The following is a 221,030-nucleotide window of genomic DNA, read 5'->3' on the forward strand; positions in this document are numbered from 1 at the left end:
GGCCGGTGCGCTCGGCCGCCTGCAGCGCGGCTTCCCGGTCGGCGCCGTTGACGACGACCAGGTAGCGCGAGTCCGGGGCGCCGAGGTCGGCGCGCAACTCGCCGTCGATCTGTGCATCGGCCTCGCTGACCGTGCTCAGGGCCGAGAGATCGGGATGCCAGAGCTGGTCACGCTGGTTGATCAGCCAGCCGGCGGCGATGACGGCCAGCAACAGTACCGGCAGGCGCAGCCGGGACAGGCCGTCAAGGCCGCTTTCCATGAGCCTGATCAGTGGGCGCGGTGTGTTCGTGACCGCGACCGGGCCGGCCAGATGGGGCAGGACGAAGCGGGTCACCAGTGCGGCCGTCAGGATGCCTGCCAGCGAATACAGGCCGAGCTGGGCCAGGCCAGGGAAACCGGAAAACAGCAGTGCACCGAAACCGCAGAGCGAGGTGGCGACGCCGAGGCGGATCGTCGGCCAGAAACGCTGGCGCCAGCCGTTCAGGCCGAGACGTCCGGATTGCATGAAATAGTAAGTCGAGTAATCGACGGCCTCGCCGATCAAGGCAGCGCCGAAGCCGACGGTGATGCCGAAGACCGTGCCGTAGACCAGGCTGACGGCGACGATGCCGGCGAGCGCACCGCTGAGGACCGGCAACATGCCCAGGCCGATCAGTCGCGGCGAGCGGTAGATGAAGAACAGGACGGCAATGATCGCCAGGCTGCTGATCGAAGTCAGCAGCAGGACTTCGTGCTTGATCTGGGCGCGGGCCTCGACGGCGAAATGACCGGGGCCGGAGAGTTGCAGGCTCAGCCCCTCGGCGCCCAGCGCCTGCCGGGTTTCGGCGAACGCGCTGCGGATGCTGAGGATGGCGGCTTCCTGGCCGTCGGTGTCGGCGCCCAGTGCACGGGTCTGCACCAGCAGCATGGCGCGCTCGCCGTCACGCGATGCCCACACGCCGTCCCGGCTGGCTGGCTGGCTGGCGCTGCCGAGTCCGGCCAGGATGGCGGCCAGTTCGCCGGTGGGATCGCGGGTCAGGAAGGGTTTGAACAACATGCCGGCCGGCGAGGCCAGCAGGTCGATGCTGTCGCCGATGGCCGCGTGCAGTCCGTCGACGGTGAAGCGTTCTGGCGTGACCGCCGGGCTGAGCAGGTAGCGATGGGCCAGCAACAGGTCGCGGTCCTGATCAAGGTGGCTGGCTTCGCCGTTCTGGATCGAGACGAAAGCATCCTGTTCGGCCAGACGCTGACGCAGATCGCGTGATGCGGCGGCGCGTTCGCCCGCGTCGCCGCCGACGATGGCCAGCATCAGCAGGCGTGAGACCGCGCCCTCCTTGATCTGCTCGATCAGTACCTGCTGCTCGGCGCTGGGCTCGGCCGGCAGGAAGAAACTCATGTCGGCGGAAAAGCGGCTGTTCCAGGCAATCATGCCGCCGACCAGCATGGCCAGCAGCCACAGCAACAGGACGCGCAGCGGACTGGGTTTCATCGTCCGCCAACCGGTTCGATGGTCAGCAGCGAACGGTCGCCGTCAGCCTGCAGGTATTCGATGCTGCGCATCTGGTTGCCGCTGCCGCTGACCACGATGCGCAGCACGAAACTGGCCATCTGCTGCTCACGCGGCAGCATGGTGAGCACCCACTTCTCCCTGGTGCCCGAGAGGTGAAGGAGGTAGTTGCGCTCCAGCGCAGCCCGGTTGCCGGCCAGCGTGCCGCGGATGCTGTCCACGAAAGCCAGCGCCTGCGGCTGGCTGGCCAGGTTGATCGACAATTTCTGCTTGTCGCGTTCCAGCGTCAGTAGATCCTTGTCGAGGATCATCAGTTCCGGTTTTGGCGTCAGCGTGCGTTTTTCGAGACGATCGGGGGCGATGTAGATCATCTCGCCGGTTGCCTTGAGCGGCTTGTCGAGCACGGCCAGGAAGCGGGTTTCGACGAACTTCGCCTTGCCGCCCGGGTGTCGGGCTAGGTCCGCCATCAGGCTGCCGACGTCGAAGGCGGCCCAGGCGCTTTGGCCCAGCAGGGCGAAAAAGAGGCCGGCAGTGAGGAGCTTTTTCATTTTTTCTGCCAGAAATCGAAGAAGTTGAACCAGTTGTAGGGCGTTTGGCGACAGTGGGCTTCCAGTCGTCCGGCGTAGGCGCGGACGGCGTCGGCGATGGCCTGTTCACGGTCGGTGCGGGTGACGTGCGAAAAATCGGCCAGCGGTTCGAAGTGTATGCGATAGCGGTTGCCGCCGAGATACAGACCGGCCATGAAGAAGACCGGCCGTTGCAGCATCGCTGCCATGCGCCAGGGGCCGAGCGGAAAGGCGGCGGGCTGGCCGAGAAAATCGCAGTCCAGGGTCGCGTCGTTACCCAGCCCACGGTCGGCCAGCATGCCGACCAGGTAGCCCTGGGCCAGCCGGTCGCGGGCGGCGAGCATCGAGTCGACCCGGCCAAGCGGCAGGATGTCCTCGGCCGCGCGCGGGTTGATTGCCTGCAGGGTGGCGTTGATCTTGCGAGCGTTTTCCTCGTACATCAGCATCGCCACCTGCAGCCCCGCCCTGCCCCGGCCGACCGCCCGCAATACCTCGAAACTGCCAAGGTGGGCGCCGATCAGCAGCGCGCCCGGTTGCCTTGCCAGCGCTTCGTTGAGGGCTTCGGCACCGATCACCTCGATGTCGAACAGGTCGAAGCGGTCGTTGAGCAGGTAGATGCGGTCGTGGATGGTGCTGGCAAAGTTGAAGACGTGGCGGTAGCCGTCGGTCCATTGCGCCCAGCGTCCGAGTGCCCGGTGCAGGTAAGCGCGGCTGGCGCGGCGGGCGGTCGGTGCGAACAGGACGTAGTAGGCGGCGATGCCGTAAAGCACCAGTCGGCCGACGGCGCGGCCGAAGGTCAGCGAAATCCAGACCATCAGCTTGAGGATCGCCAGGTTGCTGCGCTCCTGTTGCTGGCGCCAGTCGCTTTCCGGTTTCATGGGCTGGGCGTCAGGTTACCGCTGGCGACCAGGCGCTCGCCGGCGCGCACGCTGAAGGCGATGCTCGCATTGGCGGCACGGTTGAGGGTGAAGACCAGGGTTTCACCGGGGCCGACCGGACTCAGGAACTTGGCGTTACCGACTTGCCACCCACCGACACGCCGGCCCAGCCAGGTTTCGGCACAGGCCATGGCGCGGTCGAGCAGAACGACGCCGGGAACAATCGGCCGCCCGGGGAAATGGCCGGCAAACGCCGGGTGATCGACGGGCACTTGCCAGGTGAATGCTTGGTGCTCAGTCATGGGGCTTGCGTGCCTCGTGGAGCGCCAGCAGGGCCTGCCGGGGCAGTTTGCCGGTACTGTTGCGCGGCAGCGAGTCGACGAAGGTCAGCGGTCGCGGCAGGAAGACCGGGTCGATGCGCTGCCGCAGCGCCTGCAGCAGTTGCGCGCGGTCCAGCGAAGGGGCGACGACGAAGGCGGTCAGGCGGGTCACGCCGTCGATACTGTCGTCGTCGGGCAGGAAAAAGGCGGCATCGACGACACCGGCGATGCTGGTGATCTGGTGATCGAGCCAGGCCAGCGAGGTGCGCTTGCCGGCGATGTTGATCAGGTCGCTGTGCCGGCCGAGCAAGGTGAAACTGCCGTCGTCGTGGCAGTCGATGCGGTCGCCGAGCGGCACCCTGCCCTCGACATGACCGCCTTCGGCACAGGTCTGGTCGCCGTCGCTGCTCAGCCTGACCCCTGGCAGCAGTTGCCAGCGCGGGCCGGCCAGGGTGCGCCGGCTGGCCAGCTGGCCGCTTTCGGTCGACCCGTAGATTTCCCGGACCGGTGCGCCGCAACGGGCTTCGGCCCGGCCGGCGAGATCGGCCGACAGCGGCGCGGTGGCCGACAGCAGCAGGTCGAGCGGCGGCAGCGGAATGTCGGCGGCGAGCAGCGTGGACAGGTGGAAGGGCGTGGTCACCAGCAGGCGGGGTTGCGGCACCGCGGCCAGCGCGGCGGCGATGTCCTGCGGGTAGAAGGGCTTGCCGGCCCAGAAACGGCAGCCGCCATGCAGCGCCAGCAGGAAGGTCGATTCGAAGCCGAAACTGTGCTGTGCCGGCACCGTGCCGACGATGTTCATCGGTGTTGCCAGCAGGCCGAGCGCGCGGGCGCCGGCCTCGGCGTTGTCGACCAGCTTGCCCCAGGTCTTGCGGTGCGCCTGCGGCAGGCCGGTGGAGCCGGAGGTAAACAAAATGGCGACGACGCGTTCGGCAGCGATACCCGGGATTTCGCGGATATCTTCGGGAGCAACTGCCGACAGGTCGGGGAAATCGACGCAGGGCAGCGTGCCGGCAGCGAACGGGCCATCGCGCAGGCAAACGGTGCCGGGATGCGCAGCTTCGATCTGCGCCAGGGTCTCGGCCGATTGCGAGGCCGGTTGCAGGCTGGTCTTGCCGGCCAGCAGGCCGGCGACGAAGCCGACGGCGAAACGGTAGCGGTCGGTGCAGACATTGAGCAGGCAGTCGCCGGCCGGCAGTTGGCGGGCCAGGGCGCTGGACTCGGCCAGGAAGCGGCGGACGCTGACCGGCCCGTCGGCCCGCCAGGCCAGCGTGTCGTCGAGCCCGTGGCGCGCGATCAGGGGACGCAGGCTCATGGCGTGCGCTCCGTCGGGCGGGTGCCGGCCCGGTAGGCCTGGATCACCGTGAGAAAGCTCGGGCGCTCCTCCGGCGGCAGGACACGCAGCCGAACCAGGTGTTCGGCCAGGAACATCAGGCCGATCAGCGGGCCGGTCAGCAGATTGGCGTGGATCGACCAGATCTCGGCCGGTGCGAACAGGAACAGCAGGGTCGATACGCCGGCATTGCCGAAGAAGAAGGCGGTCCAGGCGACGGTCACCTGGCGCGTGTAACGCGCCTTGCGTTCGGAAATGCCGTCCCGGAAAACGGTCCGGGCAATGCGCGTGATCAGGGCTTCGCCGGGACCGAACAGCGTGCGACCGAACAGGATGCCGAGCGCGACATGGGTGCCGAGGTGCTGCAGGTAGTACAGCAGGGCGACGTTCTGTCGCAGTTGCGGCCACAGCCAGGCAAGCAGCAGGACGCCGGCCAACACGCCGGCGATGCGCAGCCAGAGGGCGCTCTGGCGCCACAGCAGCAAACCGGCGACGAAGACCAGGGGCAGGACGCCGAGCGTGGTATTGATGTCGGGATGGCCGCCGCCGGCGCTGCCGAAGTGGGCGGCCACGGCCCAGGCTGCGAACAGCAGGAGCACGGCCAGGCCGCGCAGCAGCGGGACCGGGCCGGTCGACATTACTGGCTGCGCTGGCTGGCGATATGCGCGGTCAGGGCGCGCAGCGAGGAGAAGATGCGGACGTTGTCCTCGTTGTCCGAACGCAACTGGAAGCCGTAGCGCTTGGAGACGACCAGCGAGATTTCCAGGACATCGATCGAATCCAGGCCCAGGCCTTCGCCGAACAGCGGCGCGTCAGCGTCGATTTCGGCCGGCGTCATTTCGAGATTGAGGGCGGAGACGATCAGTTCGGCGATTTCCGGCAGCAGCGCGGCGACGGTTTCCGGGGTGGGCGTGGTGGTCATGAGGTGTTCCTGGCTTCAGGAGGCGACGGCGCGGAACGCGAGCACGGCGTTGCTGCCGCCAAAGGCAAAGGAGTTGGAAAGGGCGGCCCGCAGCGGCTGCTGGCGGGCGACGGTGACGTGGTCGACGCCGGCGCAGGCCGGATCAAGCTCGGTCAGGTGGGCGGTCGGCGGCAGGTGCTGTTCGCGCAGGGCGAGGACGGTGGCAATTGCCTCGATTGCGCCGGCGGCGCCGAGCAGGTGACCGTGCATCGACTTGGTGGCGCTGACCGCCAGGCGGCCGGCGGCGTCGCCGAAAACCGTCTTCAGGGCGGCAATTTCGACCGGGTCGCCTTCGGCGGTGGCGGTGCCGTGGGCATTGACGTAATCGATGTCGCTGCTGTCGAGGCCGGCGTCGTCCAGCGTGTCGCGCAGGGCGCGGACCTGTCCGGCGGCGTCCGGCTTGACCAGGTGGCTGTGGTCGCAACTGCTGCCGTAGCCGACGATCTCGCCGTGAATGCGGGCGCCCCGAGCGACGGCGTGGTCCCAGTCCTCGAGGACTAGCGCGGCGCCACCCTCGCCCAGTACCAGGCCGCGGCGGTCGGCAGAAAACGGCCGGCAGGCGCGCGGGGCGCTGTCGGCATCGCCGGGGGCAAGCACGCGCAGGGCTTCCCAGGCACGGGCGACACCGTAAGCCTGCGGGACATCGGAGCCGCCGGTGACCATGATCGTTGCCTCACCCGAGCGGACGCGGCGGAAAGCTTCGCCGATGGCGATCGACGATGAGGCACAGGCGACGGTGTGGCTCATGCTGACGCCGCCCAGTCCGAGCTGGATGGAAATGTGGGCGTTGGCCGCGTTGTTCATGCCGAGCACCACGGCCAGCGGCGACAGGCGTTCGCGACCCTTCTGCCAGAGTTCGCGGTAGCCCTTCTCGTAAGCCAGCGTGCCGCCGAGTGCGGTGCCCCAGGCGCAGCCCCAGCGGTCACGCGTGTTGCCTTCAGCGTGCCGGGCCAGGCTGGCATCGTCCCAGGCGGCAAAGGCTGCGGCCATGCCGAGCTGGGCGAAGCGGTCCATCATCGAGGCCAGCGGCTTGCCGAGGGCGGCGTCGGGGTCAAAGTCGGGACAACTGACGAAAGGCATCGACAAGGGGCGCGGCGCGTCGTCGGTCAGCAGATGACGGACCGCCGATTCGCCTGCGCAGAGGCGCCGGAAGAAATCCGCCAGATCGCCGCCGTAGGGACTGACCAGGCCCAGGCCAGTAATTGCCACCCGCCGCCGATTCATCGCTCAGGACTTCTGTTCGGCGATCAAGCGGTCCATCAGCTCGACCAGTTCGCCAACGGTGCCCGGCGTCTTGAGATCGGACGCCAGCTTGATGCCGAAGTGATCTTCGAACTCGAACATCAGTTCGAGCATCATCAGCGAATCGACACCGAGGTCGGCCAGCAGGGCACCCGGCACCACCGTCTCCGGGTCGGCACCCAGGCGGTCCTTGAGAAATTCGCGTATCAGTCCAATGCAATCCATAGGCGCGGATTTTAGCCGAAAGCCCCTGTTTTCCAAAGATTTGTCCCCGGCTCCCTGTCATGACGGGCGGCTGCCCCGGATTTGATACCATGTGCCGGCCCTGTTTCCGTTTCCCGCATGCGTCTAGAACTTCCCGACTCCTACCGCAGTTTGCCCTGGTACCGTCAGCTTGCCGGGCGCTTCGCCCTGCTCTGGCCGCTCAAGGCGGTCGGGACCATGGCCTTCATGGCTTTGTTTTTCTGGGGGTATTTTGCCGTCCTGCAGTATCCCCTGCGACCGGCGGTGACCATGCCCGAGGTATTCGTCGATCGCTGGATTCCGTTTACGCCGCTGGCCTACCCGTTCTACGTCTCGCTCTGGGTCTATGTGTCGCTACCGCCGGCCCTGCTCGGCAGCCTGCGTTCGCTGCTCGGCTTCGGGGCCTGGATTGCCGCCCTCTGCCTGTTCTGCCTCGCCCTGTTCTGGTTCTGGCCGACCGCGGTTCCGCTGGCCGACATCGACTGGCGGCAGTACCCGCAGATGGCAGTGATCAAGGGCATCGATGCCGGCGGCAACGCCTGCCCTTCCCTGCATGTGGGTTCGGCCGTATTCGCCGCCTGCTGGCTGGCCCGCGTGTTGCGCAACGTCGGCGCGCCGGCGCTGCTTGGCTGGATCAACTGGGTGTGCTGCACGCTGATCATCTGGTCGACCGTGGCCACACGCCAGCATGTGGTGCTCGATGTGCTGGCCGGGGGCTTGGTTGGTATGGCATTTGCGCTGATCTCGCTACGCCATGTCGGCCACCGCTGTGGACTGTCCCGCTTGTGAACGACGGGAGTGCTTAGCCGGTCGCCCGTTGCAGGCTGGTCAGGAATTTCTCGGCATTCTGGAAACCGACCACGCGCACGCCCTGGACTTCCTCGCCCTTGGGCGTGAAGAAGATGATGCCGGGTGGGCCGTAGAGACCGAAGCGGGCGAGCAGGGCCTTGTCGTCGGCGGTGTTGCCGGTGACGTCGGCCTTGAGCAGGATGAACCCGGACATTTTGGCGCGTACGGCCGGGTCGGTGAAGGTGAATTTCTCCATTTCCTTGCACGATACGCACCAGTCGGCGTAGAAATCGAGCATCACCGGCCGGTCGGCGGCGGCCAGGCGGGCGTCGAGTTCGGCCACCGAGCGAACCGGCTCGAACGGCAACTTCTGTGCTTCGGCGGCAATCGCGCCGCCGCGCAGGGCGGCCAGCGGCTGCAGCGGGTCGCGGCTGCCGGCCAGGGCGCCGACCAGCAGCGCGGCGCCGGTCAGCAGCAAGACGATGCCGATGCCCTTCCAGAATTTCTGCCAGTTCTTTGCGTGCGGCGGCAAGGGGTCGAGTGCGTGCAGGTAGATCGCCGGGACGATGAACAGCAGCGCCCAGCCGACCATGGCGACGGCCGCCGGAATGACCGGCGACACCAGCCACAGCGCGGTGGCCAGCAGCAGTACGCCGAAGGTCTTCTTGACGCCTTCCATCCACGGGCCGGTTTTCGGCAGCAGCGAGCCGCCGGCCACGCCGACGGCGATCAGCGGCGCGCCCATGCCCAGGGCCATGACGAACAGCGCCGTGCCGCCGAGCAGCGCGTCGCCGGTCTGGCCGATGTAGAGCAGCGCGCCGGCGAGCGGGGCGGCGACGCAGGGGCCGACGATCAGCGCCGACAGCGCGCCCATCAGGAATACCGAAATGCCTCGCCCGCCCTGCAGGTGGCCGCTTTCTTCCGATAGCTTGCTTTGCAGCGCGGTTGGCAACTGCAGTTCGTAGAAGCCGAACATCGACAAAGACAGGAGCACGAAGACCAGCGCAAAGGTGCTCAGTACCCAGACGTTCTGCAGCGCCGCGGTGAGCAGGGTGCCGGTCAGGCCGGCGGCGACGCCGACGGCGGCGTAGGTGACGGCCATGCCGAGGACGTAGGCGAGGCTGAGCGCCAGCGCCCTGCCCCGTGTCGCCCGATGGCCCTGACCGGCGATGATGCCGGAAAGGATGGGAATCATCGGGAAGACGCAGGGCGTCAGCGACAGGCCGAGGCCGGCCAGGAAGAAGATGCCGAGGATGGTCCAGAAACCGGCGTCCTTGAGCGTCTGGGCAATCAGGCCGCTTTCGTCGCCGGATGCAGCGGTGCTGGCCATCGGCGCCGCCCTGGGGGTGCTCGCCGGGTCGGGCAGGACGACGGCGACGGTCTGGGTCTGCGGCGGGTAGCAGACGCCGGCTTCGGCGCAGCCCTGCGAGATGACATCGAGGCGCAGCGGCAATTCGCCGGAACTGTTGCGCTCGACCGGCACGCGGAACACCGCCTCCTTGTAGAAAACCTCGACCAGGCCGAAATTCTCGTCGTTCTTTTCTTTCCCCTTGGGCACCTGCAGCGGCCCGAGGACGATGCCGTCGTCGACCGGATGGACGCGGAACTTGTCGCCATAGAGGTAGTAATCCTTGGCGATCTCGTAGCGGATTTCGACCGTTTCCCCGTCGAGCGCCCGGGCGCTCGGCTTGAAGGCAACCAGCGGATCGAGGAATTCCTGGGCATGGACCAGCGAGGCCAGGAAGGCGAAGAGGAGGAAGAGCGTGCGCATGATCATTGGCGTGTCTCGGCGGCCAGCCAGTTCAGGTAGGCCGGCAGGCCGTGGCGAATCGGCAGGGCGATGATTTCCGGCACCGCGTAGGGGTGCAGTTCGGCAATCCGCTGTTCCAGCGCCGGATAAGCGGCAGCCGTGGTCTTGATCAGCAGCGGGATTTCCGACGCCGATTCGACCGTACCCTGCCAGCGATAGACGGACTGGACGCGCGGCAGGATATTGACACAGGCGGCCAGTTTTTCCTCGACGACCGCCAGCGCGATGGCATTGGCGACGGCTTCGTCGGGGCAGTTGGTGAGGACGAGCAGGTTTTCCATCGGTTGATTTTACTTGAGCAGGCGGCGCCGGGTCAGACGCAAGGCGATGACGAAGGCGATGGCCGTGGTCGCCAGCAGCACGCCGACGTGCAGCGCGATGTCGGTCGGCACCTCGCCGGCGAGCAGCGGCCGTACCAGCGCAACGCCCTGGGCCAGCGGTAGCCAGGCGCCGATCAGCGCAAGCCAGCCGGGCAGTTGGTCAGTGGGGAAGAAAACCCCGGAAATCAGCGTCATCGGCGTGATGAACAAGGTGAAGTAGTACATGAAGAAATCGTAGGACGGCGCCAGCGCGTTCCAGATCAGCCCCAGCGCGGCGAAGGCCAGGCCGGTGAGGACGATGGCCGGCAGGATGAACAGCGCCAGCGGGCCGTTGGTCAGGCCCATGACGGTGACGACGACGAGGATGGCGCAGCCGGAAAAGAAGGACTTGGTTGCCGCCCAGAACAGTTCGCCGGCGACGACATCGGTCAGCCCAAGCGGCGTGTTGAGGATGGCGTCCCAGGTTTTCTGCACGTGCATGCGCGAGAACGACGAATACAAGGCCTCGAAGGTCGCCGCGTTCATCGTCGAGGCGCAGATGGTGCCGGCTGCCAGGAAGGCGATGTAGGGCTGGCCGCCGATTTCCGGCAGCATGGCGCCGAGTCCGTAGCCAAGGCCGAGCATGTAGATCAGCGGGTCGGCCAGGTTGCCGAGGATGGACGGCAGCGCGAGTTTCTTCCAGACGAGGAAGTTGCGCTGCCAGACGGGGAAGAAGCCGGGGCGGTTCATCAGTCTCTCAACTCCCGCCCGGTCAGCTTGATGAACACGTCTTCCAGGTTGGAAGCGCGATGCACGTAGCGCAGGCCGTCGGCGCCGGCCAGCGCGGCCAGCAGCGGTTGCGGGTCGCGGCAGTAGAAGAAGGCGGTTTCGCCGCTCTGCTCGACCCGATCGGCCAGTTGGCGATGCGCGTCGACAAAGGCGGGCAGCGTGCCGGCGGCTTCGTCAAAGACTTCGACGACCTGCGGTTCGATGTGTGCGGCGATCAGTTCGCGCGGGCTGCCTTCGGCGATCTTGCGGCCGTGATCGATGACGATCAGGCGGTCACAGAGGCGCTCGGCCTCGTCCATGAAATGCGTGGTCAGGATCAGGGTCTTGCCGGCCGATTTCAGTTTCTTCAGGCGTTCCCAGATCAGGTGGCGGGCCTGCGGGTCGAGGCCGGTGGTCGGCTCGTCGAGGAAGACGATGTCCGGATCGGCCACCAGCGCACGGGCCAGGGTCAGGCGCCGCTTCATGCCGCCCGACAGCGTGGCGATGCGGGCGTCGGCCTTGCTGGTCAGGCTGGCGAATTCCAGCAGTGACGGGATGCGTTGGCGCACGTCGGCATCCTTGAGCCCGAAATAGCGGCCGAAGACGAGCAGGTTCTCGGCGCAGGTGAAATCCGGGTCGAGATTGTCGAATTGCGGCACGACGCCGACCTTGGCCCGCGCGACTTGCGCGTCGGCCGGGATGGAGCGGCCGGCCAGGGTGATGTCGCCGGCGTCCGGCGCGGTCAGGCCGAGGCACAGGCGCAGCGTTGTCGTCTTGCCGGCACCGTTGGGGCCGAGCAGGCCGAAACAGGTGCCGGGTTCGACGGCGAACGACAGCCCGGCGACGACTTCGCTGTCGCCGTAGCGTTTCTTCAGGCCGGAAACGTTTAATGCCGCCATGCGCGGGTGACGATGTCGCGGATCAGGTGCAGGCGGCGGTGGAAGAAGTGATCGGCGCCGGGGACGACGACGACCGGCAGGTCGTTCGGCTGTGCCCAGGCGAGGACGTTGTCCAGCGGCACGGTTTCGTCGCTCGATCCGTGGATGACGATGGTGTCGTGCGGCACCTTCTCGGTGTCGTACTGGCGCGTGCCTTCGACAAAACCGGCGGCGGTGCCGACCAGGACCAGGCGCTGCGCCGGATGACCGGCTTCCTCGAGGCGTTTGGCGACGCGCGTCTGGCAGTAGGCGCCGAAGGAGAAACCGGCCAGTGCCACCGGGATGTCGCCGCAGCGCAGCTTGGCGTCGTGCAGCACGGCGAGCAGGTCGTCGGTTTCGCCGATGCCTTCATCGTGCACGCCCTCGGTACCGCCGACGCCGCGGAAATTCGGGCGGAAGGCGGCATAACCGAGGCTGACGAAGGTCTTGGCCAGTGTGTAGGCAACCTTGTTGGTGTTGGCGCCGCCACCGATCGGGTGCGGGTGGGCGACCAGCGCGATGCCGCGCGGCGCATCGGGGCGCTCCATGATGACGTCGATGTTGCCGACCGGGCCGGCGACGGTGATCTTTTCTTCGAGAACTTTCATAGTTTCAGGCGTTCGACGACGCGGCCGTTGATCAGGTGTTCCTGGACGATTTCCTCGACATCCTCGTTATCGACGAAGCTGTACCAGGTTTCTTCGGGGTAGACGACCATCACCGGGCCGTTGTCGCAGCGGCCGAGGCAACCCGCCTTGTTGATGCGCACGGCGCCGGCGCCATTGCGCTTGAGGGCGCCGATGCGGTCTTTGGCGTAGGCGAAGGCATCGCTGCCGCCGACGTTGTTGCAGCAGGCTTCACCGCCCTCGCGCTGGTTGGTGCAGATGAATACGTGGTGCTGGAAATAGCTCATTGTTGATCTCCGTTAGAGCCAGCCATTATAGGCGGCGCCGTTTCACGTGGAACGCCAGCGCATGCCCCTGACGGTCAGCCACAGGAAAGGCAGCGCCAGGAAGGGCCAGAGGCTGGCGACCAGCCGGGTTAGACCGTTGAAATTGAGAAAGTGCCCTTGTCGCCAGGCGGCCAGTGCGGCGGCGGAGTACGGATTGGCCGGCGCCAGGTTGACCAGCAGGGTGCCGGCGATCAGCGCCAGGGCGGCCAGCAGCAGGCTGGCGCGGGCCGGCAACCACAGGCTCAGCAGCAGCACGGCGGCGGCGGCGAGCAGGCCCTGGCGGGCGCCCGGCGTCAGCCAGGCCATGGCCTCGGCCGGACTGACCAGGATGGCGGCGCCGAGCATGCGCACCGCCAGTCCGCAGAGCAGGAACATCGGCACGATCAGGTAGGCGAAACGCCGCCTGGCCAGCAGCCCGCGCAGGATCAGGCCGACGGCGACTGCATTGCAGGCAGTGATGCCGGCTTCGATCAGCGCATAGCTGTCGGCCGAAAAGGGAATCGGCGGCGTGTAGGACAGTAGCTGGCGCAAGTCGCCGGCGCCAAACAGCAGGGTTTCCGGCGACAGCGGCACCATCATCCACAGGCCCAGCAAGGTCAGGCCGAGCTCGCCGTGCGGCAGCGGTGCCAGCAGGCGGTGCGCCGTCGATTCGAGACGGGAAAATACCCGTGGCCCGAGACGCTGCGCCCAGATGGCGCCGATCAGTCCGCCCAGGGTATTGCAGGCCAGGTCGAGATTCGACGGAATACGCGTGGGCAGCCAGTTCTGCAGGATTTCCATAGCCAGGCTCAGCCCGCCGGCCAACAGCGTGGCCAGGCACAAGGCGGTGAAACGCCCGGGCAACCGGCTCAACGCAAGGACCAGGAAGAAGCCGAGCGGCAGATAGACGGCGACATTGGCGGCCAGGTCGAAGGCCGTCCAGTATTTGGGCCAGCCGGCCTCAAGGAAGGCCAGCAGCGGGACGCCCAGATCCTGCCAGCCGCTGAACGGGTGCAGGCTGCCGTAGACGATCAGCCCGCACCAGGCCAGCGCCAGGTAACGGGCGAGAACGATGGGGCGCCGGCCATGTTGGGACATGGCGGAATTCTAGGCTCTGCGCACGCCGGCGTCAGCTTGCCGTGGCGGCGTCGCGGGCCGGGCGCAGGTAGGCGCCGATCAGCATGCCGATGGCGCTGGCGATCAGGCCGTAGAGTTGTGGCTCGATGTCGCCTTCGGGTACGAAGAGTTCGCAGAACAGCCAGGTGCCGATGCCGAAGATGATCGCCAGGGCGGCGCCGAGGTTGTTGGCACGGCGCCAGAACAGACCGGCGACCAGCGGCACGAAGGCGCCGGACAGGGTGATCCGGTAGGCGCTTTCGACCATGTGATGGATGGTGGCGTTGGTCGATACCGCGTAGGCAGCAACCAGGCAGGTGAATACGACGACTGCGCCGCGCGTGGCGAGCAGCAGCTGGCGGTCGCTCATGTCGCGGATGTAGCCGCGCAGGATGTTTTCCGAGAAGGTCACCGCCGGGGCCAGCAAGGTGCCCGAGGCGGTACTCATGATCACCGACAGCAAGGCGCCGAAGAAGACGATCTGGGCCGCCATCGGCATGTAATCGACGATCAGTTGCGGCAGGATCAGTTGCGAATCCTCGGCCATGAAACGCTCGACCATGGCCGGGTCGATGATCGTCGCCGAATAGGCGAGGAACAGCGGCACCGCGGCGAAGAAGAAATAGCAGACGCCGCCGATGGTCGTGCCCCAGACGGCGACCCATTCGTTTTTCGAGGCATTCACTCGCTGGAAAACGTCCTGTTGCGGGATCGACCCCAGGGCCATGGTCAGCAAGGCGGCAATCCACGAGAGGATGTCGATCAGGTCGGCGGTCGGCAGGAAGTTGAGCTTGCCTTCGGCGGCCGCCTTGTCGAGCACGGTCGAGAAGCCGCCGGCCATGTCGCCGGCCAGCCAGGTCACGTAGATCAGTCCGAGGACGATGACGATCATCTGGACGAAGGTGGTCATCGCCACCGACCACATGCCGCCGAACAGGGTGTAGACGAGGACCACGCCGGCGCCGATGAGGATGCCGTGGTTGACCGCGATGGCGCCGTCGGAGAGGACGTTGAAGACCAGGCCGAGCGCGGCCATCTGGGCGCCGACCCAGCCGAGGTAGGAAACGATGATGGCGGTGGACAGTGCGACTTCGGTATGGCGGTTGTAACGGACCCGGAAGAAGTCGCCCAGCGTCAGCAGGTTCAGGCGGTACAGCGGGCGGGCGAAGACCAGGCCGAACAGCACCAGGCAGACCGAGGCGCCGAGCGGGTCGGAAATCAGCCCGCGAAAGCCTTCGTCGATGAAGGTGGCGGAAATGCCGAGTACGGTTTCGGCGCCGAACCAGGTGGCGAAGACCATTGCCAGGATGAAGGGGAAAGGCAGGTTGCGGCCGGCGACGATGTAGTCGCGGGCGCTATGGACGCGGGTGGCGGCGTACAGGCCGATGCCGATGGAAATGACGAGATAGATGACGACGAACCAGATCAGCATGGCGTGGGGTCGACTGCGGCAAGGGGTTGAAAACGCGAGGGATTATAAGGTTATTGCGGCTTTGGCGATGGGAAAAAAAGGTGCCGGACTGACAAATTTCACCGGCTTGCCGCTTTGCGGATGGACGAAGGCAATTTCTGCCGCATGCAACAGCAGGCGCGGCGCCCGTTCGGCGGCAGCCCCGGCGTAGAGTTCGTCGCCCAGTATGGGGTGGCCGAGCGCGGCCAGATGGACCCGCAACTGGTGCGAACGGCCGGTCACTGGTTCCAGTTCGATCCGCGTCAGTTGTTCAGCCGTGCAGCGTTCGATGACGCGGAAGCGGGTCAGCGAAGGCTTGCCCAGTTCGTGGCTGACCATCTGCCGGGGGCGGTTCGGCCAGTCGCAGATCAGCGGCAGGTCGATCTCGCCGGCATCCGCTTCGACCACGCCGGCGACCGTGGCCAGATAGCGCTTGTCCACGGCGCGGTCGCGGAACAGTTTGTACATCGCCTTCTGCATCGCTTCGCCCCGCGCCACGACGAGCAGTCCCGAGGTCGACATGTCGAGTCGGTGGGCGATCATCGCTTCCGGGAAATCGCGCAGCAGGCGGCTGATCACGCAATCCTGCTTGTCCTCGCCGCGGCCGGGGACGGAAAGCAGCCCGGACGGCTTGCCCACGACCACCAGTCCGTCATCGACATGGATGATCGTCAGCGCATCGGTCGGCGGCAGATAGACGCTCATTCAGCGACGGGCCGGCAGCGTGCACCGGGCATCGCGGTAGGGGCCGCGGCTGTAGGCCCAGCCTTCGCCCGGCGGGGTCTGCATGCAGATGCGCGCACCGTCCGCCTTGCTGACCCACCAGTGCCAGGGCGCCGGTGCGGCCTGGGTGCCGGTGGCCAGTAGCAGGCCGGCGAGCGCATACGAAAGGAGCAATGGTTTTTTCATTGAATACTGTATAGTTGTACAGTGTTTGGCCGGTGATGGTTTTAGCGGCGCAGGCAAGGGGCGAAGAATATACCGCGCCTGCCGCCATCTTCCCTAAAATCCGTATTTGCCATTGTCATTTCGGCAAAACGGCTTTCGATGCAGTCATTGAGCAATTTTTGTTCCATCCATGGCCCTGTGCCATAATCCACATAACGTTTCGAGGTAAGAACATGGACGACAACAAGGCAAAGGCGCTCGCCGCAGCGCTGCAACAGATCGAAAAGCAGTTCGGCAAGGGTTCCATCATGAAGATGGGCGATGCCGAAATCGACGAGGGCATCCAGGTCGTGTCGACCGGCTCGCTCGGCCTCGACATCGCACTCGGCGTCGGCGGCCTGCCGCGCGGCCGGGTGGTCGAGATCTACGGTCCGGAATCGTCGGGCAAGACCACGCTCTGTCTGCAGGTCGTCGCCGAGATGCAGAAGCTTGGCGGTACCGCTGCCTTCATCGATGCCGAACATGCGCTCGATCCGCAATATGCCCAGAAACTCGGCGTCAATGTCGGCGAGCTGCTGATCTCGCAGCCCGATACCGGCGAACAGGCGCTGGAAATCGCCGACATGCTGGTCCGTTCCGGCTCGGTCGACATCATCGTCGTCGACTCCGTGGCCGCCCTCACCCCGCGTGCCGAAATCGAGGGCGAGATGGGCGACCAGATGGTCGGCCTGCACGCCCGCCTGATGTCGCAGGCGCTGCGCAAGCTGACCGCCAACATCAAGAAGACCAACACGCTGGTCATCTTCATCAACCAGATCCGGATGAAGATCGGTGTCATGTTCGGCTCGCCGGAAACCACCACCGGCGGCAACGCGCTCAAGTTCTACGCTTCGGTCCGTCTCGACATCCGCCGCATCGGCGGGATCAAGAAGGGCGACGAGGTGGTCGGCAGCGAAACCCGCGTCAAGGTGGTCAAGAACAAGGTGTCGCCGCCGTTCCGCGAGGCCATCTTCGACATCCTCTACGGCGAGGGGATTTCCCGCGAGGGCGAGATCGTCGAAATGGGCGTCGCTCACAAGCTGGTCGACAAATCCGGTGCCTGGTATTCGTACAAGGGCGAGAAGATCGGCCAGGGCAAGGACAACGCCCGCGAGTTCCTCAAGTCGCACCCGGAAATTGCCCAGGAAATCGAAGCCGGCATCCGCGAGGCGGCGAGCACCACCGTGATCAAACCGAGCAAGGCCGCCAATGGCTGATCTGCGGGTGCGTGCCTTGCAGTGCCTGACCCGGCGGGATCACAGCCGGGCCGAACTGCATGCCAAACTCGCGGCGCATGCCGACAGTGAAGAAGCCCTGACGGCGGTGCTCGATGCCTTGCAGGCCGAGCACCTGCTGTCGGATACCCGTTATGCCAGCCAGCGCGTTTCGGCGCGCGCCAATCGCTACGGCAACGGCCGCCTGCGCCAGGAATTGCGGCAAAAGGGCGTCAGCGATGGCGACATCGAAGCCGCCCTGCCCGAGGCCGGCGACGAGGGCGAGCGCTGCCGGGCGATCTGGGCGAAAAAGTTCGGGCAGCCCCCCCAATCTGCAGAAGAACGTGCCAAACAGATGCGTTTCCTGCAATATCGCGGCTTTTCTGCAGAAGCGATCCGCCAGACCCTGCGCGGAGCCAGTGAAGAATGAGCCAGCCAACCGCCACCCTGTCCGCGCACAACCTGAAAAAGCGTTACAAGGCGCGCACCGTCGTCGAAGACGTCTCCTTCTCGGTGCGCTCCGGCGAAGTGGTCGGTCTGCTCGGGCCGAACGGTGCCGGCAAGACCACCTGTTTCTACATGATCGTCGGCCTGGTGGCTGCCGATGGCGGCGAAGTCTATATCGACGACGAGCGCCTCACCCACCAGCCGATGCATTCGCGTGCCCGTACCGGTCTGTCCTACCTGCCGCAGGAGGCCTCGGTGTTCCGCAAGCTCAACGTCGAGGAAAACATCCTCGCCGTGCTCGAACTGCAGAAGCTTTCACCCGACGAGTGCAGCCAGCGACTGGAAAGCCTGCTCAACGAACTGCACATCACCCATGTCCGCCACGTGAATGCAGCGGCACTGTCCGGCGGCGAACGGCGGCGTGTCGAAATTGCCCGCGCGCTGGCCACCAATCCGCGCTTCATCCTGCTCGACGAGCCGTTTGCCGGGGTCGATCCGATTGCCGTGCTGGAAATCCAGAAGATCATCCGCTTCCTCAAGGAACGCGGCATCGGTGTCCTGATCACCGATCACAACGTGCGCGAGACGCTCGGCATCTGCGATCACGCGGTGATCATCAACGCCGGTCATGTACTTTCCTCTGGACGTCCGGAGGAAATTGTCGACAATGAGAGTGTACGCAAGGTTTATCTCGGCGAGCATTTCCGCCTCTGACCTCGCCAAACCAAGATTGCATCAATGAAACCGGCACTTCAGCTCAAGCTTTCGCAGCATCTGGCCCTGACGCCGCAATTACAGCAGTCGATCAAGCTGCTGCAGTTGTCGACCGTCGAGATGCAGCAGGAAATCGAACGCTACCTGCTGGAAAACCCGATGCTCGAGCGCGACGATGACGGGCCGGGCGAGTCCTTCGCCGGTGCCCAGCAGTTCGATTCGCCCGACAAACCGGTCAGCGAACCTGCGCCGGCGAGCGAATCGCGCGAGGATGCCCAGGGCGAGCCGCCGATGACGCCTGGCGATGTCGACGACGATCGCTGGTCCAGCGATGCCGGCACCTTCACCGGCGCCGGCCGCGACGAGGAAGACGACAACGATCCGCAGGATGCCCACGCTTCCAGCGTCAGCCTGCGCGAGCACCTGGGCTGGCAGTTGGGCATGACCCAGTTGAGCGATCGCGATCGCAGCCTGGTCCGCTTCCTGATCGAAGCGCTCAGCGACGACGGCTATCTCGCCACGCCGCTGGAAGAGCTGCTGGAAACCCTGCCGCCCGAGTACGAAGTCGAACTCGAGGAACTCGAAATCGCCCTGCGCCATATCCAGAATTTCGATCCGACCGGGATCGGTGCGCGCGACCTGCGCGAATGCCTGCTGTTGCAGTTGCAGGCCGAAGAGGATTGCGCCGAGCGCACGCTGGCCCTGACCATTGCCGACAAGCACCTGGAATTGCTGGCTGCCCGCGATTTCGTCAAGATCCGTCGCCTGACCGGTTGCGACGACGAGATCCTGCGTGGCGCGCACGAGCTGATCACCAGCCTCAATCCGCGGCCGGCCGCCGGTTACGCGCAGGACGAAGCGCGCTACATCACGCCCGACGTGATCGTGAAGAAGCTCAAGGGTAAATGGACGGCCTACATCAACCCGGACGCCTACCCGCGCCTGCGCGTCAACCGCCTGTACGCCGACATCCTCGCCCGCCAGCGCCGTGGTAACGGCAACCTGAGCGGCCAGTTGCAGGAAGCCCGCTGGCTGATCAAGAACATCCAGCAGCGTTTCGATACCATCCACCGCGTCACCCAGGCCATCGTGGACCGCCAGCGCCAGTTTTTCGAACATGGCGAAGTGGCGATGCGGCCACTGGTGCTGCGCGAGATTGCCGACCTGCTCGGCCTGCACGAATCGACGATTTCCCGCGTCACCAGCCAGAAATACATGGCCACGCCGCGCGGCATCTTCGAACTGAAATACTTCTTCGGCAGCCATGTGTCCACCGACACCGGTGGTGCCTGTTCTGCCACGGCCATTCGTGCCCTGATCAAGCAATTGATTTCGGCGGAAGATGGCAAGAAGCCCTTGTCGGATAGTCAATTATCCGAAATACTAGGCCAGCAGGGAATTGTCGTTGCCCGACGCACGGTTGCCAAATACCGTGAATCGCTCAACATCCCGCCGGTCAATTTACGCAAGACCCTGTAGAGAGAGGAGAAAAAATGAATCTGCAAATCAGCGGTCACCATATCGAAGTCACCCCGGCACTGCGCGAATACGTCGAGAACAAGCTCGATCCCGTACTCCGTCATTTCGACAAGGTTACCGGCGCCAGCGTCGTGCTTTCCGTTGAAAAGCTGAAGCAGAAGGCCGAAGTCACCGTTCACGTTCCGGGCAAGGACATGCATGTCGAAGAAGCCGGGGACGATCTCTACGCCGCCATCGACGCCATGTTCGACAAGCTCGACCGCCAGGTCCAGAAGTACAAGCAGAAGATGCAGGACCACCATCGTGGCGAAAAGCCGTCCATGCACATCGACGACTAAGCCTGACCGACCGCACCCCGAGGGGTGCGGTTTCTTTGCTGCAAAGTTCCCATGAACCCTCTAGACAACATTCTGACTGCCGATCAGGTCCTGCTCGACCTGGATGCGAGCAGCAAGAAACGCGTTTTTGAACAGGCCGGCATGCTGTTCGAAAGCCGGCTCGACATGTCGCGTTCGTTGATTTTCGACAGCCTGTTCGCACGCGAAAAGCTCGGCTCCACGGGCCTTGGCCAGGGCGTGGCCATTCCCCACGGCCGGATCAAGGGCCTCCAGCAGGCTGCCGGCGCGCTGATCCGTCTGGCGACGCCGATTCCCTTCGATTCGCCGGACGGCCGTCCGGTTACCCTGCTGTTCGTGTTGCTGGTACCGGAACAGGCGACCGAAGAGCATCTGCAGATCCTGTCCGAACTGGCTCAGCGCTTTTCCGACCGCGCCTTCCGCGAAGCCTTGCAGGCCGCCCCGGACGCCGAAGCGGTGCTGGCACTGTTCAAGAAGTCCTGACCGGCGCCGTGCGGCACATCAGCCTGGAGCAGTTGTACCAGGACAACCGCGAGAAGCTGTTGTTCAACTGGCTGGCCGGTCAGCGCAACGACCGGCGCATTGAGCTCAAGGCCGCCAGCAATTACGGTGCCGACGTCGTCGGCCACATCAACATCATTCACCCGGAACGCCTGCAGGTCATGGGGCAGGCCGAATACGACTGGGCCATGCGCATCGGTGAGCGGCGCTTCGGCCAGATGTTCATCGACCTGCTGTCGGCCCGCACGCCGGCGATGATCGTTGCCGACGGCCTGAAGCCCCCCGAATTCATCGTCGATGCCTGCAAGGCCGCCGACGTGCCGCTGATCCTGTCGCCCAAGCACTGTTCGGCGGTCATCGATCACCTGCGCATTTACCTGTCGGCCCGCCTGGCCGATACCATCAGCCTGCACGGCGTGTTCATGGACGTGCTCGGCATGGGCGTGCTGATTACCGGCGATTCCGGGGTCGGCAAATCCGAACTGGCGCTGGAGCTGATCTCGCGCGGCCATGGCCTGGTTGCCGACGATGTGGTCGAGATGGCCCGGATCGCGCCGACCACCATCGAAGGCCGCTGCCCCGGCATGCTGCGCGACTTCCTCGAAGTCCGCGGCCTCGGCCTGCTCAACATCCGCACCATCTTCGGCGAGACCGCCTCGCGCCGCAAGATGAAGCTGAAGCTGATCGTGCACCTGCAGCGGACGGTGTCCATGGAAGACGCGCCGCGTCTGCCGCTCGACGCGCAAAGCCAGGATGTGCTCGGCGTGCCGATCCGCAAGGTGGTGATTCCGGTGGCTGCCGGGCGCAACCTGGCGGTATTGATGGAAGCTGCGGTGCGCAACACCATCCTGCAATATCGCGGCATCGACAGCATGCAGGATTTCGTCGAGCGGCAGAGCCGCATGATGAACGACGAGGACGTCTGAGCCGCGCCGGCGGCGACTGATCAGAGGTGTTCGAATTCGACCCGGTCAGCCGCCGGATCGTTGAGCGAGCTGCCGAAACACACGACACCGCTGCCCTCGAGCAGGATTTCATGCTTGCGCAGGGCGATTTCCTGGCGGCCCTGCATGCTCAGGAAACTGCCGTTGGTGCTGGTGTCGATCAGGTAATAGCCATCGCGCCGGCGCTCGATGCGCGCGTGCATGCGCGATACCTTGCGGTTCTGGATCAGCATGGCGCAGGAAGGATCGCGTCCCAGGCTGAGGACCGGCGTATTGTCGTCGATCAGGTAAGCCTTGCCCCGGTAGCGCAGACACAGGCGCTCGGCGAGCTTGTGGCTGAGTGGGCCGAACATCGAGTGTTGCGGTGCCGGCGCGCCATTCTGCGAGGGCCAGTGAATCTGGAATACCGGGACGATGGCATCCTGCTCGAACAGATTGTCGATGTCCGGGCGCGGGTTGGCCTGGACGACGGCGCTGGCCGGCAGGGTCTGGACAACCGGTCCGCTGCACAGGATCTGGTCGGTGGTCGCCAGTGCCGCCATGCGCATGATGCTGGTCAGCTTGCTGGCCGACGGTGCGTCGGTGCCGTCGCTGTCGTGCAGGGCGATGCGGATACCGAGCTTGTGGCCGGAAATTGGCGGCAGGTCGGCAACCCGCTGGTGCATGTCGATGGCCGACTGGCAGGCCGATTCGGCACTCGGGAAAACGGCCAGCAACTCGTCGCCGGCCGTTTGCAGAAGCTTGCCCTGGTAGCCTTCGACCGAGCGGCTCATGCGCTTGATGCAACGGTCGATGGCCCGATCCGCCTCCTGCGCGTTCAAACGCTGATGAAGCGAAGCACTGCCGGAAATGTCGGCAACCATGATGACAGGAATCGGGTGCTGCGCGTTCATGGGCAAGATCGGATCGTTGGACGGCTGATTATATGACGAAGTCCGCCGGTTGACAGCGGGGCGTCATACCGCCGGGCTGATCGGGATGCTGCCGCTGATCGGCATTTCCTCGCTGTCGAACGCGATATCACCCTGCTCTACCGGCGTGTCCAGCGTTAGATTGCGGAAATCGAACAGATTGTTGTCGCCCAGGTGGGACGGCACGACGTTCTGGATCGCGGTAAACACGGCCTCGGTACGCCCGGGGTAGCGCTTGTCCCAGTCGTGCATCATCTCCTTGATCTTCTGCCGCTGCAGGTTCTCCTGCGAACCGCACAGATTGCAGGGAATGATCGGGAATTCCATGCCGCGGGCGAACTTGGCGATATCGGCTTCCGAGCAGTAGGCCAGCGGCCGGATGACCACGTGTGCCTTGTCGTCGGTGACCAGCTTGGGCGGCATGGCCTTCATCTTGCCGCCGAACAGCATGTTCAGGAACAGCGTATGCACCATGTCGTCGCGGTGGTGGCCGAGGGCGATCTTGTTGGCGCCGAGTTCCTTGGCGGTACGGTAGATGATCCCGCGGCGCAGGCGCGAGCACAGCGAGCAGGTGGTCTTGCCCTCGGGAATCTTGTCCTTGACGATCGAGTAGGTGTCGGCTTCGACGATGCGGTATTCGATGCCCAGCGATTCGAAATAGCGCGGCAGCACATCTTCCGGGAAACCTGGCTGCTTCTGGTCGAGGTTCATGGCGATCAGGCGGAACTTGACCGGTGCCCGTTGCTGCAGCGCCATCAGCATGGCCAGCAGGGTGTAGGAATCCTTGCCGCCGGAACAGCAGACCAGGATGGTGTCGCCGTCCTCGATCATGTTGTAGTCCATGATGGCCTTGCCGGTGCGGCCTTCGAGGAATTTGCGGAGTTTTTGCAGATTGGCGGATACGGGGGTGTTCATGGTCGGGAAGTCTTCGCGATGGGCCTGGCTGAATTGCAGCGACCCGCAAGTTTACACGCTTCCCCCGGCAAACCGGCCCGGCGAATTAGAATGGAGCCTTTGCCCGCCGATGAGCCAACTGCCCACGCCCTCTCCCGACGCCCTCGCCCACAGCCGGCTGGTGCATGACGCGATTGCCAGTACCGTGGTCGCCGAAGGCGGCTTTCTGTCTTTCGCCCGCTACATGGAAATGGCGCTTTACGCGCCGGGGCTGGGGTATTACGCGGCCGGGGCACGAAAATTCGGTGCCGCCGGCGACTTCGTTACCGCGCCCGAAATGACGCCGCTGTTCGGTCAGGCCCTCGCTGCCCAGATCGCCCAGGTCATGGCGCTTTCTGCCCGGGCCGTGATCGAGGTCGGTGCGGGTTCCGGGCGACTTGCCGCCGATCTGCTGCTGGCGCTCGAGCAGCTTGGCAGTCTGCCCGACAGCTATGCCATCCTCGATCTGTCGCCCGACCTGCGCGAACGCCAGCGCGAGACGATCGCCGCTGCCGCGCCGCATCTGCTGTCGCGGGTGGTCTGGCTGGACCGGCTGCCGGAAACATTCTCCGGCGTGGTGGTGGCCAATGAACTGCTCGACGCCCTGCCCGCCCATCTGGTGGTCTGGGACGAGGATGTCATCCGCGAACGCGGTGTGGCCCTCGATGCCGACGGCCGTTTCACGTGGAACGAGCGACCGGCCACGGGCGCGCTGCTGGCCGCGGCCCGCGAAATTGCCGATGAAACCGGTACCGGCGGCGCGTATCTGTCCGAGATTTCGCTGGCGGCGCGGGCCTGGTCCGCTGAATGGGGGAAGATACTGCAGCAGGGCGTGCTGCTGCTGATCGATTACGGCTTTCCGCGTCACGAGTTCTACCATCCGCAACGCCGCCAGGGCACCCTGATGTGCCATTACCGCCACCATGCCCACCCGGATCCCTTTTACCTGCCGGGTTTGCAGGATCTGACCGTGCACGTCGATTTCACGGCGATCATCGCCGCCGCCCACGGCGCCGGTCTGGATTTGCTGGGCTACACCAACCAGGGGCAGTTTCTGTTGAATTGCGGACTGCTCGACCATCTGGCCAGAATCCCGGCTGCTACGGCAGAGTATTTCCGGGCGTCGGCAGCCGCGGCAAAACTGATCATGCCGCACGAGATGGGCGAATTGTTCAAGGTCATCGCCATCGGCCGGGAGATCGACGAAACCTTGATCGGTTTTTCCCGCGGCGATCAGAGTCGCCGTTTGTAGAAATAACGACTACACTGAACCCATCAGCCGTTGACCGGGAGTTTTCCGATGGATGTATCCGCAATCGTTGGTGCCAGTGGTGCACTGACCCAGCAGCAGACCGCCATGCAGGCGAGCATGCTGGTGCTCAAGAAGGCCATCGATATCGAAGCCGCCAACGCCCTGCAGCTGTTGCAGACCTTGCCGCAGGCGGCAAGCAATCCGGCCAATCTCGGCAACAGCGTCGATATCAGGGCCTGAGACCGTCCAGCCAGGTCTGAACGATGGCCGCCGCGCGCGGCCATTCCTTTTCATGGGTGATGGCATGGCCCATGTGGCGCAGGATGTGGCAAGGTTCGCCGTAAGTATGTGCCGTGGTCTGGACCAGGAAAGCCGGTACCAGCGCATCCTGGTCGGCACCGACGATCAGCATCGGCGGCCGGTGCATGCGGTAGAGGTTGGGCAGGTTGAACATCGACATGTCCCAGATGGCCCGCTGCGACTCGTTCTGCATCTTGCCCAGCCAGACGGCAAGCATGGCCGGGTCGGCTTCGCCAGCGAACAGCGCATCGCGCAAGGTGTCGGTATCGGTGTAGTTGCCGGCGAGGATGCGGTTGATTTCCAGGAACAGTTCCGGTTTCTGCAGCATCAGGTGAAACTGGGCGGCGATCAGGCCTTGCGGCGGTACCGAGCAGAGCAGGGCCACGGCCGGCGCCGGATGGCGTTCGAGGTATTTCTGCACGACGAAGCCACCCATCGAGTGACCGAGTAGCACCGGGTCGATGGCCAGCGCTTCGATCACGGTGCGGACGTCATCGACGTAATCGCCAATCGACAACCAGTTGATCTGTTCATGCCCCTGGCTGCCGCCATGGCCCCGGAGCGACAGGGCGTAGCAGGGATGGCCGGCGGCCGCGAAATGCGGCATGAAGGTTTCGGTCCACATCCAGCCGCCGGCAAAGGCGCCATGAATGAAGAGAAGCGCCGGTTTGTCGGTGTTGCCGTTGGGCAGGCAGGAAAATACTTCCAGTCCGCCGATGTCTTGGGTTGCTATCATGGGGTTTCAGGCTGTCGCCGTGGTTAAATGCGGGCTTTCGCACGCTGGGTGAATACATGTTGAAGTGGATACTGACGCTGGTCGTGGCGATCTTCCTGCTCGGACTGGTCACGCCACACCTCGCGCGCTTCATCCGCTTCGGCCAACTGCCGGGCGATGTCGCCTTCCGCTGGCGCGGTCGTGTTTACCATTTCCCCTTTGTCAGCATCATCATCCTGTCACTGCTGCTCTGGCTCATCTCCCGCCTCATTTAGCAGGGCGCGGACGGCTTTGATGCGGGCCAGGCGAATGCGTTCCGGAATCTTGCCGCGTTCCTTGGTGTCGGCGGCAATGCGCCCGGCGTCGATGGTATTGACCGCCGCCAAAACCTTGTACAGCAGGTCCGGGCTGTCGTAGCTGCGGTTTTCCCAGCCGGCACGGCCGGTGTAGTCGCAGCGGCAGGTGTCGAGTAGTTCGCCGAAGCGCGCCGGTCGGCGCAGGGCATCGCATTTTTCCAGAAAATCGACCAGGGTTGCCGCACGCATCTCGCCGGCGCGGTGGATGGTGCCGTGGTGCCGTGCCATCAGCAGCGCCAGGTCGCGGCATTCGTTGGGGACGCGCAGGCGCTCGCTCATTGTCTGGCAGAGTTGCAGGCTGCGCATCTCGTGGCCGATATGCCGGGGCAGGATGTCGGCCGGTGTCGTCGCCTTGCCGAGGTCGTGGCATAGTGCGGCGTAGCGGACGGTGAGCGGGAACCCGTAGTGGGCGGCCTGGTCGATGACCATCAGCGTGTGGATGCCGGCGTCGATCTCGGGATGGTAATCGGCCCGCTGCGGTACGCCGAACAGCGCGTCGACCTCGGGCAGCAAGCGGACCAGCGCGCCGCACTCGCGCAGCACCTCGAACATCCGTGACGGCTTCGCTTCCATCAGCCCTTTGGCCAGTTCCTGCCAGACGCGTTCGGCGACCAGGTGATCGACCTCGCCGTCGGTGACCATGGCGCGCATCAGCGTCAGGGTTTCCGGGGCGATGCTGAAGTCGTGGAAGCGGGCCGCGAAGCGGGCGATGCGCAGGATGCGCACCGGATCCTCGGCAAAGGCCGGACCGACGTGGCGCAGGATTTTTCCGCGCAGGTCGCCCTGGCCGTTGAAGGGGTCGATCACCCTGCCCTCGCCGTCGCGCGCCATCGCGTTGATGGTCAGGTCGCGGCGGGCCAGGTCCTGTTCCAGCGTGACGTCGGCGGCGGCGTGAAAGGTGAAGCCGTGGTAGCCGCGCCCGCTCTTGCGTTCGGTACGAGCGAGCGCGTACTCCTCGTGGCTGTCGGGGTGCAGGAATACCGGGAAGTCCTTGCCGACCGGGCGGAATCCGGCGGCCAGCATGGCTTCCGGGGTGGCCCCGACGACCACGTAGTCGCGGTCGTCGCAGGGGCGGCCGAGCAGTTCGTCCCGGACGGCGCCGCCGACGATGTAAACCTGCACGGCGGGGGTTACAGGCTCAGCGGCCGGCGCGGAAGCGGAAGCTGTCGAGCTTGCCCTTCGGCGTCCGGTGCGCGATGTAGGTCGGCGCCACGGCTTCGACGGCGGTCGGTTGCCAGCCGGCCGGCAGACGGCAGTTGCCGTCGCAGACGCTGTCGACCTGCATCGAACGCAGGTTGTCGGGCGACATCAGCGGGTTCGGTGCCAGCCACATCAGGCCGGCCTGCAGGTAGGCCCAGCCTTCGGACAGGGCGATGACGCGTGCCTTGCCACCGGTCAGCGAGGCGGTGTAATCGACCAGCTGGCGCAGCGTGTACACCTGCGGTCCGACCAGATCGTAGGCCTGGCCGAAGGTGGCGACATCGCTCAGCGAATCGACGAAGGCATCGGCGACATCGGCGGCCCATACCGGCTGGAAGCGGGCGTGGCCGAAACCGAGCGGAAAGATCGGCGCCGACTTGAGCACCTTGGCGAACATCGACAGGAAGGAATCGCCGAGGCCGAAGATGACCGACGGGCGGAACACGGTCACGTCGAGTTCGCCGGCTGCAGCCATCACCACGGCTTCGCCGTCGCCCTTGGAGGCGAGGTATTCCGACGGACCCTTGGGGTCGGCCTTGAGCGCGCTCATATGGACCAGGCGGCGGACGCCGGCGGCCTTGCAGGCGGCGACGATCTTCTTCGGCAATTCGACGTGGGCCTGGGCGAAATCGTCGCTGTACGGGAACTTGACGTCGCGGCTGTGCAGGATGCCGACCAGATTGATCACCGCATCGTGACCGCGGACCAGCTGGGTCAGCGTTTCCGGGCAGTGGATGTTGGCTTCCGGCATGTCGACGCCGGGCTGCATGATCAGTGCCTTGGTCCGTTCGCGGCGACGCGTCGGTACGGTGACTTCGATGCCGCGCTGGGCCAGACGGTTGACGATGTAGGTACCGACAAAACCGCTACCCCCCAGCAGCAAGACCTTTTTGATGCTCATCCGGAACCCCGCGAAAACGTTTTCGTGAAACCGCGATTTTACGGTAAACCCGGGCGTAACGTCAGGGGCCTGGCGTCAGCCGGCCGATTCCAGGGCTCGCGCCAGCAGGCGGGCAAACAGCGGCGGCTCGCCGAGCTGGCGGATGCTGCCGTCGCGTAGTCGCAGGTCGAGCAGTTGCGGGTGGATCGAGAGCGCCAGGCAGGGGGCGGGGCTGAACAGCAGGCTGCGGCCGCTGGCCGGGCTGCGGTGGCACAGGCAGAGCGTGTGGTCGACGCCATCGAGATTGACGCTCAGCCAGGCGCCCTGGCCGGGAAGCGATCCGGGCAGCTCGCCGCCGGCCGGATCGGGCAGGTCCAGCGTATGCAGGATCAGGTTGCCGGCTTCAACCCGGCCCTGGGTCATCTGCCGGCTGCGGCCCGGCCGCGGCAAAACCATGGCGGGGTCGAAGCCCTCGTCTGCCGGGCTGCCGCTCACTCGCATGGCCCGGGTCTGCCGTTCGAAACAGGCGTCGAGAATGCCGGCCTGGGCGTCTGCCGGCAGTTGCAATTGTTCCATCCCGGCCTTGAGCGATTTCAGGACGTTGGGCAACTCGCGCGCCAGGGCCTGGCGTTCGTCGCCATCGGCTTTCGGCCGGAAAGACCAGAGCAACATCGACAGCGTCCGGCTGTGCGCCTGCCAGGTCGGTCCGGTGATCCCTTCCTCGAACCAGGCTTTTTCCAGCAGGCGTTTCCAGTGCAGGCGGAAGAAATCCTGCAAGACCGGCGGCAGGCCGTCGATTTCCCGTGTTTCGAGCAGGCGGCGGATGTCGCCGGCGGCCTGGTCGCGGCGGTCGAGTTGGTGCAGCAACGGCAGATAGGCCGCGGCCTGGCCGTAGATTTCTTGCAGTTGTTCGGCGAGCAGTTCGTCGATGGCGTCGGCAGCGACGACAATGCCTTCGCTGTTACCCCCAAAACCGTCCTTCAGCCGGGCAATGATCTCGGCGATCTTGTTGACCGTCGGATGCTGACGGTCGGCATTGGCCGGCAATGGAAGGCAGAGTGCGCCGATGCGGTCGATCAGCCGGCGCAACGGATGATCCGCACGCGAGAACAGGGTCTTGTCCTTGAGCGCCAGCCTGACCGTGATGACCTGAAGCTCGGCAAGCTGCAGCTTCAGCGTGTCGGAGAGTCCGGGGTCGGTGAAGATGGCCGAATAAAACTGACCGACCGCATCGATCGCCTGGCCTTCGGCGGTTGCCGCCGGAACGCCCAGTTCCTGAGCGCGGACGGCTTCCATGGCCGGCGCCGGGGCGGCCGCCGAGTCGGAGAACAGGCCGGGAATCAATGTTTCCAGCTTGGGCGAGGTCGCAGTCAGGAAATCCGTGCTGTTGCGCTGATTACGTTCGAGTTGTTCGAGGCGGAACATCAGGTTGTCGAGCGCGGCCTGGCTGAGCAGACGCTGGCTGGTGGCGGGTGTGCCGGTCTTGCTTGCCCGGCCGGCCAGCTGTGCGATGACGCCTTGCGTTGCCGGCTCGCTGGTGACCGGGGGCGGTGCCGGCTGGCTGGGGGCGCTGGCCGCCGGACGCGCCGTTTCGCCGGCGCTGACGATGGCGGGTTGGGCGGCTTCGGCGCCGACCTGGTCGAGCAAGGTATCGATGTTGGTGTAGATGACCGGCAAACCCTCGCGTAGCAGCGCTTCGATGCGGTCGAGGAGGTCGAGCTTTTCATCCAGCGAACTGGCGCCGGCTGCCGCGAACAGCGATTGCAGGCCGGCAACGATGGCTTGCGGTCCGACCGGATTGTGCGTCTTGGGCAGATCCGGACGTCCAAGCAGGGTCACGAAGCGCAGGTGGGTTTTCCAGAGCTGGACGCTGGTCGATTCGCTGAGGCGTTTGCACAGGTTGTCGAGCCGGATGTCGAGTTCCAGGTCATCGTCGCCGACCAGCGAGATTTTCGACGAGGTCAGCCCCCTCGCCTCTTCCCGGAAACTGCCGGTGCGCTGGCTGGTCTGCATGGCATCGAAGTGGCGACCGGCGCCGCCCAGCAACGCCGAAATGGCGGCTTCGGACACCAGCCGGCTGTCGCGCAGCAGCGTCGACAACTGGTCAAGGAAGGCGCTTCGACAGGTCTTGAGCACCTGAAAGCGATCGAAGCGGCCGGCTTGGCTGGGCAGGGTCACGGTTGGATTTTGGCTTGAACGTGAGGGCCGGTGATGGCCAAGACGCCATTGTGACATCAACGACAAATTATGGCAGCACTGTCAGGGCAGATCGCGCTCCTTGGGCGGTGCATCCGTGGCCGGCGTGACGACGCCGAGGCGGGTCTTCAGCGAATCCGGGCGGCCGTTGAACAGGGCGGAGTAATAGACCGCGTTGCTCATCACCTTTTTCACGTAGTCGCGGGTTTCGGTGAAAGGAATGGTTTCGGCGTAGATGGCGCCTTCAATGGTCTGCTCGGCCCGCCAGCGGCGAGCCCGCCCGGGGCCGGCGTTGTAGGCGGCGGAAGCCAGGACCGGATGATTGTCGAGATTCTCCATGACCATGCGCATGTAGGAGGTGCCCAGCAGGATGTTCACATCGGTGTCGTTGACCCGGCTCGGGTGGAAGTCCTCGAGACCGATCTTCTTGGCCACCCAGCGGGCGGTTGCCGGCATCAACTGCATCAGGCCGGAAGCGCCGACACTGGAGCGGGCGTTGGTGATGAAGCGGCTCTCCTGGCGCATCAGGCCGTACACCCAGGCGTCGTCGACGGACTGCTGGCGGGCGACCGGACGGATCTGCTCGGCAAACGGCGACAGGAAACGCAGGGTGTAGTCGTGTTCGTGGCGGGTCCGCTCGGCAGTATTGATCGCGCGATCCCAGATCTGGTGCTGGCGGGCGAGTTCGGCGGCGGCCAGCAGTTGGCGGTCGCTCATGCCGCGCAGTGCCCAGTTCCATTCACGCACGGCTTCCGTGCGCATGTCCAGCCGGAACAGGGCCAGTGCCCGTTGCAGGCCGGCGTGATGCCGTGCAGCCTGCATCTCGTCGTTGCTCGGCGGTGTGGTGCGCGGCGGCGGCAGGACCACGCGACCCAGCTCCTCGTCGGCCAAGTTGCCGTAGAAATGCGCTTCACCGGCAATCCTGGCAAACAGGGCGTCGGCGTCGCTCAGGCGGCCGCCGGCCTTGTAGGCGCGACCCAGCCAGTAAACCCACTCGGGCCGGTTGGCCAGGGCCGCCGGCATGGCCTCGATGGCAGCGCGGACGGCGCCCCAGTCGGTGGCGCGCAAGGCGCTGCGCACCTTCCATTGGTGATTTTCATCGCTCAGCACGGTGCGACCTGCCCGGCCATACCATTTCAGGGTTTCCGGATGGTGTTTGCGGGCTGCCTGGAGAGCGATCTGGCTCCAGGCCCAGCCGGCTTCGCCGGGTTGCATCTGGCTTTCCCGGCGCTCGAGTTCGCGGGCGGCGGCTGAGGGATCGTTGGCTGCGACGTAGCGAATGGCGATCGCCGTCAGTTCCCGACCGTTACGCGTGCCATGCCAGTCGCCGGTCTGCCGGGCCAGGTAGGACATGGCGTTCTTCACCGCGTTGTCGTACTGCTTGGCATCCGGCGCGCGACCGGCGGGGAGCAGGTCAAGGGTGCGCCGGGCCCATTGCGGGCGGTTGGCTTCGATCTGCAGGCGGGCGCGGGTCCAGGCGTCGTCGGCACTGATCCGGCCACTGTTGACCAGGCTGACAAGCAGCGGCTGGCAGCCTTCGGGGGGTTCGAGCATGTTCAGCCACAAGGTGCCGGCTTCATCCAGCGCGCTGCGCTCGCCGCGCGACCAGCGGGCTTGCTGGAAGAGGCAGGTCACTTCCGCCTCCGGGGCGAGCAGTCGGGGGTATTCGCTCTCGACCAGGTTCCACGTGGAACGCCGGGCCAGCCAGCGCAGCCAGTCGGCACGCAGCCGCTCGGCAGCGTGAGTGCCATCGTGCGCGTGCAGGAAAGCGGGGATGCCGCTGTCGTCGTTGCGAGCGAGAAGATTGCGCAAGCGGTAGTTTTCCGCGTAGATCGCCAACGGGTGGTCACCGATACGGGCGACCGCCGACTGCAGGCGATTGGCGTCGCCCTGCCGGAAGGCTTCGCGCGCGGCGATGAAAACGCTGTCGTCGATGGTCTGGGCGGAGGCGGTGCTGGCGATAGCCAGGGCGGCGAGTAATGCGCGAAACTTCATGCTAGATTGGCCGGATGAACGATGATTTCGAGGATAGCACGGCCTGGCGCAAGGCCTTGCGACGAGAGATGGTGACCCGGCGCAGCCTGCTTTCCGGGGCGGAGCACCGGCGCTTGTCGGCGGCCATTGGCGAGCATTTGCGATCGACGTTCGCGGTGCCGGAAAGTTTCGCTTTCTGCTGGCCGATCAAGCATGAGCCGGATCTGCGCGACGTGGCGGAGACCTGGCGGCAAGCCGGTGCCCGGGCCGCCCTGCCGGTGGTGGTCGAGGTGGACGCACCGCTGCGTTTTCGTGCATGGACGGCAGCGAGCCGTCTGCTTGAAGATCGTTACGGCATTCCGACGCCGGTCGACGGCGAGTGGCTGGTGCCGGCGCTGATCCTGCTGCCGCTCAACGGTTTCGATCCGGCCGGTTACCGTCTGGGCTACGGCGGCGGCTATTTCGACCGCACGCTGGCGACTCTGCGCCCTCGCCCGTTGACCGTCGGGGTCGGTTTCGAGATCAACCGGGTCGACAGCATCCGTCCGGAGTCGCATGATCAACGGCTTGACTGGATCGTGACCGAGGCCGGCGCCGTCAGGCACGGCGACTGAGTCCGACCAGCGCGACGGCGCAGCAGACACCGGCCAGCGCAACCAGCAGCGCCTGGCGCAGGTCAAACAAGCCGGTTTTCATCGCCAGTTCCAGCGTGTACCCGTGATGCAGGCCGAGCAGCAGGCTGCCACAGCCGAGGACGAACCACAGGCCACGGGTTGCGGCCGGCAGGCGACGCAGCAGCGCGCATTCGAAAGCGACGCCGCCGGCGACGGCCTGGGCGAGGATGCCGGTTGCCAGTACCAGCAGGGTGACCTGGTAGGCAGTCATGCTGCCGAACAGGCGGTCGCCAGGCGACGCAGGGCTTCGTCCAGGGTCGCCGGCGGGCAGCCGAAATTCAGGCGCAGCCAGCCGGGGGCGCCAAAATCGCGACCGTCCGACAGGCCAAGACCGTGCGCCTCGAAATGGGCATGCGGGTTTTCGAGTCCCAGTCCGCGCACGTCGATCCAGGCCAGGTAGGTGGCTTCGACGTGTTGCATGCGCAGGCCGGCTTGACTGCGCACGGCAGCTTCGACGCGGTCGCGGTTGGTCCGCAGCACGGTGAGCAGTTCGCGGTGCCAGTCGGCGCAGTCGCGGTAGGCGGCTTCGCAGGCCACCAGGCCGAGCACGTTCACATGCGGCACGATGCCGTCCATCGCCCGCAGGAAGCGGCGGCGCAGCGCGGCGTCGGGAATGACCGCGAAGGCGCAGCCGAGTCCGGGAATGTTGAAGGTCTTGGACGGCGCCATCAGCGTGATGCTGCGCCGGGCAGCTTCGGGCGACAGGCTGGCGAACGGGATGTGCTGCTTGTCGGTGTCGAGGATCAGGCCGCAGTGGATTTCGTCGGAACAGACGATCAGGTCGTTGCGTTCGGCGTAGTCGGCCAGCTCGAGCAATTCCGCGTGGGTCCAGCAACGGCCGACCGGGTTGTGCGGGTGGCAGAGCAGGAACAGGCGGCTGGTTTCGGTGGTCGCCGCCTGCAGGGCATCCTGGTCCCAGCGCCAGCCGTCAACGGTTTCGGCCAGGTCGACGCGCTGCAGATTGCGTCCGGACAGGCGCGGGGCCGACAGGAAAGGCGGGTAGATCGGTGTCGCCGTCAGGACGTCGCCGTCGACGGCATGGCAGGCGATGTTCAGGCCGCTGACCAGGCCCGGCAACCAGACGATCCAGTCGGCGTCGACACGCCAGTCATATTCACCTTCAAGGTGAGCGAGCACTGACTCCGTCAGCGACGGCCAGGGGTGGGCGTAACCGAAAACCGGGTGCGCGATGCGTTGCTGCAAGGCGCCGACGACGGCCGGCGGCGCCGCGAAATCCATGTCGGCGACCCACAGCGGCAGGATGTCGCGGCCGGCGTAGCGGCCCCACTTGATCGAGTCGGAGCCGCGCCGGTCGATGACGGTGTTGAAATCGTTCAAACGTCGAGGTGTTCGTAAAGGGCCGTGGACAGGTAGCGCTCGCCGCAGGACGGAATGAGGACGACGATCAGCTTGCCGGCGTTTTCCGGCCGGCGGGCCAGTTCGAGTGCGGCCCAGGTCGCGGCACCGGACGAGATGCCGACCAGCAGCCCCTCCTCGGTCGCCATCTGGCGCGCGGTGGCAAAGGCGTCGTCGTTCCTGACGCGGATGACCTCGTCGTAGACGCCGGTGTTGAGCACGCCCGGGACGAAACCGGCGCCGATGCCCTGGATCGGGTGCGGGCCCTTCTGGCCGCCGGACAGCACCGGTGAGGCATCGGGTTCGACGGCGACGACGCGGACGCCCGGTTTCTTCGCCTTGAGCACCTCGCCGACCCCGGTGACGGTGCCGCCGGTACCGACGCCGGCAACGAAGATGTCGACCTGGCCGTCGGTGTCGCGCCAGATTTCCTCGGCGGTCGTCTGGCGGTGGATTTCGGGGTTGGCCGGATTTTCGAACTGTTGCGGGATGAAGTATTTCGCATCGGCCTCGGCCAGCGCACTGGCCTTGGCGATGGCGCCGCCCATGCCCTCCGGTCCCGGGGTCAGAATCAGTTCGGCGCCGTAGGCCTTGAGCAGCAGCTTGCGTTCGCGGCTCATCGTCTCGGGCATGGTGAAGGCGCACTTGATGCCGCGCGCCGCGCAGACCATCGCCAGGCCGATACCGGTATTACCCGAAGTCGGTTCGAGCACGACGCTGTCCGGGCCGATCTTGCCGGCGGCAATCGCCGCGTCGAGCATGGCGACGGCGATGCGGTCCTTGACGCTGTGGCCGGGATTGAAGAACTCCAGCTTGGCAACGACGGTGGCGCCGCTGCCGGCACCCAGTCGATTGATCCGGACCAGGGGCGTGTTGCCGACCAGTGCGCTGATGTCCTTGGCGATGTTCATCGATGTTCTCCGGGAGGTAATTGCCGCAGTCTAGCGGGGGCGCCGGTCATGGCAAAGACGGAAATCGCAATTTCTTATGAGCTTTCGTGCTTAGCCGAGGAAGAGCTTGTACACCGGGTTGTCGCTTTCATCCCAGTGCGCGTAGCCGAGGTTTTTCAGGAACTCGCGGAACTGTTTCATTTCCGCCGGCGGCACCTGCATGCCGACCAGCACGCGACCGTAGTCGGCGCCGTGGTTGCGGTAATGGAAGAGGCTGATGTTCCAGCCGCTGCTCATGTGCTCAAGGAAATTCATCAGTGCACCCGGGCGTTCGGGGAACTCGAAACGGTAGACCAGTTCCTTCATGCCTTTCTGGCAGACCTGTGGCGCGTGGCCGCCGACCATGTGACGGACGTGGTTCTTGGCCATTTCGTCGTCGCTCAGGTCGAGCGCCGCATAACCGTGCTTGTGCAGGCTGTCGAGCAGTTTCAGCGATTCCTTGCGGTCGCTGACCTGGATGCCGACATAGACATGCGCCTCGCTGTCGGAGTTGTAGCGGTAGTTGAACTCGGTGACGTTGCGCTTGCCGATCAGCGACAGGAACTTCTTGTAGGCACCCGGCTTCTCCGGCAGCGTCACGGCGAACACCGCTTCGCGCTGCTCGCCGAACTCGGCGCGCTCGGCGACGAAGCGCAGGCGATCGAAGTTCATGTTGGCACCGGAAGTCACGGCGACCAGGTTCTTGTCCTTGAGCTTGTTCTGGCGCGCATATTCCTTGGCCCCGGCAACGGCGAGCGCGCCCGAGGGTTCGAGGATGGAGCGGGTGTCCTCGAAAACATCCTTGATCGCCGCGCAGATGGCGTCGGTGTCGACCAGAATGACCTCGTCGAGGTATTCCCTGCACAGGCGGAAGGTTTCCTCGCCGACGAACTTGACCGCGGTGCCGTCGGCGAACAGCCCGACCTGCGGCAGGCGGACGCGATGGCCCTTCTCGATCGACTGTTTCATCGCGTCGGCGTCGAAGGTTTCGACGCCGATGACCTTGATTTCCGGACGCAGGCGCTTGATGTAGGCCGCCACGCCGGCGGCCAGCCCGCCACCGCCGATGGCACAGAAGACGGCGTGGATCGGGCCGTTGTGGCGCGAGTGCTGGCGCAGGATTTCCATCGCCGTGGTGCCCTGGCCGGCGATGACTTCCGGGTCGTCGAAGGGATGGACGAAGGTCAGCTTTTCCGATTTTTCCAGCTCCAGCGCGTGAGCGTAGGCTTCGTCGTAAGAGTCGCCATGCAGCACGACTTCGCCGCCGCGCCGTTTGACCGCCTCGATCTTGATCCCCGGCGTCGACACCGGCATGACGATGACCGCCCGGCAGCCGACCTTGGCCGCCGACAGCGCCACGCCCTGGGCGTGGTTGCCCGCCGAGGCGCAGATCACGCCGCGCTTGAGCTTTTCCGCCGACAGACTGGCGATCTTGTTGTATGCGCCGCGCAGTTTGAACGAAAACACCGGCTGCATGTCCTCGCGCTTCAGCCAGATGCGGTTATGCACCCGGGCTGAGAGGTTGCCGGCCAGGTCGAGCGGCGTTTCTACGGCGACATCGTAAACCTGGGCATTGAGGACTTTTTCGAGATAATCCGGGTGCATGATCTGATTCGGGCTGGGCAAAAGGGAGATTCTACGGGTGGAGTGGGTAAACGTCACGGCGGAACAAGGGCTTGCCGGCCTTTTCTTGAGCAGTTTTCTTGCCGCAACGCTATTGCCCGGCGGCTCGGAAGCCGTGTTGTGGGGTTTCCTGCAACTGCATCCGGAACAGAAATCGACCGCGCTGGCCCTGGCCACACTCGGCAATACGCTCGGCGGCATGACCTCGTGGGCCTGCGGCCGTTTCCTGCCGCGCTGGCAGCAGCTCGACCGTCTGCCGCAGATGCATCACCTGCAACGCTGGGGCAGCCCCGCCCTGCTCTTTTCCTGGCTGCCGCTGGTCGGCGATGCGTTGTGCGTCGCCGCCGGCTGGCTGCGCCTGCACTGGCTGCCCTGCTGCCTGTTCATGGCGCTCGGCAAGTTCGTGCGTTACTGGCTGGTGGCACAAACCGCAGCGGGATACTGAACCCCGGACGCTTTCCCCGGTCTACCGGCCCCGCGTGTTGCGCCGCAATACGCTAAAATCCTTCTTTTGACAGATCACGGCTGCTTCCATGACCGCCCGCCTGCGCGAAATCCCCTACAACTACACCTCGTTTTCCGACCGCGAAATCGTCATCCGCCTGCTCGGTGCCGACAACTGGGCGATCCTCGACGAACTGCGCGGCGAGCGCGTCACCGGCCGTTCGGCGCGGATGCTCTACGAGGTGCTGGGCGACATCTGGGTGGTCCAGCGCAACCCTTACCTGGAAGACGACCTGCTCGACAACCGTGAGCGCCGTGACGCGCTGGTCAGCGCCCTGCGCCATCGTCTGAAGGAAGTCGAGAAGCGTCGTGCCGAGAGCGAGGCCGAGGATCCCGAGCGTTCGGAGAAGGTCCGCCGCCTGGTCGTCGCCGCGCAGCAGGCCGTCGACCGCTTCGAGGCTCGTTTCGGCGAAACCATCGACCTGCGCCGCAAGGTGCTCAAGGTGCTGGGCAAGCACACCCGTCGCGACAACATCGCTTTCGACGGCCTGGCCCGCGTCTCGCACGTCACCGACGCCACCGACTGGCGCGTCGAATACCCCTTCGTCGTCCTCTACCCGGATACCGAGGAAGAAATCGCCCACCTCGTCCGCGGCTGCTTCGAGGCTGGTCTGACCATCATCCCGCGTGGCGGCGGCACCGGCTACACCGGCGGCGCCGTGCCGCTGACGCCGCATTCCGCGGTGATCAACACCGAGAAGCTGATCGACATCGGCCCGGTCGAGGAACTGGTGCTGGCCGGCCACGAGACCCCGTACGCGACCATCCGTACCGGCGCCGGCGTCGTTACCGAACGCGTTGCCGAAGCCGCCAGTGCGGCCGGCCGCGTTTTCGCCGTCGACCCGACTTCCGCCTCGGCTTCCTGCATCGGCGGCAACATCGCGATGAATGCCGGCGGCAAGAAGGCCGTGCTATGGGGCACGGCGCTCGACAACCTGGCCTGGTGGAAGATGGTCGATCCGGACGGCAACTGGCTGGAAGTCGAACGCGTCAATCACAACTACGGCAAGATTCACGAGCAGGAAAACGTCGAATTCCGGGTCAAGCGTTTCGACCCATCCGGCAAGAAGCTGCTCAGCGAGGAAGTCCTGGTCATGCCCGGCGCCGCCTGCCGCAAGATCGGCCTGGGCAAGGACGTCACCGACAAGTTCCTCGGCGGCATTCCCGGCGTGCAGAAGGAAGGCACCGATGGCATCATCGTCGCCGCCCGCTGGGTGCTGCACAAGATGCCGCCGGTGACGCGCACCGTCTGTCTGGAGTTTTTCGGCCAGGTCCGCGAAGCGGTGCCGGCCATCGTCGAGATCACCGACTACTTCAAGCCGGGCGGCGCCGGCCATGCGGCAGGAGTTCTGCTCGCCGGCCTGGAACACCTCGACGAGCGCTACGTCAAGGCGGTCGGTTACGCGACCAAGGCCAAGCGCCATGGTCGACCGAAGATGGTATTGATCGGCGACATCGTCGGCCACGACGAAAAGGCGGTGATGGCCGCCGCCTCCGAAGTCGTGCGCATGTGCAACCTGCGCGCCGCCGAAGGCTTCATTGCGGTCGACGCCGAAACGCGCAAGAAATTCTGGCTCGACCGTTCGCGGACCGCAGCCATCTCGCGCCACACCAACGCCTTCAAGGTCAACGAGGACGTGGTCATTCCGCTGCCGCGCATGGGCGAGTACTGCGACGGCATCGAGCGCATCAACATCGAACTGTCGACGCAGAACAAGCTGGCGTTGTGCGACGCCCTGGCCGACTTCCTCAAGGGCGACCTGCCGTTGCACTCGGGCGACGCCAACCTCGACAAGGAGGTTTTGATCGGTGACCGCCGGCAGGCCGCCCTCGATTACGTCGAGGCCGTCCGCCTGCGTTGGGAATGGTTGCTGGACAACCTCGACCTGCCGCTGGCCGAAGCCGAGTCGCGTTTCGCTTCTTATGGCGTGGTGGCCGGCGAACTGAGTAACAAGGCCGCCAACCCCACCCTCTTCCACCGTCTGCAGGACTATTCCGTGCGCACCTCGTGGAAACAGGAGCTGAAGGCGCGCCTGGCCAAGATCTTCGACGGCACCATGTACCGGCCGATCCTCGAGCGCATCGAGGCGATTCACAAGGAGGTGCTCCGCGGCCGCGTCTTCGTCGCGCTGCACATGCATGCCGGCGACGGCAATGTGCACACCAACATCCCGGTCAACTCCGACAACTACGCGATGCTGCAGACGGCCAACAAGGCGGTCGAGCGCATCATGCACCTGGCGCGCGGCCTCGACGGCGTGATTTCCGGCGAGCACGGCATCGGCATCACCAAGCTGGAGTTCCTGACCGACGACGAGATCGGCCCGTTCCGCGCCTACAAGCAGAAGGTCGATCCGGAAGGGCGCTTCAACAAGGGCAAGCTGATGCAAGGCGGTGACCTGACCAACGCCTACACGCCGTCGTTCAACCTGCTCGGCACCGAATCGCTGATCATGGAGCAATCCGAGATCGGCAAGATCTCCGACATGGTCAAGGACTGCCTGCGTTGCGGCAAGTGCAAGCCGGTCTGTTCGACCCACGTGCCGCGGGCCAACCTGCTCTACAGCCCGCGCAACAAGATTCTCGCCACATCGCTGCTGGTCGAGGCCTTCCTCTACGAAGAGCAGACCCGGCGCGGCATTTCGCTCAAGCACTTCGACGAGTTCAACGATGTCGCCGACCATTGCACGGTCTGTCACCGTTGCCTGAAGCCTTGTCCGGTCGACATCGATTTCGGCGATGTCTCGGTGGCGATGCGCAACTTCCTGCGCAAGCAGGACAAGAAACGCACCAGCCCCGGCACGCTGGCGGCGATGACCTACCTCAACCTGAAAGACCCAGCGACGATCAAGCTGATGCGCGGCGTCATGATGGACTTCGGCTTCAAGGCCCAGCGCCTGGCGCACAAGGCAGCCAAGGCGCTCGGCCTGGTTCAGGACTCGCGCAAGCATCCGCCGGCGACGCTTGGTGCGCCCAGCGTCAAGACTCAGGTCATCCACTTCCTCAACCGACCGATGCCGGGCAATCTGCCCAAGCGCACCTCGCGTGCCTTGCTCGACATCGAGGACGACAAGGTCATCCCGGTGATCCGCAACCCGAAGCTGGCCAGCGACGATTCGGAAGCCGTCTTCTACTTCCCCGGCTGCGGTTCCGAGCGCCTGTTCTCGCAGGTCGGCCTGGCGACCCAGGCGATGCTCTACGAAGTCGGCGCGACCACGGTGCTGCCACCCGGCTACCTGTGCTGCGGCTACCCGCAGAACGCCTCGGGCGATGCCGACAAGGGCCAGAAGATCACCACCGACAACCGCGTGCTGTTCCACCGTGTGGCCAATACGCTGAACTATCTCGACATCAAGACGGTGATCGTCTCCTGCGGTACCTGCATGGATCAGCTGCAGAAATACCAGTTCGAGAAGATCTTCCCCGGCTGCCGCCTGCTCGACATCCACGAGTACTTGATGGAAAAGGGCCTGAAGCTGGACGGTGTCGAAGGGACGCGCTACATGTACCACGATCCCTGCCACACGCCGATGAAGGCCTACAACCCGCTGGCCGTGACCAAGACACTGATGGGCCAGGATGTGCCGCTGACCGACCGCTGTTGCGGCGATTCGGGCTCCTTTGCCTACTCGCGCCCGGATATCGCAACGCAGGTGAAGTTCCGCAAGCAGCAGGAAATCGAGAAGGGCGCCGAGAAATTGCGTGCCGACGGTTTCCAGGGCGAGGTCAAGATCCTGACCTCCTGTCCCGCCTGTCTGCAGGGTTTGAGCCGCTACGATGACGATGCCGGTACCCAGGCCGACTACATCGTTGTCGAGATGGCCAAGCACCTGCTCGGCGACAACTGGATGGCGGACTACGTCGGCAAGGCCAATTCCGGTGGCATCGAGCGCGTCTTGCTCTGAGTCGGCAGCCGCCCACCTCCAGTAGAATCCCGTGACATCTTGCGCCGGCCACTTGCAGTTCGCATTGGCTGGTGCAATGCTACGCAAAACAACAGGGATTCATTGTGACTGACAGCACTTGCGAACTGTGTGCCGGACCCGGCGGCCATGTCCTATGGGCGGATGACGCCTGCCGCGTGATCCGCGTCGACGATCCGGTCCTGCCCGGATTCTGTCGGGTGATCTGGAACGAACACGTCCGCGAGATGAGCGATCTGCCGGTGGCCGACCGCAACCGGCTGATGCAGGTCGTCTTCGCCGTCGAGGCGGCGTTGCGCGAATGCTGGAATCCCGACAAGATCAATCTGGCCAGTTTCGGGAACGTCGTTCCCCATATGCACTGGCATGTCATTCCACGCTGGCGCGACGACCGTTTCTTCCCCGAGCCGATCTGGGGCAAGGCGCAGCGCGACGGCGTCGGGCAACGCAGCGGGCCCGGCGATGAACGGCTGACGGCTGCCATCGTGCATCATCTGGGGCAGGGAGAACAAGAATGAGCAACAGGCAACAAACCGAACTGGCGCGGATTGTCGATCTGGTAACCGGCATGGATTATCTGTCGGGCCTGATGCTGGCCAATCCGGCGGTGGCCGAACGGCAACTGACCGATTTCCTCGATGCCCTGCTCGCATCGCCGCCCGATCCCGGCGTGTTTTTCCAGTTACTGGAGCAGGCCAGGACCCCGCTTTGTTTCGTCGAAGAGGAAATGGCCCGCTACTACCACAACAAGGCGGTGCCACTGACGCCCGACGAGGAACAGGCATTCCAGATGGTCGTCCAGGCCTGGCGCAAGATGGGCCGGGCTTACGCGCTGTGCGCCAGCCTGGAGGAGCCGGCGACCGGGGAGCCGGGCTACCAGGCCTTGATGGCGACCATCCTGCACCGCTGCATCTACTACACCGGGATGGTGATTCTCGAGCACTACCGCGCCCGGCGCGAATTGCCGCCCGGCGTTTGGCTCGATCTGCATGGTTTCTTCGAGACCGCGGAGGAATGGGGCATCGCCTTCATGCCGGTCAGCGATCCCCTGGAAAACAGTGTTCAGGCGACGCACTGCGCGGCGGCCTACGTGACCCTGCTGCTGATCGATGTCGCCAGTCCGTACAGCAACAGCGTTCGCAATCTCAACCTGATCCGCCGCTGGGCAGCGATGTGGGCGCCGTTGGTGGGAATCGGTGCGCTCGAAAACGATCTTGAACTGCCGCCCTATGTGGTCGAACTGATGAAGGATCTGCCCCTCCATCCCAGTGCCACCATCGAAGGCTCGGCCCGGGATGTGCGCCGCCTCGACACCGGCCGGCTGGGTCTGCAGATCGATCATGCGCTGGGCCAGTTGCGCATGCGCTTCACCCCGTCGCAACTCGGCCTGGGCGAAGAGAGCAGCAGCCATGTCGCGCGATTGCTCGAGCAGCTGGTCAAACCCTGGTCGCAATCGACCTCGGCAAGGCGCTTCCGGCGCTTCGCCAGCGAGGGTATTGCCCATGTGGTCACCGGATTCGAAGCCATGTATTTCCACATCGCGGGCGAACCGTTCGAACAGCCGAATTCGGCCATCGCCTATTCCCGGGGTGAATTCGAGCAATTGTTCACCTTCAGGGATCGCGCCGAGCCCGGCCAGGCCCTGCAGATACGGCCACGGGCGGATTTCCCGGTCGAGCGCTGGTCGGTGATCAATCATTCGGCCAATGGCTTCCGCCTGGGGCGTAGCGAAAGCGGGCAGCGCGTCCTGCATGGCCAGTTGATGGCGGTTTGCCCGCACGACGGCGAGCGTTTCCTGCTGGCTTACGCCACCTGGTTGATGCAGGAAGCCGCCGGCGGCTTGATCGTCGGCCTGGCCACGCTGCCCGGGATTCCCCGGGGTATCGGGTTCCGGCCGCTGGACCAGGGAGGGGGGCCGACCATCGAGCGCTTCGCGCCGGCCTTCATCCTGCCGCCGATGCCGGCAATCGGCGAGGACGTCTCGCTGGTCCTGCCGCCCGGTTTTTATCATGCCGGCCGCGAGCTGGAGGTAATGGACGGTCGCAGCAACCGACGTATCCGGATGAATCATGTGCTCAACCGACAACCCGATTTCGAACGGATCAGCATCGTCGAGTTGTGAAGCACCGCAGCCCGGTTGCTTCAGGGTAAACTAGCCGGTCTGGCATGGAGGAAATTATGGCCGGCATGGAAAAGGACACCCCGATCCCGGATGTCATCCGTCTGCACAAGCTTAGCCGAGTTCTCGAACTGGGCTACGGCGACCAGTCGTATCGTCTCGATTTCGAATACCTGCGGGTGTTCACCCCGTCTGCCGAAGCACGGGGGCATGGGCCTGGCCAGGAAACCCTGCAGGTCGGCAAGCGCAACGTCGACTTGCTGGCCATCGAACCCGCCGGCACCTATGCCTTGAAACTGGTTTTCTCCGACGGTCACGACAGTGGCCTGTACACCTGGGACCTGCTGTACAACCTCGCCGTCCATCATGACGAGCTGTGGGCGGAATACCTGCGCCTGCTGGAGGCCCAGGGGGCTTCCCGCGATATCGACACCACGCCGAAATCCGGCGGTTCATCCTGCAGCCATCACCACTGATCGCCATGAACAAAGAAACAACGCATTTCGGCTACGAATCGGTCGCCGAACAGGAAAAAGCCCGCCGCGTCCGTGGCGTCTTCGATTCCGTCGCCAGTCGTTACGACCTGATGAACGACTTGATGTCGGGCGGCATGCATCGCCTCTGGAAGGCATTCACCATCCAGCGCAGCGGTGTCCGCGAAGGCTCGCGCGTCCTTGACGTGGCCGGTGGTACCGGCGACCTGTCGCTGGCTTTCGCCAAACGGGTCGGTAAAACCGGTCAAGTCTGGCTTACCGACATCAACAACGCGATGCTGGCACGCGGCCGTGACCGCCTGACCGACAAGGGTTACATGCTGCCGGTGGCGCAATGCGACGCCGAGAAGCTGCCCTTCCCCGACGACTGGTTCGATTGCGTCACCGTGGCTTTCGGCCTGCGCAACATGACGCACAAGGATCAGGCGCTGGCGGAAATGCGCCGGGTACTGCGTCCCGGCGGCCGCCTGCTGGTGCTCGAATTTTCCCGTATCTGGGAGCCGCTGGCCCCGGCCTACGATTTCTACTCCTTCCAGGTGATTCCCCGGATCGGCCAGATGGTTACCAAGGATGCCGACAGCTATCGCTATCTCTCCGAGTCGATCCGCATGCATCCGGATCAGGAAAGCCTGAAGTCCATGATGGAAGGCGTCGGTTTCGAGAAGGTCGAATATTTCAACATGGCGCTGGGCGTCGTCGCCCTGCATCGGGGTTTCAAGTTCTAATTTCGGGTCAGCGATGAGCCAACTTGAAGCCTTGATCGTCAAACCCGTGAACCATGTGCTGGGTGCTTCGCCCTGGGCCACGGAACGGCTGCGGCGTCATGCCGGTGCCCACGTCTGCCTGCAGGCCGGACCGTTGGCCCTGACGTTGTGCATCGACGGCCGGGGGTTGTTGCAGGTGGCCGAGCAGAGCGGCGACCCCGACGTGACCATAGAATTGAACGAAGACTTTCCGGCCAAACTGCTGCTTGAGCGGGAAAGCGTGATGTCGTCGGCGCGCCTGAGCGGTTCGGCCGACGTTGCCGAGACCCTGGCTTTCGTTTTCCGCAATCTGCGCTGGGATATCGAGGGCGATCTGGCGGCGGTCATCGGCGATATTCCGGCCCGTCGGCTGTCGCTGGCCGGCAGCCGGCTGATCCATGAAATGCGTAGCGGTGCGGGGCGCCTGTCCGGCAATCTGGTCGAATATGCGACCGAGGAAGCCGGCCTGCTCGTGTCCCCGGCCGCCGCCGGCGAATTCATCCGCGATGTCGATGCCTTGCGCGATGAAATGGCCCGCCTGGAAAAGCGTATTGCCCGACTCGGGGGCTGATCAAAGCAAGGCAGGCAGGAAAAGAAAAAGGCAGCCGAGGCTGCCTTTTTTGACTGGGAAGGAAATTCTCAGTGGGTATGCTTGCGCAGGCGCTGGATTGCCTGCAGCTGGGCGATTGCCTGGGCCAGTTCGGCTTCGGCGGCCGCGTAGTCCATTTCGGCCTGGCGGTTGGCCAGAGCTTCTTCGGCGTGACGCTTGGCCTCGAGGGCCTTGGCTTCGTCCAGGTCGTGGGCGCGAATCGCGGTGTCCGCCAACACGGTAATCATGTCGGGCTGGACTTCCAGCATGCCACCGGAGACATACACCAGTTCAAACTCGCTCTGGTCCGGCACCTTGAGACGGATGGTGCCGGGCTTGATGCGGGTCAGCAACGGGGTATGTTGCGGCAGGATGCCGAGTTCCCCGGCTTCGCCGGGGAACACTGCGATTTCCACCAGGCCGGAGAAAATCGATTCTTCGGCACTGACGACATCACAATGAACGGTCATAACCATTACTGGCTCCTATGCTGAAGCTGCATTACTGCAGCGTCTTCGCCTTTTCGACAGCCTCTTCGATGCCGCCGACCATGTAGAAGGCCTGTTCCGGCAGATGATCGTACTCGCCGCTGACGATGCCCTTGAAGCCCTTGATGGTTTCCTTGAGCGGAACGAACTTGCCCGGGGAACCGGTGAAGACTTCGGCAACGTGGAACGGCTGCGACAGGAAGCGCTGGATCTTACGGGCGCGGCTGACGGCCAGCTTGTCTTCCGGCGACAGTTCGTCCATACCCAGAATCGCGATGATGTCGCGCAGTTCCTTGTAGCGCTGCAGCGTCATCTGCACGGCACGGGCGACCGAGTAGTGCTCTTCGCCAACGATCTGCGGATCGAGCTGGCGGGAGGTGGAGTCGAGCGGATCGACGGCCGGGTAGATACCCAGCGAGGCGATGTCACGCGACAGCACGACCGTGGAGTCCAAGTGCAGGAAGGTGGTAGCCGGCGACGGGTCGGTCAAGTCATCGGCAGGCACGTAAACGGCCTGGATGGAGGTGATCGAGCCAACCTTGGTCGAGGTGATACGCTCTTGCAGACGGCCCATTTCTTCGGCCAGCGTCGGCTGGTAGCCCACGGCGGAAGGCATGCGGCCCAGCAGTGCGGACACTTCGGTACCGGCCAGGGTGTAGCGGTAGATGTTGTCGACGAAGAACAGGATGTCACGACCGTCGTCACGGAAACGCTCGGCCATGGTCAGACCGGTCAGCGCGACGCGCAGACGGTTGCCCGGGGGTTCGTTCATCTGACCGAACACCATCGCGACCTTGTCGAGAACGTTGGAGTCCTTCATTTCATGATAGAAGTCGTTACCTTCGCGGGTACGCTCACCAACACCGGCAAACACGGACAGACCCGAGTGTTGCTTGGCGATGTTGTTGATCAGCTCCATCATGTTGACGGTCTTGCCGACGCCGGCGCCGCCGAACAGGCCGACCTTGCCGCCCTTGGCGAACGGGCAGATCAGGTCGATAACCTTGATGCCGGTTTCAAGCAGATCGACGGACGACGACAGTTCGTCGAACTTCGGTGCAGCCTGGTGGATTTCGCGCAGCTCGGTGCTGTCGATCGGGCCGGCTTCGTCGATCGGACGGCCGAGGACGTCCATGATGCGACCCAGCGTGCCCATGCCGACCGGCACGGAAATGCCGGCGCCGCTGTTGTTAACCTTCATGCCGCGGCGCAGGCCGTCGGATGAACCCATGGCGATGGTGCGGACGACGCCGTCACCCAGCTGCTGCTGCACTTCGAAGGTCAGGCCGGCTTCAACCATGCCATTTTCTTCGGAGGCGTCAAGCTTGAGTGCGTCGTAGACCTTCGGCATCGCGTCGCGCGGGAAGTGGATGTCCACAACTGCGCCGATACACTGAACGATGGAACCTTGACTCATATTCAAATCCCCAATAATTAAAAGCTTCGCGCTTGCGTCAGACTGCGGCGGCGCCGCTGACGATTTCCGAGAGTTCCTTGGTAATCGCGGCCTGACGGGCCTTGTTATAGACCAGCTTCAATTCACCGATGACGTTCTTGGCGTTATCGGAAGCAGACTTCATGGCGACCATCCGGGCAGACTGCTCGGAGGCCATGTTTTCAGCCACGGCCTGGTAAATCAAAGCTTCGACATAGCGGATCAACAGATCGTCGATAACTGGCTGGGCTTCCGGCTCGTAGACATAGTCCCAACCCGGCTGATGATCGGTCTTGACGACGTCGTCAGCCAGCGGGAGCAGCTTTTCGAAAACCGGTTCCTGCTTCATCGTGTTGATGAAGCGGGTGTAGCCGATGTACAGCGCGTCGATTTCGCCCTTCATGTAGGCGTCGAGCTGGATCTTGAGCGGGCCGATCAGCTTTTCCAGGTGCGGGGTGTCACCCAGCCCGACCACGTGCGAGACAACCTTCGCACCGGCGCGCTGCATGAAACCCAGACCCTTGTTACCAATACAGGTCGCCTGGAAACTGATCTTCTGGCTGTCGAGTTCCTTCATCTTGCCCAGAACCAGGCGCAGGACGTTGGAGTTCAGACCACCGCAGAGGCCCTTGTCGGAGGTGACGAGGACGATACCAATGGCCTTCTGCTCGCGCTTTTCGAGGAACGGATGCTTGTACTCGGTCAGCGCGTGCGACAGGTTGCTGGCCACACGCCGGATCTTCTCGCCATAGGGGCGGGCAGCCCGCATCCGGTCCTGCGCCTTGCGCATTTTGGATGCGGCCACCATCTCCATGGCCTTGGTGATCTTGCGCGTGTTTTCTACGCTCTTGATCTTGTTGCGAATTTCCTTGCCGCTAGGCATGGCGTTCTCCTAAGATCAGGCCCAGGTGCTCTTGAAAGCCTGGATGCCGGCAGCCAGTGCCTTTTCGGTATCGCCGCTCAGGTCAGCCGACGATTCCATGGTGTTCATGACTTCGGCGTGGTTGGCCTTGAGGTAGCTGATCATGGCCTTTTCGCATTCGAGTGCGCGCTTGACTTCGACATCGTCGAAGTAGCCCTTGTCGGCTGCGTACAGCGTGACGGCCATTTCGGAGATGCTCATCGGAGCGTACTGCGGCTGCTTCATCAGTTCGGTGACCAGACGGCCGCGCTCGAGCTGCTTGCGGGTCGCTTCGTCCAGATCGGAAGCAAACTGCGCGAAGGCAGCCAGTTCGCGGTACTGGGCCAGGGCCAGACGGACACCGCCGCCGAGCTTCTTGATCAGCTTGGTCTGGGCAGCGCCACCGACGCGGGACACCGAGATACCGGCGTTGATCGCGGGACGGATACCGGCATTGAAGAGGTCGGTTTCCAGGAAGATCTGACCGTCGGTGATGGAGATCACGTTGGTCGGAACGAAAGCGGAAACGTCACCGGCCTGGGTTTCGATCACCGGCAGGGCGGTCAGCGAACCGCTCTTGCCCTTGACTTCGCCGTTGGTGAACTTCTCGACCCATTCTTCGGACACGCGGGCAGCGCGTTCCAGCAGGCGGGAGTGGAGATAGAAGACGTCGCCCGGGTAGGCTTCACGGCCCGGCGGACGGCGCAGCAGCAGGGAAACCTGACGGTAGCCCCAGGCCTGCTTGGTCAGATCGTCATAAACGATCAGTGCGTCTTGGCCACGGTCGCGGAAGTACTCGCCCATCGTGCAGCCGGCGTACGGTGCCAGGTACTGCAGTGCGGCCGATTCCGAAGCGGAAGCAGCAACGACGATGGTGTATTCCATGGCGCCGTGTTCTTCGAGCTTGCGCACGACGTTGGCGATGGTGGAAGCCTTCTGGCCGACGGCGACATAAACGCAGAACAGGTTCTTGCCCTTCTGGTTGATGATCGCATCGACAGCAACGGCGGTTTTGCCCGTCTGGCGGTCGCCGATGATCAGTTCGCGCTGGCCGCGGCCAACCGGAACCATCGAGTCGACGCACTTCAGACCGGTCTGCACCGGCTGCGAAACGGACTTACGCCAGATGACGCCCGGGGCGACCTTTTCCAGCTTGTCGGTTTCCTTGGCGTTGATCGGACCTTTACCGTCGATCGGCTGACCGAGGGTGTTGACCACGCGGCCAAGCAGTTCCGGACCGACCGGCACTTCCAGAATGCGACCGGTCGTCTTGACGACGTCGCCTTCGGAGATGTGCTCGTATTCGCCCAGGATAACGGCGCCGACGGAGTCGCGCTCGAGGTTGAGTGCCATGCCGATGGTGTTGCCGGGGAATTCCAGCATTTCACCTTGCATGACGTCCTGCAAGCCATGCACGCGGCAGATACCGTCGGTGACGGATACCACGGTGCCCTGCGTACGCACTTCCGATGCGCCTTGCAGGTTCTGGATCTTGCTCTTGATCAGTTCAGAAATTTCGGAAGGATTCAACTGCATGAAAATCTCCTAGTTGTTCAGTGCCACGGCCATCGCGTCGAGTTTGCCGCGGACTGAAGCATCCAGCATCTGGTCACCGACGGTGACCCGCACACCACCGATCAGGCTCGCGTCGACTTCGACGCGGGCGGTCAGGCGGGTTCCGAAGCGGGGTTCCAGTTGCTGCATCAAGGCAGCGACCTGGGCATCGTCAATCGGGAATGCGGAGTACACCACCGCCTCCTGGACCCCTTCTTCCTGGCTGCGGGCCAGATCGAAAAGCCGGGAAATCTCCGGCAGGAGTGCGAGACGCCGGTTTTCTGCGAGGGTACGAACGAAATTGGCGAGAATCGGGTCGTTGTCGTCAGACAGCGAAATGAACAATTCTGCAATCTGTTCAGCGGAGAGCCGGGGATTGCCCATGACCTGAGCCATGTCCCCGTCCTGGGCGATCAGCGCCAGCCTTTGCAGGCGCTGCGACCAGATGCCCTGGGCCCCGCTTTCCTTGGCCAGCTTGAAAGCGGCGTCGGCGTAGGGGCGAGCGATGGTGACGGATTCAGCCATAAGCTTTACAGATCCTGTTTGATCGTGGCCAGAATGTCGGAATGAGCCTGGGCGTTGATCTCGCGGCGCAGAATCTGCTCGGCGCCGGTGACCACCAGGGCAGCGACCTGTTCGCGCAGCTGTTCCTTGGCACGGACGGCCTCCTGCTCGATTTCAGCCTTGGCACCGGCGACGATGCGGTCGGCTTCGGCCTTGGCGTTCGCCTTGGCTTCCTCGATCAGTTGGGCGCCGCGCTTTTCAGCGTTGGCGATCAGTTCGGCAGCCTTTTCCTTGCCTTCACGGAGGGCATCCGTGGAACGCTTGGTGGCCAGTTCGAGATCTTGCTTGCCGCGTTCAGCAGCAGCCAGACCATCCGCGATCTTCTTCGCACGCTCGTCGAGCGCCTTCACAATGGGCGGCCACACGAATTGCATCGTGAACCACGCCAGAATGAAGAACACAACGAGCTGTGCAAACAACGTTGCGTTCAGATTCACGGTTCTAGTCCTCTTCTAAAGGGTTGATCGAAGAGGATCAATTAAACCAGTTGGAACGGGTTGGCGAAGGCGAACATCATGGCGATACCGACGCCGATCAGGAAGGCGGCATCGATCAGACCGGCCAGCAGGAACATCTTGGTCTGCAGGGCGTTCATCAGCTCCGGCTGGCGAGCCGATGCTTCAATGTATTTGCCGCCCATGAGGCCGATACCGATACAGGCACCGATAGCGCCCAGACCAATGATCAGGCCGGCAGCCAGAGCAACAAAACCGAGAACGTGTTCCATGACAACTCCTTGCTAAGTTTAAGTAATGAAAAGGTAAAGCTAAAACAGGGTTACTACGTTAAATCTGTTGGGTATTTCTTAGTGTGCTTCGTGGGCCTGACCGACATAGACCAGCGTCAGCATCATGAAGATGAAGGCTTGCAGTGTGATGATCAGGATGTGGAAGATGGCCCAGATCGAACCGGCGATGACGTGACCGACGAAACCGAAGACGGTGGCGGTGCCGCCGAGCAGGGCGATCAGCATGAACACCAGTTCGCCGGCGTACATGTTGCCGAACAGTCGCATGCCGTGGGAAACGGTCTTGGCGACGAATTCGATCATCTGCATGACGAAGTTGACCGGGTAGAGCAGCGGGTGGCTGCCGAACGGCGCGGTGAAGAGTTCGTGAATCCAGCCGCCGAGACCCTTGATCTTGATGTTGTAGTAGAGGCAGACGAGCAGCACGCCGAGCGACATGCCGAGGGCTGCGTTGAGGTCGGCGGTGGCGACCACGCGCTGGTAGTGGATGCCCATCATTTCACCGATCTTCGGCAGCAGATCGACCGGCAGCAGGTCCATCGCGTTCATGAAGAAGATCCAGACGAAGACCGTCAGTGCGAGCGGTGCGACGAACTTGCGGGATTCGGCGCTGTGGATGATGCCCTTGGCCTGATCGGAAACCATTTCGACCAGGATTTCGACGGCGGCCTGGAAGCGGCCCGGAACGCCGGAGGTGGCCTTGCGGGCGGCCAGCCAGAGCACGAAGATGGTGACCAGGCCAAGCACGATGGAGTAGAACATCGTGTCGATGTTGATCACGGACCAGTCGATCACGGACTTCTGGGCGTGACCGGTGGAATTCAGGTGGGTCAAGTGGTGGACGATGTACTCGCCAGATGTTGGTGCTGCGCTACCTGCGGCCATGTTCATTTCTTCCAAAAGGCTAAAAAACCAGCATGCAAGACAATCGCCAGGCCGATCAGCAAGCTCGGCCAGTGCATCTCGGGATATCCCTTGATGGCGATTGCCAGAATTCCGATGGTGGCCGCAATCTTGAGGAACTCACCGATGAAGAAATTCGCCGCGTAGGATGCACCGGGGCGGTTTTTCAACATCGTCAGCCGGACGGCAAAGAAAAGGTTGGGAAGTATCGCGGCCACTGCCGCAAACCCAACCGAAACCAGCCCCCGCGTACCCACGATTGCACCGGCCAGGATTGCAGTTATCAACGCTGCACCAAGTTGCAGATATATCGCTCTCAACATGGTGTCATGCATTCCTTGACCGGCGGTGCCACACAGACCTAAATGATACAAGACTTCAAAAAATACCGTCAATGAAAATTAAGGGTTTACCGCAATGCAGCATGTCCCCAAACCCGCTTAACGAAGCCGTCCGAGGATGCCTTCAAGCTGGTCGAGGTTGCCGAATTCGATGGTGATCCTGCCGGCGCCCTTCTTGTTGCTGCGGATGGCGACGGCGGCCCCGACAGCGTCGGAAATTTCTTCCTGCAGACGCAGCAGGTCACGGTCGACCGGCGGCGCGGCAGTCTGTTTCGGCGGATTGACGATCTGCTGGACGAGACGTTCGGCCTCGCGCACCGACAAGCCCTTCTGGACGATGCGCTGGGCCACCGCGACCTGCTGGGCGCCAGGCAGCGGCAGCAGGGCACGGGCGTGGCCCATGTCGAGCTTGCCGGTCATCAGCAGTTCCTGCACCGGTGCGGCGAGTTGCAATAAGCGCAGCAGGTTGGATGCAGCCGGGCGGGAACGGCCGACGGCGTCGGCGGCCTGCTGGTGGGTCAGGCCGAATTCGTCGATCAGGCGCTGCAGGCCCTGGGCTTCTTCCAGCGGATTGAGATTCTCGCGCTGGATGTTCTCGATCAGCGCCATCGCCAGCGCCTGCTCGTCGGGGATGCCGCGCACCAGCACCGGTACTTCGCTCAGGCCGGCCTGCTGGGCGGCGCGCCAGCGGCGTTCGCCAGCGACGATCTCGTAGCGCTCGGCGCCCGGCGTCTTGTCGACGGCGCGCACCAGGATCGGCTGCATCACGCCCTGGGCCTTGATCGAGCTGGCCAGTTCGGCCAGCGACGCCGGGTCCATCTGCGTGCGCGGCTGGTATTTGCCGGGCTTGAGGCGGTCCACCGGCAGATTGCGCAGTTCGTCTTCGGGTTTGGCATCGCTGCCGGCGAGCAGCGCGTCGAGGCCGCGGCCGAGTCCCTTCATCTTGATCATTTGGCGACCCTTTCGAGAATTTCCTGGGCGAGTGCGCTGTAGGCCAGCGCACCCTTCGAATTTTTGTCAAAGGCGATGACCGGCTTGCCGTACGACGGCGCTTCGGCCAGGCGGACGTTACGCGGCACGATGGTCTTGTAGACCTTGTCGCCGAAGTGGCTCTCGAGTTCGTTCGAGACCTGCTGGGTGAGCGTGCTCTGGCCGTTGTACATGGTCCGCAGCAGGCCTTCGACCTCGAGCCGCGAATTCAGGTGGTGACGCACCTTGCGCAGCGTCTCGACCAGGTCGGACAGGCCTTCGAGCGCGTAGTACTCGCACTGCATCGGGATCAGGACCGAATCGGCGGCGACCAGCGCATTGACCGTCAGCATGTTGAGCGCCGGCGGGCAGTCGATGAGGACGAAATCGTACTCGTCGTGATTCTGCTGCAACGCGTTCTTGAGTCGGTATTCGCGCTGGTCGAGCTCGATCAGTTCGACTTCGGCGCCCGCCAGTTCGCGGTTGGCCGGCAGGATGTCGAAGGCAAACTCGGTCTTGATGCAAACCTCGACCAGCGAGGCAGCGCCGATCAGCAACTGATAGACGGTCGGCAACGCTTCCTTCTTGGTGATGCCGGCGCCGGTCGTGGCGTTGCCCTGCGGATCCATGTCGATCAGCAGCACGCGTTGACCTTCGGCCCCGAGCGAGGCGGCGAGGTTGACGGCGGTGGTCGTCTTGCCGACGCCGCCCTTCTGGTTGGTGATGGCGAGTACTTTCATTGGCCCGCTTTCAGGATGATCAGATGTCTTTCGGCGTCCAGTCCGGGCACGGACAAGGGCAGGATGCGGTCGACAACGATGTCGGCCGGCAGGGCGGCGATCTCGTCGTCGGGACGCACGCCTTTCATCGCCAGCCAGCACCCGCCGGGTGCCAGCAGATGACGTGTCAGTTCAACAAAAAGCTTCAGTTCGGCGAAAGCGCGCGAACTGATCTGCGCGTACTGGCCGGTCAATTCCTCGACCCGCGCGTGGTTGACGGCGACGTTCTTCAGCCCGAGCTGGATCGCCGCCTGCTGCAGGAAGGTCGCCTTCTTCTGCACGGTGTCGACCATGCGCACCGACAGTTGCGGCCGGGCGATGGCCAGCGGGATGCCGGGCAGGCCGCCGCCGGAACCGACGTCGAGCAGTGGCCCGTCGCCGACGTGCGGCAGGATGGCCAGTGAATCGAGCAGATGATGCGAGATGGCCTGGTCCGGATCGCGCAGCGCGGTCAGGTTGTAGGTCTTGTTCCACTTGAGCAGCAGGTCGCGGAAGGCGAGCAGTTGCTGCTGGGTGGTGTCGGGCAGGTCGAGGCCGAGTTCGGCTAGGCCGCTGGCGAGGCTGATCGTGCTCATGCGGCTTGCGACAGCTTGAAGCGTTTCAGGTGGATCAGCAGCAGCGAGATCGCCGCCGGCGTCACGCCCTGGATGCGCGAGGCCTGGCCGATGGTCTGCGGCTGGTGCAGCTTGAGCTTCTGCTTCACTTCGTTCGACAGGCCGGCCACCGTCGAGTAGTCGAGATCGGCCGGCAGCGGCGTGTTCTCGTAGCTGGCCGATTTGGCCACTTCCTCGGCCTGGCGGTCGATGTAGCCCTGATACTTGGCGGAAATCTCGAGTTGCTCGACGACCTGCGGGTCGCTCTGTCCTTCGCCAGCGCCGGGCAGGGTCAGCAGGCTGGCGTAAGTGACTTCCGGACGGCGCAGCAGGTCGAACAGGTTGTATTCATGCTCGATGGCCTTGCCGAGCACGCGGACGCTGTCGTCGGCCGGAACGATCTTGGGATTGACCCAGGTCGCCTTCAAGCGCTCCTGTTCGGCGGCAATGGCGTCACGTTTGCGGCAGAAAGCGTCCCAGCGGATGTCGTCGACCAGGCCGAGCGTCCGGCCCTGTTCGGTCAGGCGCAGGTCGGCGTTGTCCTCGCGCAGGCTCAGCCGGTATTCGGCTCGGCTGGTGAACATCCGGTAGGGGTCGGAGACGCCGCGCGTGATCAGGTCGTCGACCAGCACGCCGAGATAGGCCTCGTTGCGTTTCGGGCGCCAGCCGTCGCGGCCCTTGACGTAATTCACCGCGTTGATGCCGGCGAGCAGGCCTTGCGCCGCCGCTTCCTCGTAGCCGGTGGTGCCGTTGATCTGGCCGGCGAAGAACAGGCCGTTGATGGCCTTGGTCTCCAGTGTGTCCTTGAGGCCGCGCGGGTCGTAGAAATCGTATTCGATGGCGTAGCCGGGGCGCAGGATATGCACGTTCTCCATGCCGCGGATCGAGCGCACCAGTGCCAACTGGATGTCGAAGGGCAGGCTGGTGGACACGCCGTTCGGGTAGATCTCGTGCGTGGTCAGGCCTTCCGGTTCGAGGAAGACGTTGTGCTGGGTCTTGTCGGCGAAGCGGTGGATCTTGTCCTCGATCGACGGGCAGTAGCGCGGGCCGACGCCCTCGATGACGCCGGTGTACATCGGCGAGCGGTCCAGTCCGCTGCGGATGATGTCGTGCGTTTTCTCGTTGGTCTCGGTGATCCAGCACGGCAATTGGCGCGGGTGCTGCGCCGCGTTGCCGAGGAAGGAAAACACCGGCAGCGGATCGTCCGAGTGCTGTTCTTCCATCACCGAGAAGTCGATGGTCTTGCCGTCCAGGCGCGGCGGCGTGCCGGTCTTCAGGCGGCCTTGCGGCAGGTTCAGTTCCTTCAGCCGCGCGGCCAGCGACACCGACGGCGGATCGCCCATGCGTCCGCCGGTGTAGTTTTCCAGGCCGACGTGGATCTTGCCGTTGAGGAAGGTGCCGGCGGTGAGCACGACGGCCTCGGCCAGGAAGCGGATGCCCAGTTGGGTGACGGCGCCGCACACCTTGTCGCCCTCGACGATGAGGTCGTCGCAGGCCTGCGCGAAGATGGTCAGGTTCGGCTGGTTCTCCAGGCGTGTGCGGATTGCCTGCTTGTACAGCACGCGGTCGGCCTGGGCGCGGGTGGCGCGGACGGCCGGGCCCTTCGAGGCGTTGAGGATGCGGAACTGGATGCCGGCTTCGTCGGTGGCTGCCGCCATCGCGCCGCCCAGTGCATCGACTTCGCGCACCAGATGGCCCTTGCCGATGCCGCCGATCGACGGGTTGCAGCTCATCGCCCCGAGTGTGTCGAGGTTGTGCGTCAGCAACAGCGTGTTCGCACCCGACCGGGCTGCGGCGAGCGCAGCTTCGGTGCCGGCATGGCCGCCGCCGACAACGATGACATCGAAACGGGTGGGGTAGAGCATCGGAATGGGAATGTTGCGGCGCAGTATGGGACCGGCGATTTTACGTCAGCTTGCTGAAAAATCACAGGCTTAGCCTGGCAACAGGCGGAAGGTGCTGGGCGCGTCTTGCCCTGCATGATGAACTCAAGTAATTTGCCGAAATGAACACACCAGCAGGCAACAGCCTTGGCGCGCTTGACGATGAGGAGATGCTCCTCGTCCTGCAGCAGTCGCTGACCAAAAAGCGCGTACTGATCGTCGACCGGCACTCGCCGGCGCGCGATTCGTTGCGGCTGATGCTCGGTGCGCTCGGCGTCACCGCGGTGCACGGCGCCGGCAGTTCGGCAGAGGTCATCCGCCAGGTCAAGGGCAACCGTTTCGACATCATCCTGTCCGATTTCGTGCTCGACGACGGCCGCGACGGCCAGCAGTTGCTCGAGGAACTGCGTCACGCCCACCTGATTCCGCTGGCGACGGTGTACATGATCATTTCCAGCGAACGCAGCTACACCAACGTGGTGGCGCTGGCCGAACTGTCGCCGGACGACTACCTGATCAAGCCGTTTACCTCCGAGCAGTTGCAGGCGCGGCTGGTGCGGTCGATCTACAAGAAACATGTATTGCGCAAGATTTACGAGCAGATCGAACGCGGCGAACTGCACGAGGCCATCGCCGCCTGCGACCGGGTCATCCAGCAGCAGCCGATGTATCAGTTCGATGCCTTGCGGTTCAAGGGGGAGTTGCTGCATCAACTGGGCCAGACCACCGAGGCCGAAGCCGTTTACCGGCGCGTGCTCGAAGGACGGATCGCGCCCTGGGCAAAGATGGGGCTGGCGACCGCGCTGCGCGACCGCAACGCGCTTGACGAAGCCGAGCAGCTGGCCGAGCAGGTCTTGCAGGAAGCGCCGGATTTTCTTTCGGCCTACGACTTCCTGGCCTCGGTACACGAAGCCCAGGGCAAGTTGAAGGAAGCCCAGGCCGTGTTGCAGCGCGCCGCCGATGTGTCGCCGCACAATACCTTGCGGCAACGGCTGGTCGGCGACATTGCCGCCCGCAACAAGGACTTGCTGGCCGCGGAGAAGGCCTATAGCAAGGTCATCGCCCGCAGCAAGGGTTCCAGTTTGCGCACCGTGGACGATTTCGCCAACCTGTCGCGGGTTCTGGTCGAACGTGGCGATGTCGAGGCGTCGCGCAAGGTGACGGCCGAGATGAAGCGCGAATTGCGCGGCGACAAGCAGGCCGAACTGGCCGCGCTGGTCAGCGAGAGCCTCTGCCTGGAAGCCGAAGGGGCCCCGGAGAAGGCCAAGCAACTGGTCGATCACGCCTTGTCGCTGCAGGGCGAGGTCGAAGCCGAAAGCTACAGCAAGGGCCGCGGCGTTTCGCAGCGCCTGGCCATCGATCTGGCGCACGCCTGCTATGCGACCGGCAAGCCGGCGGACGCGGAAAAAATCATGCGCCAGGTCGCCGCCGAAAACCACGAAGACACTCACCTGATCGGTCACATCACCGATGTCTTCGCCAAGACCGGACGTCCGGATGCCGGCAAGGCGCTGCTCGAACAGGTCGGTCGCGAGATCGTCGAGCTCAACAACAAGGGCGTCATGGCGGCGCGCGCCGGCGATTTCGAAGGTTCGGTACACCTCCTGATGCAGGCCGCCGATCAGGTGCCCAACCTGCAGTTCCTGGTCAACGCGGCCAAGGCCATCTATACCCTGATGGACCAGAAGGGCTGGAGTCCCACGCTCGCCGAACGGGCTTTCGACTACCTGCAGCGGGCGCAGCGCAAGGACCGCAAAAGTCCGAAGGTGGTCTCGGCACGCCAGCTCTACGTCACCGTGGCAAAAAAATACGGTATCGAAACCACACTCTAGGCAGGGAATTGGCCTGGCTGGCGTGATAAAGTCGCCATTTTCCCCACCCCGGATCCTGCCATGTTCTCTGGAATTGTCGCGGCGGTTGGCCGCATCACCAAACTCACGCCGCGCGAAGTCGGTTACCGCCTGACGGTCGAAGCCGGCCGGCTCAACATCGACGATGTCGCCCTCGGCGACTCGATTGCCCACAACGGCGTCTGTCTGACCGTGGTCGGCAAGGAAGGCAGTGCTTTCCAGGTCGACGTGTCGCCCGAGACGCTGTCCTGCACCGTCGGCCTCGATGCCCCGGGCCCGGTCAATCTGGAAAAGGCGCTGCGCCTCAACGACGTGATCGGCGGCCACCTGGTTTCCGGCCATGTCGACGGCGTCGGCGAAGTCTTGCGTTTCGACCCGGTCGGCGACAATCGCCTGCTCGAAATCCGGGCACCGAAGGAAATCGCCAAGTTCATCGCGCGCAAGGGTTCGATCGTGGTTGATGGCACCAGCCTGACGACCAACGAGGTCAAGGGCACCGACTTCACCATCAACCTGATCCCGCACACGCTGGAAAACACCACCCTGAACCGCCTGCAGCCGGGCAGCAAGGTCAACCTCGAAGTCGACCTGATCGCCCGCTACTGCGAACGTCTGCTGGCTGCCGAGCGCGAGGCCTGAGCGCCAGCCGACGAACGGCGGTTGAAAAACCGCTCCCCTGCCCCCATAATGGTTTCCATGGTTGTAATTCCAGCAATCTGGAGGCGTTCTGGACAGGGGTTCGATTCCCCTCACCTCCACCATACACAAGGGCTCGGATAGTCTCCGAGCCCTTTTTCTTGCCTGAAATCCCCGCGCCACGCGGGGTTCCGGCTACATGTGCTGCGGGTGGCCATCAGCCGAAACGCCCGAAATCGGCCACTTTCTCAGCCAGCGCCGTCTCTATTCTCCGTTTGGCCTGCGGGTAGGCGCAGATGGGGCTCTCGCAAAATCAACAACTTACGCGCGGCGGTTCATCGTCAACTAAGCACAGCGGTCATCAGCGCAACTAGACAGCGTGCGTCGCTTGTACTAACATCGCGGCAATTGATCGCACAAAAGAGGTGCTGCCATGACTGCTGTTGCATCGTCGCCTTCCGCCCGCTCCGCCCGACTTGGGCTGCGCGCTACCCCCGAACAGGAGGTGGTGCTGCGCCGTGCCGCCGAGGTGGCCCACAAATCGCTGACAGACTTCATCCTCGACAGCGCGTGCCTGGCTGCCGAGCAGACCCTGCTGGACCAGCGCCTGTTCATGGTCTCGGGCAGCCAGTACCAAGCGCTGATGGATCTGCTGGATCGCCCCGAACAGGCCAACGAGGGGTTGTGTGATTTGTTTGCCCGCAAGGCGCCCTGGGATACGAAGTGACGTTGCGCGCACCGGAGCCTCTGGCCGCGCAGCATCGGCTGGAAGGTTTTGATTGCGGCAAGCCCGCGTTGAATGACTGGCTGTTGCGCCACGCCCGCCAGGCGCAGGGCAGTGGCTCGGCCAAGACCTTTGTCGTTGCCGAGGACGATGGCCGCGTGGCGGGCTACTTTAGCCTGACCGTGGGACAAGTCGACACGCTGGAGGCGCCGGAGCGCATTCGCAAGGGGATGGGGCAATACCCGTTGCCGGTGGTGATTCTGGCGAGGCTCGCTGTCTCGGTGGTGGACCAGGGGCGAGGTATAGGCTTTGGCCTGCTGCAGGACGCGATTCGCCGCACGATGCTGATTGCCGAACAGGCCGGCATCCGTGCCATGCTGACCCACCCCATCGATGAAGAAGCGGCAAGGTTCTACACCCGGTTCGGGTTCATCGCGTCACCGCTGCGCGAACAGCAATTGTTGCTGCTCTTGAAGGACGCCCGTCACTGGGTCCGCTGAACCATGACCATCGAATCACTGCCCACTTTTACCAAGCCGGCCCGCCAGCGCTGGGATTCCATCCCTGCCGACATTCGCCAGCGGCTGCTGTCCAACGTCTGGTGCGGCCAGTGCCGTTTTGAGACCACGATCACCAATTTCAGCGGCACCATCAAGGGTGGCGACTTGCTGCTGGTGGGCCAATGCGCCGAATGCCGCAGTGATGTGGCACGGGTGATCGAGGGCTCGTAACCCGTTCAGGCGTCAAACCCCGCCACCACCTCCCGCTGCGCCACCCAGTCAGTCGGCAGCGGATTCCGCTGGAACCACAGCAGGCTCATGCACCGGGGCTGCTGCCCGGCCAGAATGCTCCGGATGATGGCCGGCTCCAGCAGCGTCAGGCGGAGCAGTTCGTTGACCGTCGAGTGGTGCAACCCCTCACGCTGGGCGATCTCGCTCCCGCTGCCGACCACCCCATCGTCGAGCAGTTGCTGCCAGTAAAAAGCCCGCGTCAGCGCCACCAGCAAGGGCTGGTCGATCTGGCTGGCAACTTTGCCCGGCGACTCGACCGCCCCATCCGGCCGCACCACCACCTTGCTGGCGCCGCGCTTCCTGATCTTCAGCGGGATGAAGGTGGACAGCTTGACCTGGCCGCCGTCCCGGCGTTCGCGGGCGATTGCTGCCCCCAATGGCTGCACTTTCGGCTTCATGCCTCCACCTCCTGCTGTTCCCATTCCTGCAACTCCGCGCCGATGCTGCCGGGCATCAGTTCCCCGGCCAGTTCCTGCCAGCCCTGATCGCGCCAGATGATTTCCAGCCCGCTGTCGGCAATCACCACGCGCTCGATCAGCAACTGCGCCAGTCGACACTGTTCAACGGGGAACAGCTGTTGCCACAGGCCAGCCAGATTTCGCATCGGTAAGACCACCTCGGGCTCCGACAGGTCTGGGCGGGTTGTTCGAATCCGATCCCACACCGACTGCACGATGTGCGGTGCTGATAGCGCCGCTACGATCTGCTGGGTCACCAATTCCTCAATGGGCACCGCCGGTAGTGGCCCATGCTGGCTGGCCCACGCGCCGAAGCGCCGGTGCTTGTTCGGCGTGTAGTAGCGGTAGGTCTTGCCTTTCTTGACGGTGTAGCTGGGCACCAACCGTTCACCATCAGACGTGAACAGCAGGCCGCGCAACAACACCGGTTCCCGCTGGCGGTCGTTGGTTTCGCGCCGCCGTTCGATGCCATCGGTGGCGATCAGTGCGTGCACGGCATCCCACTGCGCCTGCGTCACGATGGCCTGATGCTGGCCGGGGAAACTCTGCCCCTTGTGGACGATCTCCCCCAGGTACATCCGGTTGTGCAGCATCTTGTAGAGGGTCTGCTTGGTGAAGGGCTTGCCGCCCTTGGTGACCACGCCCTCGGCACCGTAGGTCTTTGCCATCAACGTGGCTGAGCGCACGGTGACGAAGTCATCGAAGATGCGGCGGACCAGGGCAGCCTCGACCTCATTGATCACCAGCAGACGGTTATCAACGTCATAACCCAGCGGCAGCGGCCCGCCCATCCACATCCCCTTGGCCTTGCTGGCGGCGATCTTGTCGCGGATGCGTTCGCCGGTGACCTCGCGCTCGAACTGGGCAAAGGACAGCAGCACGTTGAGCATCAGCCGGCCCATCGACGTGGCCGAGTTGATCTGCTGCGTGACGGCGCTGAAGCTGACCCGGTGGCGGTCAAACACATCGATCATCCGCGCGAAATCGGCTAACGAGCGCGACAGCCGGTCGATCTTGTAGACCACCACGATGTCGACCTTGCCCATCTGGATGTCGGCCATCAGGCGGCGCAGGGCGGGCCGTTCCATGTTGCCACCAGAGAAACCGCCATCGTCGTAGTCGTCGGTCACGGCGATCCAGCCCTCGTGGCTCTGGCTCTTGATGAAGGCGTGCCCGGCTTCCTTCTGGGCATCAATGGAGTTGAAGGACTGGTCCAGCCGTTCGTCGCTGGAGACGCGGCAGTACACCGCGCAGCGTTTCGGTGGCGCAAGCAGGGGCGCGTTCATTGACCGTTCCCCTTGCCATCGCGCAGACCAAAGAACTTCGGCCCGTTCCAGCGCGTGCCCGTGATGTGGCGCGCCGCCGCCGACAGGCTCTTGAACACCTGGCCATCCAGGGCATACAGACCATCGGGCGTGACCGTCACGCGGTACTCACGCTCATCCCATTCCCGGATCAGCGTGGTGCCAGGCATCAGGAGGGTTTGCGCGCTGCGACCGGCGGCTGACTTGATCTTGGAATGCTTGGTACCGGCCTCAACCAGCATCTTGCGGATGTTGGTGGGCAGCGCGCCGTAGGCCAGCTCCTGGATGCGGTAGGCCAGCCGCGATTCGACGTAATTGCGGTTGCGGTGGCTGGGCCGCCGTGGAAAGTGCTGATCCCACAGCGCCCAGAGCTCAGTCATGGATAAGGATGGCAGCGCGGCCAATTGGGCCGAGATGCTGCCGTTGTGGGTGTCCGTCATTATTTGCTCCTGTGGTTGAGACAGGTCCATGAACGCGCTGTGGCGACCAGAAGCCAAGTCAAAACGCGCTCTTTCGATCAGGTGGTAACCGGTAACCTCGGGTGGTAACCCGGTTTCAGGTTCTGTCGCTGACGGGGCAGCGCGCTCGCGCCCCCCGTATGGGTTTCTCTGAAGGAAGGCCCCCTTTCAGCGGCGGCGTGTTCGTTGCCGCTGCCATGGGTATTTGCGTTGCCGTCTCCGCCACCAGCGCTCCAGCCGAAAGGTCAGGCGCAGTGCGGCCAGCAGCCAGCGCTCCCACCACACCCGCACCCGACGGCGCAGTACCGGGCTGCGCAGCCTCCGCACCGGTGCAAAAGCCTCACGACCCGGCGTCGTCCACGTCGGGGAGGCTGGTGCCGTGTTGTCCGTCCATGGCGTGACGGGGCGTGCGTCAGCGGCGTGCGCGGCCAGTGGCCATGGCTGCTGTCGCACCGGCAGGCGATCCAGACGTTCTGGCCCTGGTGCGATGCGCGGCGACAGCGGCCTGAAACGATCCGGCAGGCGCTGACGGGAAGGCTGGATTTCCAAGGCAGCACCCCTCACACATCCACGCGCACGACGGTCGACAGCCCGTGGCCGGGGTCGAGATGTTTCTTCGGCGGATTGGGATCGGGCGCGTAGATGCTGCGCTCATCGTCTTTGGCCTTGGGGTGGTACACCTTCAGGCCCCAGCCGTCGAAGCCCGCGCTGCGCAGGGCGTTGTCCAGTGCCGCGATCAGTTCGTTGTCGGTGCGGGTGAACTGATCATTCAGGTCACGCAGCACTTCATACGGAAGCCCCGCAATCAAGGTCGGCAGCAACTCGCCATCGCGCGTTTGTCCGATCAGCTCGTGGTCGAATCGGGTGCAGGTGTCGCCCGTCACGCGGGTGTGGGTCAGGCGAACGCGTTGCAACAGCACCGCCTCCACACTCTGCATCTCTCGCCAGGCCTGCACGAAAGTCTTGGCGGCCTCCAGCATCCGCTGCGCGCTGGGCTGGAAGATGCGGCGGATTTCCTGATCGATCAGCGATTCATCCACCCCAGCCACCATCTGCCCTGCCAGATCATTGATGTACTGCTCCAGCGCCTTGACGCGCGTCGGCGCTTCCAGCACCTGCTGCGTGGCCTTCACGCGGGCAGCTTGTTCCTGGGCCAGTGCCTGCTGGTGCTCCTGATCAAACCGGGCCAGTGCGTCCGTATCGCCCAAAGCGGCCAGCACCTCGCGCTGGATGGTCAGCGTCATCTCCGGCTCGGCGGGTTTGTCCCAGCCACAGGTGATGCGGTTGGCCGCGACCAGTGCGGCAACGGCCTGATCGTATTGGGCGTTTTGCTGGCGCAGGCGGGCAAACATCGCCGCCACGGCGCTGACATCCCCGATTTCATGCAAAGGGGATTCGGCATTGGCTTTGACGTCGGTGGATTTTTTGCTGCGGCGGATCAGATTCACGGTGGACTCCTGTCGAAAATAGAGAACGGTTCAGACAGGTGTAATGGTCCACGTAGAGACAGTTCAGGTCGATCAGGGCGCAGCGGGTGGCTGAGGGTTTGCGGGCACCGTTCAGCCGCTGAAAACCTCAAGATCGGATTCAGTGTTGTAAAAAAGCTCCGACGTAGATAGCAATTTAGAGTAACGCTTGGGGCTATTGGTGGCCGTTTCGCACAAAAGCGAATTTTGGCCATTTGCCTTCAGAAATCAGCAGGCGAAGAATCTCCTCATTGCGGGCGCACATCCCTCTCGACGGGACAGCGTCCCCCCAACGACGACAGGAGATTCCGATGCAACACACGCTGCCCGAACTGATCACCCCGCGCACCCTCGCAGCCCGCTGGGGCCTTTCCGAAAAAACCCTCGAGCGCTGGCGCATGACCGGCAATGGCCCCACCTTCCTCAAGCTGGGCAGCCGGGTGCTGTACCGCATGGATGATGTGTCGGCACACGAGGCGCAGCGCACCCGCCGCTGCACCGCTGGCCAGTCCATCAGCGAAAGCATCTGGCGATGAACCGCGCCCAACGCCGTCAGCGCGACAACCTCACCCGGCAACTGCGTGCCCACATTGCAGAACACGGCATCGAGGCCATGCTCGACAAAATGTTCGGCCCGGGCAGCTGGCGCTACGACGCCCGCGAACAGTTGTGGATCGTGCCCGATGCCCAGGACACCGGCCCCGGTCGCGCCTACTACTGCGTGCGCGCCAATGGCGACTGGTTCAAGACCCGTCTGGGTGCGGAGCACACGCAATGATGGCGACCACAACACAAGCCACCGCCGTGGCCCGCCATCCCTTCTTTGATTTCAACGATGCGGCCGATGTCATCGTGCCGCGCCACGACAAGGATGAAGTCCGCGCTCGGTTGCTGGATCAGCTGGAGTCGGTACTGCTCTACCTGTTTCCGCACGGCAAACGGCGTGGCGCCCAGTTCTACATCGGCAATCTGCAGGGCGAGCCGGGTGACAGCCTGGTGGTCGAGCTGGAAGGCCCCAAGCGTGGCCTGTGGATCGACTTCGCCACCGGCGAATCCGGCGATGTGCTGGCGCTGTGGGCCAGCACCCGGGGCTACCACTTGCCCGCCGACTTCAGCGATCTGCTGGAAGATGCGGGCGATTGGCTGATGGTGCCGCGTGTGGTTTCCGCTCCCGCCGTGCACACCAGCCGTGCGTATGACGATCTCGGCCCGCACACCGGCAAATGGGATTACCTGGCGGCCGATGGCAGCCTGCTGGCCTGCGTCTATCGCCACGACACACCCACCGGCAAACAGTACCGTCCTTGGGATGTGCGGACGCGGGCGATGCGGATGCCGGAACCGCGTCCGCTCTACAACCTGCCTGCGATTGCGGCGGCGGATGCCGTGGTGCTGGTCGAAGGTGAAAAGTGTGCCGACGCCCTGATGCAACGGGGCATCACAGCCACCACCGCCATGGGTGGCGCGGCCACAGCCCTCGACAAGACCGACTGGACGCCGCTGGCAGGCAAGACGGTCGCCGTCTGGCCCGATCACGATGAAGCGGGCGCGCGTTATGCCGCTGCCGTCATCCAGAAACTGGCGAGCATCGGGGCCACGGTCCGCCGTGTTCGTGTGCCGCAGGACAAGCCCGCGAAGTGGGATGCTGCCGACGCCGTGGCGGAAGGCTTTGATGTCAAAGCGCTGCTGCGCGCCTCCCAGCCAGTCACCGACATGGCCACCGCCACCCCGGCGCTGGACATCACCCGCTGGCGCGCGGCAGAGCGTTTTAACGGGCAGCCCCAGCAACGCCGCTGGCTGGTCGAAGGCGTGTTCCCCCAGGCACAGGCCGCGCTGATCGCCGCTGCGGGCGGAGTCGGTAAATCGTTCCTGCTGCTGGCGCTCACGCGAGAAGTCGCAGCTTTCGATGGCATCTGGACCAATGCCCCCACACTGTTCGGTGGTGCGCTGACGGGCCATGGCGTGGCGATCTACATCACCGCCGAGGATGATGCCATCGAGGTGCACAACCGGCTCAACGCCCTCGGGCCGATTCCCGACCGGCTGTACGTGCTGCCCCTGCCCGATGCCGGTGGTGCGGTGCCGCTGTTTGCGCCCGATCCCGCCACCCGAGGCCCCGCGACCACGGCGGCGTGGCTGGATATGGAGCGGCAACTCAAGGCCATGCCCAGCCTGTGCCTGGTGGTACTCGACCCGCTGCAACCGCTGTGCGCGCTGGACCTGAACGTGCCGGAGAACGCCCAGTTCGTCTGCTCGCGCTTGGCGGCGCTGGCGGCCAGTACGGGCGCATCGGTCATCGTGTCGCACCACTTTGCCAAGCGCGAGGCCTCCACGCCTGAGCAGGCCCGCGAGGCGATCCGGGGCACTGGCGGCTTGGTCGATGGTATGCGGGCGGTATACACCCTGTGGCACCCCAAGGAAGATCAGGCCAGGAAGCTCTGCGAAGCCTTGGGCGAACCCTTTGAGCGTGGCCGCGTGGTGATGGGCGGCGTGGTCAAGGCCAATGGCCGCGCCAACCTGCGCGAGACCACTTTCTTGCGCGGTGCCAGCGGCTTGCTGATCGATTGCAGCGACCGCCTGCGCCAGATCCGGCCAGAACCAGATGACCTGTTGCCCGCGCTGAAATCCGCCATCGCCCGTGCCGCACGAGATGGCCAGCCCTACACCAAGACCGGCGGCAACGGCCTGTATGAGCGCCGCCACGAACTGCCCGACGCCTTCCACGCCATCGGCAAGCATCGGCTCACCGGCTGGGTGGATGCCTTGCTGGCGCAGGGTGAGCTGATCACCGCCATGGCCGAAGGCTCGAAGCTGGTGAAGTGGCTCGACGTGCCCGATGGCCCGGTCGCCCAAGGGCAGGCGGTGTTCGTCACCGGCCACCTGACCCGCTCCAGCGCCGGTCGGCCTATTGCCGAGTAATGGCTTCCACCCAAAACAATCGTTCCCGGCTTCCCGCTTTCCCACCGGGAAAGCTCAGGGGTGGGAACGATTAAACACCAGCAAAAACAAGGGGTTAAATCGTTCCCGGGGCAAATCGTTCCCAGCGCGGCCGGGAAGGATTAAAACCCAATGAAATCAACGCGTTCCCGGCTTCCCGGTGTTCCCTCTCTAAAGAGAGGGTGAGCATTGGGAATGCTCACCTCACTCTCGTGCATGAGGTCGCGAATTGCGACCCCATCGACGGCTACAGGCAAAACGGGTCCTTCCTGACCACAATCCAATACGGGGGGCGCGAGCGCAGCATTGCGCCACCGTCCGACCAGAAAACAAGGTTTGCAGGGTTTGCGGTTCGCACCTGGCGGCGCGGGTCGATGGGCTGAATTCCGCGTTAGCGCGGGCCTGTGCGGGAAGTGGGGAAATGGCGAAGGTGCGAACCTTGGTGCGTACCGGGTTTGCAGGTTTGCACCCGGCCGCACGAAACGGCCAGGGAAGAAAACTCAATGCGGGTAAGGGGTTGCGGCTGATTCGCCGCTCAAATCACAGAGAACGGCCACCGTGATAGCGGCGCAAGGGCCTCCAGAAACTGGACACCCTTGGCGGCAGATCACACCACCCTGTACACCCGTTCGCCGCTGTCGTTGTGGGCCAGCACCACGTTCAGCCCCAGCTTCTTTCGCAGCATTCCGGAGATGACTCCGCGCACGGTGTGCGGCTGCCAGCCGGTGGCCAGCATCAGTTGCAGGCTGGTCGCCCCCTGCGGTCGGCGCAGCGCCATCACCAGCGCGGCGAGTTTGGTGCCGGGGCGCACAGGGATGCCCTCCAGAAGTTGGAGATCGTCGGTGGTATCCACGGGCTCGACGTCATCCGGCCGCACGTGCCTTTGCTGGCCGATGGCCACGTACCCCGCGTCGGTCAGCAGGTGGCCGCCGTCGGCAGCAGGCTCGATCCACCCACGGTGCAGCAATGCGGTCAGCACCTTGACCCGCGCGCCGCCGCGCAGGGTGTCAGGCGGGATCACTCGCCCATCGGCACGGCGGGCAGCGGTGCGCAGCAGCAGGCTTTGGGCTGGGGAGAGTTTGGGCAGGGTGTCCATGGCTGCACCTTCACTTCACCGGGCCGTCGAAGATCGCCAGCAGGTCATCCAGCGCCTGATCCACCCGCCCGAGGTCACCGACGTGGCCCCAGTGGATGGGCTCAGGGTCGTGGCCGAAATGGTCGTCGGCCAGTTGCCGCAGCCAGGTCAACTTGATGTGGATGGCGGCGGCGCTAGCGAGATAGGTATCGAGGGCGGTGGTCTTGGCGTTCATCGCAGGGTTCCTTCGTTGATGGATGACGCCACCATTCACGCGCTGAACGACAGGCAAGCCAAGCGAAAGATCATGCCCAGGGCATCGGACACTCGCCCATCACCCGCCAAACTGATAAATTACACCCTTTGCGATTGAAGCCGACTTTATGCCACCCGAACCGCTGCCGCCGGAGCGCTGCCATGACCGCTGAACCATGGGTATCCGTGGACCAGATTGCCGAGCATCTGGGTGTCACGCGCGATTCGATCTACCGCTGGATCGACCGCAAGGGGCTGCCCGCGCACCGCGTGGGTCGGTTGTGGAAGTTCCAGGTTTCCGAGGTGGACGACTGGGTGCGTGCGGGTGGCGCGGATGAAGAACAACGCAGCGATGGCCAGACGCCATCGCGCAAAGCTTGAGGGGATGGGCGCCAATGCCAACATTGAACTGGATCGGCAAAGAAGCCGTCGTCAAACACCACAAAGAAGTGCCCTTCCGCCTGCTGGAGCCGGTGCCAGAACGCTCCTGCGGCGACGCCGACAGCGGCAACCTCATCGTGCAGGGCGACAACCTGCACGCGCTCAAGGCCCTGCTGCCGCGCTACGCCGGGCAGGTGAAGTGCATCTACATCGACCCGCCCTACAACACCGGCAACGAGGGCTGGGTTTACAACGACAACGTCAACAGCCCGGAGATTCGCAAGTGGCTGGGCGAGGTGGTCGGCAAGGAAGGTGAAACGCTGGATCGCCACGACCGCTGGCTGTGCATGATGTATCCGCGCCTGGTGCTGCTGAAGCAGTTTCTGCGCGAGGACGGGGCGATTTTCGTGTCCATCGACGACAACGAGGTGGCGGCGCTGCGGTTGTTGATGGATGAAATTTTTGGGGCAACGAACTTTGTCGCCTGCAACGTCTGGCAAAAACGTTACTCACGGGAGAATCGTGGTGCTATCGGCGACGTGCACGAATACTTGGTTGCATACGCAAAGAATCCGGCCAAGTTCCAAGAGGTTCGCAATCGTGTCCCCATCGATGAGAAGCAGGCGGCGGTCTACAAGAACCCGAATAACGATCCAAGAGGACGATGGCGCGGAATCCCGATGACAGCACAAGGGTTCAGACCGAACCAAATGTATGAAATCGAAACCCCAACCGGAAAGAAGGTTAAGCCGCCTGAAGGGCGCTGCTGGTCAACGATTGAGAGCGAGTTTCTGAAGCTGAAAGCTGAGGGTCGAATCTACTTTGGAAAGAGTGGGTCATCACAGCCGAGCGTTATTCGCTATCTCTCAGAGGTTGAAGGATTCGTGCCGTGGACTTGGTGGCCCCACGACGAGGTGGGACACACTGATGAGGCCAAGAAGGAAATTCAGAGCCTGTTTGGAACACAGACTGCGTTCGACACGCCGAAGCCGACGCGACTTCTTCAACGCGTAATCCAGATTGCGACCAATCCAGGAGATTTGGTTCTCGACTCCTTCGCCGGTTCCGGCACCACCGGCCATGCCGTCCTGAAGCAAAACGCCGAGGACGGCGGCCATCGCCGCTTCATCCTCGTCGAAATGGACGAGAAGATTGCCCAGAACGTCACCGCCGAGCGCGTCAAGCGCGTGGCGCAGGGCCACACCAACGCCAAAGGCCAAACCGTCGAGGGCTTGGGCGGCGGCTTCCAGTTCTGCCGCCTGTCCGCCGAGCCCTTGTTCGATGCGGATGGTCAAATCCGCCGCGACGTGACATTCGCGCAGCTGGCCGAGTTCGTCTGGTTCGCCGAGACCGGCACCGGCTTCACCGGCACCGCCGATTCGCCGCTGCTGGGCATCTTTGAGGGACGCGCCATCTACCTGCTCTACAACGGTATCCTCAAGGACCGCTCTGTCGCGGGCGGCAACGTGCTCACCGGCCCGGTGTTCGATGTGCTGCCGAAGTTCGCCGGCCCGAAAGTGATCTACGCCGCAGCGAACCGCATGGGTGGCCGCGCGGCACGCGAGGGCATCACCTTCAAGCAAACTCCCTACGCGCTGGAGGTGTAAGCCATGTCCGGATTCGCACCGAAAATCTATCAACAGCAAGTGCTCGACAGCGTGGAGGCTTATTTCAAAGCCTGCCACGAACTGCCGTCACCCTCGATTGCTTTCACGGCCACCACGGAACGCCTGTGGGGGCGCGGCAACCCGTACCACCCGCTGTCGGGCTTTCCGGCCGACATGCCGTACTTCTGCCTGCGGGTGCCCACCGGCGGCGGCAAGACCTGGCTGGCGGCGAAAAGCGTTCAACTGGTCAACACGCACCTGCTGCGCTGCGAGCACAGCGTGATCCTGTGGCTGGTGCCCAGCAAGCCGATCCGCGAGCAGACCCTCAAGGCATTGAAGGATCGCAGCCACCCCTACCACGCCGCGCTGCGCGAGGCGGGGCCGGTCACGGTGCTCGACCTCGAAGAAGCCAAGAGCGTGACCCGCGCCACGCTGGACACCTCGACCACGGTCATCGTCGCCACCCGGCAGGCCTTCCAGGTGGAAGAGGAAGAGTGTCGCAAGGTGTACCAGTCCAGCGGCGCGCTGATGCATCACTTCGACAATCTGTCGCCTTTGCTGCGCGACGCGCTGCTGACCGATGGCGAGGGAGCCGAGCGCACCACGCCGTATTCCCTGGCCAACGTGCTGCGCCTGCGCCGGCCCTTCGTGGTGGTAGATGAGGCGCACAACAGCCGCACGGAGCTCGCCTTCGACATGCTGGCGCGCTTCCGCCCCAGCGGCGTGATGGAACTGACCGCCACGCCCGATCTGGAGCGCACGCCCAGCAACGTGCTGCACAGCGTGTCTGCCGCCGAGTTGAAGGCGGAAGAAATGATCAAGCTGCCGGTGGTGCTGGAAACCGAGCCCAACTGGCAGCAGTGTCTGGCCGACGCCATCGGCCGGCGCGATGCCCTGCACAAGCTGGCGGATGAAGAACGCCGAGCAGGTGCCCCCTACCTGCGCCCGCTGGTGCTGATTCAGTCTGAACCGCGCCGCGCGGGGGTAGAGACGCTGGATTTCGAGAAGGTGAAGAACGAGCTGATCACCAACCACGGCATTCCCGCCAGCGAAATTGTGGTGGCCACCGGCGAGGAAAAAGGGCTGGAGCAGATCGATGCCGATTACAGGCTGGGCATTGCCGACCCCGCCTGCCCGGTGAAGTTCGTCATCACCCAGAAGGCGCTGGCCGAAGGCTGGGACTGCCCGTTTGCTTACATTCTTGTGAGCATGGCCTCGTTGTCGTCGGCCACGGCGGTGGAGCAGCTGCTCGGGCGCGTGTTGCGGCAGCCCGGTGCCAGCCATCGCAGTGCCCGCGCATTGAATCAGTCCTATGCCTTCGTGGTGTCGCGCAACTTTGCCGAAACGGCGGGCGCACTGCGGGATCGTCTGGTGGCCGGTGCCGGTTTCGAGCGGCGTGAAGTCACCGAGTTCGTGACGGCTGCCAAGGCCGAGCAGGCGCGGTTGGATCTGGAGGGCCACGCCGGGCGCGTGGTCGTTCGGCCCGTGGCGATTACCTTGTCTGAAAAACCCGACTTGAAGAGCGTGCCGAAGCCGGTGCGTGACAAGGTCAGTTGGGACGGCAAGCTCAACACGCTGACGATCAGCACGCCGCTCACGGAAGATGAAGCCGAAATCCTCAAGGCGTCGGTCACTTCCGAAACCGCTGCGGCGGCGATTGTGGAAGCCGCCGAAGTCAGCCGCACCACGGCGATTGAATTCTTCCAGACGCCTGCCGAGTTGGGCGAGCGTTTCCGCGTGCCGCAGCTGGCCTTGCGTGTGCAGGGCACACAAGGCGAATTGGCGCTGTTTGATGACCCGGAGGTGCTGGAGTATCCGTGGGATCTTTCACCCTTTGACGCCGCACCGACGGCCGATGACCTGACGGCCTTGGGTGCCGCGCTGAAAGTATCGGAAGGGGGCGAGATCGACATCGACGAGGGCGGTCATATGGTGTCGCGTTTCCTGCCCGAGTTGCAGCGCGATCTGGGCCTGGTCTATCAACCCGAAAACTGGGATGAGGTCCGCATCGCCACCTGGCTGTGCCGCAACCTGCCGGAGCCGTCACTGACCCACGCCAGCAAACAGGCGTTTGTCGCTGCGTGGCTCACCGATTTGCTGCGCCGTGAAGGTTTCACGCTGGCACGCGCCAACCTGCAGAAGTTTCTGATCCGCAATCTGGTCGAGGCGCGTATCCGTGAACTGCGCAAGCAGGCGGTCGGCAAGGCATTCCAGCAGGCGCTGTTCGGTGACGATGCGGCCACGCGGGTGGCAGTGACGGATCAATACGCCTTTGAGTTTCATGCCCAGGCCTACGCCCCCAGCCGCGACTACGACGGGCGCTTCGGTCATTTCGATTTTCGCAAGCACTTCTACGGGCGCATCGGCGACTTCGACAGCAAGGAAGAATTCGAGTGCGCCTGCCAGTTGGATATGTGGGCGCAGCAGGGCCGCATCCAGTTCTGGGTGCGTAACCTCGTGCGGCGCGAAGGCAGTTCATTTTTCTTGCAGAAGGCCGATGGCCGCTTCTACCCAGACTTTCTCTGCCAGTTGCCCGATTCGGCAGGCCAGCCCGGGCCGATTCTCGCGGTGGAGTACAAGGGCGCTGATCGCTGGAACGGGGCTGAGGATGACCGCCTGATCGGTGAACTCTGGGCGAACCTGTCGCAGGGCCGTTGCCGGTTCGTGATGGTCAAGGACAAGCGGTGGGATAGGGTTGAGGAGGCGCTGAAGTGAGTGACTTCCAAAAGCAATACGCACTGTGGGATGAGTTTCTCTCTGTTTGGCCCGCCTCGCGGTTGGCCACGATGACGCTGGACGAGTACACACAGGCGGGCGCCAAAGACAGCTTCACCTACTGGATCGAATCGCGCCTCGACGAACTGGGCAGCATCTGGGGTGGATCGTCGTTCAAATTCGGCGTGTTTTCGCGCAAGAATCTTGAGGCACGTGAGAGTGCGGAGAACCGCAGCTATTCCGATACCCACGGCTGGTATTCCTCTCTGGGTGGCACGGCAGAAGATGCCTTCGAAAAGGTGCGCGGCTATGTCACGCAGGTTGCGACCTTGGCCGCAAACGGCGACTTGGATGGCATTGAGGCTTTCGATCACTTGGGCGAAGCCACCAAGTGGAAGATCGCTTTCCACTATCAAAACCGGCAAGCGCCGGTCATTGTCGATATCTTCAAGAAGGCCCCGCTAGCCGTCTTTGTTGGCAGCACGGCAAGCCAGTCAATGGCCGCCTTACAGAAGGCCGCGCTGGCCAAACGCCCCGGCGACCTTGGCATCCTGGAGTTCGGGCGGCAGGTGTGGGAAGCGTGGAGCCAGAAGAATCTGGCGATCTGGAAGCTCTCCCACGGCAACCCACCCAATTTCACCGATGCGGAGCGCCAGCAGTATCTGGATGGCCAATGGGCGGTGATGCACCGGGACACCGGCAAGGAGCAAGGCAAGAAGTTCGCGGAGGCACCGGTAGGCGCCTTGTTCTTCCTGTGCCACGGCAACAGCCCGCAGCGTATTGCTCAGTTCACATCGGCTGCCATGCCCTGCGACAAGGGGAACGGCTGGTTGCAGCGCAGCTACCGCGTGCTCAAGCCTGCCCAGCGTACCGACCGCTACACCGCCAACTCCAAGAACTGGTCGCCGCAGGGCAATTCGACCTTCTGGCAGGTGGGCGCGCACGACCTGCCGGAATTCGAGTCCACCTTGCTCAAGCCGTTCTTCGGTACGGACTTGGCAGAAGTGGCCGCGCTGGCGGGCGAGCCAATTGAAGCCGCCAGCCTGGGTGAAGGGGTGACTCCGCCGCCAACCACCACGCCGAGCACAGGCAACAAACACCCACCCACTTGCTTCAACCGCATCTACTACGGCCCGCCCGGGACTGGTAAAACCTACACGTTGATGCAGTTGCTCAAGCGTGATTACGAACCGCAGGCCGCATCCATCACCACCGAGGAATGGCGCACCCAGATCATTGCTGAGAAGGTCGCGGTGCTGAAGTGGTGGGAGGGCGCTGCCGCTGCGTTGTACGACTTGGGTGGCAAGGCCAAGGTGGCGGATATTGCCGAGCATCGCTTCATTCAGGCCATCACGGCAGCCAACGGCTCCAACCGCAACGTGCGGCAAACGCTGTGGCGTACCCTGCAGAACCATACCGTGGATGAATCCACCACGGTGAAGATGAAAAAACGCCTGAGCCCGGCGGTGTTCGACAAGACGGCGGACTCGGTGTGGCAGTTTGCCGGTGACTGGCAGGATGCTTGCGCCGACTTGATCACACTGGTTGATCAGCTGCAAGCGGGCCAGCAGGACGCCGCCACTCTACAGCGCTACAGCTTCGTGACCTTCCATCAATCCTACGGCTACGAAGAGTTCGTAGAGGGATTGCGCCCCGTTCTTAATGGCGACACCGAGGCGGGTGAAGTGGAATACGAAATTCGCCCCGGCGCATTCAAGGAACTCTGCCGCAAAGCCCGACAGGCCCCCGACCAACGCTTTGCAATGGTGATCGACGAAATCAACCGGGGCAACATCAGCAAGATCTTTGGCGAACTGATTACCCTGATTGAGCCGGACAAACGCGACTCACTCGATGGTAGCAAGCCGCCCCTGGAGCTGACGCTGGCCTATTCGGGTGAGAAGTTTTCTGTGCCTGCGAACGTAGACATCATCGGCACGATGAACACGGCGGACCGATCGCTGGCGCTGCTGGACACGGCCTTGCGCCGACGCTTCGACTTCGTGCCGCTGCTGCCTGACACCCGACAGGAGAAGAATGCGGATGACCCACACAGCGCGCCCTTGGCGGGCTTGGTGGTCACCACTTCCGTCGGCGCGATTGATGTGCGCCGGATGCTGGAGCGCATCAACGAGCGCATTGAAGCGCTGTACGACCGTGATCACAGCATCGGCCACGCCTATCTCACGACATTGGCGGATGTGAATGATGGCGAGGCCCGCCTTGAAAAATTGGCTGGCATCTTCCGCAATCGCATCGTGCCCTTGCTGGAGGAGTACTTCTTTGAAGATTGGCGCAAGATTCGGCTGGTATTGGGCGACAACCAGAAGCCCCAAGCGGCCCAGTTCATCACCGAGAGCGATGCCCATGAACAGGACTTGAGTGACTTGTTCGGCAACGACCACGGCCTGGACAGCTACGCCACCAAGCGGCGCTATCAATCGCAGCCGTCAGCATTTGCCAACCCCGCCGCGTACCTTGGCATCTATCAGTCCTTGGCTTGAGGGGCGGATCAATGTCTGGCACCACGATCTACGAATTTGATGCGCTTGCTGCTACTGCCCCCAGGGCATCCGATGCCGTAGGCCTGCGTTTGGTGCCGACTCAGGTGTTTGCCTGGCTGGAATCCCAGGCATTGAGCCTGGCCGAATCAGGTGAGGTCGCGTGGCTGAGATTGTCTCAGCGGCGAGGTCGGCGAACCGTGCAGGTGACCAGTTTCGTGGGCGTGATCCGGGCACCGAATGGGTATCAGATCGAGGTGCTGCCCAAAGTCGCCAAAGCCATCGGCGGCGGGGATGATGAGGCGCGCGAGTTGCTGATCGAAATGCTTCGCTGCCTAGGTGGTTTTCGTCATATCCAGACCGACAGCGCCAAGCTGGTGGCCACCCGCATGCCGTTGCTTGAGGTGTTCATCGGTGAATTCCTGCGCGCCGTGGAGCACCTTGTCAAACGCGGCCTGCGCAGTGATTACAACCCGCAGCAAGACAATCTGTTCGCCTTGCGCGGCAAGTTGCAGATGGCAACGCACCTGCAACGCAACCTCTGTCGGCGTGATCGTTTTTTTGCTGAGTTCGACGAGTTTTCACCGGACCGGCCAGAAAACCGCTTGTTGCACGCGGCATTGCGGCGCACGCTGGCCTGGACAGCCTCGCAGACCCATCAGCAACTGGCACGCGAGCTGTGCTTTGTATTTGCCGAGGTGCCTGCATCGTCTCATCTCTCTGCGGATTTCCAGAGGGTCCGCCTGGATCGTGGCATGGCGCACTACGACGTGGCCCTTGCGTGGGCGCGCTTGATTCTGGAAGACGAATCGCCACTCACCGGTGCGGGCGGCCATCGCGCGCCGTCCCTGCTGTTTCCAATGGAGGCGGTATTCGAGGCCTTCGTTGCCAAGCACCTTGCCCGGCAACTTGGACAGGGGTTCACACTGCGCACGCAGGCTCGCAGCCTGTCGCTGGTCCGGCATCTTGAGAAAGATTGGTTCCGTCTCAAACCCGATCTGCTGGTGCAAGCATCGAAGGTGAATCGTTTGGTACTGGACACCAAGTGGAAACTAATCGACGGCCAGCAGACCACGGGTTCGGACAAATATGGGTTGGACCAGGGGGACTTCTATCAGCTCCACGCCTACGGCCAAAACTATCTGGACGGCGATGGTGATGTGGTGTTGATCTACCCGAAAACGGACGCCTTCCACAAGGCACTGCCGGTGTTCGAATTCCCGAAATCTTCAGGACTTCGGCTCTGGGTATTGCCGTTCTGCCTGAAGGACAAGCGATTGCTGTTGTCACCCTGCGGTAGTCTGGATGCGTACTTCACCCCCTCGTCACCTGTGAATCGAGCGCCCCACGATATTGCCAACGAACACAGAGAGGTGGCGCTGATATGACCAAACTCCCCATCAACCTCAATGACCTGCTGCGCCAGCGAACGGTCGAGGGTGAGCGCATCGAGTACAAAACCGGATGGAATCCGGACGCGATCATCCGCACCTTGTGCGCCTTTGCCAACGACTTTGAAAACCTCGGTGGTGGCTATGTGGTGATCGGTCAGGACTGTGATGCGAATGGCCAGCCGGTGTTCCCGCCGGTGGGGTTACAGGACAACCAACTCGACAAGATTCAGCAGGAGTTGCTGGCCGCCTGCCAGTTGATCCAGCCGCTGTACTTCCCGGTGTTGAGCATCGAGGAAGTCGAGGGTCGCAAGCTGATCGTGCTGTGGGCGCCCGGTGGTCAGAACCGGCCCTACAAGGCACCGGAAGCCGTCACCGCCAACAAGAAGACGTGGCGCTATTACATCCGGCGCTACAGCAGCACTGTCGAGGCCAAGGGCGAGACCGAGCAGGAGTTACTGAGCCTGGCGGCCAGGGTGCCGTTCGATGATCGATACAACCAGTCCGCACGGATCGATGATCTGTCCAAGCCGTTGATGCAGGCCTTTTTGCAGGAGGTGGGCAGCACGCTGGCAGAGGATGCGCCCGGGCTGTCGGTCGAGGCCTTGGCCCGGCAGATGAATGTGGCGGGCGGACCCACCGAATCACCGTGGCCCAAGAACGTGGGCCTGCTGTTTTTCAATGAAACACCGGAGCGCTTCTTTCCCGCAGTGCAGATCGATGTGGTCTGGTTTCCTGAAGGCGCGGGCGGGGATCGCTTCGAGGAAAAGATTTTCAAAGGGCCGCTGGCGCGGATGACGCGCGAGGCCTTGAGCTACATCCAGCGTAACTACTTGCGCGAGACGGTCATCAAGCATCCCGACCGCGCCGAAGCCACGCGGGTTTGGAACTTCCCTTACGCCGCCATCGAGGAGGCCTTGGTCAACGCGGTCTATCACCGGTCCTATGAGGAGCGCGAGCCCATCGAGGTGCGCATCAGCAATGAAGAACTGGTCATCCTGAGCTTTCCCGGCCCTGATCGGTCGATCCGGCTGGAGGACTTTCCGGCGGGGCGTGCGGTCAGCCGCCGCTACCGCAACCGGCGTATCGGTGAATTCCTGAAAGAGCTTGATCTGACGGAAGGTCGCTCGACGGGCATCCCGAAGATACTCAAGGTGATGGCTGCTAATGGCTCCCCCGCGCCCCTGTTTGAATCAGATGAGGATCGACTTTCGTTTGTGATCCGGCTGCCCTGCCATCCGTTGGCCCGTCCGGCGCTCCCCGAAGTCACCGGAGAAGTTACCCCCGAAGTCGCCCCCGAAGTCGCCCCCGAAGTTGTGCGGGTCGTGTTGGCCTTGCAGGAAGAATTGTCCAGGACAGAACTGCAGCAGGCCCTAGAACTGAAGGACGAGAAGCATTTCCGGAAGGCCTACCTATTGCCGGCGCTCGACTCTGGCCTCGTGGAGATGACCCGACCCGAAACACCGCGCAGCAGTAAGCAGCGCTACCGGCGGACTCGCCTTGGGCAGCGCTGGCTGGAGACGCATCAGGGTAATAGTGCGGGCTGAGTCATGGGGAAACACACGCAAGCCCGCAGCAACCCGCAGGAGTGCTATCCAATCCAAGTAGCAGGTTTTCCGGGCGTCAACCGCCCGCCACCAAAATCAGTGCCCAACTGTGTATGCAGTTGGGCATTTTTTTTGAAGCCCCGCGTACCTGCGCGGGTTCGTGCGGATTCCTGCGGACTTCGCCTCGGGGCCCGGACGCCTGAAAACGCCCGTTTTCACTCTCTCCTGGCGTTTCCTCGCTCCGGCCTCGCTCTGTGAGAGTGGCCGGAAGTCCGCAAAGGCCCTACTTGGACGCCTTGTAAATCAACGTGTTATACGCGGACGAATCAAGCGGTTGATTTTCAGCATCGGCAGGCGAAGGAACCCGCCCCGATTCGGAGAGTGGAGAATGCGCGAAAATGATCAACAAAAGGGCGATGAATCACGGCGATGACAGCAACGGATCGGGCAGAAAACACCATCAATGACCCCTCGGTCCAGACCACGGGGTGGATGAACCGCACGGTTGCCGGCGCCGGAATCACCAGCGCGCTCGGCGACTTCTGCTACGAAACCACCACCGTGATCTTGCCCGGCTTCCTGGCCGTGTTGGGTATTCCCGCCGCTGCGCTGGGACTCATCGAGGGTATCGCCGATGCGGTGGCGAGCTTCACCAAGATGGTTTCGGGCTACATCGCCGACAAACTCGGCCACCGCAAACTGTTGGTGCTGGTCGGCTACGGCCTGACGCCCGTCGGCCAGATGCTGATCGCACTGGCCGCCGGCTGGCCCTTGATCCTGCTCGGGCGCATGGTGTCCTGGTTCGGCAAGGGGCTGCGTGGCCCGCTGCGTGACGCCATCGTGATCCAGGCGGTCAGCCCCGCGACACGCGGGCGCGCTTTCGGTTTTCACCGCGCGGCGGATACTGTGGGCGCAGTGCTCGGCCCGCTGCTAGGGGTGGCCTTGCTGGGGCTGGCGCAGGGCTGGCACTGGAGCGATGACGCTGGCCCCTTCCGCTTCGTGCTCTGGTTGTCGCTCATCCCCGGTGTGCTGGCGGTGGTGGCCTTCCTCACCCTGGTGCAGGACCCGCAACATTCAACAAACCCGGCGCTGAAGTTTTTCGGCTCGTTACGCGGGCTGCCATCCCGGTTCAAGCGTTACCTGGGCGCGGTCGGCCTGTTCGGGGTCGGCGACTTCTCCCATGCCCTGCTGATCCTGGCAGCCACCACGTTGCTGACTCCTTCGATGGGCGTCGTGCAGGCCGCGCAGGTCGCGGGGCTGCTGTACGTCTGGCGCAACATTGTCCAGGTCGCCGCGTCCTGGCCCGTGGGCTGGCTGGCTGACCGCGTCGGTCATCTGTCCGTACTGGTGGTCGGTTACGCCCTGGGCGCCGCGACGGCGGTACTGACCGCGCTGGCCTTCTGGTGGAGCGTCGATAGCGTGACCTGGCTGGCCGGGATCTTTTTCATTGCCGGCCTCTATGTGGCGGTGCAGGAGGCGCTGGAGTCCACCGTCACGGCCGAGATGGTGCAGCCCGACACCATGACGCTGAGCATCGGTGCGCTGGGCACCGTCAACGGCGCAGCCAGGTTCATCTCCAGCGCCAGCGTCGGCGTGGCCTGGACGGCGGTCTCCCCGACTCTTGCCTTTGCCCTGGCTGCGGGCTTTATGTTGGCGGGCACGCTGGCCATCCTGCGGGTGCGCGACTGATGGACCGCCTGACCCTCGAACGCCGTCAGGTCTGGATCTACCTTGCCGCCATCATCGGCGGCCTGCTGCTGGGTACCGTTGCGCCAGGGGTTGGTCCGCGCTTCGAGATCCTCTTATGGCCGGTGCTGGCGGCGTTGCTTTACACCACCTTCGTGCAGGTGCCACTGCTGCACGTGCGCGATGCCTTCCGCGACCGGCGCTTCGTGCTGGCTATCCTGCTCGGCAACTTCGTATTCATCCCGCTGGTAGCGTGGCTGGCGATTCAGTGGCTACCCGCCGATCCAGCCCTGCATCTCGGCGTGCTGCTGGTTTTGCTGGTGCCGTGCACCGATTGGTTCATCACCTTCACCCAAATCGGGCGCGGCAACACCGCGCGGGCAATCGCGGTGACGCCGCTCAATTTGCTGGTGCAACTACTGCTCTTGCCGCTTTACCTGTGGCTGATGGTGCCGGCGGCCGATTTCAGCGCGGCGCTGAAGACTGAAGAGATGTTGCCCGCTGCGCTCGCACTGATCGGCTTGCCTCTGGTGGCCGCCACGCTGACCGAGCGCTGGGTCGAGGCCCGCCCTGAACGGGCAGTCTGGCGTGAGCGTTTGGGCTGGTGGCCGGTGCCGCTGCTGGCGCTGGTGGTATTTCTGATCGCCGGTGCGCAGGTCGGCACGGTGCTTGGTGCCGGGCCGGTGCTGCTCTGGGTGCTGCCGGTGTTCGTCGGCTTCTTATTCGTGGCAGCCTTGCTGGCGCTGGGCTTAACCCGATGGCTGCGATTGCCGATGGATGCCGGACGGACGCTCGCCTTCAGTCTCGGCACCCGCAACTCGTTCGTTGTGCTGCCGTTCGCGCTGGCTTTGCCTGCCGGCTGGGAGACCACCGTGGTGGTGGTCGTGTTCCAGTCGCTGGTGGAACTGTTCGGGATGGTGTTCTACCTGTGGTGGCTGCCACGCCATCTGTTCAAGCAACGGTGAGGGTTCAACCCTGCCGTCATTCTCCAACCGGAGACTGCTGCAAGGCTTCGATCAGCGGACAGCGGACCTGCCCGGTCGCCGCGCAACACCGTTCGACGAGCTCTGCGAGCACCCGCTCGATCCGGCGCAGGTCGACAAGCTTGACACGAACGTCAGCCAACTTCCTTTCGGCTTGCTCGCGCGCCTCATTGCAGTGCGCTCCGTCCTCGAGCTTGAGCAGTTCAGTGACCTCGTCCAGGCTGAAACCCAGCCGCTGAGCCGACTTCACGAAACGCACCCGCGTGACATCCGACTCGCCGTAGCGGCGAATGCTCCCGTAGGGCTTTTCTGGCTCGGGCAACAAGCCTTTGCGTTGATCCTAAAAACCTCAGTTGATGAGGTGCAGCGCAGCCCAAACGCTGGCAGGCTGCGAATTTGGCATTGATCTTGGGAGTCACCCGATGGGTGAGTCGAAATTGAAGCGTTTTGATTCTGATGAGATGCTTTTGTCGTGCGCCGGTGTGCACACGGCAGGCGGTCGGGTGAGGGTTCGCTGGGAAGTCGACAGTGCGGCGACGCCGATGGGGCAGCTGGCATACTTCATCGAGTTCCTGACGCTGACCGGACTGTGGTCGGGTTGGCAAGAGCGGTGCCCCTTGTCGTACACAAGCCCGAACGCACCGAGCAAGGCCGATGTGCTGGGGACGTGGATGCTGTCGATCCTGTCGGGGCATCGGCGCTACTCGCACGTCACGACGATCCGCTGTGACGGGGTCAATCCGGGGCTGCTGGGGATGAACAAGGTCGTCAGCGAGGACGCGCTGCGCCGGGCGTTGCTCGCGATCCCCGAGGACACCGGCATGGGTTGGCTCGACGGCCACCTGCGCGACAGCACTGCACCGTTGCTCGATGCGCCGTGGATACTGGATATCGACACGACGATCAAGCCGCTGTACGGCAAGCAGGAAGGCGCGGTCGTGTCGTACAACCCGAAGAAGCCGGGCCGGCCTTCGCACAGCTACCACACCTACCTGATGGCCGGGCTGCGCCTGGTGATGGGCGTCGAGGTCAAGGCGGGCAACGAGCATTCGGGCAGTCACACCTTGCCCGGCTTGCTCAGGATTCTCGATGAGTTGCCTGCGCATCAGAAACCCAGGATCGTGCGCGGCGATTGTGGCTTCGGCTCGGACGGCATCATGTGCGAGCTCGAAACACGGGCGCAGCCGTACCTGTTCAAGTTGCGCCTGTCGAAGAACGTCAAGCGCCACATCGAGCGCCTGTTCCGGGTCTCGGGCTGGACGGATGCGGGTCAGGGCTGGGAGGGCATCGACAGCACGCTGGCCCTCACCGGCTGGGAGGACAAACGCCGCGTGGTCGTACTGCGCCGCCCGCTGCAGGGCCAGATGCTCGTCGCGCAAGAAGACAACGGCCAGCAGTTGCTGGGCTTCATCGAGGCCGACCGCAAGGGCGGCAAGCGCATCACCGGCTACGAGTACGCCGTGCTGGTGACCAACCTCGATTACGAGATCCTCTCGCTCGGCCAACTCTACCGCGATCGGGCCGACGCGGAGAACGCGTTCGACGAGCTTAAAAACCAGTGGGGCTGGGGCGGCTTCACCACCCACGACCTGCATCGCTGCCAACTGTCGGCGCGCGCGGTGGCGCTGATCTACAACTGGTGGAGTCTGTTCGTGCGCCTGGCAAACCCTGAGGCGCGGCTCGAGGCGATCACCAGCCGGCCCTGGTTGATGTCCTCGGTCGGTCGGCGCACCGAGCATGCCGGCCAGACCACCATCACGCTCACCGGCCAGCATGCCTACTTCGACAAAGCCCGGCAGGTGCTCCTGCGCACTTCCGGCCAGCTCCAAGCTTGGGCAACAGAGGCTGCGGAGCAGTTGAACACCCGCTCGGTCTGGATGCGCTGCTGCGAGCATCTCAAGCGCACACTCGCGGCCATTGGGCCACCGACGCCCCTCCGTTTGCTGACCGATCATGCAAACGGCGTGGGGTAACTGAGGTTTTTAGGTTGATAGAACCGGATGGTCTCCACATTGACCCCGGCGGCGCTGGCGAAAGCACCAATGGTCAGATTCTCAAGATCGTTCTGCATATCACTTGACTCCGTACTTAAGTACGGAAGTAAGGTTACGCTATCCAAAACAGATTCCAAAGGAAAAGCGTATGCCTGATCTCGAGACCGAACCACGAGCAGGACGCGGCGCATTGTTCGCCGGGGGACTGGCCGCGATCCTTGCTTCGACCTGTTGCCTCGGACCCCTGGTCCTAGTTGCTCTTGGGTTCAGCGGCGCCTGGATCGGCAATTTGACCGTGCTGGAACCGTATCGCCCCATCTTCATCGGCGTGGCATTGGTGGCCATGTTCTTTGCGCACCGCCGTATCTTTCGCCCCGTGCAAGCCTGTATACCCGGTGAGATCTGCGCTGTGCCCCAGGTGAGGAGTACCTACAAGATCATCTTCTGGATCGTGGCCGCGCTCGTCGTGATTGCACTCGCATTTCCCTATGTCCTTCCACTGTTCTACTGACAGGAGTTCCTCCATGAAGAAACTTATCGCGCTGGTTGCACTCGCCTCGGCTTTGATTACGCCAACCTGGGCCGCCACACAAACCGTCACGCTCTCCGTGCCTGGTATGACCTGCGCCGCATGCCCGTTCACGGTGAAGAAGGCGCTCACCAAGGTCGATGGCGTGCAAAAGGTCGAGGTGAGCTATGAGAGGCTGGCAGCCGTAGTCACTTTCGACGACGCCAAGACCACTGTTCAAGCGTTGACAAAGGCCACCGAGAACGCTGGCTATCCCTCGACCGTAAATCCATGAGCAACTGCTGCGAAACGAATAACCCAGCGCTCGACAACACCTTGCACATTGCGATCATCGGCAGCGGCGGTGCAGCGATGGCGGCAGCGCTGAAAGCGGTCGAGCAAGGTGCGCGAGTCACGCTAATCGAGCGCGGCACACTTGGCGGCACCTGCGTCAATATCGGCTGCGTGCCATCCAAAATCATGATCCGTGCAGCGCATATCGCACACCTGCGCAGGGACAGTCCGTTCGACGCAGGGATCTCGGCAAGCCCGCCGGTCATCAATCTCGCCGCGCTGCTCGCACAGCAGCAGGGACGTGTCGATGAACTGCGCCTCGCCAAGTACGAAGGCATCCTGGACAGCAACCCGGCGATCACCGTGCTGCACGGCGAGGCCAGGTTCAAGAACGAACACACGCTGACGGTTGCGATCCCTGACGGCAGCACACGCGAAGTGGCCTTTGACCGCTGCCTCATCGCCACCGGCGCTAGCGCGGCCGTGCCGCCGATCCCGGGGCTGAAGGACACTCCCTACTGGACGTCCACCGACGCGCTGGCCAGCGACACTATCCCGCAGCGGCTTGCCGTTATCGGATCATCGGTGGTGGCCGTCGAGCTGGCGCAAGCCTTCGCCCGACTGGGCAGCCAAGTGATGATCCTGGCGCGTAGCACGCTGTTCTTTCGCGAAGACCCGGCCATCGGCGAAGCCGTCACAGCCGCGTTACGCGCCGAAGGCATTGAGGTGCTGGACCATACCCAGGCCAGCCATGTCGCCTATGAAGACGGAGAATTCGTACTCACGACCGAGCAAGGGAACATACGCGCCCACAAGCTGCTCATCGCCACCGGTCGTACACCGAACACCCGCACACTGAACCTCGACGCTGCCGGTGTCGAGGTCAACACGCAAGGGGCCATCGTCATCGACCGCGCCATGCGCACGAGCTTCCCGGACATCTACGCTGCTGGCGACTGCACCGACCAGCCACAGTTCGTCTATGTCGCAGCGGCAGCCGGTACACGGGCAGCGATCAACATGACCAGCGGCAGTGCCGAGCTTGACCTGACGGTATTGCCCGCAGTGGTGTTCACCGATCCGCAGGTGGCGACAGTGGGCTACAGCGAGGCGCAAGCGCACCACGCTGGCATCGAGACCGACAGCCGCACCCTGACCCTCGACAACGTGCCGAGGGCGCTGGCCAACTTCGACACGCGCGGCTTCATCAAGCTGGTGGCCGAAGCTGGCTCAGGACGGCTGATCGGCGTGCAAGCCGTCGCGCCGGAAGCAGGCGAGTTGATCCAGACCGCCGCGCTGGCGATACGCAACCGGATGACAGTACAGGAACTTGCCAACCAGTTGTTCCCGTACCTGACGATGGTCGAAGGCCTGAAACTTGCCGCGCAGACCTTCAGCAAGGACCTGACGCAATTGTCTTGCTGCGCAGGCTAGTCAGGCTCGCTGTCGCGTCTCATGCGTGCCCGCTGCTCATCCCACAGCGCTGGAGGATCAACCGCCAGATCGAACAGCGTGATGTGGTTCGGCAATGTGTCGTCCAGGATGGCCGCCACGATGTCGGGGGCCAGCGTGGTCAGGTTGACCATCCGGCTGACGTAGCTGTTGTCGATTCCTTCCCGCGTGGCGATCTCCTTCAAGGACTTCGCCTCTCCTGACTCCAGCATCGCCAGCCAGCGGTGGCCCCTGGCCAGCGCCAGTTGGATGGAGGTTGGTGCTACGTCCCACGGTCTAACCGGCGCGGTTTCGCCGTTTGGCAAAGTGACCAGCTTGCGGCCGCTGCGGCGTTTGATCTGGATCGGCACGGACAAGGTCAACCTGCCGTCGCTGGTCTGCAGGATGTCGGGCTCGCCGGTCTTCTGGATGCGGATGTCGCTCATGCCAGTGCTTCCACTTGTTGCTCGACCGGCTCGGGGCGCAGCTCCAGCACCAGGCGTTCGATGCCGTTGGCGCGCAGCCGCACTTCGAGGTCGTTGGGTGACACGATGACTTTCTCGACCAGCAGTTTCACGATCCGGGTCTGCTCGGCCGGGAAAAGTTGATCCCAAATCGCGTCGAGCCGGGTCATGGCCACGGTGATCTTCGCCTCGTCCAAGGTTGGATCGAGCTTGATGGCCTGCGGCAGCATGTCGCCGAGTAGATTCGGGGCACGCAGGATCGCGCGCAGTTGGTCGAGTACCGCCGACTCGAGTTCGGCGGCCGGCAAGCGCGGCAGGCCTGAGGCGCCCGCGTGCTCCTTGGCGTCACGCTGAGGCACGTAGTACCGGTACCGACGGCCATTCTTCTTGGTCGTGTGCCACGGCGACAGTGCTCGACCATCGTTGCCGAACACGATGCCCTTGAGCAGATACGCCACGGTTGCCCGCGTTGCGTTGCCGCGTACCCGGCCATTGGTGGCCAGGATCGCGTGGACGCTGTCCCACAGTTCGCGGCTGATGATGGGTGGATGTTCGGCCTGGTACCACTGATCCTTGTGCCGCAGCTCACCAAGGTAGGTTCGGTTGCTGAGGAGCTTGTAGATGTGGCCCTTGTCGATCGGTCTACCATCGCGCGTCTTGCCGTCTTGCGTGGTCCACGCCTTCGACGTCACGCCATCCAGTTTCAGCTCCTTGACCAGAGCCGTACTGGAGCCGAGTTCAACGAAGCGCTGGAAGATGTGCCGGATCAGTTTGGCCTCGCGTTCGTTGGGCACCAGGCGGCGGTTCTCGACGTCGTAGCCCAGCGGTGGTACGCCGCCCATCCACATGCCCTTGCGCTTGCTGGCTGCGATCTTGTCGCGGATGCGTTCGCCGGTGACCTCGCGTTCGAACTGGGCGAAGGAAAGCAGGATGTTCAGCATCAAGCGGCCCATCGAGGTCGTTGTGTTGAACTGCTGAGTGACCGATACGAACGACACGCCGTAGCGCTCGAACACCTCGACCATCTTGGAGAAGTCCGCCAGGCTGCGCGTAAGGCGATCGATCTTGTAGATGACAACCACATCGATCTTGCCGGCCTCGATGTCCGCCATCATGCGGCGCAGCGCCGGGCGTTCCATGTTGCCGCCCGAGAAGGCGGGATCGTCGTAGTCGTCGGCTACTGGAATCCAGCTCTCGGCGCGCTGGCTGGCGATGTAGGAATGACCGGCGTCGCGCTGGGCATCGATGGAGTTGTATTCCTGGTCGAGCCCCTCGTCGGTAGATTTGCGCGTATAGACCGCGCAGCGCATGCGGCGCTTCAGGACTTCGCTCATCGTCCACCTCGCTTCTTGGTGGACGGCTTGGTCTTGGCATTGGATGGCGGCCTGAGCCCAAAGAACAACGGCCCCGACCAGCGCATGCCAGTGATCTCCCGGGCGATCATCGAGAGGCTCGGGAACATGCGGCCGTGGAAGTCGTATTGGCCATCGGCGGTTGCGATCACGCGGTACTCGACGCCTTTGTATTCTCGGACCAGCACGGTGCCGGCGGCCGGACGGTAATCGCGGTCGCGCTTTTTCACCTTGCCGGTTTCCACCAGGGATTCGATGCGGCGCTGATTGCGATCCAGCAGGTTGGCATCGACCTTGCGGAACTCCAGCTCTTGCAACCGGTAGGCAATCCGGCGTTCGAGGAACTGACGGTTGTGGGTGGGCGTGTCGCCGCCGACCAACTTCTGCCAGAGGGCCCGGATCTCTGCCATGGGCAGCTCGGGCAACCTGGCGATTTGTGCTGCCACCGATGGCGGCGTTGAAAGTGACGTGCTCATTTGGACTCCGTAGTTGTCTTGTTGACGGGGTCTGAATGAACGCGCTGGTTGCCAGATAAGCCAAGCTCAAACTCGCTCGCTTCGGCGATGTGTGCGGACTGTTCTGCACCGCTGATACGCAGACGGGCCAGGCCGTTGGCCAGCAGTGACGCGATCTCGTGGCGACGCTGCTCCGGCGTCATCCGCTCGGGCGGTAGATGGTTGATTTGGTGCATTGGTAGCAGTCCTTTCCGTCAAAATCACATGCAGTGAAATTGTCCGGATGGACCGCCGCCGACACCATGAGGGAGTTTCGGACGCGTGCGGGCTGGTGCGGGTTGTCGCGAAAACCGAAGCGCGGTAGCGCCTACTTTCTAACCGGATACTGGCCGTTGCGGATAAAGCGGTCGTAAGTGTCTTCCTCCGGTTCCTCTTCGTCGTGGCGCGCTCCCTGCCACTCGGCTTCAGGCAGCAGTAGCAAGGTCAGGGTGTAGTCGTATTGGCCGGCAACCCTGATCATTTCATTGACCTGCATGCTCTCCGGTTCGCGTGGAAACCAGAGCTGCGCCTGTGCCGTCTGTTGCTGGCTGCCGGCCCAGCCGTTGTTGCTGTGCGCCAGCGCATCACCCGGCAGTTCGATGGTGTTCCTGCGGGTCGCAAAGTAGGCGCCAGACTTCAGCGCCGCCTTGTTCGACTTGGCCCACAGCATGTGATCGTCGCGACTGGCCACGAGCACCGCTCGTTTGGGTGCAATCTCGGTCCAGCGCAAGGCGGCGGCCGTGAGCGATACACCATAGCGGTCTGCGCAGTGGCCCAGCAGATCGAAGCTGATCGGCTGGCCGTCGACTTGGCGCCGGAAGTCGTCCAGCGGCATCAGCAGGGTCGAAGCAAACAAGTCCGCCTCTGCCTCGATGTCGCGCTCGTTGTTGTCTCCCGTTTCGATGTCGCCGTCGCCGCACTCGAAAATGTCCTGCTGGTGACGGTGAAGGATGTAGTGACCGAACTCATGCGCAATCGTGAAGCGCTTGCGACCCTCCGACGGGGTGGCACTGTTGTAAAGGACCAGCCACTTCGACCGCGACTTATTGGCTTTCAGCAGACCATCGAAACCGTCGAGATCTTCGCCCTGGACCTTGTCGATCGGCGAGTCTGAGAAGCACTGGCGGGAATACTCCAGCGCCAGCTCATCAACCTTGACCGGAAAGCGATCCGCACCGAGAACCGTGTTGAGCATAGACGAGATGCGATTGGCCTCGGCCATGGGCTTCTTCGCATCCGTCATTCATCTTCCCAGGCATCGAGGATCTTGCGGATCTTCTTCTTGTCCGGCTCCGACATGGTTTTGTACTTGCGGAAGAAGGCCTCATCGAGCACTTGCTCGTCCGGCGTGGCGGCCGACTCGGTCAACAGGAACTCCGTGGTGACATCGAGGACGGCGGCGATCTTGCCGATCTTGTCGGCCGATGGTTTCGGATCGTCCTTGTTCTCCAGCTCCCAGATGTAGCTCTTGCTGGAGTCGGTCAGTTCGGCCAACTGTTCCAGGCTGAGCTTCTTTTGCTTCCGCAATGCGCGGATCTTGTCCCCCAGGGGCGATGGCACCGGTATTTCCTCATTTGTTGGCTTCAATCCGAAAATAATACCACTATGCCGAACGATTTCGTGCCTGTTTGACAAACCCCTAATCGCTCCGCGACAATCTGAATCGTTCGGTACACCGAACGCCATCGGTCTGCACACCCCAACAAGAAGAAGGGGCCGTCGAGGCTGATACCAAGCCGATCCAAACCTTTGAGGGGTATGTAGATGAACGATGCAGAAAACCTGAGCAAGCTCCTGGGCCACCTGCCGCCGGCGGTGTTCCGTGAATTCATGGTGGATGAATTCGGTCTGGCCATGCCGGATGTGGACGCCAAGAAGCCCAAGAAAGAACAGCGTGAACAGATGGAGGCCGTGCTGTCCGCCCTTGGGGTGAGTGAGCGGCAGCGGATCGAGGAAGTGGCCGAACGGATCGTGCTGTTGTCGGATGGCGCCGGTCAGGACGTCATCGACGGCTTCAAGGACGACATCTTCGATGACGCCGCCCGAGAAGCCTTCGTCGCGATCCCGAACCAGTACCAGCGCGCGCTGTGGCTGCACGTCAATGAACCCGTGATCTTCGAGGAAGCCCTCAACGCCCGACAGGCCGACGTATTCCGGCAAAGCGCCTCCTGCTACTCTGGTTTCATGGCACCTGCCAACCTGGCGGTACTCGACGACGCGACGGCCAAGGCGGCGTTCCATCAAACCGTCGCCCAGCAACTCGGGTGCTCCGATGACGCGGTCGCGATCCAGATCTTCAAGCGTCTACGGCCCGACACGCAGACTGGCGAGGACGTGGATCTGTACCAGATCAGCATCCATCACAACCGCCCACCGGAAATTATCGACTGCGTGCAGGCGAGCGAACTGGTGCCCCAGGAGGTGATCCGGGCGGTGTCTTCGCACATCACTTACGAGCCGGCCAATGGGCACCTGGAGGTGCTGTCGAAAGATACGGCGGGCCGGGAAGCATTGGCGCGCATCGTGGCTGACACCCTGCTGCAATCGCCCATCACCGGCGAGAAGATCCCGCTCAAGCAATACGACTACCAGAGCCTGGCGGCGCTGCGTAATTTCGACCTATCCGGCGAGCCGGTTGCGTTCGTCAAGGTCGTCGAGCTCGGCTACGCCGCCGGCAATGGCCGGTCGCTCCTGGTGAAGATCTGGACCAAGGACGTCGATGACATCTACGCGGCCGCCCGGTCGTTGATTGGCCCCGCCTTCGACTTCCGCGATCACCACCTCAACTACGCCAAGCTGTCCATCAAGCTGAAAAAGGTGGGCAAGGACCGCGCACGGACGATTACCGTAATCCTGCGCGACGACAACAAGTGCAACATCAAGACCAAGCGGGAAAAGGACCGGGCGCTGTGCGACCGACTGCTGGCCAAATGGCACCTGGTGAAGGAGATCGGCGATGTCGTCGAAGCCCCTGCAGACGCAGTCGCTGCTTGATCTGATTGACCTGTTCGAACGGTCTGGGCAGCCGATTGCCGATGGCGACGGACAGCGGCTTCGTGGGGTGCCAGGGTGGAGTGCTCTTGGACGGAAATCTTTGACGCCGAAGCTGCTGGAGCAGTGGACCGACTGCGTCGGCTACGCCGGGAGCTACCCAGCATCGCTTGATGACGATCTCGTTCAAGTCGACCTGACTGAAGATGACCAAGCTGATCGGTATCGCTACCGCTGCCCTGAGTCTTTTCGGTGGAAGTCTGTCCCCGCTGCTGAAGTCGCCGTCTACAGCGTTCGGCCAGCTGCAATCCTGAGCACCATCGCCGATCTCCTGGGTATCGCGCAAGCTCTGCGAAAAGGAATTAATGCGCCGCTGCTGGAAGATTCCCTCTGGCATTTGGGGAAGGCACGAATCGGACCCGCGCTGACTGACGTCTGGCTCGTTCGCGGCTTGGCGCACTCCGTCGAAGAGGTATTTCGCCACTTCAGCCAGACAAGTCTTCCTGACCAGGGTCTGATTTTGTCGTCTGGCGGCGTATTGCCGCAGTTTGTGCGCCCACCGCGCAGTTACCGATTCGCATCGCTACGAGCTGCAATCGTCGACTATGTCGCCACGCCGTGCATCGATTTGGATCTCCTGCATCGAATACTCGCCGCTCCGCCCGATGGCGAGATCCGCCCCATGTTGCCGGTGCACTTCAACGAGTACGCCAACACGCTGACCATCCGCACTAAGACCAAGCCCTGGACGATCAAGGGCGAGCGTCAGGCTGCAGCCGTCCGCTACATGTTCGAGCAGGCCATCAACGACAGATGGCTCCTTCCAGCTGCCGAAATTCTCGGCGCAGCCTATGCCGACAAGAAGACCGCTCGCAGCCAGCGCATGCAGAACCTGTTCAGCGGCAACACCGACTGGGAGGACTACATCGACAACCCTGAAAAGGGGAAGTACGGCTTCCGCCGCGAATGACCTGCCACCAGTTGGCAGCACCACGCACAACCGCCTTCGGGCGGTTTTCTGTTTTCTGGGCCTCGTTTTTCCCCGCAGAAGCTGCGCCCGTACATCAGCCCGTACATGGCGGCGGCAGACGCCCGCACAGGCCGACTTCGAAACTGACCTCACGAATTCGCAACAACCAGAAGGAGTGCATCGTGAGTGTCAAACATCTGAATCAAGGCCAATTGGCGGAACGCTGGGGAGTCAGCGAAGCAACGCTCGAACGCTGGCGCTCCGAAGGTATCGGCCCGGTATTTCTGAAGCTGCAGGGGCGCGTCGCTTATCGCATCGAGGACATCGAAGCCTACGAGGCTGAGAGCCTGCGCAAGAGCACCTCTGAACGCGTCAATGCGGGAGGTGCGCTGTGAACCGCATCTCCCCCGACGAAGTCCTGACCACCCCGGCAGGCGAACTCGCTGCGCTTGCCAGCGAATCGTTGTTCCAGCTCAAGAACGACGCTGCTGATCTTCTGGCTGCTGCCAAGGCGATCGTCGAGCACGTCGATCGCGCACTGGATCTCAAGTATGCCGACCGCGCACACCAGCTGCGCTTGGCGGCAGGCAAAGACACCGGCGTCGTCCATTTCGACGACGGGCACGTCCGCATCACCGCCGATCTACCCAAGAAGGTCGACTGGGACCAGAAGCGGCTCTCCGAGATCACCCAGCGCATCGCCGCCAACGGTGACGACCCGTCCGAGTACGTGGAGATCAGCTACCGGATCTCGGAAACCAAGTTCAACGCGTGGCCCGAGTCGATCAAGAGCGCCTTCGCTCCGGCACGCACCCTCAAGACCGGCAAGCCGGGCTTTCGTCTCGCTCTGCTTCAGGAGTAATCGCCATGAAAACCAAACCTACGCTGCTCGAACTGCTGCGCAAACAACCGGAGATGTACCTCCGGGATCTGCCCGAAACCATTCGCATCCCAGCGCTGGACGGCAACCGCCCCGACGAAGTGGTGCGTCGCCTCGAGGACGCCACCATTGATGACGTGGCATTCGCGATCCAGGGTATGGAGTCCGAAACCCGCGTTATCCATCGGCGCCTGAGTGGTCTGCGCGATCTGTACGAAATGGCCCGCAAGCGTGGCGCGCTCGGTATGACCACCGTTGCTGACGCGTTCGCCAGCATCAGCACTGAGGAGGCCGGCAAATGAGCCTCCCCATCATTACTGCAGACCAGCGTCTGGCCGAGCGCCGTGGCGTGAAGGGTGTGCTCGTCGGCAAGAGCGGCATCGGCAAGACCTCGCAACTCTGGACGCTGAAACCCACGGCAACGCTGTTCTTTGATCTTGAGGCTGGTGATCTCGCGGTCGAGGGCTGGGCCGGCGACACGATCCGTCCGCGCACCTGGCAGGAGTGTCGTGACTTCGCGGTGTACATCGGCGGGCCGAACCCGGCGCTGCGCGACGACCAGCCGTTCAGCCAAGCCCACTTCGATGCCGTATGCGCGCGCTTCGGTGATCCGACGGTCCTGGACAAGTACGACACCGTGTTCGTCGACTCCATCACCGTGGCCGGTCGCCTGTGCCTGCAATGGTGCAAGGGCCAGCCACAGGCCTACTCCGAGAAGACGGGCAAACCCGACAGCCGGGGTGCATACGGGCTGATGGGCCAGGAAATGATCGCCTGGCTGACCCACCTGCAGCACACGCGCGGCAAGAACGTGTGGTTCGTCGGCATCCTCGATGAGCGGCTGGACGACTTCAATCGCCGCGTGTTCTCCCTGCAGATCGACGGCTCCAAAACCGGCCTGGAACTGCCCGGCATCGTCGATGAGGTCGTCACCTTGGCCGAGCTGAAGGCCGATGACGGCGCCAGTTACCGCGCCTTCGTCTGCCACACGCTGAACGCATGGGGCTACCCCGCCAAGGACCGCTCCGGGCGGCTCGATCCGATCGAGGAGCCGCACCTCGGCCGCCTCATGGAAAAGATCGCCGGCCCGGCCAGGCCCGCTACCGAACGGCTCGATTTCGCGCGCCCCGCGCCCGCTGCCATCCCCGAATCCACTTCGACTCAGGAGTCCTGATCATGACCTACTTCGATTTCAATTCCGCTTCCGAACAGACCTCTTTCGACCTGATCCCCAAAGGCACGCTGGTGCGTGTCCGCATGACCATCAAGCCGGGTGGCTTCGATGATTCGTCGCAGGGATGGACCGGCGGTTACGCCACCCGCAACGACAACACCGGCTCGGTGTACCTGAACTGCGAGTTCGTCGTGATGGAGGGTGAGTTCGCCCGTCGCAAGATGTGGTCGCTGATCGGCCTGCACAGCCCGAAAGGCCCTGAGTGGGCAAACATGGGCCGCACCTTCGTCAAGGCGATCCTCAACTCAGCGCGCGGCGTTCATCCTGGCGACAACAGTCCTGCCGCGCAGAACGCGCGCCGCATCAGCGGGTTTGCCGATCTCGATGGCATCGAGTTTCTCGGCAAGGTCGACTGGGACAAAGACCAGAACGGCCAAGACAAGAGCGTGATCAAGGCCGCGATCACGCCCGACCACAAGGACTACGCCGCCCTCATGGGTGGCGCGCAGGGAGCAGCGAAAGCGCCAGCACCCGCAAACGGGTCGAATGCGTATGCCCAGGCCACGGGCCGTGCCTCCGTGCCGGGTCGCCCGAGCTGGGCACAGTAAAGGGGACGCCGCCATGATGCTCCGCCCCCGCCAAGCCCTGCTGGTCGAGCGCTCTTTGGCGGCGCTCGCCCAACACGGCAACACCCTATCTGTTGGCCCCACCGGGTCGGGCAAGACCATCATGCTGTCGGCGGTGGCCGGCAGCTTGTTGGCCGAGCCAGATGCCAAGGCCTGCATCCTCGCTCATCGCGATGAACTGACCGGCCAGAACCTATCCAAGTTTGCACGGGTGAATCCGGGCGTCAGCACCTCCGTGTTCGATGCCAAGGACAAATCCTGGTCCGGGCGCGCCACGTTCGCGATGGTGCAAACGCTGTCGCGCGACAACCATCTCGCTGCCATCCCGATCCTCGATCTGCTGGTGATCGATGAAGCGCATCACGCAGCCTCAGCCTCGTACCGCCGCGTGATCGACCGAGTGCTGGACAAGAACTCGCGCGCCCAGATCTTCGGGGTGACGGCGACGCCTGCCCGCAGCGACGGCAAGGGACTACGGGAGGTTTTCAGCAACGTCGCGGATCAAATCACCCTTGGCGAGTTGATCGCCTCCGGCCACCTTGTGCCGCCACGCACCTTTGTCATCGATGTCGGCGCCCAGGAGCAGTTGACGCGGGTCCGACGCACCGCCACTGACTTCGACATGACGGAAGTCGAGGCGATTCTCAACAAGACGCCCATCACCGATGCCGTGATCCGTCATTGGCGCGAGAAGGCCGGCGACCGCAAGACGATCGTGTTCTGCTCGACCGTCGCCCATGCCGAATGTGTGCGCCAGGCCTTTCAAGATGCCGGTGTATCCGCCGTGATCGTGCACGGCGAGCTCTCAGACGCAGAGCGAAAGACACGACTGGCCGAGTACGAATCCGGTACCGCGCAGGTCGTGGTCAATGTGGCTGTGCTCACGGAGGGCTACGACTTCACGCCCACCTCCTGCGTGGTTCTGCTGCGACCCAGCTCGCACAAGTCGACTCTGACCCAGATGATCGGGCGTGGCCTGCGCACTATCGACCCAGCGGAGCATCCGGGCTTCATCAAGACCGATTGCGTGGTCCTGGACTTCGGCACCGCGACCTTGATGCACGGATCTCTGGAACAGGACGTCAATCTCGACGGACACCAGCATCATGGCGAAGCGCCCACCAAGGACTGCCCGTCCTGTGAAGCCACCGTCCCGCTCGGCTGCCGCGAATGCCCTCTGTGCGGCTTCGTCTGGGAGAACGAGACCACCGAGGAAGGAGATGCGCTGGCCGATTTCGTGATGACCGAGATCGATCTCCTCAAGCGCTCCAACTTCCGCTGGTGCGACCTGTTCGGCTGCGATGACGCGCTGATGGCGACTGGCTTCAACGCCTGGGGTGGCGTCTTCTTCCTGAACGGCCGCTGGCACGCCGTGGGCGGCGGTAAGGGTCTGCAGCCGCGCTTGTTGGCTGTCGGCGACCGCACGGTTTGCATGGCCAAAGCCGATGACTGGTTGAACGACCGTGAGTCGGCTGACTCCGCGCACAAGACCCGTCGTTGGCTGAACGAGCCGCCGACCGCGAAGCAACTCCAGTATCTGCCGCAGGCGCTGCGCGCCGACTTTGGCATGACGCGCTATCAGGCCTCGGCGCTGTTGTCCTTCCAGTTCAACAAGTCGTCGATTCAGCGCCTCGTGGTGGCTGCCAACGATGCCCACCGGGAGGCCGCGTGAAATGTGCAGTCTGCTCACGAAAGGCCAAGGGCTTCGGCTACTTCAATCCACGTCTGCCGCGCAGCGATCCACGACGTTACTCGGACCGCTGGGTGTTCTGCTCCATGCGCTGCCAGAACGCATTTTCACGGCTCATGGAAAAGACGGGAGGTCACATGATCGACCCGAGTGATATGGAACTGGCCGCCATGGCGTCCTGCCTGGCCCCGCTGGGTGAGTACGCGGGCTCCATCGGCATGCAGCGACCGTTGGCGGACTACAGCAAAGACGAAGTGCTGATGCTGATAGACGTGGTGGTGACCGCCTACCAGGAACACATGCTCGTCGAGCACGAGCGGATGGCGGAGAAGGACCGCGCTTTTCTTGAGGAGCGACTCGCCCGCCAGGGTAAGCCTGCTTCGACGGGGGTGCCGTTCTGATGCTGGACTTCAATCACCGCACCAAGATCCATGAGCAGATCGGCGCGCTCATCGATACCGCGCTGAGCGCCGAACGCGACAACCAACCCCGTCGCAACTATCTCGGTGCGTCTCGGTTGGGCGTTGCCTGCGAGCGCGCGCTGCAATACGAGTATCTGCAAACACCGGTCGATCCTGGCCGGGACATACCGGGTCGCGTTCTGCGCGTCTTCGAGGTGGGCCACGTCCTCGAAGAACTGGCCATCCGCTGGCTGCGCATGGCCGGATTCGATCTGTACACGCAAAAGGCCAGCGGCGGTCAGTTCGGCTTTTCCGTTGCAGGCAGCCGTATTCAAGGGCACGTCGATGGTGTGCTGAACGGCGGTCCCGCAGAGCTAGGAATGAGCTATCCGGCCCTGTGGGAGTGCAAGACCATGAACGACAAATCCTGGCGGGACACGGTCAAGCACGGCGTCAGCAAATCCAAACCGGTCTATGCGGCGCAGATGGCCATCTATCAGGCCTACATGGAGGCCAGCATTCCGGGTATCTCTGCGAACCCGGCGTTGTTCACCGCCATCAACAAGGACTCCGAAGAGATCTGGTTAGAGCTGGTGCCGTTCGACGGCGGCCTGGCGCAGCGTATGTCCGATCGCGCGGTTCGGATCATCACGGCAACGGACAGCCAGGAACTGCTGCCGCGCCATGCAACCACCCCAACGCATGTCGAGTGCAAGTTCTGCCCCTGGCAGGACCGCTGTTGGAGTTCGACATGATGGCCGACAACATCATCTGGCTCGACTTCAATGACGCACCCGAGCAGCGCGACGAACTGACCTCCGACACCGATGCCTTGCGCGCTGGCTTGCTGGATCGACTTGAGGCGGTCCTCCACTACCTGTTTCCGCAGGGGCGCATCCGGGGTGGCAAGTTCTACGTCGGTGATGTCGATGGCAACCCGGGCAAGAGTCTGGTGGTTGAGCTGGACGGACCACGGCGAGGCCTGTGGAAAGACTTCTCCACCGACGAGGGCGGCGACATCATCGATCTGTGGGCGCGCTCGCAGGGCCGCTCCGCCCGCAGCGACTTCCCACGCATCGCTGGAGAGATCCGGCAGTGGCTCGGCATTGCGGCCCCGGTCGGCACGCCGATGCGCCGTGATGTTCGCAGCGTGCCGATGGACGACCTCGGCGCCTACACCGGCAAATGGGATTACCTGACTCCCGATGGCGAGCTGATCGCCTGCGTCTACCGGTATGACCCGCCGACAGGCAAAGAGTATCGCCCCTGGGATGTCCGCGCCCGCATGTGGCGCGCCCCCGACCCCAGGCCGCTCTACAACCAACCGGCCATCGCGAAAGCGCGAGAGGTCGTCCTGGTCGAAGGTGAAAAGTGTGCGGCTGCGTTGATCGCGTCCGGCATTGCCGCCACCACCGCGATGAACGGCGCCAAGGCACCAGTCGACAAGACCGACTGGCGTCCATTAGCCGGGAAATCCGTGGTCATCTGGCCGGACCGGGATGCCCCTGGCTGGGACTACGCCGAGAGCGCAGCACGCGCTTGCGTGATGGCGGGCAGCGCATCCGTGGCCATTTTGGTGCCGCCGACCGACAAGCCGGCCAAGTGGGATGCAGCAGACGCTGTCGACGAGGGCTTCGACTGTGCGGCATTCATCGCCCAGGGTGACCGACAGATCGTAAAGGCAGCGGCTCCCTCTCTGCCCACCTTCACGCTCGGCGAACTGCTCGATGACAACTCGCCGCTGCCCCCGGATCTGATCGCTCCGCGCGTGCTGACACCGGCTGGCATGTTGGTGTTCGGTGGCGCACCGAAAGTCGGCAAGAGCGACTTCCTGCTGTCTTGGCTGGCGCACATGGCTGCAGGCACTGTATTCCTCGGCATGCAGCCACCCCGTCCGCTGCGCGTGTTCTACCTGCAGGCCGAGGTCCAGTACCACTACCTGCGCGAGCGCGTGAAGGATGTGCGCCTGCCATCACACCGGCTTTTGGATGCCCGCGCCAACTTCGTCGCCACACCGCAGTTGCGACTGGTGCTCGATGACGCGGGACTGGCGCAGGTGATCCCGGCGATCGCGCAGGCTTTCGGCGGCGAGCCTCCCGACATCATCGCCATCGATCCGATCCGCAACGTTTTCGACGGCGGTGACGCCGGTGGCGAGAACGACAACGGCGCCATGCTGTTTTTCCTGTCCCAGCGGGTGGAGCGCATTCGCCAGGCAGTGAATCCGGACGCCGGCGTCATCCTCGCCCACCACACCAAGAAGCTCGGCAAGAAGCAGTTCGAGGAGGACCCGTTCCAGGCACTGGCCGGCGCGGGAAGTCTGCGCGGCTACTACTCAACCGGGATGTTGTTGTTTAGGCCCGACGAGACCAGAACGACCCGCCAGCTGATCTTTGAGCTGCGCAACGGCGCGGGTATCCCGCAACGGCATGTCGACAAGATCAACGGCGAGTGGCGCGAGGTCGATGCCAACGAGCGGCTGGTGATGAAGGACTACGGCGAGCGCTTGGATGCCGAGCGCCGCCGCAAGCGCGACGCGATCCTCCAGATCTTGTTCGAGGAGGCCGGCAACGGGCGCTGCTACACCGCCAACCAGTTCGCGGAGTCCTTCGAGGGCAAGGCTGGCCTGGGCGGCGAGCGCACCATCCGCGAACGCGTCTCCGCGCTGTCGACGCAGGGCTACATCAAGTATTTCCGCAACGCGGCTGACTACGGTCTGCCCTCCAGCGGCCGCACCAAGTTCGGCTATCTCTGCGTCGAAGGCATGGTGCTGCGTATGCCTGCGGGCGAAGTCGACACAGCCACCGGCGAGTTGCCGATGCGCGAGTACACGGTGCTCCCGACCCACTACAAGTGCCCGCATTCCGGCGCCTCGATGCCTGTCGAGAACCCCGAGGTGTGGGTCTACCACGACGAACTGAACGAACCGGAGGCCTCATGAACATTGCCCAATCGGCAGTTGGCAGCGCCGTTGCCAACTGCACCCATTTCCTCGCCAACTACCCGCAGTTGGCAAACCCCTGCCAACTGGAAGTCCAGGTAAATCAGGGTATTGCGGGAAATTACCCGCAGTTGGCAGTTGGCAACGATGCCAACTTGCCAACTGGCGCAAACCCACGTGGTTGCTGGACTTTCTCCCATTCTCCAGTTGGCGAAAACTCCCCCTCCTACTACGTAGGAGAGGGACCAGATGGTCCCTACACTCTACGTAGGGGGCTTGCCGGCCAGCCGGGCTCAGATCATCGGCAGCCATCCATGCCATCGATCCTGGCGCTGGACCTTGGCACCCAAGCTGGTTGGGCGCTGCGCGACCGCGATGGCGCAGTGACCAGCGGATCGGAATCCTTCAAGCCGCAACGCTTCGAGGGTGGCGGCATGCGCTACCTGCGATTCAAACGCTGGCTCACCGAGATCAAGCAGTCCTGCGACGGCATCGACGCCGTGTACTTCGAGGAGGTGCGCCGCCACGCCGGGGTCGATGCAGCCCACGCCTACGGCGGGTTCATGGCCCACCTCACCGCATGGTGCGAGCACCACCAGATCCCGTACCAAGGCGTTCCGGTGGGCACGATCAAGAAGCACGCCACCGGCAAGGGCAACGCGAACAAGGATCAGATGATCAGCGCCGCCCGGTTGCGTGGCCACGCACCGGCTGACGACAACGAAGCCGATGCCATTGCGCTGTTGCACTGGGCCGTCGAGACGCAGGAGGTGTGAGATGAAGGTTCCGACTCCCGCCTACCGCTGTTCCCTGGCTCGACTGCAGCCCGATCCGCGCCCCGATCCGGAGCAGATCAAGCGTGAGGGCTGGCGCGACCAGCAGATCCTGGTGATCTCGCCCGACGACGCGCGGCTCGACTGGGTCGAACGCGAACTGCTGCGCCGGATCGGCGATCGGCTGTACGGGGCGAAGGAGCGTCGACATGGCTGAATGGACGATCGAGACCGTGGCCGACCGGTTCATCGAGGCCGCAAGAACCGCCCACCGCCTTCCTCCGGTTCGCGTGCAGGGCTACTTCAACTGCTGGCCAGCGATCAAACGCATGCCATGGGAAAACCTCGGCGCAGAGCCGCCGGTCTACCGCTTTCCTCCCGACCCTGCGGCCATCGACCGAATGCTGGAGACCATGCGGTGGGTCCAGTGGCTGGAGGAGGAACAGCGACACCTGGTCTGGATGCGGGCGCAGCGGTACCCGTGGAAAGAAGTCTGTTGCCGCTTCGCATGTGACCGGACCACGGCCTGGCGTCGTTGGCAGGCGGCACTGGCGATCGTGGTCGAGCGTCTGCAAGCGGCGAATACACATGGCACGGTCGCCAATTCACGCTGACGTTGCGTGTAGTTGCGAGCCGCTGCAAAGCCACTCGGAATCTTGCGGAACACTGCGGGTTTTGACGCCTTTTCGGCGTGCAACATCTGGAGGGTTTTTCGCTAGTATTACGGCTAATCTCGCGAGCGAAGTACGTATGAAGGCCACAGCACAGTATGTGGCCTTTGTCGTTTCCAGCCCGCGATGGCCACGACCTGTTGCCACGGGTCCTTCCTGGCCACAAAGCAATGCGGGGGGCGCGAGCGCGGCGCTTTTTTAGCGTCAGGGTGCGAACCAAGGTTCGCACGGTTCGCAGTTCGCACCCCGTACGTTCGCACCAACTCCAAAACCCGCCCACGGTTTTCGTCGGCGGGTTTTCTATTCTCAGGACACCATCTTGAATACCCTCAACGTCGAGTACCGCAAGGTCGAGGCGCTGATTCCCTACGCCCGCAATCCGCGCACGCACGCCGAAAGCCAGATTGCCAAGATCGCCGCCAGCATCGTCGAATACGGCTGGACGAACCCGGTCCTGGTTGATGGCGACAACGGCATCATCGCGGGCCACGGTCGTTTGGCTGCTGCACGCAAGCTGGGTCTGGATCAGGTGCCGGTGATCGAACTGGCTCATCTGACCGTCGCGCAGAAGCGGGCACTCGTGATCACCGACAACCGGCTAGCACTGGATGCGGGCTGGGACGAAGAAATGCTGGCCTTGGAACTGGCCGAGCTGACCGACGCGGGATACGACCTCGCACTGACCGGATTCGAGGATGCCGAGATCGAGGCACTGCTCACCGGCGCGGTGGCCGTCGCGGATGATGAATCAGAGTCCGAATCCGACGAGTCTGACGCGGCCGACGACGTGCCAGAAGCACCCGTCGTGGCGGTGTCCCGGCCGGGGGATGTCTGGGCAATTGGCCCGCACCGCCTGATCTGTGGCGACGCCACCGACCGGAACGTGGTCGCTGCGCTGATGCAGGGTGACCTCTCTCGCCTGTGCTTCACTTCGCCGCCCTACGGCAACCAGCGCGACTACACCTCGGGCGGCATCTCCGATTGGGATGGCCTGATGCGCGGGGTGTTCGCGCATCTGCCGATGGCAGGCGACGGTCAGGTGCTGGTCAATCTTGGCCTGATCCACCGCGACAACGAGGTGATCCCGTACTGGGATGCTTGGCTATCTTGGATGCGCCAGCAGGGCTGGCGGCGCTTTGCGTGGTACGTCTGGGATCAGGGGCCAGGGATGCCCGGAGACTGGCAGGGCCGACTGGCCCCGAGCTTTGAGTTCGTCTTTCACTTCAACCGCGAAAGCCGCAAGCCCAACAAGATCGTCCCCTGCAAGCATGCGGGCCAGGAGTCCCACCTGCGTGCCGACGGGTCGTCCACCGCGATGCGTGGCAAGGATGGCGAGGTTGGCGGATGGACGCACAAGGGGCTGCCGACGCAAGACACCCGCATCCCTGACTCGGTGATCCGAGTGATGCGCCACAAGGGCAAGATCGGGCAGGACATCGACCACCCGGCCGTCTTCCCGGTGGCGCTGCCGGAATTCGTGATCGAGTCCTACACCGACGCGGGCGACATCGTGTTCGAACCCTTCGGCGGCAGCGGCACAACGATGCTGGCGGCCGAGCGCACCGGTCGGATCTGCCGAAGCGTGGAGATCGCGCCGGAGTACGTGGACGTGGCCATCAAGCGCTTCCAGCAGAATCACCCCGGCATACCGGTCACATTGATCGAGAACGATGGTATCGCGTCGGGTCAGTCCTTCGAGCAGGTCGCTGTTAAGCGCGCCACCACCGTCAATGCCGAGGTGGTGGCATGAACTGGCTGGCCGACAAGATCGAACAGTGGCCGACCGCCAAGTTGCTGCCCTACGCCCTCAACGCGCGCACCCATTCCGAGGAGCAGGTAGCCCAGATCGCCGCAAGCATCGCGGAGTTCGGATTCACCAATCCGATCCTGGCGGCCAGCGACGGCATCATCGTCGCTGGCCACGGTCGTCTCGCCGCCGCCCAGAAGCTGGGGCTGGAACGGGTACCGGTGGTCGTGCTTGATCACCTGACGTCGACCCAGCGCCGCGCCCTGGTCATCGCGGACAACCGCATCGCAGAGAACGCGGGCTGGGACGACGCGATGCTGCGGATCGAACTCGAAGCTTTGCAGCTCGAAGGCTTCGATCTGTACATCACAGGGTTCGACGCCGACGCGCTGGCGGAACTGATCGCGGGCGACGAGCCGGACAATGAGGGTCAGACGGATGAGGATGCAGTACCCGAGGTTAGCGAGACACCCATCTCGCGCCCGGGCGATGTCTGGATCATGGGTCAGCACCGACTGCTGTGCGGCGACTCGACCGTGGCAGAGAGCTACGACCGGCTGATGCAAGGCAACGTGGCAGACATGGTCTTCACCGATCCGCCGTACAATGTGAACTACGCCAACAGCGCGAAGGACAAGATGCGCGGCAAGGATCGCGCAATCCTCAACGACAACTTGGGCGACGGCTTCTACGACTTCCTGCTGGCAGCGCTGGCGCCGACCGTCGCCAACTGCCGGGGCGGCATCTACGTGGCAATGTCATCCAGCGAACTGGACGTGCTGCAGGCTGCCTTCCGCGCCGCCGGTGGCAAGTGGTCGACCTTCATCATCTGGGCCAAGAACACCTTCACGCTGGGCCGCGCCGACTACCAGCGTCAGTACGAACCGATCCTCTACGGATGGCCCGAGGGAGCGCAACGCCACTGGTGTGGTGACCGCGATCAGGGCGATGTGTGGAACATCAAGAAGCCGCAGAAGAACGATCTGCACCCGACGATGAAGCCCGTGGAGCTGGTCGAGCGGGCGATCCGCAATTCGAGTCGCCCCGGTAATATGGTGCTCGACCCGTTTGGTGGTTCCGGAACGACGCTGATTGCCGCCGAGAAATCAGGTCGCATCGCGCGGCTGATCGAACTCGATCCGAAGTACGTGGATGTAATCGTGCGCCGGTGGGAGGACTTCACCGGCAAGCAGGCCACCCGCGAGGCGGATGGCGCATCGATTGACGTGGCCAAAGGCTAGGTAGAACGTGACGGTGGGGACCGAAGTCCCCACCGGCTGTCTTGGATTACAAGGCTTCAGCGGCCCCGGCAATCAGCTTAAGCAGCGATTGCGAAACGCTCATCGTTGGCGTTTATGGTTTTGCGCGGATTACGTCCGTCGCCTATCGGGTTGCCTGCGCACCTTTGCCCGCCCTGTCGAAACCGGTACATCCCCACCGAAAAGCACGCGATCGCATGCGCTTGGGTGGAGATGAGGGGAGTCGAACCCCTGTCCAGAACGCCTCCGGGTTGCCGGAATTACAACCATGATCGAATTATGGGGGTGTACGTTGTTTACCTCAAGTTGACCGTTCAGGAAGCGAGCTGAGATTCCTCGACGATCTCGCAGTGAATCACGAAGCCCGTCAGGCAAGGCAGGCCGCGCGGGATGCCGTACTGCTTGCTGGTCTGGCGGCCAATCGTCCAGCCCATCCAGCGTTGGGTGGCGGCGTTGATCGCTTCCGCCAGGGCCTTGCCCTCGTAAAGACCGTTCTGGACGTCGTCGGCAAAGTGGCGTCCGTGGCGGCTGTCGAGGAAGGTCCGCACCGATTCGAGGGGCTGGTGCGTGGCGTCCGAAATGGCGTTCATGGCCAGGGGCCATGCGGCGCTGGCGTGTTCGTTCATCGTGCCCCAAAAACCCCAGGCTTCGTTTTGGGTCGTGGGGATCTGGTTGGTGGTCATGGTGTCTTCTCCGGGTTGATCGTTGCGACACCTGTAGTAACGCGCTGTTCGATTGAGAAGCCAAGCTGTTCCTGGCCTCTTTCTCGATCAATTTCGCTTACCCGAGACGGGCTACGTAGCGGGCGTAATCACCGCCCTCGGGATTGACGTAGAGGTAAGGGCGTCCGGGAGCAGTGACCTCGACGCAGAGGTAGCCGTCGCCAGTGCCGCCACCCTTGCCACGCAGCCAGTCGCGTGACACCAGCAGGCTGCGCCCAAAGGCGTCGAATTCGGCAGGGGTGAGCTCCTTGGTCTCGGTGACGTAGACCTTGTGCTGGTCGCTCCCGCCCAGTTCGCCGAGGTCGGCAGGTTTGCGTGCAAAAGGCAGGCGGACACTCAACTCTTCGACCTGGAGGCTTTGGCCTGCGAACTGCAGGGTGCGTGGGGTGCGTTCGATGGTGATGGTCATGGTGCTCATGGCGGTTTTCCTGGTATGGCGTCGTCAATCACGACACCTGTATGAACGCGCTGGCGGCGAGAGAAGCCAAGCTATTCATGGCTCCTCTCGCCATCTTTTCAGGCGATGCGGTACACCCGCTCGCCGCCCTGCGGTTTGTCCGACACGATGGTCAGCCCAAGTTTTTTCTTGAAGGCTCCGGCGAAGGTGCCGCGCACCGTGTGCGCCTGCCAACCGGTGGCGGTGCAGATCTGGCCGATGGTTGCGCCCTCGGGGCGTTGCAGCATCCGGATCACTTCGGCCTGCTTGCTGTTCTCGCGTGTGCGTGGCGTGACCCACGTGGCTTCGGCGGCGGTTACGGCCGCTTCCAGTTCGGGATCGCTCGCGGCCGCAGGCGCCCCTTCAGCGTTGGCGATGACCCGGTCGAGATTGGCTTCGAACTCACCGATGCCCTTCCTGTTCACGTCGGGACGCGGAATGCCCAGGGCGTCGTAGCCCTCCGCAGCGACAAACCAGTCGGTGCCGTCGGTGGTGATCAGTGCGCGGTTGAAAAGTCCGTCGAGCACCTTCTTGCGTGCGCCGCCTTTGATGTTGTCGGGGAACCAGTCGATCTTGCCGCTGGTGTGTTCAACCGCGTGGGCCAGGATCGCTTGCTGGGCAGGGGTCAGTTGGGTGGTGGTCATGTTTTGCTCCTTCGATGTGGTGGACGGTGATGTGATGAACGCGCTGTTCTCAAGTGAAGCCAAGCGCTTTCTGCTTGGCTTCTTCGCTTCGCAATCAGGTGTTGGCCTTGTCTGACGGGTTGGCATTGCGCCCCTGCTCGAGCCCCGCGTTGAAGGCGGCTTCGAGCGCATCGCGTAGGCACCAGACCGCCACATCGTGGAAGTCGAGGCTGTCCGAGCGGCGGGTTTCCAGGGTTTCGATGCCCAGCTTGTTTTGCGCAATCTGGGTCAGGAGTTGTTCGAGCTTGCTCATGTCCGTGTCCTTTCATGGTGTTGATGACGAACGTATGAACGCGCTGTTCCAGATGGAAGCCAAGCTCAATCCGCAGGAATGACGAACAAATGATTGAAGGTGCCCCGAAGGGGAAATATGGGTATTTCGATTCGTGCCTACGCACGCCACCGAGGGGTGTCCGATGCAGCGGTGCGCAAGGCCATCGCTGCTGGGCGGATCACGCCGGAGGCAGACGGAACGATTGATGCCGAGCGCGTCGACCGCGAGTGGGCGCGCAATTCCGATGCACCGCGCAATGGCACGGCCACCCGCGCGGTCAAGGTCGCCGTCCAGGAATCCAGCGGGGCCACAGGAGACGGGCAAGCAGCCTCATTGGCAACATCCGCAGCAGGTGGCACGTCCTTGTTGCAAGCGCGGACGGTCAACGAAGTGGTCAAGGCGCAAACCAACAAGGTGCGCCTGGCCCGCCTCAAGGGCGAGCTGGTAGATCGGCCGCAGGCCATCGCCCATGTTTTCAAGCTGGCGCGCTCCGAACGCGATGCCTGGCTCAATTGGCCCGCACGCATCTCGGCACAGATGGCAGCCAAGCTCGGCGTCGATCCTCACACGATGCACATCGCCTTAGAGGCGGCGGTGCGTGAGCACCTGCAGGAACTGGGCGAGATGCGCCCGAGGGTGGATTGATGGACATGGACTACGAAGGCGCTGCCGAGATTGAACGCGCGTGGCGCGAAGGACTGACTCCCGACCCGCTGCTCACCGTGTCCGAATGGTCGGATCGCCATCGGATGCTCTCCAGCAAGGCATCTGCCGAACCCGGGCGCTGGCGTACCAGCCGCACGCCGTACCTGAAGGCGATCATGGATTGCCTGTCGCCGACCTCGCCGGTCGAGCGCGTGGTGTTCATGAAAGCGGCACAGCTTGGCGCGACCGAGATGGGATCGAACTGGATCGGCTATGTGATCCATCACGCACCCGGGCCAATGATGGCGGTGTGGCCGACAGTGGAGATGGCCAAGCGCAACTCCAAGCAGCGGATCGATCCGCTGATCGAGGAGTCGTCCGCCCTGGCTGAACTGATTGCACCGGCGCGCAGCCGGGATTCCGGCAACACCATCCTGGCCAAGGAGTTCCGGGGTGGCGTGCTGGTGATGACCGGGGCCAACAGCGCGGTCGGCCTGCGCTCGATGCCGGTGCGCTACCTGTTTCTCGACGAGGTCGACGGTTATCCGTTGGACGTCGAGGGTGAAGGGGATGCGATCTCGCTGGCCGAGGCGCGTACACGCACCTTCGCGCGGCGCAAGATCTTCATCGTCTCGACGCCGACGATCTCAGGGGCATCGGCTATCCAACGCGAGTACGAGGCCAGTGACCAACGTCGCTACTTCGTGCCGTGTCCGCATTGCTCGCACCGGCAGTGGCTGCGTTTCGAGCAGCTGCGTTGGGACAAAGGGCAACCGGAGACCGCTGCCTACATCTGCGAGTCATGTGACACCGCAATTGCCGAGCACCACAAGACGTGGATGCTGGAGCACGGCGAGTGGCGCGCGATGATCACCGATGGCGCGGGCAAGACGGCAGGCTTCCACCTGTCGTCGCTGTACAGCCCGGTGGGCTGGCGTTCGTGGCGGGAGATCGCCGCTGCGTGGGAAGCCGCCGTCAGTAAAGAGTCGGGATCGGCCGCCGCCATCAAGACCTTCAAGAACACCGAGCTGGGTGAAACCTGGGTCGAGGAAGGCGAAGCTCCGGACTGGCAACGACTGGTCGAGCGTCGCGAGGACTACCGCGTCGGCAGCGTGCCGCAAGGCGGTCTGCTCTTGGTCGGCGCGGCAGACGTGCAGAAAGATCGCATCGAGGCGTCGGTCTGGGCCTTTGGGCGCGGTAAGGAGTCCTGGCTGGTTGAGCACCGCGTGCTGATGGGTGACACCGCCCGCGACGCGGTGTGGAAGCGCCTTGCTGAAATGCTGGCCGAAACCTGGACACACGCCTCCGGCGCGGCGATGCCGCTGGCCCGCTTTGCACTGGATACCGGCTTTGCAACGCAGGAGGCCTACGCCTTTGTGCGGGCCTGCCGCGATTCGCGTGTGATGGCGGTCAAGGGTGTGCCTCGCGGTGCAGCCTTGATCGGCACGCCGACCGCCATCGATGTCTCGCAGGGCGGCAAGAAGCTGCGCCGGGGCATCAAGGTGTACACGGTGGCGGTCAGCATCGCCAAGCTCGAGTTCTACAACAACCTGCGCAAGAGCGCCGATGTTGGCGAGGACGGATTGACCACGGTGTTCCCGGCCGGGTTCGTCCATCTGCCCAAGATCGACGCCGAGTTCATCCAGCAACTCTGCGCGGAGCAACTGATCACCCGCCGCGACCGCAACGGCTTCCCGGTGCGCGAGTGGCAAAAGATGCGCGAGCGCAATGAAGCGCTCGACTGCTACGTCTACGCCCGCGCGGCCGCATCGGCGGCGGGTCTGGATCGCTTCGAGGAACGTCACTGGCGGGAACTGGAGCGACAACTGGGGCTGGCCAGTCCGCCAGCCCTTGAAGCACCAACTGAATCGATCAACGAGGCCACCCAACGCGGTGGCCTTGCTGTTTCTGGCAACCGTAACACCGGTCGGCGCGTGATCAAAAGCCGCTGGCTGTCCTGACACATCAAGGAGAAAACATGAGTCTTGCTACCCGTATCGAAAGCCTGGTCATCCGCGTCGCGCAGGAGTTCAACGACGTCCGCGCCAAGGCAGGCAACCTGGCCAACCTCACCACCACCGACAAGTCGAATCTGGTCGCGGCCATCAACGAACTGAAAGCCGCCGTGGTGTCGTCGGCGGTGATCGACGATGCGCACGTCGCGGCCACGACCACTTACTCGTCCAACAAGATCGTCTCACTGCTCGATGCGCTCAAGACCGAGATCTTGGGCGGTGCCGATGCCGCGTACGACACGCTGGTGGAAATCCAGCAACTGCTGCAGAACGGCACCAGCGGTCTGGATGCGCTGCTCGCCGCCGTGAACAACCGCGTGCGCTTCGATGCGGCGCAGTCGCTGACCGTGGCCGAGCAACTTCAGGCGCGCAGCAACATCGGTGCCGTCGCAGCCACCGATGTCGGCAATACCGACACAGACTTCGTCGCGGTCTTTGTGGGTGCGCTGGTCTGATGAGCCTCGCATCGCGCATCAGTGCGCTGGCCAGTCGTGTCGGGCTCGAGGTTAAGACCAAGATCGACGCCACCCACCCCGGTCTGGCCCGGGCGTGGGTGTGTTTCGGCTATGTCGGCACGCAGGTCGTCGTGCGCGCATCGCACAACGTGGCCAGCGTGACCCGGACGGCGGCGGGTCGCTACCGCGTGACCTTCGCCGTTGCCATGCCCGACGCCAACTATTGCTGGACGGCGCTTGCCCGCAGCAGCACCAACAGCGGTACGCAGCGCATTGCCATCGTGCGATCCAGCACCGACCAGAAGACCGCCCAGTACGTCGACGTCAGTTGCGCCACCACGTCCGCATCGTTCGACGACTCCTCCGAAATCAACCTTACGGTGTTCCGCTGATGGCCTACACACAAGCACACCTCGACGCACTGGAAGCGGCGCTGGTCAAGGGCGAAAAGCGCGTGACCTTTGGCGACAAGACCGTCGAGTACCGCAGCGTCGATGAACTCCAGGCCGCCATTGCGGCGGTCAAGCGCGACCTCTTCGAGCAGGCCGTGGACACCGGACTGTGGCCTGGCGCGCCACGCCAGATCCGGGTCACCACCGGCAAAGGCTTCTGAACATGCAATGGTTTGACCGAATGCGTAGACGCGTCGGCATGAGTCTGCTTGGCGGCACCCCGTTCTATGACGGTATCGGTGGCGGCCGTCGCGCATTGGCGTGGCAGGTCGGCAATCCAGGCGCAGTCGCAGCACTGGCGTTCACCCAGAACGAATTGCGCGCCAAGAGCCGCGATCTGGTACGGCGCAATGCCTGGGCAGCGGCAGGCGTTGAAGCCTTTGTCTCGAACGCCATTGGCACCGGCATCAAGCCGCAGAGCATGCTGGCCGATCAGCCCCTGCGAGAAGCCATTCATAGCCTGTGGTGGGACTGGTGCGAGGAGGCCGATGCCGCCGGACTGACCGATTTCTACGGACTGCAGGCCTTGGCCTGTCGCGCCATGCTCGAAGGCGGGGAATGCCTGGTGCGGCTGCGCTATCGCCGCCCGGAGGATGGCCTGCCGGTGGGCCTGCAACTGCAGTTGCTCGAACCCGAACACCTGCCAGCCACGCTGAATCAGGAATTGGCTTCGGGAAATGTGATCCGTGCGGGCATCGAATTCGACAAGCTCGGACGGCGGGTGGCTTACCACCTGTATCGCTCACACCCGGGTGATGGCTCACTGGCTCCGATGTCGGGCACTGGTGGCATGGTGGGTGGCCTCGACACAGTGCGTGTCTCAGCCAGCGAAATCATCCACCTGTTTCGTCCCTTGCGGCCTGGACAGATCCGGGGCGAACCATGGCTGGCGCGCGCACTGGTCAAGCTCAACGAACTCGACCAGTACGACGACGCCGAGCTCGTGCGCAAGAAGACTGCTGCCATGTTTGCGGGCTTCATCACGCGCCTGTCCCCCGAGGACAACCTGATGGGTGAAGGCTTGCCGGATGCCAGCGGTGCGGCATTGGCCGGGCTGGAGCCGGGCACGATGCAGATACTGGAGCCCGGCGAGGACGTGAAGTTCAGTCAGCCTGCCGACGTTGGCGCGAGCTACGCCGAATTCCTGCGCATGCAGTTTAGGGCGGTGGCTGCGGCGATGGGCATCACCTACGAGATGCTGACCGGCGACCTGACGCAAGTGAATTACTCGTCGATCCGGGCCGGGCTGCTGGAATTTCGCCGCCGCTGTGAGGCCATCCAGCACGGCGTGATCGTCCACCAGCTGTGCCGCCCGATCTGGCGTGCCTGGATGGAGCAGGCGCTACTTGAAGGCGCGCTGACACTGCCGCAGTTCACCGAAAAGAGACGCGACTACTTCGCGGCCAAATGGATTCCACAGGGTTGGCAGTGGGTCGATCCCAAGAAGGAATTCGACGCGATGCTGACCGCCATTCGCGCCGGGCTGCTGTCTCGCTCGGAAGCCATCTCGGCCTTCGGCTACGACGCCGAGGACATCGACCGAGAGATCGCCGCCGACAACCAGCGTGCCGATGAGCTCGGACTGGTCTTCGACTCCGACCCGCGTCACGACAAAGCGCCCCAACCATCGGCATTGAGCGCTCCCATGAATGCGGCCGCCACGGTGGCCGTGCCGCAAGATCAACAGGACAACTGACATGCAACTCGTTCATCTGGCGTCCCGCCTCTACGGGACGCCGCTCCTCATTGCGCGTCCCAAACTCGACGTGATCCTCTCCGTGTTGGGTTCCCGCATCGGCTTGCCCGATCTGGACATGGCAATGCCGCTGCCCATGCCGCGCCAAAGCGCCACATCGGGTCAGGCGGGGATTGCCGTCATCCCGGTGGTCGGCACGCTGGTCAGACGTTCGATGGGTATCGAAGCCGCCTCTGGCCTGATGTCCTACGGCGAGATCGAAGCCCGACTGGACGCCGCGCTGGCCGACCCACAGGTGGCGGGCATCCTGCTCGATTTGGACTCGCCCGGCGGCGAGGCCTCGGGTGTGTTTGAGTTGGCCGAGCGCATCCGCGCTGCCAGCACCATCAAGCCGATCTGGGCGCACGCCAACGATGCCGCGTACTCGGCGGCTTTTGCCATCGCGGCTGCCTGCCAGCGCCTGACGCTGTCGCAGACCGCTGGCGTCGGGTCGATTGGCGTGATCGCGCTTCACGTCGACCAGTCGGTGAAGGACGCCAAGGACGGCCTGAACTACACCGCTGTCTTCGCGGGCAGTCACAAGAACGATTTCTCCCCGCACGAGCCACTCACCCCCCAGGCCACCACCGCGTTGCAGACCGAGGTGGATCGCCTGTACGACATCTTCGTGAATCAGGTCGGACAGATGCGCGGAATCGATCCGGATGCCGTGCGCGCCACCGAGGCGGGGCTGTTCTATGGCGAGCAGGCGGTGGCAGCAGGCCTCGCCGACGCGGTGATGCCGTTTGATGCGGTGATGACCGAGTTCACTGACGCGTTGGCTGCCAAGCAGCGGTTGGCGCAGCCTGGCGTGACCCGCGCCTCGCCGCGACGCCTGTCCACTCAATCCATTTCAAACCTGCCCCGAAGCAAACCTTTCACCCTGGAGAACACCATGATCGACCCCAAAGACGACCACAAAAACCCGAGCGATCCGGCCGACACCGCCCCACAGGGCGACCAGCCGCAGACCGACAGCGATTCGCAACCGACGCCTGCTGCCCAAGCCGCACTGGCGCAGTCCTTCGCCAGCGGGCGCGGCCAAGCACGGGCCATTGCAGAGATGTGCCTGATCGCGGGCCAGTCCCAACGCACGGCGGAATTCCTCGCAGCAGGCTTCTCGGAAGCGCAGGTGCGCCGCGCCTTGCTCGACGCCCGTGCCGACCAACCCGAAATCGCCTCGCGTATCACCGCCGAGGCAGGAACCAGCCAGCACCCGGAAAACAGTCCGGTGGTCGCTGCCGTCAAGAAACTCACCGCCAAGGAGTAAGCCATGCCCACTGTCTCTCAACCCAAGAATCTCGGCGACCTGTTGAAGTACGAAGCGCCGAATCTCTACTCGCGTGACCAGGACACCGTCGCGGCCGCGCAGAACCTGTCGCTGGGCACCGTGGTGGGCCGCGAAACGGCTACCGCCAAGCTCAAGGCCCTCGACCCGAGCGCCTCGGACGGCACGGAAACCGCCGTTGGCGTGCTCGGCAATGACGTCGATGCGACGCTGATTGACCGTGAGGACGCGATCCTGATCGCCCGCCACGCCATCGTCGCGCGCGGCGCATTGGTATGGCCGACCGGCATCAGCACTGCGCACAAAGTGGCTGCCATCAAGCAACTCGCAGAACGTGGAGTCCTGGCCCGCGAGAGTGCCTAAAACCCGCGCCTGACCCACTTCCAACGCTCCGTTTCACTCCCCCCAAAACCCGCCGCTGGCGGGTTTCGTCATTTCTGGAGATCCCAAATGCAGAACCCTTTTGAAAACCCCGGCTTTTCGATGGCCAGCCTGACGGCCGCCATCAACCTCCTGCCCAACCGCTATGGGCGGCTGGAGCAACTCAACCTGTTCCCGGCCAAGCCGGTGCGCACCCGGCAGATCATCGTCGAGGAGTACGCCGGTCGTCTGAATCTGCTGCCCACCCGGGCGCCCGGTTCGCCCGGCACGGTGGGTGAGCGTGGCAAGCGCAACCTGCGCTCCTTCGTGATCCCGCACATCCCCCACGACGACGTGGTGCTGCCCGAGGAAGTGCAAGGACTGCGCGCCTTCGGTTCCGAAACCGAAATGGAAGCCATCGGCGGTGTCATGGCCCGTCATCTGGAGACCATGCGCAACAAGCACGCGATCACCCTGGAGCATCTGCGCATGGGCGCGCTCAAGGGCAAGATCCTCGACGCCGACGGCAGTGAGCTCGTCGATCTGTTCGACGAGTTCGACATCACTGCGCAATCGGTGTCGTTTGAGTTTTCGACGGCGGCCGACAACGGGCAAATCAAGACTGCCTGCCTGGAGTTGCTGGGCCTCATGGAAGATGGGCTCACCGGCGAGTTCTCGACCGGCGTGCATGTGCTGTGCTCGACTGAGTTCTTCCGGGCACTTACCACCCACAAAGAGGTCAAGACCGCCTACCAGAACTGGCAGCAGGGCGCAGTGCTGATTAACGACATGCGCTCGGGTTTCAGCTACAGCGGCATCACCTTCGAGGAATACCGGGGCCAGGCTTCGTTTGTGCAGGCCGACGGTACGCTGGGATCGCGCCGCTTCATCGCCGCAGGGGAAGCCCATGCCTTCCCGGTCGGCACGGTGGATACCTTCGCGACCTACTTCGCGCCAGCGGACTTCAACGAGACCGTGAACACCATCGGCCAGCCGCTGTATGCCAAGCAGGAGCCACGCAAGTTTGATCGGGGCACTGATTTGCACACGCAGAGCAACCCGCTGCCGATGTGCCATCGCCCTGGCGTGCTGATCAAGCTCGTTGCTGCCTGATGGATGTCGCGACGTTGTACGAGGCGGCTCGCAGTGCAGGACTGCTGACCGCCGTCACGGTGGCGGGCAGCACCGTGCACTGCGCCTTCCGTGCCCCCGACGAAACCGTGCTGGATGGTTTTGCGCTATCGCGGGACTACCAGATCGACTACCCGGCGTCCTGGCTGACGCTGGCAGCCGGGGACACGGTCGAGGTGGCAGGCAATACCTATCAGGTGCGCGACGTGCGCGCCATCGGCGACGGCACCGAGCGTCGCGCCTCGCTCTCCCAACTCTGAGGAACTCCCCATGAACTCCGTCCGCGAGCGCGTCTTGCGGGAGATCGTCACGCGCCTGGCATCTGCGATTGCCCCAACACCGGTGCTGCGCATGCCTGCCGTGCCGGTCACCCGAGAGGCCAGTCCCGCGCTGCTGTTGTTCGTTGATGGCGACAGCATCACCGCCCACGCCAACCACCTGGTCGACCGGCTGCTGATCGTCCGGCTTGCCGTGGTGGCACGCGGTGCGGATGCCTTCGACGTCGCCGACCAGGCGCTGGTCGCGGCCCACGCGGCAATGCTCGCCGACCCGAATCTGGGCGGTCTGGCCATCGCCGTGCGCGAGATCGACTGCGAATGGGAATTCGACGACGCCGACGCCGGGGCCGTCGCGCTGCCCGCCCGCTACGAAATCCGCTACCGCACCCACGCCATTGATCTCACCCAAACAGGATGAACCCATGCACATCGAACTACTGAAACCCCATACCCACGCAGGCAAGCGCCTCGCCGTGGGTGATCGCCTTGACCTGAATGACGCCAGTGCCCGCTGGTTGATCGCGCAGGGTGTGGCCAAGGCTGCTACGGCGTCCGCCACACCCACCACTGATGCCAAACCCACCCGCCGTGATGCCACGTCCGGTGTTTCCACAACTGCAGCCACCCAAGGAGACTGAACATGGCTTACTTTTCCGGACAAGGCCGCGTCTACATCGGCGCACGCGATGACCTCGGCAATCCAGCAGGACTGACCTTCGTCGGCAACGTGCCCGAGCTGAAGGTGTCGCTGTCGGTGGACACCATCGAGCACCAGGAAGCGCAGTCGGGTCAGCGCCTGACTGACCTCCAGCTCATCAAGACCAAGAAAGGCGAGTTCGCCTGCACGTTGGAAGAGCTGATCGCTACCAACTTGGCGCTCGCGCTCTACGGCACCACGACCACGATCACCCCCGGCACGGTAACTGGCGAACTACTGCCCAACCCGGTCACCCCGGGCAGTCTGTATCCGCTGGCCATGCAAAACGTGTCCGCCGTGCAGATCCAGGACTCAGATGCCACGCCCCAGACGCTCCCGGCCAGCCAGTACAGCGTCAATGCCAAGCACGGTTCACTGGTGGTGCTGGATGCCACGTCGGGCGGCCCGTACACCGAGCCGTTCACCGTCGATTACGCCTATGGCGCGGCGCAGAGCACGGCGATGTTCACCCAGCCCTTGCCCGAGCGATGGATTCGCTTCGAGGGGCTCAACACCGCCGACGGCAACCGCGAGGTGGTGATCGACCTCTACCGCGTGGCCATCAACCCGGCCAAGGAACTCTCGATCATCACGGACGAACTGCTGAAGTTCGAGCTTTCGGGCCAAGTGCTGGCGGATCTGACCAAGCCAGTCGGCGGTGATCTCGGTCAGTTCGGCCGTCTGGTGCTGCTGTGATGGACGGCTTCAAGACATTCCCCCCTGAGCCTGTGGTCGTGACGCTGTCCGGCACCGCGCTGGAACTGACGCCGATCCGGCTGGGTGAGTTGCCACGGCTGCTGGCCGTGGTGCGCCCGCTGGCCGAGGAAATCACCAGTGATCCGGACTGGATGGCGCTGCTGGGACAGCACGGCGATGCCGTGCTGGATTTGCTGGCGATCACCACCCGGCGTGAACGCGCGTGGATCAACGACCTGTCGCTGGAGGACGCCGTGCAACTGGCCGCCGCCGTGTTCGAGGTGAACGCAGATTTTTTCGTGGCGCACGTCGTCCCGGCGATTCAGGGCGCGGCCCAGCGACTCGCGCCGACGCTGCGCTCACTGACGACCTCGGCTGGGACAGTGCCGTCGCCCGCCTGATCCGCGCCGGGCACCGGCTTGGAGACGTGATGGCCTACACGCTCACGCAGGCGCAAGCCTTTCTGGATGCCGACGGACAGATCGAACGGCAGCAACTTGCCCAGCTGCTCGGCATTCATGCCGTGGCAGCCCAGGGCGAGAAGCGAGGCATCGAACAACTGCAACGCGATCTGCTCAAGGACTGACCCATGCGTCTCTCGCTCACCACCACTGGTCTGCTGGACCCGCGCCAGTTGGCGGCGTGGAGTACCGAGCGGCGTCGCGCCATCCACACCGCTGTCGCCAAGGGCATGCAATCGGGCGGGCGTGAAGTACGTGATGCGGCGCGATCCGAGATGCGCAGCGCCTTCACCGTCAAACGCAACAGCTTCATCTCCTCGATGGGCGTGAAGGTGTTCGACAAGAAGCCCGAACTGCTGCCCGCCCTGCTGGTGGGCAGCAAGATTCCTTGGCTCGGTCTGCATGAAAAAGGCGGCACGGTGAGCGGCAATTTGCTGATACCGCTGCTGCCCGGGCGCATCGGCCCCAAGCGCTTCAAGGCTGTCATTGACGGCCTGATGCGCTCGGGCAATGCCTTCTTTATCGAGAAGAACGGTCGCGTGCTGCTGATGGCCGAGAACATCAAAGAGAACGCCGGGCAGCTCGGCCGCTTCAAGCGTGCCGAGCGTGCTCGCACCGGGGCCAAGCAGATCAAGCGCGGTCAGGAAATTCCCATCGCCGTGCTGGTCAAGCGCGTCGATCTCAAACGACGACTGAATCTGGCCGGTGGGGTGCAACGCGCACTACCTGCCTTGGCGCGGGCGATTCAACAAGAACTGGACAAAGTCTGATGGCAAGCAATCGTGCCCAAATCCTGATTAGTGCCGTCGACCAGACCAAGACCGCTTTCGACTCGATCAAGCGGGGCCTGGGTGGACTGACCGACACCGCCAAGAGCGTCAACGGCGTGCTGGCCAACCTTGGCGTGGGCGTTTCGCTGGCGGGCATCGGGGCCATGATCAAGTCCAGCATCGATTCGGCGGATGCGCTTGACGAGATGGCCCAGCGTACCGGCATTGCCGTCGAATCGCTGTCGCTACTGGTACCTGCCGCCGAGTTGTCGGCGGTGTCCACCGAGAAGTTCGAAGCCGGGCTCAAGAAGCTGGCCACCGGCATGCTGGAGGCCGCGACTGGCTCGGAAGCGTCGGCACAGAATTTCGATGCGCTGGGCGTGGCGGTCCAGAACCAGGATGGCACCCTACGCGACAGCGAACAGGTGTTGCTGGATCTGGCCGACCGCTTCCAGGCTATGCCTGATGGCGCGGAGAAAGCAGCGCTGGCGGTGGATATCTTCGGCAAGGCCGGTGCGGAAATGATCCCCTTCCTCAACCAAGGGCGGGAGGGCATTGGTGCGCTGAAGCAGGAGGCGGCTGAACTGGGGTTGCAGTTGTCCGCCGACACCGCCGCCCAGGCAGGCAACTTCAACGACGCGCTCGACAAGCTGAAGCTGGCCACCCAGAGCATCGGCAACCAGATCATCGCGTCCTTGCTGCCCGCCCTGAACGATATGGCCGGTGGCATGGTCGAGTCGGCCAAGCAAGGCGGCACACTGCGCGCGATCCTGGATGGCGTGGTGCTGGTGCTCAAGACCCTTGCACTGGGTGCCGCCACCGTTGGCAAGGCCTTCGTCGCCTTGGGCGAGGCCATTGGTGCCGGTGTGGCGGCGGCGGTCGAGGCGCTTAAGGGCAACACCGATGGGGCCAAGGCAATCATTGCCGACCTCAAAGGCAATCTGGTCAAACGGCTGGATGAACTGGCGTCCTTCCGTGACAGCCTTTTCGACCCCAAGTCCATCGAGGTCAAGGCACCTAAGATCCAGGCTGATCCGGAACTGCTGCAACGCCTGACCAAGCCCAAAGCCGTCAAGCCAGCGCAGGACACGACCGGCGCGCAGACCACGCTGATGAAAGCGCAGCTGGACGCCGAGTTCGCGCTGCTCAAGGACGGTTTGAACCTGCAACAAACTGCGCTGGATGCTGCGCTCGAAGACCGTCTGGTATCGGTGCGCGATTACTACACGCAGAAAACTGCCCTCGAGCAGCGCGAGGTCGATGCCGAGATTGCCCGCAAGCAGCAGGAGCTGGCCCGCAGTCAGCAAGTCGCCGCCACGGGCAAATCGGAAAACGACCGACTGAAAGCCAAGGCCGAGGTCGCCAAGGCGGAAGCCGACCTGATCACGCTCAACAACCGGCGCACGGACATCGAGCAGGCCAATGCGCGCAAGGCGGCACAAGCCGAGCGTGAGCTGGCCGATGCCTTGGCGCAGGCGCGTGAGGAACTGGCGCAGATCACCGGCACGGCCACTGATGCCGACCGGCAAGCTGCCATTGAGCGCAGTTACCGCGATCTACGGGCGCGACTGGCGGCAGAAAGCGATGCCGACGGCGTGTCGCTCGTTGATCGGCTGATCAATGTGAAGGCTGCACAGGCCAATCTGGCTGCGCTTGAAGCTCAGTGGCGGCAAGTCACTGAGCGTCTGCGTAATGCGCAGGAGGCCATTCAGACCCAGCAGCAGGCTGGGCTGCTAACCGAAGCACAGGCGCGTCAGCAGATCGTGGCCTTGCAACATCAATCAGCCACCGAGATGGAGCGCCTGTTGCCGACCATGCAGCAAGCTGCGCAGGCCATCGGGCCGGATGCGGTGATTCGCGTGCAGGCGTGGCGCAACGAGCTGGATCGCACCAAGCTCACCGTCGATGAAATGGCCCCGCTGTGGAATCGCATCGGCGAGAGCTTTGGTGGTGCGCTCAACGGGATGATCACCGGCGCGCAGACCTGGCGCAGTGCCTTGGCGAGCATCTTTCAGCAGGTGTCCAACGCCTTCCTGCAGCAGATCGTGATCCAGCCGTTTCAGCAGTGGATCGCCATGCAGGCGCGGATGCTGGCGCTCAAACTCGGCTTCATCCAGCAGGAGCAGACCGTCGATGCGGCGGCCAGCGCCGCCAAGGTCGCCCAAAAGACCACCGAAACCACCGCCGTGGTGTCGATGGATGCGGCCAAGGCGGGAGCTGGGGCGGCGGCGTCGCAGGCTTCCATTCCCTACGTTGGCCCGGCACTCGCGGTGGCCGCGATGGTAGCCATGGTCGCCGCTGTGATGGCGCTCTTGGGTGGAATCAAGAAGTTCGCGGGTGGCGGTCTGGTCTCCGGGCCGGGCAGCGCCACCTCGGATTCGATCCCGGCGCGTCTGTCCGCAGGCGAGTACGTGGTGCGTGCTGCCGCCGTGCGCCAGGTCGGTGTGGCCTTCCTCGACTCGCTCAACGGCTTGTCGGCCGGCCCACGTTTCAAGGGTGGCGAACTGGCCTTCGCAGCGGGCGGGCTGGTGCCGGAGGTGAAAGTGCCGCCCGCGCAGCCGCAGATGAATCAGGCCTTGCGCATCGTCAACGCGGTCGATCCGGGCGTGACCCACGACCACCTGCAGTCGCCTGCCGGAGAGCGGGTCATCGTCAACATCATCGGGCGCAATGCACGGGCCATCCGTGCGGCGCTGCAAGGCTGAATTTTCAGGGAAAGTCCAATGGCACTTCTGTTCATCGACGGTTTCGATCACTACGACCCACAGGCCGTGGACAGCTTTGGCGATCCGTGGCTCGCACGTGGCAAGGCGGCGTATCTCTCGCCGCAGGCCACCCGGATCAATGGCCGTCGTCCGTCCTCCTATGCTCTGCGTTTGCCGGAAGGTTCGGGTGGTGGCTACGTCAAGAACCTCGACGCCACTAAGACCAGCTTGATCGTCGGGGCGGCCATTCGCGTGGTGTCCTTTGAAAACACTTACACCGAGCCACTGCTGCTGGGCGTGCGTGACGCCAACTCGCAGGTCGCGCATCTCGTGAAAATCGGCGAGGACGGTCGGCTCAAGCTCTACCGCTGGCAATACGGCTATGACCAGTTGATCTCTGTCTCAGTCGCAAGCGCTCCGGCGCGCGGCTGGCACTACATCGAGTTGCAGGTTACGCAAGGCACCAGCAACGGCATTCTGTCAGTGCGCATCAACGGCATCCTGGCCATCCAGATGACTGCGCAGAACACCATCCAGGGCGGTGGCCAACTGCTCACGGCATTTGTGGGTGCCGTGCCCGGCCAGAGCTGTCCGCTCACCATCGACGTCGACGACTTCTATATCGCCGACACCAGCGGCACGATCAACAACACCTTTCTCGGTGATGTGCGCGTCGATGCCTTGCAGGCTCAGGCCGATGGCAGTTTGAACCAGTGGACTCCCAGTCCGGTCGGCACTGCTGCCTGGGAAGCCGTCAGCGACGAGGACGAAGCCACAGCGATCAGTGCGCCCAACGTGGGGCTGCGTCAGTCCTTCGATGTCGAGCCGCTGCCGGTGATGGCCACGCCCGCCATCTACGGCGTCCAGCTCACGATGCTGGCGCGCAAAACCGACGCCGGTCTGGGCAAGGTCAAAGGCCTCGTGGTCAGTGGTGCGCAAAGCGCCGTCAGCACCGACATCATTCTGCAGGAGCAACTGGCCTGGCAGAGCACGCTGTTCGAGCGCAACCCGAACGGCAACGTGCAGTGGACGGAGGCCGCCTTCAATGCCGCTGAGTTCGGCGTGGAGTCGGCATGACGGATCGCGTTGTCGTTCAAGACCTCGCGGAGGTTTCCAGCAAACCGACGCCGGGAAGCGAACTGCCCGTTTTCCAGAGTGAAGTGCTCTCGCGCGCCACCTTCGGGGCGAGCGCAGCCAGCTTCACGCCGGAAACAGCTGTCGCTCCGCTGCCGCCCAATCTGACGGCCAGCCTGCTGGCGGAATCCTTGGCGGGCCCCTGGCCACCCATCGATGCGCCGATCTTTCTGGTCGAAGTGTTGCGCCGGGACACGGCCTCAAGCGCCATCGTCGCCACCGGTATGGATGCCTTTGGCGACCAGCTGTGGCCCGACGCACAACGCGGTGTGTTTGCCTTCCGCCACGATTGGGCAGAACCCCTCGTGGAACGGCTGGAGTGGCAGACCAGCGTCGCGCGGTTGGCCAGTGGCAGCGAATCCCGCCAGGCACGCCGCCGCGTTCCTCGGCGCTGGCTCACCTACAAGGTGGGCAACGCCCGGCAGACCGATGCCCTGGTGGCCGACTGGCTGGCCGATCATCTCGGTCAAATGGCGCTGTGGCCGCTGCCGCAGTACGCGGTGCACCTGACCGAGTCCTGCGAACGTGGCGCACTGGCACTCAATGTGACCGAAGCTGACGGGCGACAGTTCGGGCCACTCTCGGCCAATGTGCATCTGACCTATGACGGTGTGCAGGGCTGGCAGGAAACTGAGAACAATGGCCGCTGGATTTTGATCATCGCCGCCGATGGCTGGCAGATCGCCCAACTTGAGCGTGTGGAAAGCGATCTGCTGTGGCTGACGGAGCCCTTGGCACGCGCCGCAGCCGTGGGCAGCACCATCATGCCCTTGGTGTGGGGCAAGGCCATCGATCCGGCGGATCTCACGCAGTGGGTACCCGGCATGGTCGGCGGCAACATTCCCACACAGATCCAGCCTGCGCCACTGCCCGACCAGGATGTTCTCGATGACCCATGGCTCGACGAGATCCCGGTCTGGCCAGATGGCAACTGGCGTGACGATCCAACGGCCGCCGCGCAAGCCACGATCACCCGCCAAGACTTCTCGCCTGCAGATCCGTGGGTGCGCCGGGACGATCCGTGGGCAACGACAACTCTGCAGCGGCGCTATCTGGCCAGCTCACTCGAAGAAATCGAGCTCTGGCGGGCGCGGCTATGGCGCACCCAGGGGCGTCTGGAAGCCTTCTGGCTGCCCGATGGCTTGCCCCCGATCCTGTGGGTGACCGTCGAAGCCGATCCCGAGGATGGCTTCCTGCGCGTGGATGGCAAAGACATCTCGGCGTTCTGGCATCGCCCTGCCGCTTGCTTGATCGTGCACCCAGACGGCTATCGGCAGTACGCCCTGACGGCGGCCTGCCATCTGGATCAAGGCGGTGTGCTGGTGCTGCGCTCGGGTCTCGACGACTGGGTGCCCGCAGGCAGCCGCGTCATTCGCCTCGTGCGCTGCCGCCTCGACCACGATGCCATCGATCTGTACTGGCACAGTCCGACGCTGCTGGAGATCACCCTGACAGCGCGTCAGTTGCCCGAACCACGCGGCAATGACCGTCAAACCTACGAGGGAGAGTAAGCACGATGAGCCAGAATCCCTTGCTGGAAGTCGAGCTATACGCCTTCGCCAGCAACAGCGCGCAGTTCTACCTGACGCCGCACGAATTCGATGTCGACCTCGATGGCAATCTGTACGCAAGCCTGTCCATCGAACGCAACGAACTGGCGCTGGGTGCCGAGGCCGCCAAATCGGCGCTGGATCTGAAACTGCCGCCGAACTGCGATCTGGTGCGCCACCTGCTGGCCACGTCGCTCACCGGGGATACCACCTCGATCACCCTGCGCATCGGACGGCGCGACACCTGGGGCGACTACTGGTGGATCTCCGGCACGCGCTGGATGGGCCGGGTGCTGGGCGTCGAAGTTGCTGACGATGTCGCTCGCGTTCGCTGCGAGTCGGCGCAAGTCAGTCTCAAGCGTATCGGGTTGCGGCGGCTCTACAGCCGCAAGTGTTCCCACGTGCTGTATTCGGCTGCCTGTGGTGCCTCACCCATTTCTTCCAGCGCCTTCGTGAGCAACAGCTATGGCCGCAACGTCGATCTCGATGGCGGCGTGCCCAGCAGCGTCAGTGGTGGCTTGGCCGGTGGTTGGCTGCAAACCCCGGAAGGTGCCCGCCACATGATCGTCAATGACTACGGTGGCGGCGTTGAGTTGCTCTATCCGGTCGCCATAGACGTCGGCACAGAGATACTGCTGACGGTCGGCTGCGATCACAGCACGGCCACGTGCGAGTCGCGCTTCGGCAACCTCGACAACTACGGCGGCTTTCCCGCCATCCCGAGCAAAAACCCGTTCTCGACGGGCGTGTTCTGAATCCCTGGAGAAATCGCCATGTGGTACCTCGTCGTCATCGTGGTGGCGGCGCTGGTTTCGGTCGCGCTCGCGCCGAAACCGCCCGAACCCAAACCGGCGTCCCTGTCTGACGTCGATGCCCCCACCGCAGAAGAAGGCCGACCGATTCCCGTCGTGTTCGGCACCGTGCTGCTGCGTGGCTCCAACGTCGTCTGGTATGGCGACCTCGAAGCCGACCCGATCAAGAAGAAAGGTGGCAAGAAATGACCACTCAGACCGTCATCACCATCGATCACGTGCGCGCCGTGGGCCTGTGCGTGAACGGCACGCGCACTTGGTTTGCGCGTCACGATCTGGATTTCCGCGCCTTCCTGCGCGATGGCTGTGATGCCGACACCTTGCTGGCCACCGGCGATGCAATGGCACAACGTGTGGTCGATCACGCCCGCAATCGATCCAGCCAGCGGGAGCAAGGCTGATGGGTGGCAGCAGCAAGAAGCAAACCGTTGGTTATCGCTACCGGATGGGTCTGCATCTGGCCCTGTGCCAAGGCCCGGTCGATGCCGTGCAGGAAATCCAGATGGGCGACCGTACCGCATGGGGGAATGCTGAACGTGTGCCGCTGTCCAGCGGGCACGGGCTGACCAGCCTCTCGATCAACAAGCCCACTCTGTTTGGCGGCGACGAGCGCGAAGGCGGCGTGGTCGGCACCATCGATGTGCTGGCAGGTGGTGCCGGGCAAGGACGCAACGACTACCTGATGAGTCGCCTCGGCAGTTCCATTCCGGCATTTCGGGGCGTGCTGTCCTTGGTGGCACGCAAGATCCTGTTCGCAGCCAACAACCCCTACATCAAACCGTGGGCAGTGCGCGTGAGGCGCTTCACGGCGGGTTGGTTCGATGCGCCGTGGATGGCGTGGAACGCCGAGGTCCGCACCTGGGATGAGATCGAAGGACGGGAGATCAGCGTCGGCATGAACCCGGCGCACATCTTGGTGCAGTGCCTCACCGATCCGCACTGGGGCATGGGCTATCCGCCGAGCACCATCGGCTGGAGTTTCTGGAACGCAGCCTGGGCCCTGTCGAGCGAGGGCTTCGGCCTCAATCTGATCTGGACACGGCAGCAGCCCATCGAGAGCTTCATCGGCCAGGTTATCGACCACATCGGCGGCATCCTCTACACCGACCCGGAGCAAGGCACGTTTGAGCTCAAGCTGCTACGCGACGATTATTGGATCGACAGCCTGCCGCAGTTGGGGCCTGACGAAATTGTGCGGCTGGAACGCTTCGAACGTGCACAGTGGGGCGAGCTGCCCAATGAACTGACCGTGGTCTACACCGACTGGCAGACCGGCGGTGATGCCACCGTCACGGTCGAGAACCTGGCCGCCATCCAGCTGCAAGGCGGCGTGATCAATCAGCGCCGCGACTACCCGGGTGTGAACTACGGGCCGCTGGCCGCGCGGCTGGCCTTGCGTGACCTGCGCGCCTTGGGTTCACCACTGGCCCGGATGAGTCTGACGGTGGCACGCGACACCCTGGAGCGTGCACCGCTGCCGGGTGACGTGTTCCTGCTGAACTGGCCTCGCCTGGGCATCGACCAGATGGTGGTGCGCGTCACCGGCATCGACACCGGCACCTTGGGCGCAGCCGAGTGGCGCATCGAAGCGATGGAAGATGTGTTCGGGATGAGCAACACCGTGCTGTCGCCACCGCCACCACAGGTCGAGGAGCCGACCATGGAGCCTTTGCCGCCCGTCTTGGTGCTGGCCGTCGAGGTGCCGTATTGGGAGCTGGCACGGAGCATGTCGCGCGCCGATCTGGCCTACCTGACCGACACGGACACCTACCTCGGTGCGCTGGGCGCTGCCGGTGGCCCCGGGCAGTTGAATTGGCAGCTGGCCACCGGAGCTTCCAGCGGCGACCTCACTGCCGTGGTGGGCGAAGACTACGCGCCGCTGCTCGCGCTCAGTGCAGCCTTGCCTGCCAGCGAGGTTGATGCCATCGATGTGCCGGTGACGGCGATCAGTCAGCCTGAAAGACTGGCCGAGGGCGACTACGCCTACCTGGTGGATGCCAGTGGGGCGATTGCAGAGGCCGTTGCCGTCCTGGCCTTCGATGCCGCCAACGCGACCATTGATCTCGCACGCGGCGTGCTCGACACCACACCCCAAGCACATGCCTCGGGGACTCGGCTGATCGGCGTGGGCGAATGGCTGGCATCCGAAGGTGTTGAGCGGGCCCCGGGCGAATCTGTGTTCGTGGGTGCGATTCCTCGCACGTCGACCGACCATGGCGAGCCTGTACTGGCCACCAATGGGCGGCCGATACTGCTGTCCGGTCGGCAAGCTTTGCCGTACCCACCCGGTCGCGTCCGCCTCAACGGCCTGATCGAGCCTGCCGTGGTGGCCGGTGATCTCACCGTCGCGTGGGCGCATCGCGACCGCACGCAGCAGACCGCCTATCTCGTGCAGCAAGACGAGGGCGATATCGGGCCGGAACCGAGCGTGACCTACACGGTGCGTATCCGCAATCGCAACGGCGTGCTGGTTCGCACTGAGACGGGGCTGCTCGGCACCGCCTACATCTGGACGGCAGCCATGGCCGCGCTGGATGCCGGTGCGCTGGGCGACCGCATCACGGTGGAGATCAGTGCCGAGCGTGATGGTTTGAGCAGCTGGCAGCCGCAGGTGCGGGTCATGGATCGCGCGGGCTACGGCCTGCGCTGGGGCCAGTATTGGGGAGGTGTGTGATGGAGCCGCGCATCGATGTTCACCTGCTCACCCTGAACGAGCCTGCCGAATGGCGGGAGGCCTGCATCGCCAGCCTCGAGGACGCACCGATCCAGTTGCACGTTTTGCCCGGCATTCCGGGCCGTATCGGTGAGGCACGCGCGGCAGGCTATGCACAAGGCACGCTGCCGCTGGTGTCCTTTGTCGATCCCGACGATTTGTATGAAGCCAGTGCCTTCACCCAACTGGCCGATGCGCTGGATGCCTGCCCGCAGGCCGTGATGGCCTACACCGACGAAGCACTGACCGACGAAAACGGCCAGGACATCGCCGTGCGGCGTCTGGCCTACAGCCGTTGGCAGCACGCCAACAGCGCCAGCCATGTGCACGGCCTGATCGTGATGCGTCGATCTGCTGTCGATGCCGTGCTCAAGGAAACCACCGACCTCAACAACTTCGCCGACTGGCTGCTGACCCTGCTCGTAGCCAAACGCGGCGGCGTGCTGTACCTGCCTATCGTCGGGCGTCACTGGCGGCAGCACCCGCAGCAAAGCCACCGCACCGGCGACCCAGAAGCCGTCCGGCGCATTCGCAAAGCATCGAACCTCTGGAGATAGACCATGTCATCGACCGACCCGAACCTTGGGCTCAACTACGGCTGGACGCTCGGCGAGAGCGGCTGGGACACCGGCATGGACGCCAACCTCAAGCGCCTCGGCGCGGTGGTTGGGCTGTCCGTGAAAGACCGCGACCTGACCACGCCACCGGCCAGCCCCGCCAACGGTGACCGTTACCTCATTCCTGCCGCTGCCACGGGCGTGTGGGCAGGCAAAACCAACCAAATCGCGGTGCGCATTGCCGATGCCTGGGAGTACCACTCGCCCAAGATCGGCTGGCTTTGCTACATCGAGGACGAGGCCAAGCTCTCGGCCTACAAGTCCACCGGCTGGAGCGCAGGCATCGCCATCTGATTTCCCATCTTCTTACCCACCAGAAACCCGCCCGCGAGGCGGGTTTCGCATTTCTGGAGACTGCTATGACCGAACCCGAACAACAGCCTGCGCTCGTCGAGAACATGCTCCTGCTGCGACGCGAGGACTTCGACGAACTGCTCGACCGCGCTGCGGAACGCGGAGCCGAGCGTTGCCTCGCCCATCTCGGGCTGGAGAACGGCAGTGCCGCGAAGGACATTCGCGAACTGCGCGATCTGCTGGAAGCGTGGCGCGATGCCCGCCGCACGGCGTGGCAGACCACCATCAAGGTCGTGACCACCGGCATCCTGGCCGCGCTGCTGGTGGGGGCCGCCATCAAGTTGAAGCTGATGGGAGGCGTGCAATGATCGAGACTTTGCTCGGTGGTCTCCTCGGAGGTGCCTTCCGTCTTGCACCTGAAATCCTCAAATGGCTCGACCGTAAAGGCGAACGTGGCCACGAACTGGCGATGCAGGACAAGGCGCTGGAGTTCGAGAAACTACGCGGCGCGCAGCGAATGTCGGAGATCGGCGCGGGAGCCGATGCGGCGTGGAATGTCGGAGCCATCGAAACCCTGCGCGAAGCCGTTCGCACGCAGGGCGAGAAAATCGGGATTCGCTGGGCCGACGCCTTGTCGATCAGCGTGCGCCCCGTCATCACCTACTGGTTCATGGCCCTGTACTGCGCAGCCAAGACTGCAGCATTCGCGGCTGCTGTGAATGCAGGCGCTGGCTGGGGCACTGCCATCCTGCACGCCTGGACAGAAGCCGACCAAGCTCTGTGGGCTGGGGTGCTCAACTTCTGGTTCCTCGGGCGCGTGTTTGACCGGGTACGGCCGTGATCGAAGTACCGAAAGCGGCCATCGAGCTGGCCAAGCGCTTCGAAGGGTTTGAGCGCAAGGTGAAGCGTGGAATCGAGATCACTGCCATTCCCTACATCTGCCCCGCAGGCTTCTGGACGATTGGTTACGGCCACCTCTGCGATCCGAAGCATCCGCCGATCACGGAGGCAGAAGCCGAGGCCTATCTGGCGCGAGATCTGCAGACGGCTCTGGCGGCGACGCTGCGCTACTGCCCTGTGCTGGCCACCGAGCCCGAGAGCAGGCTCGCTGCCATCGTGGACTTCACGTTCAACCTCGGGGCGGGGCGGCTGCAGACCTCGACGCTGCGACGGCGGATCAACCAACGAGACTGGGGTGCAGCCGCAACAGAGCTGCGTCGATGGGTCTATGGTGGCGGCAAAGTGCTGCCGGGACTCTTCGCGCGACGAGAGGCTGAAATTTCCTTACTGGACACCAAAGTGTAGGGCATCGAGTTTCTGCGGCGCGAATACTTCATGCATCCCATCGCTATTCTTTGCCGATCCCCAGAAGTCCTCAACTCCAGATCAGGCGCCAGGTTGCAACTCCACGCGCACTTCCCGTGGTTTACCGGCCCGCTCAACTGACAAGACCACAACATCTCCTACCTTTCGGTCGTCAAGCCGTGCGAGCAGTTTGGCGACATCGTCGACGGGAGCGCCGTCTATGCCTGTGATACGGTCTCCCGGCACGATGCCTTCGGGGCCAACGGTGATACCGCTCAGCCCCGCCTTTTGCGCCGCTGAGCCAGGGGCGACACGGAGCACAAACACGCCTTGGGTACTGGTCAGTGCCTGCAATCGGCGGTTGAGCTGCTCGTCTACCTCGATCCCAAGCGCCGGACGGATGTATTTGCCGGTCTTGATGAGTTGTGGCACCACACGCATGACCGTGTCCACCGGCACGGCGAAGCCGATCCCAGCCGATGCACCGGAAGGGCTGTAGATCGCTGTGTTGATGCCGATCAGGCGGCCGGCCGAATCGAGCAACGGCCCACCCGAGTTGCCGGGGTTGATGGCGGCATCGGTTTGAATCAGGTGTTCGATGGTCACTCCGCCAGATTCCCCGGGCAGCGATCGATCGAGCGCGGACACGATGCCGTTGGTGAGTGTCCAATCCAGGCCGAAGGGGTTGCCGATGGCGAACACCTTTTGTCCCACCTTGAGGTCTGCGCTGGTGCCGACCGGAACGGCGGGCGGGCGCTGGAAACCGACGCCGATTTTGAGCACCGCGATATCGTGGGCCGGACTCACGCCGACCAGCGCGGCTTGGTAATCGCGGCCGTCGGCCAGTTTGACAGTGGCCTCCGACGCCCCCTGAATCACATGAAAGTTGGTAACGACATGACCGGCGTCATCCCAGATGAAACCCGAACCCGTCCCGCGCGGCACGGAAAAGACGTTGCGCGTCCAGACATCTCGTACCAGTTGGGACGTCGTGATGTAGACCACCGATGCCCGGGATTTCTCGAACAGTTCGATGGTGGCCTGTTCGTCAGCGGCCAGATCGCCACGCGGCGTGACGGTGCGCTCAGCGGCTTGGCGCGGGCTGAACCAGGCCTCGATGGCGGGCAGGAACTGCCAGAACAGCATGAGTGCGGCAACGCACGCAGTGATGAAGAGCCACCGCCGGACGAAATGATCCGGAGCTGGGCGTTGTGGGTAAGGATCGTGGTAAGCCATGGCGGGGGTTCCTTTCGAGTGATTTAGCGCCAAAGGCCGCTCAGGCCCCGGCGTGGCGGGCGCATCGGGGCGAACGACCTTGGCGCGAGATATTCCGTTTGGAACGGCAGGGCCTGCGATGGCTGAGGCGCCAACGCCATCAGGCGCGCGATACGATCCTCTGTCGCCGGATGCGTGCGCAACCAGGACGGTTCGGGATTCCCCCAGCCGGGCAACAACCAGGCTCGCCACGAGCGGCTCACCCGCTCGATCTTCGCCAGCGCCGAGGCGAGCCCGTGCGGATCTCCCGTCAGCTCTACTGCCATCCGGTCGGCATCGAACTCTCGCACACGTGACAGACCCAACTGTGCGAGCAGTGCCAGTTGCGGCGAAGCGGCCAACAACAGTAAGCCAATCCAGTTAATTTCTGCTGCACCGACCAGCAAGGCTGGCATGCTGATCAGGAGCGCGACCTGACCCAACAACGCCAGCAGGTTCGTGAGCCGGCTGATCGAATCGGCCAAGCCCATGACACGAAGATCTTCTTGAGCGATGTGCGCGACTTCATGCGCCAGCACGGCTTGCAGTTCGCGCATACTCAGGCTGCGGAGCAGGCCATCGGTGAGGGCAATGGAGGCAAGGCGCCTGGAGCCGGTGGCAAAGGCATTGACGATGTCGCTGGGCACATAGTACGGAACCGGCGTGTTCGGCAATCCTGCGCGAGCTGCGAGCGCTCGCAGCAACGACCAGATTGCGGGGGCTTCATCAGGGCGCAAGGGACGGGCGCCATACAGACGCAAGGTCATCGCGGAGGCGGCGACAGGTTCGATCAGCAGGGTCAATGCGCATGTTGCCAGTGCCAGCCAAAGGCCAATCTCGCCGAACAGCAGACTGCCAGCGGCAGCTGCGATCCCCACCAGGGTCAAAACCAGCAGCGCGGTTTGAAAGCGATTGAGCCAGCGGTGCCTCGACCTGGCATCGTGTCGGCCGACTAGACCATAGGGGGTCATGCCTCCATTACTCGCTCTTGCGGTCATCGCGTTCACGCATGAGCCAATAGGTCAGACCCAAGGCCAGTACCGTCCCCGCCAGCGCGGCCACTTTGGCAGGATCAACGTCGGGTTCTAGGATGATGAACTTGCGGGCCAGTGCCAGGATCGCGATCAGAATGACGGTCTTGACCTGGATGATGCTTTCCTTGCGCAGAGCCACTTTGACGATCGAATGCTTGAATTCCATGGCGATCAGCAGCGTCATGGTGGCACCGAACACCAGCTGGAAAACCTTATGATCCAGTGGATTCAGCGCATCCATGACGAGCAGTGTGAACACCAGCCGAATCAACTGAATCAGCGAAATCACAATTACCAACGCGATGACGCCCGAAAGCGTGATGGCAACGACCTGCTCGAAGCGCTCGTAAACCGTCATCAACCGCCACTGGGAGCGCATCTTGTCAAGGGCCGTGTGGCCAGATTCTTTATGCATAAGCGTTGCGCTCTCTCTTTCAATGAAACGTTAATGGAACGGGGAGTCCGAGAAGACGACTCGATTGCACCAGAATCATCGGGGCAATTGCGAAGCCACCCAGCGCATAATGTCCTGCGCGCCCGTGGCGCCCGCCTGACGTGCAACCTCATGTCCCCCTCGGAACAAAATCAGGGTTGGAATGCTGCGAATACCGAACTGGGCGGCCAGGTGAGGCTCGGCCTCGGTATTTACCTTGGCCAACCTCACCTTGGGTTCAAGCAGGGAGGCTGCCTGCTCGAACTGCGGCGCCATCATCTTGCACGGTCCGCACCACGGCGCCCAAAAGTCAACCAGCAGCGGCAGGTCACTGCGCTCCAGATGACGGGCGAAGGTCGCTGTGGTCAGATCAATGGGTTCTCCGGTGAACAGCGGGTGCTGGCACCGCCCGCAATTGGGCTTCTCTGCCAACTTGTTGGCTGGCACGCGATTGATGGATTGGCAGTGTGGGCAGACGATATGAATGCTGTCACTCATGAGGTGGCTCCTTGGGACACAGAGGAAGTAATGGCTCCGGCAGTTGGGCCGCTGTGACATGGGGATTCGAGCTGTAGCCCTTGCGTCAGTTGCCGGATGCTGTATTCATCCAGCGTTTCCCGTGCGAGCAGTTCGCGCGCGCACCGCTCCAGCACTTCTCGGTTAATTTCGAGAATTCGGTATGCACGATCAAACACACCCATCACGATGTCACGGATGGCTTGGTCGATGCGTGTCTGAGTCGATTCGGCTACCCGGCAGCCACCCTGTACCAGTTCAGGCGCATCAAGAAAGCGGGGCCGCTGCGCCTCGAAGGCGATGTAGCCCAGTCCTTCGTCCATGCCAAAGCGGGTGATCATGTCGCGGGCAATGTCGGTGGCCCGTGTGAGGTCATCGGCAGCCCCGGTGGACAGCTCGCCGAACACGAGCTTCTCGGCCGCACGACCGCCCAGCAGCACGGCGATCTTGTGTTCCAGATCGGCGCGCGTCATCAGGAAGCGGTCTTCGGTGGGGCGTTGCAGCGTGTAGCCCAGCGCGCCGATGCCGCGCGGGATGATCGAGATCTTGTGCACGGGGTCGGTGCCGGGCAGCGCCAGCGCCACCAGCGCATGGCCCATCTCGTGATAGGCCACGGTTTCCCGCTCCTTGGGATTGAGCACTCGGTTCTTCTTCTCCAGGCCCGCCACGATGCGCTCGATGGCGGCGGTGAAATCCTGCAACTCCACGGCGGACGCTTTGCGCCGGGTCGCGGCCAGCGCGGCCTCGTTGACCAGGTTCGCGAGGTCTGCACCCGAAAAGCCCGTGGTCAGCGCCGCCACCTGTTCGAGATCGATATCCTGAGCCAGCGTCACCTTCTTGACGTGGACTTTCAGGATGTCCAGCCGTCCCTTCTTGTCGGGCCGGTCCACCAGCACCTGACGGTCGAAGCGACCGGCGCGCAGCAGCGCCTGGTCGAGAATTTCGGGGCGGTTGGTGGCGGCGAGGATGATCAGCCCGACCGAGCTGTCGAAGCCGTCCATCTCCGTGAGCAGCTGGTTGAGGGTCTGCTCGCGCTCGTCGTGGCCGCCGATGGGGCCGCCGACGCCGCGCGCGCGGCCCAGCGCATCGAGCTCGTCGATGAAGATGATGGCCGGCGCCTGCCCGCGGGCCTGCTCGAACAGGTCGCGCACACGGGCCGCACCCACGCCGACGAACATCTCGACAAACTCTGATCCGGAGATGGAGAAGAAGGGCACCGCCGCCTCGCCGGCAACAGCCTTGGCCAGCAATGTCTTGCCGGTGCCCGGTGGGCCGACCAGCAACACGCCCTTGGGAATGCGCGCCCCGAGCCGTCCATACTCCTGCGGATTCTTGAGGAAATCGACGATCTCAACCAACTCCGCCTTGGCTTCATCGACGCCAGCGACATCGGCAAAGGTCACGCCAGTGTTCTTCTCCATGAATACCTTGGCACGGCTCTTGCCGATGCTCAGGAAGCCACCCATGCCCTGCTTCTCGGCGAAGCGGCGGAACAGGAAGAACCAGACGCCGAAGAAGGCCACCGCCGGCAGAATCCAGGAGAGCACATCACGCAGCCAGGTGCTTTCCACCACCCGCGCATAGGGCACGTCGTACTTGGACAGCCGCTCGGCCAGGTCGGGTTCGACACGGGTGGCCACGATGGTGGTCTTGCCCCGGCTGTCCGGCGATTTCAGGCGCCCGGTGACCGTGCGGTCCGACACCAGCACTTCGGCGACGCGCCCCTCGGCCAGCGCCTTCTCGAATTCGCTGTAGGGCACGGGCTCGACGGTCTTGGCCGCCTGCCAGTAGTTCTGCAGCGTCAGCAGCAACAGGCCGGCGACGATCCAGTAGCCAATGTTCCATTGATCTTTCTTTTCCATGGGCAATGTTCCTCGCAAGTCGTGTCGCTAGAGAATGGGGGTGAACAGACGGGCCACCCCGTCGCGCAAGCGGATGGCCAGCGGGCGGGCGCGCAACGCCTTCGCCGATATCTCGCCCGACGCATCACGAGCGGCATCAAAAAGGGATGACAGCCGCGTAGACAACGCGGTGTCGTACACCTCCACATTGAACTCGAAGTTGAGGCGCAAACTGCGCGCATCCCAATTGGCCGAACCCAGGCAGCACCACGCTCCGTCTACCAGCATCAGCTTGCTGTGGTCGAACGGGCCAGGCCGTTCGAAGATGCGCACACCGTGCTCCAGCACCTGCCAGTAGTGGGCGCGCGCGGCCCATTGCACCGTGGGATGGTCGCCGTTTGCGGGCGTCAGCACGTCGATACGCACGCCGCGCAACGTGGCCGTGCTTAGCGCCGCGATCATCGGCTGATCGGGGACGAAGTAAGGTGTCCAGATGCGCACCGAATGCTTCGCGGCGCTCAAAGCGCCCATGAAGGTCCAGCGCATCCGGTCCAGGGCCTCATCGGGACCGGCCTCGATGCCGCGCGCCCAAGAGGTTCCTTGCTCATCAGCCGTTACGGGCGGTTCGCCCCAGTAACCCTTGCTGAGCCGCTCGCCCGTGGTATCGCACCAATCATCGGTGAAGCACCGCATCAGATGCGCAATCACCGGCCCGCGCAGACGAAAGTGCAAATCGTGACAGGCCTGGCCCGGCGCATCGGGCCGCCAATACGGACCGAAGATGTTCATGCCGCCGGTGAAACCTGTCTCGCCATCGATCACCAGCAGCTTGCGGTGATTGCGCAGATGCGCGCCATGCAGGCGCGCGGTAATCAACGTCGGGTTGAACGTCGCCGCCGGAACGCCGGCGCGTTGCAAGGCGCGGTAGGCGCTGCTGGGCGTCCAGCGGGCATAGACATCGTCGATCAGCACCCGCACTTGCACGCCGCGCGCATGAGCCCGGCTCAGCGCATCGACGAACTGCGCCCCGATGCCTTGGCCGTCGAAGATGTACGAAGCCAGCGCGACGCTGTGCCGCGCCGATTCGATGGCAGCGAGCATGGCCGGGTAGGCCTGCTCGCCATCGATGAGCGGCTCGATGCGGTTGCCGCTGGTCAGCGACTGGCCGGTGGCGCGTCCCACCAGGTGCGCCAGGCCGGCAAGCGGCGGCGATACGGGCTCGGGCACCGTGGGCGAGAGGTCCTGCCGAACAGCAGGATCTGCCCCCGGGAAGAGCCGCCGCGCCCGCCGCTGGTAACGGTTGATGCCGAACAGCCCATACAGCAGCGAACCGCCCAGCGGCAACAAGGCGATCAGCAGTACCCACAGCGTGGCCGATCGAGGGTCACGCTTGTAGATGACCGCGTGCCCCGCTGTGGGGATAGCGACCGCTAGCGACACGAGGGTGGCTGCCCATGTCAGCCCGTTGTGGTCGGACACGACAGCTCCCATCGCTCAAGATTCGCCACCCGCTGACTTCTTCTTGCGCGCAGGCTTGCTCGCGTCGCTCGGCGGCGTCTCGGCCGCGTTCGCGGCATCGGGCTTCTCAGGCTCTGCCGGCTTCGCGGGTGGCTCCTGGCGCTCGAAGACCACCCGTTCGGCCTTGTCGTCCCAGCGAGCGCTGGCGTGATCGGCCTTGCCGATACCGCCACCCAGCATCTCGCGCGCCAGTGCCGTCTCCAGCTCGCTGCGGATCAGCCGCTTGAGCTCACGCGCGCCGAACTCGGGCTTGTAGCCTTCCTCCGCGAAGTGGTCGATCAAGGTCTGGTCGAAGGTCAACGTCACGCCCTGGCTGGCGGCGTTGCGGGCCACACGATCGAGCTGCAGGCCGACGATATGGCGGATCTCCTCCTTGCCCAGCGCATGGAAGACGATGATCTCGTCGATGCGGTTGAGGAACTCGGGGCGGAAGTGTCCGCGCAGCACGTCCATCACCTCGGACTTGGTCTTCTCGTATTCCTCGCCGGCGGCGCCACGGGCCTTCAGCCGACGCTGGATGATGTCCGAGCCCAAGTTCGAGGTGGCGATGATGATGGTATTGGTGAAATCCACCACCCGGCCCTTGCCGTCGGTGAGCCGCCCGTCGTCGAATACCTGCAGCAGGATGTTGTAGACGTCGGGGTGCGCTTTTTCGATCTCATCGAGCAACAACACGCTGTAGGGTTTGCGACGCACCTTCTCGGTGAGCTGGCCGCCCTCGTCATAGCCCACATAACCCGGAGGCGCGCCCACCAGGCGTGCCACGGTATGGCGTTCACCGTACTCGGACATGTCGATGCGCAGCAGCGCGCCCTCATCGCCATAGATGGACTCGGCCAGTGCCTTGGCGAGTTCGGTCTTGCCCACACCCGTCGGCCCGAGGAACAGGAAGGTGGCCACTGGCTTGCTGCCTTCGCGCAGGCCCGCGCGCGACAGCCGCACGGCATCGGCCACGGCACGTACTGCTTCGTCCTGGCCCACCAGGCGCTCGTGCAGCCGCTGCTCCAGATGCAGCAGCTTCTCGCGTTCTTCCACCGTCAGCTCGTTGACCGGAATGCCGGTCAGGCGCGAGACGATCTGCGCGACATGCTCGGCCTTGACTTCGGCGCTGCCCGAGGCGCGCTCGCGTTCCCATTCCTCGACGAGCTTCTTGAGTTCAGTCTCCTTGGCCTCGATGCGCTTGCCCAGCTCGGCGGCCTTGTCGTACTGCTTGCGCGAGGCCACATAGTCCTGCTCACGCCGCAGCTGGTGCAGTTCGGACTCCAGCTCTTGCACCGCCACCGGGCGGGCCGTGGCCGACAGCTTCACGCGTGCGGCCGCCTGGTCGAGCAGGTCGATGGCCTTGTCAGGCAAAAAGCGCGCGGTGATGTAGCGGTCCGACAACTCGGCGGCGGCGATGATCGCATCCTCGGTGATGCTGACCTTGTGGTGCGCCTCGAAGGTGTCGCGCAGGCCGCGCAAAATCATCATGGTCTGCGCTACCGTCGGCTCGGGCACCATCACCGGCTGGAAGCGACGCTCCAGCGCGGCATCCTTTTCGATGTACTTCTGATACTCGTTGAGCGTGGTGGCGCCGATCAGGTTCAGTTCGCCGCGCGCCATCATCGGCTTGAACACGTTGGCCACGTCCAGCCCGCCTTCGCCGCCACCCTGGCCTGCACCGACGATGGTGTGCACCTCGTCGATGAAGAGAATCAGCTCCCCCTGGTGCTCGGTCACTTCCTTGAGCACCTTCTGCACGCGCTCCTCGAACTCGCCGCGGTACTTGGCGCCGGCCACCATGGCATTGATGTTGAGTTCCACCAGGCGCTTGTCGCGCAGCGTCTCAGGCACTTCGCCGGCCACCATGCGCTGCGCCAACCCTTCGACGATGGCGGTCTTGCCGACGCCGGGCTCGCCGATCAGCACCGGGTTGTTCTTCTTGCGCCGGGCCAGCACTTCGATGGTCGTCTCGATCTCCTGCGCGCGGCCGATGACCGGATCGAGCTTGCCCTCGCGCGCCATCTTGGTGAGGTCGCGCGAATACTTGTCAAGTTCCGGCGTGTTGGTCGGCGTCTCGGCGCGGCCATCCTCGGCCCCTTTGCCGACCACCTTGCTTACCTGCTGGCGCAGCGCTTGCGGCGTGAGGCCGTAACGGCGCAGCAGGTTGGCCGCCAAACCTTCGCCTTCCTCGGCGAGCCCGATCAGGAAATGCTCCGGCCCGACATAAGAGTGGCCGAGTTCGTTGGAGGCCACGAAAGCACGGCTGAGCGCGTCCTTGACCCGGGGCGACACGCCGATCTCGCCCTCGAACGGCTTATCGCCGCGCTTGGCTTCGGATTCGATCTGGCGCTTAAGGTCATCGACCTTGATCTTGAACTGCCCCAGGATGGTCTTGACCACGTCGCTGTCGGATAGCGCCAGCAGCAGGTGTTCGGTATCGACTTCGGCGCGCCCGAACTCTGCAGCGTGTCGGGCGGCCTCCTGCAATAGGGCCTCGGACTGTTCGCTGATACGGCTGGCGAGCCCACTGCCGCGACGGCGCGCGGTGCCCGTACCGGCCGGGGCGGGTTCGCCGAACGAGGCATCGACGACCTCGTCGGTATCGGCCGCCATGGACGGTGCGTCGTCACCGATGCGGAAGAAGTCGCTGCCAAGGAAGTCTTCGAACAGCCCGCTGCGCGAGCCGAACAAGGCTTCCAGCGGTGAGACGGTGCGCTTTTGCTGGCGCACCAGTTGGCGATAGTGATCGTCACACAACAGCATGGTGCTGTGGCGACCATTGAGATTGGCTTCCACCCGCACCGTGGCGGGCTGGCCGCAGACTTGGCATTGTTTTCTGGCCATGCTGATGCTCCTGTAAAGATTGATCTGACGAGGCACCGCCGATCACGGTGCCTCATCTCTTTGTGGTTTTTGAGAAAAACGCGCTGCCCCGCGTCAGCCGTTGATCGGGATCGAGCGCCCCTGCTTGGGCGTACTGGCCTCGCGCTTTTCCATCGTGATCGTGAGCACGCCGTTCTTGAAAGCGGCCTTGATCGTGTCCTGGTTGGCATCGGCCGGCAGGTTCAGAGCGCGCTGAAAGCTGCCGTAGGAGCGCTCCACCCGGTGGAAACCGCCGTCTTTCGTTTCCTGCTCCTGACGCTTTTCACCGCGCACCAGCAGCACGTCATTGTCGAGCGTGATCTGGATGTCTTTTTCCTCGACGCCGGGCACTTCCAGGGCGATCTTGTACTGCTTGTCGGTCTCCTGGATGTCCAGCGCCGGTTTCAGCAGGCCCGGCCACTCCGACGGCCAGCGTGGCATGGCCAGCGTCGGGAAACCGAAGCCTCGAAACGCGTCGTCGAACAGGCGATCGATCTCGCGATGCAATTGCAGGATGGGACTGACGGGCCCACCCGCCACCGGCAGGTCATTGCGCTGCACCGGCAGCGAGGCAGTGCTCTGTTGTTCTTCCTGCTCCTTTTTGAACCAGTTCCAGGGAGCCAATTTCTTGAAATCAATGTCCATGTCATACCTCCAGAAATCAATTGAAGACTCACTCAATCCGTTTGCCTGCGGCTATGGATAGCGCGCCCAGGCAACACGGGATGTTTCGCTGACTTCGGCTGCTCATCTGTGCGTATCACCTCCTTCTTTCTGCCTGCTTGGATCTGATCATTGATCCATTGATCGATTTCACTTTGACGAAACCGCCATGTCCCGCCCACCTTGAAGGCCGGAATTTCCCCGTGCGCGGCGAGCCGGTAGAGCGTCCGCTTGCCGACCTTTAAGTAGGTAGCCAACTCGTCGAGTGTGAAGATCGCCTGCTGGCGCGCTGTCATACCACCCCCACAAGTTCCGTCGTAACGCGGCCTCGCCTGAGGAAATTCTTGCAAGACTTTGCAAGATATTGCGCCTAACATGCCGAAAGTCAAGAGTCAACATCCAGCGACCTGCTGGCCGATTGATGTGACTCAAATCTTCAAGGACGGTATGCCAGGGCGGGCCGGTCCGGCGCAGGGGACGGTGGGTTGATCGGGACCTTGCGGGCGCCGCCCACGGCCGCAGATCAAACACCGATCCTCACGTTGTAACCGAGCGCCCGCAGCCCCTTGCTCGTCCGCATGTTCCTTGGCGGAAACTCGTCTGGGCGCGCCCAGCCGACGATTTCCCCAAGGCTGCTCAGACCAATGTGCGGAATTGCCCAGTCGTCGCTTCGGATCGCGTTCCAGAGCCGGGCCGAAACACTGCCGTTGCCCCAGACGACGTAGTTCAACAGCTCAAGCACCGTCCGCCCTTCGCGGGATCGCTGCCGCCAGAGCCACTCGCCGAACTTTTCCACCTTGTCGTCGCCGGCCTGCGGTCGGTCAGGCAAGCCCAAGTGCTCGTTTTCCTGCTTGATGGCGTGGTCTCGGATCGCGTGCACCCTGGAAACGGCGTCCACGAACTCCTGCTCGGTCAGTTTGAGAATGCGATCGCGTGCCAGCAGCTCACGCAGCCGGGGCGACCACTCGTAAATGGTGCGTTCTTCAAACGAGTGGTCGAAGTCGGCGTCATGCCACCACTCCAGCGCGTCGCGCAGCGCCAGCTCCGGGTTCTTCGAGTTCCTGTCGAAGAACTCCTCGTAGGGGTGGCGGTTTCCATCCTTGACCTGCTTGTAGTAATAGGCGTGCAGGAACTGATCCGCTTGAACGCCGGGAGCCACAGACGCATCGATCCAGGCGGGCTTGGCACCCGGTGCCGCAACCCTGGACGCGATGGATCGCATCACCTGCAGCGTGTCGTTCCAGTCCTGCTCGAACTTCTGGAAGCGCTTCTCAGACGATCGCTTCGTGTCGACAAACACCAGCCCGTGGTTCTTCGGCAGCAAGCGATCCTTGTCGAACTGCTGCTCAAGTCCATATTCGCGCTTCGACAACTCAGACCGCTTGTCCGCCAAGCGCAGCTGCTCTTGGTAGATTTCCTTGGTCAGAGGTCGGGCACGATCATCCACCTTCTCAAAGAAGCGCAGCAGCTCACGCTCCATGCCCGTTTCGACGAGTTCGTCGTGGGGCAGAAAGGTGCCCGCTTCGATGTTCGATATCCAGGCCCGATCAGACAGGTTGGCAGATCCGATGTAGGCACCGGCATCCACCCACCAGATGATCTTTGCGTGCAGGATGTCGGGCACGAGCTTGCAGTCGAAATTAGGACTGGCCTTATCCAGAAACCACTTCAAAACGGCGGGATCGACAGCCACGGTGTGGTCGTAGCGGCCAAAGAACTCCAGGGGCTTGAGGTGCTGCGCACAGGCCTCGAACAACTTCATGTTGTCGCGGCTGGCGTAGGCGACGGCCGCGCGAACGCGCGTGCAGGATTCAATCACCTCGCCCAGCAGGTTCTGGAGCAGTTGTTTGTTGAGCGGGCCGGCGATGAAACGCATTGCAGCAGATCCTTTTTTTATTGCATCGTCATCTGGCATGACCGTTCGGTTTGCGAGAGTGCCGCTGAACGGATGCGCCATCTGCATCGCCTATCTGGCGTTGCTCGATCGTGCGCCAACCCGGGACATGTGCGCTCATCAGCGCCTTGAACATCCTCCCGTGGTTCGCGTAGCGTGACCCGCTCCGGTCGCCCGCGCTCGGGCCAGCGTAGACGCCTGGCGGACGCGGGTTCAATTCCTCAAACGGGAATCGAACTGGCGTCCTGCCTGATGCGCTCGGTTGGTGACCCGGCCGGGACAGAACTGTTAGGATCGACGGCAGATGGGGCTGGATTCCGCACCTTTCCGCAGGAGTTCGCAGCGGTCGTAAGGCGCTGAGTTACATAGGTTTGGCGCAGGGTTCCACCCCACCGAAACTCCGCAACTGTTCGATCCTGTTCGCAGGAACCCGCAGGAGTTCGAAATGGTCCGCACGGCCTCACGGTAAGCTGTTGATTTTGAACAACCCGCTTGATCAGTCCGCGCTTGCGGACTGCGGACTTCCAATGAGCCGGAAATCTGGCTCACCCAGACGGCTCTCGGTACCGACACGTTGCAAACAATCGGTACTTCTCGATAACTACCCGACGAATCGGAACATCTCAGCTAGCCCTGATGTTGCCCCTGCTTGCTGACGCAGCTTGGTAGTTCTGGCTGCAATATTGCCCCCCAATCGCTGTGGAAGGTAGCTCCCTGGGCAAGTGCAATCGAGGGGGGGACGCTGCGTAGGGCCGCGTGCCCCCCATCCTGCAGCGTGACCTGATTGGGTCAAGGCCGGGTTGTCATGCAGGCAGTTTGGCTGCAAGCAGTTCGACCTTCTCGATATTGGGCGGAGAACTGAGCAAGGTCGCGGCGTTGGCCATCAAGGCCGCGGCGATCTGGCCGTTCAGATGTGCTTGGCGACCTGCCTCATCGGCAAAGGCATCGAACACACCGAACGTCGAAGGGCCAAACTTCAATGCGAACCAGGCAGTGGTGCCGGACTCGGCGTTGGCGAGCGGCAGTGCGCTGGCCAGGAAGTCGGCAAGCGCAGCCTCCTGGCCGGGTTTGGCTTCGAGGCGAACAAACAGGGCGAGCTTGGTCATACTGTAATCCTTTGGGTAACTGGGTTAGATGAATGGATCGACGAGCCTGCAGTCTAAGTCTTCATCACAGCCATCTCTATAGACAATAATGACAACATTGATATCATTGTTGCCATGAAACTCCACATCCTTGTTTGTGATGGCGTGTTTGATCTGGGGCTTGCGGCGCTCACCGACACAGTGGGCTTGGCCAATGCGATGTCGGGCTCGCTGCCACAGGCTCCCGCGCACACAGAGCTCACGCTGGTGGGCGTGCGGCGTCGCATCCGAACTGCGCAAGGCTTGACGGTCCCCGTGGTCACTGCGCGTGGTGTGCCGGAACCAGACGTCGTGCTCGTGCCCGCGTTTGGTGACAAGATGCCTGACACGCTCTCGGCTCGGCTCACACGCCCCGACGTGCCCGATGCGGTCGCCGTGCTGCAGCAGTGGTCCGCCGCTGGCGCGCACCTTGGTGCCGCCTGCTCCGGTAGTTTCTTGCTTGCAGAGAGCGGCCTGCTTGATGGGCATCGTGCGACGACGTCATGGTGGCTGGGGCCGATGTTTCGGCAGCGCTATCCGAACGTCACGCTGGACGAGTCACGCATGATCGTGAACTCGACACGCTTCACAACCGCGGGTGCCGCTTTGGCCCACGTCGACTTGGCCTTGCGCATCATCCGCGGGCGCAGTCCGGCGCTGGCGGCCCTGGTGGCACGCTATCTGCTGGTCGAGGCACGCAGTTCGCAAGCCGAGTTCGTGATTCCCGACCACCTTGCGCATGCCGACCCGATGGTGGAGCGCTTCGAGTGCTGGGCCAGAAGTCGGCTCGCGAAGGGGTTCTCGCTGGCCGAGGCGGCGAGCGCCGCGGGCACAAGCGAGCGCACCTTGGCGCGGCGGCTGCAAAGCGTTTTGGGTAAGACACCGCTGTCGTATTTCCAGGACCTGCGCGTGGAACATGCCGTCCATCTCTTGCGCACCGGAAACGCGAGCGTCGACCAGGTCGCCGCGCAGGTCGGGTACTCGGATGGGGTGACCCTGCGGGCCCTGTTGCGCCGCAAGCTGGGCCGGGGTGTCAGGGAGTTGCGACGCGGTGGATGACCAGAGGCGTTTGGTGTATGTACAGCTGGAGACCGCCGGGAAACTGACGCAGGCCAAACGGCGCATTTGGACCTGACAAAACTACTGCCCGAAACGGCACGCAAGCTCCAGTTTGACCCCGGACACCGTTTTGCTGGCAATGCCGTGGTTGAGCAAATCAATACCTTGATTGAACAACGCTGTGCCCTGACGATTCGACGGTTCACCGACCCCGCCGCCGACAATGACGCAGCCGACGAAACCTCGGTCTGAACCGTCATGCGGACGCGGGTTCGATTCCGGGTTTGGGATTTGAACTGGCACTGGAACGCAGACGGGTTTGATGCCCGCTCCCGGCGACCAGCCCAGCTAGAAAACCCGCTTGCAGGTCTACAATCCGGCAGGCTTTTCGATGGAGTTCGCACTGGTTCGCGGCAGCCCGCAGCGCTTCGATTGCGTACTTTCAATAGTCGTTTGGTGCGGGATTCCACCCCACCACCCAAGGGCATTGGCTGCAGTGCGTTTGGATGGGGGTGTACTGGTTTCGACAGGGCGGGCAAAGGTGCGCAGGCAACTCGTCAGGCGATCGACGTTAATGAAGCAAATCCATAATTGCCAACGATGAGCAATTCGCTATTGCCGCCTAAAAACGGATAGCCGGGGCCGCTAGCGCCTTGTTACCAAAGATAGCCGGCGGGGACTTCGGTCCCCGTCGTCAATTCCGGATTCCCTTTTTCAGTGATCGGCCACGTAGCGGAAGCTGCGCGTCGCGTGGACGCCGGCAATCCGTTCCGGCACCAGGATGCCGCTGCGTTCAAGCTGTTTGACGATGCGCGAGATGGTCTCGAAGCGCAGGTCGGTGATGTCGGCGATGGCCTGTCGCGTCGGCAGCACCACGCCGCCGTCCTGGCCGGCCAGCAGGCGGACCAGGCCGAGTACCCGGTCGACCGCCTGACCGCCGCGCAGGGCGACGATCTCGGCGGCCCGCTGCTGGGCGCGGGCGAGCGAGGCGAGCAGCGACTCGCCGGCCAGTGCCTGTTCGCCTTCGGGCCAGGGGCTCAGTTCGCAATCGGTCAGGGCGCTGGCCGAGAAGGTATACACCCCGAACAACAGCGTTTCGCAGCCGACGATGTCGCCGCCAATCGCCAGGCTGGCAAAGCGTTCGCCGCCGGGCTGCTGGCTGTCCAGGCGCAGCACGCCGCGTTGCAGTCGCCAGGCCAGGCCTTCCTCGCCGGCCTGATGCAGGCGTTCGCCGCAGGCCAGTCGGCGCCGCCGGACGGACTGCTCTGCCGCTTTGCGATCGATCGTGAAAAAAGCCATTTTTCCCTCCTCTGCAAACGCAAAAAGCCCCGGTCGCCGACGACCGGGGCTGCCTTCAGGCGGCCGGATCAGAACTTGACGTTGATGCCGGCATACAGCGAACGGCCCATGCCCGGAACCGGGGTGCCCCACAGCGGGACGACGCCGTTCGGTACATTGTTGGCAGAGGCCGACATCGTCGTCCCTTGCCCCAGGTAGGCCCCGCCCAGCGGCATTTCGTAATAGCGGTCGAACAGGTTCTCGACGCCAAAATCGAAGCGGACCTGCTTCCAGGCATGGCTGAAGCGCAGGTTGACCAGGCTGTAGCCCGACGTCTTCATTTCGTTGCGGGCATCCGAGACCTTGTTCTTGCTCGCCACACCGATGACTTCCAGGGCGTTGTCCCAGGCGCCGGTCTTCTGCGTCAGCGTCAGTTTGGCGTTGAGCGGCATGATGTTGTACAGGTCGTTGCCGGTCTTCCGGTTCTTGCCGCGGGTGTAGCTGAGCATCCCGTTCAGGCCGAGTGCGCCGATGCTGGATTGGGCCAGCGGCATCTTGCCGGAAAGATCGAAGCCATACAGGCGGGCCGAGTGGTTGGCGTAGCGCAGCACCGTGAATTGATCGCGCAATGGGACCGCCCGGGGGGCATTGGCAGTGGCATCCCATTGCACGGCGTCGATGTAGTCGGTGACATGGGTGTAGTAAGGCGTCAGCTTGAGTTCGTGATTGCGTTCGACGTCGTGCCAGTCGAAGGTGGCCGAGAGTTTGTGCGCTTTCTCAGGCTTCAGGTCGGGGTTGCCGACGTAGCCATTGCCGTCGCCGACGAAATTGTTCATCAGGGCAGCCATCTGCCAGGTCGACCAGGGGTAGGCTTCGTACAGGCTGGGCGAACGGGTCTTGCGGGCGAAGCCGAATTCGATGTCCAGACCGGCGTGCGCGGTGTAGCGAGCGAGTGCGGTCAGGTCCCAGTTGTTGTCGCTGCGCGAGCGGTCGCGGGCGTTGAACAGGTTGGCATCGCGGCCCTGGTTGCCGCCGCCGGCCGGGTTATAGCCGGCGACATCGCCAGCGTCCATGGTCACGCGTTCATAGCGCAGGCCGAGCAGTGTCATCCAGCTGGCGCTGGCCCGGCTTTCCCATTCGCCGAACAGGGCCTGGCGGTCGCGCTCGCCGTCGTTGATGTTCACGAAGGTGCCCGGCCACATGCCGCTGCCGGAGGCCGGCCACCAGTCGTCGAGGCGATAGCGCTGGAATTCGGTCCCGACACGCAGCAGATCCTGGTCGCTCAGTTTGACATCGGCTTTCAGACTCGCGCCGGTGGTCCGGCTTTCGGTGTGCATCGGCATGCCCTGGGCGCAGGTGGCGCTCATTGCCCCGCAGGTCACCGGGTCGATTGCCGCGGCGCCGCCAGATGCTGCGCCGTACCAGTAACGCTTGTCCCGGCCGAAATCCATGAAATGGTCGACGGTCTCGTGATAGGCCCGGGCTTCCAGCTTGCCCCAGTTGTATTCACCCAGCCAGCGCAGGTTGATGCGCTTCTGTTCGTTGTCGAGCAGGTCCATGCGCTGGTTCGGGTAAAGCTGTTCCGGCATGTCCTGATAGCCGAGTTTCACCTCGAACAGGTGATTGGCGTTCTTCACCGCCAGGCCGAGGGTGTGGTTGCCGGTCTGGTAAGCGGTCGAGCCGACTTCGTCGCGCGGCATCCGCTCGCCGGCGCGGCCGGTGGCGGTGTAATTCTTGAAGTTGCGGCCGGCGCTGTAGTTGCTGGCTTCGCTGTAGGCGCCGGTATAGCTCAGGCTGATGTTTTCGGTGGCAGCGGTGGCGCTGGCGTTGGCGCCGCGCGCATCGTTATTGCTGCGGTAAAAAGCGCCAACTTCGCCCTTGAACAGGTGTTCGCCGGGGGCGGCGAATTCCGGCGCGCGGGTTTCGGCGACGATGCTGCCACCGATGCTGTCGCCCCCCTGGCTGACCGGGCTGATCCCGGCATAGACGGTGAGCGTGCCGACCTGGCTGGGATCGAGGTAGGACAGTGCCGGGTTCATGTGGTTGGGGCAGCTGGCGATCAGGTCCATGCCGTCGATCTTGATCCGCAGCCGGTCGTCGGCCAGGCCGTGGATGGCCGGCAGGCTGGAGACGGCACCGGCGCCGTAGAAACTGACCCCGGGGACATCCTGCAGCAGGCCGGCAACGTCGCTGCTGCGTGCACCCTGGCGGCGCAGGGCTTCGCCTTCAAGCTGGGTGGTGCTGCCGGCGGTCCGGTCGCGCTCGGCGCTGACGACGATTTCCGCCATGGCTGCACTATCCTGGGCCTGGGCGGGGATGGCAAAGGCGAACGCCATGGCGAGCGCCAGCGGCCGGATGCGGTGATCCATGAATACCCCTTCGTGTTGATTACGAAAGGGCGGATTGTCGGCAATGGTGCCTATTCCGGGAATGTGACAAATCGTCGCACCCCGGTGCCGGCGGGGTCAGGAAGCGTTGAGCTTTTCCAGCGCTTCGCGCAGTTTGGCCGGTTCGTCCAGGCGCAGCATCTTGCGCACGTTGGGGGCAATTTCCGAAACGTCGCTCTTGAGGATGCGGTTCTTGACCTTGAGGATCTGCGACGGATGCATCGAGAAGATGCGCAGTCCCATGCCGAGCAGCAGGCGGGTCAGCTTCGGGTCGCCGGCGGTTTCGCCGCAAACCGAGACCGGGATGCCGGCCTTTTCGGCATTCGAGATGGTGTGCGCGAGCAGCATCAGCACCGCCGGATGCAGCGGGTCGTAGAGGCTGGCGACCTGCTCGTCGGCGCGGTCGATGGCCAGCGTGTACTGGATCAGGTCGTTGGTGCCGATCGACAGGAAGTCGAGCCGGCGCAGGAAGATGCCGACCGCCAGCGCCGCCGCCGGAATCTCGATCATGCCGCCAACCTGGGTGTTCTCGTCGAAGGGGATCTTCTCGCCGCGCAGGCTGGACTTGGCCTGTTCGATGGCGGCCAGGGTCTGGTCGATCTCGTGGGCGTGAGCGAGCATCGGGATCAGCAGCTTGATCGGCCCGTAGCGCGAGGCGCGCAGGATGGCGCGCAACTGCGTCTGGAACATCTTCGGCTCGGACAGGGAGAGGCGGATCGCCCGGCGACCGAGTGCCGGATTGGTCTTGACCCGGTCACCGGCCGTGCCTTCCGGATGCAGGTCCTTGTCGGCGCCGAGGTCGAAGGTGCGGATGGTCACCGGTCGCCCGGCCATGCCCTTGACCACCTTCTTGTAGGCCTCGAACTGTTCCTGCTCGTCGGGCATGTCGCCGCGGTTGAGGAAGAGGAATTCGGTGCGGAACAGGCCGATGCCTTCGGCGCCGCCTTCGAGCGCGTCGGGAACGTCGCCCGGCAGTTCGATGTTGGCGTGGAGGGCGATGTCGATGCCGTCGAGCGAGACCGTGCGCGAGGTCTTCAGGCGCTTGAGCTGGTTCTTCTCCAGCTCGATCTGCTCCATGCGTAGCCGGTATTCCTCGAGCACGCGCGGGTCGGGATTGACGATGACGACGCCGCGCATGCCGTCGACGATCAACTGTTCGCCGTCGCGGATCAGCGCGCGCCCGTTCTCCAGGCCGAGCACGGCTGGAATCGCCATGCTGCGGGCAAGGATCGCCGTGTGCGAGGTGGCGCCGCCGACATCGGTGATGAAGGACGCGAAGCGGTGATCCTTGAAGGCGATGGTGTCGGCCGGCGACAGGTCGTGGGCGACGACGATCAGCGATTCTTCCTTGGTGTGCTTGGCCGCCTTCAGCGAAGCCTTGCCCGGATGGCCGAGCAATTCCTTGATCACCCGTTCGACGACCTGGATCACGTCGTACTTGCGCTCGCGCAGGTAGGGATCGTCGAACTGCTCGAACTGCCCGACCAGGTGTTCCATCTGCTGGACCAGCGCCCATTCGGCGTTGCAGCGGCGTTCACGGATGATCTCGCGCGGTTTTTCGACCAGTTCGGTGTCCTCGAGGAACATCGTGTGGATGTCGATGAAGGCCGAGAGCTCCGCCGGGGCGTGCTCGGTATTTTCCTTCATCGTCAGCAGCTCGCTCTTGACCGCGGCGATGGCTGCATCGAAACGGGCGATTTCCTTGTCCACCAGCCGCGGGGCCAGCGTCAGGTGCGACACTTCCAGCGTCGCGTGCGACATCAGCATTGCCCTGCCGATGGCGATGCCGGCGGAAACGCCCAGTCCGTGCAGGGTAAAGCTCATGGGCCTTATTCTCCTTCGCCGAAATAGTCGGCGATCAATGCCAGCAGGGCGTCCATGGCTTCGTTCTCGTCCTTGCCGTCGGTCTCGATGGTCACCGTCGACCCCTTGCCGGCCGCCAGCATCATCACGCCCATGATGCTCTTGGCGTTGATCCGCCGGCTACCCTTGCTCATCCATACCTCGCACTGGAACTTGCCGGCGAGTTGGGTGAGTTTGGCGGAGGCGCGGGCGTGGAGGCCGAGCTTGTTGATGATCTGGGTTTCCCGGGTGAGCATGGGTCAGTGGTCCTGCAGGTTGAGAATGCCGCTCCGGCCGGCATCGCGGGCATGGGTCAGCACGGTTTTGAGGTCCTTGTCACGGTGCGTCAGCGCCGACAGCAGCATCGGCAGATTGACCCCGGTCAGCCCGGCAATACGGCCGCGCTCGCGCAGTTTCATCGCCAGATTGGCCGGCGTCGCCCCGTACAGGTCGGTCAGCAACAGCACCCCGTTACCGTTGTCCACCGAGGCGCACAGCGCCCGGGCCACGGGCAACAGGTCGAGCGGATCGTCCTGCGGCGCAACGCCAAGCTGCACCAAGCCGGCCGGACGCCGGTTGAGTACGTGGCAGGCATTCTGGACGAGGGTCTCGCCATAGCAGCCGTGGGTAATCAGGAAGATGCCGATCATGCGCAGGATTCTAACCTGCGAGCGCTACTTTCGGCTGACCACGAGAATGCCGGCGACGACCAGCACGGCGCCGCCAAGTTGCGCCAGCGACACCGGTTCGTCGAGCAGCCACCAGCCGAAACCGATGGTCAGCATCGGCCCGACCATGCCGTACAGCGAGGTCCGTTCCGGCCCCAGGCGGCGGATCGCCGCACCGAGCGCGAACACCGGGATGACCGTCGAAAACACTGCCATCGCCAGGCTCCAGCCATAGACCGGCAGCGGCTGGACGATGGCGGCGAGCGGCTCGGTCAAGCCGAAATGCAGCAACGTGACGGCCGTCGACACCAGCATCGCCAGCGCCGAAAAACGCATCGCGCCGAGCCGGGCGATCATTGGCCCGCTGCCCGACAGGTAGATCGCATAAGCGACGCTGGAAGCGAACACCAGCGCGCCGCCGACCAGCACGTCGCGCGCATCGCCCAGGCCCAGGTCGTGGATGAAGGCGGCGCCGATGCCGGTGTAGCACAGCACCAGCGCCAGCAACTCGCGGCGGGTGAAGGCCTTGCCCTGGAACAGCACGCCGATGAGCAGGGTCAGCGTCGGGTAGGTGAACAGGATCAGCCGTTCCAGACCGGCCGAAATGTACTGCAAACCCCAGAAATCGAGGATGCTGGCACCGTAATAGCCGAGGCAGCCGAGGGCGATCACGCGCAGCCAGTCGCCGCCGCTCAGCGCCGCGCCGTCCTGCTGGCGGCGCAGACCGACCCACAGGAAGACCGGCAGCGCGAAAGCCATGCGCAACATCAGCAGGGTGATCGCATCGACGCCGTAGGGATAGGCGAGCTTGATGAAAATCGCCTTCAGCGAAAAGCCGAGCGCCGCGATCAAGGCGAGGCCGAGCCCGCCGGAAAGGGTATTCATGTCGGCGCCTTCAGTCGGCCGGCAGGCGCCGCAGGATCAGCGCGAGGCCGCAGACGGCCAGCGCGCAGCCGAGCATGGCGGCGATCACGCCGGGCCAGCCGGCATGGCTCCAGGCCCAGCCGGTGGCCGACCCGATCACGCTGCCGCCGAGGTAGTAGCTCGACAGGTAAAGCGCCGAGACAAAGCCGCGCCGCGCCCCGGCGCGATGGCCGACCCAGGCGCTGGCGACCGTATGCACGGCAAAGAAGCCGAAGGTGTACAGCGCCAGGCCGGCGATGATCAGCCACAGCGGCGGCGCCAGCGTGATGGCGATGCCGGCGGTCATCAGCACCGCCATCGCCAGCATGATGCGCGGCCGGCCGTGGCGCGCCACCTGCCGTCCGGCCCAGGCCGACGAATAGCTGCCGACCGCGTAGAGCAGGAAAACGCTGCCGATCAGGCTGGGCGACAGGTCGTACGGCGCCTGGCTGAGCAGGAAGGGCAGGAAGTTGTAGAGACCGACCAGCGTTCCCATGCCGACGAAAGCCGTGCAGAACAGCCAGGGCAGGCCGGGGTCGGCGTAAATGCGGCGAATGTCGGTGAATAGCGGGCCAATTTGCAGCGAACGCGGTTCGAAATTGCGCGCCGGTAGCAGCAGGCGCCAGCACACCAGCGCCCCCAGCAGGCCGATCAGGCTGACCGCGCTCAGGCCGACATGCCAGGAGCCGCACCAGTCGCTGACGGTGGCGGCGACCAGCCGGCCGGCCATGCCGCCGAGCGCATTGGCGCCGATGTACAGGCCCATGGCCCGCGCCCGCTCGCCCACCGGCAATTCCTCGCCGAGGTAGGCCATCGCCGCCGCCGGCACGCCGGCAACGCAAATGCCCAGCCCGGCCCGGGCCAGGACCAGCAGCCAGAAATCCGGCGCCCAGGCCGACGCCAGCGAGAACAGCCCGGCGCCGAGCAGGCCGACGCGGATCAGTTGCTCGCGCCCGTAACGGTCGGCGATCAGGCTCAGCGGAATCAGCAGCAGCGCCACCAGACCGGTGCCGGCGGTCACGCTCAGGCTGGCCTGCCCCGGCGTCACGGCGAAGGCGGCAGTCAGCTGCGGCAGCAGTGGTTGCGTGCCGTAAAGCAGCATGAAACAGGCGAAGCCGGCCAGCGACAGGGCCAGGGTGATGCGGGCATCGTGCGTGAGGGAGAAGCGGCGAGCGAACAAGGAAGTTTCCGTAACCAGGGGCGTGGCAGTGATTGAACGCCCTGGCGCTGCCGCTGGCAATTGGTATTATCGCAAGCAAGCATTCGATCAGGACGAAACCTTGCACTACGACCTTCCCGACTTGCGGCTCGTCGCCGCGATTGCCGACAGCGGCGCCCTGACCCGTGCCGCCGAGCGTGTGCACCTCGCTCCGTCGTCGGCCAGCCATCGCCTGAGCCAGCTCGAAGCCAGCCTCGGCGTGGCCCTCTTCGAACGCCATGCGCGCGGCCTGACGCCGACTGTCGCCGGCGAATCGCTGCTGCGCCATGCCCGCCAGGTATTCGCCCAGCTCGAACAGATGCACGCCGACCTCGCCCCTTACGCCAGCGGGCTGAACGCCCAGGTCACCGTGTTCGCCAACACCAACGCGATCAACTGCTTCCTGCCCGAAGACCTCGGCGACTTCCTGCGCGAGCATCCGCAGATCCGCGTCAGCCTGGAAGAACAGCCGAGCCCGGCCATCGTCGGCGCAGTTGCCGCCGGCCAGGTCGATATCGGCGTCGTTGCCGCCGAGGGCGATTTCGGCGGGCTGGCGGTCACGCCCTACCGGCGCGACCGCCTGGTGCTGATCGTCGCCGCCGAGCATCCGCTGGCCGGCCAGCGCGAAATCGCCTTTGCCGACGTGCTCAACGAAGCCTTCGTCTGCCTGCACGCCGGCAGCGCCATCCACACCTTCATGATGAACCATGCGGCACGCCTCGGCGGCCGGCTCGACGTGCGCATCCAGGTGCGCAGCTTCGCCGCCGTCTGCCGCATGGTTGCCGCCGGGGTCGGCATCGGCATGGTGCCGCGCTCGTCGGTCGCCGCCGCCGAACGCCTGAAGACGGTGGAGATCGCCGACGCCTGGGCACCGCGCGACCTCCACCTGTGCGTCCGCGAACGCGCCGCGCTCAGTCCGGCCGCGCGCGCGTTGTTCGACCACCTGGCGACGATGGGCGGCGGCTGAGGCCTCAGGCCGGCGTCAGCCAGTCGGCGTGGCGTAGGCGTGCAGACCCTCGAAGCAGCCGTAGCCGTGATGCAGGGTGTGTGCCCCTTGGTGTCGCGCCGGGGTGGCTCGTTTTCTGCTGCCGACACGGTTATCCTGTCACCATGATTTTCAACACTCCGACGATCTTCGCTTCGGTGGCGCTGGTGGCGCTGATCATGGCCGTCTGCCTGATCCTCGTCGGCCAGGAGCACAAACGCGACGGCATGCGTGCAGGCGGCGCCGGCCTGTTCGCGCACGCCCTCGCCTACTGCTGCTTCACGCTCTACGGTCAGGCGCCGCTGTGGCTGACCTACGGCGTCGGCAACACGCTGCTGGCCCTGGCGCTGGCCTGCTACGCCGCCAGCCTGTTGCGCATCCACGGGCAGCCGGTGCCGTGGAGCCGGATTTTCGTGTTGCCGGTATTGATGGCCGTGGCCCTGGCCGCGTTGATCGACACCCGCGAACCGCGCATGTTCGCCGCCTGCCTGGTGCTGATCCTGCAATGCCTGCTGATCATGGCCTGGACCTGGCGTTACGCCCGCCACGCCGGCCGTGCCCACCTGTTGCTGCTGCTCGGCGGCGGCATCAGCCTGATCGGCCTGCTCCTGCGCGTCGCCGCCATTGCCTCCGGCGCCGCCGCCGAACTGCCCTACGATGTCAGCAATCTGCGGCAGACGGTGTCGGTCAGCATCGGCACCGTCACCGTGATGATGTTCTCGCTCGGTCTGGTGCTGATGGCCAAGGAAAAGACCGAAACGGCATTGCGCGAGATGGCGCTGCGCGATGCGCTGACCGGCATCGCCAACCGCCGCGCGATCATCGAGGCCTGCGAGCGCGAAATCGAACGCGCGCGCCGGGTCGGCACGCAGCTATCGATCGCGCTGCTCGACATAGACCATTTCAAGCGCATCAACGACAGCCACGGCCATCTGGCCGGCGATGCCGTGCTCCGGCAGGCAGCCGGCTTGTTGCGCCAGCGTCTGCGCCAGTCCGACGAAGTCGGCCGTTACGGCGGCGAGGAATTCCTGGTGCTGCTCCCCGATACCGGTCGCGACGGCGCCCTGACCGTGATCGACAGCCTGCGCGGCGCGGTGGCCGCGCAGCCGGCGGCCTTCGGCGATCTACGCCTGCCCTATCGCTTCAGTGTCGGTCTGTGGTGTGGCGTGCCCGGTCCCGGCGATACCTCCGACAGCCTGATCGCGCACGCCGACGCGGCGCTGTACGAGGTCAAGGCCGCCGGGCGCGACGGCGTCAGCGTGGCGCCGGATCGGCGTGGGCTGCTCGTACCAGCCAGCGGATGAAATTCATCGCCGCCGGCCTTTCCTGGACCGACGGCGGCGCCACGACATAGAAGCTGCGGTCCGTGCGTCGGCTCGTCGCGCTTCAGCCCGGCAGCGGCGGCAGGTCGTTCATCGCCGGAGGTCAGCGCCGCCCGCCGAGAATCGATCCGAGCACGCCGCGCAGGATCTGCCGGCCGATTTCCCGGCCGACCGTCCCGGCAACCCCGCGCGCCGCACTCTTGGCGGCGGCTTCGATCACGCCCTCGCGGCGTCCGCCGCGCGGTCCGGTGGTGCCGCCGAGGATGCTGCCCAGGCTGCCGAACAGGCCGCCGTCGCTTTCGGCCGGGGCCGGTTCTGGGGCGGCGGCAGGTTGCGGACGCGGCGCGCTGGCCGGTCGGGCCGGTGCGCCGGGGGCGGCCGGTGCCGGAATTGCGCCCAGGCCGGTCTTCTTGGCGGCGGCTGGCTGGCCGCGCAGGATTTCGTAGGCCGACTCACGATCGACCGTCTCGCCGTAGGTGGCGAGCAGCGGCGAGGCTTCGATGTTGCCGCGCCGTTCGGCTTCGGTCAGCGGGCCGAGGCGCGACGCCGGCGGGAAGATGAACGCACGTTCGACGATGTTCGGCCGCCCCTTCTCGTCGAGGAAGGAGACCAGCGCCTCGCCGACGCCAAGTTCGGTGATGACTTCGGCGGCATTGAATTTCGGATTGGCGCGCATGGTCTGCGCGGCCGACTGCACCGCCTTCTGGTCGCGCGGCGTGAACGCGCGCAGCGCATGCTGGACGCGGTTGCCGAGCTGGCCGAGGATTTTTTCCGGGACATCGAGCGGGTTCTGGGTCACGAAAAACACGCCGACGCCCTTCGAGCGGATCAGCCGCACCACCTGCTCGACCTTGTCCACCAGCGCCGCCGGCGCACCGTCGAACAGCAGGTGCGCCTCGTCGAAGAAGAACACCAGCTTGGGCTGCTCCAGGTCGCCGGCTTCCGGCAACTGCTCGAACAATTCGGCCAGCAGCCAGAGCAGGAAGGTCGAATACAACGCCGGGGCGTGGATCAGCTTCTCGGCGGCGAGCACGTTGATGACGCCGCGGCCGTTGCTGTCGACCTGCATCAGGTCGTTGATGTCGAGCATCGGCTCGCCGAAGAAGACATCGCCGCCCTGCTCTTCCAGCGTCAGCAGGCCGCGCTGGATGGCGCCGATCGACGCCGTCGACACGTTGCCGTACTCGGTCTTGAACTGCGCTGCGTTATCGCCCACGTACTGGACCATCGCCCGCAGATCCTTGAGATCGAGCAGCAGCAGGCCCTGGTCGTCGGCGATCTTGAACACCAGCTGCAGCACGCCGGCCTGGGTGTCGTTGAGGTTGAGCAGGCGCGCCAGCAGCAGCGGCCCCATGTCGGAAATGGTCGCCCGCACCGGAATGCCGTTCTCGCCGAACACATCCCAGAACGCCACGGTGTTGGCGTAATTGGCATAGCCCTCCAGGCCCAGCTCGTCGATGCGTTTCTGCAGCTTCGGCGACACCGTACCGGCCGCGCCCATGCCCGACAGGTCGCCCTTCACGTCAGCCATGAACACCGGCACGCCGATGTAAGACAGGCGCTCGGCCAGCGTTTGCAGCGTCACCGTTTTGCCGGTCCCGGTCGCCCCGGTGATCAGGCCGTGGCGATTGGTCATCTGCGGCAGCAGCGCGGGAAAATCGTCGGCGGACTTGGCCAGGTAGAGCGGTTCGGACATGGTACGGTGACTCCGGAAAGGATCAGATGGCGGCATTCTAGCGCTGCGGCGGCGGGCTGGTGTTAAGGAGGGTAAAGCGGGGCTGGACAATAGGTGGTGAGATATGTACATTAAGACGTACATGTACGGAGGCTTGAAATGGATGCAATGACCTACACCACGCTGCGCGCGAATCTCGCCAGCACCATGGATCGCGTTTGTGACGACCACGAAGCCCTGATCATCACCCGAAACGGCGACCAAGCCGTGGTCATGCTGTCGCTCGAAGACTACAAGGCGCTGGAGGAAACCGCCTACCTCCTGCGCACCCCGGCCAACGCCAAACGACTGCTCTCGGCTGCCGCGCAACTGAATGCCGGCAAAGGCACGGAACGGGAACTCGCCGCGTGAAGCTGGTCTTCGCCGACGAGGCATGGGAGGACTATCTCTACTGGCAGAAGCAGGACAGACGCATGGTCGAACGGATCAATAAACTGATCCGCGAAACGCAGCGCGACCCCTTTGCCGGGGTGGGAAAGCCGGAAGCGCTGAAACATGCGCTGTCCGGGTTCTGGTCACGGCGGATAACCGATGAACACCGCATGGTTTATCGGGTGGAAGGGGATGCGCTGTTGATTGCGCAGTTGCGGTTTCACTATTGAGGCGATAGAGGCTTGAGTTAAGCCGGTGTTGGCTTCTCTCGCCTCATGATGTACGAACCAAGCCACTCATTACTGCCGCAGCTAAGCCAACGATGACGAATGGGGCCAAAAGGCTAACGAACCAGAGGATTCTGGCTGCACCACCAACGCGCCAGTATGCGAATGATGTAGCAAAGGCACTACCGAGAAATAGGCCCAAAGCTCCGTCACCCTCTAACTCTCGAGCCGTGGAATGAAATAGAGCCGCAATTCCAATGGCTGCACCAACATAATTTGTCATTGCATTCAGTGCAACCGATCGGGCTTCCGCACTCGGTAATGCAAACTTAGCTACCCGCAGGTTGGCCCCCAGATAGATAGCCGTCAGTATGAGCAAGTGTGAAAGGCCGTCTGGAACATGAACGAACAACCGCTCCAACAACCATTGAAGCTGGCCGGCGATGTACGTCTGATAGAAGGAAACAGCGTCGCTAACAAAGCCTTTCCAGCGAAATATAGTTTCCGACAAACTGGCGATTGAGCCAGAAGCTAGGAAAGCCGAGAGTGCCAAGTATGTCTTTATCTGCCAAGATGACTGCCGCCAGACTCTGGCAACCTCATGGAAATCGCCCTTCAACCCCATTCTTCGGTTCCCCTATGTTGCCGATTTGTGGCTACGAAAATCATTGGTTGAATATGAGAAAAGGGTTCTAGCGTGCCCTAAGGCACTGTGCCACATGTTTTAGTCGAACGAGAGCTGCTCTGGTTTCGAGCGGGATTGGCCCGCATTTCTCCGGGGATGGATGGCGCATAAATACGGCACTTTTCTAGGGTAGGCGGCGTGTCTGCCTGATATTCCGGTCGTTTGCCGTATACGCTGCTCATCATCGCGCCTAGTCCCCTGTTGCGCCTGTTGCAAATCATTTGTCACAGGCGGTCAGCATAACGAGCGGGCGATTTGATGTCGAGTGGATGTTGTTGTCGCTGAGTTCAGCCCCAGCCTGCCGGCAGTGTCGGTGGCATCAGGCGCGGTGCGCTGCCATCGCCGACTGGTCCGAAGCGCGGGTTGCCGTTTTCCCACTGCCGTTGTGCTTCGGCGATGCTGGCGCGGTCGCCAGCGACGAAGTTCCACCACATCTGGAGCGGTGCCGTGAACGGTTCGCCGCCGAGCAGCAGGACTTTGCTGCCGGCGGGCAGCTTGAGTTGCAGGTGGTCGCGGCCGGGTTCGAGGTAGAGGAATTCGTCGCTGCCCAGGGTTTCGCCGGCGGCGGTGATTTGGCCGAGCAGGGGGAGCAGGCCGTATTCGAATTCGGTTTGCAGCGGCAGGTCGAGTGTCGCGTCGGCGGTGGCGGCGATGTCCAGGCCGAGCAGCGGGGTGTGGATGCGGGTGGGGGCGCGCTTGTTCTGGTAATCGCCGGCGAGCAGCGTGAACTGGGCGCCGTCGGTGGTCCAGGTTGGCAGGTCGGGGTAGTGGGCGAAGTCGGGCGGGCAGTCGCGTTGTTCGGGCGGCAGGGCGATCCACAGTTGGGCGGCGTGCAGGTGCTGGCCGGGTTGCGGGGAGTCTTCGGTGTGGGCGATGCCGTGGCCGGCAGTCATCAGGTTGACCTGGCCGGGGCGGATCAGTTGTTCGTTGCCCAGGCTGTCGCGGTGCAGGATTTCGCCGGCCACCGGCCAGGTGAAGGTTTGCAGGCCGATGTGCGGGTGGGCGCCGACATGCAGGCCGGCGTCCGGGGCGAAGTCGATCGGGCCGATGTGGTCGAGGAAGCACCAGGCGCCGACCATGCGCCGATGGCGGGTGGGCAGGGCGCGGCGGATGCTCAGGCCGGCGCCGAGTTCGGTTTCGCGGGTGGCGATGCGCTGGATGGCGGACATGGTTTCCCTTTCTGGCGGATGTTGGCGTCAGCCTGCCACAGGTGGTGGCGAAAGGGGAATCGGCGATTGCCGGGGGCGCCGGCTTGTCTGCTTTGCGACAAGCCGGCGCGTTTCAGTCCGCCTTGTTGTGGGCGGCGCTGAGGACTTCGGAGACGTATTCGCCGCGCGCGGTTGAGTTGTTCTCCTGCCGGTTGGCGGCGCACCAGGCGGCGAAGGCGGCGGGGTCGATCTGGCATTCCAGGGCCATCACGCCGGAGCGCTGGAAATTGCGGCGGGCCGCCACGGCCATGGTTTTCCATTTGTCGAAGCTGTCTTCGAAGCATTCCGGATCGGTGGCCGTTGCCTTGACCGCGGCCCAGCTTTCCGGGGTGTACCAGGTCACGCCGATGACCAGTTGCTGGCTGCGCCGTTTGGCTTTCAGGCTTTGGTAGAGGGTGGGTTTTCGCATCGGGCTTGTCGTTTCGGGCGGGAAAAAAGGGTTTCGAAGCAACAAGCAGACCCGCCAGGCGGGTCAATGCACGCCGGCCTGACGGGAAAACGCCGGACGGGTAAAATCTCGCCTTCTTCGTTATTCGCATTCAGGAAAAGAGCATGGCAGGTCATTCCAAGTGGGCCAACATCCAGCACCGTAAAGGTCGTCAGGACGAAAAGCGTGGTGCGGCTTTCTCCAAGATCGCCAAGGAAATCACCGTGGCGGCCAAGATGGGCGGGGGTGATCCCGGCTTCAATCCGCGTCTGCGCGTTGCGGTCGACAAGGCCAAGGGCGTGAACATGCCCAAGGACAAGATCGATACTGCCATCAAGAAAGGTACCGGCGAGCTCGAAGGCGTCGATTACGTCGAGGTCCGCTACGAGGGCTACGGCATCGGCGGCGCGGCGATCATGGTTGACTGCCTGACCGACAACAAGACCCGCACCGTGGCCGAAGTGCGCCATGCCTTCAACAAGTACGGCGGCAACATGGGCACCGACGGTTGCGTGGCCTTCCAGTTCAAGCACTGCGGCCAGATGCTGTTCGCCCCGGGCACCGACGAAGCGGCGCTGATGGATGCCGCCATCGAGGCCGGCGCCGAGGACGTGGCGACCAACGACGACGGTTCGATCGAAGTCATCACCGCAGCTGCCGACTATGTTGCCGTCAAGGACGCGCTCGAAGCCGCCGGGTTCACGCCGGAATTCGGCGAAGTGACGATGAAGCCGGAAGGCGAGAACGTGTTCACGGGCGACGACGCGGTGAAGATGCAGAAGCTGCTCGACGCGCTCGAAGGCCTGGACGACGTCCAGGAAATCTACACCACGGCGGTCATCGAGGAGTGACCGCCAGCCGGCCACCGGAGCTGCCCGCGATCATCGACATCGAAGCCTCGGGCTTCGGTGCGGGCAGCTACCCGATCGAGGTCGGCTATTACCTGCCGGGCGGCGAGATGTATTGCTCGCTGATCCGGCCGGAACCCGGCTGGACCCACTGGGACAGCGGCGCCGAGAAGGTGCACGGCGTCAGCCGGGAAATTCTGCAGCAGCATGGCAAGCCGGCCGCCGAGGTGGCCGGCCACCTGAACCAGAAATTTCGCGGCCAGACGCTCTACAGCGACGCCTGGGGCGCCGACTACGCCTGGCTCGGCCGGCTTTACGACGCGGTCGATCTGGTGCCCAGCTTCCGCCTCAAGGACCTGCGCGAAATCCTCGGCGACTGCGAAATGACCAACTGGCACGCCACCCGCGCGGCCGTCGAACTGCGCCTGCAACTGCGCCGCCACCGCGCCAGCGGCGATGCGCGCACCCTGTTCGAAACCTTTGCTGAAACGCGCAAGCGCTGCCGGCCGGACTGGAACATCTGAGCCGCGATGCAGCGCGCCTATCCCCTGCTCTTCGTCTTCCTGTGGAGTACCGGTTTCATCGGTGCCAAGTTCGGCCTGCCCTACGCCGAACCGCTGTCTTTTCTGCTCACCCGCTACGGGCTGGTGATCGGCCTGATGCTGGCGATTGCGCTGATCATGCGCGCGCCGTGGCCGAAAGACCCGGCGCAGTGGCTGCACATCGGCGTTTCCGGCGTGCTCGTGCATGCCTTCTATCTCGGCGGCGTCTTCGTCGCCATCGCCCACGGCCTGCCGGCCGGGATCACCGCGCTGGTCGTCGGCATGCAGCCCTTGCTGACGGCGTGCAGCGCCGGCTGGTTGCTCGGCGAGAAAGTGAGCGCTCGCCAGTGGGGCGGGCTGGCGCTCGGTTTCGTCGGCGTCGGTCTGGTCGTTTCCGGCAAGTTCGGCGATGCCGCGCTCGGGCCGATGCTGTGGCCGGCCGTCGTCGCGCTGCTGGCGATCACCGCCGGCACGCTCTACCAGAAACGTTTCTGCGCCCGTTTCGACCTGCGCACCGGTTCGGTCATCCAGTTCGTGCCGACAGCCATCGTGACGGCCATCGCCGTTGCGCTGTTCGAGGATTACCGCATCGACTGGAGCGGCGAATTCCTGTTCGCGCTCGGCTGGCTGGTGCTGGTCCTGTCGCTCGGCGCGATCAGCCTGCTCAACCTGCTGATCCGCAGCGGCAGCGCGGTCAATGTCGCCAGCCTGTTCTACCTGACGCCGCCGACGACGGCGCTGATCGCCTGGGCGGTGTTCGGCGAGACGCTGGCGCCGGTCGCGGTGGTCGGCATGGCCGTCGCGGTGGCTGGTGTGTATTTGGTGGCGAGGCCGGCGAAATGAGCGGCGTGCGCATCCTCGGCATCGACCCCGGCCTGCGCGTGACCGGCTTTGGCGTCATCGAGAAACACGGCAACCAGCTGATCTATGTCGCCAGCGGCTGCATCAAGTCGAACGACAAGCAGTCGCTGCCGGAGCGCATCGGCACGCTGTTTGCCGGCATTGGTGAGGTGATCGCGACCTACCGGCCGGACCAGTCGGCAATCGAGAAGGTGTTCGTGAACGTCAATCCGCAGTCCACGCTGCTGCTCGGCCAGGCGCGCGGGGCGGCGATGTCGGCGCTGGTGCATGGTGGCCTGCCGGTCGCCGAATACACCGCGCTGCAGGTCAAGCAGGCGGTGGTCGGGCACGGCAAGGCGGCCAAGGAGCAGGTGCAGGAGATGGTCGTCCGCCTCTTGAACTTGCCCGGCGCACCGACGGCGGATGCCGCCGACGCGCTCGCCTGCGCGATTGCCCACGCGCACGGCGGACAGGGTTTGGGGGCGCTGGCGACGGCGGGGTATCGCGTTCGCGGCGGGCGGCTGATAGGATGAGAACCTGTTTGGACATACAGTATCGGATTGCCCCATGATTGGAAGACTCACCGGCTTCGTCGTCGAAAAGAACCCGCCGCAGATCGTGCTTGACGTAAACGGCGTCGGCTACGAGCTGGACGTGCCGATGAGCACCTTCTACAACCTGCCCTCGGTCGGCGAAAAGGTGACGCTGCTGACCCATTTCGCGGTGCGCGAGGACGGGCATTTCCTCTACGGTTTCCTCGGCGAGGCCGAGCGCTTCGCCTTCCGCCAGTTGCTCAAGGTCTCCGGGATCGGCGCCCGCACGGCGCTGTCGGTGCTTTCCGGGCTGTCGGTCAATGATCTGGCGGCGGCCGTCGCGCAGCAGGAGCTGGGGCGCCTGATCAAGGTGCCCGGGATCGGCAAGAAGACCGCCGAGCGCCTGTTGCTTGAACTCAAGGGCAAGCTGGCCGATGCCACCGGGGTGACGCTGAACATCGCCGTCGACGACGCCCGCGCCGACATTTCCAACGCGCTGCTGGCGCTCGGCTACAACGAGAAGGAAGCCGCCGCCGCGATGAAGCAGTTGCCGGCCGACGTCGGCACCTCCGACGGCATCCGCCAGGCGCTCAAACTGTTGTCCAAGGCCTGATGCTGAACGACAGCGATACCCGGCGACTGGCGCAGATTGCGCTGGTGGTGCTGCTGATTGTCGGCTGCATCGCCGTGCTGCTGCCTTTCGTCGGCGCGCTGCTGTTCGCGCTGATCATCTGGGTGTGCAGTTGGGAGAGTTACCGCGATCACCTGCTGCCGCGCCTGGGTGGGCGCGATTCGCTGGGCGCTTCGCTGATGGTCGTGCTGCTAATCGTCGTCCTGCTGGTGCCGACGATCTTCCTGGCCGGTGCGCTGGTCAGCGGCGCCGATCATGTGATCGAGCTGGTCCGGCCCTATTTCGAGGAAGGCCTGCCGGCCGAGCCGCCGGCGTGGTTTGCCGGCATTCCGCTGTTTGCCGACGAGATCATCGATTTCTGGCACGAGGTGGCGAGCAGCCGCGAAGCGCTCAACGCCCTGCTCGTCCAGGGCATCGCGCCGGCCCGGGAACTCCTGCTGGCGGCCGGCGCGGTTGCCGCCAACGGCATGCTGCAACTGGCGCTGGTGCTGTTCGTGGTGTTCTTCCTCTACCGTGACGGCGAGGTCGTTGCCAAGGCGCTGTACGGCGGTGCCCGCAAGCTCGGCGGCGAACTCGGCGAAGGCCTGGTCGACAAGGCGCGCGGCACGGTTTTCGGGGTCATGCTCGGCATCGTCGGCACGGCGGCGGCACAAGGCTCGGTGGCGATGATCGGTTTCTTCATCGCCGGGGCGCCGGCGCCGGTCTTGCTCGGCTTTGCCACCTTCTTCCTGTCGATGATCCCGGTCGGCCCGCCGCTGGTCTGGGGCGGCGCGGCGCTGTGGCTGTACGGCGACGGCCAGACCGGCTGGGCCATTTTCATGGCGCTTTACGGTCTGTTCATCATCAGCAGCATCGACAACGTCGTCAAACCGCTGCTCATGGCGCGCGGCGCCGGGCTGTCGGTGCTCATCGTCGCCCTGGGGGTGTTCGGCGGCGTGCTGGTGTTCGGCTTCATCGGCATCTTTCTCGGGCCGGTGCTGCTGGCGCTCGGCCACATGCTCCTGACCCGCTGGTTGCGCGAGGAATCTCCATCATGATCGAAACCGACAAGCTTGCGCCGCTGGAGCGCATCATCGCGCCGCAGAGCAAATCGGCGCAGGAAGAAGCGCTGGAACGCGCGCTGCGCCCGAAGCGGCTGGCCGATTACACCGGTCAGCAGAAAATTCGCGAGCAACTGGAAATCTTCATCCAGGCCGCCCGCAACCGCAGCGAATCGCTCGACCATGTGCTGCTGTTCGGCCCGCCCGGCCTGGGCAAGACGACGCTGGCGCACATCGTTGCCGCCGAAATGGGCGTCAACCTGCGCCAGACTTCCGGCCCGGTGCTCGAACGCGCCGGCGATCTGGCGGCGATCCTGACCAATCTCGAACCGCACGACGTGCTGTTCATCGACGAAATCCACCGCCTGTCACCCGTCGTCGAGGAAATCCTCTACCCGGCGCTGGAGGATTTCCAGATCGACATCATGATCGGCGAAGGCCCGGCGGCGCGTTCGGTCAAGCTCGACCTGCCGCCGTTCACGCTGGTCGGCGCGACCACCCGCGCCGGCATGCTGACCAATCCGCTGCGCGACCGCTTCGGCATCGTTGCCCGCCTGGAGTTCTACAACGCCGAGGAATTGCAGAGCATCGTCACCCGTTCGGCGACGCTCCTGAACGCGCCGATCGATCCGGCCGGTGCGCTGGAAATCGCCAGGCGCTCGCGCGGCACGCCGCGTATCGCCAACCGCCTGTTGCGCCGGGTGCGCGACTACGCCGAAGTGAAGGGCGACGGCAGCATCGGCCGCGACATTGCCGACCGGGCGCTGCACATGCTCGACGTCGATCCGGCCGGTCTCGACCTGATGGACCGCAAGCTGCTGCACGCCGTCATCGACAAGTTCGGTGGTGGTCCGGTCGGTGTGGACAATCTGGCGGCGGCCATCGGCGAAGCGCGCGACACGATCGAGGATGTGCTCGAACCCTACCTGATCCAGCAGGGTTACCTGCAACGGACCTTGCGCGGGCGGATTGCCACGCCGGCCATCTACCGCCATCTCGGCCTGGCCGAACCGCCTGGCGCGGCGGCGCGCGACCTGCTCTCCGACGTCTGATCAGCCCAGTGGCGGGGCCGCCGAGACCTGGTTGCGGCCGGCCCGCTTGGCCGCATACAGCGCATCGTCGGCCCGGCTGATGGCGTGGTCGGCGGTTTCGTTGTCGTCGAGTTCGCTGACGCCCAGGCTCAGGGTGATGCGGATGGTCGGTTCGCCCGGCGCCAGCTGGGTGCTGGCAATGGCGTGACGCAGCTTCTCGGCGACGGCGAGCGCTTCGTTGAGCGGGCAGCCCGGCAGGACCATCAGGAACTCTTCCCCACCCCAGCGGACGGCAAAATCGGCCTCGCGCAGCGTTGCGCTGAGGCGTTGGGCGATGTTGCTCAGCACCTCGTCGCCGATGCGGTGGCCGTGGCGGTCGTTGATGTCCTTGAAATGATCGATGTCGGCGAGCAGGAAGCTGATCGGACGCGGCGCCCGGCGATTGTTGGCCAGCAGCTTGTCGATCAGGATGCCGAAGGCGTGGCGGTTGAGCAGGCCGGTCAGCTTGTCGGTCGATGCCATCTTCTCGATCCGCGACTGGTAGCTGCCCAGCGTCAGGTAGGCGAGGAAGGTGACGATCAACGTCACCACCATGCTGATCACCAGATTGACGTAGAGGGTCTTGCGGATGCCGGCGAGCGCGACATCCTCGTTCTGTTCGACGAACAGGTACCACTTCAGCTCGGGCAGGTAATTGACGTTGAGGATGTGGTTGTCGCCGCCGTCCTCGAACTGGTAGAAGCCGGTGCGCTCGAGCAGGATGCGTTCGAGCTGTTGCGCCAGTCCGGGGCGCTGGCGCAAGTCCGGGGCGGTTTCGCCACCGTGGACGACAACCTTGCCGGTGGCGTCGGTGAAATAGATGGTGCGCTGGAAGCGCGCCTGGTAGTCGCGGATCAGCCGGCGCACCGAGTCCACGGTCAGGCCGATGCCGGTGGCGCCGATGTAGCGCTGGTCGAAATCGAAGACCCGGTAGTTGATGAAGATGGTCAGTGCGTCGCGGTTGGCGAGATCGGGGTCGACGTTGATCTCGTAATCGTCGTGCAACTTGCGCACCCGGTAATACCAGGCGTCGCGCGGCTCGTCCTCGCGCACCTGCTTGAGTATGCCTTCGCCGGTGTAGTAATTGCTGCTGTAGTCGGAAACGAAGAAACTGCTGAAGGCGCCGTGGCGCTGCCTGATTTCGGCCAGGTAGCGCGACATCTCGCTGACTTCGTTTTCGCCGCGCAGGACCCAGTCGCGCAGGAAGGTATCGTGGGCCATGGTCGAGGAAATCAGCACCGGCCGGACCAGATCCTTCTGGATTTCCGAGTAAATGTTGCTTGAGGTCAGCGGCAGGTCCTGGCCGATGATGGCGCTGCGGATCGCCTCTTTGGAAACGAAATAGCCGAACAGTGTGGTTGCGAAGAAACCGCTGCTGAGCAGCAGGCCGAGCAGCAGGATCAGGCTGCGGCGATCGAAGATGCGGATGGACCGGGTCATGTGGCGATTATGCGGTAGCCCGGCAGCGAAAGCCAGTCACCCAATTTGGCAAAAGGAAACAGGCCGTTACACATCGTTGTTGCGGCGCAAGGTAAAATCCCGGGATGACTGAGATTGCCCATGCCAACGCCTTTTCCATTCCGGTCCGCGTCTATTACGAGGATACGGATGCCGGTGGCGTCGTGTACTACGCCAATTACCTGCGTTTCTTCGAGCGCTGCCGCACCGAATGGATGCGGCACGCCGGTTACGGCCAGGCGCAACTGGCCAGCGAATCCGGTATCGGCTTCGTTGCCCGCAAGGCGAGTTGCGAATACCTGAAGCCGGCCCGTCTCGACGACGCGCTGAGCATCGGGCTCGAAGTCGAGAAACTGACCCGGGTGCGGGTGATCTTCCGCCAGTGGGCACGTCGCGGTGACGATGTTCTGGTCACCGGCAACGTCGAGATTGCCTGCGTGAACATGGCGACGATGAGCCCCGCACCGATTCCCGATTACCTCCATGCCAAGCTGGAAGCACTGAAATGAACGTCACCCAGGACATGTCCATCCTCCACCTCATCCTCGAGGCCAGCGCCGTCGTGCAACTGGTCATGGCGCTGCTTGCCGGCGTCTCGCTGATGTCGTGGTACTACATCGCGATGAAGTGGTTCGCGGTCAAGCAGTCTCAGCGCAAGACCGAGGAATTCGAGCGCGATTTCTGGTCCGGCGGCGATCTCAACAATCTTTACCAGAGCGCGATCAACGACCGCCACAACGCCGGTTCGATGGAACGCATCTTCGAGGCCGGTTTCCGCGAATTCACCAAGCTGCGCGGCCAGAAGAACCTGGATTCCAAGGATGTGGTCGACGGTTCGCGTCGCGCCATGCGCGCCACCTACCAGCGCGAGATGGACGCGCTGGAAGCCCACCTGGCCTTCCTCGCCTCGGTCGGTTCGGTGTCGCCTTACATCGGCCTGTTCGGTACCGTCTGGGGCATCATGCACGCCTTCCGGGCGCTCGGTAACGTCGGTCAGGCCACGCTCGCCTCGGTCGCCCCGGGTATCGCCGAGGCCCTGGTCGCCACCGCCATCGGCCTGTTCGCGGCGATTCCGGCGGTGCTTGCCTACAACCGCTTCTCGCACGACATCGACCGCATCGCCGTGCGCTACGAGTCGTTCATGGAGGAATTCTCGAACATCCTCCAGCGCCAGATGAGGTAAGGCCATGCGCCAGCGCCGTCTGAAAAATGAAATCAACGTCGTCCCCTACATCGACGTGATGCTGGTGCTGCTCGTCATCTTCATGGTGGCGACGCCGATGATGAGTACCGGTGCCATCGAATTGCCGAGTGCCGGTACCGCGCCGGAGAAGCCGGAAAAGTACCTCCGCGTCCAGGTGGACAAGGAGGGGGCTTTGTCCTTGTTCAATGCCGATGGGCAGGAGAGCAAGCTCGACGGTGTGCGTGGCTTGCGCAGCAGCCTGGCGAGCGAACGGGCGCGGACGCCTGAAATCGCCGTCCTCGTCGCGGCCGACAAGGAAGTCCCGTACCGCAGCGTGATCGAGACGCTCGATGAAGTGAAGAAGCAGGGTTTCTCCCGGGTTGCCCTGGAAACCTCGGTGCACTGATCCGATGATTCCTGATCGTCCGCCCGAACCCGGCAAGAAGAAGGCCATGCTGTTCACGCTGGCCGTGCACCTGCTGCTGATCGGCGGCCTGTTCCTGGGCGTCCAGTGGAAGCGCAGCGAACCCGAGGCGATGCAGGTCGAACTGTGGTCGCCGACGCCGGTCAAGGCAACCCGGGTGGCGCCGCCGGTCGAGCCGCCGAAGCCGGTCGAAGCGCCACCGAAACCGCCGGAGCCAGTGCCCGTGCCGGTGAAGGTCGAGGCGCCGAAGAAACCGGATATCGTCGTCAAGGAAGAAAAAAAGGCGCCGGAGCCGAAGAAACCCGAACCGCCGAAACCCGAGCCGAAAAAGCCGGAGCCGGTGAAGCCGGAACCGAAGCCGGCACCCAAGGTCGATCCGTTCAAGGAAATGCTTGAACGCGAAACCCGCGAGCGCCAGGCGGTGGCCGAGCAGAACCGGCTGGCGGCCCTGGCCGAGAAGGAGCAGCGGGCCGCCGCCAACCGGCGCGGGCTGGAGAGCTACGCGAGCAAGATCCGTATCGCCATCCGCAACAAGATTGTTTTGCCGCCGGGCATTCAGGGTAATCCCGAGGCCATTTTCGAGGTCAACCAATTGCCCGGGGGCGACGTTCTATCCGTACGCATGAAACGCTCGAGCGGCGTGCCGGCGCTCGATGCGGCGATCGAGCGCGCGATCCGCAGCGCATCGCCATTGCCGAAGCCGGACGATCCGGCTTTGTTCCAGCGCGTCCTCGAAATCAAATACAAGCCGTTTGAAGAGTAAAATCGCGCCAATTTCACCGAAGATGAACGCCATGTCCAGAATTTCCCGTCGTATTTTCCTGCTCTGCGGCCTGCTGACCGCAGGTCTGGCCCAGGCGCAGCTGTCGATCGAGATCACCGGCGCCGGCGCCAGCCGCATTCCGGTGGCGATTGCCGACTTTGCCGGCGATCCGACGCTGTCGCGCATCGTGGTCGGGACCGTGCGTGCCGACCTGGAGCGCAGCGGCCTGTTCCGGCTGGTCGATCCGGCCGGTGCCGCGCTCGACGAGAACACCCCGGTCGATCTGCCCGCGTGGAAGTCCCGCGGCGCCGACGCGCTGGCGGCCGGCAGCATTACCCGCGCCGCCGACGGCCGGGTCGAGGCGCGTTTCCGTCTGTACGACGCGCAGAAGGGCGAAACCCTGGGCGGCGCGGCGTTCGTGACCCAGAACGCCCAGTTGCGCATGGCCGGCCACCGGATTGCCGACTACATCTACGAAAAGCTGACCGGCGAGCCCGGCGTTTTCTCGACCCGCATCGCCTATGTCGTCAAGTCGCGCGGCCAGTTCCTGCTGCAGATTGCCGATGCCGACGGCCAGGGCGCGGCGACTGCGCTGACCTCGACCGAGCCGATCATTTCGCCGGTGTGGTCGCCGGACGGTTCGCGCCTGGCCTACGTCTCCTTCGAGAAGAAGAAGCCGGTGATCTACGTGCATTCGCTGGCCTCGGGCCAGCGCCACATCGTCGCCAATTTCAAGGGTTCCAATTCGGCGCCGGCCTGGTCGCCGGACGGCCGCAAGCTGGCCGTGGTTCTGTCCAAGGACGGCAATTCGCAGCTCTACACGGTTAATGCTGACGGCAGCGGCTTGCAGCGCCTTGCCTCGTCGCCCGGCATCGATACCGAGCCGCGTTACTCGGCCGACGGCGCGCACATCTATTTCACCTCGGATCGGGGCGGCAGCCCGCAGATCTACCGCGTCGATGCCAGCGGGGGTGCCGCCCAGCGCGTGACCTTCGACGGCAGCTACAACGTTTCCCCGCGGCCGTCGCCGGATGGCCGCAGCCTCGCTTTCATCACCCGCCGCGAAGGCCGTTTCCAGCTGGCGGTGATGGACCTGGCCAGTCGCCAGGTACAGGTGCTGACCGATTCGCACCGTGATGAGTCGCCCAGTTTTGCACCAAACAGCCGAATGATCCTGTTCGCCACCGAAATTGGCGGACGCGGCGTGCTTTCAGCCGTGTCAGTTGACGGCCGGATCAAACAACGTCTTTCCATTGCCGCGGGCGATGTTCGCGAACCGGCATGGGGCCCCTTCCTCAAGTAACTCCCTCGGAGAAAAAACCATCATGAAAAAAATCCTGTCCCTCAGCCTGTTCATCGCCGTGCTCGCCGGTTGCAGCACCACCCCGGTACCCGACGAAAACGCCGGTGCCCCGGTTGAAAGCCGCAGCGGTACCGACGTCAAGCCGGTGGTCGCCGGCGGTCTCGACGCCAGCGGCCTGCCGCGCGAACTGACCGATCCGAAGAGCCAGCTGTCGCAGCGCAGCATCTACTTCGACGTCGACAAGTACGAGGTCAAGGGTGAGTACCAGGCGCTGGTCGCCGCCCACGCCAAGTTCCTGGTCGCCAACCGCGGTTTCAAGGTCCTGATCCAGGGCAACACCGACGAAACCGGTTCGCGCGAATACAACCTGTCGCTCGGCCAGAAGCGTGCCGATGCGGTCAAGCGTGCGCTGGTCCTGCTCGGCGCCCAGGAAAACCAGGTCGAATCGGTCAGCCTCGGCGAAGAAAAGCCGCGCAACCCGGGTCGTGACGAAGCGGCCTTTGCCGAAAACCGTCGCGCCGACGTCCTCTACCGCGCTGCTGACGGCCGCGGCGAGTTCTGAGCATGCGTCGCCTGCCGCTGCTTTTCCTGATCGCCAGCCTGGGCAGCGGCTCTGCCTGGGCTTTCTTCGACGACAAGGAAGCGCGTCGCCAGATCGCGGATCAGAAGATCCAGACCGACGCGCGCTTCGATCAGCAGGCGCGCGCCCAGCTCGAACTGTCGGCATTGATCCAGCGCCAGGCGGAAGAGATCGCGCGTTTGCGCGGTCAGATCGAGACGTTGAACTGGGAGCTGGAGCAGGCGAAAAAGCGCCAGCAGGACTTCTACCTCGATCTCGACAGCCGGCTCCGGCGGTTTGAGCCGCAGGTCGCCGAACAGCCCGCGGCGGCTGCCGATCCGGCGGCCGGCCCGGCGGCGGCGATTGGCGGCACGGCCAATCCGGCTCAGGAGACGGCGGCCTACGACGCCGCGCTCGAATTGTTCAAGGCGACCAAATACAAGGAAGCCGCGGCGGCCTTTGCCGGTTTCGTCGAGAAATTCCCGAACGGCTCGCTGGCCGCCAATGCCCAGTACTGGCTGGGCAATGCCTGGTATGCGCAGCGTAATTGCGCCAAGGCGATCGAGGCCCAGAGCCAGGTGGTCAGCCGTTATCCGACGAGCGACAAGGTGCCGGACGCCATGTTGTCGATCGCCACCTGCCAGCAGGAAATGGGTAATCGCAAGGCGGCCAGTCAGACGATGGCCAGCCTGATCGAGAAACACCCCAGTTCGCCGGCTGCCGACAAGGCCCGCGAACGCCTGAAGAAGAAGTAGGAATTGGATCTCCGCATCACCGAAATCTTTCACTCCTTGCAGGGTGAAGCGTCGCGCGTCGGCTTGCCGACGGTGTTCATTCGTCTGACCGGTTGCCCGTTACGCTGTACCTGGTGCGATACCACCTACAGTTTCACCGGCGGCGAGATGCGCACGCAGGCCGAGGTGCTGGCCGAAGTCGCCAAGCATCCGGTCCGTCAGGTGTGCGTCACCGGCGGCGAGCCGCTGGCCCAGAAGGCTTGCCTGCCGCTGCTGACGGCCCTGTGCGATGCCGGTTACGACGTCTCGCTGGAAACCTCGGGAGCGTTCGACATCGCCCCGGTCGACCCGCGCGTTGCCTGCATCATGGACCTGAAGGCGCCGGATTCCGGCGAGTCGGGCAAGAACCTGTGGGCCAACCTGGCGCATCTCAAGCCCAAGGACGAGATCAAGATCGTCATTGCCTCGCGCGAGGACTACGAATGGGCGCGCGAGGTACTCCAGGCACATCAACTGGACAGCCGTTGTGCGGTGCTGTTTTCGCCGGCACAGGGCAGCATCGAACCGGCGGCGCTGGCCGGCTGGATACTCGAAGACGGCCTGCCGGTGCGCTTCCAGTTGCAGTTGCACAAGCTGCTTTGGGGTAACATGCAAGGCAAATGAGTCCGAGGAGACGACCATGAGCGAAAATCGCCGGCAGTTCACCCGTATCAGCTTCCAGAGCCCGGGCCGCCTGTTTCTTGCCGATGGCGAGCATGCGGTCGAAATCCTCGATGTTTCGCTCAAGGGCGCACTGATCCGCCCGGTCCAGCCGATGTTCGTCAAGATCGGCAGCAATGGCGTGCTGCACCTGCGGCTCGATAGCGGCGGAACGGACATCCGCACCGGCGTCACCGTGGTTCACCATCAGGGCGAAAGCTACGGCTTGGCCAATCACGAAATCGACCTCGACAGCGCCACCCACCTGCGTCGCCTGGTTGAACTGAATCTCGGCGACGAAAGCCTGCTCGAGCGCGAAATCAGCCTGCTCTCCCACGGCTGAAAATACGACGGACGGTGTTGAAATCGGCATATGCCTTAGGGCATACTGCCGATAACCATGCCTCAGACATGGATACTGGTGTAACGATAGCTGGCATGTGGGAGTGTCATGTCAAATCACTTGAATCCGGAGGCCGGCCACCGGGGCGTCGATGGCGACGGGTGGAATCAGGAGTTCCTGCTTGATCACGTTGGCGCAGCGGTACTGCTGACCGATGCGCAGCAGTGCATCCGTCGGGTCAATGCCGCGTTCTGCCGTTTGACGGGTTATCGTCCGGAAGAGGTCGTCGGCAAGACGCCAAGAATTCTGGCTTCCGGTCGGCAAAGCCCGGGTTTTTACGCCCGGATGTGGGACGCCCTGCGCGAACACGACACCTGGGAAGGCGAAATCTGGAATCGCCGGAAGTCCGGCGAAATCTACCCGGAATGGTTGATCATCAATGCGCTGCGCGATGATGCCGGCGAGGTCAGCGGCTATGTGGCGACTTTTGCCGACATCAGCAAGCTCAAGCATGCCGAGTCGGAGGTTCAGCACCTGGCCTTCTACGACCCGCTGACCGCGCTGCCCAACCGCCGCCTGCTGCTCGACCGCCTGGAACAGGCCCGGATGTCCGGCAAGCGCAAGGCCGAGCACGGGGCCTTGCTGATCATCGACATCGATAATTTCAAGATTCTCAACGATACGCTCGGGCACGATATCGGCGACCATCTGCTGATCGAGGTCGCCTGCCGCTTGAAACAGTGCGTCCGTGAATCCGACACGGCGGCTCGTCAGGGGGGCGACGAGTTCGCGGTATTGATCGGCGCGCTGGATCCTCATCCGCAGATGGCCGCGATCAGTGCCGAGAGCATCGCCGAGAAATTGCGTCTGGAACTGGCGCGCCCGGTAATTCTGGCCCAGGGTCAGGAGTACTACTGTACCGCCAGCATCGGTGTCACACTCTTCCACGGGCAGGACAAGACCGTGGATACCCTGCTCAAGCAGGCGGATATCGCGCTGTACAAGGCCAAGGAGGCCGGGCGGAATGCGATCCGCTTCTTCGACCAGGCGATGCAGACCACGCTCGATCGACGGGCGAGACTGGAAGCGGGTTTGCGCCATGCCCTGGCGCGCGATGAGTTTGTCCTGCATGCCCAGCCGCTGGTTGACCGGGACAGCGGCCTGGTCGGTGCCGAACTGTTGCTGCGCTGGCAGCCGGAAGGGCAGAAACTGGTGCCGCCCGACGATTTCATTCCTCTGGCCGAAGATAGCGGCCTGATCGTTCCGATCGGCTTGTGGGTGCTCGACCAGGCGTGCGCCACCCTGCGTCGCTGGGACGGCGATCCACGCATGCGCGAGCTCTACCTGGCGGTCAATGTCAGCGCGCGCCAGTTCCGTCAGCCGGATTTCGTCGACCAGGTCAGCGCCGCGCTGGCCCGGCACGGAGCCGATCCCCGCCGGCTCAAGCTGGAGCTGACGGAAAGCCTGCTGCTCGACAAGGTGGACGAAGTCGTATTCAAGATGCGGGCACTGCGCCTGCTCGGCGTGCGCTTTTCACTGGATGATTTCGGGACTGGTTACGCTTCGCTGTCCTACCTGAAGAAGTTTCCGTTCGACCAGCTCAAGGTCGATCGCTCCTTCGTCCGCGACATCATGACCGACCCCGACGACGCGGCGATCATCCGGGCGATCATCGCCATGGGGCGTTCGCTGCGCCTGAGCGTGGTCGCCGAGGGGGTCGAGAGCGAGGAACAGTACGCTTACCTGATCGAGCACGGCTGCACCCTGTTCCAGGGGTACATGTTTGGCCGGCCGCAAGCCCTGCCGCAGTTCGAGTCGATGCTCGACGAGCGCTCAGATGCCCAGGTAGCGATGCCAGATGCCGTGATCGGCGTCCAGTTCGGCTGAACTGCCGCGCCACACGACCTGACCGCGCTCGATCACGGTATGCCGGTCGGCCAGGGCGATCAGCTTTTCCACGTACTTGTCGACCACCAGCACGCTCTGCCCGGCCGCCCGCAAGGCTGACAGGCAGGCCCAGATCTCGTCGCGGATCAACGGCGCCAGGCCTTCGGTCGCTTCGTCGAGCACCAGCAGGCGGGGATTGGTGACCAGCGCCCGGCCGATGGCGAGCATCTGCTGTTCGCCGCCGGAGAGCTGGTTGCCGAGATTGCGCTTGCGCTCGGCCAGGCGCGGAAACAGCGCATAGACGCGGGCCGGCGTCCATGGCTCGGCGACCTGGCGGCGGTTGGCGAAGAAGGCGACCAGGTGCTCGTCGACCGTCAGATTGGGGAAGCACTGGCGGCCTTCCGGCACCAGCGCGATGCCGGCGCGGCCGATCCGGTCGGGACGCCAGCCGGTGATGTCCTCGCCCAGGAAGCGGATGCTGCCGGCGCGCACCGGCTCCAGCCCGCACAGCGCGCGCAGCGTGGTGGTCTTGCCCATGCCGTTGCGGCCGAGCAGGGTGGCGGCTTCGCCTTCGGCCATCGCCAGGTCGATGCCGAACAGCACCTGGCTGGCCCCGTAGGCGACTTCCAGGCCGCGGATTTCGAGCAGGCTGCTCACAGGTGGTCTCCCAGGTAGGCACGGCGCACTTCGGCGTCCTGGCGGACCTCGTCGGGCAGGCCGGTGCAGATCAGGCGACCGTTGACCAGCACCGAAATGCGGTCGGCCAGGCGGAACACCGCATCCATGTCGTGCTCGACCAGCAGGATGGTGACGTGGCGCGCCAGATGCTCGATCAACTCGACCATGCGCGCCGATTCCTCCGGGCCGGTGCCGGCCATCGGCTCGTCGAGCAGCAGCAGTTGCGGCCGGGTGGCCAGCGCCATCGCCAGTTCCAGTGCCCGCTGTTCGCCGTGCGACAGGTGGCCGGCCAGCTGCCCGGCCTGGTCGCCCAGGCCGACTTGTTCGAGGAAAGCGACGGCCTCGTCGAACAGGCGCCGCTCGGCTGCCACCGGGCGCCAGAAGCGGAAGCTGCTGCCGGCATCGGGGCGGCCCTGGACGGCCAGCGCGACATTGTCGAGCGCGGTCTGGCCGGCGAAGACATTGGTGATCTGGTAGGAGCGCGCCATGCCGGCGCGTACCCGCTCGTGCATGGACAGGCGCGTCACGTCGCGGCCGGCGAAGTGGATGCTGCCGCTGTCCGGGCGTAGCGCGCCCGAGACATGGTGGATGAAGGTGGTCTTGCCGGCGCCGTTGGGGCCGATCAGCGCGTGCACTTCGCCAGGCGTCACCGAAAAATTGACGTCCTGCAGCGCATCGACGGCGGCGAAACGGCGCGATAGTGCGCGGACTTCGAGCAGTGCGTCAGCCATGGTGTTTCCCGAACAGGGCGGCGACACCGCGCGGGGCGAAGAGGACGATGCCGATCAGCAACAGGCCGAGCGCGATGTGCCAGTGCTCGAACCAGGCGAGCAGGAATTCCTCGAGCAGGAGCAGGACGACGGCGCCGACCAGGCCGCCCCACAGATAGCCGACGCCGCCGATGATGACCATCACCAGCAGGGTGCCCGATTGCGTCCATTGCAGCAGGTTGGGGCTGGCCATCCCGGTCAGGTTGGCGAGCAGGGCGCCGGCCAGTCCGGCGACGGCCCCGCCGAGCGCGAAGCAGACCAGGCGGTAACGGAACACCGGGTAGCCGAGCGCTTCCATGCGTGTCTCGTTTTCCCGGATCGCCTGCACGGTGCGCCCGAAGCGGGCCTGGGCGAGGCGGGCGAAAAGCAGCATGCACAGCGCGAGCACGCCGAGTGCCAGGTAATACAAGGCCTCGTCGGCGAGCAGGCTGAGACCGGCAAACCGCATGCGCTCATAGATCGGCATGCCGTCGTCGCCGCCCCAGGCGCGGGCGGAAATGAACAGGTAATAGGTCATCTGGGCGAAGGCCAGCGTGATCATGATGAAATAGACGCCGCGCGTACGCAGGCTGATGGCGCCGATCAGCAGCGCAAACAGTCCGGCGACGAGTGCCGCCAGCGGCAGCACCAGCAGGCCTTCATGGATCCCGGCGTCGTAGCAGATCGCCGCGACATAGGCGCCGACGCCAAAGAAGGCGGCATGACCGAGCGAGACCATGCCGCCGAAGCCGAGTATCAGGTTGAGGCTGCTCGCCGCCAGCGCGAAGATCAGCACGCGGGTGGCGAAGCCGGTGTAATAGCTCTGGTCGAGGGCGGTCAGCAGGCTCGGCAGGACGAGCAGCAGGGCCAGCGTGACGATGACGGCAGCGTTCTGCCAGCGGGCGGGTCGGTAGAACGCCATCACGCCCTCGCCGGGAACAGGCCTTGCGGCTTGAAGAAGAGGATCGCCGCCATCAGCAGGTAGATGAGGATGGACGCCAGCGCCGGGCCGAGCGTGGCGGCGGCGTCCGCCGGCAGCGTGGCGCGCAGCAGGGTCGGCAGCAGCGCCCGGCCGAGCGTATCGACCGTGCCGACGATCAGCGCGCCGACCAGGGCGCCACGGATCGAGCCGATGCCGCCGATGATGATGACGACGAAAGCCAGGATCAGCACGCTTTCGCCCATGCCGACCTGAACCGCCAGCAGCGGCCCGAGCAGGCCGCCGGCCAGCGCACACAAGGCAGCACCGAACACGAACACGGCGGTGAACAAGCCGCGCACGTTGATGCCCAGTGCTTCGGTCATCTCGCGATTGGCGGCACCGGCGCGCACCCACATGCCGACCCGGCTTTTCGCCACGAGCAGGTAGAGCAGCGCGGCGACGACCAGGCCGACGCCGATGATCACCAGCCGGTAGGCCGGGTAGAAGAAGCCGGCAATCTCGACCGGCCCGGCCAGCGATTCGGGCGGGTTGAGCATCAGCGGTGCCGGCCCCCAGATCAGGCGTACGCTTTCGTTGGCGATCAGGATCAGGGCGAACGTGGCAAGCACCTGCGACAGGTGGTCGCGCCGGTACAACTGGCGGAACAGCGACAGTTCGAGCAGCAGGCCGAGCACGGCGGTGCCGGCGATGCCGGCGCCGAGGCCGAGCCAGAAAGAGTCGGCAGCCTGCGCTGCGGCGGCGACGAAATAGGCGCCGACCATGTACAGCGAACCGTGGGCCAGGTTGATGCAGTCCATGATGCCGAAGACGAGCGTCAACCCGGCGGCCAGCAGGAACAGCATGAGGCCGAACTGCAGGCCGTTGAGGGCCTGCTCCAGAACCAGCTGGGTCACTTCATCTTGCACTGAGCCGCGTAGGCGTCAGCATGATTGGTGAAGATGGTGCCCATGGTCTTGTTGGTGACGCGGCCCTGAGCGTCCTTGCCGATGGCGCGAAGGTAGTAGTTCTGCACCGGGTAGTGGTTGCTGTTGAACTTGAATTCGCCGCGCACCGACTTGAAGCGCTTGGCTTCCAGCGCCTTCTGCAGCGCCTTCTTGTCGGCGACATTGCCCTTCACGTCGCGCACCGCGGCGTCGATCATCAGCGCCGCGTCGTAGCCCTGCGAGGCGTACAGCGACGGCAAGCGGCCGTAGGCCTTCTGGAAGTCAGCGACGAAACGCTTGTTCTCGGCGTTGTCCATGTCGTGCGCCCAGTGCGAGGAGTTGAACATGCCCATCATCGGCTCGCCGACGGCCTTGATCACGTCCTCGTCGGCCGAGAAGCCGGGGGCGAACAACTGGGTGTCGCGCGACAGGCCGGCAGCGACAAACTGCTTGACGAAGTTGATGCCCATGCCGCCCGGCAGGAAGAAGAACAGTGCATCGGGCTTGGCGGCGCGGATCTGCGCCAGTTCGGCGGCGTAATCCAGCTGGCCGAGCTTGGTGTACATCTCCTCGGTCTTGCCCTTGTAGAAGCGCTTGAAGCCCGACACCGCATCCTTGCCACCGGGGTAGTTGGGGGTGACGATCATCACGTTCTTGAAACCCTTGTCCTGCACCACCTTGCCGACGGCTTCGTGCAGGTTGTCGTTCTGCCAGGCGACGTTGAAGAAGAAGGGGTTGCACTGTTCGCCGGCGTATTGCGAGGGGCCGGCGTTGGCCGAGATGTAGAAGGTCTGGTTCTGGAACACCGCCGGGCCGACGGCCAGCATGATGTTGGAGAAGACGATGCCGGTCATGAAATCGACCTTGTCGCGCTTGAGGAAGCGGTCGGTTGCCTGCTTGGCGACGTCCGGGTTCTGCTGGTCGTCGGCGATCAGGACTTCGGCCGGCAGGCCGCCGAGTTTGCCGCCCAGGTGCTGCATGCCGAGGTTGAAGCCGTCGCGGATGTCGACGCCGAGGCCGGCGCCGGGGCCGGACAGGGTGGAGACGAAGCCGACCTTGATCGGACCGGCAGCGTGAACGGAACCGGCGAGCATCAAGGCAGCGGCGAGGGCAGTCAGGCGGATCGACATCTTGTTCTCCGTGGAAATGGGGTCAAGCGGCAAATTGTAGCGCAGGAACAAGCAGATACCGTCGCGGAGATGGGGCAAATTCGGGTATATTCGCGCCCCATGAATGAAAAAGCCGTGGTTCTTCTCTCCGGCGGGCTCGATTCCGCGACCTGCCTGGCCATTGCCCGCAATCGGGGGTTCGACTGCTACTGCCTGTCCTTCGATTACGGTCAGCGGCACAGCGCCGAATTGCAGGCCGCTGACCGCGTCGTCAAGGCGCTGGGTGCGGTCGAGCATCGGGTGATCAACTTCGGCCTGGCGCAATTCGGCGGTTCGGCGCTCACCGACACCTCAATCGCCGTGCCGGTCGACGGCGTGCAGGCCGGCATCCCGGTCACCTATGTGCCGGCGCGCAACACCATCATGCTGTCGCTGGCCCTGGCCTGGGCGGAAGTGCTCGGCAGCCGGGACATCTTCGTCGGCGTCAATGCCGTCGATTACTCCGGCTACCCGGATTGCCGCCCGGAGTACATCGCCGCCTTCGAAACCATGGCCAACCTCGCCACCAAGGCCGGGGTCGAGGGGCAGAAACTGCACATCCACGCGCCGCTGATCAATTTGTCCAAGGCCGAAATCATCCGCACCGGCCATGCACTCGGCGTCGATTACGGCCTGACCGTTTCCTGCTACCAGGCCGATGAACTTGGGCGCGCCTGCGCTGTCTGTGACTCCTGCCGTTTGCGCGCCGAAGGTTTCGCCGCCGCCGGCATCCCCGATCCCACGCCTTACCGGACCTGACATGGAAGCTGACGTCTCCCCCAACCTCGTGCTCTGGCTGACCTTCGCGCTGGCCTTCGTCTTCGGCGCCATCGGTCAGAAGACCCATTTCTGCACCATGGGTGCGGTGTCCGACATCCTCAACATGGGCGACTGGAGCCGCATGCGCATGTGGCTGCTGGCCATGGGCGTGGCCGTGCTCGGCGCCGGTGCGCTGCACGGTGCCGGACTGATCGACCTCGACAAGTCGATCTACCGGACCACCAGCCTGACCTGGCTGTCCTACATCCTCGGCGGTTTCAGCTTCGGTGTCGGCATGGTGCTGGCTTCCGGCTGCGGCTCGAAGACGCTGATCCGCATCGGCGCCGGCAACCTCAAGTCGCTGGTCGTCTTCCTCGTTCTCGGCCTGTTCGCCTACATGACCATGCGCGGCGTCTTCGGCGTCTTCCGCGTCGCCTATCTCGACCCGGTCGCCATTGCCATGCCGGAAGGGCAGGACATTCCCTCGCTGCTCGCCGGATTCGGCGTCGACGAGGCAACGGCATCGACCCTGGCCGTCATCGCCATCGGCGGGGGCCTGACCGCCTTCTGCCTGCTGCGCCGCGACTTCTGGACCCTGGACAATCTGCTCGGCGGCATCGGCACCGGCCTGCTGGTCGTGTTCGCCTGGTATGTGAGCGGTCACCTCGGTTACATCGCCGAACATCCGGATACGCTGGAAGAAGCTTTCCTGAGAACGAACAGCGGGCGCATGGAATCGCTGACCTTCGTCGCGCCGGTTGCCTACACGCTGGAGTTGTTCATGCTCTGGTCGGACAGCAGCCGTGTCGTCACCGTCGCCATTGCCGCCGTGTTCGGTGTCATCGCCGGTTCGGCGGCCTGGTCGCTGGCGACCCGCTCGTTCCGCTGGGAAGGTTTTGCCAATGTCGAAGACACGGCGACCCACCTGATCGGCGCGGCACTGATGGGTTTCGGCGGCGTGCTGGCCTTCGGCTGTACGGTCGGCCAGGGGATTACCGGCATCTCGACGCTGGCACTTGGTTCCTTCATCACCCTGGCGGCCATCCTGGCCGGCTCGGTCGTGGCGATGAAGGTCCAGTACTGGCGGATGATGCGCGAGGCCTAAGCGTCCTCGCCGGCCTTCAGCCTGGCAATCACCAGCGGGAAGGCGCCGGAACCGATCAGCGCCACCGCCGAGACAATGAAGGCCAGCCCGGCCATCGGATCGTCGAGTACCGGGTGGATCAGTGCGCCGAAGCCAAACAGGCTGACCAGGCCGGGAATGGCGCAGAGGATGCCGAGCGCCGTGAGAATCAGGAAGGAAAGCGGATAGCGGTGCATGGCGGGGAGTGTAGACGAACGGCCGGTTCGGCGCGAAGATAGGCACCTATTTTAATAAACAAGGAGACACTGATGAACCGCCGCCACTTCCTTCGTTCGCTGGCTGCCGCCGGAGTCGTCGGTGCTGCCGAATTCGCGCCCTGGCATGCGGTCAGTGCCTTCGCCAACGACCTCGACAATTTCGTCCGTGGTCCGGCGGTCAAGGATCACCCGCTGCGCCAGTTGTCGAAACATGTGTGGATGATCTTCTCCCCCGACGGTTTCCCGACCCCGGAAAACCAGGGGATGATGTGCAACCTGACCTTCATCGACACGCCCAGGGGCCTGGTCGCCATCGATACCGGCGCTTCGGTGCAGATCGGCGAAATGGCCATCCGCCAGTTGAAGCAGAAGCTGAACAAGCCGGTCGTGGCGATCATCAACACCCACTATCACGGCGATCATTTCCTCGGTAACCAGGCCTTCGTCGAAGCCTACGGCGACATGCCGATCCACGCCCACGCCGGCACGATCAAGGAAATCCAGGGCATGCAGGGCAACATGTGGCGGACCTTGATGGAACAATGGACCAACCAGGCCACCGTCGGCACCAGGATCGTTGCCCCTAACGTTGCTGTCGACCACGGTCAGGAACTGAAATTCGGCGATGTCGTGCTGCGTCTGCATCACTACGGCCAGGCACATACGCCTTACGACATCTGCGTCGAGGTCGTCGGCGACGGTCTGACCTGTGTCGGCGATGTCGCCATGAACGGCCGCATCGCCAACATGGACGACGGCTCCTACGTCGGCACGCTGAAAACCTACGCGGCGCTCGAAAAGAACGCGCCGTCGAAAATCTGGCTGCCCGGCCACGGCGAACCCGGGGCCAATGTCCTGGCCTGGAACCGCAGCCTGTTCGAGGGCATCTACGAAAGCTGCGTCAAGGCGGTCCAGGCCGGCCAGCCGATGGAGGAAGCCAAGGAACTGGTCCTGCGCGACCCGCGCGTCGCCAGCCGGGCACGCACGACCAAGGGCTTCGACAGCAACATCGGCAAGTACGTCAGCCTGGCTTACCTGGAAGCCGAAGCCGCCGCCTTCTGAAACGGAAAACGCATGAAAAAGCTCGATCATCAACGCCTCGACCAGGTCGTCGCCGCCGCCCGCAAGGCCGCCGACGAACGCGAAAAGGGCTACCGCGAACGGGCGCTGAAGATGTATCCGTGGATTTGCGGCCGTTGTGCCCGCGAATTCACGCACGTCAACCTGCGCGAGCTGACCGTACATCACCGCGACCACAACCACGACAACAACCCGGTCGACGGCAGCAACTGGGAGTTGTTGTGCCTGTACTGCCACGACAACGAACACCAGAAGCAGATCGAGGCTGACCGCGGCTATACCGACAGCCGCAACAACGCCTCGATGGCCACCCATTCGCCGTTTGCCGCGCTGAAATCGCTGCTCGACAAAGACAAGTAAGCGATGCAGCGCCCGCAACGCCCTAGCCCGGCAGCCACCGACCGGGGCACCCGTATCGCCCTGCTGTTCGCGCTGGTCGCCCAGCGCCTCGACAGCTACTACGAACACGGCCAGGAATTCACCCCGGCCCAGGGCGCCACCCTCGCCGCCGACTGGCTCGCCCGCAGCAGGCGCAGCCTAGCGCAGGAAGACCGCCTCCATCTCTCCCGCCTGAGCGACGACATGGCGCGCGCCATGCGCAGCACGCTCTCCCGCGAGGCCGGCCTGTTCACCGCCCACGAAATGATGCAGGCACTCGATCCCAACTACCATTCGGAACTGGCCCAGCAGCTGATGATCGAATGCGAGCGGCTGCTCGACAGCGACTGAAGCACGGCAAGCTGCCAAGGAGTGCCGAAGAACGGCACCAATTCACGGACAGGCTGGTCCGAGCTTTTGTTGCCGAATGGAGAAACGCATGAACAACGAAAAACCCCTGCTCATCGAAGTCGTTTCCGACGTCGTCTGTCCCTGGTGCTTCATCGGCCAGCGCCGGTTGGCACGCGCCATCGATCTCGTCCGCGCCGAGGTGCCCGACTTCCGGCACGAAATCCGCTGGCGCCCCTTCTTCCTCAACCCCGACACGCCGCCGGCAGGCGAACCCTACCTGCCCTTCCTCGTGCAGAAATTCGGCAGCCGGGCGCAAGTCGAAGGCATCTGGCAGCGCATCCGCGAAATCGGCGTCCCGCTGGGCATCGACTACCGCTTCGAGAAAATCGAGGTGCGTGCCAACACGCTAGCGGCTCACCGCCTGATCCACTGGGCGCAACAACACGGCGACGCCGCCGGGCTGGTCGAAGAATTGTTCAAGGCCCAGTTCGAACAGGGCGAAAACGTCGGCGACCCAGAAGTCCTCGCCCGGGTCGCCGCTGCCTGCGGTCACGACCGGGCCAGCGTGCTCGCCTACCTCGGATCCGGTGAGGACGCCGCTACCGTCCGGCAAATGGAACGCGAATCCCGAAGCTGGGGCGTCAGCTCCGTACCGACCTTCGTCTTCGCCCGCCAGTCCGGTATTCAGGGGGCGGAGGAACCGCGGGTGCTGGCGGATGGGATTCGGCAGGCGTGGGCTGCGATGGCAGGGTGAATCGGTTCGAGGTCGGCCGACAGGCAACAAAAAGGCCGGCAGGGTTGCCCCGGCCGGCCTTGGCGTGAAATTTTCCGCTTACTGAACCTGCTGAATCCCGGCGATCACCCAGCCACGGCTGCCGTCGGTCGGCTTGGTCATGTGCCAGATTTCCGAGAAGTTCTCGGCCGGGCCGTTGCGTTCTTCGCGGATCTGGCCGCTGAAATGCACGCTGACGACGTAACGGCCGGCTTCCTCGGCGACGTCGATGACCTGGGCGTTGAGTTGGACGACATCGGTTTCCTGTGCCGCACCGTTGCGCTCGGCGATGGCCATCTTGATCTCGGCGAACATTTCCGGCGAGGTGAATTCGCGGATGTCGTCGAGGTTGCCGGCGTCGTTGGCGGCCTGCAGGCGGATGAAGTTGACCTTGGCGTTGCGCACGAAGCCCTCGGCGTCGAAATCGGCCGGGATGTTGCCGCTACCCGTCGATTCAAGCGCTTCGGCTGCCGGCGTGAAGGCAGCAGAACCGCCGGCCGGGGTGAAGTCCGGACGGGCGACATTGCCCGGCTGGCCACCGTAGTTGGCGCCGGCAGCCGCGTACTGCATGCCGCCTTGTGCCTGGGCGCCGGCTTTCTTGCGCATGAAGAAAGCGATGGCGCCGATGACGACCATGGCGAGCAGGGCGATCATCATGAAATTGGCCAGCTCTTCGCCGAAACCGAGGTGCGAGGCCAGGGCGGCCAGGCCGAGGCCGGCGGCCAGACCGGCGACCGGGCCCATCCAGGAACGCTTCGGCTGGGCTTGCGGGGCTGCGGCCGGTTGCTGGCGCTGGGCCTGGTTGAAATTGTTGCTCGGCGGCGTGGCCTGGCGTTGCATGCCGGTCGAGCCACCGCCCCCGAGGCGCTTGGCTTCCGCATCGTTGATGTTCAGCGTGAAGCCGAGAACGACGGCTGCCGCCATTGCAATGAACTTGTTCATGTTTGTCTCCTTCGGACAGTGATGTTCCGCGATTGTACGCAGCCGAAGCATCCAGTAAAAACAACGTGTCGCTGCAGTATGTTTCGAAAAAAATTGACGGTCAGGCTTGCAGCAGGGCCGCTGCCACCGCCGGATCGGCGGGGAAATAGAAATGCACGTAGGAGGCGGTCAGCCGTTGGCGGCGGTAGATGGCCTCGCCCTCGCGGCCGTCGGCAGTGACGGCGCGGCAGAGCGGCGGCAGCGGTGTTTCGCTCTTCGAGTAATGGAAGGTATGGCCGGCCAGCCGGCCTTCGGGCAGTTCGGCGAATTGCGTGCCGAGCGCTGCCAGCCGCTGCTGCATGACCGCCCGTCCGGGCAGCAAGCCGGCGAAGCGGTGGGATTGGCCGGCCTTGTCGACCACTTCCTCGAACAGGCTCATCATGCCGCCGCATTCGGCGAGCAGCGGCTTGCCGGCGTCGACGTGGGCGTGCAATGCCTGCCACAGGCCGGCGTTGGCGCTCAGTGCGGCGGCGTGCAGTTCCGGGTAGCCGCCGGGCAGCCAGGCGGCGTCGCATTCGGGCAGCGGGTCGCCGGCGACCGGCGAAAAGAAGCGCAGCTCGGCGCCAAGCGCCTGCAGGGTTTCCAGGTTGGCCGGGTAGATGAAGCCGTAGGCGGCGTCGCGGGCGATGGCGATGCGTCGGCCGGCAAGCAGCGGCGGAAGGGTCGGCGGCGATGCATCGCCGAAAGACACCGGTGCCGGCAGGTCGACCGTGGCACTCTCGGCCAGCGCGTCGGCCAGGCGGTCGAGGCGGCCTGCGAGATCGTCGATCTCGGCCGCCTGGAGCAGGCCGAGGTGGCGTTCGGGCAGGCTGTCGCCGCTTTTCGGCAGGGCGCCGAACCAGCCCACGCCGGGCGCCAGGCATTCCTTGAGCATCTCGGCGTGGCGTGCGCCGGCAACGCGGTTGGCCAGCACCCCGGCAAACGGCAGGCCGGGCCGGTAGGTGGCCAGCCCGTGAGCCACCGCGCCGAAGGTCTGGGCCATGGAGCCGGCGTCGATCAGCGCCAGCACCGGAATGCCGAAACGTTCGGCGATGTCGGCCGCCGACGGTTTGCCGTCGAACAGACCCATCACGCCTTCGATCAGGATCAGGTCCGATTCGGCTGCCGCCCGTGCCAGGCGCCAGCGCGCGTCGGCTTCGCCGCACATGCCGAGGTCGAGGTTCTGGCACGGCCGGCCGCTGGCGAAGGCATGAATCTGCGGATCGAGGAAATCTGGTCCGCACTTGAACACGGTGACGCGCCGCCCCTGGCGGGCATGCAGGCGGGCCAGCGCGGCGGTGACGGTAGTCTTGCCCTGGCCGGAAGCGGGGGCGGCGACGAGCAGGGCGGGACAGTTGGGCATCAGTATTCCAGCCCCGGCATTGCCTTGACCCCGGCCTGGAAGGCGTGTTTTTCCATGCCGATGTCGCTGACCGTGTCGGCCGCATCGCGTAGTGCCTGCGGTGCGGCTCGGCCGGTGACGATGACGTGCTGCATGGCCGGGCGCGAAAGCAGCCTGGCGATGACCGCGTCGAGGTCGAGCCAGCCGTACTTGAATGCATAGGTCATTTCGTCGAGGACGACCAGGCCGATTTCCGGATTCGCCAGATGCCGGCAGGCGACCTCCCAGGCGGCCTGGGCGGCCTTGGCGTCGCGCTCCTTGTCCTGGGTTTCCCAGGTGAAGCCTTCGCCGCCGACATGCCAGGCGACGTTCGGCTGCTGGCGGAAAAAGGCTTCCTCGCCGGTATCCGAGCGGCCCTTGACGAACTGGACGACGCCGACCTTTAGACCGTGACCGAGCGCCCGGGCGACGACGCCGAAAGCGGCCGACGACTTGCCTTTGCCGTTGCCGGTGTTGATCACCAGCACGCCGCGTTCCTGCTGGGCGGCGTCGATCTTGCCGTCGATCACGGCCTTCTTTTTCTGCATGCGTTGTTCGTGGCTGATCGTCATGAGGTTTTACTCCGGGATGAAACAGCGGTGGCCGCGATCTTCGATCTGCCGCAGGCCGTGGCCGTAGAGTTCGGACAGCGTTGCCGCTGTCAGGATGTCGTTGACGGCCCCTTGTTCGCAGCGACCGTCGCCGTAGACCAGCAGTGCCCGGTCGCAGAAGCGGTGCGCCAGTGCCGGGTCGTGCAGGACCATGACGACAGCGGCGCCGCAGTCACGGGCGGTGCCGGCGAACAGCTCGAGGACGGCCATCTGGTGGTTGAGGTCGAGGTGCGACAGGGGTTCGTCGAGCAGGTAGAGCGTTGCCGCCTGCGTCAGCAAGGTAGCGATGGCCAGGCGCTGACGTTCGCCGCCGGACAGTGTGTGTACCTGGCGGGCTTCCATGCCGGCCAGACCGAGGGCTTTCAGGGCGCTCCTCGCCAGTTCGGCATCGTGCTTCGATTCCCAGTCCCAGCGACCGAGATGGGGATGGCGACCGGTGAGTGCGGTTTCGAGGACGGTCGAGCCGAACGGATCGTTCTGGAACTGACCGAGCCAGGCCCGGCGCAGTGCCGCCTGGCGCGGCGGCAGCAAGGCGCAGTCCTCGCCGTCGAGCAGCACGGCCCCGGCCTGCGGCGGACGCAGGCCGGCCAGTGTTGACAGCAGCGTCGACTTGCCGGCGCCGTTACGGCCGAGGATGGCCAGCCGTTCGCCCGGCTGCAGGCTGAGGTTGAGGCAGTCGACGACGGTTTTGCCGCCGATGTCGACGCGGAGCTGGCGGGCTTCGAGCAAGGGGGCGCTCATTTCGGTTGCCTCGACAGCAGGAACAGGAAAACCGGCACGCCGATCAGCGCGGTGAGTACGCCGACCGGCAGTTGCAGGGGCGCGATCACCGTGCGGGCGGCGGTATCGGCCAGCACCAGCAGCGAACCGCCGGCGAGTACGGTGGCCGGCAGCAACAGGCGTTGATCGTTGCCGGTGGCGAGTCGGACCAGGTGCGGGACGACCAGACCGACGAAACCGATTGAGCCGGCCGTGGTCACCGAGGCGGCGGTGGCCACCGAAGCCAGCAGATAAACCGTGTAGCGTAGCCGCCCCACCGCCACGCCCAGCGCCTGGGCCTGCATCAGGCCGCGCGACAGCAGGTTGAGTTCGCGGGCGAACGGCATCGCGCAGGCCAGTGCGACCACCAGCGCCAGTGCCGCCGGCCACCAGGTGAAGGTCTGCCCAAGGTCGCCCATCAGCCAGAACAGCATGCCGTGCAGCTTGCCTTCGTCGGCAATCGACAGCATCAGGGCAATCAGCGCGCCGCAGCCGGCGGCGACGATGACGCCGGTGAGCAGCAGGCGGGTCTGCGTCCAGCTACCGTCGCCATGCGCCAGCCCGAAGACCAGGAACATGGCACCGAGCGCGCCGGCAAAGGCGAGTCCGTCGACGGCCAGCAGCGGCAGCCCGATCAGGATGCCGAACATGGCGCCGACGCCGGCCCCGCCCGAGATACCGAGCACGTAAGGATCGGCCAGCGGATTGCGCAGCAGCACCTGCATCAGCGCCCCGGCCAGCGCCAGCAAGCCGCCGCAGGCGAAGCCGGCGAGTGCCCGTGGCAGGCGCAATTGCACGACCATGTCGGCCGCTCCGTCACCGCGCCCGAAAAGCGCGGCGACGATGTCGAGCAACGGTACCTTCAGGCTGCCCGCCGACAAGGCCAGCGCGAAGCTCACCAGCGCCAGCAGGCTGAGCGCGGTGAGGATCAGGAAGGCACGGCGGCGGGTGGGCATGGATTACTTCGGACTGTAGCGGATGCCGATGAAGGCATTGCGCCCCGGGGTGGCGTAGGTATCGGCGAGTATATAGTCCCGGTCGAAGAGGTTGTTGACGCGGGCAAAAATGCTCCATTCCGGGGCAAAACGGTAGGCAGCGTAGAGATTGGTCAGCGCGTAGCCGTCCAGTTCCACTCTGGTCGTTCCGGAATACTCGTAGCGCTTGCCGCTACCCAGCATTTCGGCACGCCAGTCCCAGCGGTCCAGCGTCTGGCCGACCGAGATGGCGGCCGAGTGCCGGGCACGCCTGGCAAGCTGACGGTCGTTGCGACGGTCAATCGCGTCAAGCCAGTCGTAGCTGGCCTGAAGATCCAGGCTGCTGAGCTTGCCCTGCCAGCTGAGTGTCGCACCCTCAAGTCTGGCGGAATCGATGTTCGTGGGCTGGTTCAGGGCGCCGACCCGGGTCCAGGCAATCATGTCCTTGACCCGGTTCAGGTACCAGGTCAACGAGATGGCCTGATTCCCGGCTTCATAGTGAATCGACAGCTCGCGATTGATCGCCGACTCGGGCTGCACGGCCGGGTTGCCGACGAAGGTTCCGGTCAGCGGGTAGTACAGTTCGTTGAAGGTCGGCGCCTTGAAGGCGGTGCCAACGCTCGCGCTGGCTCGCCAGTTGTTCGAGAAACGATAGCCATAGGCCAGCGAGCCGGTGGTCTTGTCACCGAACAGCGAGTCGTCGTCGTAGCGGGTGCTGGCCTGTAGGCGATGGGCGCCGAATCCACGGTTCCAGCCCAGCTGGACCGCGTCGTTGCGGCGTTGGGTTTTGGGGTAATTGCCCGAGGTATTGATGGCTTGCTCGGTACGCTCGAAGCCGATCAGGAAATTGCCCAGGCTGCCGCTCAGATCGTTCTGCCAGGCGTACATATCCTGCTCGGTGTTGAATTGACTGTTGCGCAGACCATTGCGCAGATTTTTCGAGTGATCGATGCTGCGCCCGACGGTCAATGTGCTGTTCCAGGCGCTGGTCAGCCGGTTTTTCAGTACCAGCGAGGCGTTGCCGTTTCTGGTCTGATTGACCCAGTCGACCGTCACGCCGGTGCCGTCGTAGCTGTTGCGACCTTCGGCGTGCAGGGCGGAAAGCATCAGTTCGTGTCCGGGGGCGAAGGTATAGCCGAGCCGTGCTGAGGTCGCCTGGTTGCGGAAACCGTCCTTGTCGGGATTGGCTGTCGCCGTCCACGGGCGACTGTTGAAGCCGTCGGTCGTCTCATGCGAAAGGGTCACGCCGTACTGCCAGCCGTTGCGCTTCCCGGACAAGCTGGCGCTGCCATTGCGCGTGCCGTAGCTGCCGGCTCCGGCTTCGGCAGAAAGATGAAGGGCTTCCTCGCTGCGCCGGGTGAAGATCTGGACCACGCCCCCGATGGCGTCGCTGCCGTACATTGCGGAGGCTGGGCCGCGGATGATTTCGATGCGCTCGATCTGGGCGACCGGAATGCGTGACCAGGTGGGTTCGCCCGACGTGGCCGAGCCCACCCGCATGCCATCGACCAGCAGCAGCACATGTTTGGCGTTGGTGCCGCGGATGAGCAACGAGGAATTGGCACCCCAACTGCCGTTGGCGACGATCTGTATGCCCGGCTGAGCGGCCAGGATCTGTTCGAGATTGGTGTGGCCGGCGGCTTCGATCTCGTTGCGCTCGATCACGCTGACATCGGTCAGCACTTCGCTGACCCGCATCGGCTGGCGTGTCGCGGTGACCACCATGGTGTCGAGGCTGGCAAGCTGTTCCGTGGCCTGCAGCGGTTGGCAAAAAGCGAGCGGTAGCAATACCGCCAGCGGCTTGAGGCGTGAATTCATGGATTTCCCCTTCCCGGCAGGCGTCCCCGCATGCCGGAATGCATTGACAAGAAAGTCCGCAGGGGAGAGGGCTGGTCTGGAACCGGCACCACCACCCCGTGGTACTTCCGCTAGGTGTGCAAGGCCGGTATCCGGGCTCGCAAGTCTTGACGTATCGCCTTCCCAGGTTTCCCCAGTGGCTTCGTGATACGCCCGCACTTGCTTACCGTTGCGGGGGCAGCAGCGGCTTGGTCTCGTTGGAGACGCACCGCTTTCCCGTTTAACTGCGCTTGGTGAAAACCGCGCGCAGCACCTGACACGGCGCGCATTCTAGCGCGCCTGGCCGGGAGATGCGAATGCCAATGGCGTCGACAGCCGATAAAACACTTTGAAAATAGCTGCTTAGTCCTTGACCGGGCAGTATTTGTCCCTCTATAGTGCGCGCCATGAATAGCGAATTCGAAGCGCTCGAAGCCAAGATCGATCAGGTCGTCGCCCTGGTGCACCAGTTGCGTGCCGAGAACGAGGTCCTGAAGAACCAGATAGCCACGGCCGAGGCCGAGCGTCTGCACTTGCGCTCGACGATGACGGCTGCCCGCGAGCGGCTGGAAGGCCTGATGGACAAGCTGCCCGAGGATGCCTGAGATGAGTGCCGAGCAGAATTTCCTCGACGTCAAGATCATGGGCCGCGAATACCGCGTTGCCTGCCGGCCGGAGGAGCGCGATGCGCTGCTGGCGGCGGTCGATCTGGTCGACAACAAGATGCGCGAAATCGCCCAGAAGACCAAGAGCACCATTGCCGAACGCGTGGCGGTGATGGCCGCGCTGAACATCGCCCACGAACGCCTGGCGGCGCCGGCTGGCGAGGCTGCCGAAGAAGCGCTTGCGTCGACCGACACGAAGCGTAGAATCGAAGACATGGGAGCACGGCTCGATGCCGTGCTGGCACCCCAGCAGCAACTGGATCTCTGAGTCGCTGCGGGATTGCCCGCCGAGTGTTCCCTGCGGTGTTTGTTAAGGCCATATATTCCTTGAACCAATGCTGATTGGCATCGGTTGCGGACCAAGACTCCGCTGTTGTGCGCGTTCTTCGTCGAATGTGCCTGATGCGGAAGGAAAGCAGCCACTCTGAACCCAGGTTCAGGATGCCGGCCTGACGGCACTCGCGGGGACTTTTACCAAACAGGTGGCAGCTTCTGCCACCTGTTTTCATTTGCAGGGTGGTGATGGAAATCGAGTGGCTGCTGGCCTATCTGCTGTTGGGCGCGTTTGTCGGGTTTTTTGCCGGTCTGCTCGGCGTGGGTGGCGGCGGCATCATGGTCCCCGTATTGACCACCCTGTTTGCCGCGCAAGGCTTTCCCCGCGAGCATCTGGTTCATGTTGCGCTGGGGACGTCGATGGCGGCCATTGTGATGACTTCGATTTCCAGTCTGCGTGCGCATCATGCCCATGGTGCGGTGCGTTGGGACATCGTGCGCGGCATTACGCCGGGTGTCCTGCTCGGTACTTTCGGCGGCACCTTCATCGCCTCGCGCGTGGATAGCGTGCCGCTGGCGATTTTCTTTGGCTGCTTCATGGCCTATGTGTCGCTGCAGATGATCCTCAACGTCAAACCCAAGCCGACCCGGGAACTGCCCGGTCAGGCCGGCATGGTCGGCGTCGGTGGCGGCATCGGCCTGGTCTCGGCGCTGGTGGCGATCGGCGGCGGCTCGCTGTCGGTGCCGTTCATGACCTGGTGCAACGTCAAGATGCAGCACGCCATCGGTACTTCGGCGGCGATCGGCTTGCCGATTGCGCTGGCCGGGGCGCTCGGTTACCTGATCAACGGCTGGGGCAGCAGCGGCCTGCCGGACTGGTCCATCGGTTACGTCTATCTGCCGGCACTGGTGCTGGTCAGCGCCGTGTCGACGTTCACCGCGCCGCTGGGCGCCCGCCTGGCGCATCGGCTGCCGGTGGCAACCCTGAAGAAGGTGTTTGCCGGTGTGCTGATCCTGCTCTCGGCGAAGATGCTGCACACCGTTTTCGGTAGCTGATCAGCGCGCCTTGAACACCGGTTTGCGCTTTTCCAGGAAAGCCGCCAGCCCTTCCCGGTAGTCCTCGGTGTCGAGGAAGGCGAAGGACGCGGTTTTTTCTTCGTCGGTCAACGGGCGGCCGTCGAGCAGGCGGTGGATCCATTGCTTGTGCCAGGCAGCGACCAGCGGGGCGCCGTGGCCGATGCGGCGGGCTGTGGCATAGGCTTCGTCGATGACCTGCGGGTCGGCGACAACGCGCGTCAGCAGGCCTTTTTCATAGGCTTCGCGGGCGTTCAGGATGCGCCCTTCGAGCAGGATTTCCTTGACCACCGCCGGCCCGGCAAGACGTAGCAGGCCTTCCATTTCGCCCGGGTACATCGAGAAGCCGAGCTTGTTGATCGGTGCGCCGAAGCGCGCGCTTTCGCCGGCGATGCGCAGGTCGCAGGCGCCGGCGATTTCCAGGCCGCCACCGATGCAGGCGCCCTGGATCAAGGCCACGGTCGGGTGCGGGCAATCAGCAATGGCATTGAGGGCGGCGGCGACCTCGCCGTGATAGTGGAGCGCCTGTGCCAGTGTTGCCCGGGCCGTGACGAACTCTTCCAGGTCGCCGCCGGCGGCGAAGGCTTCGTTGCCGGCACCGCGGATGACCACGCAGCGGATGCCAGGATCGGCGGCCAGTTCGCGCATGTACTGGCTCAGCGTCTGCCACATCAACAGGTCGATGGCGTTGAGTTTCCCCGGGTTGTCCAGGGTCAGGGTGGCGATTTCCCCATCTATGGTTCGATTGATCTTGCCCATCAATGTTCTCCGGCTTGCGGCATTTAGTTCGAAAGTCTTACATGCCGTCAGGTTGTTAGGTCTTATATAAGATACAATGCTGCCGCCGATTTGCATCGGTAATTATTAATTAATAAGGAGAACAGAATGAGCAGCGTTATGTATGAGCGGATGCGGGAAAATCCCAAATTCCGTGAGCTGGTCGCCAAGAGGGGACGTTTCGCCTGGACCTTGGCAGCCATCGTCCTGACCATGTTCTACGGCTTCGTGATGGTCGTGGCCTTTGCGCCCGAATCGCTGGGCCAGCCGATTGCCGAAGGGTCCCGCTGGACCGTCGGCCTGGTCGCCGAACTTTTCATGTTTATCTTCTTCTGGGTGCTGACGGCCGTTTATGTCCGCAAGGCCAACACCGAGTTCGACGCGCTCTCGCAAGAGATCGTTCGTGAAGCCTGGAAGGAGAACAAGTAATGCGCAAGATCGTTTCCGCACTCGGGCTGCTGAGCCTGTGTACCCTCGCCATCGCCGCCGACGCGGTTGGTGCGACCGAAAAGCAGGCGACCAACTGGCACGCCATCATCATGTTCTGCATCTTCGTGACGCTGACCATGGGCATCACCTACTGGGCGGCCAGCCGCACCAAGTCGACGTCGGACTTCTACACGGCCGGCGGCGGTATCACCGGTTTCCAGAACGGTCTGGCGATTGCCGGTGACTACATGTCGGCCGCCACGCTGCTCGGTCTGACCGCCATGGTCTACATGCAGGGTTACGACGGCTACATCTACATGCTGTGCTTCTTCGCCGGCTGGCCGATCATCCTGTTCCTGATGGCTGAACGCCTGCGCAACCTGGGCAAGTTCACCTTCTCCGACATCACTGCCTATCGCCTCGATCAGGGCAAGGTGCGCACGATGGCCGCGATCTCCTCGCTGACCGTCGTCTGCTTCTACCTGATCGCCCAGATGGTCGGTGCCGGTCAGCTGATCAAGCTGCTCTTCGGTCTGGACTACAACGTCGCCATCTTCGCCGTCGGCATCCTGATGATGGTTTACGTCACGTTCGGTGGCATGGTCGCGACGACCTGGGTGCAGATCATCAAGGCCGTCATGCTGCTGTCCGGCGGTACGCTGGTCATGTTCCTGGCGATGTCCTACTTCAACTTCTCCTTTACCAACGTGATGGACCAGGCGATGTCGGTGCACAAGCTGGGTGAGAAGCTGATGCATCCGGGCAGCCTGCTCGCCGATCCGATTACCGCCATCTCGCTGGGTCTCGGCCTGATGTTCGGTACTGCCGGCCTGCCGCACATCCTGATGCGTTTCTTCACCGTGACCGACGCCAAGGAAGCCCGCAAGTCGGTGCTCTACGCTTCCGGTTTCGTGGCTTACTTCTTCAACGTCATCTTCCTGATGGGTCTGACCGCGATCATCATCGTCGGCCAGAACCCGGATTTCTTCGAAGGCGGCGAAATCGGCAAGAAGCTGATCGGTGGCGGCAACATGGTTGCCATGCACCTGGCCAAGGCGGTCGGCGGCGACATGCTGCTCGGCTTCCTGGCTGCCGTGGCCTTCGCCACCATCCTGGCCGTCGTTTCGGGTCTGGCGCTGGCTGGTGCTTCGGCGATCTCGCACGACATCTACGCCCGCGTGATCAAGAAGGGTACGGCTTCGGAAGCGGCTGAAATCCGCGTTTCCAAGATCGCCACGATCTGCCTCGGCTTCGTTGCCATCGTTCTCGGCATCGCCTTTGAAAAGCAGAACATCGCCTTCATGGTCGGCCTGGCCTTCGGTGTTGCCGCAGCTGCCAACTTCCCGGTGCTGATCCTGTCGATGTACTGGAAGGGCCTGACCACCCGCGGCGCGCTGTGGGGCGGTTACGGCGGTCTGGTTTCCGCCGTGCTGTTCGTGCTCTTCTCGAAGTCGGTGTGGGTCGACGTGCTGGGCAATGCCGCCCCGCTGTTCCCCTACACCCAGCCGGCCCTGTTCGCCATGCCGATCGCCTTCCTGCTGGCCTGGATCGGTTCGACGAGCGACGCCAGCGTTCGCGCGCAGGCCGAGAAGGAAGCCTTCGGCGACCAGTATGTGCGTGCCCAGACCGGTTTCGGTGCAGCCTCTGCATCCAACCACTAAGCGGTACTGAAAGTAGAAACCCCCTGACGAGTTGCCTCGTCAGGGGGTTTTGTTTTTGTATCAGGTGTTTTTCAGGTCAAGCGCTTTTCAGGTTCTGCGCATCCATGCGCGCCAGCGCTTCGCGGCCGGACAGCAGGTGATCGTGCATTTCGCGCTCGGCCTTGGCGGCGTCGCCGGAGAGCATGCTGGCCAGGATGGCCCGGTGCTCGTCGAGCGACTGCTGCAGGCGACCTTCCAGCGACAGCGAGTGCAGGCGCGACAGTTTCAGCACCTTGCGCAGGTCCTGGATGACCGAGAGCAGCCAGCGGTTGCCGGACAATTCCTGGATTTTCTTGTGAAATTCCTGGTTGGCTTCGAAAAAGGCGTCGATGCGACCGTCGCGAGCAGCCGACTCCAGCTTTTCGTGAATCGCCTTGAGTGCCGCCAGATCGGCCGTCTTGGCCCGCTTCACGGCCTCGAAGGCACAGCGGCCTTCAAGCATGGCCATCAGGGGGAAGATGTCGTCGAGATCCTGGCGGGAAATCTCAGTCACGTAGCAGCCGCGGCGCGGCTTGAGTTCGACCAGCCCTTCGGAGGCCAGGACTTTCAACGCCTCGCGTAGCGGGGTACGCGAAATGCCATATTGTTCGGCGAGCTTCTGCTCGTCGATCCACATGCCTGGCGTCAGTTCGTGGGCGAAGATGCGTTGTCGCAGTCGTTCGGCGACTTCCTGGTAAAGCGCGGTGGGTGCAATACGGTTCATTGTGGTGATGTGGTCTCGGTGGGCAGATCGGTACGTTGCCGACTTGCTTCCATAATTATGGATACAGTATTATGTAGGGCTGGCTATGTCAAGCCGGGTGCGAAAGCGTAGAATTTTGAATTCTGCATCATCGGCCCGAAAAAATCGAATCGGCGAGAGGTGTTTCATGTCTGAAAAGTTCTTTGATTCCAATAACCTGGATGTCTGGGAAAAGGCTGCGGCAAAGCAGTCCCCGGGTGGCGACGTCAACAACCTGGTGTGGAATACCCCCGAAGGCCTTGCGGTCAAGGCCCTGTACACGAAGAAGGATGTCGAAAGCCTCGAGTTTGCCGACACCCTGCCGGGCGTTGCCCCCTACCTGCGCGGCCCGCAGCCGACCATGTACGCGGTCAAGCCTTGGACCATCCGCCAGTACGCCGGCTTCTCCACCGCCGAAGCTTCCAACGCCTTCTACCGCAAGGCGCTCGCCGCCGGCGGCCAGGGCGTTTCGGTGGCTTTCGACCTGGCCACGCACCGCGGCTACGACTCGGACAATGCCCGCGTCACCGGCGATGTCGGCAAGGCCGGCGTGGCGATCGACTCGGTCGAGGACATGAAGATTCTCTTCGACGGCATCCCGCTCGACAAGATTTCCGTGTCGATGACGATGAACGGCGCCGTGCTGCCCATCCTCGCCGGCTACATCGTCGCCGCCGAGGAACAGGGCGTGAAGCAGGAACAGCTGTCCGGCACGATCCAGAACGACATCCTCAAAGAGTTCATGGTGCGGAACACCTACATCTATCCGCCCAAGCCGTCGATGAAGATCATCGCCGACATCTTCGCTTACACGGCGCAGAACATGCCGAAGTTCAACTCGATCTCGATTTCGGGTTACCACATCCAGGAAGCCGGCGCCAACCAGGCGATCGAGCTGGCCTTCACGCTGGCCGACGGCATGGAATACGTGCGCACCGGCATCGCTTCCGGCATGGACGTCGACACCTTTGCCGGCCGCCTGTCCTTCTTCTGGGCGGTCGGGATGAACTTCTATCTCGAAATCGCCAAGATGCGCGCCGCGCGTCTGTTGTGGCACCGCATCATGTCCGGCTTCAACGCCAAGAGCCCGAAGTCGATGATGCTGCGCACGCACAGCCAGACTTCCGGCTGGTCGCTGACCGAGCAGGATCCGTACAACAACGTCGTCCGCACCACCATCGAAGCGATGGCGGCGGTCTTCGGCGGCACCCAGTCGCTGCACACCAACGCGCTCGACGAAGCGATTGCGCTGCCGACCGAGTTCTCGGCCCGCATCGCCCGCAACACGCAGCTGATCATCCAGGAAGAGACGCACATCACCAACGTCATCGACCCCTGGGCCGGTTCCTACATGATGGAAAAGCTGACCCAGGACATGGCCGACAAGGCCTGGGGCATCATCCAGGAAATCGAGGCGATGGGCGGCATGACCAAAGCCGTCGAATCCGGCTGGGCCAAGATGCAGGTCGAGACCTGCGCCGCCGACAAGCAGGCGCGCATCGACTCGGGCAAGGATGTCATCGTCGGCGTCAACAAGTACAAGCTGGCAAAGGAAGACGCGATCGACATCCTCGACATCGACAACCACGCCGTCCGCGAAGCGCAGATTGCCCGTCTCAAGCAGATTCGCGCCACCCGTGACACGGCTGCCGTCAATGCTGCGCTCGACGCGCTGACGAAGGCCGCCGAAAGCGGTGACGGCAACCTGCTCGACCTGACCGTCAAGGCGATCCGCCTGCGCGCCACGGTCGGCGAAGTGTCGGATGCGCTGGAAAAGGTCTACGGCCGTTTCCGCGCCAACAACCAGACCATTTCGGGCGTTTACGGAGGTGTCGTGGAAGGTCAGGAAAGCTGGGAACAGATCAAGGCCGACGTCGCCAGGTTTGCCGAAGAAGAAGGCCGTCGTCCGCGCATCATGATTGCCAAGCTTGGCCAGGACGGCCATGACCGCGGCGCCAAGGTCGTCGCCACGGCCTACGCCGACCTCGGTTTCGACATCGACATGGGCCCGCTCTTCCAGACCCCGGAAGAAGCTGCCCGCCAGGCGATCGAGAACGACGTCCACGCCATCGGGTGCTCGTCGCTGGCCGCCGGTCACAAGACGCTGGTGCCGCAGATCATCCAGTGCCTGAAGGACCAGGGCGCCGACGACATCATCGTCTTCGCCGGTGGCGTGATTCCGGCGCAGGACTACGATGCGTTGTACGCGGCCGGCGCCAAGGCGATCTTCGGCCCGGGCACCCGGATCGAGGATTCGGCCAAGCGCGTGCTTGAAGAAATCCGCAAGGCGCGCGGCTAAGGCCGGGATGAAACTGGACGAGGCGCCGGTGAAGGCGAATCTCCTCTCGGATGCCGACCGGCAACTGGTCGATGGCGTGAGCCAGGGTCAGCGCCGGGCGCTGGCCAAGGCGATCACGCTGATCGAATCGACCCGTGCAGATCACCAGCAGCGCGCGCAGCAGGTGCTGACCGCGCTGCTGCCGAAGACCGGCAACGCGATCCGGGTCGGCATCTCGGGCGTGCCCGGTGCCGGCAAGTCCACTTTCATCGAAGCCCTCGGTGTCTGGCTGATCGCGCAGGGCAAGAAGCTCGCCGTGCTCGCCGTCGACCCTTCGTCGTCAGTCTCTGGCGGTTCCATCCTCGGCGACAAGACGCGCATGGAGTTGCTCAGCCAGCGCGAGGAAGCCTTCATCCGTCCCAGTCCGTCGGCCGGTTCGCTCGGCGGCGTCGCCGAGAAGACGCGTGAAGCCATGCTGCTCTGCGAAGCGGCGGGCTACGACGTGATCATCATCGAGACGGTCGGCGTCGGCCAGTCGGAAACGACGGTGGCCGGCATGGTCGACATGTTCTGCCTGCTGCAGTTGCCGAACGCCGGCGACGACCTGCAGGCGATCAAGAAGGGCATCGTCGAGATCGCCGACATGGTGGTCATCAACAAGGCCGACATCGACAAGCAGGCGACTGCGGTCGTCCGCGCCCAGTGGCGTAATGCGCTGCACATGCTGCGCCCGGCCTCGCCCAACTGGGCCCCGCCGGTGATCGCGCTGTCGGCGCTGCACAAGCAGGGCATCGCCGAGTTCTGGGCCGAAGTCGAGAAATTCCAGGCTGCGCTCAAGCCGACCGGTGAGTTCGACGCCAAGCGCCAGCACCAGTCACTGGCCTGGATGTGGCAACTGATCGACGCCGGCCTGCGCCAACATTTCCGCAATCATCCGCGCGTGCAGGAAAATCTGCCCGCGCTGACCCGTTCCGTCGAGTCGGGGCATACGACGCCGGCTGCCGCCGCGTATGCGCTGCTCGACTATCTGAAACACTGATCACCCGTTCCATTTTGGGAGTTTTCTATGCATGACATCATCCGCCAGCTGGAAAAAAAGCGTGAAATGGCCCGCCTCGGCGGTGGCCAGAAGCGCATCGACAGCCAGCACAAGAAGGGTAAGCTGACTGCCCGCGAACGCATCGAGCTGCTGCTCGATCCCGGTTCCTTCGAGGAATGGGACATGTTCAAGGAACACCGCTGCGTCGATTTCGGCATGGATCAGGCGGAAAAGACCCCGGGTGACGGTGTCGTCATCGGCTACGGCACGATCAACGGCCGTCTGGTCTTCGTCTTTTCGCAGGACTTCACCGTGTTCGGCGGCTCGCTGTCGGAAACCCACGCCGAGAAGATCTGCAAGGTCATGGACCAGGCGATGAAGGTTGGCGCCCCGGTGATCGGCCTCAACGATTCGGGCGGCGCCCGTATCCAGGAAGGTGTTGCCTCGCTCGGCGGCTACGCCGACGTCTTCCAGCGCAACGTGATGGCCTCCGGCGTCGTGCCGCAGATCTCGATGATCATGGGCCCCTGCGCCGGCGGCGCGGTGTATTCGCCGTCGATGACCGACTTCATCTTCATGGTCAAGGACTCGTCCTACATGTTCGTGACCGGTCCGGAAGTGGTCAAGACCGTGACCCACGAAGACGTGACCGCCGAGGAACTGGGCGGTGCCGTGACCCACACCAGCAAGTCCGGTGTCGCCGACCTGGCTTTCGAGAACGACGTTGAAGCGCTGTCCATGCTGCGCCGCTTCATGAACTTCATCCCGGCCAACAACAAGGAAAAGCCGCCGGTCACGCCGACCAACGATCCGGTCGACCGCTTCGACTACTCGCTCGACACCCTGGTGCCGGACAACGCGAACAAGCCGTACGACATGAAGGAGCTGATCATCAAGGTCGTCGATGACAACGACTTCTTCGAGATCCAGCCCGACTACGCCAAGAACATCATCATCGGCTTCGGTCGCATGGACGGCCATCCGGTCGGCATCGTCGCCAACCAGCCGCTGGTCCTGGCCGGCTGCCTGGACATCAAATCGTCGATCAAGGCCGCCCGCTTCGTCCGCTTCTGCGACGCCTTCAACATCCCGGTCGTCACCTTCGTCGATGTCCCGGGCTTCATGCCGGGTACCGCCCAGGAATACGGCGGCATCATCAAGCACGGCGCCAAGCTGCTCTACGCCTACGCCGAGTGCACCGTGCCCAAGGTCACCATCATCACCCGCAAGGCCTACGGTGGCGCCTACGACGTGATGTCGTCCAAGCACCTGCGCGGCGACGTCAACCTCGCCTGGCCGTCGGCCGAAATCGCCGTCATGGGCCCGAAGGGCGCGGTCGAGATCATCTTCCGCGAGGAAAAGAACGATCCGGCCAAGCTCGCCCAGCGCGAAGCCGAGTACAAGGAAAAGTTCGCCAATCCGTTCGTCGCCGGCGCCCGTGGCTTCATCGACGACGTGATCATGCCGCACGCCACCCGCAAGCGGATCGCCCGCTCGCTGGCCATGCTGCGCGACAAGAAACTCGAAAATCCGTGGCGCAAGCACGGCAACATCCCGCTGTAAGCGTCAGGAAGGAATAGAAACATGTTCAAGAAGATTCTGATTGCCAACCGCGGTGAAATCGCCTGCCGCGTCATCAAGACCGCCCGCAAGATGGGCATCAAGACCGTCGCCGTCTACTCCGAGGCCGACAAGGACGCCCTGTTCGTCGACCTCGCTGACGAAGCCGTCTGCATCGGCCCGGCCGCGTCGAAGGAGTCCTACCTGGTCGCCGACAAGATCATCGCCGCCTGCAAGCAGACCGGCGCTGAAGCGGTCCACCCGGGCTACGGCTTCCTGTCGGAAAACGCCGAGTTCTCGCGCCGTCTGGAAGAAGAAGGCATCAAGTTCATCGGTCCCAAGCACTACTCGATCGCCAAGATGGGCGACAAGATCGAGTCCAAGAAGCTGGCCATCGAAGCCAAGGTCAATACCATCCCCGGCCACAACGACGCCATCGACGGCCCGGACGCCGCCGTGGAAATCGCCAGGAAGATCGGCTATCCGGTGATGATCAAGGCCTCCGCCGGCGGCGGCGGCAAGGGTCTGCGCGTGGCCTACAACGACGCCGAAGCCCATGAAGGCTTCTCGTCCTGCGTCAACGAAGCCCGCAACTCCTTCGGTGACGACCGCGTCTTCATCGAGAAGTACGTGCTTGAACCGCGTCACATCGAAATCCAGGTGCTTGGCGACAGCCACGGCAACTACGTGTACCTGAACGAGCGCGATTGCTCGATCCAGCGCCGTCACCAGAAGGTCATCGAAGAGGCGCCGAGCCCGTTCGTCGATCCGGAAATGCGCAAGGCGATGGGTGAACAGGCCGTGGCCCTGGCCCGTGCGGTGAACTACGAATCGGCCGGTACGGTCGAATTCGTCGTCTCCGGTGCGACCAAGGAGTTTTACTTCCTGGAAATGAACACCCGTCTGCAGGTCGAACACCCGGTTACCGAACTGATCACCGGCCTCGATCTGGTCGAGCAGATGATCCGCGTCGCCTACGGCGAAAAGCTGCCGCTGACCCAGGCCGACGTCAAGATCAACGGCTGGTCGATGGAATGCCGGATCAACGCCGAAGACCCGTTCCGTGGCTTCCTGCCCTCCACCGGCCGCCTGGTCAAGTTCCTGCCGCCGGCCGAGACGACCGACGCCCAGGGCACGACCCGCGTCGATACCGGCGTCTACGACGGCGGCGAAATCTCGATGTTCTACGATTCGATGATCGCCAAGCTGATCGTGCACGGCAAGGATCGCAACGCCGCCATCGCCCGCATGCGCGATGCGCTGAACGCCTTCGTGATCCGCGGCATTTCCTCGAACATTCCGTTCCAGGCCGCGCTCATGCAGCACCCGGTGTTCCACTCCGGCATCTTCGACACCGGTTTCATCCCCAAGCACTACCCGACCGGCTTCGACGCCTCGATGGTGCCGCACGACGATCCGGCGCTGCTGGTCTCGGTTGCTGCCTACGTGTACCGTGCCTTCACCGACCGCTCCGCCTCGATCAGCGGCCAGCTGCAAGGCCATGAGCGCATCGTCGGCGATCAGTGGATGGTCGTCCGCCTGAACGGTGACCAGAAGGAAAACCACCCGGTGACGGCCCGTCCGATCCCCGGTGGCTACCACGTCGAGTACAACGGCCAGCCCTACGAAATCCTGTCGGACTGGAAGCTGGGCGAGTCGCTGTTCGTCGGTACCTGCAACGGTCAGGAATTCACGCTGCAGGTCGAGCGTCACAAGACCAAGTACTCGCTGTTCCACTGGGGTACGCGCGCCGACTTCATGGTCATGAGCGCCCGCGCCGCGGAACTGCTGGCACTGATGCCGGAGAAGCCGGCGCCCGACCTGTCGAAGTTCCTGCTGTCGCCGATGCCCGGCCTGCTGCGCGATATCGCGGTCAGCGTCGGTCAGGAAGTGAAGGCGGGCGAGAAGCTGGCGGTCATCGAAGCGATGAAGATGGAAAACATCCTCAAGGCCGAGCAGGATTGCAAGGTCAAGAAGATTTCCGCCGCCGTCGGCGAAAGCCTGTCGGTCGACCAGATCATCATCGAGTTCGAATAAGCGCCGGTTCCCGGCAAAAAGCAAAAAGGCCTGTTTTCGAACAGGCCTTTTTTTTCGCGCTTGCGCCGGCGTTCGGCGCAATGCACGGGGTTCAGCCGTCGGCGTTGATCCGGGCGATCAAGGCCTGCAAGGTCGTTTCTGCCTGGTCGTTGGCAACCTGACAGGTGCCGGCCGCCTGATGGCCGCCGCCGCCGTACTGCAGCATCAGTTCGCCGACATTGGTCTTGCTGCTGCGGTCGAGGATGGATTTGCCGGTGGCGAATACCGTGTTCTGCTTCTGCATGCCCCACATCACGTGGATCGAGATGTTGGTCTGCGGGAACATGGCGTAGATGGTGAAACGGTTGGTGGCGTAGATCGTTTCCTCGTTGCGCAGGTCGAGGACGACCAGGTTGCCGTACACCCTGGCGCAGCGCTGGATCTGTTCCTTGGCCTTGTCGGCATGCTCGAAGTACAGGTCGACGCGTTCGCGCACGTCGGGGAGCGCCAGGATGTCGGCGATATCGTGATCGCGGCAGTACTTGATCAGGTCCATCATCAGCGCGTAGTTGCTGATGCGGAATTCGCGGAAACGGCCGAGGCCGGTACGTGCGTCCATCAGGTAGTTGAGCAGCACCCAGTCGGCCGGTTCGAGGATTTCCTCGCGCGAGAACTGGGCGGCGTCGGCCTTGTCGACGGCTTCCATCATCGCGTCGCTGATCCGCGGGAAGGCTTTCTTGCCGCCGTAGTAGTCGTAGACGACACGGGCTGCCGACGGGGCTTCCGGATGGATGATGTGGTTCTTGCGCTCGCCGGTGTTGCGGATGGTTTCCGACAGGTGGTGGTCGAACGCCAGATGCGCCGCGGGGACGTAGGGCAGGTTGGTGGTGATGTCGCGGCCGGTGATGTCCACCTTGCCATCCTGCATGTCCTTGGGGTGAACGAACTTGATGTCGTCGATCAGGTCGAGTTCGTTCAGCAGGACGGCGCAGACGAGGCCGTCAAAGTCGCTGCGGGTGACGAGGCGGAATTTTTCCTGGGTCATGCGTGAGTCTCCGGTTGTTTGGGCGGTAAGCTTTTCTTGCAAGCATACCGCCTTCCCGGCGCGGAGACATCACTTCGCCTGTTTCATCTGCTCGATCCCGGCGCGCAGCATCTGGTCCAGCTCGGAACCCGGCTCGACCTGAGGCAGCAGGGCTTCCCAGTAGGCGATGGCGTTTTTCGCATCGCCCGCTTCCATGGCGGCGGCGCCGGCCAGGAACAGGGTGTGGGCGTGCTTGGGATCGAGTTTGAGGGCCTTGTCGATCTGTTCCTTGGCCTTGCCGGTCAGGCCCTTGCCGCTGGCCATGGCCAGGGTTTCCGCATAGCTGGCGAGCAGTTCCGGATCCTGATCGATCAGGGTCTCGGCTTTGCCGTAGGCGGCCACGGCCTCGTCGTAACGGCCCAGCATCTTGTACGAACGACCGAGCATGGCCCAACCGTTCAGGTCGTCCGGGTTGGTTTCCATGCGGGCCGCCAGTCTGGCTACCATGGCATTGATGTCGTCCGCGGTCATCTGCTTCTGCGGCGCGGTATTGGCCGGGTCCAGTGCCTTCGGGTTGCCCAGCAACAGATAGCCGAGAATGGCCGCCAGGGGTAGCAGCAGAAGCAGCGCAACGGCCGTCGGCCGGCTGGTCGGGCGCCAGGCTGCCGCCCGGTCGTCGGTTTCCCCATCGACTTCCTCGAGCAGGCGTCGCTTCAATTCGGTGTGCGCCTGTTCGAACTCCTCCTGCGAGATGACTTCTTCCTTGAATTCGCGCTCAAGGTCGGCAAGCTGGTCGCGGAAGATGGCCAGATTGGCCTCCTTGCGGTCGGCGGCGGTGGCTTTGTTGCGCTTGCCGAACCAGAGCACGGGCAGTAGCAGCACAAGGGCCGCGAAGACGACCAGGGCAGCGTAGATGGCGAACTGGGTCATTTGTCGTTCATTTCCTTGAGCAGGGTTTCCGCACGCCGGGTTTCATCGGCGGAGAGCGGACGGCTGGCGTTGGCCACCTGGGTGCTGCGACGTTTCAGATAGCTGCGCATGGCGAGGATGCCGATCAGCAGCAGCGCCAGCGGGCCGATCCAGAGCAGCAGCGTGATGCCTTTGACCGGCGGCCGGTAGAGCACGAAGTCGCCGTAGCGGGTGACCATGAAATCGAGGATTTCGTTGTCGGAGCGTCCGTCGCGGATCATGCCGCGGATTTCGCGACGCAGGTCGACGGCCAACTCGGCATTGGAATCGGCAATCGTCTCGTTCTGGCAGACCAGGCAACGCAGTTCCTTGGACAGTTCCTGCAGGCGCTTCTCCGCAACCGGGTCTTCGGCCAGTGCCGCTTCGTTGGTGGCAGAAGCAAAGGCCGGTCCGGCGATCAGGCCGAGGACCAGAAAGAGGCTGGAAAGGAAAGGCTTCATTTGTTCAGCTCCGCGACCAGGGGCAGGATCTTGTCGTTGAGGATCTGCGGACTGACCGGTCCGGTATGCTTCATGCGGATGATTCCGGTCTTGTCGATGACATAGGTTTCCGGCACGCCATAGACGCCGTAGTCGATACCGACCCGGCCGTCGATGTCCATGACCGTCAGCAGGTAGGGGTCGCCGTGCGTCTTCAGCCAGCCGCTGGCACGTTCCAGGGCGAGCGGCACTTCCTGTTCGGCCGGAACGCGGCGCATGTCGATGGCGCCGTCGCCGCGCAGTTCCTTGTAATTCAGGCCGACGATCGGCGTGCCGTTGCCGCGCCGGGCGAAGTCGACCAGCACCGGGTGTTCCTGGCGGCAGGAGACGCACCATGAGGCCCACACGTTGAGCAGCCAGACCTTGCCCTTGAGGTCTTCCGGGCCCATGGTCTGGCCATCCTGGCCAAGCACGGCCAGGCGGAATGCCGGTGCCGGCTTGCCGACCAGCGGCGACGGCACTTCGCGGGGGTTGAGGCTGAGGCCGACGGCGAGCAGCACGACCAGTGCGATGAAGGCACCGAGTACCCAGAAATAACGATTCATGCCTGCTTGCCTCCCGCCTTGCGCCGGCTGCGATAACGACGGTCGAACATGGCGATCAGGCCGCCCAGCGACATGATCACGCAGCCGCCCCAGATCCAGTCGACGAAGGGTTTGTAATAGACGCGGACGGCCCATTCGCCTTCCGGTTGGTCGGGGTTGATCGGCTCACCCAGCGAGACGTAGACGTCGCGCCACAGGCCGGCATCGATGGCGGCTTCGGTCATCGGCATCGACGACGAGAAGTAGTTGCGCTTTTCCGGGTTCAGCTTGCGGATGAAGCGGCCGTCCATGGACAGGTCGAATTCGCCTTGCGCGGCCTGGTAATTCGGCCCCTGGACCGCCTGCACGCCGTTGAAGGTGAAGCTGTAGCCGCTGACCTCGACGGTTTCACCCGGCGCCATCTTGACGTCCTTTTCCTCCTCATAGGACGAGACCATGGCGACACCGACGACGAAGACGGCGACACCGATGTGTGCCAGATGCATGCCGGTGAAGCTGGCCGGCTGGCTGAAGACCGAAGCGAGCAGGCTGCGCTCGCCGCGGGTGGCGCTGACCCGCTGGAAGAAATTCAAGCCGGCGGTGAACAGGATCCAGGCAGCGAGCAGGATGCCGAGCGCGGTCAGGGTCTTCCATTCGCCGTAAATCAGCGGCAGGGCGATGGCGACAATGGCGGCGGCGCCCAGCGCCCAGCGTACCGCACGCTGGATTTCCGGCAGCGAGGCTTCCTTCCAGCGGGCGAAGGGCGCGATCCCCATCAGGAAGAGGACCGGGACCATGACCGGGACGAAGACCGCATCGAAGTACGGTGGGCCGACCGAAATCTTGCCCAGGCCGAGCGCGTCGATCAGCAGCGGGTAGAGTGTGCCGAGCAGGACGGTGGCGCAGGAAACGACGAGCAGGACGTTGTTGGTCAGCAGCAGCGATTCGCGGGAGACCAGGCCGAACTTGCCGCCCAGGCCGACCGACGGCGCGCGCCAGGCGAACAGGGCGAGCGAGGTGCCGACGACGGCGACCAGGAAGATCAGGATGAAGATGCCGCGGGTCGGGTCGGTGGCGAAGGCATGCACCGAGGTCAGCACGCCGGAACGGACCAGGAAGGTGCCGAGCAGCGACAGCGAGAAGGCGGAAATGGCCAGCAGCACCGTCCAGTTCTTGAAGCTGCCGCGTTTTTCGGTAGCCGCCAGCGAGTGCATCAGCGCGGTACCGATCAGCCAGGGCATGAACGAGGCGTTTTCGACCGGATCCCAGAACCACCAGCCGCCCCAGCCCAGTTCGTAATAGGCCCACCACGAACCCATGGCGATACCCAGGGTCAGGAACACCCAGGCGGCCGTCGTCCATGGCCGCGACCAGCGCGCCCAGGCGGCGTCGAGCTTGCCCGAGAGCAGTGCGGCGATGGCGAAGGCGTAGGCGACCGAGAAGCCGACGTAACCCATGTACAGCAGCGGCGGGTGGATGATCAGGCCGGGATCCTGCAGCAGCGGGTTGAGGTCGCGTCCTTCGGCCACGCCGGGCAGCAGGCGTTCGAAGGGATTGGAGGTGAACAGGATGAACAGCAGGAAGCCGAAACAGACCAGGCCGAGCGTACCGAGCACGCGGGCCAGCATGACCTCCGGCAGTTGCTTGGAGAACAGACGGACCGCCAGGGCCCACCAGGACATCATCAGCATCCACAGCAGCAGCGAGCCTTCATGGCCGCCCCAGACGGCCGAGATGCGGTACTCGATCGGCAGCAGGGTATTCGAATGCTGGGCGACATAGACCACCGAGAAGTCGTTGGCGACGAAAGCCCAGGTCAGGCACAGGAAGGAGAAGGTGACCAGCAGCGCGAATACGTCGGTGGCCGGGCGGGCCAGCGCAATCCAGGCCGGACGGCCCTGATGGGCGCCGATCAGCGGCAGGGTGCCGAGCAGCAGGGCGACGATGGCGGAGAAGATCAGGGCGAAATGGCCAAGTTCGGGAATCATGCTCAGTAGCTCGCTTTCGGTTGTGCTGCCTTGGCCGCTTCTTCTTCGGCCTGACGTTGGACGCCGCGGACATGGGCGTCGTTGAGCGCCTTGGCGGCTTCCGGCGGCATGTAGTTTTCGTCGTGCTTGGCCAGCACTTCCTGGGCCTTGAACGTGCCATCCGGCAGCAGGCGGCCCTGGGCGACGGCGCCCTTGCCTTCCATGAACAGGTCGGGAAGGATGCCGACGTAGTCGACCGTGATGTCGGATTCCGAATCGGTGATGGCGAAGCGGATGGTCACGCCGTCGGCCTGGCGCTGGATGCTGCCTTCCTTGACCAGCCCGCCGATGCGGAACAGCTTCTCCTGCGGGGCTTTACCCTGGGCGACGTCGGTCGGCGAGATGTACAGCGCGATGTTGCTGTTCAGGGCGTTCAGCACCAGCGCGGCGATGATGCCGACGAGCGCGATCGCCCCGCCGATCAGGGCGAGTTTCTTGTGGCGTGACTTCATGCTTCGGTACTCCGGGATTCTGCGCGCAACTGGCGCTTCAGACGGGCGACGGTGGTCTTGCGCTGGCGCGCGACGGCGATCGGTTCGATCACCATGATCAGTGCCGTGACGCCAAAGGAGCCCCAGACGTAGAGCCCGTAACCACCCATGGCGAGGAAATCGGAAAAACTGTTCCAGTGGATCATGCCTTGCCTCCCGTCAGTTCGGCCCGGACCCAGTCGGTATGGCACTCCCGTTCAAGAATGATGGTGCGCACCCGGGCCAGGGCCACGGCGATCGAATACATCCAGAAGGCCAGGGCCATCAGCAACATGCCCCAGAGCATGATTTCGGCCATCGACGACTTGGTCAGGTTGACGCTGGAGCCTTGGTGCAGGGTGTTCCACCACTTCACCGAGAAATAGATGATGGGAATATTGACCACGCCGACCAGCAGCAGGATGCCGCCGGCCTTGTCGGCGCGGCGGGCGTCGTCGATGGCGGCGACCAGCGCCATGTAGCCGATGTAGAGGAAGAGCAGGATCAGTTCCGAAGTCAGGCGGGCATCCCAGACCCACCAGGTGCCCCACATCGGCTTGCCCCACAGCGCGCCGGTCCATAGCGAGAGGAAGGCCATCAGCGCGCCGGTCGGGGCCAGGGCCTGCGCCATCATGCCCGACAGGCGGGTGTTGAAGGCCAGCCCGATGGCGGCCCAGAAGGCCATCACCAGATAGATGAACATGCTCATCCATGAGGTCGGGACATGCACGAAGATGATCCGGTAGCCCTCGCCCTGCTGGAAGTCGGTCGGCGCGACGAGCATGCCGATGTACAGGCCGGCCAGCCCGAACAGGGTGCCGGCGGCGATGAACCAGGGGATCATTTTCCCGGCCAGCGGGTAGAAGGTGGCCGGAGACGAGAAGCGGTAGAGGTTGAAGCGGTCGTTCATTCGAGGGCGATCTTCAGGGCCGCAGCCGACGCCCAGGGGGCGAAACCGATTGCAGCGATGGTCATTGCAGCGAGCAGTGATAGATGTCCTTCCCCCCCGAGACCGGACACCGTCGCGTCAACTGCGCCAGCCCCGAATATTAGCACCGGAATGTAGAGCGGGAGAACAAGTAAGGACAAAAGTACACCGCCGCCGCGCAGGCCCAGCGTCAGCGCTGCGCCGATGGCGCCGATGCCGGACAGCGCCGGCGTGCCGAGCAGGATGGCGCCGGTGAGCACGAGCAGGGCTTCGCCGGAAAGGTCGAACTGGATACCGAGGACGGGCGCGATCAGGGCCAGCGGCAGGCCGGAAACCAGCCAGTGAGCGATTACTTTCCCGGTAACCACCAGGCCAAGCGGGTGTGGCGACAGCGCCAGTTGTTCGAGTGTGCCGTCGCGATGATCGTCGGCGAACAGCCGGGGCAGCGACAGCATGGTTGCCAGCAATGCCGCGACCCATAGCACGCCGGGGGCGAGCTGGCGCAGCAGGTCGAGTTCGGGGCCGATGCCGAGCGGGAACAGGCTGACGACGATGATGAAGAAGAACAGCGCCGAGACGATGTCGGCCTGGCGGCGCATGGCCAGTTTCAGGTCGCGGGCAATGACGGAGAAGACGATGTTGGACATGGATTCCGTTCTCAGCCGATGCGTAGTTCGCGGACCGTGCCGGCGGGAATGGCAACCGGCTGGTGGGTGGTCATCACAGCCATGCCGCCGCGTTGCAGGTGGCCGGAGATGATGCCGGCCAGCCAGTCGACGGCGGCGACGTCGAGGGCGACGAAGGGTTCGTCGAGGATCCACAGCGGCCGCCGGTCGATCACCAGGCGGGCCAGTGCCACCCGGCGTTTCTGGCCTTGCGACAGGTATTTGCAGGCCAGGTCCTCGCGCCCGGCGAGACCGACCTGTTCGAGTGCGTCGATGGCATCGTCCTCGGACAAGGCTTCGCCGGCTAGGCGGGCGGCGGCGAGCAGGTTCTCGAGCGGCGTCAATTCTTCTTTGATGGCGTTCAGGTGGCCGAGGTAACAAAGGGCGGCGTGGTACTCGTCCGCCTGCTTGCGGATGGGTTTGCCGTGCCAGCGGATTTCGCCGGTTTCCGGGGGCAGCAGCCCGATCAGCATGCGCAGCAGGCTGGTCTTGCCGGCGCCGTTGCGGCCCTGCAGGTAAAGGAGTTCGCCTGCGTCCAGCGTGAAGCCGAGGCCTGAGAACAGGCGGCGCTCGCCGCGCACGCATTCCAGATTGTCAGCTTCCAGCATGTTGGATACCCGGGAAAATCAGGTGCAGATTATGGACGCGCAAGTGTACCGACAGATTGAGGTGAATCAAACAGGAAAAAAACGGGGGCCGAAGCCCCCGAAAATAGAGAGGTAGGACGACCGGTCAGTTGAACGGCGTCGGACGCGGGGTCGAATCCGAAGACGGCGGCAGGATCGGCAGCATGAAGGTCGGCTGGTCGCCGGTCAGGGTCTTCAGGAAGGCGACGATCTTGGCGTTTTCGTCCTTGGTGAACTTCTTGCCCAGTTGCAGGCGGCCCATGACGTCGACGGCTTCGGTCAGCGTGTTGGCGGCACCGTCGTGGAAGTACGGATAGGTGAGTTCGACGTTGCGCAGGGTCGGTACCTTGAAGTTGAAGCGGTCGGCATCCTTGCCGGTCACTGCAGCGCGACCGTCAGGCATGTTGCCCTTGTACGGCTCGACCAGGCCCATCTTCTGGAAGGAATTGCCGCCGACGGCCTCGCCGTTGTGGCAGGCGATGCAACCGACATCCTTGAACAGCTTGTAGCCTTCCTGTTCTTCCTTGGTCAGTGCCGTCTTGTTGCCGAGCAGCCACTGGTCGAAGCGGGAGTTCGGCGTGACCAGGGTCTTTTCGAATTCGGCGATGGCGGTGGTGACCTGGTCGATGTCGATCTTGTCCTTGCCGAAGACCAGCTTGAACTCGCGGACATAGGCCGGGATCGATTCGAGGACGTTGATGGCCAGGGTGTGCGTGAAGGCCATTTCGCCCGGGTTGGCGATCGGGCCGCCGGCCTGGGCCTTGAGGTCGGCTGCGCGGCCGTCCCAGAACTGGGCCAGGTTCAGGCTGGAGTTGAGTACGGTCGGTGCGTTGATCGGACCTTGCTGCCACTTGTCACCGACCGAGGTCGGGATGTTGTCGGTACCGCCCATCGACAGGTTGTGGCAGGTGTTGCAGGACATGATCCCGGACTTGGACAGGCGCGGATCGAAATAGAGCTTCTTGCCCAGTTCGACCATGCCGATGTTGATGCTTGCCGGCGGCTTGATCGGCTGGATCGGTTCGTCGGCAGCAGCCAGTGCAGCGGACTGAATGGCGATGCCGGATACCAGGGCGACGGCTGTCGACAGAATGGTATGTTTCATCGTGTTTCTCCCTCGTTGATAAAAGTTGTCAGGTCATTGTCCCGATGCTCGATATGCCAGGTTTGATCCAAGTCAATGTTTTTCATGGGTTTCAACTATAGTGGTCATAGGTAGACCCTATAAGCGATGAGGGTATGATCCATGCCCGGAGGATGTGAAACGGATGACCTTGACCGAATTGCGCTACATCGTGGCTCTTGCCCAGGAAAAGAATTTCAGCCGTGCTGCCGAACGTTGTTCGGTCAGTCAGCCGACGCTCAGCGTGGCCATCGCCCGCCTGGAAGACGAGCTCGGTGTACAGTTGTTCGAACGGGGCAAGGGCTTCGTCAGCCCCAGCCTGGTCGGTGCCCGGGTCGTCGAACAGGCGCAACTGGCGCTGGAGGAAGCCGAGAAAGTTCGCCAGATCGCCCAGCGCGGCCGCGACCAGCTCGACGGTACGTTGCGGCTTGGCGTCATCCATACCATCGGCCCCTACCTGCTGCCGCAATTGATCCACTCGCTCAAGGCGGTGGCGCCCAACATGCCGCTGGTGATCGAGGAAAACATGACGGCCAACCTGGCCGACATGCTGCGCGACAACGATATCGACGTGGCCATCCTGGCCCTGCCCTTCGATCTGCCCGGCGTACTCACCCGGCCCCTCTACGACGAGGTGTTCAAGGTCATCGTACCGCGCGGCCACGTCTGGGAGACGCGCTCGGCGATCGCGCCGGAGGAAGTGGCCGGCGACGAAGTGCTGCTGCTCAAGGCCGGCAACTGCTTTCGCGATCAGGTGCTGGGCGCCTGTCCGCAGGTCAGCAGTCCGGAAACCGACATCCGCCTCGGCCACTCGATCGGCACCATCCGCTGCATGGTGGCGTCGGGTCTGGGGGTGTCAGTGCTGCCCGACGGTGCGCTCCAGCATCCCTACAGCAACGACATGATCAGCGTCATCCCGTTTACGCCGCCCGAGCCGTCGCGCCGGGTGGCCCTGGCCTGGCGCAGCTGCTTCGTCCGGCCGAAGGCCATCGATGCCCTGCTGGCCGCCGTCCGCGGGCTGGATTCGCCGGCTTACCGCCTTCTGGTCTGAGCGCCGAGCAGGATTTCCGCCTGCAGTTCCTGCAGCAGGTGCGCCAGTTCGCCGCTGGCTTCCCTGAGTTTCTCCAGCAGCTCCGGGATGGCTTCGGGCAGGCCGGCCTGTCTGGCGTTGAGGATGTGCCTGGCCATTTCGTGCAGACGGTGATGTGTTGCGTTGATCTGCGCGAAAACCGGGATGTGTCCGTAGCGTCGTGTGCCGGCGCCGTGATACCAGCGGCCGAAACCGCAGGCTCGTTCGTCCAGTTCCGGGATCGGCAGCAGGCCGCTGTCGTCGGCCAGGTGGCTGTCCAGGGTTTTCAGCCAGCGGCGGTGGTCGACTTCGGCGATCAGCAGCGGCAGGTCTTCGCGCGACCAGGCAAAGGACGAAGCTGAACTCCACAGGTCGTCGGGCCGGAAATTCCCGATCCAGTCAGGTAGTTCGCTTGCCGGCATGGGGCGGGCGATGCCGAAGCCCTGGGCCAGGTCGCAACCGAGTAGCAGCAGGACCAGTCCGTGTTCGACGCTTTCCACGCCTTCGGCGATCACCTGGCGGCGGAAGGCCCGGGTCAGGCCGATGACGCCTTCGACGATGGCCAGATCCTCCGGGTCGTCGAGCATGTCACGGACGAAGGACTGGTCGATCTTGAGCATTTCGGCCGGCAGGCGGCGGAAATAGGTCAGCGAGGAATAGCCGGTGCCGAAGTCGTCGAGGGCGAAACTGACGCCGAGTTTGCGGCAGGTTTCGAACAGTTCGGCGGCCCGGCCGACATCCTCGATGGCGGCGGTTTCGAGGACTTCCAGCTCAAGGCGTTCGGGGAGCACTTCGGGGTGGGCGGCGAGTTCGGCGGCCAGCATGTCGGCAAATTCCGGGTGCTGCAGATGTTCGCCGGCAATATTGATGCTCAGCGCCAGATCGAGGCCGGCCTGTGCCCAATGGGCAAGCTGATCGAGGGCGGTGCGGATGACCCAGTTGCCGAGATCGATGGCCAGCTCGCTGCCTTCGACCGTCGGCAGGAAGTCCTGCGGCAGCAGCAGGCCGCGTTCCGGGTGTTGCCAGCGGATCAGGGCTTCGGCGCCGATCACCCGGCCCTGGCGCATGTCGACCTTGGGCTGGTAATGCAGGGTGAATTCACCGCTCGCGAGCGCTTCACCGATACGGGTGATGTCCTCCCGACGCTGCCTGGCGCGCCGGTCGTTCTCCGGGTCGAACAGGTGGTGGCGGTTGCGTCCGGCCTGCTTGGCTACGTACATGGCCTGGTCGGCGTGGCGCAGCAGGGTATCGGCATCGGAGCCGTCGTTGGGGTAAAGCGTGACGCCGATGCTGGCGGAAATGCTTGCCTCGCCGCCGGGAACGGCAAAGGGGCGGGTCAAGGTCGTGGCAATCCGGTTCAGGGCCTGGTCGCATTCGTGGATGTCGCCGAGCCCGGCCAGCAGCAGCACGAATTCGTCGCCACCCAGGCGGGCAACCGTGTCGCCGCCGCGCACGCAACTCTTGAGCCGTTGTCCGACCTCGATCAGCAGGCGGTCGCCGGCGGCATGGCCGTACTGGTCGTTGACCGGCTTGAAACCGTCGAGGTCGAGATAGCAGACCGCCAACAGTCCGTGCGTGCGTGCCGCCTGGGCCATGGCCAGTTGCAGGCGGTCGGCGAGCAGCATGCGGTTGGGCAACTGGGTCAGGGCATCGAAATGCGCCAGGTGTTCGAGCCGCTGCTGGTGTTCCTTGAGCACCGTGATGTCGGAAAAAATGCCGACAAAGTGCGTGATCGTCGAGTCCGGGCTGCGGACGGCGGAGATGGTCAGCAGTTCGACGAAGATCTCGCCGGATTTCTTGCGGTTCCAGACTTCGCCGCGCCAGTGTCCGTGATGGCGAATGGCATGCCACATCTCGCGGTAGAAGGCGCTGTCGTGGTGACCGGAGTTGAGCAGGCCGGCGTTCTGGCCGATGGCTTCGTCCCGGCTGAAACCGGTCAGTTCGCTGAAGGTGGGGTTGACCTCGACGATGCGGCCGCTGACATCGGTGATCATGATGCCTTCGTGGGCGTTGGCGAAAACGCTGGCGGCCAGGCGCTGGCGTTCCTCCAGGACCTGGCGTTCGAGCGCCAGTGCGAATTGCCGGGCCATGGCCTGCACCGCCTGGCAATTGGCCTCGGAAATCTGCTCGGTATGGCGGCCGGCCAGGTTGAGGCAGGCAACTGCCTGACCGTCGACGACGATGGGCTGGATCAGCAGGCAGCGCAGGCCTTCCGCGCTGATGTACTCCGGCGCCAGCAGGCTGCAGTCCTCGTGCTGGCTGCAGCAGTGCCGGCAACTGCAGATGACCTTGTGCTCCTGGATCAGGCGTGCCTGACGGGAATCTGCCGGGTAATAGCGGATCTGCTCGATGAAATGCTCGGACAGACCGCGCTGGGCGAGCAATTCGTAAGCGCCGCCCGGCGCTTGCCAGTAGATGCCGCCGCAATCGAATTCGGGGAAACGCAGCGACAGGTCGAGCATGGTGGCCAGCAGCCCGGTATGGTCGCTGCCGGCGGCCAGGGCGTTGGCCAGGTCGCGCTCGATGCCCAGGCGCAGTTCTTCCGCACGGCTGGCACCGATATTGATGGCGCTGGCGATGACTGCCGCTTGCCCGGCGTAGCGGGTGGCAGTCATCTGGACGCGGATCAGGGTGATTTCGCCGGAGCGTGTGCGGCCCCAGTATTCGATGGCTTGCGGTTCACCGGCGGCGGCTGCGCGGATGGCCGCGGCCACTTCGCCGGGCGGATTCATGCCGGCGACGGCCATGTCGTCCGGCTTGCGACCGCGGAGTTCGGCACGGGGATAGCCGCACATCTGCTCGGCGGCCTGGTTGGCGTCGAGGAAATAGCCGTCGGCATCGAGCACGAACAAGGCATTGGCGACGGTTTCGAACAACTGGTGGAAGGTGTTCCGGCTGTTCTGCAATTCCGCCGACTGGCGCTGCTGGGCAATCAGCAGGGTGGCCAGCTGGCTGGCCTGATGTACCGTGGCGCGGATGCTTTCGGGCAGGCGCCCGCTGTTCTCTCGGTAGGCGGCAAACGTGCCGAGCAAGGTCTGATCCGGGCCGATCAGGGCCTCGGCCCAGCCCGAGCGGCCGCCGAACAGGCGGGCGAAGTCGCGGTAACGCTCGCCCTCCGGTTGGGCAAATACATCCTCGATGAAGGCTTCGCCACGGCGCCAGGCGGCGGTGCCGGAAACGCCGACGCCCTCGCCGATTTCCGCTGTCGCCAGAATTTGCTGGGCGGCTTCGGGCAGGCTGGGCGCAGCCGCCAGGCGCAAGGTCCTGCCGTCCGGGTTGGCCAGCATGATCGCGCACTTGATGCCGGGAACCTCGTGTTCGGCCGACAGGACGACCAGTTCGAGCAGGTTTTCCAGGCGTTCGCCGCGCAGCATGCCGGCCATGGCTGCGTTGCGGATCAGCAGGGCTTCGTCGTAGCGCGTCTGCAGGCCGCGTTGTTCGCTGACCGCTTCGTCGAGCAGGTCCATTTCCAGCGGCCGGATCAGGCTGTGCTCGGTGAGCAGGCCGATCAGGCGGTTGTCGCGGTCGACCACGGTCAGGTGGCGGATGCGGGCCTCCAGCATCATCGCCGCCGCATCGGCTGCCGAGGTCTCGGGACGAACGCTGGTCAGCGGCTGGGTCATCACCGCCTCGAGCGGCGGATTGCCCTCTTCGTTGAGGTAGAGCCGGACCACGTCGCGTTCGGTGACGATGCCGCAGGCCCGGGGGCCGTCCATGACGACGACGCTGGTCGCCTTGGCGGTTTCCATGGCCTCCAGTGCCTGGTTCAGGGTCGCGGTCCGCGGCAGTCGGGGAAAGACCCGTTCCATGAGGCCTTCGACGGTGTTCAGGTGGCGATAGAAGTCGAGCCCGAAGAAGCGCCGGAAATCGGTTTCGCTGACGATGCCGAGTAGGCTGTCGTCGTTGCCGGTGACGACCAGGTGGCGGATGCCCAGGCGCGTGGTCTGGCGGAAGGCGGCGCGGACGTCGGTGTCGTGCCGGACCGTATGCACCGGTGCGGTCATGAATTTCCGTACCGAGCGGCTGGAATCGTCGTGCTGGCGCATGGCGTGCAGCATGTCGCGCTCGGTCAGGATGCCGGCAATGCGTCCCCGGTCGACCACCACGACCGAGGAGATCCGGGACCGGATCATCATTGCGGCAGCAGTCGCCAGCGTGGCATCGGGGGCTACGCTGTCGGCGTGCAGCGTCATCAGGTCGGCAACGGTGGGCATGGCCGCGATTGTAGTCAAGCGCACGGTCCCTGTCTTGATCCAGCGCAAGTGCGGCGAATGCTCCGGCGGTGGGGCAATCCGGGATGGGTGGAATCAAGATATCCACTTATGGATTTCATGTTTCCACCTGAATGTCCGGATGCTCGGGCTTTCCGCGCGATGCATTTGTCAATTCGATGATTTGAAAGGGTAAATCCGGTTTCTCCTCCGATGGCACAGGCCTTGCGATGCGATCGCCACGCAAGTTCTGACCAACGGGGGGAAGCGCTGTGACCGAAACCTTTTACGATGTGCTGCGCCGCCAGGGAATTTCCCGGCGCAGCTTCCTGAAATTCTGCAGCCTGACCGCGACTTCGCTCGGCTTGGGTAGCGCCGCCGCGCCGCGCATTGCGCAGGCCATGGAAACCAAGCCGCGCACGCCGGTCCTGTGGTTGCACGGGCTGGAATGTACCTGCTGTACCGAATCCTTCATCCGCTCGGCGCACCCGCTGACCAAGGATGTCGTGCTGTCGATGCTGTCGCTCGATTACGACGATACGCTGATGGCCGCTGCCGGCCACCAGGCCGAGGAAATCCTCGAAGAGGTGAAGCGCAAGTACAAGGGCCAGTACATCGTCGCCGTCGAGGGCAATCCGCCGCTCAACGAGGACGGCATGTTCTGCATCCAGGGCGGTCGTCCCTTCATCGAGAAGCTGCGCGAGACCTGTGCCGACGCCAAGGCCATCATCTCCTGGGGGGCCTGCGCTTCCTACGGCTGCGTGCAGGCCGCCAAGCCGAACCCGACGCGCGCCACGCCGGTACACAAGGTGATTTCCGGCAAGCCGATCATCAATGTCCCGGGCTGCCCGCCGATCCCCGAAGTGATGACCGGTGTCGTCACCTACATGCTGACCTTCGACCGCATTCCCGAGCTTGATCGCCAGGGTCGGCCGAAGATGTTCTACGGCCAGCGCATCCACGACAAGTGCTATCGCCGTGGCCACTTCGACGCCGGCCAGTTCGCCGAAGCCTGGGACGACGAGGGTTCGCGCAAGGGCTACTGCCTGTACAAGATGGGCTGCAAGGGGCCGACCACCTATAACGCCTGCTCGTCGATGCGCTGGAACGGCGGCGTCAGCTGGCCGGTGCAATCCGGCCACGGCTGTATCGGCTGCTCCGAGGACGGCTTCTGGGACAAAGGCAGCTTCTACGACCGCGTCACCGACATCAACGCCTTTGGTGTCGAATCGAACGCCGATACCGTCGGCAAGGTGGCTGCCGGTACCGTCGGTGCGGCGATCGCCGCGCACGCGGCCGTGACCGCGCTGGCCCGCGCCCGCCAGAAGGCCGGCGAGACTGCAGAAGAGAAGGGAGAGAAGTAAGATGGCCGCCTACGAAACCCAGGGCTTCAAGCTCGACAACTCCGGCAAGCGCGTCGTCGTCGACCCGGTCTGCCGCATCGAGGGCCACCTGCGCGTGGAAGTGAACCTCGACAGCAACAACGTGATCCGCAACGCCGTGTCCACCGGCACCATGTGGCGCGGTCTCGAAGTCATCCTCAAGGGCCGCGATCCACGCGACGCCTGGGCCTTCACCGAGCGCATCTGCGGCGTGTGTACCGGCACCCATGCGCTGACTTCGGTGCGGGCGGTCGAGGATGCGCTGAACATCCAGATTCCCGAGAACGCCAACATCATCCGCAACCTGATGCAGCTGAATCTCTACATTCACGACCATCTGGTGCACTTCTACCACCTGCACGCGCTCGACTGGGTCGACGTGATTTCGGCGCTGAAGGCCGACCCGAAGAAGACCTCGGAACTGGCGCAGAGCATTTCCTCGTGGCCGCTGTCGTCGCCGGGCTACTTCCGCGACATCCAGAATCGCCTGAAGAAGTTCGTCGATTCCGGCCAGCTCGGCCCCTTCGCCAACGCCTACTGGGGTAATCCGGCGTACAAGCTGCCGCCGGAAGCCAACCTGATGGCGGTCACCCACTATCTCGAAGCCCTCGATTTCCAGAAGGAAATCGTCAAGGTGCACACCATCTTCGGCGGCAAGAACCCGCACCCGAACTGGCTGGTCGGCGGCGTACCCTGCGCGATCAACCTGGAGGGCGCCGGTGCCGTCGGCGCCATCAACATGGAGCGCCTGAACCTGGTCAAGAGCATCATCGACCGCTGCACCGAATTCGTCGAACAGGTCTACATCCCCGACCTGCTCGCCATCGGCTCCTTCTACAAGGGCTGGTTGTACGGCGGCGGCCTGTCGTCGAAGAACCTGCTGTCCTACGGCGACCTGCCCCTCAAGGCCAACGACTACTCGGCCGGCAACCTGATGCTGCCGCGCGGTGCGATCATCAACGGCAAGCTCGACGAGATCCACCCGGTCGACCTGCGCGATCCGGAACAGGTTCAGGAATACGTCGCCCACAGCTGGTACAAGTACCCGGACGAGAACCTCGGTCTGCATCCCTGGGACGGTGTCACCGAACCGAATTTTGTGCTCGGCCCGAACACCAAGGGGACCAAGACCAACATCAAGGAACTCGACGAAGGCGCCAAGTACTCCTGGATCAAGGCCCCGCGCTGGCGTGGCCACGCCATGGAAGTCGGCTGCCTGCCGCGGATGGTGCTCGGCTACCTGCAGCCCAAGCAGTACCCGGAAATCCACGGCCTGGTCGAAGGCGCGCTCAAGCACCTCGACGTGCCGGTCACCGCGCTGTTCTCGACGCTCGGCCGGACCGCCGCGCGCGGTCTGGAAACGGCCTACTGCGTCAAGCTGCAGGCGCGCGAATTCGACCGCCTGATGGCCAACCTCAAGGCCGGCGACCTGAATACCGCGAACATCGACAAGTGGGAACCGAAGACCTGGCCGACGGAAGCCAAGGGCGTCGGCTTCACCGAAGCCCCGCGCGGTGCGCTCGGTCACTGGATCAAGATCAAGGACACCAAGATCGACAACTACCAGTGCGTCGTGCCGACCACCTGGAACGGCGGTCCGCGTGACCACAAGGGCCAGATCGGCGCGTTCGAGGCCTCGCTGATGGACACTCCGGTGGCCAAGGCCGACGAGCCGCTGGAAATCCTGCGCACGCTGCATTCCTTCGATCCCTGCCTGGCCTGCTCGACGCACGTGATGAGCCCGGACGGACAGGAAATGACGACGGTCAAGGTCCGCTGAGCGGTCCGGAAAGGAGGCAATCATGCTTTCACAACAGGACATGCTGGAGGCCGAACGGCACGGCCGGCAGGTACGCTCGATCTATGTCTATGAGGCGCCGGTGCGTCTGTGGCACTGGATCAACGCGCTGTGCATGGTGGTGCTGGCGGTGACCGGCTATTTCATCGGCCTGCCGTTGCCATCCGTGCCCGGTGAGGCGGCGGAGAATTTCCTGATGGGCTACATCCGCTTTGCCCATTTCGCCGCTGCCTACATCTTCGCCATCGGTCTGCTCGGTCGCATCTACTGGGCGCTGGTCGGCAATCATCATGCGCGGCAGATCTTCAAGCTGCCGATCACCAACCGGGACTGGTGGAGCGAAGTCTTCTTCGAACTGCGCTGGTATCTCTTCCTCGAGAAGACGCCGAAAAAGTACGTCGGCCACAACCCGATGGCGCAGCTGATGATGTTCTTCTTCTTCACCGTGTTGTCGGTCGGCATGGTCCTCACCGGTTTCGCGCTGTACAGCGAAGGCACCGGGTTGGGCAGCTGGGCCGACAGCCTGTTCGGCTGGGTCATTCCGGCGCTCGGCGGGTCTATGCAGGTACACAACCTGCACCGGCTGGGCATGTGGATCATGATGACCTTCGCGGTCGTGCATATCTACGCGGCGATCCGTGAAGACATCATGAGCCGGCAGTCGTTGATCTCGACCATGGTCAGTGGCTGGCGGATGTTCAAGGACTGAGCGGACAAAGATTTACCTTGCGTTAGGTTCGCCCCGGTCAGCCTGGCTGCCCGGGGCATTTTTCCCCAGGGGAAAGCGAGAACAAGCGGATGAAAAAACGGATACTCGTACTCGGCATCGGCAACCTGCTGTGGGCCGACGAAGGTTTCGGCGTGCGTTGCGTCGAGGCGCTCAACGCCGGCTGGTGCTTCCCGGACAACGTCACGGTCATGGACGGCGGCACGCAGGGGCTCTACCTGCTGCCCTACGTGCAGGAGGCCGACTGCCTGCTGGTTTTCGACGCGGTCGATTACGGCGACACGCCGGGCGACCTGCGCGAGGTGGTCGGCGACCAGGTGCCGCGTTTCATGGGCGCCAAGAAGATGAGCCTGCACCAGACCGGTTTCCAGGAAGTGCTGGCGGCCGCAGCGTTGACCGGCAAACTGCCGGCCGAACTGGTGCTGATCGGCGTCCAGCCCGAAGAGCTCGAGGACTACGGCGGCAGCCTGCGCGACGTGGTCAAGGCGCAGATGGTGCCGGCGCTGAACCTGGCGCTCGACTGGCTGGAACGCTGGGGCGTCGTCGGCAGCATCCGCGAAGGCGCGGCCGAGGCGATCACCGACCGGGCGCTGGCCATGGACGTCTACGAAGCCGGCCGGCCGCCGGCCGACCAGGCCTATCGCCTGGGGGACGCCCGTTTCCTGAACGCGGAAGCCGCCTGATGTGCCTCGGCATACCCGTCGAGGTGCTGGCCTGCGGCGAGCATTTCGCCCGCTGCCGGGGGCGTGACGGCGAGGTCAGCATCGACATCCGCCTGGTCGGCGCGCAGCCGCCGGGCACCTGGCTGCTCTGCTTTCTCGACGCCGCCCGCGAGGTCATTCCGGCCGAGCGTGCCGCCGCCGTCAATGCCGCACTGTCGGCGCTGAGCGCGGTCAATGCCGGCGAGACCGATCTGTCCGCCTTCTTCGCCGACCTCGACCGCGAACCCCAACTCCCCGAATTCCTGAGGACATCCTGCCCATGATGCTCGAACTGAAAGCCGGCGCCACCTCGCTCGAACGCCTCGAAGGCGCCATTGCCCGGATGCAGCAGAAACACGGATTCGTCCGCGTCGCTGCCGACGCTCCGCAATTTCCCGCCGGCCTGGCCGCCCTGCTGCTCACCGACGATCCGCAGCGCAACCTGGAAGTGCTCGACGCCTGCGTGATCTTGCCCGAAGCGCTGAACGGCCTCGGCGCCGACGTCGCCCGCCTGGTCGCCGGTCCGGAAGCCAGTGCCGCGCTGATGCAGCGCTTCGCCGTGGCGCGTGCGCCGGCGGTCGTTTTCCTGCGCGATGGCGATTATCTCGGCAGCCTCAACGGCATCCGCGACTGGCAGGAATACCGCGACGAAGTCGCCCGCCTCGCCGCCGGCCCGGCCCGGCCGCGCCCGATTCCCATCCCGGTGCGTGACGCCGGAACCTCTGGAGCCTGCGCATGAATCCCGCTTCCTTACGTCCCTTCCCGATTCCCGTCGTTGCCCTCGGCCCCGGTTCGCAGGACGATGACGGCCCGGCCTACCTGGCCATGCCGCAAGGCATGCAGACCTTTTCGGCGCCCTATCTGCCCGACGGCGCCGCCCCCGATGCCGTTGCCGCCGTGCTCGGCCTGCTCGGCGATTTCGTCGACCAGGCGGCAGCGCGCGGTCTCGACGGTGCGGCCAGCATCGACCTGCTCGGCCTGGACCCGGCGGTTCGCGACCTGATCAACCAGTCGCTCGGTTTCGGCGAAGTCAGCGCCTTCACCACCGCGCCGCGTCACTGGCGCGTCCAGGAAACTGCTTTCGCCGGTTTCTGGCGCGTGCTCGAAATCGCCGACGACGGTCGTTTCCTCAGCGACCGCCTGCAGACCGGCGCCATTCCCGACGTCCTCGCGGCGACCATGAACGCTTGCGCCGGCAGCGAACTGGCCGCGCCCGACTACCCGGTCGGCTGCATGAACGCGCCGGCGCTGGTCGAGGAAATCCGCATGCAGGCCGCTGCCTGGCGGCCGGGGCAAGGTGCGCACGTGATCAACCTGAGCCTGCTGCCGGTCAGCGAGGCCGACCTCGACACGCTCTACGGCTGGCTCGGCCACCGCGAGGTGTCGATCCTGTCGCGCGGCTACGGCAACTGCCGGATCACCAGCACGCGCCTGAAGAACGTCTGGTGGGTGCAGTACTTCAACAGCATGGACGTGCTCATCCTCAACTCGATCGAGGTCGGCGGCATGCCCGAGGTGGCACTGGCAGCGCCCGAAGATTTCGCCGATTCGGTGCAGCGGCTGCAGGAATACCTCGAGATGATGGCCGAAAACGCGTGAGTGCAGCCATGAACGAGCGCATCTTCGAAGGCAGCTTCCGTGCCGTGCAAGCCGACGACCGCCTCGAATGCGGCATCTGCTGGTGGGTG

Annotated in this window: 237 protein-coding genes, 3 other RNA genes, 3 pseudogenes and 1 riboswitch (2 of these 244 only partly in view); of the genes and pseudogenes, 132 read left to right on the forward strand and 111 right to left on the reverse strand. The window is 64.0% G+C overall.

Annotated elements, in window-relative coordinates:
- The 9 genes in view from Q0799_RS02875 to Q0799_RS02915 are tightly spaced (at most 15 nt apart) and all read right to left on the reverse strand, a layout consistent with a single transcriptional unit that may run on beyond the window.
- Positions 1 to 1,468, reverse strand: the 5' portion of a protein-coding gene (locus Q0799_RS02875; RefSeq protein WP_298393967.1) for an MMPL family transporter. It extends 872 nt beyond the left edge of the window; the window shows 1,468 of its 2,340 coding nt (coding positions 1-1,468); the start codon lies at positions 1,466 to 1,468; the stop codon falls past the left edge of the window.
- Entirely contained in the window at positions 1,465 to 2,034 is a 570-nt protein-coding gene (locus Q0799_RS02880) for a LolA-related protein (protein ID WP_298393969.1), read from the reverse strand. Before Q0799_RS02880 ends, Q0799_RS02875 begins: the two co-directional genes overlap by 4 nt.
- Entirely contained in the window at positions 2,031 to 2,930 is a 900-nt protein-coding gene (locus tag Q0799_RS02885) for an acyl-CoA synthetase (protein ID WP_298393971.1), read from the reverse strand. The genes Q0799_RS02880 and Q0799_RS02885 overlap by 4 nt, the downstream gene beginning before the upstream one ends.
- Complete coding sequence (locus tag Q0799_RS02890) at positions 2,927 to 3,232, reverse strand: hypothetical protein (RefSeq protein WP_298393973.1); 306 nt, start codon at positions 3,230 to 3,232, stop codon at positions 2,927 to 2,929. The genes Q0799_RS02885 and Q0799_RS02890 overlap by 4 nt, the downstream gene beginning before the upstream one ends.
- Positions 3,225 to 4,562, reverse strand: a complete 1,338-nt coding sequence (locus Q0799_RS02895; RefSeq protein ID WP_298393975.1) for an AMP-binding protein — start codon at positions 4,560 to 4,562, stop codon at positions 3,225 to 3,227. Before Q0799_RS02895 ends, Q0799_RS02890 begins: the two co-directional genes overlap by 8 nt.
- The gene (locus Q0799_RS02900) at positions 4,559 to 5,218 is read right to left on the reverse strand and encodes a hypothetical protein (protein ID WP_298393977.1); all 660 of its coding nucleotides are present in this window, start codon (positions 5,216 to 5,218) and stop codon (positions 4,559 to 4,561) included. Before Q0799_RS02900 ends, Q0799_RS02895 begins: the two co-directional genes overlap by 4 nt.
- Positions 5,218 to 5,502, reverse strand: a complete 285-nt coding sequence (locus tag Q0799_RS02905; protein WP_281981624.1) for a phosphopantetheine-binding protein — start codon at positions 5,500 to 5,502, stop codon at positions 5,218 to 5,220. The genes Q0799_RS02900 and Q0799_RS02905 overlap by 1 nt, the downstream gene beginning before the upstream one ends.
- Before the next feature lie 15 nt (positions 5,503 to 5,517).
- On the reverse strand, positions 5,518 to 6,765 hold the full coding sequence (locus Q0799_RS02910; RefSeq protein ID WP_298393980.1) for a beta-ketoacyl synthase: 1,248 nt from the start codon (positions 6,763 to 6,765) through the stop codon (positions 5,518 to 5,520).
- A 3-nt stretch (positions 6,766 to 6,768) separates the two neighbouring features.
- Complete coding sequence (locus tag Q0799_RS02915; protein WP_298393983.1) at positions 6,769 to 7,008, reverse strand: acyl carrier protein; 240 nt, start codon at positions 7,006 to 7,008, stop codon at positions 6,769 to 6,771.
- A gap of 117 nt (positions 7,009 to 7,125) precedes the next feature.
- On the opposite strand from Q0799_RS02915, the gene Q0799_RS02920 reads away from it, so the two are divergent.
- Positions 7,126 to 7,815 carry a phosphatase PAP2 family protein gene (locus Q0799_RS02920; protein WP_298393985.1) on the forward strand — a complete coding sequence of 230 codons (690 nt, stop codon included), beginning with the start codon at positions 7,126 to 7,128 and terminating at the stop codon, positions 7,813 to 7,815.
- A 13-nt stretch (positions 7,816 to 7,828) separates the two neighbouring features.
- On the opposite strand, the gene dsbD is transcribed toward Q0799_RS02920, so the two are convergent.
- Genes dsbD through Q0799_RS02970 form a run of 10 tightly spaced genes read right to left on the reverse strand, consistent with a single transcriptional unit; the run spans position 7,829 to position 16,015 of the window.
- Positions 7,829 to 9,586: a protein-disulfide reductase DsbD gene (gene dsbD / locus Q0799_RS02925; RefSeq protein ID WP_298394993.1), complete on the reverse strand. Its 1,758-nt coding sequence runs from the start codon at positions 9,584 to 9,586 to the stop codon at positions 7,829 to 7,831.
- Positions 9,587 to 9,588: 2 nt separating this feature from the next.
- A complete protein-coding gene (gene cutA, locus Q0799_RS02930; RefSeq protein WP_298393987.1) occupies positions 9,589 to 9,906 on the reverse strand; it encodes a divalent-cation tolerance protein CutA in 318 nt (105 codons plus the stop codon).
- Positions 9,907 to 9,915: 9 nt separating this feature from the next.
- Positions 9,916 to 10,674, reverse strand: coding sequence for an ABC transporter permease (locus Q0799_RS02935; protein ID WP_298393989.1), 759 nt, complete (start codon positions 10,672 to 10,674; stop codon positions 9,916 to 9,918).
- Positions 10,674 to 11,591, reverse strand: a complete 918-nt coding sequence (locus tag Q0799_RS02940) for an ATP-binding cassette domain-containing protein (RefSeq protein WP_298393991.1) — start codon at positions 11,589 to 11,591, stop codon at positions 10,674 to 10,676. Before Q0799_RS02940 ends, Q0799_RS02935 begins: the two co-directional genes overlap by 1 nt.
- Complete coding sequence (locus tag Q0799_RS02945) at positions 11,579 to 12,217, reverse strand: thioesterase domain-containing protein (RefSeq protein ID WP_298393993.1); 639 nt, start codon at positions 12,215 to 12,217, stop codon at positions 11,579 to 11,581. The genes Q0799_RS02940 and Q0799_RS02945 overlap by 13 nt, the downstream gene beginning before the upstream one ends.
- The gene (locus Q0799_RS02950; RefSeq protein ID WP_028993844.1) at positions 12,214 to 12,522 is read right to left on the reverse strand and encodes an NAD(P)H-dependent oxidoreductase subunit E; all 309 of its coding nucleotides are present in this window, start codon (positions 12,520 to 12,522) and stop codon (positions 12,214 to 12,216) included. Before Q0799_RS02950 ends, Q0799_RS02945 begins: the two co-directional genes overlap by 4 nt.
- Positions 12,523 to 12,564: 42 nt before the next feature.
- A complete protein-coding gene (locus Q0799_RS02955; RefSeq protein WP_298393997.1) occupies positions 12,565 to 13,638 on the reverse strand; it encodes a VanZ family protein in 1,074 nt (357 codons plus the stop codon).
- Between the two features lie 31 nt (positions 13,639 to 13,669).
- The gene (locus Q0799_RS02960) at positions 13,670 to 15,088 is read right to left on the reverse strand and encodes a sodium:solute symporter family protein (RefSeq protein ID WP_298393999.1); all 1,419 of its coding nucleotides are present in this window, start codon (positions 15,086 to 15,088) and stop codon (positions 13,670 to 13,672) included.
- A gap of 42 nt (positions 15,089 to 15,130) precedes the next feature.
- A complete protein-coding gene (locus Q0799_RS02965) occupies positions 15,131 to 15,811 on the reverse strand; it encodes a pseudouridine synthase (RefSeq protein ID WP_298394001.1) in 681 nt (226 codons plus the stop codon).
- Positions 15,812 to 16,015, reverse strand: coding sequence for a hypothetical protein (locus Q0799_RS02970; protein ID WP_298394003.1), 204 nt, complete (start codon positions 16,013 to 16,015; stop codon positions 15,812 to 15,814).
- Between the two features lie 212 nt (positions 16,016 to 16,227).
- On the opposite strand from Q0799_RS02970, the gene recA reads away from it, so the two are divergent.
- The 7 genes from recA to hprK are packed head-to-tail and all read left to right on the forward strand — an operon-like array spanning position 16,228 to position 21,670.
- A complete protein-coding gene (recA, locus tag Q0799_RS02975) occupies positions 16,228 to 17,250 on the forward strand; it encodes a recombinase RecA (protein ID WP_298394005.1) in 1,023 nt (340 codons plus the stop codon).
- On the forward strand, positions 17,243 to 17,677 hold the full coding sequence (recX, locus tag Q0799_RS02980) for a recombination regulator RecX (protein WP_298394007.1): 435 nt from the start codon (positions 17,243 to 17,245) through the stop codon (positions 17,675 to 17,677). The genes recA and recX overlap by 8 nt, the downstream gene beginning before the upstream one ends.
- Positions 17,674 to 18,408, forward strand: a complete 735-nt coding sequence (lptB, locus tag Q0799_RS02985) for an LPS export ABC transporter ATP-binding protein (RefSeq protein WP_298394009.1) — start codon at positions 17,674 to 17,676, stop codon at positions 18,406 to 18,408. The genes recX and lptB overlap by 4 nt, the downstream gene beginning before the upstream one ends.
- 24 nt (positions 18,409 to 18,432) lie before the next feature.
- Entirely contained in the window at positions 18,433 to 19,887 is a 1,455-nt protein-coding gene (locus tag Q0799_RS02990; RefSeq protein WP_298394011.1) for an RNA polymerase factor sigma-54, read from the forward strand.
- A gap of 14 nt (positions 19,888 to 19,901) precedes the next feature.
- Complete coding sequence (raiA, locus tag Q0799_RS02995; protein ID WP_298394013.1) at positions 19,902 to 20,225, forward strand: ribosome-associated translation inhibitor RaiA; 324 nt, start codon at positions 19,902 to 19,904, stop codon at positions 20,223 to 20,225.
- 51 nt (positions 20,226 to 20,276) lie between these two features.
- Complete coding sequence (ptsN, locus tag Q0799_RS03000; RefSeq protein ID WP_028993834.1) at positions 20,277 to 20,726, forward strand: PTS IIA-like nitrogen regulatory protein PtsN; 450 nt, start codon at positions 20,277 to 20,279, stop codon at positions 20,724 to 20,726.
- An 8-nt stretch (positions 20,727 to 20,734) separates the two neighbouring features.
- Positions 20,735 to 21,670 (forward strand): HPr(Ser) kinase/phosphatase, encoded by a 936-nt coding sequence (hprK, locus tag Q0799_RS03005; RefSeq protein ID WP_298394016.1) that lies wholly within the window; start codon positions 20,735 to 20,737, stop codon positions 21,668 to 21,670.
- 20 nt (positions 21,671 to 21,690) lie between these two features.
- Here the strand turns inward: hprK and Q0799_RS03010 are convergent, their stop codons facing one another.
- Together Q0799_RS03010 and ttcA are read right to left on the reverse strand one after the other, a co-directional pair.
- On the reverse strand, positions 21,691 to 22,581 hold the full coding sequence (locus tag Q0799_RS03010) for an adenylate/guanylate cyclase domain-containing protein (protein ID WP_298394018.1): 891 nt from the start codon (positions 22,579 to 22,581) through the stop codon (positions 21,691 to 21,693).
- Positions 22,582 to 22,644: 63 nt separating this feature from the next.
- On the reverse strand, positions 22,645 to 23,514 hold the full coding sequence (gene ttcA / locus Q0799_RS03015; RefSeq protein WP_298394020.1) for a tRNA 2-thiocytidine(32) synthetase TtcA: 870 nt from the start codon (positions 23,512 to 23,514) through the stop codon (positions 22,645 to 22,647).
- A gap of 109 nt (positions 23,515 to 23,623) precedes the next feature.
- On the opposite strand from ttcA, the gene Q0799_RS03020 reads away from it, so the two are divergent.
- Positions 23,624 to 24,784 (forward strand): SAM-dependent methyltransferase, encoded by a 1,161-nt coding sequence (locus Q0799_RS03020; RefSeq protein WP_298394022.1) that lies wholly within the window; start codon positions 23,624 to 23,626, stop codon positions 24,782 to 24,784.
- 48 nt (positions 24,785 to 24,832) lie between these two features.
- Positions 24,833 to 25,024, forward strand: coding sequence for a YjfB family protein (locus tag Q0799_RS03025; RefSeq protein WP_298394024.1), 192 nt, complete (start codon positions 24,833 to 24,835; stop codon positions 25,022 to 25,024).
- Here the strand turns inward: Q0799_RS03025 and Q0799_RS03030 are convergent.
- A complete protein-coding gene (locus Q0799_RS03030; RefSeq protein ID WP_298394027.1) occupies positions 25,014 to 25,820 on the reverse strand; it encodes an alpha/beta fold hydrolase in 807 nt (268 codons plus the stop codon). The two genes, Q0799_RS03025 and Q0799_RS03030, sit on opposite strands and share 11 nt — an antisense overlap.
- A gap of 56 nt (positions 25,821 to 25,876) precedes the next feature.
- On the opposite strand from Q0799_RS03030, the gene Q0799_RS03035 reads away from it, so the two are divergent.
- Positions 25,877 to 26,074, forward strand: coding sequence for a DUF2905 domain-containing protein (locus Q0799_RS03035; protein ID WP_028993827.1), 198 nt, complete (start codon positions 25,877 to 25,879; stop codon positions 26,072 to 26,074).
- On the opposite strand, the gene Q0799_RS03040 is transcribed toward Q0799_RS03035, so the two are convergent.
- From Q0799_RS03040 to Q0799_RS03055, 4 genes are all read right to left on the reverse strand, one after another.
- On the reverse strand, positions 26,039 to 27,277 hold the full coding sequence (locus Q0799_RS03040) for a multifunctional CCA addition/repair protein (RefSeq protein ID WP_298394030.1): 1,239 nt from the start codon (positions 27,275 to 27,277) through the stop codon (positions 26,039 to 26,041). The two genes, Q0799_RS03035 and Q0799_RS03040, sit on opposite strands and share 36 nt — an antisense overlap.
- Before the next feature lie 16 nt (positions 27,278 to 27,293).
- Positions 27,294 to 28,256, reverse strand: coding sequence for a complex I NDUFA9 subunit family protein (locus Q0799_RS03045; RefSeq protein WP_298394031.1), 963 nt, complete (start codon positions 28,254 to 28,256; stop codon positions 27,294 to 27,296).
- 75 nt (positions 28,257 to 28,331) lie between these two features.
- Positions 28,332 to 30,413 carry a DUF1631 family protein gene (locus Q0799_RS03050; protein WP_298394033.1) on the reverse strand — a complete coding sequence of 694 codons (2,082 nt, stop codon included), beginning with the start codon at positions 30,411 to 30,413 and terminating at the stop codon, positions 28,332 to 28,334.
- 81 nt (positions 30,414 to 30,494) lie between these two features.
- Positions 30,495 to 32,426, reverse strand: a complete 1,932-nt coding sequence (locus Q0799_RS03055; protein WP_298394036.1) for a lytic transglycosylase domain-containing protein — start codon at positions 32,424 to 32,426, stop codon at positions 30,495 to 30,497.
- Positions 32,427 to 32,440: 14 nt separating this feature from the next.
- Between Q0799_RS03055 and Q0799_RS03060 the strand changes: the two genes are divergently transcribed.
- Positions 32,441 to 33,019, forward strand: coding sequence for a 5-formyltetrahydrofolate cyclo-ligase (locus Q0799_RS03060; protein WP_298394038.1), 579 nt, complete (start codon positions 32,441 to 32,443; stop codon positions 33,017 to 33,019).
- Here Q0799_RS03060 and Q0799_RS03065 read toward each other — a convergent pair.
- The 4 genes from Q0799_RS03065 to ilvA form a co-directional block, all read right to left on the reverse strand.
- Complete coding sequence (locus Q0799_RS03065) at positions 33,003 to 33,290, reverse strand: hypothetical protein (protein WP_298394040.1); 288 nt, start codon at positions 33,288 to 33,290, stop codon at positions 33,003 to 33,005. The two genes, Q0799_RS03060 and Q0799_RS03065, sit on opposite strands and share 17 nt — an antisense overlap.
- Positions 33,287 to 34,417, reverse strand: coding sequence for a MalY/PatB family protein (locus Q0799_RS03070; protein ID WP_298394042.1), 1,131 nt, complete (start codon positions 34,415 to 34,417; stop codon positions 33,287 to 33,289). Before Q0799_RS03070 ends, Q0799_RS03065 begins: the two co-directional genes overlap by 4 nt.
- Entirely contained in the window at positions 34,414 to 35,346 is a 933-nt protein-coding gene (gene cysK, locus Q0799_RS03075; protein WP_298394044.1) for a cysteine synthase A, read from the reverse strand. Before cysK ends, Q0799_RS03070 begins: the two co-directional genes overlap by 4 nt.
- A gap of 90 nt (positions 35,347 to 35,436) precedes the next feature.
- Positions 35,437 to 36,969 carry a threonine ammonia-lyase, biosynthetic gene (ilvA, locus tag Q0799_RS03080; protein ID WP_298394046.1) on the reverse strand — a complete coding sequence of 511 codons (1,533 nt, stop codon included), beginning with the start codon at positions 36,967 to 36,969 and terminating at the stop codon, positions 35,437 to 35,439.
- Between the two features lie 85 nt (positions 36,970 to 37,054).
- Here ilvA and Q0799_RS03085 point away from each other — a divergent pair, with 85 nt between their 5' ends.
- From Q0799_RS03085 to Q0799_RS03115, 7 genes are all read left to right on the forward strand, one after another.
- The gene (locus Q0799_RS03085) at positions 37,055 to 37,432 is read left to right on the forward strand and encodes a YqaA family protein (RefSeq protein ID WP_298394048.1); all 378 of its coding nucleotides are present in this window, start codon (positions 37,055 to 37,057) and stop codon (positions 37,430 to 37,432) included.
- Between the two features lie 88 nt (positions 37,433 to 37,520).
- Positions 37,521 to 41,396, forward strand: coding sequence for a DUF3683 domain-containing protein (locus Q0799_RS03090; protein ID WP_298394050.1), 3,876 nt, complete (start codon positions 37,521 to 37,523; stop codon positions 41,394 to 41,396).
- A 104-nt stretch (positions 41,397 to 41,500) separates the two neighbouring features.
- On the forward strand, positions 41,501 to 41,932 hold the full coding sequence (locus Q0799_RS03095) for an HIT family protein (RefSeq protein ID WP_298394052.1): 432 nt from the start codon (positions 41,501 to 41,503) through the stop codon (positions 41,930 to 41,932).
- Positions 41,929 to 43,536, forward strand: coding sequence for a hypothetical protein (locus Q0799_RS03100; protein ID WP_298394054.1), 1,608 nt, complete (start codon positions 41,929 to 41,931; stop codon positions 43,534 to 43,536). The genes Q0799_RS03095 and Q0799_RS03100 overlap by 4 nt, the downstream gene beginning before the upstream one ends.
- A 56-nt stretch (positions 43,537 to 43,592) precedes the next feature.
- Complete coding sequence (locus Q0799_RS03105) at positions 43,593 to 44,009, forward strand: DUF971 domain-containing protein (RefSeq protein ID WP_298394996.1); 417 nt, start codon at positions 43,593 to 43,595, stop codon at positions 44,007 to 44,009.
- Positions 44,010 to 44,014: 5 nt separating this feature from the next.
- Entirely contained in the window at positions 44,015 to 44,752 is a 738-nt protein-coding gene (gene ubiE / locus Q0799_RS03110; RefSeq protein WP_366940764.1) for a bifunctional demethylmenaquinone methyltransferase/2-methoxy-6-polyprenyl-1,4-benzoquinol methylase UbiE, read from the forward strand.
- 13 nt (positions 44,753 to 44,765) lie between these two features.
- Positions 44,766 to 45,341: a hypothetical protein gene (locus Q0799_RS03115; protein WP_298394056.1), complete on the forward strand. Its 576-nt coding sequence runs from the start codon at positions 44,766 to 44,768 to the stop codon at positions 45,339 to 45,341.
- Between the two features lie 68 nt (positions 45,342 to 45,409).
- Here Q0799_RS03115 and Q0799_RS03120 read toward each other — a convergent pair whose 3' ends face one another.
- The 13 genes from Q0799_RS03120 to mnmG form a co-directional block, all read right to left on the reverse strand.
- On the reverse strand, positions 45,410 to 45,835 hold the full coding sequence (locus Q0799_RS03120; protein ID WP_298394058.1) for a F0F1 ATP synthase subunit epsilon: 426 nt from the start codon (positions 45,833 to 45,835) through the stop codon (positions 45,410 to 45,412).
- Positions 45,836 to 45,860: 25 nt separating this feature from the next.
- Positions 45,861 to 47,264 carry a F0F1 ATP synthase subunit beta gene (atpD, locus tag Q0799_RS03125; RefSeq protein WP_298394060.1) on the reverse strand — a complete coding sequence of 468 codons (1,404 nt, stop codon included), beginning with the start codon at positions 47,262 to 47,264 and terminating at the stop codon, positions 45,861 to 45,863.
- A 37-nt stretch (positions 47,265 to 47,301) separates the two neighbouring features.
- Complete coding sequence (gene atpG / locus Q0799_RS03130) at positions 47,302 to 48,165, reverse strand: F0F1 ATP synthase subunit gamma (RefSeq protein ID WP_298394062.1); 864 nt, start codon at positions 48,163 to 48,165, stop codon at positions 47,302 to 47,304.
- A gap of 15 nt (positions 48,166 to 48,180) precedes the next feature.
- Positions 48,181 to 49,719 carry a F0F1 ATP synthase subunit alpha gene (gene atpA, locus Q0799_RS03135; protein ID WP_298394064.1) on the reverse strand — a complete coding sequence of 513 codons (1,539 nt, stop codon included), beginning with the start codon at positions 49,717 to 49,719 and terminating at the stop codon, positions 48,181 to 48,183.
- Positions 49,720 to 49,728: 9 nt separating this feature from the next.
- A complete protein-coding gene (locus tag Q0799_RS03140; protein ID WP_298394066.1) occupies positions 49,729 to 50,262 on the reverse strand; it encodes a F0F1 ATP synthase subunit delta in 534 nt (177 codons plus the stop codon).
- A 5-nt stretch (positions 50,263 to 50,267) separates the two neighbouring features.
- Positions 50,268 to 50,738, reverse strand: a complete 471-nt coding sequence (locus tag Q0799_RS03145) for a F0F1 ATP synthase subunit B (protein ID WP_028993803.1) — start codon at positions 50,736 to 50,738, stop codon at positions 50,268 to 50,270.
- A 41-nt stretch (positions 50,739 to 50,779) separates the two neighbouring features.
- Positions 50,780 to 51,028 (reverse strand): F0F1 ATP synthase subunit C, encoded by a 249-nt coding sequence (gene atpE / locus Q0799_RS03150; protein WP_028993802.1) that lies wholly within the window; start codon positions 51,026 to 51,028, stop codon positions 50,780 to 50,782.
- A 78-nt stretch (positions 51,029 to 51,106) separates the two neighbouring features.
- On the reverse strand, positions 51,107 to 51,934 hold the full coding sequence (gene atpB / locus Q0799_RS03155; protein WP_298394070.1) for a F0F1 ATP synthase subunit A: 828 nt from the start codon (positions 51,932 to 51,934) through the stop codon (positions 51,107 to 51,109).
- 2 nt (positions 51,935 to 51,936) lie between these two features.
- Positions 51,937 to 52,287: an ATP synthase subunit I gene (locus Q0799_RS03160; protein WP_298394072.1), complete on the reverse strand. Its 351-nt coding sequence runs from the start codon at positions 52,285 to 52,287 to the stop codon at positions 51,937 to 51,939.
- A gap of 105 nt (positions 52,288 to 52,392) precedes the next feature.
- Positions 52,393 to 53,244 carry a ParB/RepB/Spo0J family partition protein gene (locus Q0799_RS03165; RefSeq protein ID WP_298394075.1) on the reverse strand — a complete coding sequence of 284 codons (852 nt, stop codon included), beginning with the start codon at positions 53,242 to 53,244 and terminating at the stop codon, positions 52,393 to 52,395.
- On the reverse strand, positions 53,241 to 54,002 hold the full coding sequence (locus tag Q0799_RS03170) for a ParA family protein (protein ID WP_298394078.1): 762 nt from the start codon (positions 54,000 to 54,002) through the stop codon (positions 53,241 to 53,243). Before Q0799_RS03170 ends, Q0799_RS03165 begins: the two co-directional genes overlap by 4 nt.
- A complete protein-coding gene (rsmG, locus tag Q0799_RS03175) occupies positions 53,999 to 54,616 on the reverse strand; it encodes a 16S rRNA (guanine(527)-N(7))-methyltransferase RsmG (RefSeq protein WP_298394082.1) in 618 nt (205 codons plus the stop codon). The genes Q0799_RS03170 and rsmG overlap by 4 nt, the downstream gene beginning before the upstream one ends.
- Positions 54,613 to 56,499, reverse strand: a complete 1,887-nt coding sequence (mnmG, locus tag Q0799_RS03180; protein WP_298394085.1) for a tRNA uridine-5-carboxymethylaminomethyl(34) synthesis enzyme MnmG — start codon at positions 56,497 to 56,499, stop codon at positions 54,613 to 54,615. The genes rsmG and mnmG overlap by 4 nt, the downstream gene beginning before the upstream one ends.
- Before the next feature lie 140 nt (positions 56,500 to 56,639).
- Between mnmG and Q0799_RS03185 the strand changes: the two genes are divergently transcribed.
- The 5 genes from Q0799_RS03185 to Q0799_RS03205 all read left to right on the forward strand — a co-directional run bounded on the left by Q0799_RS03185 (position 56,640) and on the right by Q0799_RS03205 (position 60,458).
- Complete coding sequence (locus tag Q0799_RS03185; RefSeq protein WP_298394088.1) at positions 56,640 to 58,349, forward strand: tetratricopeptide repeat protein; 1,710 nt, start codon at positions 56,640 to 56,642, stop codon at positions 58,347 to 58,349.
- Between the two features lie 60 nt (positions 58,350 to 58,409).
- Positions 58,410 to 59,006, forward strand: coding sequence for a riboflavin synthase (locus tag Q0799_RS03190; protein ID WP_298394091.1), 597 nt, complete (start codon positions 58,410 to 58,412; stop codon positions 59,004 to 59,006).
- A 430-nt stretch (positions 59,007 to 59,436) separates the two neighbouring features.
- On the forward strand, positions 59,437 to 59,730 hold the full coding sequence (locus Q0799_RS03195; protein WP_298394094.1) for a DUF1778 domain-containing protein: 294 nt from the start codon (positions 59,437 to 59,439) through the stop codon (positions 59,728 to 59,730).
- Positions 59,727 to 60,227, forward strand: a complete 501-nt coding sequence (locus Q0799_RS03200; RefSeq protein WP_298394097.1) for a GNAT family N-acetyltransferase — start codon at positions 59,727 to 59,729, stop codon at positions 60,225 to 60,227. The genes Q0799_RS03195 and Q0799_RS03200 overlap by 4 nt, the downstream gene beginning before the upstream one ends.
- Before the next feature lie 3 nt (positions 60,228 to 60,230).
- Positions 60,231 to 60,458, forward strand: coding sequence for a hypothetical protein (locus Q0799_RS03205; RefSeq protein ID WP_298394100.1), 228 nt, complete (start codon positions 60,231 to 60,233; stop codon positions 60,456 to 60,458).
- Positions 60,459 to 60,463: 5 nt separating this feature from the next.
- On the opposite strand, the gene Q0799_RS03210 is transcribed toward Q0799_RS03205, so the two are convergent.
- The 4 genes from Q0799_RS03210 to Q0799_RS03225 all read right to left on the reverse strand — a co-directional run bounded on the left by Q0799_RS03210 (position 60,464) and on the right by Q0799_RS03225 (position 64,186).
- Entirely contained in the window at positions 60,464 to 60,916 is a 453-nt protein-coding gene (locus tag Q0799_RS03210; protein WP_298394103.1) for a site-specific recombinase resolvase, read from the reverse strand.
- Positions 60,913 to 62,262 carry a recombinase family protein gene (locus tag Q0799_RS03215; RefSeq protein WP_298394106.1) on the reverse strand — a complete coding sequence of 450 codons (1,350 nt, stop codon included), beginning with the start codon at positions 62,260 to 62,262 and terminating at the stop codon, positions 60,913 to 60,915. Before Q0799_RS03215 ends, Q0799_RS03210 begins: the two co-directional genes overlap by 4 nt.
- Positions 62,259 to 62,720, reverse strand: a complete 462-nt coding sequence (locus Q0799_RS03220; protein WP_298394109.1) for a DUF2924 domain-containing protein — start codon at positions 62,718 to 62,720, stop codon at positions 62,259 to 62,261. Before Q0799_RS03220 ends, Q0799_RS03215 begins: the two co-directional genes overlap by 4 nt.
- Positions 62,721 to 63,298: 578 nt before the next feature.
- Entirely contained in the window at positions 63,299 to 64,186 is an 888-nt protein-coding gene (locus tag Q0799_RS03225; RefSeq protein ID WP_298394113.1) for a hypothetical protein, read from the reverse strand.
- Positions 64,187 to 64,515: 329 nt separating this feature from the next.
- Between Q0799_RS03225 and Q0799_RS03230 the strand changes: the two genes are divergently transcribed.
- The 3 genes from Q0799_RS03230 to Q0799_RS03240 are packed head-to-tail and all read left to right on the forward strand — an operon-like array spanning position 64,516 to position 67,123.
- On the forward strand, positions 64,516 to 64,740 hold the full coding sequence (locus tag Q0799_RS03230; protein WP_298394115.1) for a DNA-binding protein: 225 nt from the start codon (positions 64,516 to 64,518) through the stop codon (positions 64,738 to 64,740).
- Entirely contained in the window at positions 64,737 to 64,982 is a 246-nt protein-coding gene (locus Q0799_RS03235; RefSeq protein ID WP_298394117.1) for a hypothetical protein, read from the forward strand. The genes Q0799_RS03230 and Q0799_RS03235 overlap by 4 nt, the downstream gene beginning before the upstream one ends.
- On the forward strand, positions 64,982 to 67,123 hold the full coding sequence (locus tag Q0799_RS03240; protein WP_298394119.1) for an AAA family ATPase: 2,142 nt from the start codon (positions 64,982 to 64,984) through the stop codon (positions 67,121 to 67,123). Before Q0799_RS03235 ends, Q0799_RS03240 begins: the two co-directional genes overlap by 1 nt.
- Positions 67,124 to 67,748: 625 nt before the next feature.
- On the opposite strand, the gene Q0799_RS03245 is transcribed toward Q0799_RS03240, so the two are convergent.
- Positions 67,749 to 68,237 (reverse strand): DUF3489 domain-containing protein, encoded by a 489-nt coding sequence (locus Q0799_RS03245; RefSeq protein ID WP_298394121.1) that lies wholly within the window; start codon positions 68,235 to 68,237, stop codon positions 67,749 to 67,751.
- 10 nt (positions 68,238 to 68,247) lie between these two features.
- On the reverse strand, positions 68,248 to 68,451 hold the full coding sequence (locus Q0799_RS03250) for a hypothetical protein (protein WP_298394122.1): 204 nt from the start codon (positions 68,449 to 68,451) through the stop codon (positions 68,248 to 68,250).
- A gap of 182 nt (positions 68,452 to 68,633) precedes the next feature.
- Between Q0799_RS03250 and Q0799_RS03255 the strand changes: the two genes are divergently transcribed.
- From Q0799_RS03255 to Q0799_RS03290, 8 genes are all read left to right on the forward strand, one after another.
- Entirely contained in the window at positions 68,634 to 68,852 is a 219-nt protein-coding gene (locus Q0799_RS03255) for a helix-turn-helix domain-containing protein (protein WP_298394124.1), read from the forward strand.
- A gap of 14 nt (positions 68,853 to 68,866) precedes the next feature.
- Complete coding sequence (locus Q0799_RS03260) at positions 68,867 to 70,459, forward strand: site-specific DNA-methyltransferase (RefSeq protein WP_298394126.1); 1,593 nt, start codon at positions 68,867 to 68,869, stop codon at positions 70,457 to 70,459.
- 3 nt (positions 70,460 to 70,462) lie between these two features.
- Positions 70,463 to 73,174 (forward strand): DEAD/DEAH box helicase family protein, encoded by a 2,712-nt coding sequence (locus Q0799_RS03265; protein ID WP_298394128.1) that lies wholly within the window; start codon positions 70,463 to 70,465, stop codon positions 73,172 to 73,174.
- Positions 73,171 to 75,678 carry an AAA family ATPase gene (locus tag Q0799_RS03270; RefSeq protein WP_298394130.1) on the forward strand — a complete coding sequence of 836 codons (2,508 nt, stop codon included), beginning with the start codon at positions 73,171 to 73,173 and terminating at the stop codon, positions 75,676 to 75,678. The genes Q0799_RS03265 and Q0799_RS03270 overlap by 4 nt, the downstream gene beginning before the upstream one ends.
- Before the next feature lie 11 nt (positions 75,679 to 75,689).
- Positions 75,690 to 77,063, forward strand: coding sequence for an McrC family protein (locus Q0799_RS03275; protein WP_298394132.1), 1,374 nt, complete (start codon positions 75,690 to 75,692; stop codon positions 77,061 to 77,063).
- Positions 77,060 to 78,613 carry a Fic family protein gene (locus tag Q0799_RS03280; RefSeq protein ID WP_298394134.1) on the forward strand — a complete coding sequence of 518 codons (1,554 nt, stop codon included), beginning with the start codon at positions 77,060 to 77,062 and terminating at the stop codon, positions 78,611 to 78,613. The genes Q0799_RS03275 and Q0799_RS03280 overlap by 4 nt, the downstream gene beginning before the upstream one ends.
- A 429-nt stretch (positions 78,614 to 79,042) precedes the next feature.
- Entirely contained in the window at positions 79,043 to 80,302 is a 1,260-nt protein-coding gene (locus Q0799_RS03285; protein WP_298394136.1) for an MFS transporter, read from the forward strand.
- A complete protein-coding gene (locus Q0799_RS03290; RefSeq protein WP_298394137.1) occupies positions 80,302 to 81,264 on the forward strand; it encodes an arsenic resistance protein in 963 nt (320 codons plus the stop codon). Before Q0799_RS03285 ends, Q0799_RS03290 begins: the two co-directional genes overlap by 1 nt.
- A 16-nt stretch (positions 81,265 to 81,280) precedes the next feature.
- On the opposite strand, the pseudogene Q0799_RS03295 reads toward Q0799_RS03290, so the two are convergent.
- Positions 81,281 to 81,619, reverse strand: a pseudogene (locus tag Q0799_RS03295) (MerR family DNA-binding protein); the annotation flags it as partial.
- Between the two features lie 85 nt (positions 81,620 to 81,704).
- Here Q0799_RS03295 and Q0799_RS03300 point away from each other — a divergent pair.
- Positions 81,705 to 83,255 carry a transposase gene (locus tag Q0799_RS03300; RefSeq protein WP_298394139.1) on the forward strand — a complete coding sequence of 517 codons (1,551 nt, stop codon included), beginning with the start codon at positions 81,705 to 81,707 and terminating at the stop codon, positions 83,253 to 83,255.
- 2 nt (positions 83,256 to 83,257) lie between these two features.
- Here Q0799_RS03300 and Q0799_RS03305 read toward each other — a convergent pair.
- Positions 83,258 to 83,353, reverse strand: a pseudogene (locus tag Q0799_RS03305) (MerR family transcriptional regulator); the annotation flags it as partial.
- Positions 83,354 to 83,424: 71 nt separating this feature from the next.
- On the opposite strand from Q0799_RS03305, the gene merT reads away from it, so the two are divergent.
- From merT to merA, 3 genes and pseudogenes are all read left to right on the forward strand, one after another.
- Positions 83,425 to 83,787 (forward strand): mercuric ion transporter MerT, encoded by a 363-nt coding sequence (gene merT, locus Q0799_RS03310; RefSeq protein ID WP_298394141.1) that lies wholly within the window; start codon positions 83,425 to 83,427, stop codon positions 83,785 to 83,787.
- 13 nt (positions 83,788 to 83,800) lie between these two features.
- On the forward strand, positions 83,801 to 84,079 hold the full coding sequence (gene merP, locus Q0799_RS03315; RefSeq protein ID WP_298394143.1) for a mercury resistance system periplasmic binding protein MerP: 279 nt from the start codon (positions 83,801 to 83,803) through the stop codon (positions 84,077 to 84,079).
- Between the two features lie 41 nt (positions 84,080 to 84,120).
- Positions 84,121 to 85,512, forward strand: a pseudogene (gene merA, locus Q0799_RS03320) (mercury(II) reductase); the annotation flags it as partial.
- Here merA and Q0799_RS03325 read toward each other — a convergent pair.
- From Q0799_RS03325 to Q0799_RS03350, 6 genes are all read right to left on the reverse strand, one after another.
- Positions 85,509 to 85,955 carry a LacI family transcriptional regulator gene (locus Q0799_RS03325; protein WP_298394146.1) on the reverse strand — a complete coding sequence of 149 codons (447 nt, stop codon included), beginning with the start codon at positions 85,953 to 85,955 and terminating at the stop codon, positions 85,509 to 85,511. The pseudogene merA and the gene Q0799_RS03325 sit on opposite strands and share 4 nt — an antisense overlap.
- A complete protein-coding gene (locus Q0799_RS03330; RefSeq protein ID WP_298394148.1) occupies positions 85,952 to 87,307 on the reverse strand; it encodes a recombinase family protein in 1,356 nt (451 codons plus the stop codon). The genes Q0799_RS03325 and Q0799_RS03330 overlap by 4 nt, the downstream gene beginning before the upstream one ends.
- Positions 87,304 to 87,801, reverse strand: a complete 498-nt coding sequence (locus Q0799_RS03335; RefSeq protein WP_298394151.1) for a DUF2924 domain-containing protein — start codon at positions 87,799 to 87,801, stop codon at positions 87,304 to 87,306. Before Q0799_RS03335 ends, Q0799_RS03330 begins: the two co-directional genes overlap by 4 nt.
- On the reverse strand, positions 87,798 to 88,016 hold the full coding sequence (locus Q0799_RS03340; RefSeq protein WP_077144376.1) for a hypothetical protein: 219 nt from the start codon (positions 88,014 to 88,016) through the stop codon (positions 87,798 to 87,800). The genes Q0799_RS03335 and Q0799_RS03340 overlap by 4 nt, the downstream gene beginning before the upstream one ends.
- Positions 88,017 to 88,147: 131 nt before the next feature.
- On the reverse strand, positions 88,148 to 89,041 hold the full coding sequence (locus Q0799_RS03345; RefSeq protein ID WP_298394157.1) for an ImmA/IrrE family metallo-endopeptidase: 894 nt from the start codon (positions 89,039 to 89,041) through the stop codon (positions 88,148 to 88,150).
- Positions 89,042 to 89,058: 17 nt separating this feature from the next.
- Entirely contained in the window at positions 89,059 to 89,379 is a 321-nt protein-coding gene (locus Q0799_RS03350; protein WP_236213217.1) for a helix-turn-helix transcriptional regulator, read from the reverse strand.
- A 204-nt stretch (positions 89,380 to 89,583) separates the two neighbouring features.
- Between Q0799_RS03350 and Q0799_RS03355 the strand changes: the two genes are divergently transcribed.
- The 16 genes from Q0799_RS03355 (at position 89,584) to Q0799_RS03430 (ending at position 103,924) form a co-directional block, all read left to right on the forward strand.
- A complete protein-coding gene (locus Q0799_RS03355) occupies positions 89,584 to 90,813 on the forward strand; it encodes a hypothetical protein (protein WP_231281477.1) in 1,230 nt (409 codons plus the stop codon).
- On the forward strand, positions 90,776 to 91,780 hold the full coding sequence (locus tag Q0799_RS03360) for a hypothetical protein (RefSeq protein ID WP_298394162.1): 1,005 nt from the start codon (positions 90,776 to 90,778) through the stop codon (positions 91,778 to 91,780). Before Q0799_RS03355 ends, Q0799_RS03360 begins: the two co-directional genes overlap by 38 nt.
- Before the next feature lie 182 nt (positions 91,781 to 91,962).
- Positions 91,963 to 92,175, forward strand: a complete 213-nt coding sequence (locus Q0799_RS03365) for a helix-turn-helix domain-containing protein (protein ID WP_077144371.1) — start codon at positions 91,963 to 91,965, stop codon at positions 92,173 to 92,175.
- The gene (locus tag Q0799_RS03370) at positions 92,172 to 92,642 is read left to right on the forward strand and encodes a hypothetical protein (protein WP_196700996.1); all 471 of its coding nucleotides are present in this window, start codon (positions 92,172 to 92,174) and stop codon (positions 92,640 to 92,642) included. The genes Q0799_RS03365 and Q0799_RS03370 overlap by 4 nt, the downstream gene beginning before the upstream one ends.
- Positions 92,643 to 92,647: 5 nt before the next feature.
- A complete protein-coding gene (locus Q0799_RS03375) occupies positions 92,648 to 92,962 on the forward strand; it encodes a hypothetical protein (protein WP_298394172.1) in 315 nt (104 codons plus the stop codon).
- Complete coding sequence (locus Q0799_RS03380) at positions 92,959 to 93,834, forward strand: ATP-binding protein (protein WP_200174415.1); 876 nt, start codon at positions 92,959 to 92,961, stop codon at positions 93,832 to 93,834. Before Q0799_RS03375 ends, Q0799_RS03380 begins: the two co-directional genes overlap by 4 nt.
- Positions 93,835 to 93,836: 2 nt before the next feature.
- The gene (locus Q0799_RS03385; RefSeq protein WP_298394175.1) at positions 93,837 to 94,442 is read left to right on the forward strand and encodes a hypothetical protein; all 606 of its coding nucleotides are present in this window, start codon (positions 93,837 to 93,839) and stop codon (positions 94,440 to 94,442) included.
- Positions 94,443 to 94,455: 13 nt separating this feature from the next.
- A complete protein-coding gene (locus Q0799_RS03390; protein ID WP_298394178.1) occupies positions 94,456 to 96,132 on the forward strand; it encodes a DEAD/DEAH box helicase in 1,677 nt (558 codons plus the stop codon).
- Positions 96,129 to 96,551, forward strand: coding sequence for a DUF6511 domain-containing protein (locus Q0799_RS03395; protein ID WP_298394181.1), 423 nt, complete (start codon positions 96,129 to 96,131; stop codon positions 96,549 to 96,551). Before Q0799_RS03390 ends, Q0799_RS03395 begins: the two co-directional genes overlap by 4 nt.
- The gene (locus tag Q0799_RS03400) at positions 96,551 to 97,306 is read left to right on the forward strand and encodes a hypothetical protein (protein ID WP_298394183.1); all 756 of its coding nucleotides are present in this window, start codon (positions 96,551 to 96,553) and stop codon (positions 97,304 to 97,306) included. The genes Q0799_RS03395 and Q0799_RS03400 overlap by 1 nt, the downstream gene beginning before the upstream one ends.
- Positions 97,303 to 99,492 (forward strand): AAA family ATPase, encoded by a 2,190-nt coding sequence (locus Q0799_RS03405; protein WP_298394185.1) that lies wholly within the window; start codon positions 97,303 to 97,305, stop codon positions 99,490 to 99,492. The genes Q0799_RS03400 and Q0799_RS03405 overlap by 4 nt, the downstream gene beginning before the upstream one ends.
- A 314-nt stretch (positions 99,493 to 99,806) precedes the next feature.
- Positions 99,807 to 100,268 carry a hypothetical protein gene (locus tag Q0799_RS03410; protein WP_279849323.1) on the forward strand — a complete coding sequence of 154 codons (462 nt, stop codon included), beginning with the start codon at positions 99,807 to 99,809 and terminating at the stop codon, positions 100,266 to 100,268.
- 1 nt (position 100,269) lies between these two features.
- Positions 100,270 to 100,482, forward strand: a complete 213-nt coding sequence (locus Q0799_RS03415) for a hypothetical protein (RefSeq protein WP_231281486.1) — start codon at positions 100,270 to 100,272, stop codon at positions 100,480 to 100,482.
- On the forward strand, positions 100,475 to 100,879 hold the full coding sequence (locus Q0799_RS03420) for a DUF6362 family protein (protein WP_298394191.1): 405 nt from the start codon (positions 100,475 to 100,477) through the stop codon (positions 100,877 to 100,879). Before Q0799_RS03415 ends, Q0799_RS03420 begins: the two co-directional genes overlap by 8 nt.
- A 376-nt stretch (positions 100,880 to 101,255) precedes the next feature.
- Positions 101,256 to 102,686, forward strand: a complete 1,431-nt coding sequence (locus tag Q0799_RS03425; protein ID WP_298394194.1) for a site-specific DNA-methyltransferase — start codon at positions 101,256 to 101,258, stop codon at positions 102,684 to 102,686.
- Positions 102,683 to 103,924 (forward strand): site-specific DNA-methyltransferase, encoded by a 1,242-nt coding sequence (locus tag Q0799_RS03430; RefSeq protein WP_298394197.1) that lies wholly within the window; start codon positions 102,683 to 102,685, stop codon positions 103,922 to 103,924. The genes Q0799_RS03425 and Q0799_RS03430 overlap by 4 nt, the downstream gene beginning before the upstream one ends.
- Before the next feature lie 8 nt (positions 103,925 to 103,932).
- Here the strand turns inward: Q0799_RS03430 and ssrA (Q0799_RS03435) are convergent.
- The 5 genes from ssrA (Q0799_RS03435) to Q0799_RS03455 all read right to left on the reverse strand — a co-directional run bounded on the left by ssrA (Q0799_RS03435) (position 103,933) and on the right by Q0799_RS03455 (position 106,036).
- Positions 103,933 to 104,261, reverse strand: a transfer-messenger RNA (tmRNA) gene (gene ssrA / locus Q0799_RS03435).
- Positions 104,257 to 104,625, reverse strand: a complete 369-nt coding sequence (locus Q0799_RS03440; RefSeq protein WP_298394200.1) for a hypothetical protein — start codon at positions 104,623 to 104,625, stop codon at positions 104,257 to 104,259. The genes ssrA (Q0799_RS03435) and Q0799_RS03440 overlap by 5 nt, the downstream gene beginning before the upstream one ends.
- A 97-nt stretch (positions 104,626 to 104,722) precedes the next feature.
- Positions 104,723 to 105,082 carry a hypothetical protein gene (locus tag Q0799_RS03445; protein WP_298394203.1) on the reverse strand — a complete coding sequence of 120 codons (360 nt, stop codon included), beginning with the start codon at positions 105,080 to 105,082 and terminating at the stop codon, positions 104,723 to 104,725.
- Between the two features lie 98 nt (positions 105,083 to 105,180).
- Positions 105,181 to 105,744, reverse strand: a complete 564-nt coding sequence (locus tag Q0799_RS03450) for a DUF3489 domain-containing protein (RefSeq protein ID WP_298394239.1) — start codon at positions 105,742 to 105,744, stop codon at positions 105,181 to 105,183.
- Between the two features lie 94 nt (positions 105,745 to 105,838).
- Positions 105,839 to 106,036 carry a hypothetical protein gene (locus Q0799_RS03455; protein ID WP_055451284.1) on the reverse strand — a complete coding sequence of 66 codons (198 nt, stop codon included), beginning with the start codon at positions 106,034 to 106,036 and terminating at the stop codon, positions 105,839 to 105,841.
- Between the two features lie 156 nt (positions 106,037 to 106,192).
- Here Q0799_RS03455 and Q0799_RS03460 point away from each other — a divergent pair, with 156 nt between their 5' ends.
- The 28 genes from Q0799_RS03460 to Q0799_RS03595 all read left to right on the forward strand — a co-directional run bounded on the left by Q0799_RS03460 (position 106,193) and on the right by Q0799_RS03595 (position 128,170).
- Positions 106,193 to 106,702 carry an elements of external origin gene (locus tag Q0799_RS03460; RefSeq protein WP_298394242.1) on the forward strand — a complete coding sequence of 170 codons (510 nt, stop codon included), beginning with the start codon at positions 106,193 to 106,195 and terminating at the stop codon, positions 106,700 to 106,702.
- A 5-nt stretch (positions 106,703 to 106,707) separates the two neighbouring features.
- A complete protein-coding gene (locus tag Q0799_RS03465) occupies positions 106,708 to 108,663 on the forward strand; it encodes a phage terminase large subunit family protein (protein WP_298394245.1) in 1,956 nt (651 codons plus the stop codon).
- Between the two features lie 17 nt (positions 108,664 to 108,680).
- Entirely contained in the window at positions 108,681 to 109,172 is a 492-nt protein-coding gene (locus Q0799_RS03470; protein ID WP_009521722.1) for a hypothetical protein, read from the forward strand.
- Positions 109,172 to 109,564 carry a hypothetical protein gene (locus Q0799_RS03475; RefSeq protein WP_298394250.1) on the forward strand — a complete coding sequence of 131 codons (393 nt, stop codon included), beginning with the start codon at positions 109,172 to 109,174 and terminating at the stop codon, positions 109,562 to 109,564. The genes Q0799_RS03470 and Q0799_RS03475 overlap by 1 nt, the downstream gene beginning before the upstream one ends.
- The gene (locus Q0799_RS03480; RefSeq protein WP_009521720.1) at positions 109,564 to 109,785 is read left to right on the forward strand and encodes a phage head-tail joining protein; all 222 of its coding nucleotides are present in this window, start codon (positions 109,564 to 109,566) and stop codon (positions 109,783 to 109,785) included. Before Q0799_RS03475 ends, Q0799_RS03480 begins: the two co-directional genes overlap by 1 nt.
- A 20-nt stretch (positions 109,786 to 109,805) precedes the next feature.
- The gene (locus tag Q0799_RS03485; protein ID WP_298394259.1) at positions 109,806 to 111,320 is read left to right on the forward strand and encodes a phage portal protein; all 1,515 of its coding nucleotides are present in this window, start codon (positions 109,806 to 109,808) and stop codon (positions 111,318 to 111,320) included.
- Between the two features lies 1 nt (position 111,321).
- Positions 111,322 to 112,629 (forward strand): S49 family peptidase, encoded by a 1,308-nt coding sequence (locus Q0799_RS03490; RefSeq protein ID WP_298394262.1) that lies wholly within the window; start codon positions 111,322 to 111,324, stop codon positions 112,627 to 112,629.
- A 3-nt stretch (positions 112,630 to 112,632) separates the two neighbouring features.
- On the forward strand, positions 112,633 to 113,010 hold the full coding sequence (locus Q0799_RS03495; protein WP_020200539.1) for a head decoration protein: 378 nt from the start codon (positions 112,633 to 112,635) through the stop codon (positions 113,008 to 113,010).
- Positions 113,011 to 113,097: 87 nt separating this feature from the next.
- A complete protein-coding gene (locus Q0799_RS03500) occupies positions 113,098 to 114,120 on the forward strand; it encodes a major capsid protein (protein WP_020200538.1) in 1,023 nt (340 codons plus the stop codon).
- 14 nt (positions 114,121 to 114,134) lie between these two features.
- Positions 114,135 to 114,398, forward strand: a complete 264-nt coding sequence (locus tag Q0799_RS03505) for a hypothetical protein (protein ID WP_020200537.1) — start codon at positions 114,135 to 114,137, stop codon at positions 114,396 to 114,398.
- A gap of 10 nt (positions 114,399 to 114,408) precedes the next feature.
- Positions 114,409 to 114,834 (forward strand): hypothetical protein, encoded by a 426-nt coding sequence (locus tag Q0799_RS03510; RefSeq protein ID WP_023113946.1) that lies wholly within the window; start codon positions 114,409 to 114,411, stop codon positions 114,832 to 114,834.
- A gap of 4 nt (positions 114,835 to 114,838) precedes the next feature.
- Positions 114,839 to 115,054 carry a hypothetical protein gene (locus Q0799_RS03515; protein ID WP_298394276.1) on the forward strand — a complete coding sequence of 72 codons (216 nt, stop codon included), beginning with the start codon at positions 114,839 to 114,841 and terminating at the stop codon, positions 115,052 to 115,054.
- A 2-nt stretch (positions 115,055 to 115,056) separates the two neighbouring features.
- On the forward strand, positions 115,057 to 115,809 hold the full coding sequence (locus tag Q0799_RS03520; protein ID WP_298394279.1) for a hypothetical protein: 753 nt from the start codon (positions 115,057 to 115,059) through the stop codon (positions 115,807 to 115,809).
- Positions 115,809 to 116,210 (forward strand): hypothetical protein, encoded by a 402-nt coding sequence (locus tag Q0799_RS03525; RefSeq protein WP_298394283.1) that lies wholly within the window; start codon positions 115,809 to 115,811, stop codon positions 116,208 to 116,210. Before Q0799_RS03520 ends, Q0799_RS03525 begins: the two co-directional genes overlap by 1 nt.
- Positions 116,211 to 116,239: 29 nt before the next feature.
- On the forward strand, positions 116,240 to 116,395 hold the full coding sequence (locus Q0799_RS03530) for a hypothetical protein (protein WP_009521710.1): 156 nt from the start codon (positions 116,240 to 116,242) through the stop codon (positions 116,393 to 116,395).
- A gap of 3 nt (positions 116,396 to 116,398) precedes the next feature.
- Positions 116,399 to 117,040, forward strand: a complete 642-nt coding sequence (locus Q0799_RS03535; protein ID WP_231281504.1) for a DUF6441 family protein — start codon at positions 116,399 to 116,401, stop codon at positions 117,038 to 117,040.
- A complete protein-coding gene (locus Q0799_RS03540) occupies positions 117,040 to 119,745 on the forward strand; it encodes a hypothetical protein (protein ID WP_298394287.1) in 2,706 nt (901 codons plus the stop codon). The genes Q0799_RS03535 and Q0799_RS03540 overlap by 1 nt, the downstream gene beginning before the upstream one ends.
- A gap of 18 nt (positions 119,746 to 119,763) precedes the next feature.
- Positions 119,764 to 120,822 carry a hypothetical protein gene (locus tag Q0799_RS03545; protein WP_298394289.1) on the forward strand — a complete coding sequence of 353 codons (1,059 nt, stop codon included), beginning with the start codon at positions 119,764 to 119,766 and terminating at the stop codon, positions 120,820 to 120,822.
- Positions 120,819 to 122,390: a hypothetical protein gene (locus tag Q0799_RS03550; protein ID WP_298394292.1), complete on the forward strand. Its 1,572-nt coding sequence runs from the start codon at positions 120,819 to 120,821 to the stop codon at positions 122,388 to 122,390. Before Q0799_RS03545 ends, Q0799_RS03550 begins: the two co-directional genes overlap by 4 nt.
- A gap of 5 nt (positions 122,391 to 122,395) precedes the next feature.
- On the forward strand, positions 122,396 to 123,184 hold the full coding sequence (locus tag Q0799_RS03555) for a DUF2163 domain-containing protein (RefSeq protein WP_298394295.1): 789 nt from the start codon (positions 122,396 to 122,398) through the stop codon (positions 123,182 to 123,184).
- 18 nt (positions 123,185 to 123,202) lie between these two features.
- Positions 123,203 to 123,430, forward strand: coding sequence for a hypothetical protein (locus Q0799_RS03560; RefSeq protein WP_009521704.1), 228 nt, complete (start codon positions 123,203 to 123,205; stop codon positions 123,428 to 123,430).
- The gene (locus Q0799_RS03565) at positions 123,427 to 123,642 is read left to right on the forward strand and encodes a hypothetical protein (RefSeq protein WP_187300666.1); all 216 of its coding nucleotides are present in this window, start codon (positions 123,427 to 123,429) and stop codon (positions 123,640 to 123,642) included. The genes Q0799_RS03560 and Q0799_RS03565 overlap by 4 nt, the downstream gene beginning before the upstream one ends.
- The gene (locus Q0799_RS03570; RefSeq protein ID WP_298394302.1) at positions 123,642 to 125,915 is read left to right on the forward strand and encodes a phage tail protein; all 2,274 of its coding nucleotides are present in this window, start codon (positions 123,642 to 123,644) and stop codon (positions 125,913 to 125,915) included. The genes Q0799_RS03565 and Q0799_RS03570 overlap by 1 nt, the downstream gene beginning before the upstream one ends.
- Complete coding sequence (locus tag Q0799_RS03575; protein WP_298394305.1) at positions 125,915 to 126,511, forward strand: glycosyltransferase family 2 protein; 597 nt, start codon at positions 125,915 to 125,917, stop codon at positions 126,509 to 126,511. Before Q0799_RS03570 ends, Q0799_RS03575 begins: the two co-directional genes overlap by 1 nt.
- A 3-nt stretch (positions 126,512 to 126,514) precedes the next feature.
- Positions 126,515 to 126,865, forward strand: coding sequence for a DUF2793 domain-containing protein (locus Q0799_RS03580; RefSeq protein WP_150981266.1), 351 nt, complete (start codon positions 126,515 to 126,517; stop codon positions 126,863 to 126,865).
- A 65-nt stretch (positions 126,866 to 126,930) separates the two neighbouring features.
- Positions 126,931 to 127,233, forward strand: a complete 303-nt coding sequence (locus Q0799_RS03585; RefSeq protein WP_126461619.1) for a DUF6127 family protein — start codon at positions 126,931 to 126,933, stop codon at positions 127,231 to 127,233.
- Positions 127,230 to 127,706, forward strand: a complete 477-nt coding sequence (locus tag Q0799_RS03590; RefSeq protein ID WP_115075717.1) for a hypothetical protein — start codon at positions 127,230 to 127,232, stop codon at positions 127,704 to 127,706. Before Q0799_RS03585 ends, Q0799_RS03590 begins: the two co-directional genes overlap by 4 nt.
- Positions 127,703 to 128,170: a lysozyme gene (locus Q0799_RS03595; protein ID WP_298394322.1), complete on the forward strand. Its 468-nt coding sequence runs from the start codon at positions 127,703 to 127,705 to the stop codon at positions 128,168 to 128,170. The genes Q0799_RS03590 and Q0799_RS03595 overlap by 4 nt, the downstream gene beginning before the upstream one ends.
- Positions 128,171 to 128,251: 81 nt before the next feature.
- Here the strand turns inward: Q0799_RS03595 and Q0799_RS03600 are convergent, their stop codons facing one another.
- The 11 genes from Q0799_RS03600 to Q0799_RS03650 all read right to left on the reverse strand — a co-directional run bounded on the left by Q0799_RS03600 (position 128,252) and on the right by Q0799_RS03650 (position 141,273).
- Positions 128,252 to 129,406, reverse strand: a complete 1,155-nt coding sequence (locus Q0799_RS03600; RefSeq protein ID WP_062739406.1) for a trypsin-like peptidase domain-containing protein — start codon at positions 129,404 to 129,406, stop codon at positions 128,252 to 128,254.
- 23 nt (positions 129,407 to 129,429) lie between these two features.
- On the reverse strand, positions 129,430 to 130,395 hold the full coding sequence (locus Q0799_RS03605) for a zinc metalloprotease HtpX (protein WP_043104906.1): 966 nt from the start codon (positions 130,393 to 130,395) through the stop codon (positions 129,430 to 129,432).
- Positions 130,396 to 130,402: 7 nt separating this feature from the next.
- Complete coding sequence (locus Q0799_RS03610) at positions 130,403 to 130,873, reverse strand: phosphate-starvation-inducible PsiE family protein (protein WP_034050555.1); 471 nt, start codon at positions 130,871 to 130,873, stop codon at positions 130,403 to 130,405.
- Positions 130,874 to 130,948: 75 nt separating this feature from the next.
- Positions 130,949 to 131,389, reverse strand: coding sequence for a thioredoxin TrxC (trxC, locus tag Q0799_RS03615; protein ID WP_028914928.1), 441 nt, complete (start codon positions 131,387 to 131,389; stop codon positions 130,949 to 130,951).
- Positions 131,386 to 133,269, reverse strand: a complete 1,884-nt coding sequence (gene ftsH, locus Q0799_RS03620; RefSeq protein WP_298394353.1) for an ATP-dependent zinc metalloprotease FtsH — start codon at positions 133,267 to 133,269, stop codon at positions 131,386 to 131,388. The genes trxC and ftsH overlap by 4 nt, the downstream gene beginning before the upstream one ends.
- Before the next feature lie 27 nt (positions 133,270 to 133,296).
- Entirely contained in the window at positions 133,297 to 134,727 is a 1,431-nt protein-coding gene (locus tag Q0799_RS03625) for a phospholipase D-like domain-containing protein (RefSeq protein WP_298394355.1), read from the reverse strand.
- Between the two features lie 15 nt (positions 134,728 to 134,742).
- Positions 134,743 to 137,592, reverse strand: a complete 2,850-nt coding sequence (gene clpK, locus Q0799_RS03630; protein WP_066613710.1) for a heat shock survival AAA family ATPase ClpK — start codon at positions 137,590 to 137,592, stop codon at positions 134,743 to 134,745.
- Between the two features lie 93 nt (positions 137,593 to 137,685).
- Entirely contained in the window at positions 137,686 to 138,255 is a 570-nt protein-coding gene (locus Q0799_RS03635) for an Hsp20/alpha crystallin family protein (protein WP_008906266.1), read from the reverse strand.
- Between the two features lie 32 nt (positions 138,256 to 138,287).
- Positions 138,288 to 138,569, reverse strand: a complete 282-nt coding sequence (locus tag Q0799_RS03640; protein ID WP_024973322.1) for a helix-turn-helix domain-containing protein — start codon at positions 138,567 to 138,569, stop codon at positions 138,288 to 138,290.
- 227 nt (positions 138,570 to 138,796) lie between these two features.
- Positions 138,797 to 139,069: a hypothetical protein gene (locus Q0799_RS03645; protein WP_201764134.1), complete on the reverse strand. Its 273-nt coding sequence runs from the start codon at positions 139,067 to 139,069 to the stop codon at positions 138,797 to 138,799.
- Positions 139,070 to 140,970: 1,901 nt separating this feature from the next.
- Positions 140,971 to 141,273 carry a putative quinol monooxygenase gene (locus Q0799_RS03650; RefSeq protein WP_007182542.1) on the reverse strand — a complete coding sequence of 101 codons (303 nt, stop codon included), beginning with the start codon at positions 141,271 to 141,273 and terminating at the stop codon, positions 140,971 to 140,973.
- A 114-nt stretch (positions 141,274 to 141,387) separates the two neighbouring features.
- On the opposite strand from Q0799_RS03650, the gene Q0799_RS03655 reads away from it, so the two are divergent.
- The 3 genes from Q0799_RS03655 (at position 141,388) to ssrA (Q0799_RS03665) (ending at position 143,047) form a co-directional block, all read left to right on the forward strand.
- On the forward strand, positions 141,388 to 142,350 hold the full coding sequence (locus Q0799_RS03655; protein ID WP_298394361.1) for a helix-turn-helix domain-containing protein: 963 nt from the start codon (positions 141,388 to 141,390) through the stop codon (positions 142,348 to 142,350).
- A gap of 66 nt (positions 142,351 to 142,416) precedes the next feature.
- Positions 142,417 to 142,602 carry a hypothetical protein gene (locus tag Q0799_RS03660; protein ID WP_298394362.1) on the forward strand — a complete coding sequence of 62 codons (186 nt, stop codon included), beginning with the start codon at positions 142,417 to 142,419 and terminating at the stop codon, positions 142,600 to 142,602.
- Between the two features lie 142 nt (positions 142,603 to 142,744).
- Positions 142,745 to 143,047, forward strand: a transfer-messenger RNA (tmRNA) gene (ssrA, locus tag Q0799_RS03665).
- Positions 143,048 to 143,064: 17 nt separating this feature from the next.
- On the opposite strand, the gene Q0799_RS03670 is transcribed toward ssrA (Q0799_RS03665), so the two are convergent.
- The 7 genes from Q0799_RS03670 to Q0799_RS03700 form a co-directional block, all read right to left on the reverse strand.
- Complete coding sequence (locus tag Q0799_RS03670; RefSeq protein WP_298394364.1) at positions 143,065 to 143,649, reverse strand: Crp/Fnr family transcriptional regulator; 585 nt, start codon at positions 143,647 to 143,649, stop codon at positions 143,065 to 143,067.
- Between the two features lie 68 nt (positions 143,650 to 143,717).
- Positions 143,718 to 145,997, reverse strand: a complete 2,280-nt coding sequence (locus tag Q0799_RS03675; protein WP_298394365.1) for a TonB-dependent receptor — start codon at positions 145,995 to 145,997, stop codon at positions 143,718 to 143,720.
- 96 nt (positions 145,998 to 146,093) lie between these two features.
- Positions 146,094 to 147,839 carry a phosphoenolpyruvate--protein phosphotransferase gene (gene ptsP, locus Q0799_RS03680; protein WP_298394367.1) on the reverse strand — a complete coding sequence of 582 codons (1,746 nt, stop codon included), beginning with the start codon at positions 147,837 to 147,839 and terminating at the stop codon, positions 146,094 to 146,096.
- A gap of 5 nt (positions 147,840 to 147,844) precedes the next feature.
- Positions 147,845 to 148,114: an HPr family phosphocarrier protein gene (locus tag Q0799_RS03685; RefSeq protein WP_298394369.1), complete on the reverse strand. Its 270-nt coding sequence runs from the start codon at positions 148,112 to 148,114 to the stop codon at positions 147,845 to 147,847.
- A gap of 3 nt (positions 148,115 to 148,117) precedes the next feature.
- On the reverse strand, positions 148,118 to 148,507 hold the full coding sequence (locus Q0799_RS03690; protein ID WP_298394371.1) for a PTS fructose transporter subunit IIA: 390 nt from the start codon (positions 148,505 to 148,507) through the stop codon (positions 148,118 to 148,120).
- Positions 148,508 to 148,531: 24 nt separating this feature from the next.
- The gene (locus tag Q0799_RS03695; protein WP_298394373.1) at positions 148,532 to 149,410 is read right to left on the reverse strand and encodes a DMT family transporter; all 879 of its coding nucleotides are present in this window, start codon (positions 149,408 to 149,410) and stop codon (positions 148,532 to 148,534) included.
- A gap of 10 nt (positions 149,411 to 149,420) precedes the next feature.
- Positions 149,421 to 150,608: an MFS transporter gene (locus Q0799_RS03700; protein ID WP_298394375.1), complete on the reverse strand. Its 1,188-nt coding sequence runs from the start codon at positions 150,606 to 150,608 to the stop codon at positions 149,421 to 149,423.
- 100 nt (positions 150,609 to 150,708) lie between these two features.
- Between Q0799_RS03700 and Q0799_RS03705 the strand changes: the two genes are divergently transcribed.
- Both Q0799_RS03705 and Q0799_RS03710 read left to right on the forward strand, forming a co-directional pair.
- Positions 150,709 to 151,593 carry a LysR family transcriptional regulator gene (locus Q0799_RS03705; RefSeq protein ID WP_298394377.1) on the forward strand — a complete coding sequence of 295 codons (885 nt, stop codon included), beginning with the start codon at positions 150,709 to 150,711 and terminating at the stop codon, positions 151,591 to 151,593.
- 143 nt (positions 151,594 to 151,736) lie between these two features.
- Positions 151,737 to 152,915: a GGDEF domain-containing protein gene (locus tag Q0799_RS03710; RefSeq protein ID WP_298394379.1), complete on the forward strand. Its 1,179-nt coding sequence runs from the start codon at positions 151,737 to 151,739 to the stop codon at positions 152,913 to 152,915.
- A 121-nt stretch (positions 152,916 to 153,036) separates the two neighbouring features.
- Here Q0799_RS03710 and Q0799_RS03715 read toward each other — a convergent pair whose 3' ends face one another.
- Complete coding sequence (locus Q0799_RS03715; protein ID WP_298394381.1) at positions 153,037 to 154,629, reverse strand: helicase HerA-like domain-containing protein; 1,593 nt, start codon at positions 154,627 to 154,629, stop codon at positions 153,037 to 153,039.
- A 138-nt stretch (positions 154,630 to 154,767) separates the two neighbouring features.
- Between Q0799_RS03715 and Q0799_RS03720 the strand changes: the two genes are divergently transcribed.
- Positions 154,768 to 155,019 (forward strand): type II toxin-antitoxin system Phd/YefM family antitoxin, encoded by a 252-nt coding sequence (locus Q0799_RS03720; RefSeq protein WP_028993781.1) that lies wholly within the window; start codon positions 154,768 to 154,770, stop codon positions 155,017 to 155,019.
- Positions 155,016 to 155,270, forward strand: coding sequence for a Txe/YoeB family addiction module toxin (locus Q0799_RS03725; protein ID WP_028993780.1), 255 nt, complete (start codon positions 155,016 to 155,018; stop codon positions 155,268 to 155,270). Before Q0799_RS03720 ends, Q0799_RS03725 begins: the two co-directional genes overlap by 4 nt.
- A gap of 43 nt (positions 155,271 to 155,313) precedes the next feature.
- On the opposite strand, the gene Q0799_RS03730 is transcribed toward Q0799_RS03725, so the two are convergent.
- From Q0799_RS03730 to Q0799_RS03740, 3 genes are all read right to left on the reverse strand, one after another.
- Entirely contained in the window at positions 155,314 to 155,886 is a 573-nt protein-coding gene (locus Q0799_RS03730; protein WP_298394384.1) for a hypothetical protein, read from the reverse strand.
- A 353-nt stretch (positions 155,887 to 156,239) separates the two neighbouring features.
- Complete coding sequence (locus tag Q0799_RS03735; RefSeq protein ID WP_298394387.1) at positions 156,240 to 157,121, reverse strand: pirin family protein; 882 nt, start codon at positions 157,119 to 157,121, stop codon at positions 156,240 to 156,242.
- 112 nt (positions 157,122 to 157,233) lie between these two features.
- The gene (locus Q0799_RS03740; RefSeq protein ID WP_298394389.1) at positions 157,234 to 157,569 is read right to left on the reverse strand and encodes a hypothetical protein; all 336 of its coding nucleotides are present in this window, start codon (positions 157,567 to 157,569) and stop codon (positions 157,234 to 157,236) included.
- A 143-nt stretch (positions 157,570 to 157,712) separates the two neighbouring features.
- Between Q0799_RS03740 and Q0799_RS03745 the strand changes: the two genes are divergently transcribed.
- The 7 genes from Q0799_RS03745 to ruvB are packed head-to-tail and all read left to right on the forward strand — an operon-like array spanning position 157,713 to position 163,073.
- Positions 157,713 to 158,438 (forward strand): YebC/PmpR family DNA-binding transcriptional regulator, encoded by a 726-nt coding sequence (locus tag Q0799_RS03745; protein ID WP_028993777.1) that lies wholly within the window; start codon positions 157,713 to 157,715, stop codon positions 158,436 to 158,438.
- Positions 158,435 to 158,959, forward strand: a complete 525-nt coding sequence (locus tag Q0799_RS03750; RefSeq protein ID WP_028993776.1) for a hypothetical protein — start codon at positions 158,435 to 158,437, stop codon at positions 158,957 to 158,959. Before Q0799_RS03745 ends, Q0799_RS03750 begins: the two co-directional genes overlap by 4 nt.
- A gap of 6 nt (positions 158,960 to 158,965) precedes the next feature.
- Positions 158,966 to 159,820, forward strand: coding sequence for a DMT family transporter (locus Q0799_RS03755; RefSeq protein WP_298394393.1), 855 nt, complete (start codon positions 158,966 to 158,968; stop codon positions 159,818 to 159,820).
- Positions 159,817 to 160,350, forward strand: coding sequence for a crossover junction endodeoxyribonuclease RuvC (ruvC, locus tag Q0799_RS03760; protein ID WP_281981872.1), 534 nt, complete (start codon positions 159,817 to 159,819; stop codon positions 160,348 to 160,350). The genes Q0799_RS03755 and ruvC overlap by 4 nt, the downstream gene beginning before the upstream one ends.
- A gap of 34 nt (positions 160,351 to 160,384) precedes the next feature.
- Positions 160,385 to 160,963 (forward strand): Holliday junction branch migration protein RuvA, encoded by a 579-nt coding sequence (gene ruvA, locus Q0799_RS03765; RefSeq protein WP_298394397.1) that lies wholly within the window; start codon positions 160,385 to 160,387, stop codon positions 160,961 to 160,963.
- Entirely contained in the window at positions 160,963 to 162,018 is a 1,056-nt protein-coding gene (locus Q0799_RS03770; protein WP_298394399.1) for an AI-2E family transporter, read from the forward strand. The genes ruvA and Q0799_RS03770 overlap by 1 nt, the downstream gene beginning before the upstream one ends.
- Positions 162,015 to 163,073, forward strand: a complete 1,059-nt coding sequence (gene ruvB / locus Q0799_RS03775; protein WP_298394401.1) for a Holliday junction branch migration DNA helicase RuvB — start codon at positions 162,015 to 162,017, stop codon at positions 163,071 to 163,073. The genes Q0799_RS03770 and ruvB overlap by 4 nt, the downstream gene beginning before the upstream one ends.
- On the opposite strand, the gene Q0799_RS03780 is transcribed toward ruvB, so the two are convergent.
- A complete protein-coding gene (locus Q0799_RS03780; RefSeq protein WP_298394404.1) occupies positions 163,074 to 164,531 on the reverse strand; it encodes a sensor domain-containing diguanylate cyclase in 1,458 nt (485 codons plus the stop codon). It abuts the gene before it with no gap.
- Positions 164,532 to 164,635: 104 nt separating this feature from the next.
- Here Q0799_RS03780 and ybgC point away from each other — a divergent pair, with 104 nt between their 5' ends.
- The 10 genes from ybgC to Q0799_RS03830 all read left to right on the forward strand — a co-directional run bounded on the left by ybgC (position 164,636) and on the right by Q0799_RS03830 (position 172,444).
- The gene (gene ybgC / locus Q0799_RS03785; RefSeq protein ID WP_298394407.1) at positions 164,636 to 165,058 is read left to right on the forward strand and encodes a tol-pal system-associated acyl-CoA thioesterase; all 423 of its coding nucleotides are present in this window, start codon (positions 164,636 to 164,638) and stop codon (positions 165,056 to 165,058) included.
- Positions 165,055 to 165,732 (forward strand): protein TolQ, encoded by a 678-nt coding sequence (tolQ, locus tag Q0799_RS03790; RefSeq protein ID WP_298394410.1) that lies wholly within the window; start codon positions 165,055 to 165,057, stop codon positions 165,730 to 165,732. The genes ybgC and tolQ overlap by 4 nt, the downstream gene beginning before the upstream one ends.
- A 4-nt stretch (positions 165,733 to 165,736) precedes the next feature.
- Positions 165,737 to 166,138 (forward strand): ExbD/TolR family protein, encoded by a 402-nt coding sequence (locus tag Q0799_RS03795; protein WP_298394413.1) that lies wholly within the window; start codon positions 165,737 to 165,739, stop codon positions 166,136 to 166,138.
- 4 nt (positions 166,139 to 166,142) lie between these two features.
- Positions 166,143 to 166,919, forward strand: a complete 777-nt coding sequence (locus Q0799_RS03800; protein ID WP_298394416.1) for an energy transducer TonB — start codon at positions 166,143 to 166,145, stop codon at positions 166,917 to 166,919.
- Positions 166,920 to 166,950: 31 nt separating this feature from the next.
- A complete protein-coding gene (tolB, locus tag Q0799_RS03805; protein WP_298394419.1) occupies positions 166,951 to 168,222 on the forward strand; it encodes a Tol-Pal system beta propeller repeat protein TolB in 1,272 nt (423 codons plus the stop codon).
- Between the two features lie 22 nt (positions 168,223 to 168,244).
- On the forward strand, positions 168,245 to 168,784 hold the full coding sequence (pal, locus tag Q0799_RS03810) for a peptidoglycan-associated lipoprotein Pal (RefSeq protein WP_298394422.1): 540 nt from the start codon (positions 168,245 to 168,247) through the stop codon (positions 168,782 to 168,784).
- Between the two features lie 2 nt (positions 168,785 to 168,786).
- Complete coding sequence (gene ybgF, locus Q0799_RS03815) at positions 168,787 to 169,536, forward strand: tol-pal system protein YbgF (RefSeq protein ID WP_298394425.1); 750 nt, start codon at positions 168,787 to 168,789, stop codon at positions 169,534 to 169,536.
- A gap of 3 nt (positions 169,537 to 169,539) precedes the next feature.
- Positions 169,540 to 170,178 (forward strand): 7-carboxy-7-deazaguanine synthase QueE, encoded by a 639-nt coding sequence (queE, locus tag Q0799_RS03820; protein WP_298394428.1) that lies wholly within the window; start codon positions 169,540 to 169,542, stop codon positions 170,176 to 170,178.
- Between the two features lie 16 nt (positions 170,179 to 170,194).
- On the forward strand, positions 170,195 to 170,557 hold the full coding sequence (locus Q0799_RS03825; RefSeq protein ID WP_298394431.1) for a PilZ domain-containing protein: 363 nt from the start codon (positions 170,195 to 170,197) through the stop codon (positions 170,555 to 170,557).
- Between the two features lie 108 nt (positions 170,558 to 170,665).
- A complete protein-coding gene (locus tag Q0799_RS03830) occupies positions 170,666 to 172,444 on the forward strand; it encodes an EAL domain-containing protein (RefSeq protein ID WP_298394434.1) in 1,779 nt (592 codons plus the stop codon).
- On the opposite strand, the gene Q0799_RS03835 is transcribed toward Q0799_RS03830, so the two are convergent.
- Genes Q0799_RS03835 through Q0799_RS03855 form a run of 5 tightly spaced genes read right to left on the reverse strand, consistent with a single transcriptional unit; the run spans position 172,391 to position 176,867 of the window.
- Positions 172,391 to 173,101: an ABC transporter ATP-binding protein gene (locus Q0799_RS03835; RefSeq protein ID WP_088177941.1), complete on the reverse strand. Its 711-nt coding sequence runs from the start codon at positions 173,099 to 173,101 to the stop codon at positions 172,391 to 172,393. The genes Q0799_RS03830 and Q0799_RS03835 overlap by 54 nt on opposite strands.
- Positions 173,098 to 173,853: an ABC transporter ATP-binding protein gene (locus Q0799_RS03840; RefSeq protein ID WP_298394443.1), complete on the reverse strand. Its 756-nt coding sequence runs from the start codon at positions 173,851 to 173,853 to the stop codon at positions 173,098 to 173,100. The genes Q0799_RS03835 and Q0799_RS03840 overlap by 4 nt, the downstream gene beginning before the upstream one ends.
- Entirely contained in the window at positions 173,846 to 174,793 is a 948-nt protein-coding gene (locus Q0799_RS03845; protein ID WP_298394445.1) for a branched-chain amino acid ABC transporter permease, read from the reverse strand. Before Q0799_RS03845 ends, Q0799_RS03840 begins: the two co-directional genes overlap by 8 nt.
- A complete protein-coding gene (locus tag Q0799_RS03850; protein WP_298394449.1) occupies positions 174,793 to 175,707 on the reverse strand; it encodes a branched-chain amino acid ABC transporter permease in 915 nt (304 codons plus the stop codon). The genes Q0799_RS03845 and Q0799_RS03850 overlap by 1 nt, the downstream gene beginning before the upstream one ends.
- On the reverse strand, positions 175,704 to 176,867 hold the full coding sequence (locus Q0799_RS03855) for an ABC transporter substrate-binding protein (protein WP_298394452.1): 1,164 nt from the start codon (positions 176,865 to 176,867) through the stop codon (positions 175,704 to 175,706). Before Q0799_RS03855 ends, Q0799_RS03850 begins: the two co-directional genes overlap by 4 nt.
- Before the next feature lie 99 nt (positions 176,868 to 176,966).
- Here Q0799_RS03855 and queC point away from each other — a divergent pair, with 99 nt between their 5' ends.
- A complete protein-coding gene (gene queC / locus Q0799_RS03860; RefSeq protein ID WP_298394455.1) occupies positions 176,967 to 177,644 on the forward strand; it encodes a 7-cyano-7-deazaguanine synthase QueC in 678 nt (225 codons plus the stop codon).
- Position 177,645: 1 nt separating this feature from the next.
- Positions 177,646 to 178,749, forward strand: coding sequence for a YeeE/YedE family protein (locus tag Q0799_RS03865; RefSeq protein ID WP_298394458.1), 1,104 nt, complete (start codon positions 177,646 to 177,648; stop codon positions 178,747 to 178,749).
- On the opposite strand, the gene Q0799_RS03870 is transcribed toward Q0799_RS03865, so the two are convergent.
- Complete coding sequence (locus Q0799_RS03870) at positions 178,746 to 178,964, reverse strand: hypothetical protein (RefSeq protein WP_028993754.1); 219 nt, start codon at positions 178,962 to 178,964, stop codon at positions 178,746 to 178,748. The two genes, Q0799_RS03865 and Q0799_RS03870, sit on opposite strands and share 4 nt — an antisense overlap.
- Positions 178,965 to 179,036: 72 nt before the next feature.
- Between Q0799_RS03870 and Q0799_RS03875 the strand changes: the two genes are divergently transcribed.
- The 4 genes from Q0799_RS03875 (at position 179,037) to Q0799_RS03890 (ending at position 181,548) form a co-directional block, all read left to right on the forward strand.
- Positions 179,037 to 180,047: an MBL fold metallo-hydrolase gene (locus Q0799_RS03875; RefSeq protein WP_298394462.1), complete on the forward strand. Its 1,011-nt coding sequence runs from the start codon at positions 179,037 to 179,039 to the stop codon at positions 180,045 to 180,047.
- A 12-nt stretch (positions 180,048 to 180,059) separates the two neighbouring features.
- A complete protein-coding gene (locus tag Q0799_RS03880) occupies positions 180,060 to 180,425 on the forward strand; it encodes a YajD family HNH nuclease (RefSeq protein WP_298394465.1) in 366 nt (121 codons plus the stop codon).
- 3 nt (positions 180,426 to 180,428) lie between these two features.
- Positions 180,429 to 180,794, forward strand: a complete 366-nt coding sequence (locus Q0799_RS03885; RefSeq protein WP_298394468.1) for a hypothetical protein — start codon at positions 180,429 to 180,431, stop codon at positions 180,792 to 180,794.
- 88 nt (positions 180,795 to 180,882) lie between these two features.
- Positions 180,883 to 181,548, forward strand: a complete 666-nt coding sequence (locus tag Q0799_RS03890; protein ID WP_298394471.1) for a DsbA family oxidoreductase — start codon at positions 180,883 to 180,885, stop codon at positions 181,546 to 181,548.
- 78 nt (positions 181,549 to 181,626) lie between these two features.
- On the opposite strand, the gene Q0799_RS03895 is transcribed toward Q0799_RS03890, so the two are convergent.
- From Q0799_RS03895 to Q0799_RS03920, 6 genes are all read right to left on the reverse strand, one after another.
- Positions 181,627 to 182,508, reverse strand: a complete 882-nt coding sequence (locus tag Q0799_RS03895) for a Tim44 domain-containing protein (RefSeq protein WP_298394474.1) — start codon at positions 182,506 to 182,508, stop codon at positions 181,627 to 181,629.
- A 100-nt stretch (positions 182,509 to 182,608) separates the two neighbouring features.
- Entirely contained in the window at positions 182,609 to 183,889 is a 1,281-nt protein-coding gene (locus Q0799_RS03900) for a cobyrinate a,c-diamide synthase (RefSeq protein WP_298394477.1), read from the reverse strand.
- Positions 183,889 to 184,479, reverse strand: a complete 591-nt coding sequence (gene cobO / locus Q0799_RS03905; RefSeq protein ID WP_298394480.1) for a cob(I)yrinic acid a,c-diamide adenosyltransferase — start codon at positions 184,477 to 184,479, stop codon at positions 183,889 to 183,891. Before cobO ends, Q0799_RS03900 begins: the two co-directional genes overlap by 1 nt.
- A 6-nt stretch (positions 184,480 to 184,485) precedes the next feature.
- Positions 184,486 to 185,259, reverse strand: coding sequence for an ABC transporter ATP-binding protein (locus Q0799_RS03910; RefSeq protein ID WP_298394483.1), 774 nt, complete (start codon positions 185,257 to 185,259; stop codon positions 184,486 to 184,488).
- Entirely contained in the window at positions 185,256 to 186,233 is a 978-nt protein-coding gene (locus tag Q0799_RS03915; protein WP_298394486.1) for an iron ABC transporter permease, read from the reverse strand. Before Q0799_RS03915 ends, Q0799_RS03910 begins: the two co-directional genes overlap by 4 nt.
- A gap of 3 nt (positions 186,234 to 186,236) precedes the next feature.
- On the reverse strand, positions 186,237 to 188,069 hold the full coding sequence (locus tag Q0799_RS03920; protein WP_298394488.1) for a TonB-dependent receptor: 1,833 nt from the start codon (positions 188,067 to 188,069) through the stop codon (positions 186,237 to 186,239).
- Between the two features lie 104 nt (positions 188,070 to 188,173).
- Positions 188,174 to 188,380, reverse strand: a riboswitch (cobalamin riboswitch).
- A 114-nt stretch (positions 188,381 to 188,494) separates the two neighbouring features.
- On the opposite strand from Q0799_RS03920, the gene Q0799_RS03925 reads away from it, so the two are divergent.
- From Q0799_RS03925 to Q0799_RS03940, 4 genes are all read left to right on the forward strand, one after another.
- Entirely contained in the window at positions 188,495 to 188,692 is a 198-nt protein-coding gene (locus tag Q0799_RS03925) for a hypothetical protein (RefSeq protein WP_028993739.1), read from the forward strand.
- 1 nt (position 188,693) lies between these two features.
- On the forward strand, positions 188,694 to 189,020 hold the full coding sequence (locus Q0799_RS03930) for a cell division protein ZapA (RefSeq protein ID WP_028993738.1): 327 nt from the start codon (positions 188,694 to 188,696) through the stop codon (positions 189,018 to 189,020).
- Between the two features lie 24 nt (positions 189,021 to 189,044).
- Positions 189,045 to 189,224: non-coding RNA, 6S RNA (gene ssrS / locus Q0799_RS03935), on the forward strand.
- Between the two features lie 50 nt (positions 189,225 to 189,274).
- Positions 189,275 to 190,081 (forward strand): sulfite exporter TauE/SafE family protein, encoded by an 807-nt coding sequence (locus Q0799_RS03940; protein ID WP_298394492.1) that lies wholly within the window; start codon positions 189,275 to 189,277, stop codon positions 190,079 to 190,081.
- Here the strand turns inward: Q0799_RS03940 and Q0799_RS03945 are convergent, their stop codons facing one another.
- On the reverse strand, positions 190,082 to 190,858 hold the full coding sequence (locus tag Q0799_RS03945; protein ID WP_298394495.1) for an enoyl-CoA hydratase-related protein: 777 nt from the start codon (positions 190,856 to 190,858) through the stop codon (positions 190,082 to 190,084). It abuts the gene before it with no gap.
- Between the two features lie 126 nt (positions 190,859 to 190,984).
- Here Q0799_RS03945 and Q0799_RS03950 point away from each other — a divergent pair, with 126 nt between their 5' ends.
- A complete protein-coding gene (locus Q0799_RS03950) occupies positions 190,985 to 191,305 on the forward strand; it encodes a DUF485 domain-containing protein (protein ID WP_245580480.1) in 321 nt (106 codons plus the stop codon).
- Entirely contained in the window at positions 191,305 to 192,966 is a 1,662-nt protein-coding gene (locus Q0799_RS03955; RefSeq protein ID WP_028993734.1) for a cation acetate symporter, read from the forward strand. The genes Q0799_RS03950 and Q0799_RS03955 overlap by 1 nt, the downstream gene beginning before the upstream one ends.
- Before the next feature lie 76 nt (positions 192,967 to 193,042).
- On the opposite strand, the gene Q0799_RS03960 is transcribed toward Q0799_RS03955, so the two are convergent.
- Complete coding sequence (locus tag Q0799_RS03960; RefSeq protein ID WP_298394500.1) at positions 193,043 to 193,708, reverse strand: GntR family transcriptional regulator; 666 nt, start codon at positions 193,706 to 193,708, stop codon at positions 193,043 to 193,045.
- A gap of 166 nt (positions 193,709 to 193,874) precedes the next feature.
- Between Q0799_RS03960 and scpA the strand changes: the two genes are divergently transcribed.
- Genes scpA through Q0799_RS03980 form a run of 4 tightly spaced genes read left to right on the forward strand, consistent with a single transcriptional unit; the run spans position 193,875 to position 200,640 of the window.
- Positions 193,875 to 196,025, forward strand: a complete 2,151-nt coding sequence (scpA, locus tag Q0799_RS03965) for a methylmalonyl-CoA mutase (RefSeq protein WP_298394502.1) — start codon at positions 193,875 to 193,877, stop codon at positions 196,023 to 196,025.
- A gap of 7 nt (positions 196,026 to 196,032) precedes the next feature.
- Positions 196,033 to 197,043 (forward strand): methylmalonyl Co-A mutase-associated GTPase MeaB, encoded by a 1,011-nt coding sequence (gene meaB, locus Q0799_RS03970; protein ID WP_298394504.1) that lies wholly within the window; start codon positions 196,033 to 196,035, stop codon positions 197,041 to 197,043.
- Between the two features lie 27 nt (positions 197,044 to 197,070).
- Entirely contained in the window at positions 197,071 to 198,606 is a 1,536-nt protein-coding gene (locus Q0799_RS03975; protein WP_298394506.1) for an acyl-CoA carboxylase subunit beta, read from the forward strand.
- Positions 198,607 to 198,627: 21 nt separating this feature from the next.
- Positions 198,628 to 200,640 carry an acetyl/propionyl/methylcrotonyl-CoA carboxylase subunit alpha gene (locus Q0799_RS03980; RefSeq protein ID WP_298394508.1) on the forward strand — a complete coding sequence of 671 codons (2,013 nt, stop codon included), beginning with the start codon at positions 198,628 to 198,630 and terminating at the stop codon, positions 200,638 to 200,640.
- Positions 200,641 to 200,731: 91 nt separating this feature from the next.
- Here Q0799_RS03980 and Q0799_RS03985 read toward each other — a convergent pair whose 3' ends face one another.
- The 11 genes from Q0799_RS03985 to Q0799_RS04035 form a co-directional block, all read right to left on the reverse strand.
- Positions 200,732 to 201,664, reverse strand: coding sequence for an exopolyphosphatase (locus Q0799_RS03985; protein WP_298394511.1), 933 nt, complete (start codon positions 201,662 to 201,664; stop codon positions 200,732 to 200,734).
- A gap of 69 nt (positions 201,665 to 201,733) precedes the next feature.
- Complete coding sequence (ccmI, locus tag Q0799_RS03990; RefSeq protein WP_298394513.1) at positions 201,734 to 202,573, reverse strand: c-type cytochrome biogenesis protein CcmI; 840 nt, start codon at positions 202,571 to 202,573, stop codon at positions 201,734 to 201,736.
- Entirely contained in the window at positions 202,570 to 203,052 is a 483-nt protein-coding gene (locus Q0799_RS03995; RefSeq protein ID WP_298394516.1) for a cytochrome c-type biogenesis protein, read from the reverse strand. The genes ccmI and Q0799_RS03995 overlap by 4 nt, the downstream gene beginning before the upstream one ends.
- On the reverse strand, positions 203,049 to 203,636 hold the full coding sequence (locus tag Q0799_RS04000; protein WP_298394519.1) for a DsbE family thiol:disulfide interchange protein: 588 nt from the start codon (positions 203,634 to 203,636) through the stop codon (positions 203,049 to 203,051). The genes Q0799_RS03995 and Q0799_RS04000 overlap by 4 nt, the downstream gene beginning before the upstream one ends.
- A complete protein-coding gene (locus Q0799_RS04005; RefSeq protein WP_298394522.1) occupies positions 203,633 to 205,603 on the reverse strand; it encodes a heme lyase CcmF/NrfE family subunit in 1,971 nt (656 codons plus the stop codon). Before Q0799_RS04005 ends, Q0799_RS04000 begins: the two co-directional genes overlap by 4 nt.
- 2 nt (positions 205,604 to 205,605) lie before the next feature.
- Positions 205,606 to 206,094, reverse strand: a complete 489-nt coding sequence (gene ccmE / locus Q0799_RS04010; protein WP_298394525.1) for a cytochrome c maturation protein CcmE — start codon at positions 206,092 to 206,094, stop codon at positions 205,606 to 205,608.
- A complete protein-coding gene (gene ccmD, locus Q0799_RS04015; RefSeq protein ID WP_298394528.1) occupies positions 206,091 to 206,279 on the reverse strand; it encodes a heme exporter protein CcmD in 189 nt (62 codons plus the stop codon). The genes ccmE and ccmD overlap by 4 nt, the downstream gene beginning before the upstream one ends.
- Complete coding sequence (ccmC, locus tag Q0799_RS04020; protein ID WP_298394531.1) at positions 206,276 to 207,022, reverse strand: heme ABC transporter permease CcmC; 747 nt, start codon at positions 207,020 to 207,022, stop codon at positions 206,276 to 206,278. The genes ccmD and ccmC overlap by 4 nt, the downstream gene beginning before the upstream one ends.
- Positions 207,019 to 207,687: a heme exporter protein CcmB gene (gene ccmB / locus Q0799_RS04025; RefSeq protein ID WP_028993720.1), complete on the reverse strand. Its 669-nt coding sequence runs from the start codon at positions 207,685 to 207,687 to the stop codon at positions 207,019 to 207,021. Before ccmB ends, ccmC begins: the two co-directional genes overlap by 4 nt.
- Positions 207,688 to 207,698: 11 nt before the next feature.
- The gene (gene ccmA, locus Q0799_RS04030; protein ID WP_028993719.1) at positions 207,699 to 208,313 is read right to left on the reverse strand and encodes a cytochrome c biogenesis heme-transporting ATPase CcmA; all 615 of its coding nucleotides are present in this window, start codon (positions 208,311 to 208,313) and stop codon (positions 207,699 to 207,701) included.
- 124 nt (positions 208,314 to 208,437) lie between these two features.
- On the reverse strand, positions 208,438 to 209,436 hold the full coding sequence (locus tag Q0799_RS04035) for a cytochrome-c peroxidase (RefSeq protein ID WP_298394538.1): 999 nt from the start codon (positions 209,434 to 209,436) through the stop codon (positions 208,438 to 208,440).
- A gap of 163 nt (positions 209,437 to 209,599) precedes the next feature.
- Here Q0799_RS04035 and Q0799_RS04040 point away from each other — a divergent pair, with 163 nt between their 5' ends.
- A complete protein-coding gene (locus Q0799_RS04040) occupies positions 209,600 to 210,505 on the forward strand; it encodes a hydrogen peroxide-inducible genes activator (protein ID WP_298394540.1) in 906 nt (301 codons plus the stop codon).
- On the opposite strand, the gene Q0799_RS04045 is transcribed toward Q0799_RS04040, so the two are convergent.
- Positions 210,487 to 214,755, reverse strand: coding sequence for an EAL domain-containing protein (locus tag Q0799_RS04045; protein ID WP_298394543.1), 4,269 nt, complete (start codon positions 214,753 to 214,755; stop codon positions 210,487 to 210,489). The two genes, Q0799_RS04040 and Q0799_RS04045, sit on opposite strands and share 19 nt — an antisense overlap.
- 251 nt (positions 214,756 to 215,006) lie before the next feature.
- Here Q0799_RS04045 and Q0799_RS04050 point away from each other — a divergent pair, with 251 nt between their 5' ends.
- The 8 genes from Q0799_RS04050 to Q0799_RS04085 form a co-directional block, all read left to right on the forward strand.
- Positions 215,007 to 216,098, forward strand: a complete 1,092-nt coding sequence (locus Q0799_RS04050) for a hydrogenase small subunit (RefSeq protein ID WP_298394546.1) — start codon at positions 215,007 to 215,009, stop codon at positions 216,096 to 216,098.
- 1 nt (position 216,099) lies between these two features.
- Complete coding sequence (locus tag Q0799_RS04055; RefSeq protein WP_298394549.1) at positions 216,100 to 217,896, forward strand: nickel-dependent hydrogenase large subunit; 1,797 nt, start codon at positions 216,100 to 216,102, stop codon at positions 217,894 to 217,896.
- A 22-nt stretch (positions 217,897 to 217,918) separates the two neighbouring features.
- Entirely contained in the window at positions 217,919 to 218,623 is a 705-nt protein-coding gene (gene cybH, locus Q0799_RS04060; protein ID WP_298394552.1) for a Ni/Fe-hydrogenase, b-type cytochrome subunit, read from the forward strand.
- Positions 218,624 to 218,712: 89 nt separating this feature from the next.
- Positions 218,713 to 219,324, forward strand: a complete 612-nt coding sequence (locus Q0799_RS04065) for a HyaD/HybD family hydrogenase maturation endopeptidase (protein WP_281981583.1) — start codon at positions 218,713 to 218,715, stop codon at positions 219,322 to 219,324.
- A complete protein-coding gene (gene hypC / locus Q0799_RS04070) occupies positions 219,324 to 219,626 on the forward strand; it encodes a HypC/HybG/HupF family hydrogenase formation chaperone (protein WP_298394557.1) in 303 nt (100 codons plus the stop codon). Before Q0799_RS04065 ends, hypC begins: the two co-directional genes overlap by 1 nt.
- Positions 219,623 to 220,081 (forward strand): hypothetical protein, encoded by a 459-nt coding sequence (locus tag Q0799_RS04075; protein WP_051295202.1) that lies wholly within the window; start codon positions 219,623 to 219,625, stop codon positions 220,079 to 220,081. The genes hypC and Q0799_RS04075 overlap by 4 nt, the downstream gene beginning before the upstream one ends.
- Positions 220,078 to 220,941, forward strand: coding sequence for a hydrogenase expression/formation protein (locus Q0799_RS04080; protein ID WP_298394565.1), 864 nt, complete (start codon positions 220,078 to 220,080; stop codon positions 220,939 to 220,941). Before Q0799_RS04075 ends, Q0799_RS04080 begins: the two co-directional genes overlap by 4 nt.
- 8 nt (positions 220,942 to 220,949) lie before the next feature.
- A protein-coding gene (locus Q0799_RS04085; protein ID WP_298394568.1) for a rubredoxin crosses the window boundary here: on the forward strand, positions 220,950 to 221,030 show its 5' portion. 129 nt of this gene lie beyond the right edge of the window; the window shows 81 of its 210 coding nt (coding positions 1-81); it begins with the start codon at positions 220,950 to 220,952; its stop codon lies beyond the right edge, outside the window.

Source organism: uncultured Azonexus sp. (genome assembly GCF_937982035.1).
In the GTDB taxonomy this organism is placed as follows: domain Bacteria; phylum Pseudomonadota; class Gammaproteobacteria; order Burkholderiales; family Rhodocyclaceae; genus Azonexus.

Coding starts and splice junctions, on each gene's coding strand:
- Q0799_RS02880 (WP_298393969.1), bottom strand. CDS start 2,034: ATGAAAAAGCTCCTCACTGCCGGCCTCTTTTTCGCCCTGCTGGGCCAA.
- Q0799_RS02885 (WP_298393971.1), bottom strand. CDS start 2,930: ATGAAACCGGAAAGCGACTGGCGCCAGCAACAGGAGCGCAGCAACCTG.
- Q0799_RS02890 (WP_298393973.1), bottom strand. CDS start 3,232: ATGACTGAGCACCAAGCATTCACCTGGCAAGTGCCCGTCGATCACCCG.
- Q0799_RS02895 (WP_298393975.1), bottom strand. CDS start 4,562: ATGAGCCTGCGTCCCCTGATCGCGCGCCACGGGCTCGACGACACGCTG.
- Q0799_RS02900 (WP_298393977.1), bottom strand. CDS start 5,218: ATGTCGACCGGCCCGGTCCCGCTGCTGCGCGGCCTGGCCGTGCTCCTG.
- Q0799_RS02905 (WP_281981624.1), bottom strand. CDS start 5,502: ATGACCACCACGCCCACCCCGGAAACCGTCGCCGCGCTGCTGCCGGAA.
- Q0799_RS02910 (WP_298393980.1), bottom strand. CDS start 6,765: ATGAATCGGCGGCGGGTGGCAATTACTGGCCTGGGCCTGGTCAGTCCC.
- Q0799_RS02915 (WP_298393983.1), bottom strand. CDS start 7,008: ATGGATTGCATTGGACTGATACGCGAATTTCTCAAGGACCGCCTGGGT.
- Q0799_RS02920 (WP_298393985.1), top strand. CDS start 7,126: ATGCGTCTAGAACTTCCCGACTCCTACCGCAGTTTGCCCTGGTACCGT.
- dsbD (WP_298394993.1), bottom strand. CDS start 9,586: ATGCGCACGCTCTTCCTCCTCTTCGCCTTCCTGGCCTCGCTGGTCCAT.
- cutA (WP_298393987.1), bottom strand. CDS start 9,906: ATGGAAAACCTGCTCGTCCTCACCAACTGCCCCGACGAAGCCGTCGCC.
- Q0799_RS02935 (WP_298393989.1), bottom strand. CDS start 10,674: ATGAACCGCCCCGGCTTCTTCCCCGTCTGGCAGCGCAACTTCCTCGTC.
- Q0799_RS02940 (WP_298393991.1), bottom strand. CDS start 11,591: ATGGCGGCATTAAACGTTTCCGGCCTGAAGAAACGCTACGGCGACAGC.
- Q0799_RS02945 (WP_298393993.1), bottom strand. CDS start 12,217: ATGAAAGTTCTCGAAGAAAAGATCACCGTCGCCGGCCCGGTCGGCAAC.
- Q0799_RS02950 (WP_028993844.1), bottom strand. CDS start 12,522: ATGAGCTATTTCCAGCACCACGTATTCATCTGCACCAACCAGCGCGAG.
- Q0799_RS02955 (WP_298393997.1), bottom strand. CDS start 13,638: ATGTCCCAACATGGCCGGCGCCCCATCGTTCTCGCCCGTTACCTGGCG.
- Q0799_RS02960 (WP_298393999.1), bottom strand. CDS start 15,088: ATGCTGATCTGGTTCGTCGTCATCTATCTCGTCATTTCCATCGGCATC.
- Q0799_RS02965 (WP_298394001.1), bottom strand. CDS start 15,811: ATGAGCGTCTATCTGCCGCCGACCGATGCGCTGACGATCATCCATGTC.
- Q0799_RS02970 (WP_298394003.1), bottom strand. CDS start 16,015: ATGAAAAAACCATTGCTCCTTTCGTATGCGCTCGCCGGCCTGCTACTG.
- recA (WP_298394005.1), top strand. CDS start 16,228: ATGGACGACAACAAGGCAAAGGCGCTCGCCGCAGCGCTGCAACAGATC.
- recX (WP_298394007.1), top strand. CDS start 17,243: ATGGCTGATCTGCGGGTGCGTGCCTTGCAGTGCCTGACCCGGCGGGAT.
- lptB (WP_298394009.1), top strand. CDS start 17,674: ATGAGCCAGCCAACCGCCACCCTGTCCGCGCACAACCTGAAAAAGCGT.
- Q0799_RS02990 (WP_298394011.1), top strand. CDS start 18,433: ATGAAACCGGCACTTCAGCTCAAGCTTTCGCAGCATCTGGCCCTGACG.
- raiA (WP_298394013.1), top strand. CDS start 19,902: ATGAATCTGCAAATCAGCGGTCACCATATCGAAGTCACCCCGGCACTG.
- ptsN (WP_028993834.1), top strand. CDS start 20,277: ATGAACCCTCTAGACAACATTCTGACTGCCGATCAGGTCCTGCTCGAC.
- Q0799_RS03010 (WP_298394018.1), bottom strand. CDS start 22,581: ATGAACGCGCAGCACCCGATTCCTGTCATCATGGTTGCCGACATTTCC.
- ttcA (WP_298394020.1), bottom strand. CDS start 23,514: ATGAACACCCCCGTATCCGCCAATCTGCAAAAACTCCGCAAATTCCTC.
- Q0799_RS03020 (WP_298394022.1), top strand. CDS start 23,624: ATGAGCCAACTGCCCACGCCCTCTCCCGACGCCCTCGCCCACAGCCGG.
- Q0799_RS03025 (WP_298394024.1), top strand. CDS start 24,833: ATGGATGTATCCGCAATCGTTGGTGCCAGTGGTGCACTGACCCAGCAG.
- Q0799_RS03030 (WP_298394027.1), bottom strand. CDS start 25,820: ATGATAGCAACCCAAGACATCGGCGGACTGGAAGTATTTTCCTGCCTG.
- Q0799_RS03035 (WP_028993827.1), top strand. CDS start 25,877: ATGTTGAAGTGGATACTGACGCTGGTCGTGGCGATCTTCCTGCTCGGA.
- Q0799_RS03045 (WP_298394031.1), bottom strand. CDS start 28,256: ATGAGCATCAAAAAGGTCTTGCTGCTGGGGGGTAGCGGTTTTGTCGGT.
- Q0799_RS03055 (WP_298394036.1), bottom strand. CDS start 32,426: ATGAAGTTTCGCGCATTACTCGCCGCCCTGGCTATCGCCAGCACCGCC.
- Q0799_RS03060 (WP_298394038.1), top strand. CDS start 32,441: ATGAACGATGATTTCGAGGATAGCACGGCCTGGCGCAAGGCCTTGCGA.
- Q0799_RS03065 (WP_298394040.1), bottom strand. CDS start 33,290: ATGACTGCCTACCAGGTCACCCTGCTGGTACTGGCAACCGGCATCCTC.
- cysK (WP_298394044.1), bottom strand. CDS start 35,346: ATGAACATCGCCAAGGACATCAGCGCACTGGTCGGCAACACGCCCCTG.
- ilvA (WP_298394046.1), bottom strand. CDS start 36,969: ATGCACCCGGATTATCTCGAAAAAGTCCTCAATGCCCAGGTTTACGAT.
- Q0799_RS03090 (WP_298394050.1), top strand. CDS start 37,521: ATGACCGCCCGCCTGCGCGAAATCCCCTACAACTACACCTCGTTTTCC.
- Q0799_RS03100 (WP_298394054.1), top strand. CDS start 41,929: ATGAGCAACAGGCAACAAACCGAACTGGCGCGGATTGTCGATCTGGTA.
- Q0799_RS03105 (WP_298394996.1), top strand. CDS start 43,593: ATGGCCGGCATGGAAAAGGACACCCCGATCCCGGATGTCATCCGTCTG.
- ubiE (WP_366940764.1), top strand. CDS start 44,015: ATGAACAAAGAAACAACGCATTTCGGCTACGAATCGGTCGCCGAACAG.
- Q0799_RS03115 (WP_298394056.1), top strand. CDS start 44,766: ATGAGCCAACTTGAAGCCTTGATCGTCAAACCCGTGAACCATGTGCTG.
- Q0799_RS03120 (WP_298394058.1), bottom strand. CDS start 45,835: ATGGTTATGACCGTTCATTGTGATGTCGTCAGTGCCGAAGAATCGATT.
- atpD (WP_298394060.1), bottom strand. CDS start 47,264: ATGAGTCAAGGTTCCATCGTTCAGTGTATCGGCGCAGTTGTGGACATC.
- atpG (WP_298394062.1), bottom strand. CDS start 48,165: ATGCCTAGCGGCAAGGAAATTCGCAACAAGATCAAGAGCGTAGAAAAC.
- atpA (WP_298394064.1), bottom strand. CDS start 49,719: ATGCAGTTGAATCCTTCCGAAATTTCTGAACTGATCAAGAGCAAGATC.
- Q0799_RS03140 (WP_298394066.1), bottom strand. CDS start 50,262: ATGGCTGAATCCGTCACCATCGCTCGCCCCTACGCCGACGCCGCTTTC.
- atpE (WP_028993802.1), bottom strand. CDS start 51,028: ATGGAACACGTTCTCGGTTTTGTTGCTCTGGCTGCCGGCCTGATCATT.
- atpB (WP_298394070.1), bottom strand. CDS start 51,934: ATGGCCGCAGGTAGCGCAGCACCAACATCTGGCGAGTACATCGTCCAC.
- Q0799_RS03160 (WP_298394072.1), bottom strand. CDS start 52,287: ATGCATGACACCATGTTGAGAGCGATATATCTGCAACTTGGTGCAGCG.
- Q0799_RS03165 (WP_298394075.1), bottom strand. CDS start 53,244: ATGATCAAGATGAAGGGACTCGGCCGCGGCCTCGACGCGCTGCTCGCC.
- Q0799_RS03170 (WP_298394078.1), bottom strand. CDS start 54,002: ATGAAAGTACTCGCCATCACCAACCAGAAGGGCGGCGTCGGCAAGACG.
- rsmG (WP_298394082.1), bottom strand. CDS start 54,616: ATGAGCACGATCAGCCTCGCCAGCGGCCTAGCCGAACTCGGCCTCGAC.
- mnmG (WP_298394085.1), bottom strand. CDS start 56,499: ATGCTCTACCCCACCCGTTTCGATGTCATCGTTGTCGGCGGCGGCCAT.
- Q0799_RS03185 (WP_298394088.1), top strand. CDS start 56,640: ATGAACACACCAGCAGGCAACAGCCTTGGCGCGCTTGACGATGAGGAG.
- Q0799_RS03190 (WP_298394091.1), top strand. CDS start 58,410: ATGTTCTCTGGAATTGTCGCGGCGGTTGGCCGCATCACCAAACTCACG.
- Q0799_RS03195 (WP_298394094.1), top strand. CDS start 59,437: ATGACTGCTGTTGCATCGTCGCCTTCCGCCCGCTCCGCCCGACTTGGG.
- Q0799_RS03205 (WP_298394100.1), top strand. CDS start 60,231: ATGACCATCGAATCACTGCCCACTTTTACCAAGCCGGCCCGCCAGCGC.
- Q0799_RS03210 (WP_298394103.1), bottom strand. CDS start 60,916: ATGAAGCCGAAAGTGCAGCCATTGGGGGCAGCAATCGCCCGCGAACGC.
- Q0799_RS03215 (WP_298394106.1), bottom strand. CDS start 62,262: ATGAACGCGCCCCTGCTTGCGCCACCGAAACGCTGCGCGGTGTACTGC.
- Q0799_RS03220 (WP_298394109.1), bottom strand. CDS start 62,720: ATGACGGACACCCACAACGGCAGCATCTCGGCCCAATTGGCCGCGCTG.
- Q0799_RS03230 (WP_298394115.1), top strand. CDS start 64,516: ATGCAACACACGCTGCCCGAACTGATCACCCCGCGCACCCTCGCAGCC.
- Q0799_RS03235 (WP_298394117.1), top strand. CDS start 64,737: ATGAACCGCGCCCAACGCCGTCAGCGCGACAACCTCACCCGGCAACTG.
- Q0799_RS03240 (WP_298394119.1), top strand. CDS start 64,982: ATGGCGACCACAACACAAGCCACCGCCGTGGCCCGCCATCCCTTCTTT.
- Q0799_RS03245 (WP_298394121.1), bottom strand. CDS start 68,237: ATGGACACCCTGCCCAAACTCTCCCCAGCCCAAAGCCTGCTGCTGCGC.
- Q0799_RS03250 (WP_298394122.1), bottom strand. CDS start 68,451: ATGAACGCCAAGACCACCGCCCTCGATACCTATCTCGCTAGCGCCGCC.
- Q0799_RS03255 (WP_298394124.1), top strand. CDS start 68,634: ATGACCGCTGAACCATGGGTATCCGTGGACCAGATTGCCGAGCATCTG.
- Q0799_RS03260 (WP_298394126.1), top strand. CDS start 68,867: ATGCCAACATTGAACTGGATCGGCAAAGAAGCCGTCGTCAAACACCAC.
- Q0799_RS03265 (WP_298394128.1), top strand. CDS start 70,463: ATGTCCGGATTCGCACCGAAAATCTATCAACAGCAAGTGCTCGACAGC.
- Q0799_RS03275 (WP_298394132.1), top strand. CDS start 75,690: ATGTCTGGCACCACGATCTACGAATTTGATGCGCTTGCTGCTACTGCC.
- Q0799_RS03280 (WP_298394134.1), top strand. CDS start 77,060: ATGACCAAACTCCCCATCAACCTCAATGACCTGCTGCGCCAGCGAACG.
- Q0799_RS03285 (WP_298394136.1), top strand. CDS start 79,043: ATGACAGCAACGGATCGGGCAGAAAACACCATCAATGACCCCTCGGTC.
- Q0799_RS03290 (WP_298394137.1), top strand. CDS start 80,302: ATGGACCGCCTGACCCTCGAACGCCGTCAGGTCTGGATCTACCTTGCC.
- Q0799_RS03300 (WP_298394139.1), top strand. CDS start 81,705: ATGGGTGAGTCGAAATTGAAGCGTTTTGATTCTGATGAGATGCTTTTG.
- merT (WP_298394141.1), top strand. CDS start 83,425: ATGCCTGATCTCGAGACCGAACCACGAGCAGGACGCGGCGCATTGTTC.
- merP (WP_298394143.1), top strand. CDS start 83,801: ATGAAGAAACTTATCGCGCTGGTTGCACTCGCCTCGGCTTTGATTACG.
- Q0799_RS03325 (WP_298394146.1), bottom strand. CDS start 85,955: ATGAGCGACATCCGCATCCAGAAGACCGGCGAGCCCGACATCCTGCAG.
- Q0799_RS03330 (WP_298394148.1), bottom strand. CDS start 87,307: ATGAGCGAAGTCCTGAAGCGCCGCATGCGCTGCGCGGTCTATACGCGC.
- Q0799_RS03335 (WP_298394151.1), bottom strand. CDS start 87,801: ATGAGCACGTCACTTTCAACGCCGCCATCGGTGGCAGCACAAATCGCC.
- Q0799_RS03340 (WP_077144376.1), bottom strand. CDS start 88,016: ATGCACCAAATCAACCATCTACCGCCCGAGCGGATGACGCCGGAGCAG.
- Q0799_RS03345 (WP_298394157.1), bottom strand. CDS start 89,041: ATGGCCGAGGCCAATCGCATCTCGTCTATGCTCAACACGGTTCTCGGT.
- Q0799_RS03355 (WP_231281477.1), top strand. CDS start 89,584: ATGAACGATGCAGAAAACCTGAGCAAGCTCCTGGGCCACCTGCCGCCG.
- Q0799_RS03360 (WP_298394162.1), top strand. CDS start 90,776: ATGTCGTCGAAGCCCCTGCAGACGCAGTCGCTGCTTGATCTGATTGAC.
- Q0799_RS03375 (WP_298394172.1), top strand. CDS start 92,648: ATGAAAACCAAACCTACGCTGCTCGAACTGCTGCGCAAACAACCGGAG.
- Q0799_RS03380 (WP_200174415.1), top strand. CDS start 92,959: ATGAGCCTCCCCATCATTACTGCAGACCAGCGTCTGGCCGAGCGCCGT.
- Q0799_RS03385 (WP_298394175.1), top strand. CDS start 93,837: ATGACCTACTTCGATTTCAATTCCGCTTCCGAACAGACCTCTTTCGAC.
- Q0799_RS03390 (WP_298394178.1), top strand. CDS start 94,456: ATGATGCTCCGCCCCCGCCAAGCCCTGCTGGTCGAGCGCTCTTTGGCG.
- Q0799_RS03400 (WP_298394183.1), top strand. CDS start 96,551: ATGCTGGACTTCAATCACCGCACCAAGATCCATGAGCAGATCGGCGCG.
- Q0799_RS03405 (WP_298394185.1), top strand. CDS start 97,303: ATGATGGCCGACAACATCATCTGGCTCGACTTCAATGACGCACCCGAG.
- Q0799_RS03410 (WP_279849323.1), top strand. CDS start 99,807: ATGCCATCGATCCTGGCGCTGGACCTTGGCACCCAAGCTGGTTGGGCG.
- Q0799_RS03415 (WP_231281486.1), top strand. CDS start 100,270: ATGAAGGTTCCGACTCCCGCCTACCGCTGTTCCCTGGCTCGACTGCAG.
- Q0799_RS03420 (WP_298394191.1), top strand. CDS start 100,475: ATGGCTGAATGGACGATCGAGACCGTGGCCGACCGGTTCATCGAGGCC.
- Q0799_RS03430 (WP_298394197.1), top strand. CDS start 102,683: ATGAACTGGCTGGCCGACAAGATCGAACAGTGGCCGACCGCCAAGTTG.
- Q0799_RS03440 (WP_298394200.1), bottom strand. CDS start 104,625: ATGACCACCAACCAGATCCCCACGACCCAAAACGAAGCCTGGGGTTTT.
- Q0799_RS03445 (WP_298394203.1), bottom strand. CDS start 105,082: ATGAGCACCATGACCATCACCATCGAACGCACCCCACGCACCCTGCAG.
- Q0799_RS03450 (WP_298394239.1), bottom strand. CDS start 105,744: ATGACCACCACCCAACTGACCCCTGCCCAGCAAGCGATCCTGGCCCAC.
- Q0799_RS03455 (WP_055451284.1), bottom strand. CDS start 106,036: ATGAGCAAGCTCGAACAACTCCTGACCCAGATTGCGCAAAACAAGCTG.
- Q0799_RS03465 (WP_298394245.1), top strand. CDS start 106,708: ATGGACTACGAAGGCGCTGCCGAGATTGAACGCGCGTGGCGCGAAGGA.
- Q0799_RS03470 (WP_009521722.1), top strand. CDS start 108,681: ATGAGTCTTGCTACCCGTATCGAAAGCCTGGTCATCCGCGTCGCGCAG.
- Q0799_RS03475 (WP_298394250.1), top strand. CDS start 109,172: ATGAGCCTCGCATCGCGCATCAGTGCGCTGGCCAGTCGTGTCGGGCTC.
- Q0799_RS03480 (WP_009521720.1), top strand. CDS start 109,564: ATGGCCTACACACAAGCACACCTCGACGCACTGGAAGCGGCGCTGGTC.
- Q0799_RS03485 (WP_298394259.1), top strand. CDS start 109,806: ATGCGTAGACGCGTCGGCATGAGTCTGCTTGGCGGCACCCCGTTCTAT.
- Q0799_RS03490 (WP_298394262.1), top strand. CDS start 111,322: ATGCAACTCGTTCATCTGGCGTCCCGCCTCTACGGGACGCCGCTCCTC.
- Q0799_RS03495 (WP_020200539.1), top strand. CDS start 112,633: ATGCCCACTGTCTCTCAACCCAAGAATCTCGGCGACCTGTTGAAGTAC.
- Q0799_RS03500 (WP_020200538.1), top strand. CDS start 113,098: ATGCAGAACCCTTTTGAAAACCCCGGCTTTTCGATGGCCAGCCTGACG.
- Q0799_RS03510 (WP_023113946.1), top strand. CDS start 114,409: ATGAACTCCGTCCGCGAGCGCGTCTTGCGGGAGATCGTCACGCGCCTG.
- Q0799_RS03515 (WP_298394276.1), top strand. CDS start 114,839: ATGCACATCGAACTACTGAAACCCCATACCCACGCAGGCAAGCGCCTC.
- Q0799_RS03520 (WP_298394279.1), top strand. CDS start 115,057: ATGGCTTACTTTTCCGGACAAGGCCGCGTCTACATCGGCGCACGCGAT.
- Q0799_RS03525 (WP_298394283.1), top strand. CDS start 115,809: ATGGACGGCTTCAAGACATTCCCCCCTGAGCCTGTGGTCGTGACGCTG.
- Q0799_RS03530 (WP_009521710.1), top strand. CDS start 116,240: ATGGCCTACACGCTCACGCAGGCGCAAGCCTTTCTGGATGCCGACGGA.
- Q0799_RS03535 (WP_231281504.1), top strand. CDS start 116,399: ATGCGTCTCTCGCTCACCACCACTGGTCTGCTGGACCCGCGCCAGTTG.
- Q0799_RS03540 (WP_298394287.1), top strand. CDS start 117,040: ATGGCAAGCAATCGTGCCCAAATCCTGATTAGTGCCGTCGACCAGACC.
- Q0799_RS03545 (WP_298394289.1), top strand. CDS start 119,764: ATGGCACTTCTGTTCATCGACGGTTTCGATCACTACGACCCACAGGCC.
- Q0799_RS03550 (WP_298394292.1), top strand. CDS start 120,819: ATGACGGATCGCGTTGTCGTTCAAGACCTCGCGGAGGTTTCCAGCAAA.
- Q0799_RS03555 (WP_298394295.1), top strand. CDS start 122,396: ATGAGCCAGAATCCCTTGCTGGAAGTCGAGCTATACGCCTTCGCCAGC.
- Q0799_RS03560 (WP_009521704.1), top strand. CDS start 123,203: ATGTGGTACCTCGTCGTCATCGTGGTGGCGGCGCTGGTTTCGGTCGCG.
- Q0799_RS03565 (WP_187300666.1), top strand. CDS start 123,427: ATGACCACTCAGACCGTCATCACCATCGATCACGTGCGCGCCGTGGGC.
- Q0799_RS03570 (WP_298394302.1), top strand. CDS start 123,642: ATGGGTGGCAGCAGCAAGAAGCAAACCGTTGGTTATCGCTACCGGATG.
- Q0799_RS03575 (WP_298394305.1), top strand. CDS start 125,915: ATGGAGCCGCGCATCGATGTTCACCTGCTCACCCTGAACGAGCCTGCC.
- Q0799_RS03580 (WP_150981266.1), top strand. CDS start 126,515: ATGTCATCGACCGACCCGAACCTTGGGCTCAACTACGGCTGGACGCTC.
- Q0799_RS03585 (WP_126461619.1), top strand. CDS start 126,931: ATGACCGAACCCGAACAACAGCCTGCGCTCGTCGAGAACATGCTCCTG.
- Q0799_RS03590 (WP_115075717.1), top strand. CDS start 127,230: ATGATCGAGACTTTGCTCGGTGGTCTCCTCGGAGGTGCCTTCCGTCTT.
- Q0799_RS03600 (WP_062739406.1), bottom strand. CDS start 129,406: ATGGCTTACCACGATCCTTACCCACAACGCCCAGCTCCGGATCATTTC.
- Q0799_RS03605 (WP_043104906.1), bottom strand. CDS start 130,395: ATGACCCCCTATGGTCTAGTCGGCCGACACGATGCCAGGTCGAGGCAC.
- Q0799_RS03610 (WP_034050555.1), bottom strand. CDS start 130,873: ATGCATAAAGAATCTGGCCACACGGCCCTTGACAAGATGCGCTCCCAG.
- trxC (WP_028914928.1), bottom strand. CDS start 131,389: ATGAGTGACAGCATTCATATCGTCTGCCCACACTGCCAATCCATCAAT.
- ftsH (WP_298394353.1), bottom strand. CDS start 133,269: ATGGAAAAGAAAGATCAATGGAACATTGGCTACTGGATCGTCGCCGGC.
- clpK (WP_066613710.1), bottom strand. CDS start 137,592: ATGGCCAGAAAACAATGCCAAGTCTGCGGCCAGCCCGCCACGGTGCGG.
- Q0799_RS03635 (WP_008906266.1), bottom strand. CDS start 138,255: ATGGACATTGATTTCAAGAAATTGGCTCCCTGGAACTGGTTCAAAAAG.
- Q0799_RS03640 (WP_024973322.1), bottom strand. CDS start 138,569: ATGACAGCGCGCCAGCAGGCGATCTTCACACTCGACGAGTTGGCTACC.
- Q0799_RS03650 (WP_007182542.1), bottom strand. CDS start 141,273: ATGACCAAGCTCGCCCTGTTTGTTCGCCTCGAAGCCAAACCCGGCCAG.
- Q0799_RS03655 (WP_298394361.1), top strand. CDS start 141,388: ATGAAACTCCACATCCTTGTTTGTGATGGCGTGTTTGATCTGGGGCTT.
- Q0799_RS03670 (WP_298394364.1), bottom strand. CDS start 143,649: ATGGCTTTTTTCACGATCGATCGCAAAGCGGCAGAGCAGTCCGTCCGG.
- Q0799_RS03675 (WP_298394365.1), bottom strand. CDS start 145,997: ATGGATCACCGCATCCGGCCGCTGGCGCTCGCCATGGCGTTCGCCTTT.
- ptsP (WP_298394367.1), bottom strand. CDS start 147,839: ATGAGCTTTACCCTGCACGGACTGGGCGTTTCCGCCGGCATCGCCATC.
- Q0799_RS03685 (WP_298394369.1), bottom strand. CDS start 148,114: ATGCTCACCCGGGAAACCCAGATCATCAACAAGCTCGGCCTCCACGCC.
- Q0799_RS03690 (WP_298394371.1), bottom strand. CDS start 148,507: ATGATCGGCATCTTCCTGATTACCCACGGCTGCTATGGCGAGACCCTC.
- Q0799_RS03695 (WP_298394373.1), bottom strand. CDS start 149,410: ATGAATACCCTTTCCGGCGGGCTCGGCCTCGCCTTGATCGCGGCGCTC.
- Q0799_RS03710 (WP_298394379.1), top strand. CDS start 151,737: ATGATTTTCAACACTCCGACGATCTTCGCTTCGGTGGCGCTGGTGGCG.
- Q0799_RS03715 (WP_298394381.1), bottom strand. CDS start 154,629: ATGTCCGAACCGCTCTACCTGGCCAAGTCCGCCGACGATTTTCCCGCG.
- Q0799_RS03720 (WP_028993781.1), top strand. CDS start 154,768: ATGGATGCAATGACCTACACCACGCTGCGCGCGAATCTCGCCAGCACC.
- Q0799_RS03735 (WP_298394387.1), bottom strand. CDS start 157,121: ATGTCCGCCATCCAGCGCATCGCCACCCGCGAAACCGAACTCGGCGCC.
- Q0799_RS03740 (WP_298394389.1), bottom strand. CDS start 157,569: ATGCGAAAACCCACCCTCTACCAAAGCCTGAAAGCCAAACGGCGCAGC.
- Q0799_RS03745 (WP_028993777.1), top strand. CDS start 157,713: ATGGCAGGTCATTCCAAGTGGGCCAACATCCAGCACCGTAAAGGTCGT.
- Q0799_RS03755 (WP_298394393.1), top strand. CDS start 158,966: ATGCAGCGCGCCTATCCCCTGCTCTTCGTCTTCCTGTGGAGTACCGGT.
- ruvC (WP_281981872.1), top strand. CDS start 159,817: ATGAGCGGCGTGCGCATCCTCGGCATCGACCCCGGCCTGCGCGTGACC.
- ruvA (WP_298394397.1), top strand. CDS start 160,385: ATGATTGGAAGACTCACCGGCTTCGTCGTCGAAAAGAACCCGCCGCAG.
- Q0799_RS03770 (WP_298394399.1), top strand. CDS start 160,963: ATGCTGAACGACAGCGATACCCGGCGACTGGCGCAGATTGCGCTGGTG.
- ruvB (WP_298394401.1), top strand. CDS start 162,015: ATGATCGAAACCGACAAGCTTGCGCCGCTGGAGCGCATCATCGCGCCG.
- Q0799_RS03780 (WP_298394404.1), bottom strand. CDS start 164,531: ATGACCCGGTCCATCCGCATCTTCGATCGCCGCAGCCTGATCCTGCTG.
- ybgC (WP_298394407.1), top strand. CDS start 164,636: ATGACTGAGATTGCCCATGCCAACGCCTTTTCCATTCCGGTCCGCGTC.
- tolQ (WP_298394410.1), top strand. CDS start 165,055: ATGAACGTCACCCAGGACATGTCCATCCTCCACCTCATCCTCGAGGCC.
- Q0799_RS03795 (WP_298394413.1), top strand. CDS start 165,737: ATGCGCCAGCGCCGTCTGAAAAATGAAATCAACGTCGTCCCCTACATC.
- Q0799_RS03800 (WP_298394416.1), top strand. CDS start 166,143: ATGATTCCTGATCGTCCGCCCGAACCCGGCAAGAAGAAGGCCATGCTG.
- tolB (WP_298394419.1), top strand. CDS start 166,951: ATGTCCAGAATTTCCCGTCGTATTTTCCTGCTCTGCGGCCTGCTGACC.
- pal (WP_298394422.1), top strand. CDS start 168,245: ATGAAAAAAATCCTGTCCCTCAGCCTGTTCATCGCCGTGCTCGCCGGT.
- ybgF (WP_298394425.1), top strand. CDS start 168,787: ATGCGTCGCCTGCCGCTGCTTTTCCTGATCGCCAGCCTGGGCAGCGGC.
- Q0799_RS03825 (WP_298394431.1), top strand. CDS start 170,195: ATGAGCGAAAATCGCCGGCAGTTCACCCGTATCAGCTTCCAGAGCCCG.
- Q0799_RS03830 (WP_298394434.1), top strand. CDS start 170,666: ATGTCAAATCACTTGAATCCGGAGGCCGGCCACCGGGGCGTCGATGGC.
- Q0799_RS03840 (WP_298394443.1), bottom strand. CDS start 173,853: ATGGCTGACGCACTGCTCGAAGTCCGCGCACTATCGCGCCGTTTCGCC.
- Q0799_RS03845 (WP_298394445.1), bottom strand. CDS start 174,793: ATGGCGTTCTACCGACCCGCCCGCTGGCAGAACGCTGCCGTCATCGTC.
- Q0799_RS03855 (WP_298394452.1), bottom strand. CDS start 176,867: ATGTCGATCCGCCTGACTGCCCTCGCCGCTGCCTTGATGCTCGCCGGT.
- queC (WP_298394455.1), top strand. CDS start 176,967: ATGAATGAAAAAGCCGTGGTTCTTCTCTCCGGCGGGCTCGATTCCGCG.
- Q0799_RS03865 (WP_298394458.1), top strand. CDS start 177,646: ATGGAAGCTGACGTCTCCCCCAACCTCGTGCTCTGGCTGACCTTCGCG.
- Q0799_RS03870 (WP_028993754.1), bottom strand. CDS start 178,964: ATGCACCGCTATCCGCTTTCCTTCCTGATTCTCACGGCGCTCGGCATC.
- Q0799_RS03875 (WP_298394462.1), top strand. CDS start 179,037: ATGAACCGCCGCCACTTCCTTCGTTCGCTGGCTGCCGCCGGAGTCGTC.
- Q0799_RS03880 (WP_298394465.1), top strand. CDS start 180,060: ATGAAAAAGCTCGATCATCAACGCCTCGACCAGGTCGTCGCCGCCGCC.
- Q0799_RS03885 (WP_298394468.1), top strand. CDS start 180,429: ATGCAGCGCCCGCAACGCCCTAGCCCGGCAGCCACCGACCGGGGCACC.
- Q0799_RS03890 (WP_298394471.1), top strand. CDS start 180,883: ATGAACAACGAAAAACCCCTGCTCATCGAAGTCGTTTCCGACGTCGTC.
- Q0799_RS03895 (WP_298394474.1), bottom strand. CDS start 182,508: ATGAACAAGTTCATTGCAATGGCGGCAGCCGTCGTTCTCGGCTTCACG.
- Q0799_RS03900 (WP_298394477.1), bottom strand. CDS start 183,889: ATGCCCAACTGTCCCGCCCTGCTCGTCGCCGCCCCCGCTTCCGGCCAG.
- cobO (WP_298394480.1), bottom strand. CDS start 184,479: ATGACGATCAGCCACGAACAACGCATGCAGAAAAAGAAGGCCGTGATC.
- Q0799_RS03910 (WP_298394483.1), bottom strand. CDS start 185,259: ATGAGCGCCCCCTTGCTCGAAGCCCGCCAGCTCCGCGTCGACATCGGC.
- Q0799_RS03915 (WP_298394486.1), bottom strand. CDS start 186,233: ATGCCCACCCGCCGCCGTGCCTTCCTGATCCTCACCGCGCTCAGCCTG.
- Q0799_RS03920 (WP_298394488.1), bottom strand. CDS start 188,069: ATGAATTCACGCCTCAAGCCGCTGGCGGTATTGCTACCGCTCGCTTTT.
- Q0799_RS03925 (WP_028993739.1), top strand. CDS start 188,495: ATGAATAGCGAATTCGAAGCGCTCGAAGCCAAGATCGATCAGGTCGTC.
- Q0799_RS03930 (WP_028993738.1), top strand. CDS start 188,694: ATGAGTGCCGAGCAGAATTTCCTCGACGTCAAGATCATGGGCCGCGAA.
- Q0799_RS03940 (WP_298394492.1), top strand. CDS start 189,275: ATGGAAATCGAGTGGCTGCTGGCCTATCTGCTGTTGGGCGCGTTTGTC.
- Q0799_RS03945 (WP_298394495.1), bottom strand. CDS start 190,858: ATGGGCAAGATCAATCGAACCATAGATGGGGAAATCGCCACCCTGACC.
- Q0799_RS03950 (WP_245580480.1), top strand. CDS start 190,985: ATGAGCAGCGTTATGTATGAGCGGATGCGGGAAAATCCCAAATTCCGT.
- Q0799_RS03955 (WP_028993734.1), top strand. CDS start 191,305: ATGCGCAAGATCGTTTCCGCACTCGGGCTGCTGAGCCTGTGTACCCTC.
- Q0799_RS03960 (WP_298394500.1), bottom strand. CDS start 193,708: ATGAACCGTATTGCACCCACCGCGCTTTACCAGGAAGTCGCCGAACGA.
- scpA (WP_298394502.1), top strand. CDS start 193,875: ATGTCTGAAAAGTTCTTTGATTCCAATAACCTGGATGTCTGGGAAAAG.
- meaB (WP_298394504.1), top strand. CDS start 196,033: ATGAAACTGGACGAGGCGCCGGTGAAGGCGAATCTCCTCTCGGATGCC.
- Q0799_RS03975 (WP_298394506.1), top strand. CDS start 197,071: ATGCATGACATCATCCGCCAGCTGGAAAAAAAGCGTGAAATGGCCCGC.
- Q0799_RS03980 (WP_298394508.1), top strand. CDS start 198,628: ATGTTCAAGAAGATTCTGATTGCCAACCGCGGTGAAATCGCCTGCCGC.
- Q0799_RS03985 (WP_298394511.1), bottom strand. CDS start 201,664: ATGACCCAGGAAAAATTCCGCCTCGTCACCCGCAGCGACTTTGACGGC.
- ccmI (WP_298394513.1), bottom strand. CDS start 202,573: ATGACCCAGTTCGCCATCTACGCTGCCCTGGTCGTCTTCGCGGCCCTT.
- Q0799_RS03995 (WP_298394516.1), bottom strand. CDS start 203,052: ATGAAGCCTTTCCTTTCCAGCCTCTTTCTGGTCCTCGGCCTGATCGCC.
- Q0799_RS04000 (WP_298394519.1), bottom strand. CDS start 203,636: ATGAATCGTTATTTCTGGGTACTCGGTGCCTTCATCGCACTGGTCGTG.
- Q0799_RS04005 (WP_298394522.1), bottom strand. CDS start 205,603: ATGATTCCCGAACTTGGCCATTTCGCCCTGATCTTCTCCGCCATCGTC.
- ccmE (WP_298394525.1), bottom strand. CDS start 206,094: ATGAAGTCACGCCACAAGAAACTCGCCCTGATCGGCGGGGCGATCGCG.
- ccmD (WP_298394528.1), bottom strand. CDS start 206,279: ATGATCCACTGGAACAGTTTTTCCGATTTCCTCGCCATGGGTGGTTAC.
- ccmC (WP_298394531.1), bottom strand. CDS start 207,022: ATGAACGACCGCTTCAACCTCTACCGCTTCTCGTCTCCGGCCACCTTC.
- ccmB (WP_028993720.1), bottom strand. CDS start 207,687: ATGTCCAACATCGTCTTCTCCGTCATTGCCCGCGACCTGAAACTGGCC.
- ccmA (WP_028993719.1), bottom strand. CDS start 208,313: ATGCTGGAAGCTGACAATCTGGAATGCGTGCGCGGCGAGCGCCGCCTG.
- Q0799_RS04035 (WP_298394538.1), bottom strand. CDS start 209,436: ATGAAACATACCATTCTGTCGACAGCCGTCGCCCTGGTATCCGGCATC.
- Q0799_RS04040 (WP_298394540.1), top strand. CDS start 209,600: ATGACCTTGACCGAATTGCGCTACATCGTGGCTCTTGCCCAGGAAAAG.
- Q0799_RS04055 (WP_298394549.1), top strand. CDS start 216,100: ATGGCCGCCTACGAAACCCAGGGCTTCAAGCTCGACAACTCCGGCAAG.
- cybH (WP_298394552.1), top strand. CDS start 217,919: ATGCTTTCACAACAGGACATGCTGGAGGCCGAACGGCACGGCCGGCAG.
- Q0799_RS04065 (WP_281981583.1), top strand. CDS start 218,713: ATGAAAAAACGGATACTCGTACTCGGCATCGGCAACCTGCTGTGGGCC.
- hypC (WP_298394557.1), top strand. CDS start 219,324: ATGTGCCTCGGCATACCCGTCGAGGTGCTGGCCTGCGGCGAGCATTTC.
- Q0799_RS04075 (WP_051295202.1), top strand. CDS start 219,623: ATGATGCTCGAACTGAAAGCCGGCGCCACCTCGCTCGAACGCCTCGAA.
- Q0799_RS04080 (WP_298394565.1), top strand. CDS start 220,078: ATGAATCCCGCTTCCTTACGTCCCTTCCCGATTCCCGTCGTTGCCCTC.